Here is a 223461-nt window from a genome sequence, read left to right on the forward strand (position 1 = left end):
CCCCGAGGAAGGTAAAGGGGACCCAAAGATCCGAGGTGGGATGTAGGCCGACGTGACGAGGATCTCGCGTTACGGGGGCACCAGAACTGGCCACCCGTACGTTCTTCGGGCACGATCTGCGAGACGCCGTAAACCTACGGCTGCGTAACCTTCCCGCCGGGAGCCCCCTTTCCCGAGCAGAGCAGAAAGGGCACACCCCGCCCATGGCAGAGCTGGTCTACCGTCCCGTCATCGGTATCGCCAAGACGGCGTTCAAGGTCTGGGATCTGAAGATCGACTGCCGGGGGTCGGAGAACATCCCGCGCTCGGGCGGCGCCGTGCTGGTGAGCAATCACATCAGCTATCTGGACTTCATCTTCAACGGCCTGGCCGCCCTGCCGCAGAAGCGGCTGGTGCGCTTCATGGCGAAGGAGTCCGTCTTCCGGCACCGGATCTCCGGGCCCCTCATGCGCGGCATGAAGCACATCCCGGTGGACCGCGGGCAGGGCGAGAAGGCGTACGCGCACGCGCTGGACGCGCTGCGCTCCGGCGAGGTCATCGGACTGTTCCCGGAGGCGACGATCTCGCAGTCCTTCACGCTGAAGAGCTTCAAGTCGGGCGCGGCCCGGCTGGCCCAGGAGGCGGGCGTGCCGCTGGTCCCGATGGCGGTGTGGGGCACGCAGCGGCTGTGGACGAAGGGACAGCCGCGCAACTTCAAGCGCAGCCACCTGCCCGTCACCGTCCGGGTCGGCGAGGCGGTGGAGGCCCCCCGCGACCAGTACGCCGGCGCCATCACCCGCCGGCTGCGCGAACGCGTCCAGGAACTGCTGGAGGCGGCGCAGCGTGCCTACCCGGGCCGGCCCAAGGACCCGGAGGACTCCTGGTGGCTGCCCGCCCACCTCGGCGGGACGGCGCCCACGGCGGAGGAGTTGCGCGCGGTCCAGGCGTAACGCCCGCGGCGCCCGGCCGTTTTCCGGGCACACGGGTGCGTTGCCCGGCCGGGCTCGGTCTGCGCGGTCCACCCGCCGTTGAGGTACGGCCGCCTCCCGAGTGCGGGTCGTCCGTGGCCGATCGCGCAGTTCCCCGCGCCCCCTTCGGACGCGCCGGCACCAGAGATGTCGCCGTGCGGGCGGGTCATGCGGACCACCGACGTCCAAGTACGACCGCCTCCCGAGTGCAGGTCGTCCGCGGCCGATCGCGCAGTTCCCCGCGCCCCCTTCGGACGCGCCGGCACCAGAGATGTCGCCGTGCGGGCGGGTCATGCGGACCACCGACGTCCAAGTACGACCGCCTCCCGAGTGCAGGTCGTCCGCGGCCGATCGCGCAGTTCCCCGCGCCCCCTTCGGACGCGCCGGCACCAGAGATGTCGCCGTGCGGGCGGGTCATGCGGGCCACCGCCGTCCAGGTACGACCGCCTCCCGAGTGCAGGTCGTCCGCGGCCGGTCGCGCAGTTCCCCGCGCCCCATCGAGGACGCTACGGAGTGTCAGAGAGCTGCCGGGAGGGTCTTCCAGAGGGCCGGGCGGTCGGGGGCCGTTCGCAGGGCGGTGAGGACCGCCGGGTGCGGGGTGGCGTACAGGCCCGGGTAGTCGATCTCGCCGGCCGCGGGGTCCGGGGTCCAGGCCAGCCGTTCGCCGGACAGGGAGAACCGCGCGTCCACACCCGGCTTGTTGCCCCGGGGGTCCTGCCGGTGCCAGGCGCCGTGGAATCGTACGGCGACCAGGCCGTGGAGCAGATGGCCGCCGGCGTCGTCGGTCAGGCGCTGGTAGCACAGGGCCGTCGGGATGTCCTCGGCCCGCAGCAGGGCGGCCAGGGCGTGGGACTTGGCGTGGCAGATGCCGGTGCCCAGGGCCAGTACGTCGGAGGCGCGCCAGGTGACGCGCGGGTCGCCGGAGTCCGCGGAGTGCGGGATGGTGTCGCGGACGAACTCATACGCGGCCCGCGCATATTCATACGAGTCGGCGGCGTCGGCCGCGAGGCGTGCGGCGGTCTCCCGGACCAGTGGGTGATGGTGGTCGATCACCTCGTCCGCGGCGAGGTACGCGGACAGGTCGGCTGTGTTCTGGATCAGCTCCATGCCCGCAGAGCATAGGAACGCGATCACCCGGGCGTCAATGACTTTCCAGGTGATCGCATAACTATGCAGCACTGGGAGTCAGCGGGCCATTTCCTCCTTCAGGGCGGCCACGAACGTGTCGACGTCGTCCTCCGTGGTGTCGAAGGAGCACATCCAGCGCACCACTCCGGCGGCCTCGTCCCAGAAGTAGAATCGGAACCGCTTCTGCAGCCGCTCGCTCACCTCGTGCGGGAGCCTGGCGAAGACGCCGTTGGCCTGCACCGGGTAGAGGATCTCCACCCCGTGCACCGCGCGCACGCCCTCGGCGAGCCGCTGGGCCATCTCGTTGGCGTGCCGGGCGTTGCGCAGCCACAGGTCCTTGGCGAGCAGTGCCTCCAACTGCACGGAGACGAACCGCATCTTGGAGGCCAGCTGCATGGACATCTTCCGCAGGTGCTTCATCTGCCGCACCGCGTCCTGGTTGATGACGACGACGGCCTCGCCGAACAGCGCGCCGTTCTTCGTCCCGCCCAGCGAGAGGATGTCCACGCCGACCGCGTTGGTGAACGTCCGCATGGGCACGTCCAGGGAGGCGGCGGCGTTGGCTATCCGGGAGCCGTCCAGGTGCACCTTCATGCCGTGCGCGTGGGCGTGCTCACAGATCGCGCGGATCTCCTCGGGCGTGTAGAGGGTGCCCAGTTCGGTGGACTGGGTGATCGACACGACCTGCGGCATGGCCCGGTGCTCGTCCTCGAAGCCCCAGGCCTGCCGGTCGATCAGCTCCGGGGTGAGCTTGCCGTCGGGCGTGGGCACGGTGAGCAGCTTCAGCCCGCCCATGCGCTCGGGGGCGCCGCCCTCGTCGACGTTGATGTGCGCGCTCTCGGCGCAGATCACCGCGCCCCAGCGGTCGGTGACCGCCTGGAGCGCGACCACGTTGGCGCCGGTGCCGTTAAAGACCGGGAAGGCCTCCGCGGTGGCGCCGAAGTGGCTGCGGACGATCCGCTGGAGGTGCTCGGTGTAGTCGTCCTCGCCGTACGCCACCTGGTGGCCGCCGTTGGCCAGGGCCAGGGCGGCCAGCACCTCGGGATGGGCTCCGGCGTAGTTGTCACTGGCGAAACCGCGGACCTGCGGGTCGTGATGGCGACGCGCGTCGGTCTTGGGTGGGTTCACGGCTTCTCGGTCAGCCACAGACGGTTTCCGTTCACTTCTGCGGCGGGCTTGCTCCAGACGCCCTCGATGGCCTCGGCCAGGTCCTTGACGTCCGTGAAGCCCGCGAACTTCGCGTTGGGGCGTTCGGCGCGCATCGCGTCGTGCACCAGCGCCTTGACCACCAGGATGGCAGCCGCCGAACGCGGCCCCTGCTCGCCCCCGGCCTTGCGGAAGCCGTCGGCCATGGCGAGCGTCCATGCCTCGGCGGCGGCCTTGGCCGCGGAGTACGCCGCGTTGCCCGCCGTCGGCTTGGTGGCGCCGGCCGCGCTGATGAGCAGGTACCGGCCGCGGTCGCTGCGCTGGAGGGCGTCGAAGAAGGCGAGGGAGGTGTGCTGGACGGTGCGGACGAGCAGCTTCTCCAGCAGCTCCCAGTCGGCGAGGTCGGTGTCGGCGAAGGTGGCGCTGCCGCGCCAGCCGCCGACGAGGTGGACCAGGCCGTCGATCCGGCCGTGGTCCTTCTCGATGCGCGCGGCCCAGGCCCGGGTGTCCTCCAGGTCGAGCAGGTCGACGGTCTCGCCGGTGACGGTGGCGCCGCCGCGGGCGTAGCGCGCCGCGTCGACGGCCTCCGCGAGGCGTTCGGGGTTGTTGTCGGCACCCACGACGACCGCGCCCGCCTCGGCGAGCCGGACCAGCGCCGCGTGCCCGGCGGGGCCGCCCGCGCCGGCCACCGCGATCACCGCACCACTGAGAGACCCGTTGTTCGCCACGTTCTTCCCCTCTTGAACAGTGTTGTGGACGCGGTCGCTCACGCGGCGATCCGCTCGGCGCCGTCCGCCGTGATGCCCTTGGTGGAGGCGATCACATTCTTCAGCTTCTTCGCCAGCGCCTCATAGAACATGCTGAGCGGAAACTCGTCCGGCAGCACGTCGTCCACCAGCTTGCGCGGCGGCTGGGTCAGGTCCAGGGCGTCGGGGCCCTTGGCCCACTTGGAGCCGGGGTGCGGGGCGAGGTAGGTGGAGACCAGTTCGTAGCCGGCGAACCAGTGCACCAGCTTGGGGCGGTCGATGCCGTCCCGGTAGAGCTTCTCGATCTCGGCGCACAGCTGGTTGGTGACCTGCGGGGCGCGCTCCCAGTCGATGGAGAGCTTGTTGTCGGTCCACCGGACGACGTCGTGCTTGTGCAGGTAGGCGAAGAGCAGCTGGCCGCCGAGGCCGTCGTAGTTGCGGTTGCGGTCACCGGTGACGGGGAAGCGGAACATGCGGTCGAAGAGCACCGCGTACTGCACGTCACGGGCCTGCGGGACGCCGTCCGCCTGGAGCTTCACGGCCTCCTTGAAGGCGGTGAGGTCGCAGCGCAGCTCCTCCAGGCCGTACATCCAGAACGGCTGGCGCTGCTTGATCATGAACGGGTCGAACGGCAGGTCGCCGTGGCTGTGGGTGCGGTCGTGGACCATGTCCCAGAGCACGAAGGCCTCTTCGCAGCGTTTCTGGTCGTGCACCATGGCGGCGATGTCCTCGGGCAGCTCCAGGCCCAGGATCTCCACGGCGGCGTCGGTGACGCGGCGGAACCGGGCGGCCTCGCGGTCGCAGAAGATGCCACCCCAGGAGAAACGTTCCGGCGCTTCCCGGACGGCGATGGTCTCCGGGAACAGGACGGCGGAGTTGGTGTCGTAGCCCGAGGTGAAGTCCTCGAAGGTGATGCCGCAGAAGAGCGGGTTGTCGTACCGGGTGCGCTCCAGCTCGGCCAGCCAGTCCGGCCACACCATGCGCAGCACGACCGCCTCCAGATTGCGGTCCGGGTTGCCGTTCTGGGTGTACATCGGGAAGACGACCAGGTGCTGGAGGCCGTCCACGCGGTGGGCGGCGGGCTGGAAGGCCAGCAGCGAGTCCAGGAAGTCCGGGACCGCGAAGCCGCCCTCGGCCCAGCGGCGCAGGTCCTTCACGAGGGCCTGGTGGTAGGCGGCGTCGTGCGGGACCAGCGGGGAGAGCCGCTCGACCGCGTCGGCGACGCGCTCGACGGTCGCCTCGGCGTCGGCCCGCCGCGGGGCGCCCTCGGCGTCGAAGTCGATCGATCCGTCCTTCGACTGCCATGGCCGGATCTGCTCCACGGCATCCTTGAGCACGGCCCAGGCCGGGTGCTCGACCACCCTGGTCGGCGAAGGAACCCCTTCCTCCGCGCTTGCCTGCACAAGAATTTCCGTCATGTCCCATCCTCCACGGGAGAACCTCGCGTATGGACACCGTATGCGTACCCTGTTTCACTCAGCAAGAGCAGGAGCGGGAAATTATTCTGTCCGACCCCTTGGTCACCGATGTTTTTCCTGTCGTAAACCGTGACGGCGCTCACTTTCACCAACGGCGCGCGCTCCCCGGCGCGACGGCGCACCCGATGGTCAAGGGTGCGCGAGGCGCGCCCACCGACGGGTGACGGCCAAGGCGGATACCGGCCAACCGGCGCCTGTCCCGGCTCCCTAATGCCCGGCGCAGCCGCGGGTCCATCGCACGGCCAGGCCACTAGGCTGCGGCCTTGCCGCGTGGACGACGACGTCCGGCACGGGTCCGTCGGTCCGCGCGTCGCCGAGCCGCCGTCGACGGAAGCGAGTTGAACCTTGAACTTCCTTACCATCGGTCATCGCGGGGTCATGGGCGTCGAGCCCGAGAACACCCTCCGTTCCTTCGTCGCCGCGCAGCGGGCCGGCCTGGACCTGATCGAACTCGATCTGCACCTGAGCAAGGACGGCGCCCTGGTCGTCATGCACGACGCGGAGGTGGACCGCACCACCGACGGCTCCGGGCCGATCGCCGAGAAGACCCTCGCGGAGCTGCGCGCCCTGGACGCGGGGCGCGGGGAGCGGGTGCCGGTGTTCGAGGAGGTGCTGGAGGCGGTGCGCGCGCCGTTGCAGGCCGAGATCAAGGATGTGGCGGCGGCCCGGGCGCTGGCCGAGGTGATGCGCGCGCGGGACCTGACCGCGCGGGTGGAGGTGTCCTCGTTCCACGACGAGGCGATCACCGAGATCGCGCGGCTGGTGCCGGGGGTGCGTACGGCGCTGGTCGCGAGCCGCTACGGCACCGAGGTGGTGGACCGCGCCGTCGCCGCGGGCGCCGCGACCGTGTGCCTGAACATCCGCCGGCTCACCCTGGAGATCGTCGAGCACGCGCGCGCGTCCGGGCTGCGGATCCTCGGCTGGGTGGTCAACACCCAGGAGCACCTGCGTCTGGTCCGCGCCCTGGAGCTGGACGGGGCGACGACCGACTACCCGGAGATCAAGCGCACGGGCCGGTTCACGGCGTAGCCGACGGCGGCCGGGCCGGGAACCGGCCGTCGCTCCCTCACCCGAGCTTCTTGACCAGCAGCTCGAACTCCAGGTCGGCGCGGAGCGGGATGCCGAAGCGCTCGTCGCCGTACGGGAACGGGGACGTCCGTCCCGTACGGCGGTAGCCGCGGCGTTCGTACCAGGCGATCAGGTCCTCGCGCACGGAGATCACCGTCATGCGCATCTCGCCGACGCCCCAGGTCTGCCGGCACCGGCGCTCGGCCTCCGCCAGGACGGCCTTGCCGACGCCCGCGCCCTGCAGCGTGGGGCTCACCGCGAACATCCCGAAGTAGGCGTGGTCGCCGCGGTGCTCCAGCTGGCAGCAGGCGACGATCCGGCCCTCCAGCTCCACGGTGAGCAGCCGGCTGTCCGGCGACTTGATCACCGCCAGCACACCCTCGGGGTCGGTCCGCTGCCCGTCGAGGATGTCCGCCTCGGTGGTCCACCCGGCCCGGCTGCTGTCCCCCCGGTACGCCGACTCCACGAGTGCGACGAGGGCGTCCACGTCGGCGTCGGTGGCGTCGCGGAAGGTGAGTCCGGTGGCGGGGGTGTCCATGACGGTGGTCTCCGATCTCGGGCGTGGCCGGGGCACGGAAGAGGGTAACCCTGCTGCATGGTGCATGTACTCAGCAGCCGGACCCTGCTCCGGCCCTCCGATCCCGAACGCTCCCGTGCCTTCTACGGCGAGCAGCTGGGCCTGTCCGTCTACCGCGAGTTCGGGACCGGCCCCGAGCGCGGCACGGTCTACTTCCTCGGCGGCGGTTTCCTGGAGTTGTCCGGCCGGTCCGACGACCCGCCCTCCCCCGCCGTACGGCTGTGGTTGCAGGTCGAGGACGCGACGGCCGCGTGCGAGGAGCTGCGGGCGCGGGGCGTGGAGATCGTACGGCCCCCGGTGAAGGAGCCCTGGGGCCTGGTCGAGATGTGGATCAACGATCCGGACGGCACGCCGATCGTCCTGGTGGAGATCCCGGCGGACCATCCCCTGCGGTACCGGCCCGGGATCTGAGATTCGCCCCGCGAACGTGCCCGGGGGATGGCGAGGGCCCTCTGACCGGGCACGTTCGGGGGCTGCGGCCCTGCGTCCAGGCGGGTGTTTGCCTTCGAGAGCGCTCCAGCTTCTAGCGTCACTCGCATCACCCGCGACGAGGGAGAGACACACATGCGGTACACGCTGTTCGGGCGGACCGGGCTGCGCGTCAGCGAGCTGGCGCTGGGCACCATGACCTTCGGGGAGGACTGGGGGTGGGGCGCCGACAAGGACACCAGCGCCCGGATCCTCGACGTCTACGCCGACGCGGGCGGCAACTTCGTGGACACCGCGAACAACTACACCTCCGGCAGCGCCGAGCGGATCCTCGGCGAGCTGCTCGCCGGGCGCCGCGACCGGTTCGTGCTGGCGAGCAAGTACACCTGCGGCACCCGCGACGGCGATCCCAACGCGGCGGGCAACCACCGCGGGAACCTCGTCCGGTCGGTCGAGGACAGCCTGCGCCGGCTGCGCACCGACCGGCTCGACGTGCTGTGGGTGCACGCCCGGGACAACTTCACGCCGGTGGAGGAGGTGATGCGCGCCCTGGACGACGTCGTCCGCGCGGGCAAGGTGCTCTATGTGGGCGTGTCGGACTGGCCTGCCTGGGAGATCGCGCAGGCCAACACCCTGGCCGAGCTGCGCGGCTGGACGTGTTTCGCGGGCTCGCAGCTGCGCTACAGCCTGCTGGAGCGCACCCCGGAGCGTGAACTGCTGCCGCAGGCCCGGGCGTTCGACCTCGCCGTGTTCGCCTGGGCGCCGCTGGCCGCGGGCCGGCTCACCGGGAAGTACCGGCGCGGCGGGACCGGGCGACTGGACGACGTGCGGCCCGAGGCGTGGGAGGACGACGTCGTCGACGCGGTCGTGGAGATCGCCGGGGCGGGCGGCTGGAGCCCGGCGCAGGTGGCCCTGGCCTGGCTGCTGGGCCGGCCCGGGAACGTCGTACCGATCGTGTCGGCCACCCGGCCGGAGCAGCTCGCGGACAACCTCGCGTGCACCGGGGTCCGGCTGGACGCGGACGCGCGCGCCCGCCTGGACGAGGTGAGCGCGGTCCCGCTGGGCTTCCCGCACGACTTCCTGCGGGAGGCGCCCATCACCCGCAACGTGTACGGCGACCGCTGGCCGGACATCGTCGACCGCCGCTCCACGTACCGCCGTACCGTGCACGACGTCCTGTGAACGTCCGGCCGGTCAGGCCCGCAGCGCGCCCATCCGGCCCTCCAGGCGGCCGAGCAGCTCGGCCAGCAGTGCGGCCAGTCCCTCCTGGTCCCCCGGGGGCAGGACGGACAGCACGGCCGTCTCGTAGGCGAGTTGGTCGGGCAGGATGCCGTCGACCAGGCCGCGGCCCGCGTCGGTGAGCCGGACGTGGGCCACCCGCCGGTCGCGGGTGTCGCCGCGCCGTTCGACCAGGCCGCGCTCGGTCAGCTGCTTGAGCCGCTTGGTCACGGCGGCCCCGGAGGAGAAGGTCTCCCGGGCCAGCTCCCCCGGGGTCAGTTCGTGGCCGGTGCGGCGCAACGCGCCGAGCAGGTCGAACTCGGCGCGGCTCAGGCCGGCCCGGCGCAGCGGGGCGTCCTCGGCCTGCTGGAGCAGGGCCGCGCAGCGGTTGATCCGGCCGATGATCTCCATCGGCCCGGTGTCCAGCTCGGGGTGGACGGCCTGCCACTGGCGGACGACGGCGGAGACGGTGTCGCCGCGCGCGGGACCGGGGCCGGCCCCGGTCGGGGCTCCGGTCGCGTCGCTTCCGGGCGTCGGTCCGCCGTTCGTCGCCGTCATGGCCGTGTGTCCTCCGTCGTCCTGTCCGGGTCCCGGTCGCCGCCCGGCGCCCGGCCCGGGTCCTCGTCCCGGTCCTGCGGTACGAGCCCCTGGCGCCGTACCGTCGCCGCGAGCGTACGGTGTCCGGCCTGTTCGGTGAGCACCACCCGGTCCTCGGGCAGGGCGCGCTGCCACCACTCGCCGGCGGCGGCGTCGGCCGTGGCGCGCAGGTCGACCAGGGCGGCGGCCAGGGTGCGGCGGGCGGACTCCAGGGCGCGCGGCTGCGGGTGCGGTTCGGCGAGCAGGCGGGCGGCGTGCTCGCGGGCGCGCTCGGCGGCGGTCAGCGCGTGGTCCAGGCGGGCGCCGGCGCGCCGGTTGGTGACGGCGACGGCGGCGGCGAAGCCGACCAGTGCGCCGATGAGGGTGTCCACGATCCGGTCGGTGATCAGGTCGGCCGTGTCCTGGCTGCGCGCGAACTCGGTGATGAGCAGCGCCATCGGGGTGACGCAGACGCTGCCCAGCCAGTAGTTGCGGCCGATCAGCGCCTCGGCGCCGAAGTTGAGGGCGAGCGAGACCAGCACCAGGGCGGCGGGGTGCAGATGGGTGAGCGGGGCGAGGGCGGCGAAGACGAGGACGCCGACGAGGTTGCCGACGACCCGCTGGACGGCCCGGCTCCAGGTGAGGGTGACGTTGACCTGGTAGAGGGACGCGGCGGTGACCAGCGCCCAGTAGGGGCGGCCGACGCCGAGGGCGAGGGCGGCGTACCCGGCGAGGGCGCAGCCGAGCGCGGTGCGTACGGCCAGCGGGGCGAGGGGGGCGAGGCGGTGCCGCAGGGAACGGGGCGGCAGGGGCTGTTCGGCGGCGACGCCGAGGAGTTCGTCGGCGTCGCCGCCCGACGGCACGACGCGCGGGACCCGGCCTGTGCCGCGCAGCGCGCGGGACCAGGAGCGCAGACGCGCGGGGGAGGTGTCGGCGGGCGCGGCGAGGGCGACCTCGGCGCGGACCAGGAGGTGTTCGAGGGCGCGCCGGGTGCCGTCGGGGCGGGCGCCGGCGGCGAGCAGCGACTGCCAGGCGGCGTGGATCGCGGCGGCGCAGGCGGCGCGGGCCCGGGCGTGGCCGTCGCCGGTGCCGCGGGTGCCGGCGTACGCGGCGGCGGCGTTCAGGGCCTGGGCGGTGGCCCGGCGCTCGGGGCCGTGCGGGCGCAGCAGCCCGGGTGCCATGCAGACCAGCCAGGCCCAGGCACCGGCGGCCAGGGCCAGCCCGATGTGCCCGGGCAGCCGGCCGGGGGTCTGCGGGACGAAGAGCGAGGCGGAGCTGATGAAGGTGAGGACCACATTGCCCGGCGGTCCGACCCGGGTGGCGTCGCAGACCGTCTTCTGGACCGCCGCGAGGACGGCGCCGACGGTGACGAGGATTACGGCGTTCGTGGTCAGCGCCGAGGCGAGCAGGGCCACCGCGAGGCCGCCGACCATGCCGAGCACGACCCGGGCCAGGGTGCGGGCGCGGGCCGCGTAGGGCCGGTTGTGGCCGTAGAGCGCACACAGCGAACCGGCCATCGTGTACATGGCGAGATCGAGCCTGCCGAGCGCGAGCAGCGTCAGGTTGGGCGGGGCGACCGAGACGACCGCGCTCAGCGCGGGCTTGAACCAGATGTCGGAGGGACGGCCGAGGCGGAGCGCTCCGGCGAGGGGAAGACGGTGGGGGGTCGCACTGCTCATACCATCAATTTAACACGTGTTTTACTCGTAAAATAATGGTCGCGGTCAGGGGGTGACCACGCGTGCTCCCCCGGATGCTCCCCGCGTACCCCCTTGCGCTCGCGTGCGCTCCGCCGCCCCGGGGCATGGCGTCCCTGGAACGGGTCCGGAGCTTCTCCGGAGCGACCGTCGAGCGGGAGGTGCGCATGCACGGACCGGTGTCGACAGCCTGGCTGCTGGTGGCGCTGTGCGCGGCGACCGGGGCCTACTGCCTGCTGCGGATGCGCAGCGGCGTGGCCGAGCAGCGCCGGGCCGCGGGCGGCGAGGCGCTGATGGGCTTCGGCATGGCCGCGATGGCCGTGCCGGCGGCGGTGTTCACACCGCCGGGGTGGGCGTGGCCGGTGTACGCGGCCGTGTTCGGCGCGGCGGCGCTGCGCGCGCTGTGGGCCGTGCGCGACGGCATCGACCATCTGCACCACCTGGTGGGCAGCGCGGCGATGGTCTACATGGCGGTGGCGATGGCCGGCGCCCCGCCCGCCGCCCATCACGGTCACGGCGGCACCGGCATACCCCTGCTGACCGGCGCCCTGCTGCTCTACTTCACCGGCTATGTGCTGCTCTCCGGTGCCCGGCTGGTGCCCGCCGCCGCTCCCGTGGCCGGGGCCGCGCCGGACCGCTGGGGCGACCGCCCGGAACTGGCCCGCGCGTGCCGGCTGTCGATGGGGATCGGCATGGTGGCAATGCTGCTGGCGATGTGAGGGCGACATCGGGGGCGACGCGTTCGCACGGGTACGGGTGTCCTCGGAAGTACCGGTGTCCGTGGACGTCCGCGACGAGCCGGGCGGTCTCCGCGCGCTTCCGGTCATGCCGGGCTTGGCCGCGGCCGCCGTATCCACAAAGATCGCGGCATGCGCGATCGTCCCACCGCTCCCCCTCCGCCGCCGCCCTCCTCCGCATCCCCGCCGCCGGCCTCCTCCGGTTCCCCGCCGCACCGCGCGGCGGGCCGGGCCGCCGTGGCGGCCGCCCTGGTGCTCGGGGTCTGCTCGGTCCTGCTGCTGGTCCTCGTCGCGGTGCGCTGGCACCCGCTTCTCGCGCTGGACGGCGACATCGCCCGCGCCACCCACCGCTGGGCGGTCCGCGACCGGGCGGTGACGCAGGCGTGCCGGGTGCTGACGGACTGGGTGTGGGACCCGCTGACCATGCGCCTGGTGTGCGCGGCGGCCGCCGGATGGCTGGTCTGGCGCCGCGCGGCGTGGTGGACCGCGCTGTGGCTGGCGGGCGCCGTCGCGCTGGCGACGATCGTGCAGCAGTCGGTGAAGGCCGCCGTCGGCCGCCCCCGCCCGGTCTGGCCGGACCCCGTCGACTCCGCCCACTACGCGGCCTTCCCGTCCGGTCACGCGCTGACCGCGACCGTGGTCTGCGGCCTGCTGCTGTGGCTGCTGCGCCGGCACGGCGCGGGCCGCGCCCTGTGGCGTACGGCGGTGGCGGCGGCGGTCGTCTCGGTGGCCGGAGTGGGCGTCACCCGGGTCTGGCTGGGCGTCCACTGGGCCTCGGACGTGCTCGGCGGCTGGCTGTTCGGCGCGCTGCTGGTGGCGCTGGCGGTGCTGGTGTACGAGCGGGCGCGGAAACGGCCGGGGGCCCCGGAGCGCCGGCGCGGGTAAAGTCGCGCGCATGACCGCCGTGTTGTTCGACTTCTCCGGGACGCTGTTCCGCGTCGAGTCCACCGAGTCCTGGCTGCGCGCGGTACTGACCGAGACCGGACATCGCCTCCCCGGACCCGAACTCACCCGTCTGGCCCGGGCATTGGAGGAGGCGGGCGCGCTGCCGGGCGGTACGGCGCCGAAGGAGGTGCCGGCGGACCTGGCCGGTCTCTGGGCGGTCCGGGACGAGAGCGCGCGGCAGCATCGGGCCGCGTACACGGGCCTGTCCCGCCGGGTGCCGCTGCCGGACCCCGCTCTGCACGACGCCTTGTACGAGCGCCACATGACACCGGCCGCCTGGACCCCGTACCCGGACGCTCCCGAGGTGCTGCGCACCCTGCGCGAGCGCGGGATCGGCGTCGGTGTGGTCAGCAACATCGGCTGGGATCCGCGCCCGGTGTTCCGCGCGCACGGGCTCGACCGTTACGTGGACACCTACGTGCTGTCGTACGAACACGGCGTGCAGAAGCCGGATCCACGGCTGTTCGCGGTCGCCTGTGAGGCGCTCGGGGCGGATCCGCGGCGAGTGGTAATGGTCGGCGACAGCAGGGCGGCGGACGGCGGGGCGGCCGCGCTCGGCTGCCGAGTCCACTTCGTGGACCATCTGCCCGTGAACCGGCGCCCGGACGCGCTACTGCCGGTGCTGGACCTGGTCGTGTGAGCGTGCCCGCCGGATGCCTGGCGCGCTGTGCCGTCCGTCTGAGACGATCCCCCGCGTCGCCCCAGACGGACGGCTTCTCCGGGCGGCCCGAACACACGGGTGCCCCGATGCGTTGAGTATAGTTGGCTGGCAGCCAGTCAACGCAGGAGTTACAGGATGTCCCCGCGCAGCGCTTCGGTCAATGAAGAATTGCGGCGGCGTTCCAGGGAACGGCTGTTGCAGGCCGCCGTCGAACTGGTGGGCGAGCGTGGGTTCGAGGCCACGACGCTGGGTGATATCGCCGACCGGGCCGGTTCGGCACGTGGACTGGTGTCGTACTACTTCCCCGGCAAGCGCCAGTTGGTGCAGTCCGCCGTGCACCGGCTGATGCACCGCACGCTGGAGGAGGCGCTGGAGCGGGAGCCGCGCACCGAGGACGGCCGGGAACGGCTGGCCCGGGCCATCGACGCGATCCTCGGCCTGGCCCGGGACCGGCCGGTGCTGATGCGCCAGCACATGGCGGGCCTGCTCCACGCCGAGGGCTTCGTGCAGTGCCCGGAGCAGCGCCGGCTGGCGGAGCTGCTCGGCGAGACCGTGGCCCGCTACGGTTCGCAGACGGTCTCGGCCGACTACCCGATGCTGCGGGCCCTGTTGATGGGCGCGGTCTACGCGGCGCTGGTGCCGGGCGTGCCGATGCCCGTACCGGTGCTGCGGGCCGAGCTGTTCCAGCGGTACGGGCTGGACTGGGAGATGGGCGTGCCCCCCGAGAGCGCGCCGGACGCGAGGGTGGAGGAGGACCTGTCCCGGTTCTTCGCCACGGAGGAACGGCCGGAGCGGGCCTGAGCGAGATCGGCGGTCGCCGAGAGACCGGTCACCGAGGGGGCGGCACCCGCTGCCGGGCGACCGGACACCCGGTGCGCTCGCCCGGTCACGCCCCTGACGAGCGCGTACGCGTCCGGATCACTCCACCGGCCCTGCCCGACCGGGCCTCGCGGTGCCATGCTGGAAGCGTCCGCACGCCCCTCCTTCGGGCAAGGAGTACCGCTGTGCTGCGTGTCGCCGTCGTCGGATCCGGGCCGAGCGGGTGTTACACCGCCCAGAGCCTGGTGCAGCGTGACCCGGGGGTCCTGGTGGACGTCCTGGACCGGCTGCCGTGCCCCTACGGCCTGGTCCGCTACGGCGTCGCACCCGACCACGAGAAGATCAAGTCCCTCCAGGGCAGCCTGCGGACGGTGCTGGAGCACGAGCGGGTGCGGTTCCTCGGCGGGGTCCGGGTGGGCGGCCCCGGCGGTGTCCCGGTGGAACGGCTGAGGGGGCTGTACCACGCGGTGGTGTACTGCGTGGGCGCCGCCAGTGACCGGCGGCTGGGGATCCCCGGCGAGGACCTGCCGGGCAGCTTCTCGGCGACCGAGTTCGTCTCCTGGTACAGCGCGCACCCGGACGCGGCCGACGCCGGCTTCCTGCGCGGGGTGCGGTCGGCGGTGGTCATCGGGGTGGGCAATGTCGCGGTGGACGTCACCCGGATGCTGGTCCGGGGTGCCGCGGAGCTGCGCGGCACGGACATCCCGCAGGCCGCGCTGGACGCGCTGACGGCGAGCGGGCTCACCGAGGTGCACATGGTGGGCCGGCGCGGCCCGGCGCAGGCCCGCTTCACCACCAAGGAGCTGCGCGAACTGGGTGCCCTGCCCGGCACCGACGTGACCGTGGACAAGGACGACCTGGCGCTCGACCCGGCCGACCCCGGCGCGCTGCCGGCCGGGCAGCGCCGCAATGTGGAGGTGCTGCGCGACTGGGCGGCCCGGCCCGCCGAGGCCGCCGCCCGGCGGGTCCGGCTGCGGTTCTTCCTGCGCCCGGTGAAACTGCTCGAAGCCGGCGGCCGGGTGGGTGCCGTCCGCTTCGAGCGCACGGCGCCGGACGACCGGGGCGGCGTGACCGGGACGGGCCGGTACGAGGACCTGCCCGCACAGTTGGTGCTGCGCTCGGTGGGCTATCGCGGAGTGCCCCTGGAGGGGCTGCCGTTCGACCCCGCCGGCGGCACGGTCCCGCATCGCGAGGGTCGCGTCCTGCGCGACGGCGTGCCCGCGCCGGGCGAGTACGTCGCCGGGTGGATCAAGCGCGGCCCGACCGGGGTCATCGGCACCAACCGGCCCTGCGCGAAGGAGACGGTGACCTCGCTGCTCGCGGACGCCCCCGCCCTCGCCCGCGCGGACGTGCCGGCGGATCCGGTCGCCGCGCTCCGGGCGATCGGCGTCGAGCCGGTGCCCTGGGGCGGCTGGCTGGCGATCGAGCGGGCCGAGGCCGAGCTGGGGGCGCGGCTGGGCCGGTGCGTGGTCAAGCTGTCCGACTGGGACGCCCTGCTGGCGGCGGCACGGGTGCCGCAGGCGTCGTAGCGGAGCGAGGCCCCGGGAGGCGGGACACACAGCGGCAACAGACCTGAAATCAACAAACTGTTCAAGACGCTTACGGTCTCCTCCTGTCCGGCTGTCCGAAGGCCCGGCCGTCCGAAGGCCGGGATGCCCTGCCGTCCGGATGTCCGGCTGTCCGTATGCCTGGATGTCCGCGTGCCTGGCCGGATGCCCGGATGTCCGAAGGCGCGGATGTCCGGGTCCCGCCCCGTCCGCCGCAGATGGAGACCTCAGACCTCATGGCCACGACCGCAGCCGCGCACCCCGTCGACGAGATTCCCCCCATCCGGCAGCTGGCCGCCTTCGGGCTCCAGCATGTGCTCGCGATGTACGCGGGCGCCGTCGCGGTGCCGTTGATCGTGGGCGGCGCGATGCGGCTGCCACCGGCCGACCTGGCGTATCTGATCACCGCGGACCTGCTGGTGTGCGGGATCGCCACGCTGATCCAGTGTGTCGGCTTCCGGTGGTTCGGGGTGCGGCTGCCGGTCATGCAGGGGTGCACGTTCGCGGCCGTGTCACCGATGGTGCTCATCGGGACGACGGACGGCGGGCTGCCCGCGATCTACGGCTCCGTGATCGTCGCCGGGCTGGCGATCATGCTGCTGGCGCCGGTCTTCGGCAGGCTGCTGCGCTTCTTCCCACCACTGGTGACCGGCACGGTGATCCTGGTCATCGGGGTCTCGCTGCTGCCGGTCGCGGGCAACTGGGCGGCGGGCGGCGCCGGTTCGAAGGACTTCGGCGAGCCGCGGAACCTGGCGCTGGCCGGCTTCGTACTGGCCGTGGTGCTCGGGGTGCAGCGGTTCGCGCCCGTCTTCCTCTCCCGGATCGCCGTGCTCGTCGGCATCGCGGCCGGGCTCGCGGTCGCCGTGCCGCTGGGGTTCACCGACTTCGGCGGGGTCGCCGACGCCGACTGGCTGGGCATCAGCACGCCGTTCCACTTCGGGGCGCCCGAGTTCCGGGCCTCCGCCATCGCGTCCATGCTGGTGGTGGCTTTGGTGTCGATGACCGAGACCACGGGGGACCTGATCGCCGTGGGCGAACTGACCGGGCGGCGGGCCGAGCCGCGCACGCTGGCCGACGGGCTGCGCGCGGACGGTCTGTCGACCGTGCTGGGCGGGGTGTTCAACACCTTCCCGTACACGGCGTACGCGCAGAACGTGGGCCTGGTGGGCATGACCCGGGTGCGCAGCCGCTGGGTGGTCGCGGCGGCCGGCGGGATCCTGGTGCTGCTCGGTCTGCTGCCCAAGCTGGGCGCGGTGGTCGCGGCGATCCCGGCGCCGGTGCTCGGCGGGGCCGGGCTGGTGATGTTCGGGACGGTCGCGGCGAGCGGGCTGCGGACGCTGAGCCGGGTCGACTTCCGGGGCAACGGCAACCTGACCGTGGTGGCCGTCTCGGTGGCGATCGGCACGCTGCCGGTGGGCGTGCCCACGCTGTACGCGAAGTTCCCGGACTGGTTCCAGACGGTGATGAACAGCGGCATCAGCGCGGGCTGCCTGTCCGCGATCGTGCTGAACCTGCTCTTCAACCATCTTCCGGGGAGGGGTGGTTCAGCCGCCGGCCGGGACGCGGGCGGCGTCACCGAGCCGGGCGGCCTGGCGGTCGGCCGCGGCGAGGATGCTGTCGAGCAGCCCCGGGAAGAGGCTCTCTAGATCGTCCCGGCGCAGGCCGTTCATCTTGGCCGTGCCCCGGTAGACCTGCCGGACGACCCCGCTCTCCCGCAGCACCCGGAAGTGGTGCGTGGAGGTGGACTTGGTCACCGGCAGGTCGAACTGCGAGCAGGTCAACTCCGCTTCTTGGGCTGCCAGTTCACGCACGATCTGCAACCGCATCGGGTCGGACAGCGCGTGCAGCACGGACTCCAGCCGGATGTGCTCACGATCCGGGTGCGGCAGCGCGCGGCCGGTGGCGGCTGTCTCGGTCACGGCGTCCGCCCTTCGTCACGGGACTTCTTCGATGACCATCGTACGAGATCCCTCGTAGTTCGACATCTGCCGTAGTTTCACATTCATCGTAGTACGATGGATGACGTACGAAGGGATCAAGCCGTCCGCGACGAAATGGAGTCCGTCATGCCCGCGCTCTTCGAGCCCCTCACCCTGCGCGAAGTGACCGTCCCGAACCGGGTGTGGATGGCGCCGATGTGCCAGTACTCGGCCGAACCGGAGGGTCCGCTCGCCGGTGTGCCGCACGACTGGCACTTCGCGCACTACGCGGCGCGGGCCGCCGGGGGCACCGGGCTGATCCTGACGGAGGCCACCGCGATCGCCCCCGAGGGCCGGATCTCCCCGTACGACCTCGGACTGTGGAACGACACCCAGGTGGAGGCCTTCCGGCGGATCACCCGCTTCCTCACCGAGCAGGGCACCGTGCCCGGAGTCCAACTCGGCCACGCAGGACGAAAGGCATCGACCGACCGGACCTGGAAGGGGGGCGGTCCCGTCGGACCGGAGGCGCACGGCTGGCAGCCGCTCGCCCCGAGCGCGCTGCCGTTCGGCGAACACCACCCGGTACCGACGGAACTGACGGTTGACCAGATCCAGGAGATCATCGGGCAGTTCGCCGCCGCCGCGCGCCGGGCGCTGGCCGCGGGCTTCGAGACCGTGGAGATCCACGGCGCCCACGGCTACCTGGTCAACGAGTTCCTCTCCCCGCACACCAACCATCGCACGGACGCCTACGGCGGCTCGTACGAGAACCGCACCCGGTTCGCCCTGGAGATCGTGGACGCCGTACGCGAGGTGTGGCCCGCGGAGAAGCCGGTGCTCTTCCGCATCTCCGCCACCGACTGGCTGGACGAGGGCGGCTGGACCGCGGACGACACGGTCCGCTTCGCCCGTGACCTGCACGCCCACGGCGTGGACCTGCTCGACGTCTCCACCGGCGGCAACGCGAACGGCGTCAGCATCCCGACCGGGCCGGGCTACCAGGTGCCGTTCGCCGCCCGGGTGAAGGCCGAGACCCCGCTGCGGGCCGGCGCCGTCGGGCTGATCACCGAGGCCGGGCAGGCCGAGAAGATCCTGGCGAACGGCGAGGCCGACGTGGTCCTGCTCGGCCGCGAGCTGCTCCGCAACCCGTCCTGGGCCCGGCAGGCCGCCCGCGAACTGGGCGCGGAGATCCGGGTGCCGATCCAGTACCACCGCTCGGTCTGACCCTGGTCGGAGGCGGTCGCGGGGCGGCCGGGTGGACCGTCGGTCGGTCCTGGCCGCCCCTGCCGTCACCTCGTGGGCAGCAGTCGTCCCACGGTCTGCTCCAGGCGGGGCAGTGACCGCTGGCCCGCGAGGGCCAGGGCGATGGCGGCCACGACGCCCGCCCACGCGAACGGGCCGAGCGGGGTGCAGCCGAACGCGCGGCTGAGGACCGGGGTCTGGACCACGGCGACGAGCGCCAGCGCGGAGCCCAGCGAGGTCACCTGCACCAGCCGGCTGTCCCGCCGGTCGAGCAGGGTCTGCACCAGCTGGGTGCCGACCACCCCGCACAGGGCCATGGTGCTGGAGCGGCGGGCGGTGCCCGGGGTGAAGCGGCCGATCAGCCAGGCCGTGACCGCGCCCAGACAGGTGGTCAGCGCCCGGTGCCGGATCTGCCGCAGCAGCGGGGCGCCCAGCACCGCGGAGGCGTCCTCCGGCGATCCGCTCCGCGCCCGGACCGTGCCCTGTCCGTCCTCCTTCTCCGTCACCGCCACGGCCATCGACGGGAAGAGGTCGGTGAACAGGTTCACCATCAGCATCTGCCGGGTGGACAGCGGCGCCCGCCCGGACAGCAGGGTCCCGATGATGCCGAAGCCGACCTCGCCCGCGTTGCCGCCGATCAGGATGGCGATGGCGTCGGCCACGCTGTGCCACAGGGCGCGGCCCTCGCCGACCGCGTCGACCAGGACCGTCAGGTCGTCGTCGGTCAGCACGATGTCCGCCGCGTTGCGGGCGGCGGCCGAGCCCCGGGCGCTGATGCCGACGCCGATGTCCGCCGCGCGGATCGCCGCCGCGTCGTTGGCGCCGTCGCCGACCATGCCGACCACCCGGCCGGCGTCCCGCAGCGCCTCCACCACCTGGAGCTTCTGCTCGGGGGCCACCCGGGCCACCACGCCCGCGTCGCGCAGCATCCGGGCCCGGGTGGCGCGGTCGGCGGCGGCCAGCTCGTCGCCGGTGACCACCACCGTGTCCGCGGGCCAGCCCAGGTCGGCGGCGATGGCCCGCGCGGTCTGCGGATGGTCACCGGTGAGCATCACCGGTCGTACGCCCGCCCCGTTGAGCGCGTCCACCAGTGCCATGGAGGTCTCGCGCGGTACGTCGGACAGCGCCAGCAGGCCGATGAACTCCAGGTTCTCCAGCGGCCCTTCGAGGGCCTCGTCCTCCTGCTCGGCAGCGTCGAGGCGCCGTTCGGCCACCGCGAGCACCCGCAGCCCGTCCCCGGCCAGCGCGTGGGCGGTGTCGGCGGCGTGCTCCGGCAGCCCGGCGCAGGCGGGCAGTACGGTCTCGGGGGCCCCCTTGACCACCAGCACGGGCGGGCCGTCCCCGGCGCGGCCGACGGCGGCGGCGTATCCGCGCGCGGCCTCGAACGGCAGGTCGGCGATCCGGGACCAGTCCTGGTCGGGCGGCGCGGCGGCGAGCACGGCCTCGTCGGTGGCGTGCACCGGCCGGCCGGAGCCGCCGTCGAGCTGCGGGCAGGCCCGCGCCGCGGCCCGTACGATCTCCTCCGCGCCGGCGTCGTCCACGGCGTGGATCTCGCCCTCGGTGTCGGCGGTGCGCACCAGGCGCAGCCGGTTCTCGGTGAGCGTGCCGGTCTTGTCGAAGCAGATGGTGTCCATGCGGCCCAGCGCCTCCAGGGTGCGCGGGGTGCGCACCAGGACTCCGCCCCGGCTCAGCCGGCGGGCCGCGGCCAGCTGGGCGACCGTCGCCACCAGCGGCAGCCCCTCCGGTACGGCGGCCACGGCCACCGCGACCCCGCCGCTGACCGCCTCGCGGATCGGGGTGCCGCGCAGCAGCGCCAGGCCCGTCACGGCGGCGCCGCCTCCCAGGGTCAGCGGCAGCGCCTTGCGGCTCAGTTCCTGGAGCCGGGCCTGTACTCCGCCGGCCGGGGGCGTGCGCGCGGCGAGGTGGACGGCGCGGGCGGCCTCGGTGCGGTCTCCGGTGTCGACCACGACGGCCCGGGCCTCGCCCGCCACCACCGTCGTCCCTTCGAAGACCATGCAGCGCCGGTCGGCCACGGCGGCGTGCGGGGTGGGGTCGGTCTGCTTCTCCACGGGCAGCGACTCGCCGGTGAGCGCGGACTCGTCGACCTCCAGGCCCTCCTGCCACAGCAGCCGGGCGTCGGCGGGCACCACGTCGTCCGTCTTCAGCTGGATCACGTGACCGGGCCGGAGCCCGCCGGCCTCCACGGTGCGGGTGCCGCCGGCCGGGGCGTCGGTCTGCGGCGGCACCAGGCGGGCCTTCTGCTTCTGTTCCGCGACGAGTCCGGACAGCGCCCGCTCGGCCCGTAGCCGCTGGAGGCCGCCGACCAGGGCGTTGAGGTCCAGGGCGCCGACGACGAGCAGCGCGTCCACGACCGAGCCGAGGATCGCCGACGCCGCCGAGCCGACGGCCAGCACGGGGGTGAGCGGGTCCTGGAGTTCGCTCCGGACGGCCCGGCCGAGCCGGTAGGACCAGCGGACGGGCGCGGCGGCCGGGTGCCCGGTGACGCTCTTGGCCGCCTTGCGCACCCGGGTGGTCAGCGCGTCGGCCCCGGTGTCGGCGGCCGGTTCCCGGGCCAGCCGGTCCCGGGCCTCGTCCGCGTCCAGCTCGTGCCAGTGCACCCGGGGGCGCGGGTGCGGGGCGCGGGCCGCCGCCACGCCGAGGGCGGCGCGCACCCCGGACAGCAGCGCGGAGGCGGCGCCCGCGTCGACCGGCGCGTGCCGCAGCCCCGGCAGCACGGACCGGCGGCCCCTACCGCCGCCGGACTCGCCGACGGCGACGAGCAGCCCGGACAGCGCGGCGCCGGAGCGGGCCAGCGTCTGCGCGCGGCGGCCGACCCGGCGGGCGGCCGGGATCGCGGTCAGGACCCGCCACACGTCGGGCAGGCCGTGCAGGGCGAGCAGGTCCGCGCCCCAGACGACCGCGCCGTCCCGGTCGGTCAGGGCGAGGGCGATGTCGGCGGCGCGCAGGGCGGCCAGGACGTCGTGTTCGGCGGCCGTGCGCACCCGCGCGACCACCAGGACGGCACCCTCCTCGCCGCGCGCCTCGTACACCACGTCGTCCAGCGGCCGACGGGGGTCGACGACCTGGTCGGCGAGGCCGGTGAAGTCCTCCAGGGCCGGATCGTCCACGAGGACGACCCGCAGTCCGGCCCGGCGGGCCGCGTCCAGCACCGGTTCGGTCCACGGGTCCGGCTCGCCGTCCTCGGTGCGCAGCGCGCCGGGGTGCACTATGACGGTGCCGGCCATCTCCAGCTGGCGCAGCCGCTCGGGGGCGCGGACCAGTACGCCGGTGCGGGCCAGCGCGCCGGAGAGTACGGCGTGGAAGGCGGCCGGGCCGTAGCGGGCGGCCTTCGGGGAGCCGGCCAGCACCGCCTCCGCCGCCTCGGCGGTGTCGTGCTTGACCAGCAGAGTGGCCGCCGCGCCCAGCACGCTGCCCGCGGAGGCGTGGGCGGCGTACTCCTGGGCCGGGGAGACCCGCAGCGGCGGGCGGGGCGAGCCGTCCGGGGCGATGCTGACCCGCTGCGGAGCGCACAGCCGGTCGTGCACCGCGTCGAAGGCGGTCGAGCGGGCCACCGTCTCGGCCACCTGGCAGGCGCGCAGGACGCCGTCGAGCACCAGCGAGGTGGGGCTCTGCCCGGCGCCGTGCACGGCCGCGTTGGCGCAGGCCAGTGCGAGGTCCATCCTGTCGTCACCGAGCCGGGCGCGCAGCCAGGCGCGGAAGCGCGGGTTCTCCCGCAGCAGGGTCACGGCGGCGGTCACCATCCGGGGGGAGGGCGGCAGCCGCAGGGTGTAGGCGGTCAGGGCCACGGCGATCCCGACGGCGTCGGCGGCGAGCGTGGCCGCGGCGGCGCGCACCCCCGCCGGGTCGGCCGGGTGCGTGGTCTCGGTGTCGTCGCCGCCGGCCAGCGCCAGGCCGTGCCGTTCGGCCAGGTCCGCGGCGTGCGCCAGGACCCGGTCGGCGGCCTCTTCGCCGGTCGCGGTCACCACCAGGCGGGCGAGCCCCTGGTCCCAGTAGGCGACGAGCACCTCGGGGTGTTCCCGCAGTGCCTCGGCCACCCGGCGCGCCAGGTGCGCGGTGCCGCCGGCGCGCCGCGCCTGGTCCCGTTCCAGGGGACGTACGGCCAGATGGGCGCGGGCGCCGGAGCGCCAGTGGGTACCGGCGCCGGGCAGCGCGTTGCGGGCCACCCGGGCGACCCGGGCGGCGGTGTCCGCGCCGCGCACACCGGCGCGCGCGGTACTCGCGGCGGCACCGGCGGCCATGCCGACCGCCGGTGCCGCCGCCCGCGCGAGCAGGCGTGGTGCCGCGGGCAGCAGCCGTACGGCGGCTGTCGGTGCCGTCAGCAGTCCGGCCACCTCGACCTCCTAGAGCGTGGTGCGGTCGGGCCGGGCGGTCGGCCCGAGCGGGCCCGAGGACGTCCTGGTCCCCGTCCCGGCGCCGTGGTCGGCCGCGGGCGGCCCGGGCGCCGTTGCGTGTCCCGTTCCCTTGGCGCGCCCGGGGGCATGGCCGGCCGTATGGCTCCCGCTGCCACCCGGCGCGCCCTCGACCACCCGGCCGTGTCCGGCGCCGGACCTGAGGGCCGCGGTGCCGAGGTCGTGCGCGGGATCCGGGCGCTGCGTGCCGGCGTCCGCGCCCCGCGCCGGCTGGTCGGGCCGGGGCTGGGTGAGCCAGGCCACCGCCGCGCCGGTGAGCGCCACGGGCCACTCCACCACACCCGCCACGCCGAGCACCCCGGCGCCCGTGTACACCGCCATGCGCCGGCCTCGGGGCGAGACCGCGCCGATCCTGTCGAGTGTCCCCTCGGCGGCCCTGCCCACCGTTCCGGCGCCGGGCACCCTGCGCAGGACCGAGGCGGCGCCGCGCAGGGGCGCCGTGAGGACCGACGACGACTTCTGCTCAGCCATGACTCTCCACGGGGGTGAGATCGCCTAACGTGCCCACCGAGTGCCCGCGACCGCGCTGGTCATCCCCTCTTTCCAGGGGAGGCCCGCTGCTACCAGGAAACCTCTCGGGCCCGCGCGACGCCACCCCCGGCCCGGCCGGGAGAGCGGACGCCGGGGGGCATGGGGGGCGCCCTGCGCTGAGGGGCATACGGGATACGGCGATCCCCCGCCGGGCGGTGCGCACCGCCCGGCCGTCCCCTGCCGGACCGGTGCGCCTGAGCAGGTGATCAACCCACCGTGCACGCGCTTCCGTTGAGGCTGAACGCGGTCGGCGCCGTGCTGTCGCCGGTGTGGGTGGCCTGGTAGCCGAGGGTGACGCTCGCGCCGGGGGCGATGGTGGCGTTGTACGCGGCGTTGGTGGCCGTCACCGCGCCGGTGCGGGTGCCGTAGTCGGCGTTCCAGCCGTTGGTGACGGTCTGGCCGGCCGGGAGGGTGAAGTCGAGTTTCCAGCCGTTCACCGGGGCCGTGCCGGTGTTGGTGACGGTCACGGAGGCGGTCAGACCGGTGCTCCAGGCGCTGACGGCGGTCGTGACCCGGCAGGGGCCGGAGGGCGGCTGCGGGCCGCTGCCGCCGTCGTCGCCGTCGAGGCCGAAGAAGGTGAGGGCGCGGGAGGCCATACCCCAGCTGTAGAGGTTGTGGCCGACGCCCTGGAGGCTGATCGCCTCGACGGGGGCTCGGTCACCGGTGCCGCCGTAGCGGGTGCGGGTCCAGCCGGCGGCGGGGGTGTCGGTGGCGGCGGGGGTCTGGCTCACGCCGAGCACGTTCGTCCACTGCTTGACCGCCTCCCCGAAGTTGGGGTAGCGCAGGGTGTCGTCCTCGGTACCGTGCCACAGCTGCATGCGCGGTCGCGGACCGGTGTGGCCGGGGTAGGCGGCACGCACCAGGTCGCCCCACTGCTGCGCGGTGCGGGTGACGGTGCCGCCGGCACAGGCGCTGTTCCACTCGGAGCCGTCGGTGGTGGCGAAGCAGCCGAAGGGGACGCCGGAGAAGGCGGCGCCCGCCGCGAACACGTCGGGGTAGTCGCCGAGCAGGACGTTGGTCATCATCGCGCCGGAGGAGATGCCGGTGACGAAGATCCGGCCGGTGTCGGCAGCGTAGGTGCGGGTCGCCCAGTCGACCATGGACCGGATGCCGACCGGGTCGCTGCCGCCGTCGTGGCGCAGCGCCTGCGGGGAGGAGACGTCGAAGCACTTGCTGGCGCGGGTGACGGACGGGTACACGAGCACGAATCCGTGCCGGTCGGCCAGCGAGGGCCACTCGGTGCCGGAGTACATCGCGGAGGCGGAGCCGCCACACCAGTGCACGGCCACCACGACCGCCGGGTGCGGGCTGACGTTCTGCGGCACGTAGACGTACATCCGGAGGTTGCTGGGGTTGGCGCCGAATCCGGTGACCTCGGTGAGGGTGGCCGCGGGAACGGCCCCGGTTCGCGCCTGGGCCGGGGGCGCGGCGAGGCCGAGGATCGCGAGGAGCGGCAGCAGGGCGCCCAGCAGGGCGACGAGTGCGGTGCGCGGGCCGGTTCTCGGCTGGTGCGGTGTGGGGGGCACGTCACCTGTCCCTTCCGATGGCGGGTCGTACGGGGCGTGCTGTGTGCGTGTCACGCCGGAGGACCACCCGGCATCGTGGCATGGACACGCGACTCATGGAAGCGCTCCCACCCCTACTTCTCGCGGCCGGAAAAGCGTTGCGCGACCCGTTGACTAGAAAGCGCTTGCATCCTACGGTCCGTTCATCAGCGTGACCGTCCGGCACGCAAGACAGTCGGTCGGTCGACGTGATCCCGCAACTCGGTTCCACATGGCGTACGAGGTTCACGTACGTAACCCCCACAGAGCAGCACCCCACGGAAGAAGGCATTTCGGGACATGACCTCATCAGCGACCTCGCGCGGTCTGCTCGGCGGACTCGCCACGCTCGGACTCACGCTTGGCATGCTCATGACCTCCGGAGCGCCGGCGGACGCGGCCACCTGGCCGACCCCGAACGGCAGCCAGGCGGTCTCCTCCACCATCTCGGTGTCCGGCACCAAGGACTACGGGATGAAGCGGCTGTACGGCAGCGGCGACCTCGGCAGCGACGGCCAGGACGAGGACCAGGGGCCCCTGCTGGAACTGGCCCCCGGCGCGGTCCTCAAGAACGTCGTCATCGGCTCCCCCGCCGCCGACGGCGTCCACTGCCTCGGCAGCTGCACGCTGCAGAACGTCTGGTGGGAGGACGTCGGCGAGGACGCGGCCACCTTCCTCGGCTCCTCGTCGTCCAACGTCTACACCGTCAGCGGCGGCGGGGCGAAGGAGGCGAGCGACAAGGTGTTCCAGTTCAACGGCGCCGGCACGCTGAACGTCTCGAACTTCGCGGTGAAGAACTTCGGCACGTTCGTCCGCTCCTGCGGCAACTGCAAGACCCAGTACAAGCGGACGATCAACCTCAGCGGCATCGAGGCGACCTACAAGGGCAACAAGCTGGTCGGCATCAACACCAACTACGGCGACAGCGCGACCCTGCGGACCATCACCATCGTCGGCGACACCAGCAGGAAGATCGTTCCCTGCCAGAAGTACATCGGCAACAACACCGGCGCCGAACCGACCACCAACGGCTCGGGCCCGGACGGCACCTACTGCAAGTACTCCAGCTCGGACATCACTTACAAGTGAGCCCCGAGGGCCGGGCCGCCGCCGTCGGCGGCCCGGCCGCGGGTCAGGCGCCCGCCGTCCGCCCGCGCCGGCGCCCCGACAGGACCAGGTGGGCGGCCACGCCGAAGACGAGGCCCCAGAAGGCGGAACCGATGCCGAACAGGGTGACGCCGGAGGCGGTGGCCAGGAACGTGATCAGCGCGGCCTCGCGGTCCTTCTCCTCCTTGACCGCGCCGGTGAGCCCCCCGGCGAGCGCCCCGAACAGGGCGACACCCGCGACGGCGGCGACCAGTTCCCCGGGCAGCCCGGCGAAGAAGGCCACCAGCGTCGATCCGAAGGCACCGATCAGCACATAGCAGGCGCCGCAGGAGACACCCGCCACATACCGCCGCCGCGGATCGGGGTGCGCCTCCGGACCGGTGCAGATCGCGGCGGTGATCGCGGCCAGGTTGACCGCGTGCGACCCGAAGGGGGCGAGCACCGTGGACGCCACTCCGGTGGTGCCGATGAGCAGCCGGTCCCCCGGCCGGTAGCCGGAGGCGGAGAGCACCGCCATGCCCGGGGCGTTCTGCGAGGCCAGGGTGGCCACGATCAGCGGCACGGCGATGCCGACGAGCGAGGCGAGGGAGAACTCCGGGGCGGTGAGCACCGGCCGGGCCAGCTCGACCGTGTGGAGGCGGACGTGCAGCCGCGAGGTCGCCGCGCTGCCGGCCACCCCCGCGGCGAGCGCGACGAGCACGGCGTACCGGGGCAGCAGCCGCTTGGCCAGGAGGTAGGCGAGCAGCACGGAACCGGCGATGACCGGCGCCGTCTTCAACGAGGTGAAGACATGGGTGCCGAAGCCGAACAGGATGCCCGCCAGCATCGCCGAGACCACCGCCGCGGGCACCTGGCGCATCAGCCACCCGAACACCCCGGTCAGCCCGATCAGCGCGATGACGGCACCGCTGATCAGGAACGCGCCGACGGCTTCGGCGTAGGGGTACGCGCCGAGGCTCGTCACCAGCAGCGCCGCGCCCGGCGTCGACCAGGCGGTGATGACCGGCATCCGGGTGCGCAGGCTCAGCCCGATGCAGGTCAGGCCGCTGCCCAGGGAGATCGCCCACACCCAGGAGGTGGTCCGCGCGGGATCGAGGTGTCCGGCCGAGGCCGCCGCGAGCACGATGACCAGTGTTCCGGAGTAGGAGACGACGACGGCCACGAAGCCCGCCAGCACGGCCGACAGCGACGCGTCCCGCAGCAGCCGGGGCCGACTGCGCGGCTCCGGTACTGCGGCCGACGGCTCGGTCGGTTGCCCGGCAGCGCGGCCGTGGGGTTCCGGTTCCCCGGCAGACCGGTCGTGCGGCTCCGATCCCCCGGCAGACCGGTCGTGCGGCTCCGGTTCCCCGGACGGCCGTTCGGCCGGTTTCCGGGCGGGGAGGCCGGTGGCGGGCGGGGTGTCCGTCTCGGGGGTCTCGGGGCTCAACTGTCTTCCTCCGCGGCCCGCTTCGGGCCTGTTCCGGTCGGCTTGCGGGCCTGTTCCAGGTCGGCGACGGCCTCGACCGTACAGCGGGTGTCCGACGAGCGACGCCACGGGGGACCCCACGCCCGCCTCACGACGTGGAAACCTGTCACCGTCACCGCTTCGGGTCCGCGCACGGCGCGGGCACGGCGCGGGCACGGTGCACGCGCTCCTCCGCTACGCCCCGCGCACCCCGAGCCCCGCGCCGAGGTCCCGTCGATAACCGGCGTACGCCGTGCGCAGTTCCTCCCCCGGCCAGTCGGCGGGGAGCAGGGCGGGCGGCAGGACGGGGTCGGTGAGCAGATGGCGGACGGCCGCCGCGTAGGCGGTGAACCGGTCGGCCGGGCGGTCCGCTCGGGCCGCCCGGCCGAGCAAGGAGCGCGCGGTGGCCGACCAATCGGCCAGCGGCCACAGCCGGGTGGCCAGCTCGCCCGGGGGCTCGTCGGGACGGGCCGTGTACGTCAGCGCCACCCGGTGCACCTCGGCGGGCAGCGGCCGGTCGAGGTTGGCCGGGCGCAGCCAGACGCCCTCGCGCAGTTCGGCCAGGCGCAGGGCGGTCAGCCGGGCGCGCAGGTCGGCGCGTTCGGCGGGGCCGCGCCCGGTCGCCGTGATCACCACCATCTCCCAGTCACCGTGCCACGCGCGCGTGCGCGGCCGTACGGCGTCGTCCTGGCGCCGCTGCCGCTCCAGCAGCCGGTCGCTGAGCCGGTAGACGGCGTCCGTGCGCCGCAGGTCCCCGGCGGCCACCATCCGGCTCAGCGCGGCCCGGAGCGTGGAGCCGCCGATGCCGAACGGCTCCACGAGCCGGACCAGGTCCCGCACCGGCAGCTCCGGCGGGTGCACGCCGAGGAGCAGGCTCAGCACCACCGACCGGGCGGACAGGGGTCGCAGGGCCGCCGGGTCCGGCACCGGCCGGTCCGGCTCCGCCGGGACGTTCACGCACATGGACCCGTACTGTACGTGCGCCCGCTTGTTGCAGCATTGCTACGGCCGCACGGAGAGTGCAACATGCTCGTATGGTCTCGATTCCCGCGCAGTCGCCGCCCCAGCCGCAGTCCGGTACGCACGACGTCACCAACCAGCCCCCGCCGCTCGCCCCGTACGACGCCTCCGACGACCCGGCCCTGCTGGAGGGGCTGCGCCGGGAGGGCGCCGGATGGGCCGAGGAGAACCTCCGGCGGCTGGGGGCGCGTGCCGGGAGCGCGCAGGCGCAGGAGTGGGGCGAGCTGGCGAACCGGTACGAGCCGGTGTTGCGCACCCACGACCGCTACGGCCACCGCGTCGACGAGGTCGACTTCCACCCCGCCTGGCACCACCTGATGCGGACGGCGGTCGCCGAGGGTTTGGCCGGCGCCCCGTGGGCCGACGACCGGCCGGGCGCGCACGTGGCGCGGACCGCGGGCGGCCTGGTGTGGGGGCACACCGAGGCGGGACACGGCTGCCCCACCTCGATGACGTACGCGGCCGTACCCGCCCTGCGCGCCCAGCCGGAACTGGCCAAGGTGTACGAACCGCTGCTCACCAGCCGGGAGTACGACCCCGAGTTGCGCGTGCCCACCGACAAGCCCGGGCTGCTCGCCGGGATGGGCATGACGGAGAAACAGGGCGGCTCCGACGTCCGCACGAACACCACCACCGCCACGCCCACCGGCGAGCCGGGCGTGTACACGCTGCGCGGGCACAAGTGGTTCACATCGGCGCCGATGTGCGATGTCTTCCTGGTGCTCGCGCAGGCCCCGGGCGGGCTGTCCTGCTTCCTGGTGCCGCGCGTCCTGCCGGACGGCAGTCGCAACACCTTCCGCATCCAGCGGCTGAAGGACAAGCTGGGCAACCGCTCCAACGCGTCCTCCGAGCCGGAGTTCGACCGGACCGTGGCCTGGCTGGTGGGGCCGGAGGGGCGGGGCGTGAAGACCATCATCGAGATGGTCAACTGCACCCGGCTGGACTGTGTGATGGCCTCGGCGACCCTGATGCGCAAGACGCTGGTCGAGGCGGGCCACCACGCCCGGCACCGCAGCGCGTTCGGCGCCCGGCTGATCGACCAGCCGCTGATGCGCAACGTCCTCGCCGATCTCGCGCTGGAGTCGGAGGCCGCGACGACACTCACGCTGCGCCTCGCCGGCGCGGCGGACCGCGCGGTGCGCGGGGACGCCGGGGAGCGGGCCTTCCGGCGCATCGCCACCGCCGTCGGCAAGTACTGGGTCACCAAGCGCGGCCCGGCCTTCACGGCCGAGGCCCTGGAGTGCCTCGGCGGCAACGGATACGTGGAGGACTCCGGGATGCCCCGGCACTACCGGGAGGCCCCGCTGCTGTCGATCTGGGAAGGCTCCGGGAACGTCAACGCGCTCGACGTGCTGCGCGCCCTCGGCCGGGAACCGGACACCGCCGAGGCCCTGTTCGCCGAACTCGCCCTGGCGCGCGGGGCCGACGCCCGCCTCGACGCGACCGTGGCCGCGCTCAGGGACGAGCTGGCCGGAACCGATCAGGTGGGTGCCCGCCGGCTGGTCGAGTGGATGGCGCTCGCGCTCCAGGCCTCCCTTCTGGTACGGCACGCCCCTCACCCGGTCGCGGACGCCTTCTGCGCGTCCCGGCTGGGCGGCGACTGGGGGCACGCGTTCGGCACCCTCCCCGCCGGGACCGGCCTCGACGCCATCCTGGAGCGCGCCCTGCCCGGCGGGAACTGACCGCATCCCGCGCGCGTACGCGTGCACGTGACGACGGCCCCCCGAGGCCGCGTCGTGCGGCTCGGCCCCCCGCGCGCGTACGCGTGCCCGTGACAACCGGCTCCGGACGTCATCGGTGCCGTGGCGCGCACGCGCGCGTGGAGGGGACTACGTGTGGGCGGGGCCGCCGGGGACGAAGGGGCTGCTCGCTGGTGTGGGAGGCGAGGCTGGCCCCGGGAAAGGACCACGGACGACGGGCGAGGCGGTCACGCGGCTTCCGGGACCGGGAACCGGGGTCCTCTGGGACCGAGGACTCCGGGGACCACGGACCGCTGACCGGCCGTCAGACCATGCGTCCCCACTGCGGGCCGAGGCGGGCCCACTCCGTGTCCCACTCCCGCATACGGCGGCGCTCCAGGCGGCCCCGTACGGCCAGGCCCGCGACGCAGGGCACGGCGGCGGCGCTCACGCCGATCAGGAGGCCGATCAGGGTGGCCCGTAAGGCGGCCTCGGAGGCGCTGGTGGGGCGGTCGACGAGCCGGCCCCGCGGGTCGGTCCAGACGGTGACCGGCGTGCCGGGCGCGCTGCCGGAGCGTACCCGGATCCGGCCGGTGTGGGAGGAGCCGTCGACCGCCGTCCAGCGGACCTCGGTCCAGACCCGCTCCCCCGCCGGGGCGCGGTCCTCCCGCGCGGCGGGCTTCGCCGGGAGCGGCGTGACCACCCGGGCCACGGTGGGCCGTCGCAGGCTCCGTTCGCGGGCGAGCCCGTGCTCCACCGCGCCGGCCGCCGCCAGGCCCGCCAGTACTCCGGACAGGACGGTCAGCAGGAAGGCGCCGAGCACCACCCATGCCTCCACCACGTCGGCCCGGCGTCTGAGCGGGTTCCGCCGCCAGCGCCACAGCCACACCTTCGGACCACGGAACGCCTTCAAGGGCATCCTCCTCACGAGCGCACCGACCGGCCGGACCGCCCTCCCGTACGGGAGGGATCGCTCCGCTGCTCACGACGAGCCGTCACCCCGACGGTCGCACGAGACACCCCTCTTGCGCAGGCGCATGCCGGAACGGAACCGGCCGATCTTCGCCACCGGCCGGTGACATGGGCCGTGAGCTGCGCGGACGCCCATGGCGGGGGGATTGTCAGTGGTGGGGTGCACACTGGCCGATATCTGACGACTACCCGGACAACGGTGTCCCGGAGGTGATCGGTCATGGCCGAGGTACTGCTCGCGGTGGGAACCCGCAAGGGCCTGTTCATCGGGCGGCGACGGGGCGGCGGCCGCTGGGAGTTCGACGAACGTCCGTATTTCGACGCGCAGGCCGTGTACTCGGTCGCGATCGACACCCGGGCGTCCCGGCCCCGGCTGCTGGCGGGCGGCTCCAGCACACACTGGGGGCCGTCGGTGTTCCACTCCGACGACCTCGGCCGCACCTGGACCGAACCGGCCCGGCCCGCCGTGCGGTTCCCGAAGGACACCGGTGCCTCCCTGGAGCGCGTCTGGCAGCTGCATCCGTCCGCGGCCGAGCCGGACGTGGTGTACGCGGGCACGGAACCGGCCGCGCTGTACCGTTCGGAGGACCGCGGCGAGAGCTTCGTCCTGGTCCGGCCGCTGTGGGAGCACCCGACCCGGTCCCGGTGGGTGCCGGGCCTGGGCGGCGAGGGCCTGCACACGGTGCTCACCGACGCCCGCGATCCGCGGACCGTGACGGTGGCCGTCTCGGCGGCCGGGGTGTTCCGCACGGCGGACGGCGGCGCGAGCTGGGCGCCGTCCAACTCCGGGGTGTCCGCGGTGTTCCTGCCGGACCCGTATCCGGAGTTCGGCCAGTGCGTGCACAAGATCGCCAGGGATGCGCGCGACCCGGACCGGCTGTACCTCCAGAACCACTGGGGGGTGTACCGCAGCGACGACGCGGGTGCGCGGTGGACCGACATCGGCGCGGGCCTGCCGTCCACGTTCGGCTTCGCGGTGGCCGCCCACCCGCACCGGGGCGACACGGCGTACGTCTTCCCGATCGCCGCCGACGTCGACCGGGTGCCCGCCGAACACCGCTGCCGGGTGTTCCGCACGGCCGACGCGGGCCGGTCCTGGGAACCGCTGGCCAAGGGCCTGCCGGAGGCGGACCATTACGGCCCGGTGCTGCGGGACGCCCTGTGCACGGACGACCGCGACCCCGCCGGGGTGTATTTCGGCAACCGCAACGGCGAGGTGTTCGCCTCCGCCGACGACGGCGACAGCTGGCACCTGCTGGCCGCCCACCTGCCGGACGTCCTGTGCGTACGAGCGGCGGTGGTCGGCTGAGCAGCCCACGGACGAACCCGGCCGCACCCCCCGCGCGCACCGGTGGCGGGGGCGGCCGGGCGGGCCGGTGCGGGGTGGCCGGACCCGGTCGTGCTCCGGCCGTCGGTTGATCGGCGACGGGTGTACGGCAGTAGGGTGACGCCCGTGGCACCACGACCGTTGCATGAAATCGTCGAACCGGGCTGGGCGAAGGCCCTCAAACCCGTCGCCGGACGGATCGCCGACATGGGCGACTTCCTGCGCGCGGAGATCGCCGCGGGACGCACGTACCTCCCGTCCGGACCGAACGTCCTGCGGGCCTTCCAGCAGCCCTTCGACGAGGTACGCGTCCTGATCGTCGGTCAGGACCCGTACCCCACCCCCGGGCACGCGGTGGGACTGTCGTTCTCCGTCGGGCCGGAGGTACGGCCGCTGCCGCCCAGCCTGATCAACATCTTCCGCGAGCTGCACAGCGACCTCGGGCTCCCGCAGCCGTCCACCGGGGATCTCACCCCGTGGACACAGCAGGGCGTCCTGCTGCTCAACAGGGCGCTGACCACCGCGCCGCGCAGCCCGGGGGCCCACCGCGGCAAGGGCTGGGAGGAGGTCACCGAGCAGGCGATCCGGGCCCTGGCGGCACGCGGGAAGCCGCTGGTGTCCATCCTGTGGGGCCGCGACGCCCGCAATCTGCGTCCGCTGCTCGGCAGTCTGCCGGCGGTGGAGTCCGCGCATCCCTCGCCGATGTCGGCCGATCGCGGCTTCTTCGGCTCGCGCCCGTTCAGCCGGGCCAACGACCTGCTGATGCAGCAGGGCGGACAGCCGGTGGACTGGCGTCTGCCGTGACGACCACGGGGTATCTCGCCGTGGACTCCGGCGGTTCCGGCCTCCGGGTCGCCGTCGGTGTGCCCGGGCGGGACCCCTCGGCGCGGGGCGAGACCCGGGAGCCGGTCCGTACCGGTGCCCGGGGCATCGACCCCGCCCATCTGATGGCCCAGCTCGCTCCGGTGGCCCGTTCCCTGGCCGCCGAGGCGGGGCTCGACGCCTTGCCCACGGCTGTCGTCGGGGCCGCCGGGTTCGCCAGCCTGGGCGACGCCCTGCGCGCCGAACTGCCCGGCGCCCTCGCCCGGGAACTGGGCGTGCGCGCCGTGGCGCTGGCTGCGGACGCCGTCACCGCGTACGTCGGCGCCCTCGGGCCGCGTCCGGGCGCCGTGCTGGCCGCGGGCACCGGTCTGATCGCCGTCGGCACGGATCTGACGGGCTGGCGACGGGCCGACGGCTGGGGGCATCTGCTGGGCGACTGCGGGGGCGGCGCCTGGATCGGGCGGGCCGGTCTGGAGGCCGCGCTGCGCGCCCACGACGGCCGCGACGGCGGTTCCGCGCCGCTGCTGACCCGCGCCGAGGAGCGGTTCGGCCCGGTGCGCGGCCTGCCCGGCCGGCTGTATCCCCGGGCCGACCGGGCCGCCGTACTGGCCTCGTTCGCGCCCGAGGTGGCCGCGTGCGCCGCGCACGACCCGGTCGCCGCGGACGTCCTGCGCGCGGCGGCCCGGCACATGACCGACTCCGCCGCCGCCGTGTGCCCGTCCGACGGCGCCCCCGAAGTGGCGCTGACCGGCGGTCTGTTCAAGATGGGGGACCCGCTCCTCGGGCCGCTGCGCGAGGAGCTGGCGCGCCGGCTGCCGCACGCCCGGCAGGTGCCGGCCGAGGGCGATCCGCTGCACGGAGCGGTGCGGATCGCGACGGATCTGGCGACGGACCGGCTCACCCTGCCGGGTGAACCGGCGCTGTTGTACGTGGTGCGCGACCTGAACGACTGAGGGGGTCCCGTTCGAGCGGTTCCGTCCCGGTGCCGGGTCATGCGTCCGGCATGTGCCCGGCCCGGGTGGTATCCGTCCGTAACTCATCAGACAAAACCGGACGGATACCGCTCACCTGCACCCTCCCCGAACGGAGGAGCCCACGAAACCAGTAACATGCGGCGCCATGAGCTCCCCCACTGGACCCGCGTCCGGCCTGCCCGTACGAATGCCGCGCCCCCGCCAGCCCGGTCGGCACCGCCGCCCGGAACCGCTGGTGGCTCCCGAGGGCGCGCCCGCGCTCGTCCTCGCGGTGCCCGGCGCGCCCAGCGCCGGCACGCGCGGCCTCGCCGAGGAGGTCGTGAGCATCGCCCGCTCCGAACTGCCCGGCCTGGACGCCCGGATCGGGTACGTGGACGGGGACGACACCGAGTTCCCCGCGCTCCGCTCCGTGCTGGCGCGCACCGCCGAGGAGCGCACCGCGCGGTACGAGCAGGCGCTCGCCGCCGGGGTCGAGGAGGTCACGGAGCCCGAGGGGCCGGCCGCCGTCGTCGTTCCGCTGCTGGCCGGTCCGGACAGCGCGCTGCTGCGGCGGATTCGGCAGGCCGTGATGGACAGCCGGGTCGCCGCCGAGCTGACCGATGTCCTCGGCCCGCACCCGCTGCTCGCCGAGGCGCTGCACGTGCGGCTGTCCGAGGCGGGTCTGGCCCGTGCCGACCGCGCCCGGCTGTTCACCGTGGCCACCGCCGCCGACGGCATCATCCTGGCGTCCGTGGGCGGCGAGGAGGCCGTGCAGGCGGCCGGGATCACCGGCATGCTGCTCGCCGCGCGCCTGGCCGTGCCGGTGATGGCGGCGGCCCTGGACCAGGAGGGCTCCATCGCCTCCGTGGCCGAGCAGCTGCGTTCCGCGGGTTCGCAGCAGCTGGCCCTGGCGCCGTACCTGATCGGCCCGGAGATCGACCAGGAGCTGCTCGCCGCGGCGGCCGAGGAGGCGGGCTGCTCGACGGCCGAGGCGCTGGGCGCGTACCCGGCGGTCGGCAAGCTCGCGCTCGCCAAGTACACGACGGCGCTGGGCATCGCCCCGCAGCAGCCGCAGGGCGCCCCGGTCCGCTGATCCGCCGGCCACCGGCGCACCAGGGCTCAGGGCTCGCGTACGACACGGGGCCCGCTCCTTCCCGGAGCGGGCCCGTCGCCGTATCCGGGGCGGCGTGGCGCCTCCGGGCGGTCCGCGGTACCCGGGGCGGCGCGGCACCACCCGGCGGTCCGCGCCGTATCCGGACTGCGCAGCGCCACCCCGCGGTCCGCTCCCGTCCTCGGCCCGCCCCTCCTCTGCGCGCCCCCTCCTCGGTCCGCTCCCGTCCCCTCAGCCGAAGACGACGCAGGAGGCCGCGGCGACCCGCACCGAGCCGTCGTAGCGGGGGACGCCCGTCGTCGGGTCCACGGCGAACCAGGAGACCTCGCCGGAGCGCTCGTTGGCCGCGTAGAGGAAGCCGTCGTGTTCGGCCAGCGCGCGCGGCCAGTGCCCGCCGCAGGGCACCGTGCCGGTCAGCCGGAGCCCGTCCGCCTCGACGGCGAGGACCGACAGGACGTCCTCGCCGCGGGTCGCGGTCCACACGAAGCGGCCGTCGGGCGAGACGACGATCCCGGACGGGTAGGCGTCGCCGGCCGGCGCGTCGCGCAGCACGGGGACCTCGGTCAGGGGCCTGAGCGTGCCGCGCTCGGCGTCCCAGCGGCAGACCGTGACCGTGGGGGTCAGCTCGTTGACCACGTAGGCGTGGCCGCCGTCCGGGTGGAAGGCGAGATGGCGCGGGCCGGAGCCGGGGCGCAGGGCGAACTCGCGGTGCACGACGGGGCTGCCGTCCACCACGGTGCACACCCGGACCGAGTCCGTCCCGAGGTCGACGCTGACGGCCCACCGGCCGCTGGGGTCGGGCTGCACCTGGTGGGCGTGCGGGCCGCGCTGCCGCCGGTCGTGCGGCCCGGAGCCGGTGTGCTGGAGTCGTCCGGAGGGCATGCCGGCGAGCGAGCCGTCCGGGCGCAGGGGCACGGCGGTGACGCTGCCGCAGCCGTAGTTGGCGGTCAGCACGTACCCGGCGTACAGGCCGAGGTGGGTGGGGCCGCTGCCGCCGACCGGTACCGGGGCCCCGGCGGGTTCCGGCCGGTCCCCGGTGACACGGTAGGCGGCTACGGTCCCCTCGGCGGTCTCGCTGACCGCGTAGAGGGTGCGCCCGTCCGGTGCGAGGGCGAGGTAGGAGGGGTCGGGGACGTCCTTGACGGCGGACAGCAGGGTGAGGGCCCCGCCGCCCGGCGCGACCTCGGCGGTCACCAGTCCGGGGCCGCCCGCCGCCGTGAACGATCCGATGAACGCCCGGCGCCTGCCCGCCCTGCCGTCCCCTGCCACCGCTGTCCCCTCTCGGTCGAGCCCGTCGAGCCGGTCCGGGGCCGACGGTAGCAGTCGCCGCCGCGCGGTCTAGACCAAGGGGCGGTGGCAGGGCGGTTCGCGCCGTGCCGGGGCGCTCAGGCCCCGACCAGCCGGGACCGGGACGGTGTGCGCAGCGGCTCCGCGAGGTCGGCGAGGGCGCGCTCCAGGCCGTGCAGATGGGCGAGGGCGGGTTCGGCGGGCGGTTCGGCGGGGTGCGCGACGGGTTCGGCGCGGCCGGCGGTGAGGGCCTCGACGGCCGCCTCCACCCGCCAGCAGGCGGCGGCGAGGCGGGCGTCGTGGGATGCCTCGGGGTCGGCGGCGATCGCGACCAGGCCGCGGACCTCGCGGGCACAGTCGTCGAGCAGCGCCAGGACCCGGCGGGCCCGCGCCTTGCGGGCCGGCATCGGGTTCAGCGGATGCACCAGCGGCGCCACCGACAGCCGTACCCGGCCGAGCAGCTGCTCCAGTTCGGCGACACGCGGGGCGGGGTCGGCCGTGGCGGAGCCGGCCAGCCGGGCCGCGGCCTCGGCGGTGCAGGCGTGCACGCAGCGCAGGGCCCGCTGGATCCAGGCGTCGGTGGTGGCGTGCGTGGTGACGGGGAGCACGCACAGGACGGCGAGCGCGGCGCCGAGCGCGCCGACCCCGGTCTCGGCGAGCCGCAGCGCGAGCAGTCCGGGGCTGAGGACACCGAGCAGGCCGTAGAGGGAGGTGGCGAGCAGGGTCACCCAGAGCATCATCCAGGTGTAGGAGACGGCGGCGGTGTAGAAGATGCCGAAGACGCAGACGGCGACGAGGACCGCCGTCGGGACGGGCGCGCCGTGCAGGGGGACGGCGACGAGGAGGCCCAGGCCGATGCCGAGCACCGTGCCGAGGACCCGGCGGAAGCCGCGGACCAGGGTCTCGCCGCGCGAGGCGGTGTTGACGAAGATCCACCAGGTGGCGCCGACGGCCCAGTACCAGCGCTGTCCCGACACCAGCTGCCCCAGCACGAGCGCGAAGCCGGCCCCCGCGGTCGCCTGGACGGCCTGCCGGGTGGTCACCCGGGCGAGGCCGGTGCCGCCGAGCGGAGCGGGTGGGGCGGCGGCCGGGGCGAGCCGGCGCTCGTAGCACCACAGGCCGAAGCGGACGCCGGCCGCCGCGAGCACGGACAGCAGCACGGCGGCGTACAGCTCGGGCAGCCGGTCCGGGGTGGCGTGCAGGAACTGGGCCACGAAGAAGGTCATGAAGGCGAACACGCCGAGGCTGTGCCCGCGCGGGCCCCACCGCCGGGCGTAGACGCCGGCGCCGGTGACGGCCAGGAAGGTCAGGTCCCGGGCCACGGGGTGGTCGTGCAGTCCGGCCGCGGCGGTGAGCACCGGGAGACCCACGACGGGCAGCAGGGCGGTGGTCACCGCCTGGCCGCGCACGGTGGGGTCGGCGACGGTGAACAGCGCGAGCAGCGCGGCGAGCCCCCCGGTGACGGCTCCCGGGAGGGAGTGTCCGGCCAGTCCGCAGACCACGACCGCCAGCCCGATGCCGAGGACGGCCCGCGCGGCGAAACGCAACCGCGCCCGCCCCGGGTCCGGTGCCACGAACATCCTCTTCAGCACTGCTGCCCTCCCCTGGGACCACCGATACGGAAAAGGCGCCGCGGGGACCCGCAGCGCCATTGACACGTCCATGAGAGCATCACCGGGCTCGTTGGCTCAAGTGAGCCCCGTTTGGCCGGTCCATTGGCTCAGCACGGGCACTCCACCCGCACCCACCGGAATGCCAACGGACCAGGTCGGAGGCCGTACGGGGCTCCACCTCGGCTGGGCCATTGGTACAGTCGTCCATCATGGCCGTGGACGAGCTCGACACCCGCATCCTGCGACTGCTCCTGGAGCAGCCGCGCACCAGCGTGCGCGAGTACGCCCGCATCCTCGGCGTGGCCCGGGGCACCCTCCAGGCCCGCCTGGACCGGATGGAACGGGAGGGCGTGATCACCGGCACCGGTCCCTCCCTCTCCGCCGCCGCGCTGGGCCATCCGGTGCTGGCGTTCGTGCACATCGAGGTCACCCAGGGACACCTGGACGACGTGGGGGACGCGCTGGCCGCCGTGCCGGAGATCGTGGAGGCCTTCTCGATCACCGGCGGCGGGGATCTGCTGGCCCGGGTGGTGGGCCGGGACAACGCGCACCTGGAGGACGTGATCCAGAAGCTGATCAGCCTCCCGGGCGTGGTACGCACCCGCACCGAGGTGGCGCTGCGCGAGCGGGTCCCGTACCGGCTGCTGCCCCTGGTGGAGTCGGTGGGCCGGGCGACGGCGCGCGGCTGACGGTTGGCATGCTGGGCGCCATGAACGATCTCGGCACCATCTCGGTCATCTTCGATCTCGACGGAACGCTCGTGGACAGCGAGCCGAACCACTACGAGGCGAGCCGGCAGACCCTGGCCGCCCACGGCGTCCCCGGATTCACCTGGGCGGACCACGAGGGCTACGTCGGCATCAGCACCCGGGAGTCGGTACGCATCTGGCGGGAGCGCTACGGCCTGCGCGCCTCGGAGCCGGAGCTGCTGGCCGAGACGGACCGCCGCTATCTGGACCTGGCCCGCACCCGCACGCGCGCGTACCCGGAGATGCGCGCGTTCGTGGAGCTGCTGGCCGCCGGGAACGTCCCCATGGCGGTGGCCTCGGGCTCCTCCCCGGAGGCCATCGAGGCCGTCCTCGCGGGCACCGGCCTCGCCGCCCACCTGCGCACGACGGTCTCGGCCGACGAGGTCCCCCACGGCAAGCCGGCCCCCGACGTCTTCCTCGAGGCGGCCCGCCGCCTCGGCACACCCCCGGCCGACTGCGTGGTCCTGGAGGACGCGGCCCCCGGCGCCGCCGCGGCCCACGCGGCCGGCATGCGCTGCATCGCCCTCCCGTACGTCCCCGCCCAGGCGGACGCCCCCGAGTTCGCCACCGCGTCACTACTGCTGCGCGGCGGCCAGGCGGACTTCAGGGCGGGACGGGTGTACGACTGGCTGCGCGACGGGGCCCGCTGAAGCAGCGCGGGCATCGGGGCGGACCGGCGCAGGCGTGGCTCCGCTACGGACGGCCCTCTGCGCGTGCGCGGTCGGCCGTGGCTGCATAGCGTGACCCCATGAGCACAGTCCAGGCACGGCCCGCCCCCGACGAGCGGCGGTGGAAGGCGCTTGGGGTCTGTCTGGCGGCGGGATTCATCTCGCTCCTCGACACCTCGATCGTGAACGTGGCCCTTCCCTCCCTGGAGCGCGGGCTGGGGGCATCCGAGGCGGTCCAGTCATGGGTGGTCTCCGGGTACGCCCTCACCTTCGGGCTGGCGCTGGTGCCGGCCGGCCGGCTGGGCGACATGCGCGGCCGGCGTCAGGTCTTCCTGGTCGGCCTCGCCCTGTTCACGGTGGCCTCGCTGGCGTGCGGGCTCGCCTCCGGCCCCGGCTGGCTGGTGGTGTTCCGGCTGATCCAGGGCACGGCGGCCGGCATGGTCGCGCCGCAGACCTCGGGGCTGATCCAGCAGATGTTCCAGGGCGCCGAGCGGGCCAAGGCCTTCGGTGTGCTGGGCACGGTCATCGGGGTGTCGACGGCGGCGGGCCCGCTGGTGGGCGGGCTGCTGATCGACGCCGCCGGCACCGATGACGGCTGGCGCTGGGTGTTCTTCGTCAATCTGCCGATCGGGGTGGCCGCCTTCGCCGCGGGAGTGCGGCTGCTGCCCCGCTACCCGGCGGCGGGCAAGCGCGAGGTGTTCGACCTGTTCGGGGTGCTGCTCCTCGGCGCGGGCGTGCTCGCGCTGATGCTGCCCCTGGTGCAGGAGCAGCAGTGGACCGGACGGGAGAAGTGGGCGCTGATGCCGTTGGCCCTGGTCCTGCTGGGCGCGTTCTGGGTCTGGGAGCGCCGGCAGGGACTGCTCGGGCGCGCCCCGCTGGTGGACCTGGGCCTGTTCTCCCTGCGTTCGTTCACGCTGGGCGCCCTGATCAGCCTCACCTATTTCGCGGGCTTCACCACCGTCTTCTTCCTCTACGCCCTGTACCTGCAGAACGGCGTCGGCTACAGCGCGCTGGCGTCGGGGCTGACGGTGCTGCCGTTCGCCGCGGCCTCCGCGGTCGGGGCCGCCGCCGGCGGGCGGCTGGTGGTGCGGTTCGGTCGCAAGCTGGTCGTCATCGGGCTGGGCGGCGTGGCCCTCGGGCTGCTCGGAGTGATGGTGGCGGTGGCCCTCGTACCCGGGCCGAACCTGGGCTGGGCGTCGGCGCTGCCGCTGCTCGTCGGGGGCATCGGGTCCGGCCTGACCGTCTCCCCGAACACCACCCTCACGCTCACCCGGGTCCCCGTGCAGCGCGCGGGCGCGGCCGGCGGTGTCCTCCAGACGGGCCAGCGCGTCGGCTCGGCGGCCGGGATCGCGGTGGTGGGCTCGGTGTACTTCGCCCATCTCGCCAACCACGGCCGCACCGATACGGCGATGCAGATGGGGCTGCTCTCCGCCGTCGGCATCATCCTGGTCGCCCTGCTGCTGGCGGTCGCCGACCTGCGGGAACGCCATGTACGGCCCGAGCCGGAGAAGGCCGCGGAGCCGGCCGGGCCGGGCCGCGGGGAGGGCGGTGCCGTGGAGGGGGTACGGCCGGGCACGTGAGGAGGGGGGGCGGCCACCGGCAGCGGCGAGCGCCCTTCTGTGCCGGCTCCGGCAGGCCGCGCTCAGGACCTCCGGCGCGGTTTGCCCCGCTTGGCCGGTTTGGCCGGCCGGCCGCCGGTGCGGGCGCCCGACGTGCGGCCCGCCGGTTTGCCGGAGGACTTCCCCGACGACTTCGCCGCCGACTTGCCGTTCTGCTGGGTGCCGCTTCGGTCGGAGCGCCCCGGCCGGGCGTCGGCCGCGGGCCGGGCCGTCGTACGGCCCCGGGTGCTGTTGACCGTACGACCGCGGACGATGCCGATGAAGTCCTCCACCAGGTCGGTGGTGGCCTCCTCGGGCCAGGACAGGGCGATGCTCGACTGCGGTGCGTCGACGACCGGGCGGTAGGTGAGGTCCCGGCGGTGGTACAGGCGGGCCAGCGACTGGGGTACGACCAGGAGGCCGATGTTCGCCGCCACCAGCTCGATGGCGTCCGGGGTGGTGGCGGGGCGCTCGAAGGCGGGTTCGCCCGGCGGGGCCTCCCAGTCGAAGACGTCGTCCAGGGGGTGCAGGAGCACCTCGTCGGCGAGGTCGGCCAGGGTCACCTCCTCCGCCGCCGTGATCAGGTGGTCCTTGGGGACCACGACCACCGTGGTCTCCGTGTACAGCGGGATCGCGCTGAAGTACGTACGGTCGACCGGCAGCCGGACGAAGCCCGCGTCCGCCTCCCCCGCGCGCAGCACCCCGGGCGCCTCGGCGGCCGGGACCTGGACGAGGGTGAGCGGGACGCCGGGCAGCCGCTCGTTCCAGATCCTCACCCACTTGGCGGGCGTCACCCCGGGAACGTACGCGAGCCGGAACGACGGTGATTCCTCCGAGCCTGTCACCAGGCCAGACTACCGGCCGCCGGCGTCCCTCCGGTTCCCGCCGTGGTCGGCGCCCGCGCACGCGGCCGATACCCTTGACCTCATGAAGTCGCAGCAGAGCACCCAGACGATGAAGCCCGCGACCGCGGCGAAGAAGCTGGGTGTGTACCTCCCCGCCACCCCCGCCTCCTTCCAGGAGGGTGTGGTCTCCCGCGCCGAGCTGAACGAGCTCCAGGCCAACCCGCCGGAGTGGCTGCGCGAGCTGCGGCTCAACGGTCCCCACCCGCGCCCGGTGGTGGCCGCCAAGCTGGGCGTGTCCATCGCGGGTCTGGCCCGGGGCGGCGTCACCGAGGCGCTGACCACCGAGCAGATCGAGGCGCTCAAGCAGGAGCGGCCCGAATGGCTGGAGAAGGAGCGCGCCACCCAGGCCGAGGTCCGCAAGGAGGCCGCACGGTTGAAGAACGCGAAGAAGGAGAAGGCGGACGAGGAGGGCGCCGCCGGGCGCCACTGACCCGTCCGGCCCCGCCCCGCCGCCGACCCGTCCGGCCCCGCCTCATGGCGGGGCCGTTGCGTGCCGCCCCGGGGGAGCCCGGCCGTCCCCCGGCGCCTCAGCCCAGGAAACTCAGCCGTACCCGGCGGTCGGGGTTGTCCTTGTTGGTGTCCACCAGACACACCGACTGCCAGGTGCCCAGCTCCAGGCGTCCGCCGATCACCGGAAGGGTGGCGTGCGGCGGGACGATGGCGGGCAGGACGTGATCGCGTCCATGGCCGGGGCTGCCGTGCCGGTGCTGCCAGCGGTCGTCGGCGGGCAGCAGGGTGTGCAGGGCCGCGAGGAGGTCGTCGTCGCTGCCGGCGCCCGTCTCGATGACGGCGATCCCGGCGGTGGCGTGCGGGACGAAGATATTCAGCAGACCGTCCCGGCCGGCCGCCGCCTCCCGCAGGAACTCCTCGCAGTCGGCGGTCAGATCGACGACACGTTCCCGGGTACCGGTGGAGACGTGCAGCATGCGCGTGGTGAAGGCATCGGACATGCCCCCATCCTGGCCCATGGGCCGGTTTTCACACGCCCCCGCCGTACGCCGAACGGCCCGCCGACCTCGTCGCCGGCTGGCCCTCCTCCCAGAGCCCGAACGGGCCCCTCCCCCACTGGATCCGACGAGGAACCACAGCAACGCGGGGACGACACTTCTCAACCCAGTCGTTGGCGACCTCCTCGAAGACGCCGCGCAGGTTCTCCTTCGAGTCGACCTCGACGTCGATGTGGGGAACACCGCGCACGAGCTTCTGAAGCGTGATCTTGTACGGAGGGACCGGCTTGGCCGGCGCTGCCGATGCCGGCGCCTCCGCCTCGGCAGCGGGCTTTTCCTCGTCGCCTCCGCAGCCGCCGCCTGACGAGCTCATACACGGAGGCGGTGAGGCGCCGAGTTATCGATCGTCGATCATGGTCGCCCGGTGGGGAACGCGTCTCGTTCAGGGCAGCCCCTGCGCTTCCCGCGACGCGTCCGCCTGAGTACGAGCGGCATGGGCTCGGTCACAACCGACAACCCGCGCAAGTTGACGACCAGTTGTGCGACATTGCGAATCCAGGGCTCAACCAGGTTTATTACGAAGGGGGTCCACATAGTGGTCACCATCAAGCTGCCGCACCCGCGGCCGCCCCCGAGCACGCCGAGAGTGAGCGATGACGCACGACGAATCCCTGAGCCAGTTCGAGGTCCAGACCGACCCGTTCACCCCGGCGGAACTCGCGGCCATCGCCGACTACCGCGAGGCGATCAACGGCATCGGGGAACTGATGGAGGGCATCCAGCCCCAGAACCTCATCCGCCTGGGCCCGCCTGACTCGACGGGCGTGCGCTTCCTGCTCGCTCAGATGGCCGACAACATGAACACGTGGTACGTCGCGCTGGACCGGGCGGTCACCGAGTTGCGGACACACACGAGCGAGTCGACCAAGTACAGCGTGGCCGCTACCCGATTCCTGAAGTTCGAGTCATCCGTCTACCACCAGACGCGGCAGGCATTCGAGTATGCCGTCACGGTGTACATGCTGGGCCGTCACAACAAGTCGGACGGTGACTACCCCCCGAACACCTTCACCCTGAACCTGGCGTCGCAGACCCTTCAGGGCTACAGCTGATCGGGATGGAGTCGGCCCGGACCGAAACACCACTGCGCACAGCCTTACGTGCCTCAGGCCGTCAACTCCCGGCTGGGCTCCCTGATGCCCGATACCCCGCTGCCCGACCACGTGGACGACTTCAACCGAGTCCGGGTGATCTATCGTGACCGCCCTGCGAAAGATCAGAACCGTGGCGTACATCGAAGCCTGAGCAGTGATCGCGGCAGCGCCCGGACCGTCGGGTCCGGTCGCTGCTGCATATGCTGTACGCACGGCAGTCGGGACGTCGGGTGGCGGGTGTCCGGGATCCGGCGTGAGGCTCTCAGGGTGCGGATCGGCATTGACCCAGACATCGGTCAGGGGCAACACCATGCGCACCGAGCAGGTCCGCACCAGTAAGGTCCGCGCCGCGCAGGTCCACGCCGGTAAGGTCCGCACCGCGCAGATCCGCGGTGATCAGGTCCGCGCGGCGTAGGTCCGCGCCGCGCAAGTCCGCGTCGGACAGGTCCGCGGAGATCATGCCTGTACCTCGCAGGGTCGCGTTGCGCAGATATGTCTTGGACAGGTCGGCCTCGAACAGATTCGCGCCGGACAGATCCGCGCCGCCCAAAAAGCAGCGCAGGTCTGCATCGGCCAGGTCCGCGTCGACCAAGTCTGCGTTGGCCAAGTCGGAGCCGCGCAGGTTCGCACTGCGCGCGTCCGCGCCATGCAGGTTCGCGTCGGACAGGACCGTCTTGGACAGCTCTGCGCGGCGCAGGTGCGCGCCGGACAGGTCGGCGCCGCGCAAGTCGGCGCCGTGCAGGTTCGCGCCGGTGAGGTCCGCACCGAGCAAGTGCGCACGGCGCAAGTTCGCGCCGGTGAGGTCCGCACCGCGCAGATCCGCACCGGACAGGTCCGCAGTACGTCCGCGGCGCTCCTGGAGCTCGATACCGGCTAGACGGGTGTTCCGCAGGTCAAGCGTGAAGTAGTCGTCGTGGCTGGTGTCACGGTAGGCGAGGACGGTCAGGGCGGCGCGCACATCGGCCGGGACGTCTTCACCTTCTCTGAGGGGTTTGTCGGCGTGGGTGCGGATGTACGCGGCGAGGACGTCGGCGATGGTGGGGTGGTCCCGGGGGGCGTCCTGCATGATGCGCTGCAGTGCGTAGATGCCGCCCAGGCGGACATCGATGGCATCGTTACCGAGATTCTCCACCGCCTTTGTGTACCGGTCGGTGATCTGCCCCTCCCGAGCGACTCCCAGCTCCTGGCTGCTGATTTTGAGTTGATCACGGATTTGGTTGTTGGAGTACCAGATGCCGGCTGCCGCGATGAGAGAAGACAGGAGAACGCCGAGCACGACAGCACCGAGTTCGATGCGACGGGCCCAGTCCAGTCGGGGGGCTCGCGGATCACTTGTCGGGGAGCCCTCTCTCGGCCTGGCGGGTACTTGCCGCTGAGCGCCTGGACGGATTGCCGCCCATGGCGTCCGGGGCCTCGGTACGGCCGGCCCGCTTCCCGCAGCGGCGGAAGGACCTCCCTGCGAGGCCCGCTCGCCGGCCCGGCGAAGTTGCTGACTACGTCGGTGAGACATGAAGAGAATTCGATCCCCGCCACGAACGCATTCGCAGCGGTTCCGGAAGATTCAGAGCCGCGGCGGGGGAACATCCGAGAACTCGACGACGGCACCCCCAAGGGGCCCGGGCGCCGCTCCTACGCGATCACTGCCAAGCAGCGGCGACGCGCAGCGGCCAGTCGCCCCGGCACCACCGATTTCTGATACGACCGGTCCGTAACACGAGACGCCGTTGACCTGTGCACGTCCACCTGGCTAGGTTCGGCGGCATGTCGCGTTCAGCCCTGCTCACCACGCGCGGTCACATCGACCTGCTGCGGGTGGCCTCCGCCGCGTGTCGCACCGGCCGCTGACGCCTTTCCCCTCCCCTGGCTCCTTCGCCCGGACTCCGGGCCGCCCGCGGCTGCCCGTACGCACACCTTGACCGCTCACCGGCCTGAGCACGGCGTTGCGGCGCGGAGCCATCCCTCCCCCTGGAGCGTTCATGAGCATCAGCCACGCCCCACCCAACCCTCCCTCAACCGACATTTCCGGTATCTCCGGACCCGGGCACCCTGACGGGGACGCGTTCCCCGGCCTCCAGCCCGTCGTCCCCGTCTCCGCCCGCCGCGCCCGGGTCCCCCGCTGGCTGCGCCGCACCACCGGCCCGCTCCTGCTGCTGGCCCTGTGGCAACTCCTCAGCGCCACCGGGGTCCTGGCCCCGGACGTGCTCGCCTCGCCGGGCCGGATCGCGCAGGTCGGCTGGGACCTGGTGAGCGATGGTTCGCTGCCGTCGGCCATGGCGACCTCGCTCCGGCGTGTCGCGCTGGGCCTGCTGTTCGGCACGGTGACCGGCACCGGACTCGCCCTGTTCGCGGGGCTGTTCCGGATCGGCGAGGACCTGGTGGACGCTCCGGTGCAGATGCTGCGGACGGTGCCGTTCGTCGGCCTCATCCCGCTGTTCATCATCTGGTTCGGCATCGGCGAGGCCCCGAAGACCGCGATCATCACCCTCGGCGTCACCTTCCCGCTCTACCTCAACGTGTACGCGGGCATCCGCGGTGTCGACACCCAACTCATCGAGGCCGGAGAGTCGTTGGGGCTCTCCCGGTGGGGTCTGGTACGGCATGTGGTGCTGCCGGGCGCACTGCCCGGGGCGCTGACCGGACTGCGTTACTCGCTCGGCATCGCCTGGCTCGCGCTCGTCTTCGCCGAGCAGGTCAACGCCGACGCCGGCATCGGCTTCCTGATGGTGCAGGCGCGGGACTTCCTGCGGACCGACGTGATCGTGGTCTGCCTGATCGTCTACGCCTTCCTCGGTCTGCTCGCCGACTTCATCGTCCGCTCCCTCGAAAGGCTGCTGCTGCAATGGCGACCGACGTTCACCGGACGGTGACCGGACCCGCGGTCCATGTCGAGGGACTGACCCGCTCCTTCGACGGCCGCGCGGTCATCGACGGCCTACGACTCGACATCGCGCCCGGCGAGTTCGTCGCCCTGCTCGGCCGCAGCGGCTGCGGCAAGTCGACCCTGCTGCGCATCCTCGCGGGCCTGGACCGGGACATCGAGGGCACCGCGCTGGTCCCGCGCCGGCGGGCCGTCGCCTTCCAGGCACCCCGGCTCATGCCCTGGAAGAAGGTGTGGCGCAACGTTCTGCTCGGGCTGCCCGGCAGGCCCGAACGGGCCGTGGCGGAACGGGCGTTGGACGAGGTGGGTCTCGGTCACCGCGTCGACGCCTGGCCGAGGACCCTCTCCGGCGGCGAGGCCCAGCGCGCCTCCCTCGCCCGCGCCCTGGTGCGCGAACCCGATCTGCTGCTGCTCGACGAGCCGTTCGGTGCGCTCGACGCGCTCACCCGGATCCGGGCCCAGCGCCTGGTCGGGGAGGTCTGGCAGCGCCGGGGCTGCGCGGTGCTGCTGGTCACGCACGACGTCGAGGAGGCCGTACTGCTCGCCGACCGCGTCCTGGTCATGGACCACGGCCGGATCGCCCACGAGCAGACCATCGACCTCGACCGGCCACGTGAGATCACCGATCCCCGGTTCGCCGCGCTCCGCGCCCGGCTGCTCGGACTGCTCGGCGTCGACACCGCCGCCGAAACCGCCTGACCCCCGCACTCCCCCGCACTCCCTCGCACCGAACGGAACCGTCATGCGACGACGACTCGTCCCCGCCGCGCTGCTCCTGCCCCTCGCCCTCCTGCTCACCGCCTGCGGCGGCAGCTCGTCCGCGAGCACCGACACCGACGGAACGGGCCCGGTCACGCTCGACGTCGGCGACCAGAAGGGCGGTTCGGAGGCCATCCTGCGCGCCGCAGGAGAGCTCGAGAACCTGCACTACAAGATCAAGTGGTCGACCTTCACCTCCGGCCCGCCGCTGCTGGAGGCCGTCAACGCCCGGGCCGTCGACATCGGTGGTGTCGGCAACACCCCGCCCGTCTTCGCGGCCGGCGCCGGATCGAAGATCACCGTCGTGGCGGCCTGGCACGGCACCTCCAAGGGCGACACCATCCTGGTGCCGAACGGCTCGAAGCTGACCGGTACCCGGCAGCTGAAGGGCAGGTCCGTCGCCGTCGCACAGGGCTCTTCCGCCCATTATCAGCTGGTCGCCTCGCTCGAGAAGGCAGGGCTGAGCCTGTCCGACGTCAAGGTGAAGTACCTCCAGCCGGCCGACGCGCTGGCCGCGTTCACCTCCGGCAAGGTCGACGCGTGGGCGGTCTGGGACCCGTACACCTCACAGATCCTCCAGGCCGGGCGGGGCCGGGTGCTCACCACCGGCGACGGCGTGACCAACGGCCTCACCTTCCAGGTCGCCTCCCCCGCCGCGCTGAAGGACCCGGAGAAGGCCGCCGCCGTCAAGGACTATCTGGCGCGGCTGCGGCGGGCCACGGACTGGGTGCACGACCACCAGGAGGAGTGGGCCAAGGTGTGGGCCAAAGACACCGGTCTGCCGTACGAGGTGGCTCTGGCGTCCGTGCGGCGCACGAACTCCACCCGCGTGGCGGTCGCCGTCGACGATCCGCTGGTCGCCTCCGAGCAGCGGATCGCCGACGCCTTCGCCGAGCTGCGGCTCATCCCGCACAAGGTCGACTTCGCCGGCTTCGTGGACCGGCGGTACAACGGCGGTCTGCCGCCGTCGACGACCCCGGCGAAGGGCTGAGGACGACGCGGGCCCGCCGGGAAGATCCGTGTGCCGGTTCGTGTTGGGGACAGGCGTGAACGCAGCACACGAGGTCGAGGTCGTCGTCATCGGCGCGGGTCAGGCGGGCCTGTCCGCCGCCTATCACCTGCGGCGGACCGGTTTCGAGCCGGACCGCGACTTCGTGGTCCTCGACCACTCCCCCGGGCCGGGCGGCGCCTGGCAGTTCCGGTGGCCCTCGCTGACGTTCGGCAAGGTGCACGGGATGCACGCGCTGCCCGGCATGGAGCTGACGGACGCCGACCCGGCGCGGCCCTCGTCCGAGGTGGTCCGGGAATACTTCGACCGCTACGAGCGAGCCTTCGGCCTGCGGGTACGGCGTCCCGTGGACGTCCGCGCGGTGCGCGAGGGCACCGGGGGGCGACTGCTCGTCGAGACACCGGACGGCACCTGGGCGGCGCGAGCGCTGATCAACGCGACCGGCACCTGGGACCGGCCGTTCTGGCCGCGCTACCCCGGCCAGGAGTCCTTCCGGGGACGGCAGTTGCACACCGCGCAGTACACCGGTCCCGAGGAGTTCGCCGGCCGGCGGGTCGTGGTGGTGGGCGGTGGCGCCTCGGGCACCCAGCATCTGCTGGAACTCGCCCCGTACGCCGCCGCGACCACGTGGGTCACCCGGCGGCCCCCGGTCTTCCGTGAGGGGCCGTTCGACGAGGGCGCGGGCCGCGCGGCCGTCGCACTGGTGGAGGAGCGGGTGCGCCAAGGGCTGCCGCCGCGCAGTGTGGTCTCGGTCACCGGGCTGCCCCTGAACGACGCGATCCGGCAGGGGCTGGCGGACGGGGTCCTGGACCGGCAGCCGATGTTCGACCGGGTCGTTCCGGACGGTGTGGAGTGGCGGGACGGCCGCAAGGTGGCGGCCGACGTGATCCTGTGGGCGACCGGTTTCCGCGCCGCGCTCGACCATCTCGCGCCGCTCGGGCTGCGCGAGCCGGGCGGCGGCATCCGGCTGGAGGGCACCCGCGCGGTCGCCGATCCGCGGGTCCATCTCCTGGGCTACGGCCCCTCCGCCAGCACCATCGGGGCCAACCGGGCCGGGCGCGCGGCCGTCCGGGACATCCGGCGGCTGCTCGCCGGGGAGCCCCTCGCCGCGTGACGTCCCGCCGCTCAGCCGCCCGAAGGCTGCGCGGGGACCGGGGAGGACGAGGACCAGGGCACGCCGCCGTCCGGCTGGGCCGGTGCCGCGCTCTGGTGGACGGCGTGGAACTCGGCCACGTTCCGCAGGTGCTCGTCGTAGTCGGCGGTGAAGCGGGTCTCCCCGGGCCGGACCGTGACGAAGTACAGCCAGTCGCCCGGCGTGGGGTTCAGGGCCGCGCGCATCGCCTCCGCGCCGGGGTTGTCGATCGGGGTCGGGGGCAGGCCCATGCGCTGGTAGGAGTTGTACGGGCTCTGCACCTGCCCGCTGCTCTGGCCGGCCTGGGCGGGGTCGTGTTCGAGCGCGTAGCTGACGGTCGAGTCCATCTGCAGCGGCATTCCGCGGGCCAGCCGGTTGAGGATGACCCGGGCGATCTTGCCCATGTCCGCCTTGGTGTCGGCCTCGGCCTGGACGATGCTGGCGACGGTGACGGCCTGGTGGAGGTTCATCGCGTTGCGCTGGGCGCCCGCCGTGACCGGGGCGAGGCCGTACTTGTCGTTGGCGGTGTCGACCATGGTGCGCAGCAGCGACTCGGGGGTGGCTCCTTCCGGGATCGGATATGTCGCCGGGAACAGATAGCCCTCCGGGTTGCCCTGGGCCTCGCCCGGCAGTTTCAGCGCCGCCTTGCCGAGCGACTTGCGGGTGCTGCCCGGGGGCAGCCGCAGCGCCTTGTCGACCGCGTCGTACACCTGGCTCGCGCGCCAGCCCTCCGGGATGACCAGGGAGGCGGACCTGGCCTCGTCGCGGTCGCCCGCGAGCAGCAGCAGCGGCACCGCCACGGCGGTGCCGGCCGCGACGGCGCCGGCCACGAGCGTGACGAGTCTTCCCCGGCGTGTCAGTCGGAGCGTGTTCCGTGGCGGAGTGTTCGTCTGCATGCGGGCACGGTAATACGTATATCGTCATAAACCTGGCATATGTTCATTCTGTCGGTCGCAGTTGCGCATCGCGGCGCACCAGGGCCGCGTACCGCCCGTCCCGCTCCAGGAGTTCGTCGTGCGTGCCGCGTTCGGCGACGCGCCCGGAGTCCAGCACCACGATCTGGTCGGCGTCGCGCACGGTGGACAGCCGGTGGGCGATGGTGAGGGTGGTGCGGTCGGCCGAGAGCGCGTCGATGGCCCGCTGGACGGCGGCTTCGGTGCGGGTGTCGAGCGCGCTGGTCGCCTCGTCCAGGATGAGGACCGGCGGGTCGCGCAGGATGGTGCGGGCTATGGCCAGGCGCTGCTTCTCGCCGCCGGAGAAGCGGTGGCCGCGTTCGCCCACGATCGTGTCGTAGCCGTCGGGCAGCGCGGTGATGTGGTCGTGGATCTGCGCCGCCCTGGCCGCCGCGTGCAACTCCTCGTCGGTGGCGTCCGGCTTGGCGAAGCGCAGGTTGTCGGCGACCGAGGCGTGGAAGAGGTACGTCTCCTGGGAGACGACGCCGACCGCGCGGGCGAGGGTGTCGAAGTCGAGGTCGCGGACGTCCACTCCGTCCAGGGTGACCCGGCCGCCGGTGACGTCGTACAGGCGGGGCACGAGATAGCCGAGCGTGGACTTCCCGGCACCGGTGGGGCCGACGACGGCGAGGCTGCCGCCGGCCGGCACGGTGATGTCGATGCCGTCGAGGACGGGGCCGCTCTTGTCGTCGTAGCGGAACTCGACGTTCTCGAAGCGGACTTCGCCCTTGACCGTGTCGAGGCGGACCGGCCGCTCGCGCTCGGTGATGTCCACCGGCAGGTCGAGGTATTCGAAGATGCGCTGGAAGAGCGCCAGGGAGGTCTGGATCTGGACGCCGGTCGCCAGCAGGCTCACGGCCGGGCGGAACAGGCCCTGCTGGAGGGAGACGAAGGCGACGATGGTGCCGAGGGAGACGTCGGGGCGGCCGAACCGGAGGGCGAGGCCGGCGGTCCAGTAGATGACGGCGGGCATCGCGGCCATGACGATCGTGATCACGGCCATGCGCCAGCGCCCGGCCATGTTCGATCTGACCTCCAGATCGACCAGGCGCTCGGACTCGGTGGCGAAGGACGCGGTCAGCGAGTCGGAGCGGCCCATGGTGCGGCCGAGCAGGATGCCGCTCACCGAGAGCGACTCGGTGACCGTGGCCGCCATCGCCGCCATCTGTTTCTGCCGCTGGGTGGTGATCTTCTTGCGTTCGTTGCCGACGCGGCGGCTGATCCAGACGAACGCAGGCAGCAGGACGAGCGAGACGATCGTCAGCCGCCAGTCCAGGGCGACCATGGCGACGATCGTGGCGACCACGCTGGTGACGTTGGAGACCAGGGAGGTGGCGGTGGAGGTGACGGTGGCCTGCATGCCGCCGATGTCGTTGGCGATGCGGGACTGCACCTCACCGGTGCGGGTGCGGGTGAAGAAGGCGAGCGACATGCGCTGGAGCCGGCCGTAGACCGCCGTGCGCAGATCGTGCATGACCTTCTGGCCGACGGTGGTCGAGATCAGCGTCTGGAGCACGCCGAAGACGCCGGCCAGGACGGCACTGAGGATCATGCCGAGCGCGAGCAGGCTCAGCAGACCCGTGCGGCCCTCGGGGATGGCGACGTCGAGCGTCTCCCGCAGCAGGAACGGCGTGGCCACCGAGACCAGCGAGGAGGCGCCGACCAGCAGCCCGACGACGGCGAGGCGCCCGCGGTAGGGACGGAAGAGCCGCAGGATGCGGCGCACCTGCCGGGGCTGTTCGCCGGCGTCGGCAGGTGGGGTCCAGGAGGGTTCGTGATCGGGATGCATGGGCTCCTACGGAGGTGAGCGAGGGGGGCGGCCCAGGACGGCCGACGACGCATGACTGATCGTAGCTCATTGTTACCTATACTCACAATGAGCGGCGTCCTGATATTGTTCCCGCATGACGACCCCCGATCCCGACGGCCTGCTCGCCGAGCAGTTGCTACGGCTCACCCGCCGGGTGCACCGCATACAGAAACGCCATCTGGAACGGCGCGACCTGGGCGTCACCCCGGCCCAGTCCCGGCTGCTGCGCACCCTCGCGCACTATCCCTCACCGCCGCGCATGGCCGACCTGGCCGAGCGGCTGGAGGTCGTGCCGCGCGCGGTGACCACGCTGGTCGACGGACTGGAGGCGGGCGGCAAGGTCCGGCGGGTGCCGGACCCCGCGAACCGGCGCGTGACCCGGATCGAGCTGACCGACGAGGGCCGCGCCACCCTGCTGGAACTGCGCGGCGCCCGCCGCTCGGCGGCCGAGGAGATACTGGCGCCGCTGACGGAGAAGGAGCGCCAGGTGCTCGGCGTACTGCTGGACACGCTGATCGACGGGGAGGCCGCGCCGCGCTGCTGAGCGGCCGTCTTCCTCCGGCAGGGCCCCCGCCCGGGGTCGTCCGCACCGCCGGTGCGGCCTGCCCCGGGAGCGGGGGCCTTGGTGTTCGCGCGACGGCGGCCGGCCGGGCTCAGCAGCGGTCGCGGTCCTCCGTCAGCACGCCCTGGACCGTGGTCAGCGAGCGGTCGTAGCAGCCCGCCGATCCGAGGAGGCGGTAGCGCTCGGTCGATGTGCCCACCGCGTGCCGCTGGTCGCGCGGGACGTTCAGGGTGTAGGCGGCGTCGCCGCTGTAGGTGTCGTCCAGCCGCGACCACGCGGTGCGCCGGCCGCCCTGGCGCGTCACCGCCGAGGCCCGGTCGCCGACCGTGAGCACGGTGCGCAGCCGGTCGTCCGGGCCGAGGGTGACGGTGCCGTTCATGGTGTACGTCCGGTGGGTGCGCGTCGTGCGCGCCGGGCCGTGACCGGCGGTCCCGACCGACTCGTCGTCGCTCCAGGAGGCGTCGAGTCCGTCGGTGTTCTCGCCGTCGGTCCAGCGGTGGACTGAGGTGTGGGCGAGCGTCCGGGTGACGGTGGTGGTCACCCGTCCGTGAGAGGTGTCCAGGTAGCCGGAGACGGTGAGCCGGTGCCCCGCCTCGGTGTCCACCCGGTGCTCCCGGCCGGGCGTGTGGACCGAGGAGTTCACGAGGTCGGTGGCGGTGTCCTCGGTGAGCGCGCCGGGCACGTGGTCCCGGTGCGGGTCCTGCCAGACCAGGACGTTCACCGGTGTGCTCCAGCCGGGCTGCCCCGCCGGCACCCCGGCGACGGACACCTCGACGCGGTGCGGGCGGCCGTCGTTGAGCAGACCGGCGAAGGGTGTGAGGTCGTACTCGACGGGCCGCACGTCGAAGGCGCGCGGGGCCGGGACGACGTACCACAGGAAGGGGTTGGACCAGCCGCCCGTCCATACGTGCGGGTACGGCGCCGCGATGCCGGCGAGCCGCCCGTCGACGCTGATCCGCACCTCCCGGTACGGCCCGTGGTCGGCCTTGCAGGAGTACGGCGCCGGGTCGGCGACGGTCAGGTACCAGAACTCCTCGCAGCCGCCGCCCGAACCGGTCGCGTACACCTCGGCGACGATCCGTTCGCTGTTGCGCGGGGTGGTGAGCGTCGTCCCGGCGGGCGTGCCGGTGAGGGTGAGGACCCGGTCGGGCGCGGGGGCCGCGGGACGTCCCGCGTAGAAGGTCAGGGTGACGTGTACGTCGATGACACCGGTGTAGGTGTCGTCCACGACGTTGCCGATCAGCATCTCGACGTCCCGGGCGGCACGGAGGGTCTCGCTGTAGCGGGTGACGTCCTTCTCGACGTGCCACTCGATGCCGTCGGGCGAGGGTTCCGGGGTGGAGGTGCGCAGGACCTCGACCCCGCCGACCCGCAGATAGCCGAGCCGGTCGTACTGACGCCCCTTCACCTTGCCGTCGAGGCGCAGCACGACCTTGCTCCAGCGGTCGCCGCAATCCTCGGGGGGCGCGTAGGTGCCTCGGTAGGGCGTGAAGTCACGGAACCGCGCGTCGGCGAGGGTGACCTGGCAGGAGCGGGTGTGCGGCCGGCCGACGGGCGGGGCCGCGGTCACCGGGTCGTGCCAGTCGGTGCCGAACTCGGCGGGTACGTCCACCGCCCGGGCGGTCGGCGCGCCCGTACCGAGGAGCGCGCTCGCCAGAAGGGTCGCCCCGGCGAGCATGGACATGACCAACTTTCGTCTCATGGCCCGTGTTCTACGGGCAGACGGCCCGCCCCGCAATGACGCCTCAAGGGATCGGCGCGATGCGGACGGGCCGTCCGGGACACCGCGCAGGCACCCAGAAAAGTGACAATCAGTTATATAAGCGCATGGTACTGGCATAGTGCGAGCATGGACATCACGACCGTCGGCGGCCCTCCCGCCGGGCGCCCGGCTCCCCGCGCCTCCGAGGGACACCCGCGGTGAAAGCACCGGTCACAGACCCGTCGGGACACCACCGCCGGGCCGGTCGCACGCTCGCCGGAGTCGTCGTACTCGCCCTCGCGGGCGCCGCCGTCATCACCGTCAGTGCTCCGTTCGCCGGTCCCGGCCGGCGTCCCGCCCCCGGCGCCCCGGCCACCGCCACCGGTCCGGTTCCGTCACCCGGCGCGCCGGGCATCGGCGACCCGCTCATGCCGCTGGCCGGCAACGGCGGCTACACCGTCCGCCGTTACACGCTCGACTTCGACTGGCGCGCGCCCCGCACCCCCTTCGAGGCCGGTGCCACCGTCAGCGCCACCGCCACCCAGGCCCTGTCCCGCTTCGACCTGGACTTCGCGGGCAACACGCTGCACCGCGTGACCGTCGACGGGGCACCGGCCGCCGCCGAGCGCCACGGAGACGAACTCGTCGTCACCCCCGCGAAGCCGATCCCGCGCGGCCGCGCCTTCACCGTCCGCGTCGCCTACACCGCCGACCCGACGCAAGCACGCCACCGCGACGACGCCATCCAGGACTACGGCTGGGTGCCCACGTCCGACGGAACCGTCGTCTGCGCGCAGCCCGACGGCGCCAGGATGATCTTCCCGGCCAACGACCACCCGAGCCTGCGGGCGCCCATCACCTTCCGCGTGACGACCCCGCCCGGCGTGAGCGCGGTGGCCAACGGCCGCCTCGTCGGCACCGAACGGCATCCCGACGGCCGCACCCGGTGGACATACGACTCCGAACAGCCGATCGCGGCGCAGCTGGTCCAGCTGGCGATCGGAAAGTTTACGTTCGTCGACAGCGAGGGGCCGCACGGGCTGCCCGTCCGGGACGTGGTGCCGGACGGCCTGGTCGCGGACACCGAGGAGTACCGCTCGCTCACCCCGGACCACCTGGCCTGGCTGGAACAGCGGCTCGGCCCCTACCCGTTCCGCCGCTACGGCGTGCTGGTCGGGGACACCGACCTGCCGGTGGCGCTGGAGACCCAGTCGCTCGCCGTCGTGCCCCGGGACGACCTGCTGGGCGACCGGGTCGACGCCGAACGCGACCTCGTGCACGAACTGACCCACCATTGGACGGGCGACAGCGTCGCCATCCGGCGCTGGTCCGACCTGTGGTTGAGCGAGGGTCACGCCCGTTACTACGAACGGCTCTACTCCGACGAGCACGGCGGGGCCGCTCTGGAGTCCGTGATGCGGGCGGCGTACGAGCAGCACGACCAGTGGCGGCACGACGAGGGGGCGCCCGCCGAACCCACCGACGCCACCCTGTTCAAGGTGATGCGGTACGACGGCTCGGCGCTGGTGCTGTTCGCGCTGCGGGAAAAGGTCGGCGAGGAGACCTTCGGCCGGATCGAGCGGGCCTGGGTGACCGCCTACCGGGGCCGGGCGGCCGGCACCCGGGACTTCATCGCGCTCGCGTCCCGGGTCGCGGGCGAGGACCTCGGTCCGTTCCTGCGTCCGTGGCTGTACGGCGCGCACACCCCGCCGATGCCGGGGCACCCCGACTGGCAGGTGGACCCGGTGGAGGACTGAGCGTCCGGGTCACCGGGCGCCCGGGCCGGGACCGGACGGCATGTCATGTTTGGTTGCCCCGGGCAGCGGAGTCACTGCCGCCGACCGGGTGGCCTCTGCGGGAGAGCTGGTCCACACCGGTGACGCTCGCCACGACACGGCGCTCGGGGCACGGAAACGTACGAGGGGTGGCGCGACGGGCAACTCCTTTGCCCTGGTTGCGAACGAGCGTGGTTGGGAGCCCCTGCAATGAGAAGAACTGTCGTTGCCCGCATTCCCGGTGCCGTCCGGAGATGCCGCCGTACAGCCTGTGTGATCGCGGGGGCGGCGCTGCTGCCACCGCTGCTGATCCTCCCGATGTCCGGCTGCGCCGATCCGTCCGACCGGCGGCTGCAGGACGCCTTCACGGACGCCGCGCGCGAGTTCCACGTGCCGCGCAGTGTCCTCATGAGCGTGTCCTACCTGCAGTCGCGCTGGGACTCCCACCCCGGCGCGCCCAGCGTCGCCGGCGGCTTCGGGCCGATGCACCTGCTGGACCCCGAGCTCGTCACGACGCCCGCCTCCTCCGCCGACCCGCGGGCGGCGGACGGCGTCCACGCGCAGCCCCGCGCCGCGGCCCCCGGACCGGCCGCCACGGGCGGCGCCGACACCTCGCCCGGCCACGCCGTGCAGCCCGCGGACCTGCCCCACGCGGCGCGGCTGATCCACGTCCCGGCCGAACAGCTGCGCAAGGACGCCGTCGCCAACGTACGCGGCGGCGCGGCGCTCCTGGCGGCCACGCAGCGGCAGCTCGGCAAGCCCCTCAGCGCCGACCCCGGGGACTGGTGGGAGGCGGTGGCGCGCTTCCCGGGAACCCGTGACGTCTCGTCGGCCGCCGCCTACGCCGACGACGTCTTCGCCCTGATCCGCCGGGGCGCGCACCGCACCACCGCCGAGGGACAGGAGGTCACGCTCCCCGCCACCCCCCGCGTCCGGCCGCGCCAGCACACTCCCACCGCCCAGGGCCCGCAGCGGCAGAAGGACGTCGAGTGCCCCGCGGAACTGGCCTGCGACTGGCTCGGCGCGCCGTACGAGGAGATCGACGACAGCGCGTACGGCAACCACGACCTGGCCGACCGCCCCAGGGACCAGCCGATCGAGTACATCGTCATCCACGACACCGAGGCGGAGCTGCCGAGCATGCTCCAGACGGTGCAGGACCCCACGGAGTCGTCGTGGCACTACTCGATCCGCTCCAGCGACGGCCACATCACCCAGCACGTCAAGACCAAGGACGAGGCCTGGCACTCCGGCAGCCAGTTCGTGAACGCCCGCTCCATCGGCATCGAGCACGAGGGGTTCCTCACCCAGCCGGGAACCTGGTACACGGAGCGGATGTACCGGGCCTCGGCGCGCCTGGTGAAGTACCTGGCGAAGAAGTACGCCATCCCGCTGGACCGGCAGCACATCTTCGGCCACGACAACGTGCCGGCCCCGACCGCCGGCAGCATTCCCGACATGCACGACGACCCCGGCCCCTTCTGGGACTGGCGCCACTACTTCGACCTCCTAGGCGCACCGCTGCGGGCCACGGCGGGACCGGACAGTGACATGGTGACCATCCTGCCCGACTACGCCACGCACAAGCCGGCGTTCACGGGCTGCACCGGCAGTGGTTCACCGTGTCGGCCGCACGGCTCCAGCGCCGTCCGCCTGTACACCGAGCCGAGCGAGCGCGCCCCGCTGATCCAGGACCCGGGCCGCAAACCGGACGGCGACGACTCCACCGTGGACGTCAACGACCTGGGCTCGCGGGTCTCCGCCGGCCAGACCTTCGCCGTGGCCGACCGCAGCGGCGACTGGACGGCGATCTGGTTCCAGGGCAACAAGGCCTGGTTCAGGAATCCCCAGGACCGTCCGACCGCCGTCGGCGCGGCCGGGCGCATGGTCACACCGAAAGAGGGTCTGGACGAGGTCCCGGTGTACGGGCGCGCCCTGCCGGAGGAGGAGGCGTACCCGGACGACGTGGACGAGCCGGACGAGTCACCGCTCCCGTACAGCTTCGAGGCGGGCCAGCGGTATGTGACGCAGTCAGGTGTCGGCAGCTCCTACACCGCCAAGTCCTTCAGCGACACGCCCAACCCCGTGGTGTGGGGCCGGGAGAAGTACTACGAGATCCAGTTCGGCCACCGGCTCGCGTACGTACGGGCCAGCGACGTGGACGTGGTGTCGTCGTCCGCCACGTCGGGGCCGCCGGAGAGCCCTGCCACCCGGACCGACCCCTCCGGTCCGGCAGCCCCGTCCGCCCCTGCCGGCCCGTCAAGCCCCGCTGGTCCCGCCGGTTCCGCCGGTGCCGCCGGTCCCGCCCGACGATGACCGCGCGGCAGCCGGGAAGCAGGGTCCCCGGCTGCCGGACGGCGGTGCCATGGCCGGAACACGGCCGATTTCGCGGTCCGTCGGGAAAACTGTTTGAAATTCACCACTGCATGACGTCAACCTTTCACGGCTTGTTGCCGCGCACCGCGGCGTTCCGCTCCTGCCCTGCCCTGCCCTGACACGAGCCACTGGGACGTCATGCAGATCCAAGACCTTCCGTATCCCGATCCGGGCGTGCCCGACGCGCGCTCGGGTCCCCGATTCCTGTGGTGGCTCTGGCGCAATCAGCTGGGTGGACAGCTGAAGTCGCTCGCCTGGGGCCTGCTTCACTTCGTCTCCGTCTCCGCCCTGCCCTTCTGCGTCGGTCTCGCCGTGCAGGCGGCCGTCGACCGCTCCGGCACCCGGCTCGCGCTGACGGGCGGTCTGCTGGTGCTGTGCGGCACGGGGCTCGCCGTCGGCGACACCTTGCTGCACCGCGCCGCCGTCACCAACTGGATCACCGCCGCCGCCCGCGTCCAGCAGCTGCTGGCGCGCAAGGCCGCCCACCTGGGGTCCGCCCTGACCCGGCGGGTGGCCGCCGGTGAGGTGGTGGCCGTGTCCACGGGTGACGTCGAGAAGATCGGCTGGTTCGTCGAGGCCGTCTCCCGCTTCACCGCCGCCGCCGTGACGGTGGTGATCGTCGCCGTCGCCCTGGTCGTGTACCAGCCCGCGCTCGGTGTGGTCGTCGCCGTGGGCCTGCCCGTCGTGGCGCTCGCGGTGCTGCCCCTGCTGCCCCGGGCGACCCGCCGCGCCGACGTCCAGCGCGAGAAGGCGGGCCGGGCCACCGAACTGGCCTCCGACACGGTCGCGGGTCTGCGGGTGCTGCGCGGCATCGGCGGTGAGGAACTGTTCCTGGACCGCTACCGCCGGGCCTCCCAGGAGGTACGGCACGCCGCCGTGCGCAGTGCCCGGATGTGGTCGCTGATCTCCGCCGTCCAGGTGCTGCTGCCCGGGCTGCTGCTGATCGCGGTCGTCTGGCGCGGCGTCGACCTGGCCCGCGCGGGCCGGATCGACGTCGGCGAACTCGTCACCGTCTACAGCGCGGTCATGATCCTCACCTACCCGCTGCGGCACTTCGAGGAGATCGCCATGGCGTACTCCTTCTCCCGCCCCTCGGCCAAGCGCGCCGCGCGTGTGCTGTCACTGGAGCGGTCCACGGACACCGACGGCACCCGCGAGGCCGGGGTGCCGGGCGGCGACCTGTACGACCCGGTGACCGGTCTGCTCGCTCCCGCCGGCCGGTTCACCGCCGTGGTGTGCGGTGACCCGGACGCGGCGGGCCGGCTGGCCGAGCGGCTCGGCGGCCACCCCGCCGAGCCGGACCGTTCGGTCCTGCTGGGCGGGGTACCCCTGGACGACCTGCCCCTCGACAGCGCCCGCACCGCCGTCCTCGTCCAGGACAAGGACCCGGTGCTGCTGTCCGGCACGCTGCGCGAGCTGCTGGACGTGCCCTCCTCCGGTGCCGTGCGGGCCGGGGACGCGCTGGCCGCGGCGCAGTGCGAGGACGTGCTGGACGCGCTGGTGCAGGGTTCGCTGGACGCCGCCGATCCGCTGGACGCCCGGATCACCGAGCGCGGCCGGTCCCTGTCCGGCGGCCAGCGCCAGCGGCTGGCGCTCGCCAGGTCGCTGATCACCGATCCGGAGGTGCTGGTGCTGGACGAGCCGACCTCCGCGGTCGACTCGCACACCGAGGCCCGGATCGCGGACGGGCTGCGCCGCCTGCGGTCGGGACGGACGACCGTGGTGTTCACCTCCTCGCCGCTGCTGCTCGACCGCGCGGACCAGGTCGCCCTGGTGCACGAGGGCCGGGTCGCGGCGGTCGGCCCGCACCGCGAGCTGATCGACGGCGAGTCCCGGTACCGGGCCGTGGTCACCCGGGAGACCGACGAGGAACTGGCCGCCGCCGACGGCATGCTGCTGGACGGGCTCCAGGAGCTGGAAGAGATCGAGGAGAGCGCATGATCGGCGTCGCACCGCCGGACCACGACCCGGCGGCCCCGACGACCGCCACCACCCTGCCCGTCGGCGCCGCCACGACCGTGCGCGCCTACGTCACCGAGCTGTTCCGCCGGCACCGCCGGGCCTTCCTGGTGCTCATCGCCGTCAACACGGTGGCCGTGATCGCCTCCATGGCGGGCCCGTACCTGCTGGGCGGGCTGGTCGAGCGGGTGTCGGACGGGGCCCGGGAACTCCACCTGGGGCTGACCGCCGGGCTGTTCGTGCTCGCGCTCGCCGTGCAGGCCGTGTTCGTCCGGCAGGTACGGCTGCGGGGCGCGATGCTCGGCGAGCGGATGCTGGCCGACCTGCGCGAGGACTTCCTCGTCCGGGCCGTGGGGCTGCCGCCGGGCGTGCTGGAACGGGCGGGCACCGGCGACCTGCTCTCCCGTATCACCACCGACATCGACCGGCTGGCCAACGCCATGCGCGAGGCCGTACCGCAGCTGGCCATCGGTGTCGTGTGGGCCCTGTTGTTGCTCGGCGGGCTGGTGGTGACGGCGCCGGCGCTGGCCGCCGCCGTGCTGCTCGCCGTGCCTGTCCTGGTGGTCGGCTGCCGCTGGTACTTCAAGCGGGCGCCGTCCGGCTACCGCTCGGAAGCCGCCGGGTACGCCGCCGTCGCCGCCGCGCTCGCCGAGACCGTGGACGCGGGCCACACCATCGAGGCGCACCGCCTCGGCGCCCGCCGCGTCGCCCTGTCCGAGCAGCGGATTTCCCAGTGGGTCGCGTGGGAGAGGTACACGCTCTGGCTCCGCTCCGTGCTCTTCCCGGTCATCAACACCGTCCACCTCCTCGTGCTCGGCTCGGTCCTGATGGTCGGCGGGGTGTTCGTGCTGCGGGGCTGGATAGGGGTGGGCCAGCTGACCACCGGCGCCCTCATCGCGCAGATGCTGGTCGACCCGGTCAACCTGATCCTGCGCTGGTACGACGAGGTGCAGGTCGCCCAGGTGTCGCTGGCCCGCCTGGTCGGTGTCCGGGACATCGAGCCGGACGCCGGGGACGCGGCACTGGTCCCCGAGGGACGGGTGATGGACGCCGACCGGGTGCGGTTCGGCTACCGGGAGGGTGTCGACGTGCTGCGCGAGGTCTCCCTGCGGGTCGCTCCGGGCACCCGGATGGCCCTCGTCGGCCCGTCCGGTGCGGGCAAGTCCACCCTGGGCCGGCTGCTCGCCGGGATCTACGCGCCCCGGGACGGCCGGGTCACCCTGGGCGGCGCGGAGCTGTCCCGGATGCCCGCCGAGCGCGTCCGCGCGCAGGTCGCCCTGGTCAACCAGGAGCACCATGTCTTCGTGGGCTCCCTGCGCGACAACCTCCTGCTGGCCCGCACCGACGCCACGGACGCCGAGCTGTGGGCGGCCCTCGGCGCGGTCGACGCGGACGGCTGGGCGCGGGCCCTGGACGACGGCTTGGACACCGAGGTCGGCTCCGGCGGTCTCGCGCTGACCCCGGCACAGGCACAGCAGATCGCGCTGGCCCGGCTGGTGCTCGCCGATCCGCACACGCTGGTCCTGGACGAGGCGACCTCGCTGCTCGACCCTCGTGCGGCCCGCCATCTGGAACGCTCCCTGGCGCGGGTTCTCGACGGCCGCACCGTGGTGGCCATCGCCCACCGGCTGCACACCGCCCATGACGCCGACGTGATCGCCGTCGTCGAGAACGGCCGGATCAGCGAGCTGGGCAGCCACGAGGAGCTGGTCGCGGCGGAGGGTGCGTACGCGGCACTCTGGCGCTCCTGGCACGGGTGAGGACCGGACGGGGATGCGGGTGGGCACCCCCGCGGGGGACGGCCCCCTGGGAGAGGTGGCAGAGGCCGGCCGTCCGGGGGTGCGCGCGGGGGCGCCGACCGTGATGACGGCGGTCGATCCGGCAGGGGCGCAGGCGCCTGATGCCCTGGCCGCAGACGGCGCCCCTCCAGCCCGGCTCCGGGCAACCGGGTCGCGGAGCCGTCCCTCTGCCGCGCTCCGGGGCCCCGTGAGAGCGGGGCAGAGGGCCCCTCGGATTGCCGCGCTCTGATGCCCGGTGGGCTCCGTCCGGACCCGCGGCGCGGCTGGGCGCTCGGCCCCGGGGCCGTGCCGTTGCGCGGTGCCGATCCGGGGTGGAAGGCTGGAAAGCGGCAGCGGCTCGGGGCGCGCCCGGGGACCAGCCGGTTCACGGCGTGGGACCTTCGTGCCGCGCGTGCCGACGGCTCGCCGTCCGCTGGGGCGGCATCCGGCCGCCCTCACCATCTGGAGGTAGTCGTGGACAACGCCGACGGTTGGGGGGATGACGTCTACCAGCCCGATCCCTCGGAGATCCGGGAGGACTCGGGGGTGCTCGACGTCGAGGACACCCTGGACTTCGACGGCGTCGCCGACCCCCTCGACCGCGGCTGGTCCCCTCCCGAGCGACCGTGGGCGGTGGAACACGTCGGTGTGACGGCGGCCGAACGCCAGGCGGGCGAGACCCTCGACCAACGGCTCGCCGAAGAGCTGCCCGATCTCCCCGCGCCCGACGGTGACGGCATCGGGGACTGCGAGGGCACCGACGGGGAACCCCTCGACAATGAGGTCGGCAACTTCCGGTCCGGCCGGCTGGTGGCACCCGACGAGGGCGCGCACGAGGACGAGGAGGCCGCGCTCGTCGCCACCGACGTCGGCATCGACGGGGCCGCCGCCTCCGCAGAGGAGGCCGCGGTGCACATCGTCGACGAGGACGCCCTCCCCGGCTGAGCCGGACAGTCCGGACGCCTCCGTCCCGACCATCCGTCCCGAGGAGCCGCCATGCAGCAGGACAAGCACCCCGACTACCACCCCGTGGTCTTCCGCGACCGCGCCGCCGGGTACGCCTTCCTTACAAAGTCCACCGCCCAGAGCGAACAGAGCATCGAGTGGGACGACGGCCAGAGCTACCCGGTGATCGACGTGGAGATCTCCTCGGAGAGCCACCCCTTCTACACCGGCAAGGCGCGCACGGTCGACACCGAGGGCCGCATCGCCCGCTTCGAGCGCCGGTACGGCACGGCGGACGGGGGCGAGCCGGGCTGATCCGGCGCTCTCCGCCGGATCGCGGGCCACCGCCGAGGAACCGGCCCGTTCACGGCCCGGTGCGAAGGACGCCTGCGAAACTCCGCCTCCCCCCGGTGTCCTGGCCCGGGCGGGGCCTGCCCGATCCTCCCCCGCCCGATCGCGAGCCGGTGGCGTCGGCTTGGTCAGATCACATTGAGGGCCGCGGCGCAGCCGACCCCGCCGAGCAGCATGAACGTCGGCATCAGCACCTTGAGCTCGATCCAGCTGCCCGCCCGGAACCGCATCGCCTTCGGCGGCCCCACCGGGTACCAGCGCTTGCGGCCCACCGGGATCGGCCACAGGATCGGGCAGCCGGACACGGTCAGCGCGTCCCCGATGTCGTGCACCAGCGCGCCGAGCACGACCGGCAGCCCCAGCCACACGTACTCCTGCCCCGGCGCGGTGAACAGCCAGTCGGAACCATGGCCCGGCTTGTCCAGCACTCCGGCCAGGATCCACGCGCTGGTCGCCGCCAGCAGCCAGACCAGGACATCGCTGCTGGAGCCGCGTGCCGCCCGCCACAGCAGACCTTCGATCGCCAGCACCATGTGCACGAAGAGGATCGCCAGCACCCCCCAGCGGCCCCCGGCGATCGCCACGGCGGAGCAGCCCGCCCCGATCAGGACGGCCCACACCCAGGTGTGCGTCAGCGTGCGGTGTCCGCCGGAGCGCCGCGGGTCGCCCTGCTTCCTGGTCGCCTTGTAGACGGTGTAGGAGAGTTTGTCCACGATCTCGCAGATCCCGCGGGACAGCGGCCCGAAGGCCCGCGAGATGGTGGCCGCCTTGTGGTCGAGGTCCGGGGCGAGCGCTGCGCCGGCGCAGATCAGGGCGCCGCAGAGGAGGACCGGCCAGGGCATGGGATGTCCGGCCGCCGCTGTGGCGGCTCCCACCCCCAGCCAGGCAGCGGCCCCCGACAGTGAGTGTGCTGGTCCCATCATGGCCGCTTCCCGCCCTATTCCTCATGTCGCGCTGCCCAGTTGACCTGGTGCGCTGACGCCTCGCCGGCCACACAGCGTAGCTTCCATGATCTTCGTACCCGCAGCCGATTCCCCGCTCGGGCGGTGGGCCAGGCAAGATGGGGGCGTGACCCTCATCGATCAGCTGCCGCCGACCGCCGACCCCGACGCCCTGTACGAGGCCTTCGAGTCCTGGGCCCAGGAGCGCGGCCTCACCCTCTATCCCCACCAGGAGGAGGCGCTGATCGAGGTGGTCTCCGGGGCGAACGTGATCGTGTCGACGCCCACCGGATCCGGCAAGAGCATGATCGCCGCGGGCGCGCACTTCGCCGCGCTGGCCCGGGACGAGGTCACCTTCTACACGGCGCCGATCAAGGCCCTGGTGTCGGAGAAGTTCTTCGAGCTGTGCAAGCTCTTCGGCACCGAGAACGTCGGCATGCTCACCGGCGACGCCTCCGTGAACGCCGACGCGCCCGTCATCTGCTGCACCGCCGAGGTGCTGGCGTCGATCGCGTTGCGGGACGGCAAGCACGCGGACGTCGGCCAGGTCGTCATGGACGAGTTCCACTTCTACGCCGAGGGGGACCGGGGCTGGGCCTGGCAGATCCCGTTGCTGGAACTCCCCCAGGCGCAGTTCATCCTGATGTCGGCCACTTTGGGTGATGTGTCCTTCTTCGAGAAGGATCTCACCCGCCGTACCGGCCGCCCCACCTCGGTGGTCCGCTCCGCGACCCGCCCGGTGCCCCTGTCCTACGAGTACAAGCTGACCCCGCTCACCGAGACGCTCACCGACCTGCTGGAGAGCAAGCAGGCCCCGGTGTACATCGTGCACTTCACGCAGGCGCAGGCTGTGGAACGGGCGCAGGCGCTGATGAGCATCAACATGTGCTCGCGCGAGGAGAAGGACCAGATCGCCGAGCTGATCGGCAACTTCCGCTTCACCACCAAGTTCGGCCGCAACCTCTCCCGTTACGTACGGCACGGCATCGGCGTGCACCACGCCGGCATGCTGCCCAAGTACCGGCGTCTGGTGGAGAAGCTCGCCCAGGCCGGACTGCTGAAGGTCATCTGCGGCACGGACACGCTCGGCGTGGGCGTCAACGTGCCCATCCGCACGGTGCTGTTCACCGCACTGACCAAGTACGACGGCAGCCGGGTGCGCACCCTGCGGGCCCGTGAGTTCCACCAGATCGCGGGCCGGGCCGGCCGGGCCGGTTTCGACACCGCGGGACTCGTGGTCGCGCAGGCGCCGGAGCACGTCATCGAGAACGAGAAGGCGCTGGCGAAGGCGGGCGACGACCCGAAGAAGCGGCGCAAGGTGGTGCGCAAGAAGGCGCCGGAGGGCTTTGTCGGCTGGACCGAGAACACCTTCCAGAAGCTGATCGAGTCGGAACCGGAGCCGCTGACCTCGCGTTTCCGGGTGACGCACACGATGCTGCTGTCGGTGATCGCCCGTCCGGGCAACGCGTTCGAGGCGATGCGCCACCTCCTGGAGGACAATCACGAGCCGCGCAAGCAGCAGCTGCGGCACATCCGCCGGGCCATCGCGATCTACCGCTCGCTGCTCGACGGCGGAATCGTCGAGAAGCTCGACAAGCCCGATGCCGAAGGCCGCATCGTCCGGCTCACGGTCGATCTCCAGCAGGACTTCGCGCTGAACCAGCCGCTGTCCACGTTCGCGCTGGCGGCGTTCGAACTCCTCGATCCCGAGTCGCCGTCCTACGCCCTCGACATGGTCTCCGTGGTCGAGTCCACCCTGGACGACCCTCGGCAGATCCTCGTCGCCCAGCAGAACAAGGCGCGCGGCGAGGCCGTGGCCGCGATGAAGGCGGACGGGGTCGAGTACGAGGAGCGCATGGAGCGCCTGCAGGACATCACGTACCCGAAGCCGCTGGAAGAGCTGCTCTTCCACGCCTACAACACCTACCGCAAGAGCCACCCGTGGGTCGGCGACCACCCGCTGTCGCCGAAGTCGGTGGTCCGGGACATGTACGAGCGGGCGATGTCCTTCACGGAGCTGGTGTCCTTCTACGAGCTGGCCCGCACCGAGGGCATCGTGCTGCGTTACCTCGCCAGCGCCTACAAGACCCTGGACCACACCATCCCGGACGACCTGAAGTCCGAGGACCTGCAGGACCTGATCGAGTGGCTGGGCGAGATGGTGCGCCAGGTGGACTCCAGCCTGCTGGACGAGTGGGAGCAGCTCGCCAACCCGGAGGAGATGACCGCCGAGGAGGCCCAGGAGAAGGCCGACGAGGTCAAGCCGGTCACGACCAACGCCCGCGCCTTCCGGGTCCTCGTCCGCAACGCCATGTTCCGCCGCGTGGAGCTGGCCGCCCTGGACCAGGTCGAGGAACTGGGCGAGCTGGACGCCGAGTCCGGCTGGGACGCCGACGCCTGGGGCGAGGCGATGGACAAGTACTGGGACGAGTACGACGACCTCGGCACCGGTCCCGACGCCCGTGGTCCCAAGCTCCTTGTCATCAAGGAGGAGCCGGAGAACGGCCTCTGGCGCGTCCGTCAGATCTTCGACGACCCGAACGGTGACCACGACTGGGGCATCAGCGCGGAGATCGATCTCGTGGCCTCCGACGCCGAGGGCCGTGCGGTCGTCCGTGTCACCGACGTCGGCCAGCTGTGAGCCGTTCACGGCCAGTGGCAAGCCAAGGAGAAACCCATCGATGACGAATCCGGCCGAGAGACTGGTCGACCTGCTCGACCTGGAGCAGATAGAGGTCAACATCTTCCGTGGCCGCAGCCCGCAGGAGTCCCTCCAGCGGGTCTTCGGCGGCCAGGTGGCCGGCCAGGCGCTGGTCGCCGCCGGCCGCACCACGGACGGCGATCGCCCGGTGCACTCACTGCACGCGTACTTCCTGCGCCCCGGCCGGCCGGGCGTGCCGATCGTGTACCAGGTGGAACGGGTCCGCGACGGGCGTTCCTTCACGACGCGCCGGGTCACGGCCGTGCAGCAGGGCCGCACGATCTTCAATCTGACCGCCTCCTTTCACAAGCCTGAGGAAGGACCTTTCGAGCACCAGCTGCCGCCGGCCCGTGAGGTGCCGCACCCGGAGTCGCTGCCGACGGTCTCGGAGGAGATCCGCAAGCATCTGGGCACGCTGCCGGAGCAGCTGGAACGAATGGCGCGCCGCCAGCCCTTCGACATCCGCTACGTCGACCGGCTGCGCTGGAACGCCGAGGAGATCGAGGGGGCCGAGCCGCGCAGCGCCGTGTGGATGCGCGCGGTGGGGCCGCTGGGCGACGACCCCCTGGTGCACACCTGCGCGCTGACCTATGCCAGTGACATGACCCTCCTGGACGCGGTCCGCATCCCGGTGGAGCCGCTGTGGGGCCCGCGCAACTTCGACTTGGCCTCGCTGGACCACGCCATGTGGTTCCACCGGCCCTTCCGCGCGGACGAGTGGTTCCTCTACGACCAGGAGTCCCCGATCGCCATCGGCGGGCGTGGGCTGGCCCGCGGGCGTATCTACGACCTGGAGGGACGACTGCTCGTATCGGTCGTCCAGGAAGGTCTGTTCCGGGCGCTGTAGCCCCCGCGGCCAGGGCTCCCCGACAAGGCGCTCACACCCGCGCGGGCCCTGTGCGTCGTGGGCTTCTCCGCCGGAGCCAGGCCCGCAGGCCGCGGGGTGGCCGCTGTGGACCGGGCTGTGCCCGCCCGTGACCCCTGGGCGCGGTCGGCACCGCCGGCCTGGTGGCCGACATCGGCTCGGGGGGCCGTACCACCGGCTCGCAAGACCGCGCCGTCGGCCGCGCGGGCCGTGCCGACGGCTCCTCGGTCCGCGCGGCCGGCTCGGTGAGTCGTCGCGTCAACTCCGCGGAGGGGCTTTCCGGTCCCGGAGACGATGCCGTCGGCTTCGGGAACGTCGTCGTCTCCTCCGCGCGTCCCGTCACCGTACGGGCCATCGGTGGGATGGGCCGTGGAGCCGTGCGGATCACCGGCGGGATGGGGCGGGCGGCCGGGCGCGCGACGGGTGAGACGCTGCGGGCCTCCGCGACCAGGCGCGCCAGCTCGCTGCGCAGCCAGCCGATCTCGTCCGCGTCCTGCGCCGTCGTGATCTGCTCGGCTGCGTGCGTGACGGGTGATCCGGGACCGCCGTACCCGGGTGGCATGGGCCGGAACCGGTTCAGCTGCGCCCGTTCGTACGGATCCTTGACGATGTCCGCGACATCGACGGGCGTGAGGAAGGCGGCCACGGCCCCGGCGCGGGCCCAGGGGCCCTCGGCCCGCCGGAGCAGGAGTCCAAGGTGGCGTCCGCGCCAGTTGCGTGCCCGCAGGTCCACTCCCGCCGCCAGCTGGCCGCGCAGCGTCTCGGGCGTACGCCCCTTGAGCAGGTGCGCGTTCTGCGGTCCGGTCGCGAACTGGCGTAGATCTTCCGCGAGGTAGAGCCAGACCACGGATCGGTAGCGGTTGAGGTAGAACGTGACGGGCACGAGCAGGCCCAGGCGGGCGAGCCGACTGAACCTGCCGGCCGGGATCTCCATGAGGGCGGCCCCCTCGGCCGTCCCCACGACCCGCACCCGGTCCAGGAGGGAGTCGGGGAAGCCGTCCTGGGCTCGGACGCGCTCGATCTCCGCGCGTTCCACGCGACGGCCCCCTCCCCCTCCCTCGTCGGGCACGGTGCGGATGCAGCCGAGTTGTACGGCGCGGTCGAAATCGCCTCGCCTGAGCCCCAGCTCGCGGGCGGCATGGCTCGGCTTGCAGGTGTCGGGACGGGTGGGATCGAAAAGGTCGGCCGACATGGTCGTACTCCCCCGTGGAGTCCTTGGCTCACGCCCTGTGCGTTCGCCGTTCACCCACCGTAGCCGGTTCTTCGCCGGCTCGTTCCGGGCCTGTGGATAACTCCACGGGGGTAGAAAAACCGCAGGTCAGGCGTCTGCTTTGCGTGTTCGTTCGGGTTGCCTGGCATCGATGCCGAGGTGTTCGCCGACCCGGTTGACGAGCAGGGTCATCTCGTAGGCGATCTGACCGATGTCGGCCTCCGCCCCGGTGAGCACGCACAGACAGCTGCCGGTGCCGGCCGCGGTCACGAACAGCACGGCATCGTCGTACTCGATCATCGTCTGGCGCACCCTGCCCGCGCCGAAGTGTCGTCCCGAGCCCTTGGCCAGGCTGTGCAGTCCGGACGCCACGGCGGCCAGATGCTCGGCGTCCTCACGGCGTAGGCCCGTGCTCGCCGCGGTGACCAGCCCGTCGTTCGACAGGACCAGCGAGTGGCGGACGTGGTCCACCCGCTCGGTCAGATCGTCCAGGAGCCAGCCGAGGCCCTGGTTCTGCGCCATGTCCCTCTCCCCGTGTGATGTCTCCCCCTGGCTGGAGGAACTCTCCGCCAGCCTTCCCCACGACCGGCGTGCGGGCAAGCAGGATGGGCGCATGGCAGAGAAGATGACCGATGAGGAGTGGCGGGCGTTCGTCTCGGACGGCACCCGCACCGGCAAACTGTCCACCGTTCGCGCCGATGGGAGCCCGCATGTGGCCCCGGTCTGGTTTCTCCTCGATGGAGACGACCTGGTGCTCACCACCGGCAAGGACACCGTGAAAGGGCGCAATCTGACCCGTGACGGCCGGGTCGCCCTGTGCGTGGACGACGACCGTCCGCCGTTCCACTTCGTGGTGCTGAACGGCGAGGCCGAGGTGTCGGAGGATCTGGCCGAACTCCGTCAGTGGGCCACCCGGATCGCGGCCCGCTACGTGGGCGAGGACGACGCCGAGGAGTACGGCGCCCGCAATGGCGTACCGGGCGAACTCCTCGTGCGTGTCAGCATCGACAACGTGGTGGCGGTACGGGACCTCGCGGCCTGAGCCGCGGGAGCGCGCGTTGCGGTCACCCCGGTGACCGGCGGCGCCGGCGAAGGCCGGGCGGCGGTGCGGGATCATGCGGAGCATGAGCGACGACCACACACATGTCCAGGAGTTCTTCACCGCCCGGGCCGCCGACTGGGACAGCCGGTTCCCGGATGACGGCCCTGCCTACGCGGCAGCCGTCGCCGACCTCGGGTTGCGCGAGGGGGACCGCGTCCTGGACGCGGGCTGCGGCACGGGGCGGGCCCTGCCGCCCCTGCGGGCCGCCGTCGGCCCCTCCGGCGTGGTGCTGGGAGCCGATCTGACCCCGGCGATGCTCCAGGCCGCCGTACAAGCCGGGCGGCACCGCTCGGGAAGGCTGCTGCTCGCGGACGTCGCCGCGTTGCCGCTGCGGTCGGGCTGTCTGGACGCCGTGTTCGCGGCCGGTCTGATCGCCCATCTGCCGCATCCGGCGGAGAACCTGCGGGAACTGGCCCGCGCGGTGCGGCGGGGAGGCGTGCTCGGGCTCTTCCATCCGATCGGCCGTGCCGCCCTGGCCGCACGCCAAGGCCGCCGGATCACGCCCGACGACCTGCGGGCCGAGGCCAATCTCCGGCCGCTGCTGGCACGTTCGGGCTGGCGCATGACGTCGTACGTGGACGAGGACGCCCGTTTCCTCGCGCTCGCGGTGCGCGAGGACTGAACCGCCGCGCCGGATCAGACCGTGCCGGCGACTGCTGCCGCGAAGGCGCCGGGGTTGTCGAACATGACGTTGTGCCCGGCCTCGGGCACCGTCACCACGCGGACTCCGGCGGCTTCCAGGCTCTCGCGGCCCGCGAGTTCGCCGCTGGCCTCGCCCTGGAGGAAGATCCGGTCGACGGGCAGTCCTTCCAGGAGCGTACGCATCACGGGGCTGGAGCCCCGGCACAGACCGACGGCGCTGCGATGCAGGGCGCGCGGATCGGTCAGCCGCATGGTGGCCGCCCACAGCGGGCCCACCTCGCCCAGCACGCGCGCGTACCCCTCCTCGACGAACTCCTCCTCTTCGTAGGCGGCGATGCCGCTGCTGGCGGCGGTCGACGGCGGAAAGGCGTCCAGGTTGGCCTCTGTCAGCACCAGCCGCGAGACGAGGTCGGGCCGCCGGTGGGCAAGGACGATGGCCACGGCACCGCCCATGCTGTGCGCGATCAGTTCGGCGCTCGTGACTCCGGCCGCATCCAGTGCGACCGCAACGGCGTGGGCGTGGTCGTCCAGGGTGTAGCCGAAGTCCTGCGGGCGGTCGCTCGTGCCGTGCCCGGGCAGGTCGACAAGCAGGCTGCGCCTGCCGGCCAGTTCGGGCCGGGCGGCGATGTGGGCGTGGTAGACGGCGGACATGGATCCCAGCCCGTGCAGATACACCCGGGCGGGCTCCGCCCCAGGCACCTCGGCCCACCGGATGTGGCTGCCCCTGCTGTCGAACGCGGCCTGCCGCATGTGCCCCTCCCTGTACTTGCAACGACACCACACGATACCTCGTTGCCGATGTATACCGTCAATGCGGTACTGGAATGGCGATGTACCCCTGCGGAAGAATGCGGGCATGCTCGAACTCGCCATCCTCGGTTTCCTGTACGACGCGCCGCTGCACGGATACGTCCTGCGCCGCCACATCGCCGCGCTCACCGGGCATGTGCGCCCGGTCGCGGAGAGCACGTTGTACCCGGCGATCAAACGGCTGGAGAAGGCGGGCCTGCTGGTACGGGCCACCGAGCCCGGTGCCGTCGCCGCACCGCGCCATGTGCTGACGCTGACCGAGGAGGGCGGACGCGAGCTGATGCGCCGGCTCGCCGAGCCCGCCCAGCGGGAGATCACCGACGAGAACCACTGGTTCACGCTGCTGGCGTTCCTGCGGCACTTGGCCGATCCCGCCGCGCAGGCGGCCGTGCTGCGACGTCGGCTGGCCTTCCTGGAGGAGCCGGCGAGCTTCTTCTACGACGGCGACCGTCCGCTGAGCGCCGAGGAACTGGACGACCCCTTCCGGCGGGGCGTCCTCACCATCGCGCGTGCCACGAGCCGGGCCGAACTGGCCTGGCTGCGGGACACCCTCGCGTCACTCGACGGGGTCGGGCGCTGACGTGTCCCGGTGCCGCACCGGGCAGCCGCGCAGCCCGGGAACCGGCCGGGTCCCCAGGTCGGCCACGCGGTAGCCGTCGGGGTAGCCCTTGATCTCCCGATTCTGACGCGCGAAGTGCGGGCTGCGGCGCGGCGGCAGGAGCCGGACCAGGCGGCCGCGCGTCCATACGGCCCGGCGCACCAGCGCGGTGGCCGCCGCGCCGGGTTTCGGGTAGTGGAAGGCGCGTAGGAGCGGCTCGTCGAGCAGGGCGAGTGTCACCGTGCGCAGCAGCGGGGCCAGGGGACGCGGGTACCAGGAGGCCATCAGTGCGAGCGTGGCGTCGGAGACCCGCCGGGCCTCCTCGTCCCAGCCGAAGTGGGCTTCTTCGTAGGAGTCGAGAAGGGCTTCGAACTCCTCGTAGGTGCGGGGGATGTCCGGGATGCCCATGTGCCGGCCGAGAGTGCGGTAGTACTCGGCGGTGGCGATGATCTCGTGGCGGGACAGCCGTCGCCAGCCATAGGTGTCGATCCAGCGCCTGGGCACCACCACGAAGGTGCTCAGCACATACCGCATGTCGTCGTCGCTGATGTCGTAACTGCGGTGCATCTGGTTGATGCGGCGGATCGCCGTGCGCCCCTGCTCCGCGGCGAAGCCGTGCTCCAGGACGGTGTCGAGCAGGAGCGACGTGTCGTCGTACCGCTTCTGCGTGCGCTCGGTCAGTTCCGCCGTCCGCGCGAGCAGCCGTCCGATGCTCGGTACCGCGTAGGTGCGGTACAGGGCCAGTTCCAGGGCGCGCGTGTAGTCCCAGGGGAACTCCAAGGACACGCTGATCCGGTAGATCTCCAGTGCGTCCGCCACCGGGTCCAGCCGACGGATCCGCTCCAGATGTTCGAACCGCTTCACCGCGTCGCCCCTTCTGCCGTCGAAACTCCAACTCTACGTTGTGGGACAGCAGATGGGCGATCAGCACTGATCGGTTCGGGGAGAGGGTGGTCCAGGTGTTCGACGCGATCCGCCGGTACGCCGGCAGGTTCCGCGCCCCCGCGCAGGCGCGGCCGGCCGGCGCCCGGGAGAAGGGCGCGCACAACTTGTTCGAGGCGGCGGCCGTCTATGTGGCCGCTCGGGTGGAGGGCGACGAGGACCGGATCGAGGAGGCGGCGGCGTGGGTGTCGCCGGAGGCGCTGTCCTTCGGGGTGAGCGAGCTGGCCTGCCGGGCGGTCGTGGCGCTGGCCAGGGAGCGCGACGAGTCGCCTGGCGCGGTGGCTCGCGACCTCCTCGGTCTGCCCGCGAACTAAGCGGAAGTCCCGCCTCCCGGTGCGGTCGTTTCGCCCCTTTCCAGGTGGAAACCTGCAGCTCCGCGTGGTGCCCGAAGCCGTGACAACCGGCTTGCGCTCGCACTAGGGTGCGCGCCGACGGACCAACCACTGGGGAGGCAGGGATGGCCGGAGCGGATGATATGGCCGTCGCCGCCGCGGACGATGCGCTGTATGTGCTGACGGCGGTACTGATGACGCCGGCACAGTTCCCGAGCGTGCTGGGCGACGACTACCCGGCGGCGTGCGCGGTGCTGGGTCTGCCGCCGCTCGCCGACGGGTACGGCCTGGTGTTGGGGCAGGACGGGGACGGCGCTCGCTGGACGGTCGTCATCGACGACGTCGCGCTGGTCGCCGTGGCGATCGCGTCGTGGGACTGCGGCATGGAATACGAGCTGTCGCCGGACGAAAGCACGGTCGTGACCGCCCTGCCGGGGTGGCCCCTGGCCGTCGCCGTCGCCGCGCCCGGGGTCCCCGCGCCGCACGATCCCCCCGCCGAGTCGGCGGGCCGGCCGGCGCTGAGCCCACCGGACACCGGCTCCTGGGGGCCGGCCCAGCGCCGTCTGGGCGCCGACGAGATCGCGCTGCGATGGGCCGCGTGGCGGGAGCAGATCGACGACGCCGACTTCCGCGCGCCCGGCGGGCCGGCGAAGGACGCGCCGTCCGCCCAGGACGGCGAGGAGGGCCCCGCGCGCGGCGGCCACGCGGGGGTCCGCCGGGTGCTCGCGGAGGCGCGCGCCTATGTCGACTCCCCGCCGCCGCTCGGCCGGGTGCGCTCGTCGTTCGCCCCGGGTGACGCCCGTACGCTGCGTGCCGACGGCCCCGGCTGGTCGCTCGTGGCCCGCACCGACGACATCGCGTTCGTCCTGCTCGACGACGAGCCCGGCGAGGTCCATCCGGTGGGCCGGGGTCCCGAACTGCCGGGCCTGCTGGAAGCTCTCGACAAGCTGGCCGTACGTCCACTGTGAGGCTCGACAGCCGTACGACACCTGCCGGTCCCGGGAGTACCCGCCCCCGTACGACGACGCTGCCCCCTGTGGGCCCGGCCGGCCGCTGCGGTCACCCCGCCCGCCGGCCGCCTGTCGCGTGCCGGCGCCTCAGCGACCGAGTTCCTTGCGGGCGACCCGGCGGACCCTGCGCCGCTGCGAGGGGTCCAGGGCGAGATACGCCACGACCGGCACTCCGACCACGATCAGGAACGCCACCCACCAGGGCAGCCATATCAGCAGGATCAGCCCGACCGCCACGCCCCCTACGGCGATCTTCGCGTTCTTGGACATGAGCGTCGCCTCCTTCGCGGCCGCTGCCGCACTCTGCTCTGGAAAACGACCTCCCGCTCCCTGCGGTTCCGCCCCCGGACCCCGACTCAGCCCTGAGGTACGCCCCTAGTGGCTCTCCGGGGGCTCCGGCCACGGGTCCTTCGAACAGATGGTTCGGCTGCTGGGCACATCGCGAGACGGCGGGCCACTGGGTGCCGCCGCGTGCGTCCGATGAGTGGCGGACGCCGGTCGTTCACCCGTCCGTCGTGCCGTGTTCCTCCAAGAGCCCAATCGTGGCCGCTGTCAACGACCTTGTTCCCAGGAGACCCGATGTCCCCGACTGCCGCACGTCACCGCGTCCACCGTTCCGTCACCACGGGTCTGCCCCTGGTCCTGACCGCCGTCCTCGTGGCCGCGGGAACGGCCGCGGCGGCGCCACCCAAGGAGGCCCGTGTCGTGCGCACGGCGACGCTCGGTGAGATCCCGCTCGGCGCGTTCAGCAACGCGCTGCTGCCGGGAAGCGTGGCCGACGACCACGGCGTGCGGCTCGGCGGCATCGGCAGCGACATCTACCCGGCGGGCCGCAAGGGCGAGTACTGGACGGTGACCGACCGCGGGCCCAACGGCCAGATCAAGGTGGACAGCAAGAAGCGCCGCACCTTCCCGGTACCGGGCTTCGACCCCGCGATCGTGAGAATCCGGGTCTCCGGGAACACCGTCGAGGTCGTCGACGCGATACCGCTCACCACTTCCTCGGGGAAGGCCGTCACCGGGCTGCCCGACCAGCGGGGCCGGGACGAGGCGCCGTACACCTACGACGCGAGGACGCCGCTTTCCTACGACCCGAACGGCCTGGACACCGAGGGCATCGTACGGGCCGGGGACGGCAGCTTCTGGCTCGTGGACGAGTACGGACCGTCCCTCGTGCACGTCTCCGCGCGCGGCAGGGTGCTCGCCCGTTATGTGCCCGAGGGGCTGGCCCTGACCGGTACGGACTACCCGGTGGTGGAGGCACTGCCGTCGGTTCTGCTGCACCGCAAGACCAACCGGGGGTTCGAGGGGCTGGCCCAGCTGCCCGGCGGTGACCTCGTGATGGCCCTGCAGAGCCCGCTCTCCCTGCCGGACGCGGATGCCGGCGACGCCTCGCGCACCACCCGCCTGCTGCGTTTCTCGCCGCGCGAGAAGGCCGTCACGGCCGAGTACGCCTACCGTTTCGACCCGGTCGGCGTGGTCGACCCGGGCGAGGACGACACCTCGGAGCTGAAGATCTCGTCGGTGGTGGCGGTCGGCCGCGACCGGCTGCTCGTCGAGGAACGCACCGACAAGTCGGCGCGGCTGCAGTTGGTCGGGCTGGGGCGCGGGGCGAACATCCTGGGCGGCCCGTGGGACGACGACGCCACGTCCCCTTCGCTGGAGCAGCTGGACGATCCCGCGTCCGCGGGCGTACCGGTGCTGTCCAAGCGGCTCGTGGTGGACCTGGGCACGGTCGCCGGGGTGCCCGGGAAGATCGAGGGCATCGCGCGCGTGGATGACGACACGCTCGCGCTCGTCAATGACAACGACTTCGGGATGACCGACGGGGAGGGCGCGTTCGACGCCCGGGGCCGTCTGGTCGACAGCGGTGTGAAGACAACGGTGGTGTACGTCCGTCTGCCCGAGAAGCCGTGACAGGCGCGGGCCGTCCGCGGTCTCGCGGACGGCCCGCGCCCTGGGCGATCGCCCCTATGTGGCCCGGGCGATCGCCGGTACGCGCGCCTGGGCGTCAGCCCCGCGCCCCCAGCAGGTGGTCCATCGCCAGCTGGTCGAGCCGTTCGAAGGCCATGCCGCGCGCGGCGGCCGCGTCCACGTCGAAGTCCTCGAACGCCGTGCGGTCGGCCAGCAGCTCCTGGACGCCGTCGGCCGCGGTCGGCTGGGCCAGCTCGTCCAGCCGCGACGCGCGCAGCGCCTCCTGCACCTCCGGGTCGGCGCGGAAGGCGGCCGCGCGCTCCTTCAGGATGAGGTAGTTGCGCATGCAGCCCGCGGCCGAGGCCCACACGCCGTCGATATCCTCGGTCCGCGGCGGCTTGAAGTCGAAGTGGCGCGGTCCTTCGTAACCGGCGCTCTCCAGGAGGTCGACCAGCCAGAAGGCGGCCCGCAGGTCACCCGCGCCGAACCGCAGGTCCTGGTCGTACTTGATGCCGGACTGGCCGTTGAGGTCGATGTGGAAGAGCTTGCCCGCCCACAGGGCCTGCGCGATGCCGTGCGGGAAGTTCAGGCCGGCCATCTGCTCGTGACCGACCTCCGGGTTGACGCCGTACAGCTCGGGCCGCTCCAGGCGCTCGATGAAGGCCAGCGCGTGGCCGACGGTGGGCAGCAGGATGTCGCCCCGGGGCTCGTTCGGCTTGGGCTCGATCGCGAAGCGGATGTCGTAACCCTGCGAGGTGACGTACTCGCCGAGCAGGTCGAAGGCCTCCTTCATGCGGTCCAGGGCGGCGCGCACGTCCTTGGCGGCCCCGGACTCGGCGCCCTCGCGACCGCCCCAGGCGACGTACGTCTCCGCGCCCAGTTCGACCGCCAGGTCGATGTTGCGGATGGTCTTGCGGAGGGCGTAACGGCGCACGTCACGGTCGTTGGCGGTGAACGCGCCGTCCTTGAAGACGGGGTGCGTGAAGAGGTTCGTGGTGGCCATCGGGACGGTCATGCCGGTGGCGTCCAGGGCCTGCCGGAACCGCTTGATGTGCGACTCCCGCTCGGTGTCCGAAGAGCCGAAGGGGATCAGGTCGTCGTCGTGGAAGGTCACTCCGTGGGCGCCGAGTTCCGCCAGGCGCTGCACCGTCTCGACCGGGTCGAGGGCGGGGCGGGTGGCGTCACCGAACGGGTCCCTTCCCTGCCAGCCGACGGTCCACAGACCAAAGGTGAACCTGTCCTCGGGGGTGGGCTGGTAGCTCATGGCGCGGCTCCTTGCTGCGTACGAGTATTTCGTCATGGCCGTTTACAAATTAGTATGCGCACACACCGCTGGGAAGAGACAACATGTCTTTCGCCCACCAGATGTCTTCGTCACACAGCGCAGATGCCGCGGAGCCGCGGAAGAGGGAGAGTCCGATGTCAGCAGCCGAGGGTCCGCTCGTCGTCGGAGTGGACACGTCCACCCAGTCCACGAAGGCGCTGGTCGTCGACTCGGCGACCGGGCGAATCGTCGCCAGTGGCCAGGCACCGCACACCGTGACCAACGGGGCGGGCCGGGAGAGCGACCCGCGCCAGTGGTGGGACGCGCTGTGCACGGCGCTGCGCCAGTGCGGTGAGGCGGCGCACGAGGCGGCGGCGGTGTCGATCGGCGGCCAGCAGCACGGCCTGGTCACCCTGGACGAACACGGCGAGCCGGTGCGCCCGGCGCTGCTGTGGAACGACGTCCGCTCCGCTCCGCAGGCCCGCCGTCTCGTCGAGGAACTGGGCGGTCCGAAGGCATGGGCGGAGCGCACCGGCAGCGTGCCCGGCGCTTCCTTCACGGCCACCAAGTGGGCCTGGCTCGCCGAGCACGAGCCGGAGGCGGTCCGCGCGACGAAGGCGGTAAGGCTCCCCCACGACTACCTCACCGAACGCCTCACCGGCCAGGGCACGACCGACCGGGGCGACGCCTCCGGCACCGGCTGGTGGGCGTCCGGCACGGAGGCGTACGACGAGGAGACGCTGGCACACATCGGCCTGGACCCGGCACTGCTGCCCCGGGTGGCACGTCCGGGCGAGGTGGTCGGCACGGTGCGCGACAGCCACGACCTGCCCTTCTCCAAGGGCACGCTGGTGGCCCCGGGCACCGGCGACAACGCCGCGGCGGCCCTGGGTCTCGGCCTGCGGCCCGGCACGCCGGTGCTGAGCCTCGGCACCTCCGGCACGGTCTACACCGTCTCCGAGCGCCGCCCCACCGACCCGACCGGCACGGTGGCGGGCTTCGCCGACGCGCGCGGGGACTGGCTGCCCCTTGCCTGCACTCTGAACTGCACCCTGGCGGTGGACCGGGTCGCGGCCCTGCTGGACCGGGACCGCGAGGCGGTCGAACCCGGCGGCTCGGTGACCCTGCTGCCGTACCTGGACGGCGAGCGCACCCCGAACCTGCCGCACGCCTCCGGACTGATGCACGGGCTGCGGCACGACACCACCGCGGGCCAGCTGCTGCAGGCCGCCTATGACGGCGCGGTGCACGCGCTGCTGGGAGCCCTCGATCTGGTCCTGGACGCGGACGCCGACCGGGACACCCCGCTGCTCCTGATCGGCGGCGGGGCCCGGGGCACGGCCTGGCAGCAGACCGTGCGCCGGCTCTCCGGGCGGCCCGTCCAGGTCCCGCAGGCCAGGGAACTGGTCGCGCTGGGCGCGGCGGCGCAGGCGGCCGGACTGCTGACCGGTGAGGATCCCGCCGCCGTGGCCCGCCGCTGGAACACGGCCGCGGGACCGGTGCTGGAGGCCGTGGAACGGGACCGGTCGACGCTGGAAAGGATCACCGGGGTACTCTCCGACGCGGCCCCGCTGCTGGAGCGACGGCCCGAAACCGACTGACCAGGCCGCCCGCCCCAGCCGGGTGCAGACACCGAGGATTGACGCAGGCATGACCGCACCGCTGCACGAGGCGCGCCCGCCGGGCACCGGGCGCGCTCTGCCGGACACCCAGCAGGGCATGCGCCGGCGCAATCTCGCCCGGGTGATGCACGCCGTCAGCGCGGAAGGGTCGCTGTCGCGGGCGGCGGTCGCCTCGCGGATCGGTCTGACGCGGGCGGCGGTGTCGACGCTGGTGGACGAGCTGATCCGGTGGGGGCTGCTCGAGGAACTGGGTCCCGAACGGCCCGGCCGGGTGGGCCGGCCCGGGTCGGCGCTCGCGGTGAGCGGCCGGGGCCCGGCCGGGATCGGGGCCGAGATCGGCGTCGACCACCTCGCGGTGTGCGCGGTCGACTTGCGCGGCGAGGTGCGGGCACGGGCGGTCCGGCGCGGCGGCAACCGGGGCCGGGCGGCCGAGCCGGTGCTCGAGGAGCTGACGGCGCTGATCCACCAGGTGGTCGCGGAAGCCGAGCAGGCGGAACTGTGGCCCGCCGGGCTCGCGGTCGCGGTGCCCGGACTGGTGGCCAGGGACGGACGGACGGTCGTACGGGCCCCGAACCTCGACTGGCACGACACCGACCTCGGTGCCCTGCTGCCCGGCGGCTGGCCGCTGTCCGTCGACAACGAGGCCAACTTCGGCGCCCTGGCCGAGCTGTGGCTCGGTGCCGGTACGCCCGGCGACTTCCTGCATGTGTCGGCCGAGATCGGTATCGGTGCCGCGGTCGTCGTGGACGGACGGCTGCTGCGCGGCAAGCGGGGGTTCGCGGGCGAGCTGGGCCATGTGCCGGTACGGCCCGACGGTCCTCCCTGCCCGTGCGGCGGCCGGGGGTGCCTGGAGCAGTACGCGGGTGAGGAGGCGGTGCGGCGCGCGGCCGGGCTGGAGCCCCGGGAGGACCTGGTGGGCCTGCTCGCGGAGCGCGCCGGGGCGGGTGACGAGGGCGTACGGGCCGCCCTGCGGGACGCCGGTACGGCCCTCGGCATCGCCCTGACCGGGGCGGTGAACCTGCTCGATCCCGAGACCGTGGTCCTGGGCGGAGCCCTCGCGGGCCTCTCGCCCTGGCTGCTGCCGGCGCTGGAAACGGAGCTGACGGGCCGTACGGCGGGCCCGGCCTGTCCGGTGACGGTGTCCCCTCTCGGTCCGCAGGGCCCGCTGCTGGGCGCCGCGCACTCGGTCGTCCGCGCGGTGCTGGACGACCCGGCGGTGGTGGCGGAACGATCCTGACGCCGCTGGCGGTCCGGCACCGACCACGCTCCCCGAGTGGCGGACCGGGTGACGTGCGAGGCGGAGGGCGCGGCGGCCAGGGGTGCCTGCTCCTCATCCCTTCCGCGGGAAGGGGGCCTTGCCCCTGGCGGTTCCACAGGCGGGCGTTGGCCTGCTCCTCAGCGGATCCGCGGGAAGACGCGCGGCTGTGACGAGCCAGGAACTCGGCCTCTTGAACCCTCCGGCCTCACCCGATCGAGTGGCCGAGTTGTCCACAGGTGGCGGGTTGTCCACCGAACGGTCGCGCACCCTTCTGCCCAACCACCCCGCGCCGTACCGTGATTTCACGCGAGGCCGGCCGGCGGTTCGTCATATCCGTGCGGTGGCCGCCGAGCGGAAGCATGCTCGGGCGACGAATGGCAGCCGGGACAGGGATCGGGGGACACATGCACGCCAAGACGGCTGGAGCGCTGCGGCGTGACGCCATCGGATTGCGCGACGTCCTGTTCCAGAGCGTGACGGCGATGGCGCCTGCCGCCGCGGTGGCCGCGTCGATCCCTTCCGGCGCTGCCTTCGCGGGCGGCAGCCTGCCGTTGTCGGTGCTGATCGCCCTCGTGGCCTGCCTGTTCACCGCCTCGTGCGTGGCCGAGCTGGCCCGGGAACTTCCAGCGGCGGGCTCGGTGGCGACCTACGCGGCGCGAGGGCTGCACCCGGCCGTCGGTTTCCTCGTCGGCTGGGCGTACGTCTTCGTGGAGATGCTGGTACCACCGCTGCTGCTGTTGCAACTGGGCTTCACGGTGGCGGGCACGCTGCACGCGGAGTGGTCCGCGTACCCGGCGGACCTGTGGTGGCCGTGGGCACTGGCCGGAGCCGTCGTGATCGCCTGCGCCGGCTATCTCGGCGTCCGCGCCTCCGCCCGCTTCGGCACCGTCCTCGGTGTCTTCGAGATCCTCGTCCTCCTGGTGTTCGCCGTCCTGCTGATCGGCGGGGCCGGCAGCGCCAATACCCTCTCGGTGTTCGGCACTTCCCACACCCCTGACGGCTACGCGGGGGTCTCCGGGGTGTTCGCCGGGTCCGTGTACACGGTGCTGGCGTTCGCCGGCTTCGAAGCGGCCGCGCCGCTCGCCGAGGAGACCCGCGACCCACGGAGGACGATGCACCGTGCGGTCCTCGGAGCGGCCCTGGGGATCGGTCTGTTCTACGTGCTGACGACCTATGCGATGACCGTCTACTTCGGCCCCGACCGCTTCGCGGCGTTCGGCGCCTCGGGCGCGGCGTCCTGGGAGGGCGTCGCCCGGGCCTCGTTCGGTCTCTTCTGGGTGCTGGTGTTCCTCGCGGTGGTCAACTCCACGATCGCGAACGCCAACGCCTGCGCTAACGTCTCCACCCGCACGGCCTTCGCCCTGGCCCGGATCCGGGTCCTGCCCGGCGTACTCGCGACCCTCCACCCCCGGCACCGCTCCCCCGTGGCCGGCATCGCCGTGCAGACCGTTGTGGCGGTCGGCGCGGTGCTGGGCCTCGGTCTCGCCTACGACCCGGTGACCGCGTACCTGCTGCTCGCCACGGTGATCGTCACGGTCGTCGTCGGCGTCTACATCGTCGTGAACCTCTCCTGTGCCGGCTATTTCCTGCGCTCCGGCCGGGCGTCCCTCAAGCCTGTACGGCATCTGCTGTTCCCCGCGCTGGGCAGCGCCGCGTTCATCCCGGCCCTGCTGACGGCCGCCGGTCTGCCGGTGTTCGACTTCGTCACGGAACTGACGGCTCCGGTGTCCTACGCCGGTCCGGTCGTCGGCGCCTGGCTCGCCGTGGGTGCGGTGGTGCTGCTCGTGCTGATACGACGGCACCCCGGCCGGATAGCCGAGACCGCCCGCGTGCACCTCGACGCCGACGACACGGATGCCGAACGGCAGGGCGGGGCCGGAGTCCCCCCACCACCGTCGCAGCGGTGAACGGCCCTTCCGGGTCGACCCGAAACGATGAGCCCATCAGCATGATTAACCCCTTTTAGAAGGAGCCATGCCGCGATGACCGACCCCCGGATCCTCACCGTGCGCCCGGAACCGGATCAGTACGCCTGGACCTTCGGCGGGGCGCCGCCCATGGCCCGGATCGCACCCGGCACGGTTCTCGATCTGTATACCGAGGACTGCTTCGCCGGCCGGGTCCGTTCCGAGAAGGATCTGGTGTCCGAGGTGTGCGAGTTCCCCTACCTCAATCCCCAGACCGGTCCCTTCCACATCGAGGGTGCGGAACCCGGCGACACCGTGGCCGTGCACTTCGTCTCGATCGAACCGGCCCGGGACTGGGCGGCGTCCACGACAGTTCCGCTCTTCGGCGCGCTCACCTCCACGCACACCACGGCCACGTTGCAGCCGCCGCTGCCGGAACGGGTGTGGATCTGGCAGTTGGACCGGACCCGCGGGACAGCTCTGTTCCAGGCACGGGACAGCGACATCCGGGTGGAGCTGCCCCTGGACCCGATGCACGGCACGGTGGGCGTGGCACCCGCCAATCTGGAGGTCCGCTCGGCCCTGGTGCCCGACGCGCACGGCGGCAACATGGATACGCCCGAGATGCGGGCCGGCGTCACCTGCTACCTGGGGGTCAATGTCGAGGGCGCCCTGCTCAGCCTGGGCGACGGGCATGCCCGGCAAGGCGAGGGAGAGACCTGCGGGGTGGCCGTCGAGTGTGCGATGAACACGGTGGTGGTCGTTGACCTGCTGAAGGGCGTCACCACGCCCTGGCCACGCCTGGAGTCGGACACGCACATCATCTCGACCGGTTCGGCCCGCCCGTTGGAGGACGCGTTCCGGATATCGCAGCTCGATCTGGTGCAGTGGCTGGTGCGTGACTACGGGTTCAGCGAGCTGGATGCCTATCAGTTCGCGACCCAGACGGTCGAAGCGCCGCTGGCCAACGTGTGCGACACGAACTACACCTGCGTGGCCAAGCTCCGCAAGGAGTGGCTGCCCGCGCGGGAGACCTATCGCGGCGTGCACGCGCGGCTACGGGAGACCGCGCGGGCCCTGCGCCGCTGAAGCCTTCCGCGCGCCCCGGCATCCCTGCCACCGCCTCCCGAACAGGCTCCTCCGAAGGCATCCCCGGCCTTACCGAAAGGCATACCGCCATGGACATGGACCGAGCCGCACCCCGGCTCAGCCGACGACGGCTGCTGAAAGGCGCGGCACTCGCCGCCGTTCCCTACGCGTTACTGCCCGATCCGCGTGCCGGCGCGCAGCCCCAGTCCGCCGACTACCCGCCCGCCGAGTGGCGGCCGGCGAGCACCGCCAACTACACCGTGTCGGACCGCCCCGGCACCTACGCCATCGACCGTGTGATCATCCATGTCACACAGGAGACGTACAGCGACGCGTTGGCGATCTTCGCCGATCCGCAGAAGAAGGTGTCCGCCCACTACGTGGTCCGCTCGGCGGACGGGCACGTGGCCCAGTGCGTCCGTGAAGCCGACATCGCGTGGCACGCGGGCAGCTGGGGCTACAACACACGCTCCGTCGGCATCGAGCACGAGGGCTGGGTGGACCGGCCCGAGTACTTCACCGACGCGCTCTACCAGCAGTCGGCGAGGCTGACGGCGGCGATCTGCGCCAAGTACGGCATCCCCCGGGACAGGGAGCACATCATCGGCCACTATCAGGTGCCCGGCACCGACCACACCGACCCGGGCCCGGAGTGGGACTGGGTGCGCTACATCAGAATGGTCAACTTCTCCTGACCACACCGCCACGCCGTACCACCGCACCGGCAACGGACATCACCACCCGCCACACCACCGGCATCACCACCCCGCACCAGCTCCGCACCACCCGCGTCACGACCGTTTCACCGCGACCGCATCACTGTCGTATCTCCCCCCCCCGGGGGGAGGCGGGGTTGACCGGTTCATGGGTCCGCTCTCCCCGTAACGCGGACACGACCCCGGGCAGGCCCTTCGCCGCACACCTCATCCGCTCCCCGGGGCTGGCTCCCGCTCCCCCTTGGAGGCTCCGATGTCATCCGCCGGGCGAACATTCCTGCGGCAGGGCGGGACGAAACGCCGCCCTGCCGAAGAAGAAAGCGCGGAGGGCTACTTCAGCGCTGCGAGCGAGGGGACGACGATGCCGTAGCGGTCGGTGATCGTCGCGAGGGCACCGTCGTGGATCTGCTGGGCGGTCAGCGACGTGCCTCCCTCGTGCATGGTCTGCAGGGACCGGGTCGCGCAGGCGTTGGCGACGACGGTGGGCTGGTTGCCCCGCAGGGACGCGCCCTGCGCCGTGAACAGGACACACATGTTGGTCATGAACCCGGCGATGATGACATCGGAGTTCCCGGCGGCGTCGACATGCTCGCCCAGGTCCGTGCCGTGGAAGCCGTTCGGGACGCTCTTGACGACGACGGTCTCGCCCTCGATGGGTGCGACGCTCTCGTGGATCTGGCCGGCCTCGGACTCCACGTCGTAGCCCGCCTCTTGGACGTGGATGACCTTGGCGCCGGCCTGGCGGGCCGCGGCCAGCAGCTCGGCGGCGGCCTCCAGCGCGGGCTTCCAGCCGTCGAGCTCCATCACACCGCCGGTGTAGACGTTCTGGTAGTCGACCATGATGAGGGTCGCGTTGCCGAGCGACGCGGGCGTCTCGTCGGCGCCGGTGAGTGCTCGCAGAGTCGTCGTAGCCATGAACTAACCACCTAAAGATCGAGAAAGCTTGTGCCGCTCGCAGTGCTGCGGAGGCGTTGGACATGACGGCAACCACGGGCCGGACGCACAGGGGGAACCGAACGTGACGGAAGTGACTCCTGAGACGGGTCGGAGCGGTTGCACCCCGAAAGCCCGTATCGGTGCACCCGGACGGGTCCGCCGGCCTCACGGCCCGGAAGCAATCGGGACCCGAGGGCAGCAACCCCCAGGGCGTAAGCAACGCTAACACAGTTTGTGAGCACCGTGAAGCGAGGCTCGCAAACTCCGCGCCCTGTCTAACAAACGGGCAGTTCGAAGGCGTTAGCAACGTTTTCTTAGCTGTTACCATCGAGGCATGTCGACGGCACGAGAGCGCATCCTGGCCGCCACCGAGGAACTGCTCGCGTCAAAGGACGCGCTGGCCATCTCGACCCGGGCCATCTGTGACCGGGCCAAGGTCGGCATGCCCGAGATCTATCGCCAGTTCGGCGACAAGCAAGGGCTGCTCACGGCGGTCGCGTGCATCGGCTTCGAGCGTTTCCTGGCGAACAAGCGCCGCAACCCGACGACCGACGACCCGGTGGCCGACCTGCGCACGGCCTGGGACAGCCATGTCGCGTTCGCCTTGGACAACCCTCACCTCTACCGGTTGATGTTCACGCCGGCCCCGGAGTCCCAACCACCGGCGGTCGGGGAGGCCCGGGCCCTGTTGCTTTCGGCCTTGGAGCGCTGTCGTGCCGCCGGACGACTGCGTACGCCGCTGGAACTGGCAGGTCAGTCGATCCTGACGGCCAACGTCGGCGTCTGCCTGATGGCCCTCTCCTTTCCCGAGCTCTACGGCGCCCCCGAGATCTCCCGTTCCGTACGTGACGCCGTGATCGGAGCTGTCACAGGCGACGAGCGCGAGGACACGAGGATCACCGACGGGATCGTGCTCGCCCAGGCCCTCGTCGGCACCCTCACCGGGACCGCGCCCGCCGGCAGCGACGCCATCGCACAACTGTCCCAGGCACTTCAAGGGCCCGGCCCGCACGACGACGAGTGAACACCGCTACGCCCTCGCCGGCCGGGAAGCCGATGACAGCCGCCCCCTGAGGCGAGTAACTCCGTTCTCGCCCGGCTGAGGATGTTCGATCGATGCCCGCGAAAAGACGGCAGTGCGGCGCCACCGCGCCGCACTGCCGTCATCGCGCTTCCGAAGCAGCGCCCCGGTCCGCCACATCACGTGCACGCGCTTCCCGTCGCAGGATCTGCGCGGTCACGCCGGACTGGGCGCTTTCGAGGTTCTCCGCCGCATGCGAGGAGATAACCGAAGGCAGGCTTGCCGGACTTCTCCTCACCCCGCCGCTCCGAGCCGAAGACCCGCCCCTTCAGGCCAGGTTCTTCTTCTCACCCGCCGGCTCCAGGTCGACGAGCTTGCCGTCGACACCCTGTTCCTCGAAGGCCTTGACGAGGGACTTGATGTCTTCGGAGTAGATGTCCCAGCTGTCGGTGTGGATCGGAACCACCTTGCGGGGGTTGAGATCCTTCGCCACCAGGGCGGCGTTCTTCGACGTGAGAGTCAGCGGAGCGTTGTCGAGGATCGCGGGAGTGCGGGCGGCACCGGCGAAGAGGATGGCCGTGTCGATGGCTCCGATGTCCTTCTTGATCCGGTCGCCGACCTGCTTGGCGACCTTGACCGAGGCGTTGTCACCGGAGATGTAGGTGGTGGGGACTCCCTTACCGCTCAGCACGAACCCGGTGACCTCGCCGTCCGCCCCGCGGTCGACCCCGTCGGGACCGTGCAGGGCGGGTACCGCGGTGACCTTGATCGTACTGCCGGCGGACTTCAGTTCCCGCTCCTCCCAGCTCTTCATGGGAGTGATGTGATCGCCGAGACGCTTGTGAGCGCCAGGCGTGGAGAACACGACCGGCATGTCCTTCAGCAGCTCACGGCCCTTGCCGTCGAGGTTGTCGTCGTGCTGGTCGTGGGAGAGCAGAACGGCATCGATCTTGCCGAGCTTCTCAGGGCCGAAGGCGGGGCCCTTGATCTTGGACATGCCCGACTTGTACTTCTTGGGCGCGTCAAAGGTGGGGTCGATCAGGATGCGCTGACCGGCGATCTCCAGCACGGCCGTCGGGCCGCCCACGTGGGTGACGGTGAACGCGGCGGTGGCGGAGGGCGTCGAACCGGCGGATGACGGCTTCTTCTCCTCACCGTCGGCGCTGGCGTTCCCGCCACAGGCGGCGAGGAGCGACACGCCGGCTGCGGCTACGGCGGCACGGAGGAGCGTCGAACGGTTCATCAGGTATGGCCATCTCTCTTGTCTTACGGACAGTCGGGCACCCGACGAGGGCAGGCCCCAGGAGTGTTTTCAACGCTAACACAGTTCGTTAGCACTGACCACACACCCCTGCGCACGAGAGTCGCGCGCCTGAAATAAGCGCAGCTCACAGCCGTTAGCACTGCTATCGAGGAGTGCTCTACCCGCAGAGTCGGCGACGGGCCGTCGGCTCACGGGCAGGGCATGCTCATGTAGAGCGCCTGCTCGCCCTGCGAGGGCGTGCCGTCGTAGAGGGTGGTGTCGAGCCCGCAGAACGCGAAGCCCATCCGCCGGTACGCGTGGATCGCCGGCGCGTTGACGTTGGTGACCTCAAGCCAGATGTGGCCCGCACCCCGCTCGCGGGCGAACTCCGCCGCGAGTCCCATCAGCGCACGACCGACCCCCTTGCCCCGATGCTCCGGTGCGACCTCGATGTCCTCGATGGTCAGCCGGCGGTTCCAACCGGAGTACGAGACGGCGACGAACCCGGCCAGTTCCCCGGAGGCGCCCTGGGCGACGAAGGTACGGGAGTCCACGCCACTCTCGCCGCCCCCCTCGCCGCCATCCGACTCGTCCTCAGGGAACACCTTGGTCAGCGGCGGTTCCACCGGCACCTCCCGCAGCACGAACCCCTCCTCCGTCGCCGTCACTCGGAAGACGGTGCCGGTGGTGAATGAGCCGTCGAGGGCTTCGATGGCCGGGGCGTCCTCGGGAAGGGCTGTGCGGTACCGGTATCCCGTGTCGTCAGCAATGTTCATGCCCCGACGCTACGACCCCCGGCCGGGGACAGACCGGCCGATCCCGAGGGCCGCAGCCTGCTGACTGAGGCATTTGATGTGGTTCGTCGGATACGCGACGGGCACTCGAGGTCGCATGATGCGAAGCATTGTGCGGGGATGTGTCGCCGGTGCCGTCGGGACGACCGTGTTGAATGTGGCGACCTTCGCCGACATGGCGTTGCGGGGCAGGCCCTCCAGTCAGGCTCCCGCGCAGACCGTGGAGAAGATCGCCCAGGGCATGGGACGTCCGGTCCCGGGGTCGGGGGACGGCAGGGAGAACCGGCTCTCCGGGCTGGGCGGCCTGTCCGGGATCGCCGTCGGGGTCGGCACCGGTGTCATGGTCTCCCTGGTCTGCCATGCGGGGCTGCGGCTGCCCTGGGGGCTGGGCGGCCTGGCCACCGGTGCCCTGGCCATGGCCGCTACCGACCTGCCGATGGCACGACTCGGCGTGAGCGACCCGGCGGGCTGGTCGGCGACGGACTGGGCGTCGGACGCCGTACCGCATCTGATGTACGGGTTCGCGACGTACGGCACTCTCGTCGAGCACGGTGAGTGAATAGGCGGTCATTCTTCGCCACCGGGCCCGCGCCGGGGCGCCTTCGGGCGGTTCCTCGATGATCCGTCCCACCGGGCGCGGCCGGGCCGCTCAGAGGCCCTCTTTCGGTTCCTCGAACAACGTGCCGAACTCGTCCGGCAGGGCGCGCAGCAGGTCCTCCGCCAGGTCCGTGTCCTCGGCCGCGATCCGGCAGACCACCGTCTGCGCCAGGAAGAGCGCCTGCTCAGAGGTGGCACCCGCGGGCCGGGCGACGTCCGCGAGCAGATCGTCGAGCGACACCGCGGAGTCGTCCGCCACCTCGGCCCCGTACCGCAGCGCGGGGCGCTCGTGGGCCGGTACGGCCTTGCGCAGATGCTCCCGGCGCGGCGGATCGAGGCGGCTGCTCAGCGCGGCGAGTACGAGGTGTACGGCGGCGTCGGCGGCCTCCGTGTCGTCGAGATGGGTCCGCGACGCCACCTCTTCCACCAGATGCTGATGGCTGATCATGCTGCCTCCACCGGTGCGTGCTGTGGTTGAGGGCGGTGCGGTCTGACGGGTGCCCGTGCGGTCGACATCTACGCTCACATCCGGACGAAGTGGACGGGCGAAGGGGACGGGGACCCGTGAGGGAGGCAGGGCTCGTCGGGCGGGGCCGGGAGTGCCGGTACGACGAGTTTTCGGCGGCGGGAATGAAACCAGGGGGCGGCCCGTTGCACTGGGCGGTCGTAGTTTTTGTGTCTGTGTTTCACCGCACGCTCGCGAAGAACGATGTCGCGGGCGCCGCCTCCTTCAGGGAACTGGAGAAGTCGCGTCCAGGCCGGCCCGGGAGTCCGCACGGTGCGGCCCCCGTACCCAGCCCCTGTAAGGAGCAGCAAATGACTCAGGGAACCGTGAAGTGGTTCAACGCCGAGAAGGGCTTCGGCTTCATCGCCCAGGCCGACGGCCCGGACCTCTTCGTCCACTACTCCGAGATCGAAGGCAACGGCTTCCGTAGCCTCGAGGAGAACCAGCACGTCGAGTTCGACGTCGTCCAGGGCCCCAAGGGTCCGCAGGCCGCTCGCGTCCGCGCCCTCTGAGGCCGTCGCTGAGCAGGAGGGCCGGTGCCGTCAAGGCGCCGGCCCTCGGCATGTTCCTGTGAGCACGCCTTGCGCGAAGGGCCGACGTGCCGGCCCTGTTGGCGGCCGGCCGCCCGGCTACTTCTCGAAGTCGTCCGGTGTGATCCCCGCCTCTTCGATCGCCTCACGCATCGAGCGGCCGGACGCCCCCGGCTGCTGTTCTTCCTTGCCGGTGTCGGCCGGCGACTCGATCACATCGTCCGTGCTGGACGTCTTCGGACGGTTCTCCTCGGGCACGGTCACCGTGACCGCCTCCTCGCTGCGTCGGGTCTTTCGCGAACCGTCGGGTACCCGGGCCGACCTGCGGAATGCCTGAGTCGAGGCGAGTGGCGTACGACGCGTTCGGCAGCGGGGGCGAGACGTCCACGGAGCCGTGCACATGGGCCCCGTCGGTCGCGGGCCCTCGGGCTGCGTGACACCTCGTACCCGCTGGCGGACTGCGCGCCCCCCAACTCACCCTGCAGTGGCCCATCGACCCCGACGGCACACCGTAGTCGCCGAGCCTCGGCGTGTGGACGGGAATCTCTTGATCATCCTCGGTGTTGCGGCCTGCGTCAGCAGCCGTCCTGCGAAGGGTTCTCCGTGCGCGCCATACGGGTCCACCGCTTCGGCACCCCCGATGTTCTCGGCCCCGTCGATGTGCCCGAGCCCGAACCCGCGCCCGGGGAGGTGCTGATCCGGTCCATCGCGACCGGTATCAATCCCGTCGACGACAAGACCCGCGAGGGAGCCATCGGCGAGGGCACACCGCCGCTGCCGATGACCCTCGGCTGGGACCTGGCCGGCATCGTGGTCGACGGGGGCGACAGTGGGCTGCGCGCCGGGGAACGGGTCATCGCGATGTCGCATCAGCTCGGCACCGGCCGGGGCACGTGGGCCGACCTGGTGGCCCTCCCCGCGCGGGCGGTGTCCGTCGCACCTCGGGCGATCGATCTGGTCGAGGCGGCCACCTTGCCGCTTCCCGGGCTGACGGCCGCGCAGACCCTGGACTGGCTCGCGGTCACCGCCGGGGAACGGCTGCTGATCGCCGGGGCCGCGGGCGCCGTCGGCGGGCTGGCGCTCCAGATCGCCCGGGCCCGGGGAGTCCGGGTGGACGCTCTGGTGTCCCGTGCCGAACAGGTCGGTTTCGCCCGCGAGCACGGTGCCGGTCTCGTCACCACGGACCCCCGCGATCTACCGTCCCGCTCCTACGACGCGGTCTTCGACACGTTCGGGGCCTTCGTCACGGAGGCGGTGGCCGATGGCGGCCGGTACGCGTCGATCGCGACCCAGGCAGGCCCGGTTCCCGACCTGTCCTCCCGTGGTGTCCGTACGACCGTGCATCAGGTACGCGAGGACGGTGCGGGGCTGCGCGAACTGTCCGGCCTCGTCGACCGCGGCTCTCTGCGGCCGCGCGTGCACGCCGCCTTCGGCCTGCACGAGATCCGCGCCGCGCACGAGCGCTTCGCGCAGGGACGCCTGACGGGAAAGATCGCCATGATCTTCTGAGCCCGCGGCCCGCTGAACCACAGCCTTCCGAAGCATGGCCTTGCGCACCAGGGTCCCCCGCGGCGTGGTCTCGTGGGCCGTCATGGCGCGGCGGTGGCGCGCTCGTACAGCCGGTGCGTCTGGGTGTGGACACCGCCGAGGGCCTCGCCGTGGCGGCGGGAGGCGTGGTTGTCCTCCAGGACCCACGAGTAGGAGATCTCGGTGTATCCGAGGCGGAAGGCGGCGCGCTGGGCCTGGGTCACCAGGGCCGCGGCCAGACCGCGGGACCGGTGCTCCCTGGCCACGCCCATGGCGGCGAAGCGCACGCGGTCGATGCGACGGACGGCTCGCGCGGCCCGGATCAGCCCGACGGGCAGGCCCAGGGTGGTGAGCCGGCCGCGGGCCGCGTGCAGCGCCTGGTGGGCGTCGGGCAGACAGAGCAGGAAGGCGACGGGTTCGCCGTGCATCTCCGCGATCTGCAGGAAGCCGGGGCGCAGCAGTGGCCTCAGCTTTTTCATCATGTAGCCGAACTGCGCTTCGTCGACGGGGACCGAACCGTAGCTGTGGGTGAACGTTTCGTTGTAGAGCTTCCGGACGGTCTCCATATCGGTTTCCGTCCGCTGCGGGTCCATGGGCCGCACCGTCAGGCCGGGGGTCGCGAGGACACGGTCCGCGGCTTCACGGTATTCCGCCGGGGGCTCCCCGCCATCGGGAATCGGAATGGCGTACGAAACCAGGTCCTTGGCCTTCTCGAATCCACATACGGAGAACAGCTGCGGATAATACGGCCGGTTCCGGGGAATCATGACGATGTGCGGCTGGTCGAAGCCGGATATCTGTACGCCGCACTCGTCATTGGTGGTGAATCCGAGGGGGCCGAAGGTGCGTTTCATGCCCTGCGCGGCGAGCCAGTCGTCCGCCGTGTCGAAGAGAGCCGCCGCGGCCTCGGGGTCGTCGACGCACTCGAAGAGGCCGATCAGTCCGCGGTCCGGGCCGTGCCGCTCGTTGTAGCGGGGGTCGACGATCGCCGCGATCCTGCCGACGACGGTGTCGCGCCGCCGCGCGAGGAAGAGCCGTACCGTGGCCACCCGGTGGTAGGGGTTGCGGGCCGGGTCCAGGAAGGAGCGCCGTTCCCGCTCCAGCGGGGCCACCCACAGCGGGTCGTCGCGGTAGAGGTCGTACGGGAGCCGGATGAAGGCGGTCAGGTCGGTGTCCGTGCCGACCGGGGCGACCGTGACACTCATGACACCCAGTCCAGAAGCGTTTCCCTCAGCATCGGCTGCACCGGGACGGGCGGCGGCCCGGAAGGGATGAGTCCCAGGCGTCGGCCGGCGTGGGCGAACGCGACGAGGATGCGTTCGATGTCCTCGTCGGTGTGCGTGGCCTGGAGGGACAGCCGGACCAGCGAGCGTTCCTCGGGTACGGCGGGCGCGGAGACGGCGCTGGTGAAGACGCCCTCGGTGAGGACCTCCCGCCACAGGGCCGTGGCCAGTTCCTTGCGCCCGGTGATGACGGGCACGATCGGGGTGACCGACTCGCCCGTGTCGAAGCCGAGGCCGCGCAGGCCGTCCCGTACCTGCCGCGCCACCTCGAAGGCGCGCGCCCGGCGCTCCGGCTCGGACTCGATGATGGTCAGGGCCGCCAGCGCGGCGGCGGCCGAGGCGGGGGGGATCGAGGTGGTGAAGATGACGGACCGCGAGGTGTGCCGGAGGTAGTGGATCACCTCGGCGGGCCCGGCCAGGAAGCCCCCGATGGAGCCGAATCCCTTGGACAGGGTGCCCGTGTGGAGGTCGACCGCGTCGGGCAGCCCGAAGTGGTCGGTCACCCCTCGTCCGCCCGGTCCGAGCAGCCCGATGTCGTGGGCGCCGTCGACCACCAGGCGGGCGCCGTAGCGCCGGGCGAGCGAGACCAGCTCCGGCAGCCGGCACAGGTCGCCCTCCATGGAGAACAGGCCGTCCGTGAGGATCGCCTTGGCCGCGTCCGGGTCGGCCACCGCGAGCTTGCGCTCCAGGTCCGCCATGTCCGAGTGCCGGTACCAGCGTCTGTCGGCGAAGCCCAGCCGCACCGCCTCGATCAGCGAGGCGTGGTTGGCCTTGTCGCTGAAGACGATGTCGCCGCGGCCGAGCAGGGGAGCCAGCGCCAGGTTCGCCTCGAAGCCGGTGGTGGTCACGATCACCGCCTCGGCGTCGAGGAAGGCGGCCAGTCTGGCCTCCAGTTCCTCGTGCAGCGTGAGCGTTCCGCCGATCAGCCGGCTCGCCGAGGCGGAGGCACCCCAGCGACGGGCCGCGTCGGCCGCCGCGGCGACGACACGGGGGTGACCGGAAAGGCCAAGATAATCGTTTCGGGCGGCCATGACCAGGCGTTTTCCACCCAGGAACACCTCCCCTCCGCGTGCCTCAAGTGCGTTGTAGACGGCCCTCGGCCGCATGCGCGTCGCGTGCTGCATGACGGCCGTCAACTGCTTGTCGAAAATATCTGCCACTGCGCTCTCACATTCGACTCGCCACCCTTTTGAGATTTTCATACAAAAATGCGGAGAGGGTGGCCTCGGCATCCTCTCAGCCAGAGGAATGAAATGAAAAGCCAAGGCCTGGTTTCGTTAAGCCGTTCGGGTGAATCGAGTCCTGTGGACGGTGCGACAGGGGGTGCGAGTGCGGTACGACTCCGGCTTACGGCTCCGTCACCCGCGCGGCGCTCCGCTCTCCCGGCACCCGGCCGGACGCCCGCCCCGGCTTCCGGCAACCTCGACGGCGCCCCTCAGTACACACCCGACTGCGGCCGTTTCTTCCACCAGAACGGCGACTACTCGAAGTGCCCGGGCGGCGCCACGCGCATCACCGAGTTCGACAAGTGGATGCTGCGCGGCCTCTGGCGCCATCTGAAGAACCGGTACGGCTACTGACCGACCGGGCCCGGCAGTCCCTCGTACGACCGCCCGACCGGTGCTGTCCGCGCCGCACCGACAGGTGGCATCCCCCCAACACACACACCACCGGCCTGTCATGCCTGCCGGCCTACAACACCTACAACTGGCCAACCCGGAGCCGATCGAAGGCGACCGGTGCGCGCGGGTGCGCCGGGCGGGTGATGCTGGGGAGCGGACGAATCCGCGCACAGGCCGGGAGGTTCGGGCAGGTGACCGCCGTCAATCCGATGGACAGCGCCTCGGTGCTGGCCGCCTTCGGCGCGCTGGGCGTGCTGGCGGTCCTCTTCGCCGAGTCGGGCCTGCTGGTCGTCGGCTTCTTCCTGCCCGGTGACACCCTGCTGTTCCCGGCCGGGGTGCTGTGCGCGGGCAGCGCCCAGCAGCCGCCCCGGCTCACGCTGTGGCAGGTGCTGGTGTGCGCGGCGGTGGGGGCGGTGGCGGGCGGTCAGACGGGGTATCTGATCGGGCGGCACGGCGGGCGGGCGCTGCTGGCCCGCACGTCCAGCCGACGGGTGACGGACGCCGCGCAGCGGGCCGAGCGGCTGCTGGCCCGCTACGGCTACGGCAAGGCGCTGGTGATCGGCCGGTTCGTGCCGCTGCTGCGGACGGTGCTGCACCCGGTGGCGGGGGTGCTGGGCGTGCCCGCGCGGACCTTCACGCTGTGGCAGACGGTGGGCGGGGTGCTGTGGTCGCAGACGCTGGTCCTCGCCGGGTACACCCTGGGCGCGTCCGTCCCGCACATCGACGACTATCTGCTGCCGTTGGTGGCCCTGGTCGTCGTCGTGTCCCTGCTCCCGCTGCTGCCGGAGCTGCGCCGCTCCCGCCGTGAACGCCGCGAGCGGGACGAGTCCGCGAGCTGACCCGGGCACCTCGCGCCACCACCGGAAACAGCACGCCCCACACTCGCCGCGATGCGCTGCACCGCCCCCTCCACCGGAAGCGGCACGGCTCCCCACTCCGCAGAACCTCACAGTCCCGCCCGGCACCACCACAAGCGCCCCCCACCGCAGAACCGCACAGTCCCGCCCCCACCACCGGGACCGGCGCTCCCCCGGGCTACACCCCGGCCGCCCGGTAGGTGACCCGTCCCGCCACCGCCGTCAGCAGTACCGGCAGCGCGGCCAGCTCGGTGTCGGGTACGCGCAGCGGGTCGTCGGCGAGCACGGTGAGGTCGGCGCGGTGGCCGACGGCGAGCCGGCCGGCCCGGTCCTCCTCCCCCGCCGCCCAGGCGGCGCACACCGTCATGCCCTGGAGCGCCTGGAGGGGGGTGAGGGCCTGCTCGGGGCCGTGCGGGGGCAGGGAGAGGTCGGCGGGCCGCCGGTGCCGGGCGCCGGCCATGACCTGGAGCGGCGGGTACGGCGCGATGGGCCAGTCCGAGCCGAGGACGACCCGTGCTCCGGCCTCCCACAGGTCCCGGCAGCGGAACGCGCGCCCGGCCCGCTCCTCGCCGAGCCGGCGGGACCAGTTGTCGGTGTGGTCCGCCCGGGTGAACTCGCAGCAGTGCGTGGGCTGCATCGAGGCGGCGACACCGAGCGGCGCGAACCGTCGTACGGTGTCGTCGGGGACGGTCTCGATGTGCTCGACCCTGTGCCGTACGACGCCCGTACCGCTGCCGGTACGAGCCGCCCGTCCGCTCTCCGCCTGGGCCCGCTCGACGGCGTCCAGGACGTGGCGGACCGCCGCGTCGCCGATGGCGTGGGTGGCCGTGGGCACGCCGGCCCGGTGCAGGTCGGCGATCACCCGGGTGTAGCGCCGGGGGTCGGGCCAGTAGGCATGGTCCGACTGGCCGTGGCAGTCGGGGGTCTCCAGCCAGGCAGTGCCGTTGTCGATGGTGCCGTCCATGAACAGCTTCACCCCGGCCACCCGCCACAGCGCACCGCCGGTGCCCTGGAGCCGGACCAGCTCGGCGAGGTCGGCGTCGCTCGCCTCGGGCCGGCACCAAGGGGCGATCCGGAGCCGCAGGGGCAGGGCGTCCTCGGCCTCCAGACCGGCGTAGACGGCGAGGCTGTCGCCGTTCGCGTCCATGGCGTGGCCACCGGTGAGCCCGGACGCGGCCATGGCGGCCAGCACCTCGGCGGCGCGGGCGCGGACCTCGGCCTCGGTGGGCCGGGGGGCGACCGCCTCGACGACCTCGCAGGCGGCGTCCTCCAGCAGCAGTCCGGTGGGCCGTCCCTCGGCGTCGCAGACGATCTCCGAGCCCTGCTCGAAGCGGCGCGGCCCGTCGACGCCGGCCAGTTCCAGGGCCCGCTCGCTGGCCAGTGCCGAGTGCGCGTCGAACAGGTCGATCAGCGCGGGCACCCCGTCGAGGACGGGGCCGAGCGCGGCGGTGGCCACGGGTGCGGTGCCGAAGGCGTTGGGGTCCAGGCCCCAGCCGCGCAGCCAGGCGCCCGGCCGCAGGTCGCGTACCGCCGCGGCGAGCGCGGTGCGTACGGCGGCCAGGTCGCGGCAGCCGGACAGGTCGACGCCCATGGTGCGTTCGGCGCCGGAGACCGGGTGCAGATGCCCGTCGGTGAACCCGGCGGTGACCACCGCCCCGCGCAGGTCGACCACGGTGGTGCCGGGCCCGGCGAGGGCGCGGGCGTCCCGGTCGTCGCCGAGGAAGCCGATCCGCCCCCGTTCCGCGGCGAGCGCGGTGTGCGGCAGGAGGCGGCCCGTGCCGGGGTCGAGCAGCCGGGCGGAGAGCAGGACGAGATCGGCGGGCACGGGGGCTCCTTCACTCACAGGGGGGTATATCGCGCGCCCCTCAACTCACAGGGGTCACATAGCGGGTCCCTCGACTCACAGGGGGCACATCAAGGCCCCTTCGCTCTCAGGGGCTCAGCGAGGACGGCGGGCCGAGGGATCAGTCGGGGGCTTCGTCGAGCGTGCCGGGCCTCAGCCCGAGTTCCCGCTCGGCCGTGGTGCGAGGCATGCGCAGCACCGCGGCCGGGCGCTCGGGCGTCGCGGTGTTGGCGTGGACGCCCAGGCCGTCGAGGAGGACAAGAAGCTGCACGGCGACCGTCAGCGGATCGTCGGTGACGAACTCGCCGGCTGCCACGCCGTCCTCGATCAGGTCCTGGAGCCGGCCGCGCCAGGCGGCTTCCTGCTGGGCGACCCGGTCGCGGAGGACGGGCCGGTAGCGGCTGAGGTGGCGGGCGTTGATCCACAGCCGGCTGATCGCGTCGTACTCCTCCCCCGAGGTGCGGGCGAGGAAGCGGGCCAGTTGCCCGGTGGGCGTGGGCGCGGCGCGCCCGGCCGGGAGGAGGCGGTCGAGTTCGCCGGTCGCCGCGCTGCCGAACGCCTCGGCGACGAGGTCCTCGGCCGAGGGGAAGTAGTGGCTGATCAGCCCGGGGCGGACGGCGAGTTCCTCGGCGATCCGGCGGAGGGTGACGCACTCCAGGCCCTCGGCCAGGGCGACGGCCGCGGCGGCGGCGACGATCTCCGCCCGCCGGGCGGCCGGGTCCTTGCGAATCCGCTTGCGCTGAACGCTTGACGACATGACGGCGATGCTATTGAGTGTGCGACCAATAAGCAACTGGTCACCTGCCCAATAAGCGACCAGGCCCCTCCCACGGCTCCCGGAGGCCCCATGGCGTCCACGCTTCCCGACCCACATCCCGGCGCACGGCCCACACCCGCCGACGGCGCCGCCTCCGCCTCCCGGGCCGCCGCGCGCGCCGGTGTCGAGGCGCACGGCATCGACCACATCCCGGACTCCGAACGCCGGGGCCGGCCGCGCGAGTTGTTCTCGGTGTGGGCCGCCGCGAACGTCAACTACCTGAGCCTGGTGGTGGGCGGGGCGCTGGTGCTGATGGGGCTGAGCCTGTGGCAGGCGCTCGTGGTGATCGTCGTAGGCAATCTGTTCTGGCTGCTCACCGGCCTGCTGGCGGTTCCGGGCCCGGTGGCGGGCGCGCCGAGCGAGGTGGTGACCCGGGCGCTGTACGGGGTGCGCGGGAACCGGGTGAACAACGCGGTGACCGGCTGGCTGGTCTCCGTCTGCTACTTCGCGCTGAACCTGGCGGCGGCGGCCACCGCGGCCTTCTCCCTGGTGGACCGGGCCGGCCTGCCGGTGACCACCGGGGTGAAGGCGGTCGTGGTGGTGCTGATCGCCGCCGTCACGCTCGCCATCGGTGTCTACGGTCATGCCGCGATCGTCCGGCTCTACCTGCCGATCACCCTGGTGCTGTCGGCGGTGTTCGCCGTGGTGGGCGTCGCGGTGCTGCGGCACACCGACTTCGGCTACGCCCCCGGGCAGCCGCTGACGGGCAGGGACCTGTGGGCGACCGTGGCGGCCGGGACCGCCCTCATCGCCTCGGGCCCGCTGTCGTACACCACCAGCGCGGACTTCTCCCGCTATCTGCCCCGCGCCACCCCCGCGAAGGCGGTGGCCGGCTGGACCGCGCTCGGCGGGTTCGTGCCGAGCGTCCTGGTGTGCGGCATAGGCGCCTGCGCCGCGACCGCCGTCGACATGAACGACCCGGAGTCCTCGCTGCAGACGTTGCTGCCCGGCTGGTTCCGCCCAGTCTTCCTGCTCGCGCTGGTCCTCGGCACCATCGCGCTGAACGCGCTGACGTCCTACAGCGCCGGTCTCGCACTCCAGGCCGTCGGCCTGCGCATCCGGCGCACGCTCAGCGTCCTGGTGGACGGCGCGGTGGCCGTGTCGCTCACCCTGTACGCGCTGCTGGTCTCCGACTTCCTCGACACCGTCGGCGATGTGCTCCAGCTGACCGTGCTGTTGCTCGGCCCGGGTACGGCCGTCTACGCCACGGACATCCTGCTGCGCCGCAACCGCTATGACGGTCCCGCCCTCGCCGACGAGTCGCCCGGCGGGCCGTTCTGGTACACCGGCGGCGTCAACCGGTCCGGGGCGCTGGCCCTCACGGTGGGCGTGACGGTCGCCGCGCTGAGCGTCGACAGCGTCTACACCGGTCCCGTGGCCGCCGCCCTGGGCGGTGTCGACCTGGCCCTTCCGGCCGGGATGGCGGTGGCCTCGGGGACGTACGCCCTGCTGACCACGCGCCCCGGGCCGGGGACACCGCGTACCGGACGGCATCCTGAACGACCCTGAGCCGGAAGGGAGTCGAAGAGGAGCCGCGCCCCGGCCGTCCAGGACCGCGACACGGCACGGGACATGACGGCGGCTTCTCGCGGGAGGCACCCGCGGGGGTACGCCGCCGGAGACAGCCGAGAGCGTACGTCGCCGGAGGCACCCGAGGGGGTACGTTTTCTCACCCGTTCTCGCGTCGTCGACGCGTAGTCGCACCACCGGCCGCCCAAGTCTGCTGCACTGCCCCTACATCCAGGGGAAGTTGACGAGGCATCAGGAGGCACGGTGTCCAGACGGAACGGACGTTCGGCGGCGGGCAGAGCGGTTCTCACGACGCTCACGGCGCTCGGTGTGCTGGCCGGGGCGACCCTGGCGGGTGCGGCACCGGCCGGCGCCGCGCCGGCGGGCCGGCGGATCGCGCCGGGCGTCACCTACCGGCAGTTCGACGTCGACGCGGCGAAGGGCACGGCCCGCGTCCACCTGCTCACGGTGGACCTGGCCAACCCGCACGTCCGCGTCGGCCTGCTGTACCCGGGCACGGTCGCGGCCCGGGCGACGGTCTCCCGGCTGGCGGACGCGGCCGGGGCGGTCGCCGGGGTGAACGGCGACTTCTTCCACATCACCGAGTCCCAGCACCCCGGCGTGGAGGCCACCGGGGCGCCCGTCGGACCGGCCGTGGCGGACGGGCAGGTGCTCAAGGCGGCGGTGCCGAAGGGCCAGCGGTTCGGGCCCGCGCTGCCCCCGGGCACCGACACCCGGGAGGTGCTCGGTGTGGGCACCGACCGGCGGGCCCGCCTGGACCGCCTCTCCCTCACCGGCTCGGTCGGCACACCCCAGGGCACGCTGCCCCTGAAGGGGCTCAACCAGTACGCGCTCCCGGTGAACTCGGTCGGCGCCTTCACCGCGCGCTGGGGCGGCGCCTCCCGCGAGCGGGCCGTCTGCGGCACCGACACCCAGCGCTCGGCGCCGTGCAGCGAGGACACCTACGAGGTGAAGGTGCGCGACGGCCGGGTGGTCTCCGCCTCCGGCACCCCGGGCGGCGGCACGATCCCCGCGGACACCACGGTCCTGGTGGGCCTCGAGGAGGGCGCGCGGAAACTGCGCGAGCTGTCGGTCGGCGACCAGGTGCGGGTCACGCACACCCTGACGGCGGCCTCGTCCGAGGTGCCGTACGCCTTCGCGATCGGCGGCTTCCCGATCGTCCGCGACGGCGCCCCGCTGCCCGGGCTGGACGACGAGACCTCGGCGGTGCGCACGGCCGTGGGCGTCAAGGGCGGCGGGCGGCAACTGCTGCTCCTGGCGCTGGACGGGGCGGCGGACCACCGCTCGGGACTGACCGTCCACGAGGAGGCGGACGTCCTGCGCTCGCTCGGCGCCGCCGATGCCTTCAACCTGGACGGCGGCGGCTCGACGGAGATGGTGACCCGCGACACCGGCGACCGCGCCGTGACCGTGCGCAACCACCCGAGCGGCGGCGCCGAGCGCCCCGTGCCCAACGGCATCGGCGTCTTCTCGACCGGCTGACCACCGGCCGCGTCAGGGCCGCAGGCTGCTCACCAGGTCGGCCGTCGCGGTCAGCCCGCTGTGGATGGTGGGTGCCATGCTCGTACAGGCCATGTAGAAGCCGAACAGCATGCAGACCAGGCCGTGCGAGACCTTCAGCGCACCACTGCGCATGAAGATCACGACCAGGATCAGGAGCAGCAGCACCACCGAGATGGAAATCGCCATCGGAACCTCCTCCGCCACGCCTCATATGCGGCGTTCGGGCGCAAGTGTGACGTAGCGGAGGGTTCGTCCGGGCGGCTGACACGTCCGCCGATCGTGTGGTCTTACGCCGGGGCGTGGGCGTCGAGGAATGCCTCCAGCCCGGCGAGGTCGTCGGTGTTGAGGTGGTCCACCCCGGCGGCCAGCAGCTCGGTCCACAGCGCTTCCCGGGCCGGGCCGGCGGTGTCGGGGGTGGCCCAGAACCGGACCCGCTGTCCGCGCGCGTGGGCGGCGGCGGTGATGCTCCGCAGCTTGCGCCGCTCGGTGTCCGGGAAGGCCCCGGTGCCCGTCCAGGTGAAGTTCTGCGTCCAGTTGTCGCTGATGAGCGGGGCGAAGGAGGCCGGGACGGAACCGGTCAGGTCGGCGAGCCGGCCGTCGTAGAAGGCGCGCCGCTCGGTCTGCGCGGCCATCGGGGTACGGGCCGCCCGGTCGCCGGAGACGACGACGGTGACCGGCCCGGGGTGGACGCGGCCGCGCGCGTACCGGGTGAACAGGCGCGGGTAGCGGCGCAGATGACGGTCGAGTTCGAGGTAGGTCGCGGCGCCCTCGGTCTTGATGTCGACGAGGAGTTGCAGCGGCCGGCGCGCGCCGCGGTAGACGGCGCCGTGGTGGGCGGCGACGCGGGCGGCGAGCGGTTCCAGGTAGAGGGATTCCAGGGTGCGGGACGGGTCGAGGTCGGACACCTCGTGACCGACGAGGAGCTGACCGTCGACGAGGAAGATGTCGGCCTCGACGCTGCCGAAGCGGTGATCGAGGGCGTCGAGCAGGGGACGTGGGTGCGCGTAGTCGTTATGGGCATGGGCCCGCCACAACGGACGGGACCGCGGCCGACGACCACCGGCCGGTACGTCACTCGCGGCCCGTACGTCGCTCACGGCCGGTACGTCGTTCGCGGGCCCGGTGTCGCTCGCGGCCAGTGCCTCGCTCGTCGGCCGGGCGAGGGTGCCCGCGAGGACGGCGCCGAGCGTGGCGAGGGCTCCGCGGCGGGTGGTGAGGGTCATGCGCTGCCTCCCTGGGGGTGATGGGGACCGGGGAGAGTATGCGTGCGGACGCGCCTCAACGACCCGGTCGGGGCAACGAGTTGGCACGCTGTTCACTTCCGCCACACGGAAGGCCCGTCCCATCCGGGCGCTGTCGGCGGCCCGGAACGTGGCTTGTCACTCGTCGAGGCGGTGAAGGATCCGCGCGAACTCGCCGTTCTCGATCAGACCGGTGAGCACCCGGGTCATGTTGCTGATGCCGGCATCGCGGACGATGAGTCCGTCCGGGCACCAGAAGTAGCGGCCGCCCAGGGCCTCCCCGCTCGTGGCCCACCGCTTCATCAAGATCTCGACCTGCGCGAGAGTGAGGATGGTCGCGCTCCACCGGGATCCGTCAGGGAGGTCCACGAAGACGTCGATGTCGTCCACGGCCTCCAGGTCCTCGCCGGCATAGGCACCACCTGCGGGACTGGACCGAAGCCGGCCTCCGGCCCCGGTAGCGCCACCTGTTACGGCTTCGACAAGTAGCGACGTTACGGAGCGGTTCACCGGAGCCGGAGCGGGGCGGGGCGGGGGAACGTAGTCACGTGGAGGAAAGGCTCCTACCGTATGTCGTACTCGACATATGGTTCAGGCTGCCTCCATGATGGAGGCATGCCGCCAATTCGCCTGACGCGCCCGACACTTGAGGTCCTCAAGGTCCTCATGGCGTCCAAACCCGATGATCCTGCCTGGGGCTTGAAGATCTGTCTGGAGGCTCAGCTCGGCTCGGGCACCGTCTACCCCATCCTGGAGCGCTTGGAGCGCAACGGGTGGATCACCGCCACCGAGGAGTCCGGCCCGCACCCCGGGCGGCCAGCCCGCCGCTACTACGCACTGACCAGCGCAGGTGCGCAGTTCACGCGCGAAGCCTTCGCCGCCCGTAGCATCACCCTGCGTCCAGCGTTCGGGGAAGGTAATTCCCTCTGATGCCAGACCAGCCTCAACCGACGTTTATTGTGCCGCAGCAGCGGATCCCTTTGGTCCGCACCTTCGGAGTCGCGGTCCTCATCGGATACATCGGGACAGAAGTCTGGTTGCTTCAGACGCTCGTCCCCCCACTTCGCTCGCCTTACTGGTTCCTGCCATCGCTCTCCGTCCTCCTCATTGGGCACATAGCTGCGAATCTGCCCATCATCTCGCGCATCGTTCTCGACTTCTGGTACTGCACGTATACAGTGGCCGAGGCTCCTTGTGAGCCGGAGATGCCGTACGAGGATCTTGAGAGGCCTTCCCCGCTCGTTCGCCGTACCGTCTCCGTAGCGGCCTGGATTGCCGGCCGCCGCCGTCCGCACCTGGGAGACGAGTGGGCGACCCTTCTGGCGGCTGATCCGGAAAACGGGATCGTATTGTCGCGCCGCCAGCGATTCCACCTGGTGGCCGGCTTCTTGTTCGCGGCGGTCCGCTTTCGTCTGAAAGACATGGTCGCGCCGTTGTGGGTGCCGGTCGACTGGGTGCTCGCCTCTGAATCGCGATCGCAGGCACTGGTCGCGCTGCTGGTGGGCGGCCAGGCCGTGTACATCGTGGGTGACGGGGGCTTCGGCGCGCTGTTTACGGACATCTGGGAGCCGTGCGGGACCCTCGGTGTCGGCTTGTACATGCTGTTGCGGTGGCTGCGCCGGGTTCGCGGAATCGAGCTGACGCCCGCGCGGGAGGAGCCGCCGAGGGCTGCGACAGGACCATCCACAGCCCGCCTGTCCAACACCCCGGAAGAGGGTTCGCGCCATGGAGCCGAACGCGGGGTCACAAGCGCCGCCGCCGACGACCTGACGGACATCGCGAACCGCACGACCCCTTGAGTGACACACGGGTGCCGGGCGTCGCTTGGAGTTTCAGTGCCCGCCGCACGTAGGCCTCGAGGCTCTCCTGCTTGAGCATGGCCTTCCAGTTCAGGGTGAGGTGCAGAGGTTGTGCAGGACCGTCTTGGCGGCTTCCTTGCCACCCAGCGTGGTGGTGGCGTACCGGCGGTAGAAGCCATCCAGGTGCGGGCATCTCGTAGTGGACGCCGTGCAAGGCGCTGAGTTCGGTGCTGGACAGGGGGATCCGTGGCGGGCGACAAGGGCTTGTCCATCGGTCGTACGGGATTGCTGGGGCTGGGGGTCGGCGCTCCCCTGGTCGTGGGAACACAGCTCTGGCCGAGGGTGGAGAGCCATCCCCTGCTGGCCGTGGGACTTCTCTGCGCCTACGAAGTAGCCCTGGCTGTCCTCGCGTTCGTCGCTTCCATCTCGAAAGAGCTGGAGAGTCGCCTGGCGAAGCGGGTGGTTGACGGGGTCGAGCGGCTGCTGTTGGCGCGCCTCACCCGGTACGAGCGGAGGTATCGCCGATACCTGGTCGTGCGGCATTCGGCAGGCGGCGTCAAGGGCCTGATCATCCAGGGAGCGCGGAACCCCCGCCTCGATGACGTATTCGTCGACGTAAGCCTGAGGCCAAGCCCACTGCACCAGGCTCAGAACGTCACCCTCGCGGACCCCGAGCAGGAGGTTCCGGACGGCGAGCGCAGATCTCTCCTGGACCTCCTGGACCATCCGGGTCCGCAGTCCCTTGTCGTCATCGGCGCCCCCGGCACGGGGAAGACGACGCTCTTGGAACACACCACGGTGGTGTACGCCCGGCGCCGGGCACGGCGGTGGGCGAAGCGCCGGCTGCCGGTCTTTGTCACTCTGCGCGACCACGTCGAGCAGATAGTCGGAGACGGCGTCGCGGGTCCGGGGTTGGCGATCGCCGACGTCGCACGACTGACGCTCTCGGCCGCGGCTCTGGGGGAAGCGCCCGCCGGGTGGTTCGAGGACCATCTGGAACACGGCCGCTGTGTGGTGCTGCTCGACGGCTTGGACGAGGTCGCCGACCCGTCCACGCGCCGGCGCTTGGTGCAGTGGGCGGAGACGCAGGTCGCCCGCTACCCGGACAATCATTGGGTGCTCACCACCCGGCCACAGGGCTACGACGCCGCGCCACTGGACGGTGCCGAGGTGCTCGTGGTCCGCCGCTTCACGCCGGACCAGATCCGCCGCTTTGTACACGGCTGGTACGTCGCCGTTGAGCGCCTCTCGGGCAGCAGGGGCACAGGAGCGGCGGCGTACGCCTCGGCCGAGGATCTCATCGACCGGCTGCGCGCCCAGCCCAGTCTCTACGGATTGTCCTCCAACCCCTTGCTGCTCACCATGCTCTGCAACGTGCACCGCTATCTCGGAGCGCTGCCCGGCACCCGGGCTGAGCTGTACGGCCAGATCTGCCAGGTGCTGCTGTGGCGTAGGCACCAGGCCAAGGGGCTCTGGAAGGACGCCGACGCGGGACCGGCCCGTGAAGCAGTGCTACGGGAACTCGCGTACGGGATGATGGTCCATCAGACCCGCTCGCTGCCCGTCGGCGGGGCGCTCGCCACGGATCTGCTCTTTCCGGCACTCGTCCGCGAACTCCCCGGGGTGTCCGCGGACGCCTTCCTGACGTCCATCGCCCGCACCGGGCTGCTCATCGAACGTGAACCCGGACAGTTCAGCTTCGCGCACCAGACCTTCCAGGAGTATCTGGCGGCCTACCATATCCATCAGAACGGTATGGGCCACCTCCTGGAGCGGAGGATCAGCGAGCCCTGGTGGCGCGAGACCATTCTGCTGTGGGCGGCGGTCAACCCACCCGACCAAGTCATCGAGGCGTGCCTTGAGCTGGACACCGCCGAGGCACTGGGACTCGCGCTCGACTGCTACGACGAGGCCCGGCAGAAGCCGCATGAGCTCGGTCAGCGCCTCGAACAACTGCGCCTGGAGGCGCTGCGGTCGCCGGTGGACTCGCCCCGTCGACGGATAATGACAGGGGCCACGATCGCCCGCCATCTGCGCCAGGTCGTCTGGCTGGCGGACGGAGTACTGGTCAGCGCGCTGCCGGTCAACCACGATGTCTACCGTCTGTTCACCGACGCCCATCCGGAGTTCCGCCCCGAAGACGAGGAAGGGTCTCGACGACGGTCACGGGCCGCCACCACCGACTACGGTCCTGCGTTCCTCGGTATTCCGCCGGGCGCGCCAGAGGCTCTGGTCCGATGGGTGAACGACGTGCTCGACGGTTCTGCCGTCTTCCGGCTGCCCACCTGGAACGAGGCCTCAGATCCCGCCATGCAACCGCTGCTGCCTCCAGAGTGCTCACTATGGGCCCAGCCTCCGCATGACTGGAGCGACCGGACACCGGTCTGCTGGGCGCCGGAGGGCATGCCCCACCCCTGGTCAGTGCCCCTGGAGCGCGTGTACGAGCGGGCTGTCGGAAGCGGGATCGGCACCATTGAGAGTTCCGACGCGGGGGCCTGGTTCCCTTATCAGCACACTGATCCCAGGCTTCACGGCTTACTCACCAACGCGGTGCGTGCGATCACGAACACGGCACGCTACTTGAGTTTCGACCCCGTCGCGACCTTCCCGTCAATCGACATCAGTTCGCGTCAGGCTCTGATTCGCCCCTCGTCCCCTCGACTTCTGATGGAGCTGCTCACGGCCCTCCCCGACACGGTGGAACGCGCACCACGGCTCATAGCCCCCATCCATGGAGACCCCTCGATCAGCGAAAACCGCCGACTGGCGGCCAGCATTGCCGACCTGGGAGCGGAGACGGTCGCCCGTGGTCTGGAAAAGGAGCGGGAAGCCGCCGATCTGCTGAGGGTGGCGACCATGACCCTCGCACACCGCAGTGACGGGATGGAGATCCAGACGATGTGCCGTGACATCGCTCTTGGCATCACCACGCTGCAGGACCGCGCGGACGGCATCATCCCAGCACGCGAGGTGGTCCTCCTAGTGCGCGCCTGAGCGCCAGAACGGTCGGCCCCCTCCCGTCGGCGCGGTGTTCACGAACGACGGCGGACCGGCGTGGACGTAGACATCGCCCCTGGTTCCCCGACAGCACCCGTTCCCTCACGGGTCTGCATCGAAGCCTGGCTCACCGGCAGACCACCCGCCCGCACCCGCGCCTCACCCTCCGCCGCACGGAAAGCCCGCCCCGGGTTGGGCGGGCTTCACCAGGTGGGGGTCAGGGGGCCTGGAGGTCGGCCAGGGCGGCCAGCTTCTCGCGGTGGGCGCCCGGCGTGCCGTAGGCGATCGAGTCCGCCTTGGCCCGCTTCAGGTACAGGTGGACGGGGTGTTCCCAGGTCATGCCGATCCCGCCGTGCAGTTGCAGCGCCTCCTCGGTGGCGCGTACGGCGACGGGGGCGGCGTAGGCCTGGGCGACGGCCACCGTGATGTCGGTGTCCACGCCCGAGGAGAGGGCGTCGGCGGCGGCGCGGGCGGCGGCCCTCAGGTGGACCACCTCCAGCCACAGCCGGGCCAGCCGGTGCTTGAGTGCCTGGAAGCCGCCGACCGGCCGGTTGAACTGCTTGCGCTCCTTCAGGTAGCGGACGGTCTCCGTCAACGCCCAGTCGGCCACTCCCAGTTGCTCGGAGGCGAGCAGTCCGGCGGCGGCGCGCAGGGCCCGGCGTACGGCGGGCTCGGTGTCCCCGACGCGGCGGCCGGGGGCGCCCGCCAGCCGTACGGTGGCCAGTGGCCGGGTCAGGTCCAGGGAGGTCTGGGGCAGGATGGTCACGGCGTCGGCGGCGACGGCGTACAGGCCGCCGTCGTCGGCCGGGACGAGCAGTACGTCGGCGACGGCCGCGTCCGCGATGCCGGTCAGCTCGCCGTGCAGGGTGCCGTTCTCCAGCCGTACGGTCCTGACGCCGGTGGCCGGGCCGGTGTGCAGGCCGACCGCCAGGGCGCCGATGGTGCGCCCGGAGGCCAGCTGCCCCAGCAGTTCCCCGTCGCCGCAGGCCAGCAGCGCCTCGGTGGCCACGACCGCGCTGGTCAGGTACGGCACGGGGGCGACGGCCCGGCCCAGTTCCTCCAGGACGACGGCCGCCTCGCGGTGGGAGGCGCCCTGGCCGCCCTGCTCCTCGGGTACCAGGAGGCCGGCCAGGCCCATGTCCTCGGTGAGCGACTTCCACAGGGCGCGGTCGTGGGGCGCGTCCGACTCGGTGCGGGCGAGCACGCCGGCCGGCGGGCAGTGGTCCGTGAGCAGGTCGCGGACGGCGGCGCGCAGCGCCTCTTCCTCCTCGGAGTACAGCAGATCCGTCATCGGGCGAGGTCCTTCCAGGCGACGTCCTTGTCGGTGCGCGGTTCGGCGGGCAGGCCCAGGACGCGCTCGGCCACGATGTTCAGCAGCACCTCGCTGGTGCCGCCCTCGATGCTGTTGCCCTTGGAGCGCAGATAGCGGTAGCCGGCGTCACGGCCGGTGAAGTCGACGTGTTCGGGGCGGCGCATGGTCCAGTCGTCGTACAACAGGCCCTCTTCGCCCCGCAGTTCCACCTCCAGGCCGCTGATCTCCTGGTTGAGGCGGGCGAAGGCGAGCTTCATGCCGGCGCCCTCGGGTCCGGGCTGGCCCGCGGCGAGCTGCTGGCGCAGCCGCTCGCCGGTGAACCGGGCCACCTCGGCCTCCACCCACAGCGTCAGCAGCCGCTGGTGCAGTTCGTGGGTGCGCAGCTCCGGGCGCTCGCGCCAGGTCTTCGCGACGGCGCCGATCATGCCGCCCTCGCGGGGCTGGGCCATGCCGCCGATGGCGACGCGCTCGTTGTTGAGGGTGGTCTGGGCGACCCGCCAGCCGTCGCCGACCGCGCCGAGGCGGCGGTTGTCGGGGATGCGGACGCCGGTGAGGAAGACCTCGTTGAACTCGGCCTCGCCGGTGATCTGGCGCAGCGGCCGGACCTCCACGCCCGGGTCGGTCATGTCGCAGACGAAGTAGGTGATGCCCTGGTGCTTGGGCACGTCCGGGTCGGTGCGGGCGATGAGGATGGCCCAGCGGGCGAGGTGGGCGCTGGAGGTCCACACCTTCTGCCCGTTGACCACCCACTCGTCGCCCTCGCGGACCGCCCGCGTGCCGAGCGCGGCCAGGTCGGAGCCGGCGCCGGGCTCGCTGAACAGCTGGCACCAGACCTCCTCCCCGGTCCACAGGGGCCGCAGATAGCGCCGTTTCTGCTCCTCGGTGCCGTACGTGAGGATGGTCGGCGCGGCCATGCCGAGGCCGATGCCGATGCGCCGGGGGTCGTTGTCGGGGGCGCCCGCGGCCTCCAGCTCGGCGTCCACGACGCCCTGGAGGGAGCGCGGGGCGCCGAGGCCGCCGAGGCCCTGGGGGTAGTGCACCCAGGCGAGGCCGGCGTCGAAGCGGGCCCGCAGGAAGTCCAGGCGGTCGGTGCTCGCGGGCGGGTACTGGTCGAGCAACTCCCGGGTGCGGCTGCGCAGTTCGTCGGCGTCGGTCATGCGGCGGCTCCTTTCTCCGGTACGACGGCGATCCGGCCGGTGGTCACCCCGTCGGCGACCCGCTGCACGGCACCGGCCGCGCCGGCGAGCGGCACCCGCTCGCTGACCAGCGGCTTGACGGCGCCCCGCGCGGCCAGCTCGGTGAGCTGTTCGTGGCAGTGCCGGACCAGCTCCGGGTTCTTGGTGTTGTACAGGCCCCAGTGCAGGCCGAGGATCGAGTAGTTCTTCACCAGGGCGTGGTTGAGGGCGGGGGTGGGGATGGTGCCGCCGGCGAAGCCCACGACGACGATCCGGCCCTCGAAGGCGACGACCTTGGCGGACTGGGTGTATGCCTCGCCGCCGACCGGGTCGTAGATCACGTCGGCGCCCCGGCCGCCGGTGGCCTCCTTCACGGCGGCGACGACGTCCTCGGCGCGCCGGTCGACCACCACGTCACAGCCCAGTTCCCGGGCGACGGCGGCCTTCTTCTCCCCGCCCACGACACCGATCACGGTGGCGCCGGCCGCCTTGCCGAGCTGGACGGCGGCGCTGCCCACGCCCCCGGCGGCGGCGTGCACGAGCAGGGTCTCCCCCGCCTCCAGCCGGGCCCGCCGGTGCAGGCCGAACCAGCCGGTCTGGTAGCCGATGTGCAGGGCGGCGGCCTCGGCGTCGTCCAGCGACTCGGGAGCGGGCAGCAGGGTGCGGGCGTCGGCGACGGCGTACTCGGCGAAGCCGCCGTACGGCAGCGCGGGGTTGGCTATCACCCGGCGGCCGTCCTCGGTCTCGCCGCAGATCTCCACGCCGGGCGTGAAGGGCAGCGGCGGGCGCACCTGGTACTGGCCCCGGCACAGCAGCGCGTCGGGGAAGTTGACGTTGGCCGCGCGCACCCGCAGCAGCACCTGGCCGGCGCCGGGCGTGGGCCGCTCCGTCTCCGCCAGGCGCATCACCTCGCTCGGCTCGCCGTTCTCGTGCACTTGCCATGCCTGCATGCGGGGCCTCCACGGGACTGCTTCGTCTGACCGGGTCCGACCGCATACTAAGCGGTCGCTTGCCGATCAGGGAACAGCCGACGGGCCCCGAACGCGAGCGGATGTCAGGCAGCGGCAACCCCGCGCACGACGCTCACGTCAGGAACGGGCCGGCCGCGCCCGTACGTGCATCCGCTCCCCCTGCGGCCCGAACAGGCTCAGGAACTCCACCGGCCCGTCCCCCGCCGGCCCGAACCAGTGCGGCACCCGGGTGTCGAACTCGGCCGCCTCGCCCGGCGAGAGCACCACGTCGTGCTGCCCGAGCACCAGGCGCAACCGCCCGGACAGCACGTACAGCCATTCGTAGCCCTCGTGGGTGCGGGGGTCGGGCTCGGCGCCGCGCTGCGGTTCGACCACCTTGTACGCCTGGAGTCCGCCGGGCTGCCGGGTCAGCGGATACAGGGTGCGCCCGTGCCGGGTGATCGGCCGGGCCCGCACCCGGGGGTCGCCGACCGGCGGGGCGCCGACCAGTTCGTCCAGCGGGACCTGGTGGGCCTGGGCGATGGGCAGCAGCAGTTCCAGGCTGGGCTTGCGCAGGCCGGACTCCAGCCGGGACAGGGTGCTGACGGAGATGCCGGTGGCCTCGGACAGCGCCGCCAGGGTGACCTGCCGCTCCTTGCGGATCCGTCGCAGCCGGGGGCCGACCTCGGCGAGAACGTCGTCGGTACTCATGACCTTATTGCAGATTCGGCAAAGGTGTTTGTCAATGCGGCACGGCTTGGGCGACGGTCGGGGCGGAGGTGGTCACCATGACCGAGAAGTACGAAGTGGTCGTCGTCGGCGGCGGGGCGGCCGGGCTGTCCGCCGCGCTGGTGCTGGGCCGGTCCCGGCGCCGCACCCTGGTGGTCGACGCGGGCGAGCCGCGCAACGCGCCGTCCTCGCACATGCAGGGGTACCTCTCCCGGGACGGCATGTCCCCGGCCGAGTTCCTGGCGGTCGGGCGCGCGGAGATCGCCCGGTACGGGGTGGAGCTGGTCCGGGACCGGGTGGTGGACGCGAGCCGGGACACGGACTTCACCGTCGTCCTCGCCGGGGGCCGGACCGTGCGGGCCCGGCGGCTGGTGATCGCGACCGGCCTGCGCGACGAGCTGCCGCGGGTCCCGGGCCTGGCCGAGCGGTTCGGCCGGGATGTGCTGCACTGCCCGTACTGCCACGGCTGGGAAATGCGCGACCTGCCGACCGGGGTGCTCGCCACCTCGCCGCTCAGCGTGCACCAGGCGCTGATGGTCACCCAGTGGTCGAAGGACGTACGGCTCTTCCTGCACCAAGTGGACGAGGCCGAGCTGACCGACCAGGACCTGCGCAGGCTGGCCGCCGCCGGGGTCGCGGTGGTGCCCGGGGAGGTGGCGGGGCTGGTGGTCACCGACGACCGGCTCACCGGAGTCCGGCTTTCGGACGGCACGGTGCACGACCGCGCGGTGCTGTACGCCGCCCCGCGCGCCGTCGCGAACAACGATCTCCTGGTCAAGCTGGGCGCGGACCTGCACGAGACCCCGTTCGGCGACTACCCGGTGATCGACGAACGGGGCCTGACGAGTGTGCCCGGGCTGTGGGCGGCGGGCAACGCGAGCGGATTCACCGAGCAGGTGGTGAACGCGGCCAGCCGGGGCTACCGGGCGGGCGCGGCGATCAACGCGGAACTGCTGATGACCGACCTCGACGCAAGCGCCCCGTAAGGGGCGCGGGGAACCGCGCGAGCAGCCACGACGCGCCCCGCAGACAAGAAACCACGCGCCCCGTGGGCGCGGCCGTCAACGGGGAACCGCTGATGAGCGGCCTCCACGCGGCTGTGGGGGTGTAGACCGCGCGCCCCCGGTGCACTCTGGGGACATGCTGCTGACCCGGCTGGCCGAGGTGTCCCGGGAGGTCGCCGCGACGGCGGCGCGGTCCCGTAAGACCGCGCTGCTCGCGGAGTTGTTCCGGGAGGCCGAGCCGGCGGACGTGCCGATCGTCATCCCCTATCTGGCCGGACGGCTGCCGCAGGGCCGGCTCGGGGTGGGCTGGAAGGTGCTGGGCCGTCCGGTGCCGCCGGCCGCCGAGCCGACGCTCACCGTGCGCGAGGTCGACGCCCGGCTCGCCGAGCTGGGGAAAGTGGCCGGGCCCGGGGCCCAGGCGGAGCGGTCCCGGGTCGTCGGTGAGCTGATGGGCGCGGCCACCGAGGCCGAGCAGCGCTTCCTGCTCGGTCTGCTCACCGGCGAGGTCCGCCAGGGCGCGCTGGACGCGGTCGCGGTGGAGGGCCTGGCCCGGGCGACCCAGGCGGATCCGGCGGACGTACGGCGGGCCGTGATGCTCGCCGGGTCGCTCCAGACGGTGGCCGAGGCGCTGCTCGGCGAGGGGCCGGCGGCGCTGGAGCGGTTCCGGCTCACGGTGGGCCGCCCGGTGCTGCCGATGCTGGCGCACAGCGCGTCGTCGGTCGCGGAGGCGGTGCGCAAGCTGGGCGCCTGCGCGGTGGAGGAGAAGCTGGACGGCATCCGGGTCCAGGTGCACCGGGACGGCGAACGGGTGCGGATCCACACCCGCACCCTGGACGACATCACCGGCCGGCTGCCCGAAGTCACGGCCGCCGCCCTGGCGTTGCCCTGCGAGGGGTTCATCCTGGACGGCGAGGTGATCTCCTTCGACGCGGCGGGGCGGCCCCGGTCCTTCCAGGAGACGGCGGGCCGGGTGGGTTCCCGGTCCGACGTGGCGCGGGCGGCCGAGGAGGTCCCGGTCTCCCCCGTCTTCTTCGACGCCCTCGCGGTGGACGGCCGCGACCTGCTCGACCTGCCCTTCGCCGAGCGGCACGCGGAGCTGGCCCGGCTGGTGCCCGAGCCGATGCGGGTGCGGCGCACACTGGTCTCGGGGCCCGGGGACCTGGCGGAGGCGGAGCGGTTCCTGGCGGACACCCTGGCCCGGGGGCACGAGGGCGTGGTGGTCAAGGCGCTCGACGCGCCCTACAGCGCGGGCCGGCGTGGCGCGTCCTGGCTGAAGGTCAAGCCCGTGCACACCCTGGACCTGGTGGTGCTGGCCGCCGAGTGGGGCCACGGCCGGCGCACCGGCCGGCTGTCCAACCTCCACCTCGGCGCCCGCACCGAGGACGGCGGTTTCGCGATGCTCGGCAAGACGTTCAAGGGCATGACGGACGCGATGCTCGCCTGGCAGACCGAGCGGCTTCGGGAGCTGGCGGTCGAGGACGACGGCCGGGTGGTCCGGGTGCGCCCCGAACTCGTCGTGGAGATCGCCTACGACGGCCTCCAGCGCTCCACCCGCTATCCGGCCGGTGTCACCCTGCGTTTCGCCCGGGTGCTCCGCTACCGCGAGGACAAGCGCCCCGAGGAGGCCGACACCGTTCAGGCCCTGCTGGCGGCCCATCCGGAGGCCGGGACATGACGGTGCGGACGGTGAGGCGCAGCGCGGGACTGCTGTTGTTCCGGCACACGGAACAGGGCCTTCAGGTGTTGCTCGGCCATATGGGCGGCCCGCTGTGGGCCAGGAAGGACGCGGGCGCCTGGACCGTACCCAAGGGCGAGTACGACCCGGCGGAGCCGGCCTGGGAGGCGGCCCGGCGGGAGTTCCGCGAGGAGCTGGGGGTGGCGCCGCCGGACGGTGAGGCCGTACCGCTGGGCGAGGTCGTGCAGCGCAACGGCAAGATCGTCACGGTCTGGGCGGTGGAGGCGGACCTCGACCCGGAGACGATCGAGCCGGGGACGTTCACCATGGAGTGGCCGCCTCGCTCCGGCCGGTTCCAGGAGTTCCCGGAGCTGGACCGGGTGGCGTGGTTCACCCCGGACCGGGCCCGTGCGGTGATCATCACGGCGCAGGCCGCGTTTCTCGACCGGCTGGCGGAGCACTCGGGCTGATCCGAGGACCTGTCGCGTTGCGACTTGCCGGGCCGCGCGCGAAGGTCGAGACAAGCCCGCTCCCAGGGAGGTCGGTCATGCCCATCGCGACGGTGAACCCGGCGAACGGCGAGACGCTGAAGTCGTACGAGCCCATGGACGAGGACGAGCTGGAACGCCGGCTGGAGCTGGCCGAGGCGACGTTCCGCACCTACCGGACGACCTCGTTCACCGAGCGCGCCCGGTTGCTGACCAGGGCCGCGGAGCTGCTGGACGAGGACCGGCGGGAGATCGGCCGGGTCGTCACCACCGAGATGGGCAAGCCGATCCGGCAGGCCCGCGCGGAGGCGGCGAAGTGCGCCAAGGCGATGCGCTGGTACGCCGAGCACGCCGAACGGCTGCTGGCCGACGAGGAGCCCGCCGAGTCGGACGTGCGCGACTCGGGCGCCGCCCGGGTGCGGGTGCGCTACCGCCCGCTCGGCCCGGTGCTCGCCGTGATGCCGTGGAACTTCCCGCTGTGGCAGGTGGTCCGGTTCGCGGCGCCCGCCCTGATGGCCGGCAACGTGGGCCTGCTCAAGCACGCCTCCAACGTGCCGCAGACGGCCCTGTACCTGGAGGACCTCTTCCACCGGGCGGGCTTCCCGGAGGGCTGCTTCCAGACGCTGCTGATCGGCTCCGGCGCGGTGGACGACGTCCTGCGCGACGAGCGGGTCAAGGCGGCCACCCTGACCGGCAGCGAACCGGCGGGCCGGGCGGTCGCGTCCACCGCCGGGGAGATGATCAAGAAGACGGTGCTGGAGCTGGGCGGCAGCGACCCGTACATCGTGATGCCCTCCGCCGACCTCGACCGCGCGGCCGAGGTCGCGGTGACCGCGCGGGTGCAGAACAACGGGCAGTCGTGCATCGCCGCCAAGCGGTTCATCGTGCACACCGATGTCTACGACGCCTTCGCCGAGAAGTTCGTCGCGGGCATGCGGGCCCTGAAGGTCGGCGACCCGCTGGCGGAGGACACCGAGATCGGGCCGCTCGCCAGCGAGCGGGGCCGTGACGACCTGGAGGAGCTGGTCGACGACGCCCGGCACGGCGGGGCGACGGTGCTGTGCGGCGGCGAGCGGCCGGACGGGCCGGGCTGGTACTACCCGCCGACCGTGCTGTCCGGCATCACCCGGGAGATGCGCGTGCACCGCGAGGAGGCGTTCGGACCGGTCGCCACGCTGTACCGGGCGGACGACGTGGACGAGGCCGTGCTCATCGCCAACGACTCTGACTTCGGCCTGAGTTCGAACGTGTGGACACGGGACGAGACCGAGGTCGAGCGGTTCGCCCGGGACCTGGAGGCCGGTTCGGTGTACGTCAACGGGATGACCGCCTCCCACCCGGCGTTCCCGTTCGGCGGGGTGAAGCGCTCGGGGTACGGGCGTGAGCTGTCCGGGCACGGAATCCGGGAGTTCTGCAACATCACCACGGTTTGGCAGGGTGCGTGAGGGCCGCGCGGCTACCATCCCGTTCTGTGAACCGCGAAGTGACCCTGCCTCTGATCGTCGACGACCGCGGGGCCTTGCAGGTCTCCGCGGCCGACGTGAGTAAGTTGTTGCGGACCGTGGGCGCGCGGTGGCTGCATCTGGTCGAGGCGGGCGAGCAGGGGCTCGACGAGGACACCGTGGCCGCGCTGACCATCGAGCTGGCCAAGCTGGCGGACCGGATCGACGTCGCGTGCATCGCGCACAGCAGCGGGACGCAGTAGGCCGTCCCCACCGCGCCGCCGAACGCCCGCACCGCCCCGGCAGTCGGGCCGTACCCGACGGCCCGCCCCATGCCCCGGCCGCCCGCGGTCGGGGCGCCCTCACCGCACCCCCACCGCGTCCCCGCCGCGCCCCGGGCCGCCCAGCCGCCCGCCGCCCGAACCGCCGTCGGCTGCCGCTCGCCCCCTCACCGCCCGCGGCCCGGATCCGTATCGCCGCCCGAGCCACCGCCGCCCACGGCCCGCTTCCCTCGCCGCCGTCCCCTCCGACGTAACGCCCGGCCTGCCGTTTTCCCTCGTCCGGCCGCATGAATCGCCCTGCGGGCCGGACCCCGGGGTCCCCGGTTCGGAGTAATCCAACGCGAGATCATCGCCCTCCCGGGTGACGGTGGGTGGAGCGCCCACAGAGGCGAACCCACCTTCTGACCGGCGGGCGAAGGCCCCCGGAACGCGGAAAGCAGGGACGGTTCATGGCGACCTTGTGCAAGCCCTCGGTGTCGGTCCCGGAGTACGTGATCACGATGGAGGAGACGCTGGAGCTGGCGCGCTCCCGCCACGCCGACCACCCACAACTGCCACTGGCCCTCAGGCTGATCGAGAACACCGGCGTCAAGACGCGGCACATCGTCCAGCCCATCGAGGAGACCCTCAAACACCCGGGCTTCGAGGAGCGCAACAAGCTCTACGAGGCCGAGGCCAAGGCCCGGGTCCCCGCGGTGATCCAGCGCGCGCTGGACGACGCGGAACTGCTCACCAGCGACATCGACGTGATCATCTACGTGTCGTGCACGGGCTTCATGATGCCCTCGCTCACGGCGTGGCTGATCAACGAGATGGACTTCGACAGCACCACCCGCCAGCTCCCGATCGCCCAGCTGGGCTGCGCGGCCGGCGGCGCGGCGATCAACCGGGCGCACGACTTCTGCTCGGCCTACCCGCACGCCAACGCCCTCATCGTGGCCTGCGAGTTCTGCTCGCTGTGCTACCAGCCCACCGACCTCGGCGTCGGTTCGCTGCTCTCCAACGGGCTGTTCGGTGACGGCATCGCCGCCGCCGTGGTCCGCGGGCGCGGCGGCCGGGGCGTCAGCCTGGAGCGCAACGGCTCCTACCTGATCCCGAAGACCGAGGACTGGATCGCCTACGACGTGCGCGCGACCGGCTTCCACTTCCTGCTGGACAAGCGGGTGCCGACGACGATGGAGCCGCTCGCCCCGGCCTTGCGGGAACTGGCCGGCACGCACGGCTGGGACGCGTCCGACCTGGACTTCTACATCATCCACGCGGGCGGTCCCCGAATACTCGACGACCTGAGCAAGTTCCTCGAGGTCGACCCGCACGCCTTCCGGTTCAGCCGGGCCACGCTCACCGAGTACGGCAACATCGCCAGCGCCGTCGTGCTGGACGCGCTGCGGCGGCTGTTCGACGAGGGCGGCGCCGAGGACCGGGCGCGCGGGCTGCTCGCCGGGTTCGGCCCGGGGATCACCGCCGAGATGACGGTCGGGCGCTGGGCCGACGGGGACGGAGCCGGGCGGTGACCGCGCCGGCGCTCGCCGGGACCCGGCCCCCGGTACGGCACTGGCCGGCGCTCGACCTGCCCGGGACCGACTTCGACCCGGTGCTGGCCGATCTGATGGCGGAGGGCCCGGTCACCCGCGTCCAGCTGCCGCACGGAGAGGGCTGGGCGTGGCTGGTCACCCGGTACGAGGACGTGCGCAGGGTGGCGGGCGATCCCCGCTTCAGCCGTGCGGCGGTCATGGCCAAGCAGGTCACCCGGCTGGCCCCGCACTTCATCCCCGAACCGGGGGCGGTCGGCTTCCTCGATCCGCCCGAACACACCCGGCTGCGCCGCTCGGTGGCCGCCGCGTTCGGCGCCAAGGGCGTGGAGCGGGTACGGGAGAAGGCGCGTGACCGGCTGGCGGAGCTGGTGGACGAGCTGCTGCGCGGCGGCCCGCCCGCGGACCTGACCAGCGCGGTGCTCGGCCCGTTCCCGATCGCGGTGATCTGCGAGCTGATGGGCGTCCCGGCCGGCGACCGGCACGCCCTGCACACCTGGACCGAGCTGATCCTCTCCTCCTCGCACGGCAAGCGGATCAGCGAGCGGGCCAAGCGGGAGATGGCCGGGTACTTCGCCGAGCTGATCGGGCGGCGCGAGCACGGCGCCGGCGAGGACGTCACCTCCCTGCTGGGCGCCGCGGTGGGCCGCGGGGAGATCACGCGGGACGAGGCCGTGGGTCTCGCCGTCCTCCTCCAGATCGGCGGCGAGGCGGTCACCAGCAACAGCGGGCAGCTCTTCTACCTGCTGCTGACCCGCCCCGGGTTGCTGCGGCGGCTGCGCGCGGAGCCGGAGCTCAGGCCGCGGGCGATCGACGAACTCCTGCGCTACATCCCGCACCGCAACGCGGTCGGACTGTCCCGCGTCGCCCTGGAGGACGTGGAGATCGGCGGGGTCCGCATCCGCGCGGGCGACCCGGTCTACGTCTCGTACCTGGCCGCCAACCGCGACCCCGAGGTCTTCCCCGACCCGGACACCATCGACTTCTCCCGCAGCCCCAACCCGCACGCGGCCTTCGGCTTCGGTCCGCACTACTGCCCGGGCGGGATCCTGGCCCGGATGGAGGAGGAGCTGCTGACGGACGCCCTGCTGGACCGGGTGCCGGGGCTGCGACTGGCCGTACCGCCGGATCAAGTCCCTTTCCGCAAGGGCGCGTTGATCCGGGGTCCCGAGGCCCTGCCGGTGACGTGGTGAGCCGCCCATGACCGAGACCGAGGGACTGCCCATGACCGAGACCGAGGGACTGTACGTGCCGCCGGGGCACGGCCGTGTCGTCGAGACCCCGGCCCAGCGGGTGACGTTCAAGGTCACCGGCACCCATTCGCGGATGGCCTCCACCTTCGAGGTGGAGGTGCCGCCCGGCTTCGACGTGGGCGCCCATGTGCACACGCGCAGCGAGGAGTTGTTCTACGTCCTCGAGGGCGAGCTGGACGTCCTCGCCTTCGAGCCGCGCATCCGTACCCCCGACAACTGGCAGAAGTGGCAGTCGCCTTCGGGCAGCCGGGTGGTGCGCGCGACTCCGGGCACGGTCATCGTCGTACCGCCGGGCTGCCCCCATGCCTTCGCCAACCCGACGGACGCCCCGGCGAAGATGTTCTTCCAGGCGTCTCCCCCGCCGGACCACGAACGCTACTTCGAGGAACTGCTGGAGATCCTGGCCGCCGGGGGTCCGCCGGACCAGGAGGCGATCGAGGCGCTCAGGGCGAAGTACGACATCGAGCAGCTGACGCCGCTGAAGCACCGGTGAGCAGGCGGAGCCGTGTGCGGTACGCGGCTCCGCCCGCGCTCACCGGATGGGCATGCCCGACAGGGTCCGGGCGATGACCAGCCGCTGGATCTCGCTGGTCCCCTCGAAGATGGTGTAGATCGCGGCGTCCCGGTGCATCCGCTCCACCGGGTACTCCCGCGTGTACCCGTTGCCGCCCAGGATCTGGATGGCCTGCGCGGTCACCTGCTTCGCGGTCTCGCTCGCGTACAGCTTGGACATGGACCCCTCGGCCGCGGTGAACGGCTTGCCGTTGACGGCCATCCAGGAGGCCCGCCACACCAGCAGCCGTGCCGCGTCGATCCGCGTGCGCATGTCCGCGAGCTGGAAGGCCACGCCCTGGTTGTCGATGATCGGCCGGCCGAACTGCTCGCGGGTCTTCGCGTAGTCGAGCGCGACCTCGTAGGCGGCCCGGGCGGTGCCCACGGCCATGGCGCCGACGGCCGGCCGGGACGCCTCGAAGGTGGCCATCGCCGCGTTCTTCACCCTCCCCCAGCCTTCGGCCGGGGGGACCCCCACGCCCCCGGCGGCCTTCGCCTTCTCCCGGGCCCGTGCGAGGCGCTCGTCCAGCTTCTCCTTGCCGCCGAGCAGGCAGGAGCCGGGCACCCGGACATTGTCCAGGACGACCTCGGCGGTGTGGGAGGCACGGATGCCGTGCTTCTTGAACTTCTGCCCCTGCGACAGGCCGGGGGTGCCCGGCGGGACGATGAAGGAGGCGTGGCCCTTGGAGCCCAGCTCCGGGTCGACGACGGCGACGACCACGTGGACATTGGCGATGCCGCCGTTGGTCGCCCAGGTCTTCGTGCCGTTGATCACCCACTCGTCCTTGGCCTCGTCGTAGACGGCGCGGGTGCGCATGGAGGCCACGTCGGAGCCGGCGTCGGGCTCGGAGGAGCAGAACGCGGCGACCTTGACGTCGTTCTGGTCGCCGTACATCTGCGGGATCCAGGTGCCGATCTGCTCGTCGGTGCCGTTGGCGAGGACGCCCACGGCGGCGAGGCCGGTGCCCACGATGGACAGGGCGATGCCCGCGTCGCCCCAGAACAGCTCCTCCATCGTCATCGGGATGCCGAGGCCGGTGGGGTCGAAGTACTGCTGCGCGTAGAAGTCGAGGGAGTAGATGCCGACCTTCGCGGCCTCCTGGATGACCGGCCAGGGCGTCTCCTCGCGCTCGTCCCACTCGGCGGCGGCCGGGCGGATCACGTCCGCGGCGAAGCCATGGAGCCAGTCCCGGACCTCCTTCTGCTCGTCGTTGAGCTCCATGGTGAACTCGGCCATGTCCCCTCCAGCGGCGCTACTGTGTTACTAACGGTAACGCGAGTCTGTTACCGGCCGGTAGGATTGTCAACCGCCGAGTCCCTCGGCCTCCCGTTCGATGTCAGGGGCGCCGTCAGTGTTAGTTTGCGCAGGCGTCACCGAATCAGCACGGGTGGGGAGAGCACATGGACACCACACAGCGGACCGAGCAGCAGCGGTCCGCCGACCGCCGCCGGCGCGAGCTGCTGGAGGCCGCCGACCGGGTGGTGCTGCGCGACGGCCCGCAGGCGTCGATGAACGCGATCGCGGCGGAGGCGGGGATCACCAAACCGATCCTGTACCGGCACTTCGGCGACAAGGGCGGTCTTTACGCGGCCCTGGCCCAGCGGCACACCGACGCCCTGCTGGCCTCGCTGCGGGCCGCCCTGGACGCGCCGGCCGGGCGGCGCGAGCGCGTCGAGTCCACCCTCGACACCTACCTCGCCGCGATCGAGGCGCGGCCCCAGGTGTACCGGTTCCTGATGCATCCGGCCGAGGGCAGCGCGGGCGGGGAGCAGGGCTTCGACGTCGGCAAGCACTCCGTGCCGCTGCTGCGGCGGATGGGCGAGGAGCTGGCCCAGGTCATCGAGGAGCGGGTGGACCTCGGACCGGACAGCCGGCAGCTGGCCCGGGTGTGGGGCCACGGGATCGTCGGGATGATGCACGCGGCCGGCGACTGGTGGCTGGGGGAACGTCCCTGCTCCCGGGCCGAGCTGGTGCGCTCCCTCGCCGACCTGCTGTGGGGCCGGCTGGCCGCCGCCGGGGACCGGCTGGGCGGCCCGGGCTTCTGACGGCCGACGGCCACACTACCCCGTCGCGTCAGCTCCCCCGGTGCCAGGAGGCACGGGAGACCTGCCGCATCAGCTTCCGGTGACGCCACCCCGTCAGACGGTCGGCGTAGATCTCTCCCTCCAGGTGGTCGCACTCGTGCTGGAGGCACCGGGCGAAGAAACCGGTGCCGTGTACGGTGACCGGCTCCCCGGTCACCGTCCGGCCCTCGACCACCGCGTGGTCGTAGCGCTCGGTGCCCGCCTCCAGACCCGGCAGCGACAGACAGCCCTCCGGGCCCCGGATCACCACGCCGTCCGCCTCCACCAGCCGCGGGTTCACCACGTGGCCCAGGTGCCGCACGTCCTCGTCGTCGGGGCAGTCGTAGACGAACACCCGCAAGGGCACGCCCACTTGGTTCGCCGCCAGACCGACGCCGCGCGCCGCGTACATCGTGGCGAACAGGTCCTCCACGAGGGCCGCGAGGTCGGGGCCGAAGTCGGTGACGTCCCGGCAGGGCTCGCGCAGCACCGCGTCGCCGAGCAGGGTGAGGGGCCGGACGCGCCCGCGGGCGCCCGGAATGGAACCGTGTCGCATGGCGGCAAGGGTACGGTTCCTTCAGCTCATGCCCGCCGCGCGTGAGCGTAGGCCGGAATTCGGGTGTGTGAACGGATCTCGATAGGCTGAGGGTCCCACCACGCTGCCGGATGGCCCCAGGCGCGGCGCGTACGCAAGGAGGATCGAGAACTGATGGCAGGCAACTCGGACCCGCTCTCGCCGCGGGCCAAGCTGGCCGTGACCGCGGGCAAGGCGGTCGCTGCGGCATCGCGCGCCGCGGGGCGCGGCAGCGGGTCGGTGATCGGTGGCCGGGTCGCGCTGAAACTCGACCCCGACCTGCTCGGGCGGCTCGCCCAGAACCTGGACGTCGTCCTGGTGTCGGCGACCAACGGCAAGACCACGACCACCCGGCTCATCGCCGAGGCGCTGCGCGCCGCGGGCCCGGTCGTGTCGAACGCGCTCGGCGCCAACATGCCGGCCGGCATCACCTCGGCGCTCGCGGGCGGCTCGGACGCGAAGTTCGGCGTCATCGAGGTCGACGAGAAGTACCTGGCCGGAGTGGCCCGGGACACCGACCCCAAGTGCATCGCGCTGCTGAACCTCTCCCGGGACCAGCTGGACCGCGCGGCCGAGACCCGGATGCTCGCCGAGAACTGGCGCGAGGGCCTGGCCGGCTCCAAGGCGGTCGTCGTCGCCAACTGCGACGACCCGCTGGTGGTGTGGGCCGCGTCCTCCTCCCCGAACGTGGTCTGGGTCGCGGCCGGCCAGATGTGGAAGGACGACGCCTGGTCCTGCCCGTCGTGCGGCGGTGTGATGCAGCGCCCCGGCGACGACTGGTTCTGCGGCGAGTGCGGATTCCGCCGGCCCACGCCGACCTGGGCGCTGTCCGGCGACCACGTGCTGGACCCGCACGGGTCCGCCTGGCCGATCCACCTCCAGCTGCCCGGCCGCGCCAACAAGGCCAACGCCGCGTCCTCCGCGGCCGTCGCCGCCGTCTTCGGGGTGCCGCCGCAGGTCGCCCTGGAGCGGATGTACCAGGTGCAGGCGGTGGCCGGCCGGTACGACGTGGTCCAGTTCCAGAACCGCGACCTCAGGCTGCTGCTGGCCAAGAACCCGGCCGGCTGGCTGGAGACGTTCTCCCTGATCGACCCGCCGCCGGCGCCGGTGATCCTGTCCGTGAACGCGCGCGGGGCCGACGGCACCGACACCTCCTGGCTGTGGGACGTCGACTACACGCGGCTGACCGGCCACCCGATCTTCGTCATCGGTGACCGGAAGCTGGACCTCGCCGTCCGCCTGGAGGTCGCGAACCAGCACTTCCAGGTCTGCGACAACCTCGACCAGGCCGTGCAGATGTGCCCGCCGGGCCGGATCGAGGTCATCGCGAACTACACCGCGTTCCAGGACCTGCGCCGCCGCGTCGGCAACTGATCTTCGAAGGGCGATCACCTCATGAGCGACAACCAACTGCGGCTGGTGTGGATCTACCCGGACCTGCTGAGCACCTACGGCGACCAGGGCAACGCGCTCGTCGTGGAGCGCCGGGCCCGGCAGCGCGGCCTGGACGTGGCCCGGCTCGACGTGCGCAGCGACCAGCCGATCCCGACCTCCGGCGACATCTACCTGATCGGCGGCGGCGAGGACCGTCCGCAGCGGCTCGCGGCCGAGCGGCTGCGCCGGGACGGGCATCTGCACCGCGCGGTGGAGAACGGCGCGATCGTGTTCTCGGTGTGCGCGGGCTACCAGATCCTCGGCCACGAGTTCATCAACGACCTCGGCCAGCGCGAGCCGGGCCTCGGCCTGCTGGACGTGGTGTCGGTGCGCGGCGAGGGCGAGCGGTGCGTCGGTGACGTGCTCGGGGACATCGACCCGCAGCTCGGGCTGCCCCCGCTGACCGGCTTCGAGAACCACCAGGGCGTCACCCACCTCGGCCCGACCGCCCGCCCCTTCGCCCGGGTGAAGATCGGCAAGGGCAACGGCACCGGCGACGGCACCGAGGGCGCGTACAACGGCACGGTCTTCGGCACGTACATGCACGGGCCGGTCCTCGCCCGCAACCCGCTGATCGCCGATCTGCTGCTGAAGCTGGCGCTGGACGTCAACGCGCTGCCGCCGATCGACGACCGCTGGTACGAGGCGCTGCGCAACGAGCGCATCGCGGCGGCCCAGCAGCCCGCGTAACCGGCGGGAAAGGGACGGGTACGGCAGCCCCCGTAACCGTCCCTTCAACGGGATTTCAGCGTGGTCCGGCAGACTCCCGGCGGGCCCGCCTGACGGCTCGTCCGCTCACATGTGCGGGCGCGTCCAGCAGGCGGACGCCCGCTGTGGAGTCACCCCCTCACGCCGGTAGGGTGGCCGGGAATCCGCCGGACAACGTGGTCCGGTCACCCGGCCCACGTTGAGAAGGTAATTCGGGCTATGCGCATTGGTGTCCTCACGTCCGGCGGCGACTGCCCCGGCCTGAATGCCGTCATCCGGTCCGTCGTGCACCGTGCCGTCGCCGACCACGGCGACGAGGTCATCGGTTTCCGGGACGGCTGGAAGGGCCTCCTGGAGTGCGACTACCGCAAGCTCGACCTGGACGCCGTGGCCGGCATCCTGGCCCGCGGCGGCACCATCCTCGGCTCCTCCCGGGTCCGCCCGGAGCATCTGCGGGACGGCGTGGAGCGCGCCCGGGGCCATGTCGCGGAACTGGGCCTGGACGCGATCATCCCGATCGGCGGTGAGGGCACCCTGAAGGCGGCCCGGCTGCTCTCGGACAACGGCCTGCCCATCGTGGGCGTTCCCAAGACCATCGACAACGACATCGCGGTCACCGATGTCACCTTCGGCTTCGACACCGCGGTGACCGTGGCGACCGAGGCCCTGGACCGGCTGAAGACCACCGCCGAGTCCCATCAGCGGGTGCTCATCGTGGAGGTCATGGGCCGGCACACCGGCTGGATCGCGCTGCACTCCGGCATGGCGGCCGGCGCCCACGCCGTCGTCGTGCCCGAGCGGCCCTTCGACATCGAGGAGTTGACGCGGAAGGTCGGCGAGCGGTTCGCGGCCGGCAAGCGGTTCGCCATCGTGGTCGCCGCGGAGGGCGCCAAGCCGCGCCCCGGCACCATGGACTTCGACGAGGGCGGCAAGGACGTCTACGGCCACGAGCGATTCGCGGGCATCGCCCGGCAGCTGTCGATCGAGCTGGAGCAGCGCCTCGGCAAGGAGGCCCGGCCGGTGATCCTCGGGCATGTGCAGCGGGGCGGGACGCCCACGGCGTACGACAGGGTGCTGGCCACGCGGTTCGGATGGCACGCGGTGGAGGCGGTGCACCGCGGGGAGTTCGGCGCGATGACCGCGCTGCGGGGGACCGACATCGTCATGGTGCCGCTGGCCGACGCCGTGGAGACGCTGAAGACGGTTCCCGCGGACAGGTACGACGAGGCGGAGTGCGTTCTGTAGTCCGCGGACGTCTTTTCGTTCAGGGGAGAACAATCCGCCCCCGGTCGCAGTCGGGACCGGGGGCGGTTCTACTCTTGGGGGCGGACAACTCGCACAACCCCCACGAAACAGGAGCCGGCGGATGGATCACAGCGGGCACGGCATGATGATGGATCTGCCGCCGTTCACGCTGGGGCGAGGGCTCGAGTGGTCGGCGGACCCCTTCTTCCTCGTCGCCTGCGCGGCCGGGCTGGCCCTGTACGGGTGGGGTGTCGTACGGCTGCGGCGGCGCGGGGACGCGTGGCCGGCCGGGCGGACGGTGTCGTACGTCGTCGGCGTGCTCACCATCGTCCTGGTGATGTGCACCAAGCTGAACGACTACGGCATGGTCATGTTCAGCGTGCACATGGTGCAGCACATGGTGATCAGCATGCTGTCGCCGATCCTGATCCTGCTCGGCGCCCCCGTCACGCTGGCGCTGCGCGCGCTGCCGGCCGCCGGCAAGGGCCGCAAGGGGCCGCGCGAGCTGCTGCTGATGCTGCTGCACAGCCGGTACATGCGGGTCATCACCCACCCGGCGTTCACCATCCCGCTGTTCATCGCCAGCCTGTACGCCCTGTACTTCACCCCGCTGTTCGACTTCCTGATGGGCTCGAAGACCGGGCACATCGCGATGATGGTGCACTTCCTCGCGGTCGGTGTGGTGTTCTTCTGGCCGATCATCGGGGTGGACCCCGGTCCGCACCGGCCGGGTCATCTGATGCGGATGCTGGAGCTGTTCGCGGGCATGCCGTTCCACGCGTTCTTCGGTATCGCGCTGATGATGGCGTCGACGCCGATGGTGGGCACCTTCGAGCACCCGCCGGCCTCGCTGGGCATCGACGCGCTGTCCGATCAGAGTTCGGCGGGCGGCATCGCCTGGGCGTTCAGCGAGATCCCGTCGGTGCTGGTGCTGATCGCACTGCTGTTCCAGTGGTACCGCTCCGAGCAGCGGCAGGCCAAGCGCAAGGACCGGGCCGCCGACCGGGACGGTGACAAGGAGCTGGAGGCGTACAACGCCTATCTGGCCTCGCTGAGCGCCCGCAAGGGCTGAGCCGGGGTGCCCCCACGGGCCGGAGCCGACCGGGCTCCGGCCCGTCGTCGTATCCGGCCGCCTCCCGCCGGGGCGGGAATGGGGGCACCATGGGTCGGGGACGGACCACGAGGAGGGTGTCGCGATGCCCGGTACCACGAACGGCTCCAACGGTTCCACCAAGACGATGGGGGCTCTCACGGCCGGTGCGCTGGTCCTCGTGACCGCCTACACGGTCGCGCTCGGCAGCAACGGCTGGCTGTGGTTCGGCTGGGTGGTGCTGGGGCTGCTCACCCTGGCCGTGGCCGTCACCCGGTCCTGAGCCACGGCGCGCGGGAGCTGGCTACAGTGCCCGCATGAACAGCAGGACACCCGTGTTCGACGAGCTGGACCGCCGGATCGTCACCGCGCTCATGGCGAACGCCCGCACGAGTTTCGCCGAGATCGGCGCGGACGTGGGGCTGTCCGCCACGGCGGTCAAGCGGCGGGTGGACCGGCTGCGGGAGACCGGGGTGATCACCGGGTTCACGGCGACGGTGAAACCGGCCGCGCTGGGCTGGCGCACGGAGGCGTACGTCGAGGTGTACTGCGAGGGCGCGGCCCCGCCCCGGCGGCTGGCGGAGGTGGTCCGCAACCATCCGGAGATCGCGGCGGCCATGACGGTGACCGGTGGCGCCGACGCGCTGCTGCATGTGCGGGCGCGGGACGTGGAGCACTTCGAGGAGGTGCTGGAGCGGATCCGCGCCGAGCCGTTCATCCGGAAGACGATCAGCGTGATGGTGCTGTCCCATCTGCTCCCGGAAAGCCCGGAGGCGGGCGCCACCCACGCGGCCCCCGAGTGAGCCGAGCGGCGGAGCGTGCGCAGCAGGCGTGCGTGCGCCCCGGTGAGAACGCAGCGATGCTGCGCATCTACGCAGTCTTTCGCGCTTGTCGGCCGTCTTCCTCCCTTCCTACCGTGGTGTCACCCCCTCAGTGACACACAGGAAAGCGGAGGGAACCCTCTGTGACCGAACGTCGTGTGCCGCGTCCCCGGCGATTCCTCGTCTGCGAACCCAGACACTTCGCCGTCCAGTACGCGATCAACCCCTGGATGCACCCCGGCCGGCCCGTCGACGCGGGCCTGGCCCGGGAGCAGTGGCGGTCGCTCGTCCGCGCCTTCACCGAGCACGGCCACACCGTGGACCGCGTCGAGCCGGTCCCCGGTCTGCCGGACATGGTGTTCGCCGCCAACGCGGCCCTCGTCGTCGGCGGCCGCGTCTTCGGCTCCCTCTTCCACGCCCCCGAGCGGCGCCCGGAGTCGGAGCACTACGACACCTGGTTCAAGACGGCCGGCTACGACGTGTACCGGCCCGAGTCGGTGGCCGAGGGCGAGGGCGACCTGGTGTGGACGGGCCGGTACGTGCTCGCCGGCACCGGGTTCCGCACCACGCCCGAGGCGCACCGGGAGGCACAGGAGTACCTGGGCCGGCCGGTGATCGGCCTGCGGCTGGTGGACCCGTACTTCTACCACCTGGACACGGCGCTGTTCGTGCTCGACGACGAGAACATCTGCTACTACCCGGAGGCCTTCTCGCCGGGCAGCCGTGAGGTGCTCCGGCGGCTGTACCCGCGGGCGGTGCTCGCCACCCGCGAGGACGCGCTGGCCTTCGGCCTGAACTCCGTCTGTGACGGCCGGCACGTCTTCATCGCCCCCCAGGCCGCGGCGCTGGCCGGCCGCCTCGCCGATCACGGCTACGTCCCCGTCCCCGTCGACCTGTCCGAGCTCCACAAGGCCGGCGGCGGCATCAAGTGCTGCACCCAGGAGATCCGCTGATGACCGCACCCGCGCGCCCCCGTACGTCCGAGCAGCTGATCCGCGCGGAGGAGCCGGTGCTCGCGCACAACTACCACCCGCTGCCCGTGGTCGTGGCCCGGGCCGAGGGCAGCTGGGTGGAGGACGTCGAGGGCAACCGCTACCTCGACATGCTGGCCGGCTACTCGGCCCTGAACTTCGGCCACCGGCACCCCGCGCTGGTCGAGGCCGCCCACCGCCAGCTCGACCGGCTCACCCTGACCTCCCGCGCCTTCCACAACGACCGGCTGGCCGAGTTCGCCGAGCGGCTCGCGGAGCTGACCGGAATGGACATGGTGCTGCCGATGAACACGGGCGCGGAGGCCGTGGAGAGCGGCATCAAGGTGGCCCGCAAGTGGGCGTACGACGTGAAGGGCGTCCCCGAGGGCCGGGCGACGATCGTGGTCGCGGCGGAGAACTTCCACGGCCGTACGACGACGATCGTCGGCTTCTCCACGGACGAGACGGCCCGCGCCGGCTTCGGGCCCTTCACCCCCGGCTTCAAGGTGGTGCCGTACAACGACCTGGCCGCGCTGGAGGCGGCGGTCGACGACACCACGGCGGCGGTGCTGCTCGAGCCCATCCAGGGCGAGGCGGGCGTGATCGTGCCGGACGACGGCTACCTCGCGGGCGTGCGCGAGCTGACCCGGCGGGCGGGCTGTCTGTTCGTCGCCGACGAGATCCAGTCGGGCCTCGGCCGCACCGGCCGTACCCTCGCCGTCGAGCACGAGGGCGTGGTGCCGGACGTGCTGCTGCTCGGCAAGGCGCTGGGCGGCGGCATCGTACCGGTGTCGGCGGTGGTGGCCCGGCGCGAGGTGCTGGGCGTGCTGCGTCCCGGTGAGCACGGTTCGACGTTCGGCGGCAATCCGCTGGCCGCGGCGGTCGGCACGGCCGTGGTGGAGCTGCTGGAGACGGGTGGGTTCCAGCGCCGGGCGGCCGAGCTGGGGGTGCTCCTGCGGGAGGGGCTGACCGATCTGATCGGCAGGGGCGTGACCGGGTTCCGGGCGCGGGGGCTGTGGGCCGGGGTGGACGTCGACCCGGCGCTCGGCACCGGCCGGGAGATCAGTGAGCGGCTGATGCGCGAGGGGGTCCTGGTCAAGGACACCCACGGCTCCACGATCCGGCTGGCGCCGCCGCTGACCATCACGGCGGAGGAGCTGCGGTCGGCGCTGGGCGCGCTGGAGAAGGTGCTGGGCTGAGGACCGGACGGGCGGGGGCCGGTGGCGACACCGGCCCCCGCCTCGGTGTCACTTGGTGCCGAGGAGCTGCTTCATCTCCTTGATCTCGGCGTTCTGCGCGGTGATGATCGCGTCCGCCATGGCCTTGGCGTCGCCGGAGCGGCCCCGCTGCTTCTCGGTGGTGGCCATCTCGACGGCGCCCTGGTGGTGCTCGGCCATCAGCGACAGGAACCGGGTGTCGAAGTCCTTGCCGGTGGCCTTCTTCAGGGCGGCCATGTCGGCCTCGCTCATCATCCCGGACATCCCGGTGTGGCCGGAGTGGTCCGTGCCGGCCATCGGGGGCTGCTCGCCCCAGGCCTTCAGCCAGCCGGTCAGGGTGCGGATCTCCGGGTCCTGTGCCTTCTCGATGCGCGCGGCGAGGTCCTTCACCCGCGCCGAGGAGGCGCGGTCGGCGGCGAGTTCCGCCATCTGAAGGGCCTGCTGGTGGTGCGGGATCATGCCCTTGGCGAAGGCGACGTCCTGGGCGTTGTGCGCGCCGGCCGACGCGCTCGGCGTGGCGGAGGCGGCGGAGGCGCCGTGTCCGGTGTGGCCGGTGCCGCCCTCGCTGTTGTCGTCGCTGTTGCCGCCGCAGGCGGCGAGGACGAGCGCGGAGGTCACGGCGGTCGTGGCGAGGGCGACGCGGCGCGTCAGGGTACGGGTGATCATGGGAGGAACTCCTGCTGTTCGGGGGGATTTTCGGGCACGCGTGGGCACGGCCGCGGGTCCCGCGGGTGGCGGGGCGGGCGCGGCCGGGGCGGCCTCTAGATCCGCAGGCGCTGGAGTTCGGCCAGGTCGGGTGGGGCGCGGGCGCCGTCCGGCGCGACGGCCCGGGCGGTGAGCGGTCGGTGGGCCGCCGCCGGTGCCGGCACCGGGTCGGGGGCCGGCGCGGCCAGCTGCGGCCCGCCGCCCAGCGCGCCCGAGGCGCAGCTGGGGTCGGCGTGGTGCAGCCGGTGGCCGCCGCCGTGGCCGGCGCAGTCGTCGACGGCGACGAGCGCGGCCGTCATGTGCGTGGCGTGGGCGTGTCCGGCGTGTTCCGGGTGTCCCGCTCCGCCGCCGGGCGCGAGGGCGTGCATGCCCAGCAGCCCGATCAGCACCGCGAGCACGGACAGCGCGCGGTACCGCCTGAGCGATCGCCGCGGGTGCTGTCCGGTGGTGCGCATGGGGTCATCGTACGGGGGCGTGCGACGGCGCGCGGACAAGGCCCTCCGACACGCCCGCGCGCCCCCGGTTCGGCGCGGCGGTGTGCGGGCAACCGGGCGGTGTACGACGCGTGGCGCGGTACTGGCCGCGGGAAACCGGGCAGCGGATGATGGCAAGGGCGCCCGGGCCGGCGGTCCGGTCCGCGTGCCGCACCGCCGACGGTCCGCCGCCGGCCCGACGGAGTGAGGCGAGCCGTGTTCTATTACGTCCTCAAGTACGTGCTGCTGGGCCCGCTGCTCAGGCTGGTCTTCCGGCCCCGGATCGAGGGACTGGAGCGGGTGCCCGCGTCGGGTCCGGCGATCATCGCGGGCAATCACCTGTCGTTCTCCGACCACTTCCTGATGCCGGCGGTGCTGAAGCGCCGCATCACCTTCCTCGCCAAGGCCGAGTACTTCACCGGTCCGGGGCTGAAGGGCCGGCTCACCGCGTTCTTCTTCCGCAGCGCCGGGCAGATCCCGGTGGACCGCTCCGGGAAGGAGGCGGGGCAGGCGGCGATCCGCGAGGGCCTCGGAGTGCTGCGCCGGGGCGAGTTGCTCGGCATCTATCCGGAGGGCACGCGGTCGCACGACGGCAGGCTGTACAAGGGCAAGGTCGGGGTCGCCGTGCTGGCGCTGACGGCGGGGGTGCCGGTGGTGCCCTGCGCGATGATCGGCACGTTCGAGGCCCAGCCGCCCGGCCGGGTCGTCCCGAGGATCCGCCCGGTGACGATCCGCTTCGGCGAGCCGCTGGACTTCTCCCGCTACGCGGGCATGGAACGGGAGAAGGCGGTGCTGCGGGCGGTCACCGACGAGATCGTCTACGCGATCCTCGCCTTGTCCGGGCAGGAGTACGTCGACGAGTACGCGGCCGTCGTCAAGGAGCGGCAGACCGCCGGGGAGCGGGTGCCGCGCCGGACGCCGCTCGGCTGACCTCTGCCGTCGGCAGAAGATCCACGACCGTGACGGCGGGGGTGCCTAGGCTCGCCGTATGAGGAAAGCGGTGGTGATCGGGGCGGCCGGGCAGATCGGCCGTCCGGTGGTGGACGCGCTGGCCCGGGACGGCTGGGCGGTGACGGCGGTCTCGCGCGGCGGGGGCCGGGACGCGGGCTGGGACGAGGGGGTGCGCACGGCCCGGCTGGACCGCGCGGACGGCGACGCTCTGGCCGCGCTGGTGGGCGACGGCTGTGAGCTGCTGGTCGACGTGGTCGCCTATGACGCCGGGCACGCCCGGCAGTTGACGTCGCTCGCGGACCGGATCGGCTCGGCGGTGGTGATCTCCAGCGTGTCCGTGTACGAGGACGGCGCCGGGCGGGGCTTCGACACGCAGGGCGAGCCGGACGGCTTCCCGGTCTACCCGGTGCCGGTCCCCGAGACCCAGCCGACGGTCGCGCCGGGCGACGCCACCTACAGCACCCGCAAGGCCGCGCTGGAGGCGCAACTGCTCGCCGCCGGTGACACGTTCCCGGTCACGGTGTTGCGGGCGGGCGCGGTGCACGGGCCGTACAGCCCGCTGCCGCGCGAGCTGTACTTCGTCAAGCGGAACCTGGACGGCCGGAAGCGTCGGGTGCTGGCGTACCGGGGCGAGAGCCGGTTCCATCCGTCGAGCACCCGGACCATCGCCGAGCTGGTGCGGCTGGCGGCGGACCGGCCGGGTTCGCGGGTGCTCAACGCCTGTGACGCCGAGGCGCCGACGGCCGCGGAGATCGGCGCGGCGGTGGACGCGGTGATGGGGGCCGAGACCCGGACGGTGTGCCTGGACGGTCCGCCGGAGGGCTCGGTGGGGCGCACCCCCTGGTCGGTGCCGCTGCCGGTGGTGTTCGACATGTCCGCCGCGCGGCGGGAGCTGGGCTACCGGCCGGTGGTGTCGTACGCGGACAGCCTGCCCGAGACGGTGGAGTGGCTCGCCGCGAGCGTGCGCGGGAGGGACTGGCGGGAGGCGTTCCCGCTGCTCGCGCGGGCGTATCCGGACCTGTTCGACTACGCGGCGGAGGACGCCTGGTGGGCGGCATAGCCGAGGGGCGGCCGGAAGGTCCCGGCCGCCCCTGGTCAGCGTCAGCGTGGTGGTGCGGTTACGGCTTGGGCGTGGCGTGCGGGGCGCAGGTCACGTCCTTGCCGTCCAGCGCGCCCTTGAGCAGGTAGGCGTCGACGCGCTGGTTGACGCACGGGTTGACCAGGCCGGTCACGCCGTGGGAGCCCGCGTTCTTCTCGGTGATCAGACGGGAGCCCTTGAAGCGCTTGTGCAGCTCGACGGCACCGCCGTACGGGGTGGCGGCGTCCCGGGTGGACTGCACGATCAGCACCTTCGGCAGGCCCTTGTGGGTCTTGACGTCGACCGGGGTGTGCTGCTTGGCCGGCCAGGTGGCGCACGGCAGGTTCATCCAGGCGTTGGACCAGGTCAGGAAGGGGTGGTCCTGGTGGAGCCGGGTGTTGTCCCGGTTCCACTTCTGCCAGCTGGTGGGCCACTTGGCGTCGGCACACTCGACGGCGGTGTAGACGGCGTTGCCGTTCTCGGAGGCGATGTTGCCCGCGGTGTCCGACAGGTCGGGGGCGGCGGCGTCGACCAGCGCCTGGGTGTCACCGGCGACGTACTTGCTGAAGACCGTGGCGACCGGCACCCACGAGGAGTCGTAGTACGGCGCGCTCTGGAAGAAGGAGGTCAGCTCGGCCGGGCCGACGACGCCGCCGATCGGGTGCTTCTTGGCCGTGGCGCGCAGCTGGAGCCACTTGGCCTGGACGGCGGCGCGGGTGGTGCCGAGGTGGAAGGCGGCGTCGTTGGCGGCGACCCAGTCCTGCCAGTCCTTCCAGCGGCCCTCGAAGGCGACGTCCTGGTCCAGGTTGGCCTGGTACCAGATCTTCTCGCGGGAGGGGTCGACCACGCTGTCCACCACCATGCGGCGCAGGTGGCCCGGGAAGAGGGTGCCGTAGACGGCGCCGAGGTAGGTGCCGTAGGAGACACCGAGGTAGTTGAGCTTCTTCTCGCCCAGCGCGGCGCGGATGACGTCCAGGTCGCGGGCGGTGTTGGGGGTGGTCATGTGCGGCAGCATCGCGCCGCTGCGCTTCGCGCAGCCCTCGGCGTACGCGCGGGCGAGCTTTCGCTGCGCGGTCTTGTCGGCCTCGCTGTCGGGCACCGGGTCCAGCTTGGGCGCCTTGACGAACTCCTGCGGGTCGACGCAGGAGATGGGCGTGGAGTGGCCGACGCCGCGCGGGTCGAAGCCGACGAAGTCGTAGGCCTTGGCGACGTTCGCCCAGATGGCGTTCTTGGTGGTGACCCGGCGCGGGAAGCGCAGACCGGAGCCGCCGGGGCCGCCGGGGTTGTAGACGAGCGCGCCCTGGCGCTCCTTCTTGGTGCCGGTGTTGCCGATGCGGTCCACGGCGAGCTTGATCTGCTTGCCGTACGGGTGGGCGTAGTCGAGCGGCACGCTGACCCAGCCGCACTGGATGGGCTTCTCCAGCCCCCAGTCGGCCGGGCAGTCCTGCCACTTGACGCCCGCCTTCGCGGCCCGGGCGGCGGCTATCTCCGCGCCCTTGGCCTCCCGGTCCTGCGCCGGCCGGGACGCGGCCCCGGCGACGGGCGCCGATACGGCGCCGGCGATCAGGGTGGCGGTGACGAGTACTCCGGCGGAACCGAGCGCCAGCAGGCGGCTCTTCGGTCTGGCTTCCCTCACGTGGGCCCCTCCCCCTACCTCGATGCGAGTGGTCAGACGGGGATCCTCTCGGCTGTGAGGATGCTGAGGACAGGGTTTTCCGGTCATCTTTACCAATCCGATAACCGGATGATCATGTCCCGTTGAGCGACATGTTGTGAGTGGCCGGTCAGGCGAGGGCGCTCAGTACCTGGTCCAGGGTCCGGCGCAGGCTCAGTGCGTCCGGGGCGACCGCGCTGACGAGCGCCGCGGGGCCGGCGAGGGGCACCAGTGCGGCGTACTCGCCGAGCATCCGGGCGGGCGGCGGCTCGGTCGCGAACTCCGGTCGTACGAAAACCATCTGGCCCACCGCCCGATGACCGGCGAGCACCGCCGGACCGTCCCAGCCGCCCGGCGCGCCGGGGCCGCAGGACAGCTCCTGGTCCAGCACGGTCCGGCCCGCCACCCGTACGGTCAGCCGGCTGGTGAGCCGCCCGGGCTGCTCCCCGGTCCGCCCCAGCACCTGCTCCTCGCGCAGCACGAGCCGGGCGACGGCGCCGAGTTCGGCCCGGGTGGTGACGTACAGGTCGCTGCCGTCGGCGGAGATCAACTGCTCGGGCAGCCAGTGCAGTTCGGCGCCGTCGGCCACGTCGAGCCGGACGTCGTACCGGGCCTCGCCCTTGGCCTGGCCCGGCAGGGCGAGGGTGGCGGCGGCCGACCCGACGTGCAGCCGGGCGCCCTCCTCCACCCGGGCGTCCAGGGTGAAGCGGTCGCCGCCGAGCGGTCCGCTCATCGCGCCGACGAGCACCACCTTCGCCCAGGACCCGGCGGACCGGGTGCGGCGCGGCGCCAGTGGGCCCTCGCCGTCCAGGACGGGCAGGGCCGTACCGCCGCGCCCGTCGGCGCGGGCGACGATCCGGGCCCTCGCCCGGACCCGGACCCCGGTGACGGTCATGCCGCCCACGCGGCGAGCCGCCCCCGCACCCACGCGGCCACGTCGGCGACACCGGTCTCGCCACGCAACGACTGGAAGACCACCGGGAGTTCGGCGCGCTGTGCCTTGGCGTCGGCGGCCATCCGGGCGAGGTCGGAGCCGACGTACGGGGCGAGGTCGGTCTTGTTGATCACGAGCAGGTCGGCGGTGGTGACGCCGGGGCCGCCCTTGCGCGGGATGTCGTCGCCGCCGGCCACGTCGATCACGAAGATCTGGGCGTCCACGAGCCCCTTGGAGAAGGTGGCGGTGAGGTTGTCGCCGCCGGACTCGACGAGGATCAGGTCCAGCGGGCCGACCGCGTCCTCCAGGTCCTCCACCGCTTCGAGATTGGCGGAGATGTCGTCGCGAATCGCGGTGTGCGGGCAGGCACCCGTCTCGACGGCGGTGATCCGCTCGGGCGGCAGCACGGCCTCCCGGAGCAGGAACTCGGCGTCCTCGCGGGTGTAGATGTCGTTGGTGACGACCGCGAGGGACAACTCGTCGCGCAGTGCCCGGCACAGGGCGGCGACGGTGGCGGTCTTGCCGGACCCGACGGGCCCGCCGAGACCGACCCGCAGGGCACGGCGGGTGCCGTCCGGGCGGTGGGCGTCCGCGCCGACGGCGGAAGGGGCGGGGTGGGAGTGGTCGAGGTGCATGGACGGCTCCTTGTGCGAGAGGCCTGGTACCGGTGGGGGAACGGGGAGTCGCTGCCCGGTCGGTGGACAGCGGCGGGTCAGGACGCGAACAGCCGGACCGGCCAGGCCGCGTGGGCCTGCGCCATGACCTCCAGCAGCGGGGCCGACACCGCCGGGAGCGCGTCGACGCCCTCGGCGGCCACCGACCGCGCCGCCTCCACCGCGGCGTCCGCGACCCGGTCCAGTTCGGGCGCCAGCCGGGCCAGCACGCGCGTCGCGTCGAACGGGTCGAGGCTGAGCAGTCGTACGGTGGCGGTCGCCGGGCCGCTCACGCTCTCGTAGACCGCGCAGTGGGCGGCGTCCCCGGGCGTGAGCCCGGCCGCCCGGGCGGCGAGGCCGAGCACGACCGGCTGGTGGGCGCCCTTGGGGAACTCCCGGGCGAGCGCGTCCAGTTCGGCGCACGGCCAGGTCGTCCGCGCGGCCCGCAGCAGTTGCCGACCCAGACGCCGGGCGGCGGTCCGCAGCGCCGGGGACGGGGTGCGGGCGTCGGCCGCCGCGTCCAGCTCGCGCGGGTCGGCGCCGAGGACGGCCGCCGCCGCCAGCGCGCCCGCGACCAGCCCGGCGGTGTGCAGGCGGCCCCGGCAGAACTCCGCCAGGCTCGCGGGGTCGGTGATGCGTCCGGCCTTGACGGCGGCCTCGGCCCCGCCGGAGTGCGCGTGCCCTCCGGCGGGGAAGCGGCCGTCGGCCAGGACGAGCAGTGCTGCCCGTGTCATGGGAAAGACGCCTGTCAGAAGAGGAAGTAGCGCTGGGCCATGGGCAGTTCGGCGGCCGGGGTGGCCTCGACCAGCTCGCCGTCGATGTGCACGGCGAAGCTGTCGGGGTCGATCCGGACGTCCGGCAGGGCGTCGTTCTCGCGCATGTCGGCCTTGGTGACCGCGCGCGTGGACTCGATCGCCACGAACCGTTTGCCGAGCCCGAGCCGCTCCGGCAGCCCGTCCTCGAGGGCCAGGCCGGACACGAAGTTGACCGAGTTGGCGGCGGGGGCCCGGCCGATCGCGCCGTACATCGGGCGGGGCAGGATCGGCTGCGGGGTGGGGATGGAGGCGTTGGCGTCGCCCATCTGCGCGTAGGCGATCTGCCCGCCCTTGATCACCAGCAGCGGCTTGACCCCGAAGAACGCGGGCTCCCACAGCACCAGGTCGGCGAGCTTGCCGCTCTCCACGGAGCCGGTCTCGGCGGCCAGGCCCTGGGCGAGCGCCGGGTTGATGGTGTACTTGGCGACATAGCGCCGTACCCGGTGGTTGTCGGCGCGGCCGTCGCCGGGCAGCGCGCCCCGCCGGCGCTTCATGACGTGCGCGGTCTGCCAGGTGCGCAGGACGACCTCGCCGACGCGGCCCATCGCCTGGGAGTCGGAGGAGATGATCGAGATCGCGCCGAGGTCGTGGAGGATGTCCTCCGCGCCGATGGTGGACGGACGGATCCGGGACTCGGCGAACGCCAGGTCCTCGGGGACGGCCGGGTTGAGGTGGTGGCACACCATCAGCATGTCGAGGTGTTCCTCGGTGGTGTTGACGGTGAAGGGCCGGGTCGGGTTGGTGGAGCTGGGCAGGACGTTGGCCTGCGAGACCACGGTCATGATGTCGGGCGCGTGGCCACCGCCGGCACCCTCGGTGTGGTACGAGTGGATGCCCCGGCCCGCGATCGCGGCGAGGGTGTCGCCGACGAACCCCGCCTCGTTCAGGGTGTCGGTGTGGATGGCGACCTGGATGCCGGTCCGGTCGGCGACGGTGAGCGCGGCGTCGATGACGGCGGGTGTGGAGCCCCAGTCCTCGTGCAGCTTCAGTCCGACGGCGCCGCCGCGGATCTGGGAGAGCATCGCCTCGTGGCTGACGGTGTTGCCCTTGCCGAGGAAGCCGACGTTGACCGGGTAGGCCTCCATCGCCTCCAGCATCCGGGCCAGGTGCCAGGGGCCGGGGGTGACGGTGGTGGCCTTGGAGCCCTCGGCGGGGCCGGTGCCGCCGCCGACCAGGGTGGTGATGCCGGAGGCCAGTGCCTCGTCGGCGACCTGGGGGCAGATGAAGTGGACGTGGGCGTCGATGGCGCCGGCGGTCAGGATGCGGCCGTTGCCCGCGATGATCTCGGTCTCCGGGCCGATGACCAGGTCGGGGTGGACGCCGTCCATGGTGTCGGGGTTGCCGGCCTTGCCCAGGGCGGTGATCCGGCCGTCGCGGATGCCGACGTCGGCCTTGACGATGCCCCAGTGGTCCACGACGACGGCACCGGTGATCACGGTGTCGGGGGCGCCCTCGGCACGGGTGGCGCGGGACTGGCCCATGGACTCGCGGATGACCTTGCCGCCGCCGAAGACCGCCTCGTCGCCGGAGGCGCCGGGGCCGCCGGAGCGGTCCTCCTCGATCTCGATCAGCAGATCGGTGTCGGCGAGCCGGATGCGGTCGCCGGTGGTGGGGCCGAACAGATCGGCGTAGGCGCCGCGGGAGATCTCAGGCATCGAGGGCGCCTCCGGTCTCGCCGCGCAGCCCGGGCACGATCCGGGCGCCGGACAGCGGCACCAGCCCGACCTCGACGGGGATGCCGGGTTCGAAGCGGACGGCGGTGCCGGCGGCGACGTTCAGGCGCCGGCCGCGGGCGGCGGCGCGGTCGAACTCCAGGCCGGGGTTGGCCTCGGCGAAGTGGTAGTGGGAGCCGACCTGGACGGGTCGGTCGGCGGCGTTGAGAACAGTCAGACGAGTGACGTCACGGCCGTCGTTGAAGCTGACGGGCTCGTCCGCGAACAGGATCTCTCCGGGAATCATCGCGGCGCTCCTCAGATGATCGGCTCGTGGACGGTGACGAGCTTGGTGCCGTCCGGAAAGGTGGCCTCCACCTGCACGTCATGGATCATCTCGGCGACGCCGTCCATGACATCGTCCCTGGTCAGGACCTTGCGGCCGGAGGACATCAGCTCGGCGACGGTACGGCCGTCGCGCGCGCCCTCCAGGACGTGCGACGTGATGAGGGCGACCGCTTCGGGGTGGTTGAGCTTCAGTCCACGGGCCTTGCGCTTCTCGGCGACGTCGGCCGCCACATGGATCAGCAGCCTCTCCTGCTCGTGCGGGGTCAGTTGCACGTCCCACCTCACTGTCCTTGCTCCGGACCGTGCGGGGTCCGGTTGCCGCAGCCATCACGACGGGGATAGGTGTAACACACAGACAAATTCCCCGGATCGCTCTCAATTCCGGGCAGAAAAACCCCTGATGGCGTGGATGGGCAGGCTAGAGCGCCGGAGTTTCAACGACGTTAACCAGACCTTGGCCGGCCCATGACCGCGCTATGGGCTCCCGCAGAGACGGCGGCGGACCGGCCTCAGGGAGCGTCCGGCCGGCGATGCTCGGCCGCTATCCCGAAGCGCCGCTGCTCACGCGGCACCGCACCGGCGTCATGCACCCCGGAGACCGAGCTGATGATCCGCTCCTCGCCCGGTTCGTCCAGCGCGTCCAGCCGCTCCAGGTCGGCGGCCGAGACCAGCGCGACCAGCGGCTTGCCGTGCCGGGTCACGACGACGCGCTCACCGCCGTACACCACCCGGTTGATCAGGTCGGCGAGCTCAGCCCTGGCTTGCGTCACCGGAATCTCGTAGGCCATGCCCCCATTCTAACGTCACGTACGTCCTGTACATTCTGTACAGAAGTCGAGCCCATCGGGGCCTCGTCAGAGGAGGGGTATGTCCATGCACCGACCGTCCGCCCGGCACGTCCTGCCCGAGTTCACCGAGCGCGTCTCGGGCACCGTGCGCACCCTCGACCCGTACGCGCGGCTCTTCCAGGACCGGATCGTCTTCCTCGGCGCACCGGTCGACCATGCGACGGCAAGCGATGTGACGGCCCAGCTGATGTATCTGGAGCACCAGGCGCCGGACCGGGACATCACGCTGTACATCAACTCGGCCGGCGGTTCCTTCGACGCCATGGCGGCGGTCTACGACACGATGCGCTACGTCAGCTGCGACGTGGCGACCTACTGCCTGGGGCAGGCCGCCGCGTCGGCCGCGGTGCTGCTGGCGGCCGGCACCCCGGGCAAGCGGTTCATGCTGCCCGGCGCCCGGGTCGTGCTCGAACAGCCGGCCCTGCCCGAGCCGGTGCGCGGCCGGCCCAGCGACCTGTTCATTCAGGCCGAGGAACTGACCCGGATCCGCACCACCCTGGAGGAGATGCTCGTCCGGCACACGGGGCGCACGGCCGCGCAGGTCCACGAGGACCTGGAGCGTGACCTGATCCTGGACGCCCCCGGGGCGCTGGCGTACGGTCTGGTCGACGGCGTCGTGCCCAGCCGCCGGGACACGCCCGGCGCACCGGACGCGGGGTGAGCCGCCCGTGCTGCCGGACCTGCCGCCGCTGCCCGCGCTGACCCGGGCCGAGGGCGAGTTGATCGATCGTTATCTGGAGGCCGTCGACCTGCTGGGCCGGGTCAATCCGGCCCGGCACGGCCCCACCTACGGCGGGCTGCGCGCCGCCCAGGCTCTGGTGCGCAAGGCGGCAGAGCTGCGGGACGCGCTCGCGCTGATGCACCAGCGGGGCGAGACGGAGCTGCACGGGGACACGCTGGCACGGGCGCTGCGGGTGCTGGACGGCGAGCGCCGGGCCGCTCGCGTCGCGCTCCCGCCGGACGACGTCGGCTGAGGCGGACACCGGACCGGGCCGGCGGCACCGATACGTCGACACGCGTCGTTCGGACCGGAGTTCAAACGGCCCGAACGACGTACCGCCGACCGGTGTACATCCCGATCCTTTTCCGGGCCTCCCGGGTTGCGCAACGCACGGGTCCATGGATCGCCGGCGAGGACATCACCCCAGGTCCGGGGCTACGACGGTGATCTGACGGTGCCTCGAACAGAGCACTGTCCACCCGAACGGGTGAGTGGTGAGGAACACCACAAATCCCCGATTCCGTTGGGATTTTCAGACAGTTGTGAGCCAAGATCCCTGTCTGACGACAAGCCCCCGCCACCGCGGCGGGGCGGTCCGGGCGGACGCCGAGTCCTGCCGCCGCTCGGATGACCGGTCGACGGAAGTGGATCGGCAGGAGTGGAGGACCCAAGCAAGGCGGGTTCGCCGGAACGGATGTCCAGCCGTCCGACACAGGTCGGGCGGGGGCGGAGGTTCCGGGCGGCCCTTGGGGTGAAGCCGTGGCAACGCGGCCGGGCTACTTCGCCAGCCCGAATCCGACAGGTCATCCTTCACAGGCGGCTGACGAAGGGTTGCGCATGACTGCGCTCAATCGAGTCCCGTCGCTGATGGCCCGGGCCGGTACGGCCTCGGCTCTCACCCTCGCCGCCGTGGGCGGCTCGATCGCGGTACCCGGTCTCGCCACCGACGCCTCCGCCGCGACGATCGCGTCGAAGGCACTCAAGGTCGCGGCCTCCAAGAAGGGCTCCCCGTACCGGTGGGGCGCCACCGGACCGAGCAGATTCGACTGCTCGGGGCTGACGCTGTACTCGTTCAAGAAGGCCGGCAAGAAGCTGCCGCGCACCGCCGCCCAGCAGTACAACAAGTCGCGCCACATCTCCGCCCGCAACCGCAAGGCCGGCGACCTGGTCTTCTTCCACTCGGGTTCCAGCGTCTACCACGTCGGCATCTACGCCGGCCACAACAAGATCTGGCACGCCCCGAAGACCGGGGACGTGGTGAAGCTGCAGAAGATCTGGTCCAAGAGCGTCTGGTACGGCCGGGTCGGCTGACCCGCCCGCGCGACGGGGAGCGGCCCGGCGACAGGGCCGCATCCCCGCGCACGCCGACAGTGCCTCTCCGGCCCGCCTGAAGCCCTGGGGCGGCGGGGCCTTGGGGCCGACCACGACGGCCGGTGCCGCCCGCGGGGCGCGGGGAGCCACCGGCAAGAGGTCCAACCTGAAGGTGCCGTCCAACCGGTGCCGGAGGGCTCCCCTTCCGGCACGGGCGACAGACGGCTCGACGGGCCGCCACGGCTGCCTTCCGACGCGGGCGGGCGGCTTGGCCCCGGAGTGCCCGGCGGGCCATCACGGCCGCCCTCCGGCACGGACAGGCGACTCGCCTCCGGAGGGCTTCGGCGGATCACCACGCCGGGCCTTCCGGCACGGGCAGGCGGCTTGGCCCCGGAGTGCCCGGCGGGCCATCACGGCCGCCCTCCGGCGCAGGCGGGCGGCTCGGCCCCTCATCGCTCGCCGGACGGCCACGGTTGCCTCTCGGCAGGCAAGGGCAGCTCGCCGGACCACCACCGCCCACCTCCCGGCACAGGCGGGCGGCTCGAACCCGGAACACTCGCCCGACGGCCACGGTTGCCTCTCGGCACGCAAGGGCAGCTCGCCGGACCACCACCGCCCACCTCCCGGCACAGGCGGGCGGCTCGAACCCGGAACACTCGGCGGAACACCGCCGGCCGCTCGCCGGCCCGGGCCGGCGGGTTCGGCCCGGGAGCGCTCGGGAGCACGGCCGTCCTCCGGCTCGGGCGGGCACACGGGGAAATCTGGAGTCCGGGTGGCTGCCCGGCGCACCGACATGGCTCTGCCTGGCAGGGGGGCCAGACCGGGCGAGTGCCCAGCGAGGTCGGTCCGGGCGCGTGGCGGTGGGTCGTGGCAGCCCGGCCCGCCCGCCGTAAAAGGCTCTCGCCTCCCGAACTACTGCCCCGGGGGGCCGTACACCACAGGCGGGACGCCTCCGCCCGCCGGCTCCCACCCTGGCCGCCCCCAACCGCCGGAGCGTCCCCACGGGTACCCGGTTGGCGACGTCGGCTCAGTCGCCCCAGTCCGGCAGGCCAGGCCCGTACGACTGGTCCGAGTGTTCCGGCGGCAGTTCCTCACTGTCCCCTCGCCCGCGGCCGTGAGGCGTCCGCCGCCCTCGCGCCGCCCGCCCCCTCCGTCAGACCGCCGGAGGCTCCGGTGCCGTCGGCAGGCACCAGGGGAGTTCGATGGAGACCGTCTTGCCGCCCTCGGTGGTCGGGCGGACCCGGAGCCGGCCGCCGCACTCCGCGGTGAGCCAGCGGATGATCACCATGCCGCGCCCATTGTCCTGCTGGACCGCGGCGGGCAGTCTCTTCGGGAAGCGGGGATGGCTGTCCGTGACGCCGATGCGCAACTGTTCGTCATGGTGCAGCGCGATGTCGACGGTGAAGGTGGGTGACTGGCCGAAGGTGTGCTGCACGGCGTTGGTCGCGAGTTCGGACACGATGAGCCGGACGGTGTCGGCCGTCTCGGTGTCCGAGGGCAGACCCCACTCCGCGAGGGTGCCCACGACGTAGGAGCGCGCGGCCGAGACCGAGGCGGGATCGCTCGGCAGAGTGACGGAGGCTTCCAGATGGTCTGCCATGGCGACGTCGTCCCTTTCCCAACGGGACCGCGGCCCGCCATACGGCGGTGGGTTCGAGTACGGTCCCGGACTGGTGCTTGTCCGTCAGACTGCCATCACCGGGACGGTCACGGGGGGCGATCCACCAAGATATGCATATATCTGTCGCCCGAAGCGGTGAACTGTGCGACGCGAGACCGTATCGGGGCGGTCCGGACGGAGTAAGGAGGAGCCGATGCAGAACGGTCCCGCGGTGCGCCGCCGCAAGCTGGGCGCCGAACTGCGCACGCTGCGCACCGGCGCCGGGCTCACCAGCGGTGAGGCGGCCAGGCTGGTCGGCTGGCACCAGTCGAAGGTGAGCCGTATCGAGACCGGTGCCAGCGGCGTGAAACCGGCCGATCTGCGGTTGCTGCTGGACGCCTACGAGGTGCGGGACAGGCATCTGCGCGAGTTGCTGCTGATACTGGCGGGGTCGGAGGAGACGAGCGGCCGGCACCGCTGGTGGCACGCCTACCGGGGTGTACTGCCGCCCACGTACCGGGATTTCATCAGCCTGGAGTCACAGGCGAGCGCGATGCGCACCCTGGAGACCACGGTGGTGCCCGGTCTGCTGCAGACCGCCGAGTACGCCCGCGCGGTGACCCGGGCCGCCGTGAAGGACCTGGACGAGGACCGTCTGGACACCCTGGTGGAGGTGCGTCTGGCCCGGCAGGACGTGCTGCGGTCGGACCCGCCGCTGGCGCTGAGCGCCGTACTGGACGAGGCGGTACTGCGCCGCGAGGTGGGCGGTCCCGGGGTGATGGCCCGGCAGCGCCGGCGGCTGATCGAGGCGGCCCGGCTGCCGCAGGTACGGCTCCAGGTGCTGCCCTTCACGGCGGGGGCGCATATCGGCCTCACCGGGCCTTTCGTTATCTTCTCATTTCCGAGCACTTCTGATCTGGACGTGGTTGTTCTCGACCAGTTGACGAGTAGCCTCTACCTGGAACGGAAAGAAGACCTCATGGCCTACTCCGAGGCCTTCAGCACCCTTCAGTTCCACGCCCTTTCCCCCGAGGACTCGTTGGACTACATCGCCGGGATAGGTGACGGCGTGTAAGGAGGCACCATGTCAGCTCTGCCTCGGAACGTCCCCGTCAGTACCGACCTGCACGAGGTGCGCTGGCTGCGCAGCAGCCGCAGCACGGGAGCGAACAACTGCGTGGAGACGGCACGGCCGCGCTCCGGCCCCGCGGCCGGACTGCTCGCCGTGCGCGACTCGAAGAACCCCGCCGGACCCGCCCTGCTCTTCTCCCCCGAGAGCTGGACGGGATTTGTGACCGCCCTCTGACCACGTTCCGACTCACACACTGATCAGATTCGTTCAATCTTTCATCAATTTCGTGCGATTCACGGCCGTGTCACGCCGACTCATGGTCGCGTCTCGCCGATGACGCGTACAGCGCGTTCGATCTCGGCCCCGGAGAGGTCCGCGCGGGCGGTCAGCCTCAGCCGTGAGATGCCGTCGGGCACGGAAGGAGGACGGAAACAGCCCACGGCCAGACCCGCCGAGCGGCAGTCGGCCGCCCAGCGCACCGCCCGCTCCGGGGACGGAGCCCGCACGGAGACCACCGCGGCGTCCGGACGTACCGCCTCCAGACCCGCGGCGGTCAGCCGTGCGTGCAGTTCCGCGGCCACCTCGCGGGCGCGTGCCGCCCGCCGCGGCTCGCGCTCCAGCAGCCGCAGCGCCGCCAGCGCGGCACCGGCCGCCGCCGGCGCCAGCCCCGTGTCGAAGATGAACGTCCTGGCCGCGTTCACCAGATGGTCGATCACCCGGGCGGGGCCCAGCACCACGCCGCCCTGACTGCCCAGCGACTTGGACAGGGTGGCCGTGACCACCACGTCGCCGGCGCCCGCGAGACCGGCCGCGTACGGCGCGCCCCGGCCGCCCTCGCCCAGCACGCCGAGGCCGTGGGCGTCGTCCACCACCAGTCCCGCGCCGTACTCCCGGCAGGCGGCGGCCAGTTCGGCCAGCGGGGCCCGGTCCCCGTCGACCGAGAAGACCGTGTCGGAGACCACGATCGCCGTGCCCTGGCGCGTGCCCAGGGCCTTGCGCACGGCCTCGGGGTCGGCGTGCCCGACCACCTGGGTCTCGCCCCGGGCGAGCCGGCAGCCGTCGATGAGGGAGGCGTGGTTGCCCGCGTCGGAGACGATCAGCGAACCGTGCGGGCCGAGCGTGGTGACCGCGGCCAGGTTCGCGGCGTACCCGGAGGAGAACACCAGGGCCGCCTCGAACCCGCAGAACGCGGCGAGCGCGCGCTCCAGTTCGGCGTGCAGCTCGGTGCTGCCGGTGACCAGCCGGGAACCGGTGGAGCCGCCGCCCCAGCGCCGGGCGGCCTCGGCGGCGCCCTCGGTGACCTCGGGATGGCGGGACAGACCCAGGTAGTCGTTGCTCGCCAGGTCCAGCAGGGGTGAGTCGGCGGGGCGGGGGCGCAGGGCGCGCACGAGTCCGGCGCGGCGGCGCGCCTCGGCCTGCTCGTCGATCCAGCCGAACGCCATGGCTCCTCCGGTGCTTTTGTAGGTATCGAACAGACCCTAGCGGCATGATCAGCCGCCCAGGGTGTGGCAATACCCACACGATCAACCGTCTCCGTTGTGCCAAGTCTCCTTGGCCGGGAGCGGTCCCGTAGGACAGGATCGTCGCTCATGGACCTGCTGAACACGCTGGTGGACAAGGGGCTTCGGCGCGAGATGCCGACGCGCGAGGAAGCGCTCGCCGTGCTGGCCACCTCCGATGACGACCTGCTCGACGTGGTGACCGCGGCCGGAAAGGTGCGCCGGCACTGGTTCGGGCGACGGGTGAAACTCAACTATCTGGTCAACCTCAAGTCGGGCCTGTGCCCCGAGGACTGCTCGTACTGCTCCCAGCGGCTGGGCTCCAAGGCCGACATCCTGAAGTACACCTGGCTCAAGCCGGACGAGGCGTCCCAGGCCGCCGCCGCGGGTCTCGCGGGCGGGGCCAAGCGGGTGTGCCTGGTGGCCAGCGGGCGCGGCCCGACGGACCGGGACGTGGACCGGGTCTCGGAGACCATCAAGGCGATCAAGGAGCAGAACGAGGACGTCGAGGTGTGCGCCTGCCTCGGCCTGCTCTCCGACGGCCAGGCGGAGCGGCTGCGCGCGGCGGGCGCGGACGCCTACAACCACAACCTCAACACCTCGGAGTCCACCTACGGGGACATCACCACCACCCACACCTACGCCGACCGGGTGGACACGGTGCGCAAGGCGCACGCGGCCGGTCTGTCCGCCTGCTCGGGTCTCATCGCCGGCATGGGCGAGAGCGACGAGGACCTGGTGGACGTGGTGTTCTCGCTGCGCGAGCTGGACCCGGACTCGGTGCCGGTGAACTTCCTGATCCCGTTCGAGGGCACCCCGCTGGCCAAGGAGTGGAACCTCACCCCGCAGCGCTGCCTGCGGATCCTGGCGATGGTCCGGTTCGTCTGCCCGGACGTGGAGGTCCGGATCGCGGGCGGCCGTGAGGTCCACCTGCGCTCCATGCAGCCGCTGGCGCTGCACCTGGCCAACTCCATCTTCCTCGGCGACTACCTGACCAGCGAGGGCCAGGCCGGCAAGGCCGACCTGGAGATGATCGCGGACGCCGGTTTCGAGGTGGAGGGCGCCGGGGAGGTGACGCTGCCGGCGCACCGGGCCGACGCCGCGCACGGCTGCGGTTCCCCCGCGGAGGCGGGCTGCGGCTCGCACGCGGAGGGAGGCTGCGGCTCGCACGCGGGCGGCGGTGTGTGCGGTACGGCGGGCGGGCCTGCCGTCGCCGAGCCGCGTACCGACCTGGTCGCCGTCCGCCGCCGGGGGGCCGGCACGGACCTCGCGCCCAATGCCTGAGCCGAGCGTCGCGGAGCTGCTGGAGCTGGACCGGCGGCATGTGTGGCACCCGTACGGTCCGATGCCCGGCCGGGTGGACCCGCTCGTCGTGGAGTCGGCGAGCGGGGTCCGGCTGCGGCTCGCGGACGGTTCCGGCGAGCTGGTCGACGGCATGTCGTCGTGGTGGTCGGCCATCCACGGCTACAACCACCCGGTGCTGAACGAGGCCGCGCGCGAGCAGCTGGGCCGGATGAGCCATGTCATGTTCGGCGGGCTGACGCACGAGCCCGCCGTCCGGCTGGCGAAGCTCCTGGTCGACCTGTCACCGGACGGGCTGGAGCACGTGTTCCTGGCCGACTCGGGGTCCGTGTCGGTCGAGGTCGCGGTGAAGATGTGCCTGCAGTACTGGCGTTCGCTCGGCCGGCCGGCCAAGCGGCGGCTGCTGACCTGGCGGGGCGGCTACCACGGTGACACCTGGCAGCCGATGTCGGTGTGCGACCCCGAGGGCGGGATGCACGAGCTGTGGACCGGTGTGCTGCCGCGCCAGGTGTTCGCGGACCCGCCGCCCGCCGCGTACGAGGAGTCGTACGCGGACCACCTGCGGGAGCTGATCGCCCGGCACGCCGACGAGCTGGCCGCGGTGATCGTGGAGCCGGTGGTGCAGGGCGCGGGCGGGATGCGCTTCCACTCCCCCACGTATCTGCGGGTGCTGCGCGAGGCGTGCGACGCGCACGACGTGCTGCTGGTGTTCGACGAGATCGCCACCGGTTTCGGCCGCACCGGAGCGCTGTTCGCGGCGGATCACGCGGCCGTCGCGCCCGATGTGATGTGTGTGGGCAAGGCGCTGACCGGCGGCTATCTGACGCTGGCGGCCACCTTGTGCTCCGCCCGGGTGGCCGACGGCATCTCGCGGGGCGAGGTGCCGGTGCTCGCGCACGGACCGACGTTCATGGGCAACCCGCTGGCGGCGGCCGTGGCCTGTGCCTCCGTCGAGCTGCTGCTGGGCCAGGACTGGCTGGGCGAGGTCAAGCGGATCGAGGCGGGCCTGCGCGAGGGGCTGGCCCCGGCGCGGGAGGTTCCCGGGGTGCGCGATGTCCGGGTCCTCGGCGCCATCGGTGTCGTCCAGCTCGACCACCCGGTCGACATGCGGGCCGCGACGGACGCGGCGGTACGGGCCGGTGTGTGGCTGCGCCCGTTCCGCGACCTGATCTACACGATGCCGCCCTACGTCACCTCGGACGAGGACGTGGCACGGATCGCGCGCGCGGTGTGCGCCGCGGCGCGGGAGGGATGACATGCGGGTACTGGTGATCACGGGCACGGGCACGGAGGTCGGCAAGACCGTCACCACCGCGGCCGTCGCCGCCTCGGCACTCGCGGCCGGGCGGTCGGTGGCCGTGCTCAAGGCCGCCCAGACGGGCGTACGGCCGGACGAGCGCGGCGACGCGGACGAGGTCGCGTGGCTCGCGGGGCCGGTCACGACGGACGAACTGGCGCGTTTCCCGGAGCCGTTGGCGCCGAACACGGCGGCCCGGCGGGCCGGGATGGCGCCGGTGCGTCCCCGGGAGGTGGCCGAGCGGGCCGCCAAGCTGGCCACCGAGCACGATCTGGTGCTGGTCGAGGGCGCGGGCGGGCTGCTCGTCCGGTTCGACGAGGACGGCGGCACGCTGGCCGACGCGGCCCGGCTGCTGGGCGCGCCGGTGCTGGTGGTCGCGCGGGCCGGGCTCGGCACGCTCAACACCACGGAGCTGACGGCCCGCGAACTGCGCCGCCGGGAGCTGGAGCCGGCCGGTGTGGTGATCGGCAGCTGGCCGGACGAGCCGGACCTGGCCACCCGCTGCAACGTGGCCGACCTGCCGGAGGTGGCCGGCGCCCCGCTGCTCGGCGCGCTGCCCGCCGGGGCGGGGGCGCTGCCGCCCGCCTAGTTCCGCGCCGCGGCCCCGGGCTGGCTGGCCCCGCGGCTGGACGGGACCTGGGACGCGGAGGCGTTCCGCGCCCGGGAGGCCGCGTAGCGGGCGCGGCCGGCGAGGCACCTATGCTCGTGCGATGACGTACGACGACGCCACCCACCCCACGGTCCCCGTGCGGGTGGGTGACCGTCAGGCACGGATCGACGAGCTGCTCGCACCGGCGATAGAGGCGATCTGGACCTGCGGTTTCGAGACCTTCACCTGCTGTCAGGACCTCGGTGAGAGCAACGCGGGCTGGGTGGAGAAGCTGCCGCACATGGCGGCCTATGTGGAGTCCCGGCGGGGCTGGATGCTCATCGACTTCCCGGTCGACAGCGGTCTCGCCTTCCTGACGGCCGTGGCGAACGCGGGCCCGCGGGACGCCTTCTACGTCCGGATGACGCACTGGGCGGCCCCGGACGCGTGGGACGTGAAGATCAAGCCGATGGACGCGGCGATGTTCGACGAGGAGTCGCCGTCGCGGTTCGGGCTGCGCCTGCTCCAGGTCTCCTTCCCCGGGTACGACCTGCCGGAGCTGGTCCGGCGGCTGCGCGAACACGCGGCGGGCCGCTCGGTGCCGCCCGCACCCACGGACTGGAGCACGGTGGGCCGCTAGGTCTTCCGTGCGGGTCGCGTGGGGAGCGGCTGATCAGCCGCTCCAGCGGCGCAGTTCGCGCGCGATGTCGTCGACGCCGGCCGCGCCGTCCTTCACCAGCCGGGCCAGGTCGCGGACCTGCTCGGGGGTGGTCGCGATCTTCTCGCCGCTGGCGACCAGATAGGCGTAGGCGACGGCGGAGGCGAACAGGGCGTTGGCGCGTTCCAGCGCGGGGACGTGGATCAGCAGCTGGAGCAGGGAGGCGGCGCGGGCGTACGGGTCGGCGTAGACGGGGACGCCGAATATCTCGGCCCGGTGCCGGGCGACGGCGGCGACCAGGGCGCCCCAGTCGGTGACCTGCGGGTCCCCCGGGGTCTTCTGTTCGGCGAGCATGAGCAGCCAGGCGAGGTCGATACGGAGATCGTTCAAGGAATCCGCTTCAGGGCGTCGGCTCGGGCGGGTCGGCTTCGGGGAGGGGCCTCGAGGGAGGGGCGGGTCAGGGGCGGCCTTCCCCCGGTCCGGTGCCGTGGACTTCGGCGAATTCCTCGGCGAACACGGACTCGTACTGCTTCATGAAGTCGGCGGCGGCCTCCACGAACGTGCGGCCCGCCTCCCCGGCGTCCTGTCTGACCAGCTCTTCGATGTAACGGTTGACGCTCATCCCGCGGGCCAGGGCACGCTCGCGGGCCACCTGGGCGGTGCCCTCGTCCACGCGCACGTTCAGCTGGGTCTTCGCCATGCCCCGACGCTAGCGCCAGGGTGCTAGCAGCGGCAAGGGCGCACGGTGGCACGGGACCGGCTGCCGTGCGCCGGTACGCACGGTGATCAGCGCGACCGGTCGGGACGGGGTACACCCGCGCGGCCGAGCGGACCGGGTGCGCCCGCGCGGCCGAGCGGAGCGGCGTGGACATGATGGAATCGGAGCGGCTCAAGTGATCACCGACCGGGGAGAGTTCATGTCGCGTCCGTTCCGCTTCGGAGTCAACCTGCTGGACCCCGCGCCCGCCGGCGAGTGGCGCGCCAAGTGCCGGCGCGCGGAGGAACTGGGCTACGACGTGATCCTCGTCCCGGACCACCTCGGCATGCCCGCGCCGTTCCCCGCGCTGGTCGCGGCGGCGCAGGCCACCGAGCGGCCGCGGGTCGGCACGTTCGTGCTCAACGCGGGCTTCTGGAACCCGGCGCTGCTGGCCCGCGAGGTGGCGACCACCGACGCGCTGACCGGCGGCCGGCTCGAACTCGGTCTCGGCACCGGGTACGTGCGGGCGGAGCACGAGGCGGCCGGGCTGCCGTACGGCTCGGCGCGCGAGCGGGTGGACCACCTGGAGCGGACGGTCGCGGAACTGGACCGGCTGCTCGGCTCGGGCGACCACCTGCCGCGGCCCGCGCAGTCCCGGGTGCCGGTGCTGATCGGGGCCAACGGCGACCGGATGCTGCGGCTGACCGCCGCTCACGCGGACATCGCGGCCTTCACCGGGGCCCGGCCCGGCGACACGCCCGGCACCCTGGACCCGCTCACCGCCGAGGAGCTGGACGAGCGGGTGGCCCGCTACCGCGCGCTGGCGCGGCACCGGCCGGCGCCCGCCGAGCTGAACCTGCTGATCCAGCTGGTGGCCGTCACCGACGACCCCGAGCCGGCACTGAGGCCGCTGCTGGAGCGGCAGCCCGGGCTGACCCTGGAGCAGGCGGTGGCCCTGCCCATCGTGCTGGCCGGGCCGCTGGAGGACGTGGTGGCGAAGGTACGGGCGCAGCGGGAGCGGTACGGGTTCTCGTACCTGACCGTCCTGGAGCCGTTCATGGAGGCGTTCGCGCCGGTGCTGACGCGGCTGCGCGAGGAGTCCGCGTGACGAGACCCCGTGGGCCCGCGAGCCGTTCCCGATCATGATGGGGGCATGACCGACCTGCGTATACGTGCCGCCGTCCCCGCCGACCTCGACTCCGTGCTCGCCTTCTGGAAGACGGCCGCCGAGGGCACGAGCATCAGCGACGACCGCGCCGGGGTGGAGCGGCTGGTGGCCCGCGATCCCGGGGCGCTGCTCCTGGCCGAGCGGGGCGGTGAGCTGGTGGGCACGGTGATCGCCGGCTTCGACGGCTGGCGGTGCCATCTCTACCGGCTCGCGGTGCACCCCGAGCGGCGGCGGCAGGGCATCGCCTCGGCGCTGCTGGCCGCCGCCGAGGAGCGGTTCGTACGGCTCGGCGGGCGGCGCGCGGACGCGATGGTGCTGGTCCGCAACGAGACCGCGCACCACGCGTGGAGGGCGGCCGGGTACGGGCCCGAGGAGCACTGGCGGCGCTGGGTGAAGCCGCTCACGGACTGAGACGGGGGCTGGGGCGGAAGGCCGGGAGGGGAGACCGAAAGGCTTCTTTGCCCATCCTTTACTCTTGAGGGAGCACTCGGCCCTTTATGAAAGGTTGTGAGCGTCCGCCCATGGGCGAGCCTCCCAGTCCGCGACACCGCGCGTACTCCCCCACCCTGTCCGATCCTGGGACGGGGGTGACCCGATGACCGAAGTGCTCCTCCTCCTGGTGGCGATCCTGCTGTCGCTGGCCTGTGGCGCCTTCGTGGCGGCCGAGTTCTCGCTGACCACGGTGGAACGCGGCGAGCTGGAGCGGGCCGCCGCCCGTGGCGAGCGGGGTGCCGCGGGCGCCCTGAAGGCCGTACGGAACCTGACGTTCCAGCTCTCCGGCGCCCAGCTCGGCATCACCGTCACCAACCTGGTGGTCGGCATGCTCGCCGAGCCCTCGATCGCCAAGCTGCTCGCCGGGCCGTTCACTGCGCTGGGGCTGTCCCGCACCACGGCGACCACGGTCGCGCTGGTGCTGGGCACGGCTCTGTCGACGGTCGTCCTGATGGTCGTCGGCGAGCTGGTGCCGAAGAACTGGGCGATCTCCTCGCCGCTGGCCATGGCCAAGCGGGTGGGAAACGCCCAGCGCTGGTTCAGCGCGGCCTTCCGGCCCTTCATCACCCACCTGAACAACACGGCCAACCACTTCGTGCGCCGGCTCGGCGTCGAACCGGCCGAGGAACTGGCCTCCGCGCGCGGCCCGCAGGAGCTGGCCGCCCTCGCCCGGCACTCCGCCAAGGAGGGCGCGCTGGAGGCGGACACCGCGGAGCTGTTCGTACGCACCCTGAACCTGGCCGACCTCACGGCCGAGAACGTGATGACGCCGCGCGTGCAGGTCGTCGCCCTGGACATGCAGGCCACCTGCGAGGACGTGGCCAACGCCACCCGGGCCACCGGCCTGTCCCGGTTCCCGGTCTACCGGGGCAGCCTGGACTCCGTCGTCGGCACCGCCCACATCAAGGACGTCCTGGCCGTCCCCGCCGACCGGCGGCGTCACCGCACGGTCGCGCAGATCATGCGCGAGCCGCTGCTGGTGCCCGAGTCGCTGACCGTCGACCGGCTGCTGGACCGGCTCGGCGGCCGGCGCACCATGGCCGTCGTCATCGACGAGTACGGCGGCACGGCCGGCGTGGCCACCCTGGAGGACATCGTGGAGGAGGTCGTCGGCGAGGTGCGGGACGAGCACGACCCGCACGAGACGGCCGACCTCGCCCCGGCCGGCGCCGACGAGGAGGGCCGCGCCCTGTACGCGGCGGACGGCGCCGTACGCACCGACCAGCTCGCCCGCGTGGGACTGCGCGCGCCCGAGGGGCCGTACGAGACGCTGGCCGGCCTGGTCGCCACCGAGCTGGGGCGCATACCCGCCGCGGGCGACAGCGTCGAGGTGGCCGGCTGGTGCCTCGACGTCGTGGACGCCTCCGGCCGCCGGGCCGCCCGGCTGCTGCTGCACGCGCCCCTGGACGACGAACGGCCCGACGCGGCCCGGGAGCGCGGCGCGACCGGGCGGGGCGCCGGGACCAGGGGGAACAGGTCCGGACGCGGCCACGGGGCCGACCGGACCCGCGGGACACGGGAGGGGACGCGATGACCGTCGTACAACTGCTGATCGGCCTGTCGACCCTCGTCGTCAACGCCTTCTTCGTGGGCGCCGAGTTCGCCCTGATCTCGGTGCGCCGCTCCCAGATCGAGCCGCTGGCCCAGGAGGGCGACCGCCGGGCCCGCAGCGTGCTGTGGGGCCTGGAACACGTGTCCGCGCTGCTGGCCGCCGCCCAGCTCGGCATCACGCTGTGCACGCTGGTGCTCGGTGTGGTCGCCGAACCGGCGATCGCGCACCTGCTGGAGCCGGTGTTCCACGCGGTGGGCGTGCCGGCGGGCGCGGGGCACGCCGTGTCCTTCGTGATCGCGCTGGCCCTCGCCACCTATCTGCACATGCTGCTCGGCGAGATGGTCCCCAAGAACATCGCGCTGGCCGAACCGGTGCGCAGCGCGCTGCTGCTCGGCCCGCCGCTGGTCACGCTCTCCCGGGCGCTGCGCCCGGTGATCTTCGCGATCAACGCGTTCGCCAACGGGCTGCTGAAGCTGTTGCGGGTGGAGGCCAAGGACGAGGTGTCGGCCACCTTCACGGACGCCGAACTCGCCGAGATCGTCAAGGACGCCGGCCAGGCGGGCCTCATCGACAACCGGGCGCAGGAGCGCCTGCACGACGCCCTGGAGCTGGGCAGCCGGCCGGTGCGGGACGTGGTCGTCCCCTTGCGCCGGGTGGTCTACGCGCGCGTCGGCGTCACCCCGGAGCAGGTGGAGCGGCTGTCGGCCGAGTCCGGGTTCTCCCGTTTCCCGGTGGTCGACACCGGGCGCCGGATCGTGGGCTATCTGCACGTGAAGGACGCGCTGGACGCCTCGCCCCGGGACATGCCGTTCCGGCTGCGGGACATGCGGCCCATCGCCCGGGTCCGGGAGAGCACCCCGCTGGACGACGTGCTCACCGCGATGCGCGGCAGCCGCACCCACCTCGCCGCCGTACTCGGCGAGGACGGACGGCTGGCGGGCCTGGTGACCATGGAGGACGTGCTGCGGCAGCTGTTCGGCCAGCCCGCGGCCGGGTGACGCGAGGGGGTGGGCAGGGGGTTCCGGGGCGACCGACCGGCGGGTATGGCGCCGGGATACCATCGCTGTCGCCATGCAGACGAATCCCACCACTCCCGCGTACACCAGCCTGGTCGCCGTCGGCGACTCCTTCACCGAGGGCATGTCGGACCTGCTGCCCGACGGCTCCTACCGAGGCTGGGCGGACGTCCTCGCCACGCGGATGGCCGCCCGCACGCCCGGGTTCCGCTACGCCAACCTCGCCGTCCGCGGGAAGCTGATCGGGCAGATCGTCGACGAGCAGGTGGAGGTGGCGGCGGCCATGCGGGCCGACGTCGTCACCCTGGTCGGCGGCCTGAACGACACCCTGCGCCCCAAGTGCGACATGGTCCGGGTCCGGGATCTGCTCACGGAGGCCGTGGAGCGGCTGGCGCCCTCCTGCGAGCAACTGGTGCTGATGCGCAGCCCCGGCCGCCAGGGCCCGGTGCTGGAGCGGTTCCGGCCGCGCATGGAGCAGCTGTTCGCGTGCGTGGACGAGCTGGCGGCCAAGCACGGCGCCGTGGTGGTCGACCTGTACGGCGCGCCCGCTCTGGCGGACCCCCGGCTGTGGGACGTGGACCGGCTGCACCTGACGGCGGAGGGACACCGCCGGGTCGCCGAGGCGGTGTGGCAGGCGCTCGGGTACGAGCCGGAGGACGCCGGGTGGCACGTGCCCATGCCGGCGACGGCCCCGCCGGACTGGGTGGCGCGCCGGATCGCCGACGTACGGTTCGCCCGGCAGCACCTGCTGCCGTGGATAGGCCGCCGGCTCACCGGCCGCTCCTCCGGCGACGGCCGCCCGCCCAAGCGGCCGGAACTGCTGCCCTACGAGGCCCGCGCCTAGCCTCGAAGTGGCGTACGTCTCGTAGCTTCCGCCCAACGGGGGCGTGGCGCTGGCCTGCACTAATCGCCAGTAGACTCTGGACACGTGACTTCAGCGCCCGCCAAGCCCCGCATCCCGAACGTCCTCGCCGGACGGTACGCCTCCGCCGACCTCGCCACGCTCTGGTCGCCCGAGCAGAAGGTGAGGCTGGAGCGCCGGCTCTGGCTCGCCGTGCTGCGGGCCCAGAAGGACCTCGGCATCGAGGTGCCGGACGAGGCGATCGCCGACTACGAACGCGTCCTGGACACCGTCGACCTGGCCTCGATCGCCGAGCGCGAGAAGGTCACCCGGCACGACGTGAAGGCGCGGATCGAGGAGTTCAACGACCTCGCCGGGCACGAGCACGTGCACAAGGGCATGACCTCCCGCGACCTCACGGAGAACGTCGAGCAGCTGCAGATCCGGCTCTCGCTGGAGCTGATGCGGGACCGTACGGTGGCCGTGCTGGCGCGCCTGGGCAAGCTGTCCGGCGAGTACGCCGAGCTGGTCATGGCCGGCCGCTCGCACAACGTGGCCGCGCAGGCCACCACCCTCGGCAAGCGGTTCGCGACCGCCGCCGACGAGCTGCTCGTGGCCTACGGCCGCATCGAGGAGCTGCTCGGCCGCTACCCGCTGCGCGGCATCAAGGGCCCGGTGGGCACCGCGCAGGACATGCTGGACCTGCTGGGCGGGGACGCCGCCAAGCTCGCCGAGCTGGAGCACCGCATCGCGGGCCACCTCGGCTTCTCGCAGGCCTTCACCTCCGTCGGCCAGGTCTACCCGCGCTCGCTGGACTACGAGGTCGTCACCACGCTGGTGCAGCTCGCGGCGGCCCCGTCGTCGCTGGCCAAGACCATCCGGCTGATGGCCGGGAACGAGCTGGTCACCGAGGGCTTCAAGCCGGGCCAGGTCGGCTCCTCGGCGATGCCGCACAAGATGAACACCCGCTCCTGCGAGCGCGTCAACGGCCTGATGGTGATCCTGCGCGGCTACGCCTCGATGACCGGCGAGCTGGCGGGCGACCAGTGGAACGAGGGCGACGTGTCCTGCTCGGTGGTGCGCCGGGTCGCCCTGCCGGACGCCTTCTTCGCCCTGGACGGCCTGCTGGAGACGTTCCTGACGGTGCTCGACGAGTTCGGCGCCTTCCCCGCGGTGATCGCCCGCGAACTGGACCGCTACCTGCCGTTCCTGGCGACCACCAAGGTGCTGATGGGCGCGGTGCGGGCCGGTGTGGGCCGGGAGGTCGCGCACGAGGCGATCAAGGAGAACGCGGTCGCCACCGCGCTGGCGATGCGCGAGCAGGGTGCCGAGCGCAACGACCTGCTCGACAAGCTCGCCGCCGACGAGCGCCTGCCGCTCGACCGGGAGCAGCTGGCCGCGCTGATGGCCGACAAGCTGTCCTTCACCGGCGCCGCCGCCGACCAGGTCGGCGCGGTCGTCGCCCGGATCGAGGAGATCGTGAAGCAGCGCCCGGAGGCGGCCGGCTACACCCCCGGAGCGATCCTCTGACCCGCGCGCCCCGCAGCCCGCGCTTCACCCGGGCGGAGCTGGAGGCCGCCCGCGACCGTCTCGTCCCGGACGTGGTCGCGGACGGCCTCCGCGTGCTGTTCTGCGGCATCAACCCGGGACTGATGTCGGCCGCGACCGGCCACCACTTCGCCCGCCCCGGCAACCGTTTCTGGCCGGTGCTGCACCTGTCCGGATTCACACCCCGGCTGCTGCGGCCGGCCGAGCAGCAGGAGCTGCTGTCCTACGGACTCGGCATCACCAACGTCGTGGCCCGGGCGACCGCGCGGGCGGACGAGCTGACCGCCGAGGAGTACATCGAGGGCGGGCGGCTGCTGGCCGAGAAGGTGACGCGGCTGCGGCCGCGGTGGCTGGCCGTCGTCGGCGTGACCGCCTACCGCGCCGCCTTCGCCGACCGCACGGCCAAGGTGGGCCCGCAGGAGCGGACCATCGGCGACACCGGGATCTGGGTCCTGCCCAACCCCAGCGGGCTGAACGCGCACTGGACCCCCGCCACGATGGCGGAGGAGTTCCGCCGGCTGCGCGAGGCGGCCGACGGGCCCGGCTGACCCGCGCAGGATGCCCGAAAGGCCGGGCACGGCCGCGTAGCGCCTTTTGCGCGCACCCGCCTCTGAGCAGCGATCACTCGGGGCGCCTCAGCGTTCACCGTCGTACGTCTGTACGCGCCTCGATCCACCGGTGTACGGTCTCGGGCCGATGGGTTTTGGGAGCGCTCCCATCGTGCTGTTCCCGCTTCACACGAGGAGGAACGCTTTGAAACGCATAGTGGCCCTGCTGGCGACCTGCGCCACGGCTGTGGGTCTCACGGCACTGCTCGGCCCCCAGCCGGCGGCCGCCGCCGCCGGCTGCAAGGTCGACTACACCGTCACCAGCCAGTGGCAGGGCGGCTTCCAGGCCGGGGTGAAGATCACCAACCTGGGCGACCCCGTCACCGGATGGACGCTGAAGTTCACCCTGCCCGACTCGGGGCAGAAGCTCGTCCAGGGCTGGAACGCCACCTGGGCGCAGTCCGGTTCCACGGTCAGCGCCGCCGGCATCGACTGGAACCGCACCCTGGCCACCGGCGCGTCGACCGACCTCGGCTTCGTCGGCTCGTTCACCGGCTCCAACCCCAAGCCCTCGGCGTTCACGCTCAACGGCGTCGCCTGCACCGGCTCCGTGGAGGACCCGGGCACCGACCCGAACCCGGGCACCGGCACTCCGGTGGGCGTCAACGGGCAGCTGCACGTCTGCGGCGTCAACCTGTGCAACCAGTACAACCGCCCCATCCAGCTGCGGGGCATGAGCACGCACGGCATCCAGTGGTTCAGCAAGTGCTACAACAGCGCGTCCCTGGACGCGCTGGCCAAGGACTGGAAGTCGGACCTGCTGCGCATCGCCATGTACGTGCAGGAGGACGGCTACGAGACCGACCCGGCGGGCTTCACCAGCCGCGTGAACAGCCTCGTCGACATGGCCGAGGCCCGGGGCATGTACGCCCTGATCGACTTCCACACCCTCACGCCGGGCGACCCCAACTACAACCTGGACCGCGCCAAGACGTTCTTCGCGTCCGTCGCCGCCCGCAACGCCGCCAAGAAGAACGTGGTCTACGAGATCGCCAACGAGCCCAACGGCGTGAGCTGGACGGCCATCAAGAACTACGCCGAGCAGGTCATCCCGGTGATCCGGGCCGCCGACCCGGACGCCGTGATCATCGTCGGCACCCGGGGCTGGTCCTCGCTGGGCGTCTCGGACGGCTCCAGCGAGACCGAGGTCGTCAACAACCCGGTCAACGCCACCAACATCATGTACGCGTTCCACTTCTACGCCGCCAGCCACAAGGACAACTACCGCGCCACGGTGAGCCGGGCGGCCTCCAAGCTGCCGCTGTTCGTGACCGAGTTCGGCACGGTGAGCGCCACCGGCGGCGGCACGATGGACCGGTCCAGCACCACGGCCTGGCTGGACCTGCTCGACCAGCTGAAGATCAGCTACGCGAACTGGACCTACTCCGACGCCAACGAGAGCAGCGCGGCGCTCAAGCCCGGCACCTGCGACGGCACCGACTACAGCAGCAGCGGTGTGCTGACCGAGTCCGGGGCGCTGATCAAGAGCCGCATCAGCACCGCCGACTCCTTCCCCACCAGCTGACCCCGGCGGGGCTCCGGCGGGACCGGAGCCCCGCACCGGCGATTGGGAGCGCTCCCAGTCGGTTTCGGTCCGGACCCGTCTCACGGCGGGTCCGTCTCCGTCGGTGGGGCGGGTCCTCCGGCACCACGGCGGTCCGTCGCCGGGACTACGGCGGGTCCGTCTCCGTCACTATGCCGAGCAGTTGGAAGGGCAGCTCCTTGTCCCACTGGGAGATGCCGAGGGCGACCCAGCGGTGCGACTCCGGTGCCTGCCACAGCAGGACGTCCGGGACATGACCGCTGAGCCCGGACCAGGGTTCGGCGATCTCCTCGCCCGCCGTGGTCCGCTCGAACACGCTGTACAGGCTGAAGTGCCGGGGGCGGCCCCACCGTTCGCCCAGCCGCTCGGCGAGGCCGTCCCGGTCTGCCTCGTACTGCGCCTCCGTCTCCTCCCGGTCGCCGCCGTCGCCCTCCCAGAACTCCTCGCTGGTCTGTAAGGCGGCCAGGTGATAGCCGGGCCCGCTCTCGCCGTGCTCCGTCCTGCCGGGCACCGCCGGGAACTCCCGGGCGCACAGCAGCTCGATGAGGGTCAGGCACTCCGCGATGTCCATGCGGTCCAGTAAAGCGGGCACCACTGACAACTGGTCCGGCGTCAGGCGTCCCTGCGGCGCACGCTCCAGGCGCCCGCCGCGAGGGCGGCGGCCGTCCACAGCGCGGTCACCCCGAGCCCGCTCCACGGCCCGAGGGCACCGTCCCAGCTGCTGTGCAGGGCCACTTGGCCGGCCCGGTCGGGGAGGAAGTCGGCGACCGAGCCGGACAGGTCGCCGACGACGAAGGACACGATCAGCAGGAACGGGATCAGCACCGAGAGGGTGGCGACCCCGCTGCGCAGCACGGCCGCCACCCCGGCGGCGAACAGGGCCATCAGCGTCAGGTGCACACCGCAGCCGACCGCGCCGCGCACCCCCTCGGCCCAGCCGGGCGCGGACGCGCCGAGGGCCGCACGGCCCACCAGGAGCGAGACGAATCCGGTGAACAGCCCGACGGCCAGCGCCGGCAGGGCGATCGCCGTCACCTTCGCGGCGAACCAGCGCCCCCGGTCGGGCACCGCGGCCAGCGTCAGCCGCAGCGCGCCGCCCCGGAACTCCGACGAGACGGCCGTCGTACCGAACGCGATCGCGGCGATCTGCCCGAAGCTGATGCCGAAGAACACCGAGAACAGCGGGTCCGCGTCGTCGACGTCGACCGCGGCGAGCGTCGAGAACCCGGCGGTGGCGACGAGGACCGCGGCGAGGGCGCCCAGCTGGGAGCGCAGGGTACGGATCTTGATCCACTCGGCGTGGAGGACGGGGATGAACGGCATGGTCAGACCTCCTGGTGCGGTGCGGTGAACTCGGCCTCGGTCGCGGTCAGATCGAGGTACGCCTCCTCCAAGGTGGCCTCCCGGGCGGTGAGTTCCAGTACGGGGACGCCCGCCTCGGACATCAGCCGGCCGAGGTCCTCCACGCGCGCGTGCCGCACGGCCCAGGACCCGTCCTCCTCGCGGGAGGCGTCGTGGCCGTGCCGGGCGAGCAGCTCGGCCAGGGCGGCGGGATCGGTGGTGCGGATGCGGACCTCGGGCCGCACGCGCGCGTGGATGAAGTCCCGGACCGGTGTGTCGGCGAGGAGCCGGCCCCGGCCCAGGATCAGCAGGTGGTCGGCGAACGCGGCGGTCTCGCCCATGAGATGGCTGGAGACGAGGACCGTACGGCCCTCGTCCGCGAGCCGGCGCAACAGGGTGCGGATCCATACGATGCCCTCGGGATCGAGGCCGTTGGCGGGTTCGTCGAGCAGGACCACCTCGGGGTCGCCGAGCAGGGCGGTGGCGATGCCGAGCCGCTGGCGCATGCCGAGGGAGTACGTCCGCACCCGCTGCCGGGCCACGGTGGCGAGGCCGGTCTCCTCCAGCACGGTGTCGACCCGGCGGGCGGGTATCCGGTTGCTCGCGGCGAGGGCCAGCAGATGGCCGCGGGCGGTGCGCGAGCCGTGTGCGGCCCGGGCGTCGAGCAGGGCGCCCACCCGGCGCAGCGGCTCACGGAGCCGGGCGTAGGCGTCGCCGCCGATGGTGGCGGTGCCGGCGGTGGGCCGGTCGAGGCCCAGAACGAGGCGGAAGGTCGTGGACTTCCCCGCGCCGTTGGGGCCGAGGAAGCCGGTGACCCGGCCGGGACGGACGCTGAAGGTGAGGCCGTCCACGGCCCGTCGGCCGCCGTACTCCTTGGTGAGGTCACGAACATCGATGCTGGTCATGGCACCAGCCTGGCGGGGCGCGGCGGGCGGGGCCTCCCCCGCCGGCGGGGGCCGTCTCCCCCGTGCGGGGGAGGTCCGTTGTCAGTGCCGACTGCGACGATGTGGCCATGCCCCGCCTTCTCCGCCCGTTGCTGAGCGCGACGACGTACACGCGCCTGCTGCATCTGTGGGTGCCGATGCTGGTGGTCAGCGTCTGGCTCTTCATCGACCCGTCGACCCCGTGGATGCCCGCCCTGTTCCTCGTCCCGCTCGGCCTGGTGCCCGTCGTGCGGCGGGGCGAGGGGGTGCAGGCGCGGCTGATGCTCACGCCCGGCGAGCCGGACCCGGGCATCTCCGAGGCACCGGCGGCGAGCTGGCGGGACCGGCTGCGTACGGTGCTGTGGCTGGAAGTGCGGATGGCGCTCGGTGCCGCGACCGTGTTCGCTTCCGTGTGGCTGCCCGGCACCGCCTTCGAACTGGCACGGTGCGCGTGGGACGTGCCTCCGGGCGGGCTGCCGCTGCTGGAATGGCTGCCGTCGCACCGCGCCCTGGCCCTGCTGACGCCGCTGCCGCTGCTCGTCTTCTACGGTGTGGCGGTCGGGCTCGGCGAGCTGATCACGGCCGCCGCGCGCCGGCTGCTCGGGCCGTCGGCGGCCGAGCGGCTGGCCGCGCTGGAGCAGCGCACCGAGCAGCTGCTGGAACGCACGCGGATCGCACGGGAGTTGCACGACTCGATCGGGCACGCCCTGACGCTGGCGGTGGTGCAGGCGGGCGCCGCGCGCGCGGCCGGTGACCCCGAGTTCACCGAGCGGGCGCTGACCGCCATCGAGGACACCGGCCGGGCCGCGCTGGAGGACCTGGAGCGGGTGCTGGGCGTGCTGCGGGAGGCCGAGCGGCCGCTGAGCGCGCGGCCCACGCTGGCGGACGCCGGCCGGCTGCTGGAGTCGGCGCGGGCCTCGGGCGCGAAGGTCGACGCCGAGGTGACGGGGCCGGTGGAGGCCGTGCCGGGACCAGTGTCCCGGGAGGGTTACCGCATCCTCCAGGAGGCCCTCACCAACGCGCTGCGGCACGCGGGTCCGGTGCCGGTGCGGGTCCGGGTCGCGGTCACCGGCGGCACGCTCGCCCTGGAGGTGCGCAATCCGCTGCCGGGCGCGATACCCGGCCCCGGGCGGGGCAGCGGTCTGCGCGGCATACGGGAGCGGGCGGCACTGCTCGGCGGCTCCGCCGTCACCGGCCCTCAGGAGGGCGACTGGCGGGTGCGGGCGGAGCTGCCGCTCAAGTGATCTAGGCTGGCCGGATGCCGGTCACCGTCCTGCTCGTCGACGACGAACCCCTGGTCCGCGCGGGTCTGCGGGCCGTGCTGGAGGCGCAGCCCGACATCGAGGTGGCGGGTGAGGCCGCCGACGGCGCGGCCGTCATCCCGCTGGTGCGCCAACTGCGCCCCGACGTGGTCGCGATGGACGTCCGGATGCCGTTGATGGACGGGATCGAGGCCACGCGCGCGGTGCTGCGCACGGTGCCCGACCCGCCGAAGATCCTGGTCGTGACCACCTTCGAGGACGACGAGTTCGTGTACGAGGCGCTGCGCGCGGGTGCCGACGGGTTCCTGCTGAAGCGGGCCCGCCCGGCCGAGATCGTGCACGCGGTGCGGCTGGTCGCGGCGGGCGACTCGCTGCTGTTCCCGGCCTCCGTACGGCGGCTCGCCGCCCGGTACGGCGACGGCGGGCGGCCGGCGCGGGCCGCGCTGGAGCGGGCCCGGCTGACCGAGCGGGAGGCGGAGGTGCTGCGGCAGATGGCACGCGGGCTGTCGAACGCGGAGATCGCCGCCCGGCTGGTGGTGAGCGCGGAGACGGTGAAGTCGCATGTGAGCGCCGTCCTGGCCAAGCTCGGCGCGCGCGACCGTACGCAGGCGGTGATCGCGGCCTACGAGTCGGGGTTCGTGGAGCCGGGCTGAGCGGGCCGCGACCGCGCGCGGAACCCGGCACTCGCCGGGGTGCCCCCGGCCGAGTACGATCCGGCCAACACGCCCGCTAGCTGGGAGGACGGACGGTGGGGCAGCTGACCGGCGGCGATCCCTCGCTGCTGCGAAGGATCAATTCCGCGGTGGTGCTGCACGCGCTGCGTGCCACGGACTGCGCGACGCTCACCGAGATCACCCGGGTCACCGGACTGTCCCGGCCGACCGTCGAGGGCGTCGTGGAGGGGCTCATCGAGGCCGGTCTCGTGGTGGAGACGGCGGCCGACGAAGGGGGTGCGCGCCGGCAGGGGCGGCCCGCGCGGCGGTTCCGGTTCCGGGCCGAGGCGGGGCATCTGCTGGGGCTGGAGATCGGGCCGCACCGGGTCGCCGCGCTGCTGTCCGACCTGGACGGCCGGGTGCTGGGCGCGCAGGCCAAGGACTGTCGGCGCGGGCGCCCCGGCGGACGAGCGGCTCGACCGGCTGCGCGGCGCGGTCGCCGAGCTGCTGCGCCGGGCCGGGGTCGCGCGCGGTTCGCTGCGCGCGGTGGGCGTGGGCACGCCCGGCATCGTGGAGGCCGACGGCACGGTACGGCTGGGCACGGCGCTGCCCGGGTGGACGGGGCTGCGGCTCGGCGAGCGGCTCGGCCGGTCCTTCCGCTGCCCGGTGCTGGTGGAGAACGACGCCAACGCGGCGGTGCTCGCGGAGCACTGGAAGGGGGCGGCGGCCGAGACGGACGACGTGGTGTTCGTGCTGGCCGGGCTGAGTCCCGGGGCCGGTTCGCTGATCGGCGGGCGGCTGCACCGGGGCTACGGCGGGGCGGCCGGGGAGATCGGCGCGCTGCATCTGCTGGGCCGGGAGGCGACGCCGGAGGCGCTGCTGTCCACCACCGACGAGCCGCTGCACCCGCTGGACGAGCAGGCGGTCGCCGAGGTGTTCGCACTGGCGCGCGACGGCGATCTGCGGGCGCGGGCGGCCGTGGAGCGGTTCATCCAGCGGCTGGTGCACGACGTGGCCGCGCTGGTGCTGGCGCTGGATCCGGAGCTGGTGGTGATCGGCGGCTGGGCGGCCGGTCTGGACGGGGTCCTCGAGCCACTGCGCCGCGAACTGGCCCGCTACTGCCTGCGCCCGCCCCGGGTGGCACTGTCGCTCCTGGGCGAGGCGGCGGTGGCCACGGGGGCGCTGCGGCTAGCCCTGGACCACGTGGAGGAGAAACTGTTCACCGTGGACGGCACGCTGACGCGCCGCTGATCCCGACCGCTGGCGCTGAGCGTGGGCGCGGAGACTGGGTCAGGTCGCGGAGGCTGAGCTTGCGCGGAGACCGGGTCAGGTCGCGGACGTCGGCGCGGAATGCTGAGCCCGCCTGCGGAGTGTGGGCGCGGCGCTGGGTCCGGGCGCACAGTGGGCACGGGGCGCTGAGCCGGGGCCTGGCGTGTGGGCGAAGCACCAAGCCCGGCCGCAGAGTGAGCCCATGGCGCTCGGCCCGGGCACGGGGTGAGCGCGAGGTGCTGAGCCCCTGGCGCGGAGCAGGTGCGGGGCGCTGAGCCCGGACGTGGTGTGGGCACGGGTACTGGGCCCGGCCGCACAGTGGGCGCTGAGCCCGGGCCTGGCGTGGGCACACGGCGCTGAGCCCAACCCTGGCGTGGGCGCGAATCTACGTAGCGACCCGGCACTGGCCTCGCCGGACCCGGCCGTGCGGAAAGCGCGGGCCGCCTGCCTCGCCGCCATGTCCTGGCCGAAACCGGCGTGCCGCCCACGCGGGTCGGCATGCCTTGGCGGACGTGTCCTGGCCGAAACCGGCCGCACAGTGGGCGCGACTCGGCGTACCCGCGCCGCCAGGACCCCGGCGAAAGGGGGCCGTTGCGTCGGCGCTGGTGGCGTGCCGGTGAGGTGTTCTCGAGGTCTTCGGTGCGGGGCCGCGACTGCTGGGCGGGCCGGCACCGAAGATCTTCGTGGTCGGGCGGTGCCGGTTCAGGAGGCCCGCTGCTGTGGGTCGTGGTGTATCTCCACGCCTGCCGAGTCGCCGAAGGTGAGCCGGCAGGTGTCGGCGCGGTAGGTCGCCACCGACAGGACGGCGGTGCGGCCCTGGGCGAGGAAGCGGGTGGTGACGACGAGCACCGGGGAGCCGGGGAGCCGGTCCAGTGCCCTGGCGTCGTCCGCGCGCGCGGAGCCCAGCTCGACCGCGCGGTCCTCCCCTTCCAGGAGCAGGTGCTGGAGCTCCCGCAGCACCGCACGCGCGCGTGCCGCGCCGGACGGGGCGTCGATCGCGGTCAGGCCGGGCACCGAGGCCGCCGGGACGTAGAGCAGTTCGGTGGCTACCTGCTGGCCGTGGGACATCCGGGAGCGGCGCACGGTGTGCACGGCTTCGTCCGCGCCGGTCTCCAGCGCGGCGACGACCGCGGCGGGCGGCACCGCCTGGGCGCTGTCGACGGGCTGCCAGGCGTCTCCGGCGGCGCCGGGCCAGGCGTGCTGCCGCGTGCCGACGGCCACGCCCACGCGCGGGGGCGCGACGGTCGTGCCGACCCCGCGCCGGCGCTGGAGCCGGCCCTCCAGTTCCAGCTGTTCGAGGGCCTGGCGGAGCGTGGCGCGGGCCACGCCGAAACGGGCGGCCAGATCACGCTCGTTGGGCAGGATCTCGCCGACCGAGAACTCGGAGTCGAGTGCCTCGCTGAGCACGGTCTTGAGATGCCAGTACTTCGGTTCCGGTACCGATTCCAGCTGCGTGGTCCCCACCCTGTCCTCCGCGAGAGCCGTGGTCCGGCGGTTTTTGGCGCCCTTGTTTATTAAAGGTTGTTTCACTTCTCTGCGACCATAGGGCGGCGCTCACCCTTGGTCAAGACCAATCCTCGGCCGCCCTGCCGGTTCCCGGACGGCCGGCAGCGAAGCGTTCACGAGGCGTTCGCGCGCGCCGGTGTGTGTGACATCGCGGCAAAGCTCCCGTCGTACGGCGAAGCCCCCGCCGGACGACGGGGGCTCGCGGGCGGGGGCGGTGGCTCAGTGGGCGATGAGATGCCGGAGCTTGTCCGGGTTGCGGATGACGTAGACGGACGTGATGCGGCCGTCGGCGATGTCCACCTGGAACAGGCTGTCGGGCCTGCCGCCGGTCAGGATCAGCAGGGCGGGGCCGCCGTTGGTCTCCAGGACGCGGTGGGTCCGGTCCGCTGGGGCGGTGCGCGCGGCGCCGACGAGGAAGCGGCCGACCTTGTCGGCGGTGTGCAGGACGCGCACCGGCGCCTTGGCCTTGCCGCCGCTGTCGCCGACCAGCCGGACGTCCGGGGCGAGCAGCGACATCAGCCCCTCCAGGTCGCCCCCGCCGGCGGCGGCGAGGAAACGTTCGGTCAGTTCCCGGCGCAGGCCGGGTTCGACGTCGTAGCGGGGGCGTCGTTCGGCCACGTGCCGGCGGGCCCGTCCGGCGAGCTGCCGTACCGCCGGCTCGGTCCGTTCCAGCAGCGCGGCGATCTCGGCGTACGGGTAGCCGAACGCCTCCCTGAGCACGAACACCGCCCGTTCCGGCGGGGACAGCGACTCCAGGACGACCAGGACGGCGAGGGAGACGGTGTCGGCGAGCACGGCGCGGTCGGCGGAGTCGGGGGCGGTCTCGGCGAACTCGGTGAGATACGGCTCGGGCAGCCAGGGGCCGACGTATGCCTCGGCGCGCCGCTGGACCCGGCGGAGCCGGTCGATGGCCAGCCGGGTGGTGACGCGCACCAGGTAGGCGCGCGGTTCGCGGACCTCCTCGCGGTCGGCGTGGTACCAGCGCAGCCATGCCTCCTGGACCACGTCCTCCGCGTCGGCGACGCGGCCGAGCATGCGGTAGGCGACTCCCATGAGCAGGGGCCGGTGTGCTTCGAAGACGTCGGTGGCGGGCTGTGCGGTCACCGGCCCATCCCATCGTCATCCGCCCGCCGGTGTCCACCCGGTACGGGGCCGGTGCCCACCAAGGGCTACCCGCCGGTAGGCGGTTGCTGACAAGCTGTCTACGGCGTCCGTCGGCAGCACAGACGAGGAGCACCCCATGTCCGCCACCGTCTCCTTCCAGGTCCCCGCCCCGCACGGCCCGGGCGAGGTGACCGTGTCCTACGCGCGCGTGGGCCGCGGGGAACCGCTGGTCCTGCTGCACGGCATCGGCCACCACCGGCAGGCCTGGGACCCGGTCGTGGACATCCTGGCCACCGAGCGCGAGGTGATCGCCGTGGACCTGCCGGGCTTCGGCGCCTCCCCGGGCCTGCCGGAGGGGCTGCCCTACGACCTGCCCACCACGGGCGCCGTGCTCGGCGCCCTGTTCGAGGCGCTGGACCTGGACCGCCCGCACGTCGCCGGCAACTCGCTGGGCGGCCTGCTCGCCCTCGAACTGGGCCGGGAGAAGCTCGTACGGTCCGTCACGGCCCTGTCCCCCGCCGGCTTCTGGTCACCGGCGGAGCGGCGGTACGCCTTCACGGTGCTGCTCGGCATGCGCGGCGTCGCCCGCCGGCTGCCGCCGCCGGTGGTGGCGCGGCTGTCCCGCACGGCGGCCGGCCGTACCGCGCTGACCAGCACCATCTACGCCCGCCCGGCGCGCCGTTCGCCGGACGCGGTGGTCGCCGAGACGCGGGCGCTCGCGACGGCCACCGGCTTCACCGCGACCCTGCGGGCGGGCGCCGAGGTCCGGTTCACCGACGCCGTGGCGGGCCTGCCGGTCACGGTGGCCTGGGGCGCCCGGGACCGGCTCCTCGTGCCCCGCCAGGGCATCCGCGCCAAGCGGATCGTCCCGCACGCCCGGCTGGTCCGGCTGCCCGGCTGCGGTCACGTCCCGATGAACGACGACCCGGCGCTGGTGGCGCGGGTGATCCTGGACGGCAGCCGCTGACGCGCGCCCCCGCGCCCGTGCGCGGCGAAGCGGCCCGGCGGCGAGCCCGGCCGCTTCGCCGTCGCGCGCGGTGCCGACGGCCCGGCCGGCGACGGGAGTTCACCTCGGGTTCGCGTGCGCGCCGCGCCGCCCCAGTAGGTGTGGCTGCGCACACTGGCCGGATCCCGTCCCTGGAGGCGCAGCCATGTCCCACCGTCCACTCCCGGGCCGCCGCAGCGTACTGCGCGGCTCGCTCGCCGCGTCGGCGGCCCTGACCCTGCCCGCCGGCCTCGGCGCGGCCCCGGCGTTCGCCCGTTCCGGCCGTCCCCGGGCGGGCTGGGGGGTGCAGACCGGTGACGTGACCTCCGACTCCGGCCTGGTGTGGGTGCGTGCGGACCGGCCCGCCCGGATGATCGTGGAGACCGCGGCCACCGAGTCGTTCCGCAATCCGCGCCGCTGGCACGGTCCGCTGCTGGGCGCCGGCACGGACTTCACCGGCACCACCCGGCTGCACGGCCTGCCGTCCGGCGAGCAGATCCACTACCGGGTGCTGCTGGCCGACCCCGACGACCCGCGCCGCACCGGCGAGCCCGTCACCGGCACCTTCCGCACGGTCTCCCGGCGGCGCCGGGACGGCGTGCGCTTCCTGTGGTCGGGCGACCTGGCGGGCCAGGGCTGGGGCATCAACCCCGACCTCGGCGGCTACCGCATCTACGACGCCATGGCCCGGCTGGACCCCGATTTCTTCCTGTGCAGCGGCGACACCATATACGCCGACGGCCCGATCCCCGAGACGCAGGCGCTGCCCGGCGGCGGCACCTGGCGCAACGTCACCACCGAGGAGAAGGCCAAGGTCGCCGAGACCCTGGCCGAGTACCGGGGCAACTTCCGCTACAACCTGCTCGACGCCAACCTGCGCGCGTTCAACGCCCGGGTGCCCTCGGTCGTCCAGTGGGACGACCACGAGGTGCGCAACAACTGGTACCCGGGCGAGGTGATCGCCACGACCGACACCCGGTACACCGAGAAGAGCGTCGACGTCCTCGCGGCACGCGCCAGGCGGGCGTTCAGCGAGTACTTCCCGCTGCCCACGCTGCGGCCGGGTGCCAAGGAGGGCCGCGTCTACCGGGTGCTGCGCCAGGGCCCGCTGCTGGACGTGTTCGTGCTGGACATGCGCACCTACCGCAACGCCAACTCGCCGGACGACCAGACCACCGACCCGCAGGGCATCCTCGGCCGGGAGCAGCTGGAGTGGCTCAAGCGGGAGCTGGCCCGCTCGCGCGCGGTGTGGAAGGTGATCGCCGCCGACATGCCGATCGGTCTCGTCGTACCGGACGCGACGGAGGGCCGGCCGAACTTCGAGGCGGTGGCCCAGGGCGACCCCGGCGCGCCGCTCGGGCGCGAGCTGCAGATCGCCGAGCTGCTGCGGTTCATCAAGCACCGGCGGATCACCGGCACGCTGTGGCTGACGGCGGACGTGCACCACACCTCGGCCCAGCACTACCAGCCGTCCCGGGCCGCGTTCACCGACTTCGAGCCGTTCTGGGAGTTCGTCTCCGGGCCGCTGAACGCCGGCGCGTTCCCGGCCAGCCCGCTGGACGGCACGTTCGGCCCGGAGCGGGTGTTCGTGAAGGCGCCGGCCGCGTCCAACGTCTCGCCGGCCGGCGGCTACCAGTTCTTCGGCGAGGTGGACATCGACGGGGACAGCGGCGAGCTGACGGTGCGGCTGCGGGAGCAGGACGGCAGCGTGCTGTTCAGCCGGACGCTCCAGCCGGGCCGGGTCGGCCAGTAGGCCGGCCGGCAGGCGCACCGGCGGGCCGGAGCGGGGAGGGCGACCGGTCGGCCATAGAAAGCGCAACAAATGGGGCGGAGCATGCTTTTACTCGTCGGACACAATCAGTTCGTGATCGCGCAACACCCCTCCTGCACAGTGGCCGCATGACTCCAGAGATGCCTGATGTGACCCGGGCCCGGCACGGACGGCCCGTGCACCACTGGCGGCGGGACGTCGTCGAACTCGCCGCGCTGTTCACGGCGGTGGCCGTCGCGGACGCGGTGGCCAACCTGATCGGGCACGGGCCGGACGGACCGGCCCTGCTCGTGATCTCGGCGATCGTGCTGGCCGCGACGGCGGGCTTCCACGTGTGGTGGTCACGCCGCCACGGACACGCGCCGCCCGCGAGCGATACCGGTGCCCGGCCGGCCGCCGAGACGCGGCCGGCCGGGCCGTCCGAGCAGCCCGGCGCGCCGGCGGTCGCCCTGCCCGGCCCCGGCACGCTGTGGCGGATGCGGACGACGGTGAAGGACGAGCCCGGGTCCCTGGCCGCCCTGTGCACGGCGCTCGCCGGGCACCGGGTGGACATCCTCAGCCTCCAGACCCACCCGCTGGCCGACGGCACGGTGGACGAGTTCCTGCTGCGGGCGCCGGGCACGCTGACGGCGTCCGGCCTCACCCGGGCGGTCGCGCTGGCCGGGGGCACGTCCACGTGGATCGAGCGGGCCGACGCCCACGATCTGGTCGACGCGCCGACCCGGGTGCTGGGGCTGGCCGCCCGTACCGCGCTGGACGCCTCCGAACTGCCGTTGGCGCTGCGGCAGTTGCTGGGCCGGTGCACGATCCGGTCGCTGCCCGCCACACCGGTCGGCGGTGGCCGGGGTCCGCTGCCGGTGCCCGCCGAGGGGGTGCTGGAGGACACCGTGATGCGGCTGCCGGCGCCCGAGGGCGGGGTGCTCACCGTGGAGCGGCCGTATCTGCCGTTCACCCCGACGGAGTTCGCGCGCGCCCGGGCGCTGGTCGAGCTGGACGGCCGGCTCGGGCCGCGGATCCCCCGCGGGCAGGATGTGCTGACGCTGCCCGAGGGCGACGACATCACGGTGCGACGGGTCGACACCGGGGACCTGGCCGCGGCCAGGGCGATGCACGACCGGTGCTCGGCGCGGACGCTGGGGCTGCGCTACCACGGCCCGGTCGCCGACGCGGACCGCTATCTGAACCATCTGCTCAGCCCCCGCTTCGGCCGCACGCTGGCCGCGCAGACCGCCTCCGGCCGGATCGTCGGCCTCGGGCACCTGCTGTGGGACGGTGACGAGACCGAGGTCGCGCTGCTGATCGAGGACGAGTGGCAGCGGCGGGGCGTCGGCGGTGAACTGCTCGGCCGGCTGGTCGGGATGGCGGCGGAGGCGGGGTGCGCGAGCGTGTACGCCGTGACCAAGGCGTCCAACACCGGCATGATCGCCACGATGCGCGCCCTCGGCCTTCCCCTGGACTACCAGATCGAGGAGGGCACCCTGGTCATCACGGCCCGCCTGGACGCCCCCGGGCACTCCTCGGCCTCCCCGCTCGACCCCACCGTCCGCCACCACCTCACCGACCCGGTCCACCGGGACTGACGGCCGCCGGACCGGCGAGGCCGGCCCCCGCGCGGTCATCCCCGCGGGGGCCGGCTCCCCTTCAACGCACCGCTTCCCGCAGCTCCTTCGCCCCCTGCCGTTCGCGCGGGGCGCCCAGCGCGCGGTCCAGGTCCGCCCACAGGTCGTCCACGTCCTCCAGGCCGACGGACAGGCGGAGCAGCCGGTCGGTCACGCCCGCGCCGCGCCGGTCGTCGGCGTCCACGATGCGGTGGCTGATGGACGCGGGGTGCTGGATGAGCGTGTCGACGCTGCCCAGGCTCACCGCGGGCGTGACGAGCCGGACCCTGGAGATCACCTCGTGCGGGTCGCCGTGGACCTCGAAGGCGACCATCGCGCCGCCGAGGCGCGGGTAGCGCACCCGGGCCACCCGCGGGTCCGCGGCGAGCCGGCGGGCCAGCTCGGCGGCGTTCGCGGAGGCGGCCCGCACCCGCACCGGGAGGGTGGACAGGCCGCGCAGCAGCAGATAGCCGGCCAGCGGATGCAGGACGCCGCCCGTGGCGAACCGGATCTGCCGCAGCCGCCCCGCGAACCCCTCGTCGCAGGCCACCACCCCGGCCAGCACGTCCCCGTGGCCGCCGAGGTACTTGGTGGCGCTGTGCAGCACCAGCCGCGCACCCTGCTCGGCCGGCCGCTGGAGCACGGGCGTGGCGAAGGTGTTGTCGACGAGCAGCGGAACCGGGCCGCAGGCGTCGGCGACGGCCCGCAGATCGGCCTCGGCGAGGGTCGGATTGGCCGGGGACTCGATCAGCACCAGCCCGGTGTCCGGGCGCAGCGCGCCGGCGATGCCGTCCGGGTCGGTCCAGGTGACCTCCGTACCGAGCAGCCCGGCGGTCAGCAGGTGGTCGCTGCACCCGTACAGCGGCCGTACCGCCACGGCGTGCCGGAGGCCCGTCGCGGCGCACGCCAGGAGCACCGCGCTGAGCGCGGCCATCCCGCTGGCGAAGGCGACCGCGGTCTCGGTGCCCTCGAGCCGGGCCAGCGCGGTCTCGAAGCGGGCGACGGTCGGGTTGCCCAGGCGGGCGTAGACCGGCGGTCCGGCCAGGTCGGCGCCTCCTTCGGCGAAGGCGTCGATGCGGGCGGCCTCGGCCCGGCTGTCGTAGGAGGGGTAGGTGGTGGACAGGTCGATCGGCGGGGCGTGCAGGCCCTGCCGGGCCAGATCGTCGCGGCCGGCGTGCACGGCCTCGGTGGCCAGGGCTCTCGGTGCGGTGCGTACGCCGTCGTAGGCACCGGTGCTCGCTGTGTCCATGGCGCAAGGGTGAACATCGCCCGGTTCACGGGGTGCGAGCGCCGTGCTACGTTCGGCACATGGCCGAGTCCGTCGTACTGGATCCGGTCGATCTGCATCTGCTGCGGCTGTTGCAGAACGACGCCCGGACCACCTACCGGGACCTCGCCGCGCAGGTGGGCGTGGCCCCGTCGACCTGTCTGGACCGGGTGGCCCGGCTGCGCCGCTGCGGTGTGATCCTCGGCCACCGGCTGCGGCTGGACCCGGCCAAGCTCGGGCGCGGTCTCCAGGCGCTGCTGTCGGTGCAGGTACGGCCGCACCGGCGGGAGTTGGTCGGACCGTTCGTGGAGCGGATCCGGGCGCTGCCGGAGGCGCGGACGGTGTTCCACCTGACCGGCCCGGACGACTACCTGGTGCATGTGGCCGTCGCGGACATGGCCGACCTCCAGCGGCTGGTGCTGGACGAGTTCACGGCACGGCGCGAGGTCGCCCGGGTGGAGACCCGGCTGGTCTTCCAGCAGTGGGAGTGCGGGCCGCTGCTGCCGCCCGGCCACGCCCGGAGCTGAATACCGACGTAACCGGGTGACGCGGGGATCCCCGGCGTACGAGGATGGGCCGCATGTCCGATACCCAGATCCCGCTGCCCCGTCAGGTCGCCGACGCCTATGTGGACGACCTCATCGCCCTCGACCCGGTCACCGGCACCTATCTCGGTGTGCGGGAGAGTTCGAGCAGGCTGCCCGACTACTCGCCCGAGGGCTGGGACGTTCAGGCGCGGCTGGACCGGGACACGCTCGCGCGGCTGGACGAGGCGGAGCGGCGGCCCGGCGCCGACAGCGACGTGGAGCAGCGCTGCGCACGGTTGCTGCGGGAGCGGCTGACCGCCCGGCTGGCGATGCACGAGGCCGGCGAACACCTGCGTGAGGTCGGCAACATGCACACGCCCGGCCACTCCGTCCGGGAGGCCTTCACGATCACCCCGGCGGAGACGGAGGAGGACTGGGCGGCGATCGCCGAGCGGCTGCGCGCGGTGCCGGAGGCGTTCGCCGGCTACCGTGCCTCCCTCGAACTCGGCCTGGATCGGAAGCTGTTCGCGGGTCCGCGGCCGACCGCCACGTTCATCGGCCAGCTGGCCGAGTGGGCGGACACCGGCGAGGGGCGCGGCTGGTTCGAGGACTTCGCCGCCGCGGGACCCGAGGCCCTGCGCGCGGAGCTGGACGAGGCGGCGCGGGCGGCCACCGGTGCCGTGGTGGAGCTGCGGGACTGGCTGCGCCAGGTGTACGCACCGGCCATCGAGGGCGCCCCGGACGTCGTCGGCCGGGAGCGGTACGCGCGCTCGGCCCGCTACTTCAACGGCACCGACCTGGACCTGGACGAGGCGTACGCCTACGGCTGGGCGGAGTTCCACCGGATCCTCGGCGAGATGCGCGAGGAGGCCCGGAAGATCCTGCCCGGCGCCGCGACACCGTGGGCGGCGCTCGCGCACCTGGACGAGCACGGGCGGCACATCGAGGGCGTGGACGAGGTCCGCGACTGGCTCCAGGGCCTGATGGACCGGGCGATCGAGGACCTGGACGGCACCCACTTCGAACTGGCCGAGCGGGTGCGCCGGGTGGAGTCCCGCATCGCGCCGCCCGGCGGCGCGGCGGCCCCCTACTACACGTCCCCTTCGGAGGACTTCTCCCGGCCCGGCCGCACCTGGCTGCCCACGATGGGCCTGACCCGCTTCCCGGTCTACGACCTGGTCTCCACCTGGTACCACGAGGGCGTGCCGGGCCACCATCTCCAGCTCGCGCAGTGGACGCACGTGGCGGACAGCCTCTCCCGCTACCAGGCGACGGTCGGCATGGTCAGCGCCAACGTGGAGGGCTGGGCGCTGTACGCGGAGCGGCTGATGGACGAACTGGGCTATCTGGAGGGCCCGGAGGAGCGCCTCGGCTATCTGGACGCGCAGATGATGCGCGCGGTGCGGGTGATCATCGACATCGGTATGCACCTGGAGCTGGAGATCCCGGCCGACTCCCCGTTCCACCCGGGCGAGCGCTGGACCCCGGAACTGGCACAGGAGTTCTTCGGGGCGCACAGCAGCCGCCCGGCGGACTTCGTGGAGAGCGAGCTGACCCGCTATCTGACCATGCCGGGCCAGGCGATCGGCTACAAGCTGGGCGAGCGGGTCTGGCTGCTGGGCCGGGAGCGGGCGCGCGCACGGCACGGTGCCGCGTTCGACCTGAAGGCCTGGCACATGGCGGCGCTGTCCCAGGGTTCGCTGGGCCTGGACGACCTGCTGGACGAGCTGTCCCGGCTGTGACCGCCCCGGTCGGCACGGCAGCGGCTCCGGGCGCCTCGGGTCGCCACGACGGCGATCCCGGCGCCCGGGTCAGCGCCGGAAGCCGCCTTCGGAGGTGACGACCTCCCCGGTGATCCAGCCCGCCTCGTCGGTGGCCAGCCAGGCGATGAGGCGGGCGGGGTCGTCGGGCGTGCCCCAGCGTCCGGCGGGGAACCGCGCGGCCACCGCCGCGAGCACCTCGTCGGTGGCGTAACCGGTGTCCACCGGGCCGGGGTTGACGGCGTTCACCGTGATCCCCCGGTCGGCGAGCGTGGTGGCCAGCGAGCGGGTGATGGAGGCGAGGGCGCCCTTCTGCAGGGCGTAGGCGATCTCGCCCGGCATGCCGCCGCCTAGGTCCTGGCCGGAGGTCATCAGCACCACGCGCCCGCCGGGGGCGTCCCCGGCCGAGGCGGCGCGGGAGCGGGCGTACGCCTGGACGAGCAGCAGCACCGAGCGGGTGTTCACGGCCCAGTGGGCGTCCAGCATGGCGGCGTCGATGTCGTCCAGGGTGCCGTCGGAGCCGCTGAGGGCGTGGTTGGCGACGAGGATGTCCAGGCGGCCGAACTCCTCGGTCACGGTCCGCACCAGCCGGGCCGGCTCCGCCGGGTCGGCCAGGTCACCGGGGCCGGAGACGACCCGCGCCTGCGGGTCGGCGAGCGCTTCGCGTACGGAGTCGGCGACGGCGTCGGGACTGTCGGCGCCCCAGGGCATGGCGGCGTCGTGCGGCACGTGGTGGTGCAGGTACACGCTGGCGCCGTAGGCCGCCAGCCGCCGGGCCACGGCGTGCCCGATCCCGGCCCGCCGGGAGGCACCGGTGACGAGCGCGGTCCGGCCGCGCAGGGGCAGGGGGTCTCGGCGTAATGCGGAAGCAGTGATCACGGCCGTTCACCTTAGGCGCGGACGCGCGGGGCGCGCGAGCGGTTTTCGGCTCGGCCGGACGGCCGTCTCCCGGTGGCGCGGCCGGCGCGGGGGTGGCCCGCTGGTGCCGGAGGGCCGACGAGGAAAGGCGGGCCGGCATGCGGGAGAACGCGCCGGAGCACGGGGCGCTGCGGACACCGCGCGCCGCGGGCCTGGCGGGGATCGTCTTCGCGCTGCTCCTGGCGGCGGCGATGGTCCTGGTCAGGCTGGCCATTCCGGAGGGGGCCGACGCGGTGACCGCCCGGGGCTTCACGGACTCCGGGCGGCGCGACGCGCTGCGGGCGGCCCTCGCGCTGGTGCCGTTCGCCGGGATCTTCTTCCTGTGGTTCCTCGGCGCGATCCGCGCGCACGTCGGCGCCGTCGAGGACAAGTTCCTCGCCACCGTCTTCCTGGGCAGCGGGCTGGTCTTCACCGCCACGCTGTTCGGGGCCGCCGCCGCGGCGGGCGCCGTGCTGGCGGTGGGCCGTCCGCCGGGTCTGCCGCCGTCGCCGGTGGCCTGGGACTTCGGCCGCCACCTCGCCTACACGCTGATGACGGGGTACGCCATGCGGATGGCGGCCGTCTTCGTGTCGTCCCTGTCGGTCATGGGCCACCGGCTGGGCGTACTGCCCCGCCCGCTGACGATCGCGGGCTTCGTCACCGTGCTGGTCCTGCTCTTCGTCTCGTCGAACGTGCCGTGGGCGGAGCTGGTCCTCCCGGCCTGGTCGCTGCTGACCGGCCTGCACATCCTCAGGGTCGGCCGGGGAAAGGGCGGCGGGTAGGCCGCCGGGCGGTCACTCGATCGGCGTGCCCGGCGCGCGGGTGCCCCGTCCTCGCTCGCATGCTGGCGAGCGGGGGTGACCGCCGTCCGGAGCCCGCCCGCGCGAGCCGTGTGGCGCGCCCCGGACCTCGCCGTGGGAAAGGGCGGAGCGTCGATGAGGCTTGTCGTCGATCTCAACAAGTGCCAGGGGTACGCCCAGTGCGCGTTCCTCGCGCCCGATGTCTTCGCCATGCACGGTGAGGAGTCGCTGCTGTACGACCCGCGCCCGGAGGAGGAGCAGCGGGAGCGGGTGGCGCGGGCCGTGGCCGCGTGCCCGGTGCAGGCGATCACCGCCGACGGCCTGGACCGCGCGGGCGCGTCCCAGGAGGCGTCCGATGTCCGCTGACCACCTCGAACGGCTCAGGCGTGAGGGACGGATCGTGATCGTGGGCGCCTCGCTGGCGGGCCTGCGGGCGGCCGAGACGCTGCGCGCCGAGGGCTTCGCCGGTGACCTGACCCTGATCGGGGACGAGCCGCACGAGCCGTACGACCGGCCGCCGCTGTCGAAGTCCGCGCTGCTGGGCATGGCGTCCCCGCTGCGCACACAGCTGCCGCGCCGCCGGGAGATCGACGCGAAGTGGCGGCTGGGTGTCGCGGCGACCGGTCTGGACCTGGCGGCCAAGCGGGTCCGGCTGGCCGACGGGGACGAGGTGGAGTACGACCGGCTGCTCATCGCGACCGGGGTGCGCGCCCGGCCGTGGTTCAAGGAGGAGGAGGCCCGGCTGGACGGGGTGTGTGTGCTGCGCACCCGGGAGGACGCGGCGGACCTGGCCCGGCGGCTGCGGGCGGGGCCGCGGCGGGTGTTCGTCATCGGCGCCGGGTTCGCCGGTTCGGAGGTGGCCTCGGCCTGCCGGGAGCTGGGCCTGCCGGTCAGCATGGCCGAGCGGGCGGGGGCGCCGCTGGTGGGCGCGCTCGGCGGGGTGATCGGCTCGGTCGCGGCGGACCTCGCGACGGAGCACGGCGTGGACCTGCGCACCCATGTCACGGTGACCGCCCTGGAGGGGGACACGGTCGGCAGGGTGCGGGCCGTCCATCTGTCCGACGAGAGCGTGGTCGAGGCGGACGTGGTCGTGGTGTCGCTGGGGTCGCTGCGCAACACCGAGTGGCTGACCGGGTCGGGACTCGGCGCCGGACCCCGGGGTGTCGCCTGTGACGCGGGCTGCCGGGCCTTCGACTTCCGGGGCATCGTCACGGACGACGTCTTCGTGGCGGGGGATGTGGCGCGCTCCCCGCACGCGCTGTTCGGCTACCAGTTCCTGTCGCTCGAGCACTGGGGCAACGCCGTCGCGCAGGCGGAGACGGCCGCGCACAACATGATCTGCGACGGCGCCGACCGGCGCCCGCACCTGTGGATGCCGGCGTTCTGGTCCTCGATGTTCGGGGTCAACATCAAGTCGGTCGGCGTGCCGCCCATGGGCGAACAGCTGATGATCACGCAAGGCTCGCTCGCCGAGCGCCGGTTCACCGGGGTCTACGGCCACCAGGGCCGGGTCGTGGCCGCCGTGACCTTCGACAACGCGCGCTGGCTGGAGTTCTACCAGCGGCAGATCGAGCGGGGCGCGCCGTTCCCGGTGGAGTTCCCGACGCTGGACCGCCGTCCGGAGGGCCGGCAGCCGGTGCCGGCCGGTTTCCCGGACCCGTCGCTGCCGACCCACGGCCCCATGGTGACCCTCAGCGGTTACTCGCCGGCCGATCAGCAGCTGGTCTTCCACCCCTCCCGGCACTGACCCGCCGGCCCCGACGTTGTCAAGGAACCGTCATGCCGCACGCCTCGCTGGCACGCCAGATCACCGATTTCAGCAATCGCGCCAACCCGTATCCGCTGTACGCGGAGCTGCGCCGCACACCGGTGCTCCACGAGGAGGAGGACGGCCCGTACCTCATCAGCTCGTACTACGACATCGAGGCGTTGCTGCACGATCCGCGGATCAGCTCCGACGCCAGGAACCTGGCCGCCGCCGGGGCGGACGGAGCGGGCGAGCCGGAGGAGACGGGCGGGCTGCCGCCGTCGTTCCTGCGGCTCGACCCGCCCGAGCACGACCGGCTGCGCCGCATCGCCAACACCGGGTTCGGGCCGCCGCACCGGCCGCGCCGGATCGAGGGCATGCGGGGCGCGATGCGGGAGATCGTCACCGAGCTGATCGACGGTTTCGGCGACGCCCGCCAAGTCGATCTGGTCGACCAGTTCGCGTACCCCTTCCCGGTGACGGTGATCTGCCGTCTGCTCGGGGTTCCCCGGGAGGACGAGCCGACCTTCCGTACCTGGGTGGACCCGCTGGTCGCGAGCCTGGACCCGGAGAAGCGGCCGGGCGGCGCCCAGGAGGCGGAGTACCGGCAGAGCGCGCAGGAGGCGCGGATGCGGCTCGGCATGTATCTGTCCGGGCTGGTCGAGGAGCGGGCCCGGGAGCCCCGCGACGATCTGCTGTCCGACCTGGTCAACAGCCGGGGCCCGGACGGTTCGATGACGATGATGGAGGTGCTCAGCACGTCGGTGCTGCTGCTGATCGCCGGTCACGAGACGACGGTGAACCTGATCACCAACGGCATGCTGACCCTGCTGCGCCATCCGGAGGTCCTCGGGCGGCTGCGCGAGGACCCGGGGCTGTCGGTTCCCATCGTGGAGGAACTGCTGCGCTACGAACCGCCGGTGCAGCTCGTGCCGCAGCGCACCTGCATCGCCGACATCGAGGTGCGCGGGGTCACCATCCCGAAGGGCTCGCGGATCTGGCTGATGCTGGCCGCGGGCAACCGGGACCCGGAGCGGTTCAAGGACCCCGACCGGTTCGACCCGGACCGCGGGGACATCCGGCACCTCGGGTTCGGCAGCGGCATCCACAGCTGTTTCGGCGCCCCGCTGGCCCGTCTGGAGACCCAGATCGCGCTGTCCGAGCTGGCCCGGCGGCTGGAGAACCCCCGCCTGGTGGAGGACCCGCCGCCGTACCGGGAGAACGCCGTGCTGCGCGGGCCCCGGCATCTGGACGTGGCCTTCGACGGGCTGCGCTGAGCGCCGAGGGGCGCCGGGGTCAGCAGCCGCAGTCGCCGTCGACGGGGGCGGTCAGCGGGTCGGCGTCCCGGCGGGCCGGGCCCTGCCAGGTCTCGTAGGCGAAGCCCTCGCGCGCCCAGTACTCGAAGCCGCCGAGCATCTCCTTGACCCGGTAGCCGAGTTCGGCGAGGGCGAGCGCGGCGCGGGTGGCGCCGTTGCAGCCGGGGCCCCAGCAGTACGTGACCACGGGAACGGACTTGTCGAGGAGCCGCTCGGCCTGCTCGGGGACGAGCGCGGTCGGCAGGTGGACGGCGCCGGGAATGTGGCCCTGGTCCCAGGAGGCGGTGGAGCGGGTGTCCACGACGACGAATCCGGGATCGCCGCCGGCCGCCAGCGCCGTGGCCACGTCGGAGACGTCGGCGTGGAAGGCGAGGCTCGCCCGGAAGTAGGCGGCGGCCTCGGCGGGGGCGGCGGGGGCGACCCGCAGGACGGGGTTCTCGGAAGCGGTGTTGATCATGACTGGAAATCTACGGTCCACGGAGGGCCGCCCTGAAGGGACGAACCACGGGCTTGCCCTTGTCCCGCCGGGGTTTTCCCTGCTATCCATCCGGGATGACCGTGTATTCCCCGGACGCCACCGACTGGCGCATCCTCGAAGTCCTCCAGCGCGACGGACGCTCCAGCTACGCCGAGCTGGCGCGCGCCGTGTCCATGTCGCCGAGCGCCGTCACCGAACGGGTCCGGCGGCTGGAGGAGGCGGGCGTGATCCAGGGGTACGCGGCGGTGGTCGACCCCGAGCGGCTGGGCCTGCCGATCCTGGCGTTCGTGCGGCTGCGGTATCCGAACGGCAACTACAAGCCCTTCCACGACCTGGTCGCGGCGACACCCGAGATCCTGGAGGCGCACCACGTCACGGGCGACGACTGCTTCGTCATCAAGGTCGCCGCACGGTCGATGTCCCACCTGGAGGAGATCTCCGGGAGGATCGGCGCGCTGGGCTCGGTGACCACCAGCGTGGTGTACTCCTCCCCGTTGCCGCGCCGTCCCCTGGGCCGCTGAGGATCGACCGGGGCGGCCGTTCCTCCCACTGCGCTGCCGGGAAACGGAGTTCCCCTGACCCGGGCCGGGTCACCAGGTGACCGGGAGTGCCTCCACTCCGTAGACCGTCGAGCCCTGGCGGAAGCGGAGGGACGTCTCGGGGACGGCGAGTCCGAGGGTGGGGAAGCGGCGGAGCAGGGCCGGCAGGGCGATCCTCAGCTCCAGCCGGGCCAGTTGCTGGCCGAGGCACTGGTGGACGCCGAAACCGAAGGACAGCTGGGCGACCGGGCGACGGCGGAGGTCGAGGTCGTCGGGGCGCTCGGGGACGAGGCCGGGGTCACGGTTCGCGGTCAGCGGGGAGAGCAGTACGTGCTCGCCCGCAGCGATCGTGGTGCCGTTGAGGTCGACGTCGGCCACGGCCGTGCGCAGGAGCGGTGCCGGGATGGCGAGATGGCGCAGGAGTTCCTCCACCGCTGTCCCTTCGACCGCGGGGTCGTCGCGGAGGGAGGCGAGTTGGTCCGGCTCGCCCAGCAGGGCCAGCACGCTCAGGGCGAGCATGGTCGCCGTGGTCTCGTGTCCCCCGACGAGGAGGGTGGTGGCGAAGCCGATGAGTTCGTCGTCGGTGAGCTCCGCGCCGTGCTCGCGCACCACCGTGCCGAGCACTCCGTTCCCGGGGGTGGCCCGGTTGCGGGTGACGATGTCCGCCATGGCCGCGTTCAGTTCGGCCGAGGCGGCCACCAGGCGGTCGGCGTCGGCCGTCCCGTCCATGATCACTTGGGAGCAGCGCTGGAACATGGACCGTGTCCCGTACGGGACGTCGAGCAGTTCGCAGATCGCCAGTGAGGGGATGGGCAGGGCGAACATCTCGACCAGGTCGACGACGGGGCCGTGGTCCGCCATGGCGTCGAGGTGGTCGGAGACCATCGTCTCGATCGCGGGCCGCAGTCGCTCGACCCGGCGGACGGTGAAGCTGCCGGTGAGCATGCGGCGCAGGCGGGCGTGGTCCGGACCGCTGTACGCGGGCAGGAAGCCCGGGTGGTTGTACAGGGTGCGCGGCAGCGCCGGGTCGATGCCGGTGCCCGTCACCAGGCGTTCGTCCGCGAAGGCGGCCCGTACGTCGCTGTACCTGGTGAGGACCACGGCCTCGATCTCGCCGCGCACCGGGTGAAAGACGCGCAGCCGCCGCGGGCCGCCCTCCTCGCGCATGCGCAGGAGGTCAGGCGACGGGTCGAACGGGCACGTCCGGTCCCGTTCGGAGGCCACGAAGGACGCTGGACGCCGATCGGTCATGCCGCATGCTCCTCGACTGTGCGGTACCGGGTGGAGGCGTGGTGCCAGTCGTAGGCGCCGCGGATGGTGGTCTGCAGTGCCTCGGTGCAGTAGCGCCGCAGCAGGTCGCGTTCGGCCGGGCCGAGTCGGCGCGTGGCCGTGGCACCGAGCAGGGCGCGGTGGGCGCCGGTGAACAGTTCCAGGGCTTCGTCCTGGCGGCGAAGGGTCTTCTCGATCGCTTCGGGCCGGGAGATCCCGTACTCCCGTTCCAGGCAGAGCACGAGGTTGTTCCGCTCCCCCGAAGCCGCGTCCTTGTCCAGGGAGACGATGTCGTTGTCGCAGATGATGAACGTCTTCGTCATCTCGCGCATGACCGACAGGTGCGGCAGCGCGTACAGGTGGTCCGGGAGGACACACGAGGACAGGCGCTCGGCGAGATCGATGACCGGTGCCACGCCGATGGTGTGGCGCCTCACCCGCAGATACGTGCTCAGCGGCATGGGGGTGCCGGTCTGCCGGCTGAGCGCCTCGTGGACATGGTGGTCGAGGTAGGAGGACCAGTGGGCCGCGGACCGCTGGATCCAGTCCTCGGGCATGTCCCGGCAGCTGCGTCGTCGCATGTCCGCGAACGCGGCGGCCAGGGGCAGCGGGGACGCCTCACCGCCGATGCCCTCCTTGACGAGTCCGACGAGGTGACGGACCCGCTCGGGCGACCGTCCCCACCGCTCGTCGAGCGCGTCGTCGAACAGGAAGTACCAGCTCTGCTGGTCGACCCCGAGGTCCAGTCCGTCTCCGGTCGCGTTCGGATAGAACATGGCCGCTATCAGCGGGAACTGGCCCTTGAGGTGGTGGGCCTCCTCCTCTTGCGAGGACAGGAAGCCGAAGGACTTCGGCCAGGCGAGGTGGCGCTCGTGGGCGGGCCGGAAGTCCGTACTGATCCGGCGGGGGAAGGAGGGGACGGGAACCGGGGCCGGGGACCCGGAACCGTCCTCGGTCGCGGGCGCGGGCATGGTCGCCTCTGCCGTCGATGTCATGGTGGGGCGCACCTCCAGAGTGGGGACCGGTTCAGCGGGCCGGCCAGGGTGTGACGCGCATGGGCAGCGCATTGGGCCGGATCAGTGCTTGGACGACCGGCCGGACCCGGCGTCCCGCGACCGGCAGCACGCGCCACCGCGAGACGATCGAGCGGAGGACGACCAGCATCTCGGTCATCGCGAAGTGGTCCCCGATGCACTTCCGGCTGCCCAGGGCGAACGGAACGTAGGCGCCCGGTGGAAGATCCTTCTCGGTACGGACGAGCCACCGGTCCGGGTCGAAGCGCAGGGGGTCCGGGAAGTACGCCGGGTCCCGGTGCATCGTCACCGCGCTGTAGATCAGCTCGGCCCCCTGCGGGAGTTCGACGCCGCGGACCCGCACCGGCTCCGAAGCGCGCCGCATGAGCAGCCAGTTGGGCTGGTGCAGGCGGAGCACCTCCCGGAGGAACCGGTCGGTGAGGGGAAGCGTGGCCGAGCCGGGCAGGGCGCCTGCGGGCAGCGCGGCGCACTCGGCCCGGATCCGCTCGGTGATCTCCGGGCGCCTGCCGAGTTCGTGGAGCGCCCAGGACAGGGTGGTCGACGTGGTCTCGGCACCGGCCATGAGCAGGGACAGCAGCTCGTCACGGGCCTCCGCGTCGGTCATTCCCCGCGGATTGCCGGGGGTGCCGGCGAACATGACCGACAACAGGTCGCCGCGATCGGCGGGGTCCCGACGGGCCTGCCGGACGGCGGTGTCGGCGAGTTCGCGCAGCGCCGCGGCCGCGGACAGGTACTTGCGGTGCCCCAGCACGGGTGAGGACGCGATCGGCGCGGGCAGGACGGTGCCCACGAAGACCCCGCGCATCACCGTGGTGAGGTGCTCCGCGACCCGCTCCCCCAACTCGGCCACGCCCGCGGCGCCGTCCGGGCGTCCGGTGCTGAACAGGGTCGCGACGAGCATGCCCGTCATCATCCGGCGCATCACGAGGTCCATGGCGATCACCTCGCCCGGTTTCCAGGCCGACACCTGTTCCTCGGCGATGCCGGTCATCGTGCCGACGCACGCGGCGATGCTGTCACGGTGGAAAGCGGGCTGGAGCGCGCGCCGTTGACGCCGGTGGACATCACGCTCGGAGGTGATGATGCCGTTCCCGATGAAGGGCCGTGCAACGTCGAACAGCAGCCCTTTGCCGAACTTCCTGCCCTGCGTGACGAGTACGTCGTGGACGGCCTCCGGGGAGTTCAGGACGAACACCGGCCGGCTCCCGAGGAATATCCTGACGATGTCGCCCTGCGCCCTGACCGATTGCAGGAAGTCCACACGCCTGAGGGCCAGTTGCGGCAGGTGGCCGAGCAAGGGGAAGCGGCCCGGCACGACGGGCGCCGCCGCTGGAGCGGTGGTGGAGCGCATGAGCATGGGCCTCTCCGAAGTGAACGGGAAACGCGGGTGCCCCACCGGTGTTCCGTTCCGGTGGGCCCTACGGCGACGGCGTCGGCCCAACTGTGCTCCACGGCCACCCGCCGGCGCATCAGTCATGTGACTGCGGGAGCGGGCCGGCCGATCCCACCGGAATGAGTCGAGCATTAGGTCACGGTTCCCGCCCGGCCGCCCAGGGTGTCAGCGGTCGGGGCGGGGCATCGGTGGCCCCGCCCGGTCCCGCACCCCGTCGCCGACGGAGGTGACACGGTGCCTCGGGCCGGTGAGCTGAGCGGGCGCCTCCAGGTCCGGGTACGGGCGCCGCTCCACCGACTCCGTGAATCCGCCGCCGGGTACGCGCACGCCCCGGCCCCCGGTCAGACGCCCCGTTGCCGCAGTGAGGAGCCCGAGCGGCTTTTCACGACCTCCAGTTGGGCGTGGATCCGCCGTCGCAGGTCGGCGACGTGGCTGACGATGCCGACACTGCGGTCGCGTTCGCGCAGGCCGTCCAGGACGTCCAGCACCTCGTCCAGGGTCTGGTCGTCCAGGCTGCCGAACCCCTCGTCGATGAAGAGGGTGTCCAGGCGGACGCCGCCGGCCTCCTCGGTGACCACGTCGGCGAGGCCGAGGGCGAGCGCGAGGGAGGCGAAGAAGGTCTCCCCGCCGGACAGGGTCGCGGTGTCCCGTTCCCGTCCGGTCCAGGCGTCGACCACGTGCAGGCCGAGCCCGCTGCGGCCGCGCCCGGTGCGGTCGTCGGAGTGGACGAGGGTGTAGCGGCCGGACGACATGCGCTGGAGGCGGACGGTCGCGGCAGCGGCGACCTGCTCCAGCCGGGCCGCCAGGACGTACGACTCCAGGCGCATCCTGCGTTCGTTGTCGGCGGAGGTGCCCGCGGTGAGGGCGGCCAGCCGGGCCACCCGGTCGTGCTCCGCGCGCAGCGGGGCGAGCCGGCGTACCGCCGCCGCGGCGCGCGCGGACAGCCGGTCCAGCTCGGCGCAGCAGCGGGCGGCGGCGTCGCGCGCGGAACCGGCCTCGCGCAGCCGCCGTTCCGCGGCGGCCGCCGCCCGCTCGGCGCCGGCCGGGTCGGCGGGCGGTAGCTGGGCCGCCGCCGTGGTGCCGGGCTCGGCGAGGACCGCGCGGACCGCGGCCTCCTCCTGCTGCCAGGCGTCCAGGCGGTGCTGGAGTTCACGGTGGGCGGCCGGGTCCAGCAGCGCCGCGGCGGCGGCGCCGGGCGTGGCGAAGCCGGCCCGGTAGGCGGCGTCGGCGAGGCGGGCGTCGGCGGCCTTCAGCCGCTGGGCGGCGTCCTCGGCGGCGCGGACGGCGTCGGCGGCCTCGGTGAGCCGTGCCGCGAGCCGCTCCAGCTGTGCCGCGCGGGCCGCCACACTGCCCTGACCGCCCCGCGCCTGCTCCACCTCCGCTTCCAGCAGGGCCTGTTCGCGCTCCAGGGTCTCGCGGCGGGTGAGCCGGGAGGCGGCCCGTACGGCGGTCTGCTGGCGGTCGGCCAGCCGCTGCTCGCGCTCCTGCTCGGCGCGCCGCAGCTCCTGCTGGACGGCGTGCAGGGCGGAGGCGTCGTGGCGGGCGCGGGCGTACTCCCGTTCCAAGTGGTCCGACTCGGCGGCGAGGTCCGCGGTGGGGGTGTCGCCGGCCTCGGCGGTGGCGGCGGCCAGGGCCTCGCGGACCTCGCCGAGCCGCCGCTCGTCCTCGGTGTGCTGTTCCTCGGCCCGCTGGAAGTCGGCGAGGGCGCGGTCCTCGGTCTCGCGGTCGACGTGTCCGGCGGCCTTGCGGGCGGGCGCGGGGTGTTCGGTGGCGCCGCAGACCGCGCAGGGCTCGCCGTCGGTAAGGTGGGCGGCCAGTTCGGCGGCGATGCCGGTCAGCCGCTGTTCCTTCAGGTCGAGCCAGTGCGCGCGGGCGTCCAGGGCGCGTCGGCGGGACTCCTCCGCGCGCTGCCGGGCCTGTGCGAGGCCGGCGGCGAGCCGGTCGCGGGTGCGGGCCGCGTCGAGCCGGCGCCGCATGGGCTCGCGCTGCACGGCGAGCTGTTCGGCGCGGGTGGCGGCCTCCTGGGCGGAGTCGAGCCGGGTCTGGAGGGCGGCGCGGGTGGCGTCCCAGCCGTCGAGCCAGGCATCGGCCTCGCGCAGCACGTCCTCGTCGGCGCGCTCCTGCCGGTCGAGTCCGGCGCGCTCCTCGGCGAGCTCGGCGAGCCGGCGTTCGGCGCGCCGGGCCGCGTCCAGCCCGCCGAGTTCCTCGGCGGCCCGGCGGGCGGCGGCGGCGAGCCCGCTCGCGTCGGCACCCCCGTACGCGTCAACGCCCCCGTACCCACCGGCGTCGGCGTCCCCGAGGCCATCGACGCCCCCGTACGCGTCCACACGCCCGTACACACCGCCGCTCGCGGACCCGTCAGCGCCCCCCAGCATCTCGGACAGCGCCTTACGTGCGCGTGCCTCGGCTGCCGTCGCCTCGCGGTGTTCCCGGTCGGCCGCCTCGCGCAGCTCCAGAGCGGGCGCGACGGACTCCGCCTTGCGGGCCCGCTCCATGCGCTCCCGGTCCTCGCGGTGGGCGCCGGCCCGTTCCGTGAGCCGTTCGGCGCGCTCGCGGGCCGCGGCGAACCTGCTTTGCAGCCGGGCCAGTTCACGGGCCTCGTCCAGGGCGTGCCGGGCCGCGGCGTGGGCGGACTCGGCGGCGGCGAGCCGGCAGTGGGCGATGTCGAGGCGTTCCCGGGCGGTGCTGCGGGCGACGGCGGCTGCCTCGAGGACGGCCTCGGCCAGCCCGGGGTCGCCGGGGTCCGGCTCGGGCAGTTCCATGGCGTCGCCGGCCTCCTGCTGCATGCGGTGGGCGTCGGCGAGCAGGGCCGTGTCGCCCTCGCGCACGCGGGCCTCGGTGGCGCGGCGGCGTTCGGCGAGGCGCTTCTCGACGTCGGCGAAGCGCTGGGTGTCGAAGAGCCGGCCGAGGAGCCTGCCCCGGGCCTCGGCGTCGGCGCGCAGGAAACGGGCGAAGTCGCCCTGGGGCAACAGGACGACCTGGCAGAACTGCTCGCGGCTCATGCCGAGCAGCTGCTCCACCTCGGCGCCGATCTCCTGGTGGGAGCGGCTGAGGTCCTTCCAGGTCCCGGCCCGGGCGTCGTACTCGCGCAGCCAGGTCTGGGCCTTGTCGACCGTCATGCCCTTGCCGCGCAGCTTGGGCCGCTCCCACGGGGGCTGCCGGGTGATCTCCAGCCGGCGGCCGGCGACGGTGAGTTCGAGGCGGACCTCGGTACGGGTGCCGGGCGGGGCGTGGTCGCTGCGCAGGTGCATGCCCTGGCCGCTCTGCCGGGCGCCGGGGACCGAGCCGTAGAGGGCGTAGCAGACGGCGTCCAGGACGGAGGTCTTGCCGGCGCCGGTCGGGCCGTGCAGCAGGAACAGTCCGGCGCCGGACAGCGCGTCGAAGTCGACGCTCTGGGTGGAGCCGAAGGGTCCGAAGGCGGTGATGTCGAGCCGGTGCAGCCTCACCGGGCCACCTCCCGCACGGTGTGGCCGGCGCGCACGGCGTCGAACGCCTCGCGCAGTACGGCGGTCTCGGCGGCGTCGGGTCCGGTGCCGCGCACATGGGCGACGAAGTCCTGGGCGACCTGCTCGTCGCTGCGGCCCGCGAGCCGCCGGGCGTACGACACACGGGGGTCGTCGGGGGCCCGGTCGGGGGCGAAGACCAGGCTGAGGGTGTGCGGGAAGCGTTCGGTGAGGCGGGCCATGGGCTCGGCGGGGCGGAGCGGGTCGGTGAGGGTGGCCTCGACCCAGGCGTCCTCGTGGCGGGTCAGTTCCGGGTCGGCGAGGAGGTCGTCGAGGCGGCCGCGGATACGGGCGAGGGGGCGCGGCACCGGGCAGTCGACGCGCTCGGCGGTGACCGCGCCGTCCGCGTCCAGGTCGATCAGCCACATGCTCTTGCGGTGGCCGGCCTCGGAGAAGGAGTAGGCGAGCGGGGAGCCCGAGTAGCGGACGCGTTCGGTGATGGTCTGGCAGCCGTGCAGATGGCCGAGCGCCACGTAGTCGGCCCCGTCGAAGATCCCGGCGGGTACGGCGGCGACCCCGCCGACGGTGATGTCGCGTTCGCTGTCGCTGGCCTGGCCTCCGGTGACGAAGGCGTGGGCGAGGACGACGGAACGGGTGCCCCGCGGGCGGGCGGCGAGGTCGGCGCGGACGCGGTCCATGGCGGCGCCGAGCACGGCCTCGTGACCGGCCTTGTCGACGCCGAACTCGTCCTTGACCAGGGCGGGTTCGAGGTACGGCAGGCCGTAGAAGGCCACGTCGCCGTGGGCGTCCCGGAGGATCACGGGGGTGCCGGCGGCGGACGGCTCGGTGCGCAGGTGGATGCCGGCGCGGTCGATGAGTCCGGCGCCGACGCCGAGGCGGCGGGCCGAGTCGTGGTTGCCGGAGATCATCACCGTGGGCACGCCGAGGTCCGCGAGCCGGTGCAGGGCGGTGTCGAACAGCTCCACGGCGGCGAGCGGGGGCACCGCGCGGTCGTACACGTCGCCCGACACGACCACCGCGTCCACCTCGCGCTCACGCACGGTGGTGACGAGGTGACCGATGAACCCGGCCTGCGCCTGAAGCAGGTTCACCCGGTGGAAGGCCCGGCCGAGGTGCCAGTCGGACGTGTGCAGGATCCTCATGGGCCCCGAGACTAACGGCCGGGTCCGACATCACGTCCGGTCGCTCCGGTACCGGACGTCACCACCCGTCACCCGCAAGCCCGTTATGACCGATTCGCACCGATTATCGGGCGTCTCCGTAGGCTTCGCCGCCCAGTTCGAAGCCGGCCGTGCCCGCCGTCACATCGGCGAGCCAGGCCCGGAAGGCGTCCACGTCGGCGTCCGGCAGCCCGATCTCGAGGGTGACGGCCTCGCCGTAGCGGACGTCGCGCACCTCGCGTCCGGTGGCGCGCAGGTCGTTCTGCACCTTGCCCGCGCGCTGGTGGTCGACGGTCACCGTGGCCAGCCGGAAGCGGCGCCGGGTGATCGTGCCGAGGGCGTCCAGGGCCTCGCCGACCGAGCCGCCGTAGGCGCGGATCAGCCCGCCCGCGCCGAGCTTGACCCCGCCGTAGTAGCGGGTGACCACGGCGACGACGTACCGCATGTCGCGGCGCAGCAGCATCTGGAGCATGGGCACGCCGGCGGTGCCGCCCGGTTCGCCGTCGTCGCTGGCCTTCTGCACGGAGGCGTCGGCTCCGATGACGTAGGCCCAGCAGTTGTGGGTGGCGTCGGCGTGCTCCTTGCGCACGGCGGCGATGAACTCCTGGGCCTCCCGCTCGGTGGCGGCCGGGGCGAGGGCGCACAGGAAGCGGGAGCGGTTGATCTCGGTCTCGTGCACGCCCGCGCGGGCGACTGTGCGGTACTCGTCCTGCATCCGGCCAGCCTAGTCCGTGGCCGGCCGGCCGCTCCCCGGGTGGCGCCCGCCCCGCGGGACCGTGAAGGAGGTGAGCAGGGCCGCGCCCGGGGCGAGGGCCCGCCAGGTGGTGCCGTGCCAGGTGAGGGCGGCGATCGCGGAGGTCGGGAACCTGGCCCGGACCCGCTCCGGCGTGACGTCGAGCCCGTCGGCGGCCAGCGCCGCCACCAGTTCCGCCAGGCCGGGGTTGTGCCCGATCAGCAGCAGGGTCCGCACCTCGGCCGGCACCTCGCGCACCACCTCCAGCAACTCGGGCACGCCGGCCGCGTACAGCCGCCGGTCGTAGCGCACGGGCGGCGGCGTGGCCCACTCGGCGGAGACCAGCTCCCAGGTACGGCGGGCCCGTACGGCGGTGGAGCACAGGGCGAGGTCGGGCAGGGAACCGGCGGCGGCCAGGGCGCGCCCGGCGGCCGGGGCGTCCCGCAGCCCGCGGGGCGCGAGCGGCCGCAGCCGGTCCTCGACGCCCTCGGGCCAGGCGGACTTGGCGTGCCGCAGCACCAGCAGCCGCCGCAGTGGTCCGGTGCCCGCCGGTCCCTTCACCCGGGGTTCCCGAGGTCGCGCACGAGGTCCAGGGCGAGCAGGCGGTCGGCGTAGGCGTAGGTCTCGAAGCGGGCGCCGTCCGGGATGCCGGGCGCGCTCTCCACCTCCCGCAGGACACCGAGCACCGCGGGCAGGTCGAGGTCGTCCTCCCAGGCGGCGCGCAACCGGTCGCGCACCTCGCCGGGGACCGGCCGCGAGGGCTGCCGGGCCCAGCCGGCCACGGCCCGCCGCCATCGGGCGAGGCCGCGCGCGGCCTCCTCCAGCGTGGCCGGGTCCAGCCGCGCGGTTTCGCCGCGCGGTACGCCGAGCAGGGCCAGGCGCAGGGCGGAGGGGTCGTACGGCAGCACCGTGGGCACGGCCGGGCCGCCCCCGCCTCCCGCGGGCTCCCCGCCGGCCCCCGGCACCCATTCCACCTCGGCCACCGCCACCACCGGCCCCTCCCCCACCGTCTCGACGGAGTCCCGCCGGACCACGTGCAGGGCCTGGGCCTCGCCGAGGCCGGAGGCGAGGTCGCGGCTGAACTCGAAGGGGCGGATGGCCAGGCGGGCGCCGGCCGTGCGCAGTTCCGGCTGGTCGCGGGGGGCGGTGAGGCTCGTCCAGACCGGGGTGCCGCCCAGTTCCAGGGCGCGGACGAGCAGGTCGGCGGTGAGCAGGACCCGCAGGGCCGTCGGGTCCGGACCGTAGGCGTGGGCCTCGATGCGGGTCAGGCCGCGGCGGGCGGGCGCGGCGGGGACGGACTCACCGGTTCGGGCGTCGAGGATGCGCAGCACGGGGCGAGCGTAGGGCGGGCCGGCGGCCGTACGCAGCAGCTTGCGCCGTTTCCGGACAGCGTGCCGGAGTACGGCGGGAATCCCGGCGCGCCGGAGTGACGTTTCCCCGAGACAGTTCCCGCAGCCCGAGGAGGCGGCCGATGTACGGCGACGACGCGACGATCCGCAGGATCCTGACCGAGCTGGGCGACACCTGGGCGGTGGTCGGCCTGTCCGCGAACGAGCGCCGGGCCGCGTACGGCGTGTCCCGGGAGCTCCAGCGGTTCGGCAAGCGGATCGTGCCCGTGCACCCCAAGGCCGAGACGGTGCACGGGGAGCGGGGGTACGCCTCCCTCGCGGACATCCCCTTCGACGTGGACGTGGTCGACGTCTTCGTGAACAGCGAGCTGGCCGGCCCGGTCGCCGACGAGGCCGTGGCGAAGGGCGCGCGGGCGGTGTGGTTCCAGCTGGGTGTCGTGGACCCGGCCGCCTACGAACGCACCCGGGCGGCGGGCCTGGAGATGGTGATGGACCGCTGCCCGGCCATCGAGATCCCGCGGCTGGGCTAGCCGCTTCCGCTCACGTCCACGGCGGGAGACCGTCCCGCTCAGCGTTCCGTCAGGCGGTGGTCCGCCGTCTTCAGGGCCTCCTCGACCAGGCGCCCCAGGTGTCCGTGGCGCAGGGAGTAGATCACCCGGCGGCCCTCCTTGCGGGTGTCCACCAGACCGGCGAGCCGCAGCCTGGCCAGGTGCTGGCTGACGGCCGGGCGGGCGGCGCCGCATGCCTCGGTGAGCGTGGTGACATCGGCCTCGCCCGCCGTCAGGGCGTACAGCAGGGCGAGGCGGGTGCGGTCGCCCAGCAGGGCCAGGAGGTCGGCGGCGACCTCGAACCGCTCCTCGCCCGCGCTGTGCTCGTGCGCACCGTGCGCAGGTGATAGGTGCATGCGTGCGCTCATACGCACATAATGGCCGCGTGGACGCCGCGCGTCCACTCCCGCCCACCGGAAGGGGACCGACGTGAGCGACCGGCACCATCGCGACCACGGCCACGATCACCCGGATCGCGGCCACGAGGACGCGCAGCACGGGCACACACACCCGCACCGCGGCGACGCACACCAGGGCGACAGCCGGGAGCACTCGCACCACGGCCACGGCCACGGCCACGGGCACGGCCACGGGCACCCGCACCGGGGCCCGTTCCGCCGCCTCGGACACCTGCTCGCCCCGCACTCGCACGAGACGGCCGACAAGCTGGATCCGGTGCTGGAGTCCTCGGCGCGGGGGATGCGCGCGCTGTGGGTGTCGCTGGCCGTGCTGGGGGTGACCGCTCTGGCGCAGGCGGCCGTGGTGGCCGTCTCCGGGTCGGTGGCGCTGCTCGGGGACACCGTGCACAACGCGGCCGACGCGCTGACCGCCGTCCCCCTCGGCATCGCCTTCGTGCTCGGCCGCCGGGCGGCGACCCGCCGGTTCACCTACGGCTACGGCCGCGCCGAGGACCTGGCCGGACTGGTCATCGTGCTGACCGTCGCCGCGTCAGCGGCCTTCGCCGCGTGGGCGGCCGTCGGGCGGCTGCTGGACCCGCGTCCGGTCACCCAGGTGCCGGCGGTCGCGGTGGCCGCGCTGCTCGGTTTCGCCGGCAACGAGTGGGTGGCCCGGTACCGGATCCGGGTGGGCCGGGAGATCGGCTCGGCCGCGCTCGTCGCGGACGGGCTGCACGCCCGAACCGACGGATTCACCTCGCTGGCCGTACTGTTGGGGGCCGGCGGTACGGCGTTGGGCTGGCATCTGGCCGACCCCGTCGTGGGGCTGGCGATCACGGCGGCGATCGTGCTGGTGCTGCGGGACGCGGCACGGGAGGTGTTCCGGCGGGTGCTGGACGCCGTCGACCCGGCGCTGGTGGACCGGGCCGAGCGGGCGGTGCGCGCGGTGGAGGGGGTGCGCGGGGTGGGCGAGCTGCGGCTGCGCTGGATCGGGCACCGGCTGCGGGCCGAACTCGCGGTGGTGGTGGACGCCGAGGCCACGCTGCGGCAAGCGCACGCGATCGCCGTCGAGGCCGAACACGCCCTGCTGCACGCCGTACCGAACCTGACGGCCGCCCTGGTCCACGCCGACCCGGCCCCCGCCCCGGGCGAGGCGGATCCCCATCTGGCGCTGGCCCATCACCTGACGGCGTGACCGGCAACGGGACCCGGGCCCGGCCGTCGGCTCACGCCGCCCCGAGCCCCTCCAGCACGACGGCGCCGGGGAGTTCGGCGAGGGCCTTGCCGGGGATCAGGAGCTTGCCGCGCCGGCGTCCGCTGCCGATCACGACGTAGGACAGGTCGACCACGGCCGAGTCCACCAGCACCGGCCAGTCGGCGGGCAGTCCGAGCGGGGTGATACCGCCGTACTCCATGCCGGTCTCGCCGGTCGCCGTCTCCATCGGGGCGAACGAGGCCTTGCGGGCGCCCAGGTGACGGCGTACGACACCGTTGACGTCGGCCCGGGCGGTGGACGGCACCACACAGGCGGCCAGCCGGGTCTCACCGGCCCGCTTGCCCGCGACCACCACGCAGTTCGCCGACCGTTCCAGCAGGTCCCGGCCGTAGTGCTCCACGAAGGTGGCCGTGTCGGCCCAGCGCGGATCGGTGTCGACGTAGAGGATCTGGTCGGCCGGGACCGTGCCCTGCCAGCCGCGTACGGCGTCGGCGACGGGGGCGGTCAGCTCGTCCAGGCAGTCCGGGGCGGGAGTGGCGGTGTCGAAGTCTCCGATGGGCGCGCGCATGCCCGCACGCTAACAACACCCGCCGCACCGCCGGACCGGCGTCTTACGGAACGGACGGGCTCAGGGCGCGGGGGGCGCGCTCACGGCACGGGTGGTACGGACACGGCCATCACCATCTTCACAGGCACCTCGCCCGTGTTGCCGTACCGGTGCGGGACGTCGGCCTCGAAGGAGGCGCTGGCGCCGGTCGGCACGCGGTGCTCCACGCCGTCCACGGTGAGCGTCAGCTCGCCCGCGGTGACATGGACCATCTCGACCGTGCCGCCGGGGTGCGGCTCGGAGGGGCTGACGTCACCCGGCATCAGCCGCCAGTCCCACATCTCCAGCGGTCCGGGCGCCTCGGTGCCGGCGAGCAGCCGGTTGTAGCTGCCGGCCTCGGTGTGCCAGAGCTGTACGGCCCGTTCGGCGGGGACGATCCGCACCTTCGGGCCCTGCTCGTAGTCGAGCAGCGTGGTGATGCTGACGCCGAGCGCGTCGCCGATCTTGACGACCGTGCCGATGCTCGGGTTGGTGCGGGCCTGCTCGATCTGGATGAGCATGCCCCGGCTGACGCCGGCCCGGGCGGCGAGCACGTCCAGCGTGAAGCCGCGCACCGCGCGCCAGTGTCTGACGTTGCGCGCCAGGGACTGGGTCAGGAGTTCTAGGTCCGACACATGGGGTCCAATATCCGGGAAGTTAATTATTTTAGTTAGTTGAGTTCAATGGAATGAACTACGGTGAGGTGCACTCGTCCGTTCACCGAACTGTACTGCGAGGCCGGCCATGACAGCATTCTTCGCCCTGCTCACCAGCCTTGTATGGGGGCTGGCCGACTTCGGCGGCGGACTGCTGACCCGGCGTACCCCGGCGCTGACGGTCGTGGTCGTCTCGCAGGGCATCGCGGCGGTCGTGCTGGGCGCGATCGTGCTGGCCACCGGCGGCTGGAGCGAGGCCGGACCCCGGCTGTGGTTCGCGTTCGCGGCCGGACTGGTGGGACCGGTGGCCCTGCTCTGCTTCTACCAGGCCCTCGCGCTCGGCCCGATGGGCGTGGTCTCGCCGCTGGCCACCCTCAGCGTCGCCGTGCCCGTGGGCGTCGGGCTCGTGCTCGGCGAGCGGCCGGGGCTGGTCCAGGCCCTCGGCAGCGCGGTCGCCGTCACCGGGGTCGTCCTGGCGGGCGGGCCGCAGCTGCGGGGCACGGCCGTGCAGCGGCGCACGATCTGGATGACGCTGGTCGCGGCGGTCGGCTTCGGCACGGTGTTCGCGCTGATCGCGGAGGCGTCCACCACGGTGACCGGGCTGTTCCTCGCGCTGTTCGTGCAGCGGGTGACGGACGTAGTGGTGGGCGGGGCCGCGCTCGTCGTCTCGGTGCGGCGCGGCGGGGCCGCCCTGCCGGAGGGCGGGTTTCCGTGGGACGCGCTGCCCGCGCTGGCGTTCGTGGGGCTCGCCGACGTGGCGGCCAACGGCACCTACGCGATGGCCACCCGGAGCGGTCCGGTCACCGTCGCGGCCGTGCTCGCCTCCCTGTACCCGGTGGTGACCGCGCTGGCCGCACGCGGCTTCCTCAACGAGCGGCTGCGCGGCATCCAGACGGCGGGCGCGGGCCTGGCCCTGCTGGGCACACTGCTGCTGGCGACGGGCTGAGCCGCCGAAGGCACAACGCGAGGCCCCGGCCGGAAGGACGTCCGTCAGCCGTCGGAGTCCAGCGCGGCCAGCCGGGCCACCGCCTCCTCGTCCAGGTCGGCCAGCGCGCGCAGCTGGCCCGGTGTGATGTCGTCCGGTATCGGCACCGGAGCGGGGGTGCGCAGCGGCGGCTGCCAGCCGGTGTCGGGCGTCCAGCGCCGTACGACCTTGGCGGGCGCCCCCGCCACCACCGCGTGGTCCGGCACCGTGCCCCGGACCACCGCCCCGGCCGCCACGACCACGTTCCGGCCGATCCGCGCCCCCGGCAGGATCACCGCGCCGGTGCCGATCCAGCACCCCGGCCCGATCTCGACCGGCTCCATGCGCGGCCACTGCTTGCCGATGGGCTGGTGCGGGTCGTCGTAGGAATGGTTGGTGGAGGTGACGTAGACGTACGGGCCGAAGTAGCAGTCGCTGCCGATGGTGACCGTGGTGTCCGCGATGACATGGCTGCCGCGGCCGAGGACCACGCCGTCGCCGATGCGCAGGATCGGGTCCGGACCGAGGTCCAGGTCGGGCATCAGGCCCGCGGTGAGGGTGACCTGCTCCCCGATGATGCAGTACGACCCGAGCCGGATCCACGGTTCCCCGAAGACCGTGCCGAGCGGGAAGGCCAGCCGGGTGTGCTCCCCGATGGCGCCGAAGCGGAAGCGGCCGGGGTGCTCGGCCGTCACCGAGCCCGTGCGCCGCACCCACGCCCAGCCCGCGTGGACGGCGCGCTGGGCCAGGCGCTGACGCCAGGATGAGAACGTGTTCTTGCGCTTCGGCACGCGCTCACGTTACTCACCGGTTGCCCCGGGCGAGAGCCCAGGCCGCTGTGATCTTTGCCCCACCCGGTGTCGTACGGTTCGGGCACGGCACGCAGACAAGGAGACGGTGATGACGCAGAAGGCGCTGATCGTGGGCATCGGGGGCAAGGAACCCCAGGTCGATCCGGAGGCGTTCGTGGCGCCCACGGCGTCCGTGGTCGGGGACGTCACGCTGCACGAGGGGGCCAGTGTCTGGTACGGGGCCGTCGTGCGCGGGGACATAGAGAAGATCACCGTGGGGGCGCGGGCCAATGTGCAGGACAACGTCACCCTGCACGCCGACCCCGGGTTCCCGGTGCGCATCGGGGAGCGGGTGTCCATCGGGCACAACGCGGTGGTGCACGGGGCGACCGTGGAGGAGGACTGCCTGATCGGGATGGGCGCGACCGTGCTGAACGGGGCGGTGATCGGGGCGGGCTCGCTGGTCGCCGCGCAGGCGCTGGTGCCGCAGGGGATGGTGGTGCCGCCGGGTTCGCTGGTGGCGGGGGTGCCGGCCAAGGTGCGGCGGGCCCTGTCGGAGGAGGAGCGGGAGGGCGTGGTCCTCAACGGCACGCTGTACGCCGACCTGGCGCAGACGCATCGCGAGGTGCACGAGTAAGGGGTGCGCGGGCGAGGGGTACGCGGGGCGCACGAGCAGGGGGTGCTTCCGCCCGGCGGCGCCGGTTCACTCCCCGGCGTTCGCGGGCTCCGCTTCCGCTTCCCGCTGCTCCGGCTGGGCCTGCTTCGCCTTGCGCTTGAGGATCAGCATGGAGCCGAGTCCGATGAGGACGGCCACGCCCAGACCGACGTAGGAGAAGCGCTTCAGCCAGTCCTCGGCGACGATGCCGACGTAGTAGATGACGGCCGTGGTGCCCCCGGCCCAGCAGATGCCGCCGAGGACGTTGGCGATCAGGAACTTCCAGTACGGCATGTGCAGGACGCCCGCGAGGGGGCCGGCGAAGATGCGCAGCAGGGCGACGAAACGGCCGAAGAAGACCGCCCACATGCCCCACTTCTCGAAGGACCGCTCGGCGGTGGCCACATGCCCCGCGCTGAAGTGGCGTGGGAACTTCCTGCCGAGCCAGGCCAGCAGCGGGCGTCCGCCCTTGCGGCCGATGGCGTAGCCGATCGAGTCGCCGATCACCGCTCCGGCGGTCGCGCAGACGCCGAGGACGACCGGGTTGACGCCCGTGTGCTGGGAGGACATCAGGGCCGCCGAGACCAGGATGATCTCGCCCGGCAACGGGATGCCCAGGCTCTCCAGACCGATCACGAGGCCCACCACGGCGTAGACGGCGGCGGCAGGCACCGAGTCGAGCCATTCCTGGACGTGCACCGCCGGTTCCTCCCCTGTCGCTGACCTGGTCGTCCTGTGTGTCCGGGCGCCCGCATGCGAAGCGCGGCCCAAGGGAAGGCTACCTGGTCGGCGCCGAACGGCCGCCTGCCCGCCCGGCCGGCGGCACCGTTCCGCCCGCACTCCTTACGTTTCCGGACATCCCCGTGTCACGCGGGAGGGGAAGGCTCCACGCGGTTTCGCCCGGCCCGCTCCCCCAGGCCCGCAGGGGCCCGCCGCGGAAGGACGACGTCCCGTGTCCCCAGCTCCGACCCCGCCCCCGTCCACGTCCACCTATACGTCTACGTCCCGCTCGCTTCCGCGCCCGTGCGCGGAGGCCGACGGCCCTGGTCCGAAGTGCGCCCGCCTTGGTACGGAGACCACCGGCGCCGATCCGGAGTGTGCGGCTCCGGCGAGGTCGGCGGTGGCGCGCGGGCCGGGCCGGTCGCTGCGGCTGGCGCTGTGCCTGGCTCCGCTGCTGTTCGCCGCCGGCTGGGCGGCGGCGAACCGGCCCGTCGTGTACGAGGGGTTCCGGCGGCTGGTCGCGGCCGACCCGGGGTGGCTGGCGGCGGGAGCCGGGTTCACCTGTCTGACCTGGGTGGCCGCCTCCTGCGTCCGGCAGGGTGCGCTGCCCGACCCGGTACCGCCACGGCTGCTGCTGGCCTCGCAGTTCGCCGCCGGCGCCGCCAACCACGTGCTGCCCGGCGGACTCGGCGCGCACGCCGTCACCCTGCGGTTCCTGCGCGGGCAGGGCGTACCGCTGGAGCGGGCGACCGCGTCGATCGGCCTGTACTCGCTCGTCAAGTCCGTCGCGAAGGCGCTGGTACTGGTGGTGTTCCTGGCGGCCTCACCGGCCCGGCGGCGCCTCGGGGAACTGATACCGGACGGGCGGCTGCTGATACCGCTCGCGGCGGGCGTGGGCGGGGCGGTCACGGTGGCGGGGGTGCTGCTGACGGTCGTACGGCCGCTGCGACGGCCGGTGGCCGCGCTGCTGCGCACCGCCGTGTCCGACGCGCGCGCGGTGCACGCCCGGCCGCGCCGGGTGCTGGCGCTGTGGGGCGGGGCCGCCGCGATGCCACTGGTGCAGGCCGGCGCGCTGGCCTGTGTGGGGGCCTCCCTGGGGCTGGGGCTGCCCTGGGAGCAGGTGGTACTGGCCCATCTGGCGGCGGGCACGGCCGTCGGGGCGGTGCCCGCGCCGGGCGGCCTCGCGGTCGACGCGGCACTGGTGTGGACGCTCGTCGCCTTCGGCTCCTCCCCCGCACCGGCGACCGCGACCGTCATCGGGTACCGGGTCCTGACCGACTGGGCACCGCTGCTGCCGGGCGCGCTGGTGCTGTCGACGCTGATCCGCCGGAACGTGGTGTGAGCGGCGCTTTCAGGTGTTGGCGACGTTGACCGGGCCACCAGGTGCAGCGCCGGAGGTGGCTATCCGCTCGGTTCACGTGGCTGGCCGAGTCAATGCCGGGGATGCCTGAAAGCGGGGTGCACGCCAGCTTTCGCCCGCGCGCCTCACTCCGATCCCGTGGGGCGGTTCGCCCTCCGGGGTGATTCGCCTGGTGGCGGGGGCAAGGCGGAGAACGCCTGAAAGCCGAGTTCACACCGCCGCGTCTCGCGGTGCGGTTCGCCCTGTGGCCGAATCCACGCCGAGAACACTTGAAAGCCCCGTTCACACCGCCTCCGCCCCGCGCGGAAAATTACCGCGCACCGGCCGGGCATCCGGTGCCACCGTGTGGCCATGACAGGTATCGAGGTGCTGCTGATCGGCGGCCGGTCCGGTGTGGGCAAGACGACGGTCGCCATGGAGACGTCGGTCCTCCTACGGGACGCCGGCATCGCCCACTGCTTCGTCGAGGGCGACCTCCTCGACCACGTCCACCCCGCTCCCCCGGACGATCCCTTCCGCGCCCGCATCACCCGGCGCAACCTCGCCGCCCTGTGGGTCAACTACGCCGACCTGGGCATGCGGCGCCTGATCTACACCAACACCGTCAGCATCCTCGAACCGGACCTGATCCGGCAGGCCGTCTCTCCCGCCGCCCCGCCGAGGATCGTCAACGTCCTGCTCACCGCCACCGACGTGACAGCGCGCCAACGCCTCGGCGGGCGGGAACGCGGCTCCGAGCTCGACATCCACCTGCGCCGCAGCGCCGCCGCCGCGCAGCGTCTGGAAGCGGAGGCTCCGCCGGGAACGGTACGCATCCCCACCGACCAGCGCACCGTTCGCGCCATCGCCGAGGACGTCGTCGCCGCCACAGGCTGGTCCCGCTGAGCGGCCACCGGGGCCGGCTCGGGCGGTAGGCCCAGGGCCCGACTTCTCCGGCGCCTCGTCACCTCCTCGTACTCGTACGCCCTCACGGGTCCCGGTGTCATCGGCCCGGCCGGGCCGCCCGCCGCCTTCCCCATGGATCCGCGCGCCTCGGGGACGGTCTCGTTCCTCGGTCCCCTGGCCCGCGCGCCCCGGCACCCCCTGCGGGGTGTCACCGGCCCGGTGACGCCCGTCCCCGCCCGGCCGTCCACCGGGAACCCCGGCCGACGCGCCCGGTACGTCGGGCCGCCGCTCCGGGCGAGTCCCATCCTGGGGGCCCGGCAAGCCCGGTGCGACCGGCCGCCGTTCCGAACCGGCATCGGCACCGGCACCGGCACCGGCAGGGGGTGTTTCGTCCGCCTCCAGCACCCACCGCTGCGCCGGGGAACCCTTGTCACGGTGTACGACGCCGACCCCCGTGATCCCCCGGCCGGGCCCCGGTGCCAGGGCCAGGCCGGGGTGGCGGCGGAGCAGGATCTCACCGTGGAGCGTGACGTCGTAGGAGACCTCCCCGGGCGGTAGCGCGCAGCCGGCCAGCGCCACGGTTCCCGTGCCGGGGTCGGCGGCAAGACAGAGGGTGGGGTCGGCGGTGCTGCGCAGGAGGCCGTCGTCCTGGTAGGTCCACTGCTGGGAGCCGGCCGCCGAGCACGGCGCGAGCCGGACGCCCACGCCCGCCGCGACCCGCCCTCCGCGCACGTCCAGGCAGCGCCCGGAGGCCAGGTCGCGCAGGGTGCCGTGGACGGTCTCGGCGGGATCGCCGTAGGAGGCGGCGGAGTGTGCGCCGGCGCCTCCCGGGCGTGGGGAGTCCGCGACGGGTGCGGCCCAGGTCGCGCCGGGACCGGGGACACCGTTGTCATCGGACCAGCTCCTGACCGACAGGGCGGTGACGAGCAGCGCGAGGGACGCCAGCCCGACGCCGATGACCATGGCCTTGCGGTGGCGGCCACCGGACAGAGGACCTCCGGGTGCGATCGCCCGGGTCCAACGGACATGACGGCCATGGCGGTCGTGGCGGTCATGGCGGTCATGGCGATCACGAATGGGCGACCGGTCCTCACCGGCGGCACGGCCCCCACGGACGACGCGGGCCGGTCGGGAGTCGAGGTAGCGGCGGGCGCCCCAGCCGAGCACGCTCTCGGCGAGGAGCAGGGGCAGACCGGCGTCGAAGTGACCGAGCTGCTCGGCGGCGTACCGGCAGTGCGGGCAGACCGTCAGATGCCGGCGCACTTCCGGCAGCAGGGGGCCGCCGCGGCGCAGGGGGATGTCCAGGAGCCGGTTGTGGAAGCGGCATTCCTCGGTGGGCGCGAGTTCCCGGTGAGCGCGTACACAACCGGCACGGAATTGCTCGCGCGCCTGTTCCAGCGCGGCCGTCGCGGTGACCGTGTCGACGCCCAGAAGACCAGCGGGTATGTTTATGGGTTCGGCCTCGACCTCGGTATGCCAGAGAAGGCATTGCGCGGTGCCGGGAAGGGACCGAAATGCGTGGGCGGCGAGCCGTCTGCTTTCCGGTGGGCCGGGCTTTGTCGCGCGCAGTCCGCGACCGCCGGTGGTTTTGCGCAATTCCGGCAGGACGGCGCAGGCGGCGGTGTCCGCGGCCCAGGCGCGGACCGTGTCGCGCACGGCGACGAGCAGTTGCGGCCGCAGGGCGCCGCCGGTCACGCCAACAGCGCCGGTGGCGCCGGTCGCCGTACCGGCGAGCACCTGCTGGAAGGCCGCGGTGGCGACGAGTTGGGCGGTGGTACCGGCGGTGGCCAGGCAGACCACGGCATGGTCGAGGGTGGCCCGCCAGTGCCGGGCGAGCAGCAGCGCGACGGCGTGATGACGGGCGTCGGCGTCCGGGCCGCGGAGCCGGGCGAGGAGGGCGGGGTCGGACTCCCCGGCGGGGCCGGGCACGGGTGGGTAGGGCGGGCGTGGGGGGTAAGGGGGCTGCACGGAAACATTTCCTTTCCAGCCGCAGGACCGCATGCGCGCGGGCGTCCTGTGGAAAAACAGTGCCTGTCGGTGCATACGTGCATAGCTAAAGGGCCGGCCGGACGTCGGCGTCCGCCTTTGCCCTCCCGCGGGGAGGCTCACCTTGGCACAGGCGACTCACAGGAAACAAGAAGTCGGAATACCCCGGCGGTGAAGTCGGAGCTTCCGGCAATAGTTACCGCTGGTATCTCCGGACGGTGTTCGACCTGGCGGCCGACTTCTCGACGAAAAGGCCGGATGGCGGGCCAAATGTCCAATTCCGGTATTCGTACGGTCCGGGCCGGCGCGCGACTCCGCCGACATCCGGTCAAACCGTGGCCGACGCACCGACGCGCCCTTCCTCCTCTCAGGCACGGTGCGTGATGCTCTGCTCACCTGGGGAGAGCAGTGGTTCCCGCAACCCATGGAGGAGCAGACCATGCCGCTCGGAAGGATCGCCGTCTACAACGACGCGGACGGCGTGGGCATCATCACCGACGAGGACGGTGAGAGGCGCCCTTTCTCCTGCATGGAGACACAGACGACCCGCGAGGGTCAGCGGGTCGCCTTCGAGGTGATCGGCGCGAAGGCGACCAACGTGGTCGCCATCCGGTGACGCCGCCCCGGACACCGGCGCCCCGCCCCGGTGTCCGGGGCGGGGCGCGGGTCGTCCGGGCCGGCGCGGGCTACTTCGCCCCGTCGGTCGGCCGGAGCGTCCACAGGACGCTCATCTCGCCGGTCACCGCGCCGTCCGCGCGCCGTATCTCGACCGACACGGGGAACTCGGGGCGCTGTCCGGCGTCGAGTTCGGCGACGACCTCGGCGGCCGGGCGGCCCAGCGTCGCGGTCGCGGTGACGACGCCCATCGCCAGCTTCTTGTAGGCGATCTCGGCCCGTACGGCGAGCGGCACGGCCCGCGAGAGCTGGTCCCCGAAGGCGGCCAGCACGATGGCGCCGCTGGCCGACTCCCCGAGGGTGAACATCGCACCGGCGTGCGGGCCGCCCACGTGGTTGTGGTACGCGTCCTGGTCCGGCAGGGACACCACGGCCTTGTCGGCGGTGGTCTCCAGGAACTCGAGGTTCAGGGTCCGGGCCATGGGCACGGTGGCGGCGAGCATCTCGCCGATCGACATCTGGTCTGCGCTCATGGCCGTCATGTTACTCACGAGTAGCAGGGGCTGGCCAGAGAAGCACACTAGGGTTACGGGCCATGTGGCCAGATCAGCAGCCGCCAGGGGGCGCGCAGAACCCGCAGCACGATCCGCGGCAGAACCCGTACCAGCAGCCCGGACACCCGCAGCCGAACGCGTACCAGCAGCCCGGACACCAGCAGCACCCGCAACAGGGCCCGCAGCAGGGCCCCTACGGGCAGCAGCACCCCGGCACGCCCTACGGACAGCAGCCCCCCAGCGCCCCGTACGGGCAGCAGCCGCCGAACGGCCCGTACACGCAGCCGCAGACCGTCCCGTACGCGCAGCCGCAGACCGCTCCGTACGCACAGCCGCAGACCGTCCCCTACGGGCAGCCGCCGCAGTGGGGACAGCCGTCCGCGCCCGAGCCCCCGCGCGGTGGCGGGCGTACGAAGCTGGTCGCCGTCGTCGCGGCCACGGCCGTCGTGGTCACCGCGGCCGTCACCGGCTTTCTGGTGCTGGGTGGTTCGAAGGACGACGAGGCGGACGACGGCAAGGACGCACGGAGCACGAGCCCGTCGCCGACCGCCACCTCGCCCGCCTCGCCGTCCTCGACCGACAACCCGCGCTCCGGCGAGGCCGTGAAGCCGACGGTCGCGGGCTGGAAGGTCGTGGTCAACCCCAAGTACGGCACGGCCTTCGACGTGCCGGCCGACTGGGACGTGCAGCGGACCGGCGTCTTCACCTTCTTCGAGGACAAGGAGAAGGGCGACGGCTCGGCGTACATCGGTTTCTCCGGCGTGTCGTCCCTCAAGCCCAGCTACTGCGTCTCGGACGACGACAAGGACGGCAGGGAGGAGACGTCGTCGCTGGCCGCGGCCGGCACCAAGGGCGAGATGGGCGCCAAGGACACCGCGAGCATCGCCCGGGGCGACTCGGCGGCCTTCGCGTTCGGCGGGTTCACGGACCAGACGAAGGCGGCCAAGAAGTACCTGCACATAGGCGAGGCGAAGTCCTTCACCACCGCGTCGGGCGTCACCGGCAGCGTCGCGACGTCGTACGTCAGCGGTGTGCCGAAGAAGAACAAGTGCGACACCGACGGCAAGGCGGTCACGTTCGCCTTCAAGAACTCCTCGGGCAACTTCGTGTCGTGGTCGCTGTACGGCGCGAAGGGCGTCAAGGACGAGCTGTCGGACGCGACCATCGACAAGATCCTCGCCACGGTACGGCTGCACGGCGACCCGACGGTGGAGTGACCGCGCCCGTCTCAGCCGATGCCGAACGCCCCGTCGGGGGGCTCGGGTGAGGGTACGGCGTCGGCGTCCTCCACCGGCCGCGCCGACCCGGTGAACCGCCGTACCGCGGCCCCGTGTTCGACGCGTGCCGGGAAGGCGTCCGCCGCGGTGCGCCGGGCCAGCGCGGCGGTGTCCAGGGGCCGGTGGGAGGCCGCGACCACCACGTTGCCGAACCGCCGTCCGCGCAGCACCGCGGGTTCGGCGATCAGCGCGACCTCCTCGAACACGGCTGACAGCGTGGCCAGTTGGGAGCGCAGGAAGCCGAACGGCGCGGCGTCGGCGAGATTGGCCAGGTAGACCCCGTCCGGCCGCAGCACCCGCTCGGCCGTGCGGACGTAGGCCAGCGTGGTGAGGTGGGCGGGCACCCGGGAGCCGCCGAACACGTCGGCGATCAGCACGTCGGCCCGGTCGTCCGGCGCGGTCCGGAGCCAGTCCCGGGCGTCGGCCGCGTGCAGCGCGATGCCCGAGCCGGCCGGCAGCGGCAGCTGCTCGGTGACCAGCTCCAGCACCCCCCGGTCCGCCTCGACGACGTCCTGCCGGGAGCCGGGGCGGGTGGCGGCCACGTACCTCGGCAGGGTCAGCGCGCCCCCGCCGAGGTGCACCACGTCCAGCGCCCGCCCGGCCTCGGCAACGGTGTCCAGCACATGTCCCAGCCGCCGCGCGTACTCGAACTCCAGGTACGCCGGGTCGTCCAGGTCCACGTACGACTGCGGGGCCCCGTCGACCGTGAGCAGCCAGGCCCGCTCCCGGTCGACGTCGGGCATCAGCCGGGCGGTGCCGTGGTCGGTGGTCCGGGAGACGGGTATCGATTCGTTCACCCGACCATTGTGGGTCCCGTCGTCCACCCGCCATGGTGGACCCCGCGGCGGTACGTCACCGCACGTCCCGGGCGACACCGGCCGCCGTCGCCGCCCGCCCGGTACAGCAGGGGAGTTCGGTTCATACGGCGATCACACAGGTGCGTCGGTTAGTGTCTGCGGATGCTCGATGCCAACCGCTCTGGCACCGCCCCGCTCTCTCCCCCGGCTGCCACGCCCACTCCCCCGGCCGCCACGCCCTCCCTCCTGGTCGCCGCGCCCGAGCCGGCCCTCACCCCGGCCGGCCCGGGTGCCGCGGCCGTGCCCGTGCTGCCGCGCGCCGGGTGGGCCGGGCGCTGCACACGGCTGCTGCTGTCTCCCTACGCCCGGCTGTCCCTGCTGCTCGCGCTGCTGGCGGGCGGGGCGGCGGGGGTGCTGGTGTGCGAACCGCAGCGGCTGCTCACGCACGGCTGGCCACCACAGCTCGGCGGGGCCGCGGCCGCCCTGGTGTTCGCGGCGGCGTACGGGCTGTGCACCGTGGTGTTCGTGCCGCGCCCCCTGCTGAATCTGGCCGCGGGCGCGATGTTCGGCTCCCAGGTGGGGCTGGCGACGGCGCTCGCGGGCACGGTGCTCGGTGCCGGGGTGGCCTTCGGGCTGGGCCGGGCGCTCGGGCAGGATGCGCTGCGCCCGCTGCTGCGGGGCCGCTGGCTGAAGGCGGCCGACGGGCAGCTCAGCCGGCACGGGTTCCGGTCCATGCTGGCCCTGCGGCTGTTCCCGGGCGTGCCGTTCTGGGCGGCGAACTACTGCGCTGCCGTCTCCCGTATGGGCCCGCTGTCGTTCCTGCTGGCCACCGCCCTCGGTTCGATCCCGAACACGGCCGCCTACGCGGTCGCCGGCGCCCGCGCCTCGGCGCCGACCTCCCCCGCCTTCCTGATCGCGATGGCCTGCGTCGCCGTACCGGCCCTGGCGGGCACGGTGGTCGCCTGGCGCAAGCGGCACCGGCTGCGCGCCGGGTGAACCGTCGCGTCCGTCCGCCGGGCCGTGCCGGGATCCGGAGAGCCGGGCCGTGCCGGGATCCGGAGAGCCGGGCCGGAGGGATGTCCGGCCGGGGAGCCGTGCCAGAAGGGGTGTCCGATGTGGGCCAGCGTCATCGCCGTGGCCGGCACGCTGCTCGGCGGCGCGCTGACCGGGCTGCTCCAGCTGCGGCGCGAGCGGGCCGCCCGCGACGAGCGCCGGGCGGAGGCGCTGCGGGTGGCGCTGGGCGAGCTGGTGGCGGCCCTGGGTGACCACCGGCGGGCCCTGTGGCACCGCGAGGACCTGGTGCTGAGCGGCGCGAGCCAGGAGGCCGTCGACGCGGCCCGGGCGCAGAGCCGTGCCACCCGCTCCGCGGTGACCTCCCCGCTGGTCGCGGTCTGCGTCCTGGAACCGGCCCTCACCGGACCGGCCCGCCAGGCGGCCCTGGCCGCGTTCGCCCTCCGCGAGGCGCCCGGCCACGCCGAGCTGGCCGCCCGCCGGGAGGCCGCGATCGCGGCGACGGACGACCTGGTCGCCGCGGCGGGGCGGGTGATGGCTCGGTGAGCGGGGCGGGGGACGGCGACCGTGGCGGGGGCCCACCACCGCTCACAGGGTTGGAAAAACAAACCCTCCCCTAGACTGACGTCATGGCCGCCACGAAGGACCCGCGCCCCTGCTCGATCGCCGACGCCCTCGCGCTGGTGGGCGAGAAGTACTCCCTGCTCGTCCTGCGGGAGGTGTGCCTGGGCAACGGCCGCTTCGACCAGCTCGTACGCAACATCGGCGCACCGCGCGACATCCTGGCCGCCCGGCTGCGCCGGCTCGTGGAGGCCGGCATCCTCACCAAGCGCCTGTACAGCGAGCGCCCTCAGCGCTTCGAGTACCGGGCCACGCAGGCCGGGCTGGAGCTGGAGCCGGTGCTGATGACCCTCAGGGAATGGGGCGACCGCCACCTGCGCAAGGACACCGACCTGCCCATGGTCGTCGAGCACAGCTGCGGCAGCCGGCTGGTGTCGGTGGTCACCTGCCAGGCCTGCGGCGGGGCCGTGCGCCACGAGGACCTGACCGCGCGTCCGCAGGCCCCGGGCTGGACCCTCTCGGGGCCGGCGACCGCGTGAGGCCGCCGGGGCCGGCGGCGCCGGGGGGGCCTCAGAAGTGCTCGGCCAGGTCCGTGAAGCGGTCCACCTGGAGCAGCCGTTCGGTGGCCTCGGGGAACGGGTGGTGTTCCAGCACCCAGGTGTCGGGGTGCGGTACGTACACCGCGCCCAGCCCGGCGGCGAGCGCCGGCACGATGTCGGACTTCGGGGAGTTGCCGATCATCCACGTCCGCGCGGTGTCGGCCTTCAGGTCCTCCACCACCGTGGAGTACGTCTCGACCGTCTTCTCCGGCACGATGACGATCCGCTCGAACAGCGGCCCCAGCCGGGAGCGTTCCACCTTCGCCGCCTGCTCCTCGTGGTCGCCCTTGGTCAGCAGCACCAGGCGGTGCCGGGTGCGCAGACCGGCCAGCGTCTCCTCCACGCCCGCGATCAGCACCGGCTCCTGGCGCAGGATCCGCTCCCCCAGCTCGTCGATCGCCTTGCCGTGGTCGTCGGTCGCCCGCACCTCGTGCACCCGCTCGTAACAGTCGTGCAGGCTGCGCACGAAGCTCTTCGCGCCATAGCCGTACACCTGGCAGTTCTCCCGCTCGACGTCGTCCAGGACCTGCCGCAGTCCGGCCCGCGAGAGCGATGCGTGAGCGAGCAGGTCGAGGAACTCCTCGATCGCCCGCTCGAAGTAGATGTTGTTCTCCCACAACGTGTCGTCCCCGTCGACGAGAAGACACTGATCGGCTCTCAAGCAGACCTCCCGGCTGCGGCGTCGGAACTCTCGGACGCGTCCCATTACACAGTTGCGACCATGGGTGAGTCATGTCGTTTTCCCCTGTGAGGCGATTCCTCGAGAACAGCCGGACGGGGCCGGCACCTCTGTGCGCGCGGCCGCTCGCGCGGGCAGTGGTACGTGACGAGCGTCCGGTAGGCCGTACGGCCACGGCCCGCTGCCGCCGTGGACGGCCGAAGTGTGCGGCCCCTGTTGCCGTGTCGCCGGGCGGGCCCGCTACCCTTCCTTCGTCACATGATCACCTCTTCTCCTTTCAGCACTTGGACGCCATACCTTCATGTCTTGGTTTGAATCCCTCGTCCTCGGACTCGTCCAAGGGCTGACCGAGTTCCTGCCCGTCTCCTCCAGCGCGCACCTGCGGCTGACCGCCGCGTTCTCGGGCTGGGAGGACCCGGGCGCGGCCTTCACGGCGATCACCCAGATCGGCACCGAGACCGCGGTGCTCATCTACTTCCGCAAGGACATCGGCCGGATCATCACGTCCTGGTTCCGCTCGCTGTTCGACAAGTCGATGCGCCGGAACCACGACGCGCAGATGGGCTGGCTGGTGATCGTCGGCTCGATCCCCATCGGCCTGCTGGGTGTGACGCTGAAGGACCAGATCGAGGGGCCGTTCCGCGATCTGCGGGTCACCGCGACGATGCTCCTCGTCGTCGGCGTGGTCATCGGCATCGCCGACCGGATGGCGGCCCGCGACGAGACGGGCCGCCGGCACCGGGCGCCCAAGCAGCGCAAGACACTGGAGAACCTCGGCGTCAAGGACGGCCTGATCTTCGGGCTCTGCCAGGCCTGCGCGCTCATCCCCGGCGTCTCCCGCTCCGGCGCGACCATCAGCGGCGGCCTGTTCATGGGCTACAAGCGGGAGGCCGCGGCCCGCTACTCCTTCCTGCTCGCCATCCCGGCCGTGCTCGCCTCCGGTGCCTTCGAGGTGAAGGACTCGCTGAGCGAGGGCCACGTGGACTGGGGGCCCACCCTGTTCGCGACGGTGATCGCGTTCGCCTCGGGGTACGCGGTCATCGCCTGGTTCATGAAGTGGATCTCCAACAAGAGCTTCATGCCGTTCGTCTGGTACCGCGTCGCCCTCGGAATCGTGATCATCGCCCTGGTGGGCATGGGCGTACTGAGCCCGCACGCCGCCGAGTCGGCGGGCTAGCCGGCCGCGGCGGCGCACCGTCCGGGCCCCACACCGCACTCGCCCCGCACGCGTGCCGGCCGCCGGTGTGCCCGACGTGGTTCGCCATGAACCGGAGCCCGGGACCGTCGCCCGGCCGGCACCGCCGGTTTCGGACATCGTGCCGTCGATCGCGACCCGTCCGTGACCTGCGTGCCGCCCGGCGGGCCGTCGGCCGGCCGGCGGCAGCGCACGGCCACGCGCGGACGGCCGGGCGGCGCCGGTGTCCAACGCGTTACCGTCTGCGTAGCCGGGCGGTAGCGCAGGGTCAGTGCTTGGGCCTAGGCTGTGCGCATGTCCCCGGATTCCCCGCCCTCTGGTTCCGCGCGCTCCGCCGCCGAGCTGAACGACCGGATCAGAGCGCTGTGGCTGCGCGCGGGCGGCACCCTGTCGGCCCAGGAGCGCGCGGAGTACGAGCTGTTGGTGATCGAGTGGGCCGCCGCCGTCCGCGGCCGGATCATCGAGGCGGCCTGAAGCGGCGACCGCGGCAAGGAGTCCGAGCGGTCCTACGCCCGCAGATGCGCGAGCACCTCGTCGGCCACCGGATACGGCCGCTCCCCGGGCAGCAGCGCGCTCGCCCGTTCCGCCTCGCCCGCCCGTACCAGCGCGTGGATCTCCGCGGCCAGCGGGGTGACGTCCTCGATGCCGACGATCCACTCGTCCGCGTACCGGGCCGCCGCCTCTCCGGCGAGGCCGAGCTGCAAGGACCGGTACGGCAGCGGGTCGTGGTGCAGATCCCGCTCCGGGTCCCACTGCACCCGCGCCGGGCTGCGCGCCAACGCCCGCTTCCAGGCGGCCTGGTCCGGGTGCAGGGCGGGCACGTAGTGGGACAGGCAGGCGTGGCGCAGGGCCCACTCGAAGCCCTCCCGGGTGATCTCCACGGCGAGGACGGTCTCCTGGTTCTCCTTGGTGCCCCAGCCGCAGCGGTACATCATCCACAGGAACGACGGCTTCACCCAGGTCATCCGGTCCCGTTTCCAGTCGGACGGGAAGCGTCCGGTGCGGGCGGCGGCCCGGCCGATCCCCGGGTGGTAGGCCTGGTAGACGGTGACCGTGGTGTCCGTGTGCCGGGCACGGATGCGGAACTTCGGTTCGGTTTCGACGGTTTGCGCGTTCACACGGACAGGGTCGGCCGCCGCTCCGGTCCCGCACCACCGAATATTCACCCCGCAGGCCTCTTGGCTCGGCGTCCTCCGTACCCAACACTGTGGCGATGACGCAGCGTGCGGAGTTCGCGACCGTGAGGGACCGGCTGGCCGTGGAGGACCTGGTCACCGCCTACGCGGTGGCGCTGGACGACGGCGACTGGGCGGCGTACCACGGGCTGTTCACGGCGGACGGCCGGGCCGACTACCGTTCGGCGGGCGGTATCGAGGGCGACGCGGGGCGGGTCGCCGCCTGGCTCGCCGACAGCCTGGCCGGCTTCGCCATGCGGCAGCACCTGATCGTCAACCGGCTGGTGCGGTTCGGGGTCCTGGAGCACGACGCCGGGGACACCGCCCGGGTGCGCGCCGACTACCTCAGCCCCATGCGCCTCGCCGGTACCACCGGGTCCGCCGCCCCGGACCTGGTGTGCGGCGGCCGGTACGACTTCGGTCTGCTGCGCACACCGGACGGCTGGCGCCTGCGCGAGGTCGTCGTCCACGAGAAGTGGCGCCGGCTGCCGGCCGGAGAGCCCGGCACCGCGTGACGTCCGGACGCCCGCGCCCACGAGCACCCGTCCCGCCCGGCCGCCGGACGCGCATGCTTTCGAAGCCGCCGCGCACACTGGAGGCATCGGCTGGGTAGGGAGGCTCCCTATGAGGACGATCGACCGCTGGCTGACCTCCCCTTGGCGCCGTTCGGCCGCCGCCGCCCTGACCGGCGCGCTGCCCGTGCTCGCGTTTCCGGCTCCCTCGCTGTGGTGGTGGGCGTACGCCGCCCTGGTGCCGTGGCTGCTGCTCGCCCGGTCGGCACCGACCGCGCGCCGGGCCGCGTACGACGGCTGGTGCGGCGGCTTCGGCTTCCTGCTGGCCGTGCACCACTGGCTGCTGCCGAGCCTGCACGTGTTCATCTTCCTGATAGCCGCGCTGCTGGGCGTGCTGTGGATGCCGTGGGGATGGCTGGTGCGCCGGCTGCTGGGCGGGCCGGCGCCGGCGGGCCGGGGCGCCGCCGCGCTGCTGGTGCTGCCGTCGGCCTGGCTGGCGGTGGAACTGGTGCGGTCCTGGCAGGGGCTCGGCGGGCCGTGGGGCATGCTGGGCGCCAGCCAGTGGCAGGTGGCTCCTGCGCTGCGGCTGGCCTCGGTCGGCGGGGTATGGCTGCTGAGCTTCCTGGTGGTGGCCGTCAACGTGGCGGCGGCCGTGCTGATATCGGTGCCCGCCTCCCGCGTACCCGCCGTCGCCTCGCTGGCCGCGACGGCCGCCGTGGCCTCGGCCGGGTGGGTGTGGGCGCCGCGCCCGGAGGTGGACGGGCGGGCCCGGATCGCCGTCGTGCAGCCCGGCGTCGTCGCCGGGCGGGACAGCGCCGAGCGGCGCTTCGACCTGGAGGAGCGGCTGACCCGGCGGCTCGCCGGGCAGGACGTCGACCTGGTGGTGTGGGGCGAGTCCAGCGTCGGCTTCGACCTGGACGACCGGCCCGATCTGGCCCGGCGGCTGGCCGCGCTGTCCCGGACCACCGGCGCCGATCTCCTGGTGAACGTGGACGCCCGCCGCTCCGGCCGGCCCGGCATCTACAAGAGCGCGGTGCTGGTGGGCCCGAACGGCCCGACCGGCGACCGGTACGACAAGATGCGGCTGGTGCCGTTCGGCGAGTACATACCGGCCCGTTCGCTGCTCGGCTGGGCCACCTCGGTGGGCCGGGCCGCGGGCGAGGACCGGCACCGCGGCACCCGGCAGACCGTGCCGGACGTCGGACACGGGCTGCGGGTCGGCCCGCTGATCTGCTTCGAGACCGCGTTCCCGGACCTGGGCCGGCACCTCGCCGACGACGGCGCGGACGTCCTCCTCGGCCAGTCCTCGACCTCCACGTTCCAGCACAGCTGGGCGCCGGAGCAGCACGCCTCGCTGGCCGCGCTGCGCGCCGCCGAGACCGGCCGCCCGATGGTGCACGCCACCCTCACCGGTGTCTCGGCGGTCTACGGCCCCGACGGACGCCGCCTCGGCCCGTGGCTCGGCACCGGCACGAGCGCCGCCCGGGTGTACGACGTGCCGCTCGCGCACGGTGTCACGCCGTACGTCCGCCACGGCGACTGGCCGGTGCACGGCGCGCTGCTGGTGCTGGCCGTGCTGGGGGTGACCGAGGGGGTACGGGCGGTCAGGACGCGCCGTAGCGGTCCCGCACCTCTCGTACCACCCGCTCGCACAGTTCATGGGTCGCCAGCGCGTCCCGGGCGCTGAGCACCCGTCCGGACCGTACGGCGTCGAGGAAGGCGAGGACCGCCTGCTCGATGCCGCGCTGGCGGGGCACCGGCACCCAGTCGCCGCGCCGGCGCACGGTCGGCTGCCCCTTGTGGTCGATCACCTCGGCGAGGTTGACCACCTGGCGCTTGGTGTCCTGCCCGGACACCTCCAGGATCTCCTCGTTCGAGCCGCTGAGCCGGTTCATCACGCCGAGCGCGGTGAAGCCGTCACCGGCGAGCTGGAGCACGACGTGGTGGAGCAGCCCGGCCCCGACGCGGGCGCGCACCGTGACGTCGTCGACCGGGCCGGGCACCAGGAAGCGCAGGGTGTCGACGACGTGGATGAAGTCGTCCAGGATCATCGAGCGGGGTTCCTCGGGCAGTCCGGTCCGGTTCTTCTGCAGGAGGATCAGCTCGCGGGGGTGGTCCAGGCACTGGGCGTACCCGGGCGCGTGGCGGCGGTTGAAACCGACGGACAGCGAGACGCCGCGCCGCTCGGCGAGGGTGACCAGCCGTTCGGAGTCGGCGAGTTCGTAGGCGAGCGGCTTGTCCACGTACGTCGGGACGCCGGCCTCCAGCAGCCGGGTGACGATCTCGGGGTGGACGGCGGTGGGCGCGTGCACGAAGGCCGCGTCGAGGCCGGCGTCGAGCAGCGAGTCCAGGGTGGTGTGCCGCCGGGCCGGCGGCAGGTGCAGGCTGTCCCCGACCCGCTCCAGGGTGGCGGGGGTGCGGGTCTGGAGGTGCAGGTCGATCCCCGGCTGGGTGCCGAGCACCGGCAGATACGCCTTCTGCGCGATGTCCCCGAGTCCGATACAGCCGACCTTCACGTGCTCTCCCCTGTCGCTGGCCTGCGGGTTGCCTGCCGGAAGCATACGGGGGGCACCCGACCGGCCCTCGTCAGCGGCGGGGTGTCCAGCCCTCGCCGCCTTCGTCGCCCTCCCCCAGTCGCAGCGCCAGCCGGCTGATCGCGGACCGGACGCCCGCGCCGTAGCCGTCGTCGGCGAGGGCGGAGGCGGCGCTGCGGGCCCGGCGCAGATGGCTGCGGGCGGCCTCGGCGCGGCCCAGTTTGTCGTAGTCGGCGGCCAGGTTCAGGTGCAGGGACGGCAGGAAGCCCCGTACGCTGCCCGGGTCGCCGCCCGGGCGGCCGTCGGCCAGTTCCTCGGCCGCCGACAACGCCCGCAGGTCCCAGGCCAGTTCGTCCGCCGGGTCGTCGTGGGTGTCGGCCAGATAGTGGGCGAGGGTGCAGCGGTGCAGCGGGTCGCCGTCCTCGCCGATCTCCGCCCACAGGTCCAGGAAGCGGCTGCGGGCCTCCTCGCGGTCGCCGCCGTGGTGCAACATCACGACCTGCCCGATCCGCGTCAGCACGGCGTCCGGCGCCGTCTGCTCCTGTCGCTCCACCACGGTGCCCTCCGGGCCGTCGCCGGTTGTTGCCGCTCCCGACGCTAACCGGCGCGGACCGGTTTCCCGGACAGGCGGCGCCGTCGCGCCGACGGGCCGGTGATCGCGCCCGGGTGCGGGGTGGCCGGCCGCGTGCTTCCCCGCCCCGGGAAAGTCACGGCGACCGCACCCCGTCAGCGCCCCCGCTCCCGTCAGCCCAGGTTCGGGATGCGCCAGTCGATCGGCTCGTGTCCCTGCGCGGCGATCGCCTCGTTGATCTGCGTGAACGGGCGGGAGCCGAAGAACTTCCTGGCGGACAGCGGCGAGGGGTGCGCGCCCTTGACCACCACGTGCCGGGTCTCGTCGATCAGCGGGAGCTTCTTCTGCGCGTAGTTGCCCCACAGGACGAAGACCGCCGGGTCGGGGCGGGAGACCACCGCGCGGATCACGGCGTCGGTGAACTTCTCCCAGCCCTTGCCCTTGTGCGAGTTGGCCTCGCCGGCCCGGACGGTGAGGACCGCGTTGAGCAGCAGCACGCCCTGTTCGGCCCACGGCATCAGATAGCCGTTGTCCGGGACGGGCAGGCCCAGTTCCTCGTGCATCTCCTTGTAGATGTTCCGCAGGGACGGCGGGGTCTTCACCCCGGGCCGGACCGAGAAGCACAGGCCGTGGCCCTGGCCCTCGCCGTGGTACGGGTCCTGGCCGAGGATGAGGACCTTCACCCGGTCGTACGGCGTCGCGTCCAGCGCGGCGAAGACCTCCTCGCGCGGCGGGTAGACGGGGCCCTTCGCCCGCTCCTCCTCGACGAACTCGGTCAGCTCCTTGAAGTAGGGCTGCTGCAGTTCATCGGCCAGAACCCCGCGCCAGGACTCGGGCAGCATGGCGATGTCGGTCACGTCAACGTCCTCACGATGTCGATCAGGTACCGCGTGCGGTCACTTCCAGGCTTCAGAACCTACAGGCGACCACTGACAACCGGTGCCGCACGGGGCCTCACCAGCTGGTCTTGCGGTGCAGCGCCCACATCATCATGATCGTCGAGGGGTCCAGGGCCTGTTCGCCGCCGGATATGTCGACGCTGGCCGCCACGAACTGCCGTCCCTGCCACAGCGGGAGCAGCCGGGCGTCGTCGACCATGATCTGCTGGGCGGCCTCCATGTCCTTGACCGTCTGGGCGCGGTCGCTCTCGGCGCGCGCGTGGGGCAGCAGCCGGCCGGTGATCTCCTTGGCCGGGTAGGGCGTGCCGAGCGCGTTGTGCTCGCCGACGAACGGCGCGATGAAGTTGTCCGCGTCGGGGAAGTCCGGGAACCAGCCGCGTCCGAACACCGGGTACTCGCGCTTCTGGAAGCCGGTCACATAGCTCTTCCACGGGCGGTTTTTGAGGGTGATGGTGAACAGGCCGGAGCCGTCCAGCTGCCGCTTGAGCTCCTGGAACATCAGGCCGGTCTCGGAGCCGTAGCGGTCGGTGGTGTACCAGAGGGTGAGCGGGACGCGCCGGGTGATGCCGGCGTCGGTGAGGATCTTGCGGGCCTTGGCGACGCTCGGTTCGCCGTAGTCGTCGAAGAAGCCGGTGGCGTGGCCGGTCAGGCCCTTGGGGACCATCGAGTACAGCGGGTCGACGGTGTCCTTGTAGACCTTGTGCGCGATCGCGCCCCGGTCCACGAGCTGGGCGACGGCCTTGCGCACGGCGATCCGTCCGGCCCAGGGGTCGGCGGGGTTGAACACCAGGTAGCTGATGTCGGTGCCGGCGCCGTCGACCAGTTGCAGGTCCTCGTCGTCGTGCTCCTGGAGGGCCACGATGTCGTCGGCGGCCAGTCCTCGGTAGGTGACGTCCACGCTCTTGTCGCGCAGCGCCTGGACCATGCCGGCGGAGTCCTTGAAGTAGCGGATGGTCACCGCGTCGTTCTGCCGCTTGGCGAAGCCCTGGTAGTTGTCGTTGCGGACCAGGACGGCCCGCTCCCCCTCCTCGTAGGACCGGAGCTCGTACGGCCCGGAGCCGTGCACGTCGGTGCCCTCGCGCAGGGAGTCCGCCGGGTAGTCGTCCGGGTCGACCAGGGACATGGCGGGGGTGGCCAGCACGTAGGGGAAGGTGGCGTCGGGCTTGTTGAGGTGGAAGACGATGTCGCGGTCGCCGGAGGTCTCCACCCGGTCCAGGCTGCCGAGCAGTCCGGCGGGGCCGCCGGGGGCGTTGATGGCGCGGATGCGTTCGACGGAGTGCCGGACGGCCTCGGCGGTCAGCGGGTCGCCGTCGGCGAACTTCAGGCCGGCGCGCAGCTGACAGCGGTAGGTGCGGCTCGTGGAGTCGGTGAAGGAGCAGGTCCGGGCGGCGTCGGGCTGGGGGGTGGTGGCGCCGTACGGGTAGGCGAGGAGGGTCTGGAAGATGTTGCGGTACAGCTCCCAGGAGCCGTCCCAGGCCCCGGCGGGGTCCAGCGTGCTGGGGGCGCTGGTGGTGCCCACGACGATCGGCCCCTGGTCGTCGGGGTCGCCGTCGGACAGCAGGCCGCAGCCGGCGACCACGGACAGGGACGCGATCGCCGCGACTCTTCGCAGGAATCGGTACCGGTAGAACACGCGCACGCTCCTCGATCCGCCATACCAAGGGTCGGCAGACCATACCGCAGCGTCCGCGCCCTGAACCTCCCCTGGAACAGGGCCCGTTGATCGATCCGGCGATGACGACGTTGTCAGTCCGCCAGGCGGACGTCAGGCGGTCTTCCGGGCGCCGTTCCGTCCGGAAACCGGGCGCCCGGAAGAGTCGGTCAGGAGACTCCCGCGTTGAGGAAGATGCCGCCGTCCACGACGAGCGTCTGACCGGTGATCCAGTCGGACTGCGCGGAGGTGAGGAACGCGGCGGCGCCGCCGATGTCGGAGGGCACCCCCAGCCGGCCCAGCGGGTAGGCGGCCGCGGCCTCCTCCTCGCGGCCCTCGTACAGGGCCTGCGCGAACTTGGTCTTGACCACGGCCGGGGCGATCGCGTTGACCCGCACCCGCGGCGCGAACTCGTGCGCCAGCTGCTGGGTCAGGTTGATCATCGCGGCCTTGCTCACGCCGTACGCGCCGATGAACGGCGAGGCCGACAGGCCGGCGACCGAGGCGATGTTGACGATCGCGCCGCCGTTGTCCTTCTGCCAGGCGTGCCAGGTCTTCTGGGCGAAGCCGAGGGCGGAGACCACGTTGGTCTCGAAGACCTTGCGGGCGACGTCGAGGTCGAGGTCCGCGATGGGGCCGAACACCGGGTTGGTGCCCGCGTTGTTGACGAGGAAGTCGACCCGGCCGAAGGCGGCCATGGTGCGCTCGACGACCTCGGTCTGGTGGGCGAGGTCGTGTGCCTTGCCGGCGACGCCGATGACCCGTTCGGTGCCGAGCCGCTCGACGGCCTCCTTCAGGGCGTCCTCGCCGCGGCCGGTGATGCAGACGCGGTCACCGCGGGCGACGAGCGCCTCGGCGACGCCGTAGCCGATGCCGCGGCTGGCGCCGGTGACGATCGCGACCCTGCCGGAGAGCTCCGGGAGTTCAGTCATGTCCGTGCTACCCCTGCATCCCTTAGTTGAGCGGTCCGCCGGCGACGTACAGCACCTGGCCGGAGACGAAGCCGGCCGCCTCGCCGGTGAAGAAGGCGATGGCGTTGGCGATGTCCTCGGGCTCGCCGACGCGCTGCACGGGGATCTGGGTGGCGGCGGCCTTCTTGAAGTCCTCGAAGTCCATCTTGACGCGCTCGGCGGTGGCCTTGGTCATCTCGGTGGCGATGAAGCCCGGGGCGACGGCGTTGGCCGTGATGCCGAACTTGCCCAGCTCGATGGCGAGGGTCTTGGTGAAGCCCTGGAGACCGGCCTTGGCGGCCGAGTAGTTGACCTGGCCGCGGTTGCCGAGCGCCGAGGAGGAGGAGAGGTTGACGATCCGTCCCCAGCCGGCCTCGACCATGTGCTGCTGCACGGCCTTGGTCATCAGGAACGAGCCGCGCAGATGCACGTTCATGACCGTGTCCCAGTCGGACACGCTCATCTTGAACAGCAGGTTGTCGCGCAGCACGCCCGCGTTGTTGACCAGGATCGTGGGCGCGCCCAGTTCCTCGGTGACGCGGGCGACGGCCGCCTGGACCTGCGCCTCGTCGGAGACGTCCGCGCCGACCGCGACGGCCTTGCCGCCGGCCGCGGTGATCTTCTCGACGGTGTCCTTGCAGGCGGCCTCGTCGAGGTCGATCACGGCGACCGCGCGGCCCTCGGCGGCCAGCCGTACGGCGGTGGCGGCGCCGATGCCGCGCGCCGCGCCGGTGACTACCGCGACCCGCTGTTCATTGGTGGACATGCTGTTTCTCCTCGCCCTTGAGAGAACCTGTCGGACCCTCGGAGAGGGCCTCCGGTGCGGTGAGCGACCGCTTAGTACCTTCTCCACCCGTGACGCTAGAAGCCCTGGCACGCGGTGTCAACGGCAACCTAGGCCGGTGTGATCGATTACCTCACCAGGAGGTTCAGCAGGCGCTCCGTCTCGGCGGCCGGGTCGGCGGTCAGTCCGGTGTGCACGGGGCCGGGCTGGACGATGGCGGAGCGGGGCGCGACCAGCCAGCGGTAGCGGCGCCCGGCGTCGTCGCCGGCCGCCTGTCCGGCCTGTTCACCGCCCGCGCAGGTGCGCTCGATCGCGGCGAGCGCGGCGCGCACCCCGGCCACGTCGGCCGCCGGGTCCAGGGCGAGCAGCCGGGCCTCGTCCAGGTGGGTGCGGGCGCCGAGGTAGCCCCGCGCGCGGCAGTAGACGACCACGCCGGCGTTGACGCACTCCCCGCGCTCCACCCTGGGCACGACCCGTAGCAGCGCGTACTCGAACACGTCCCGGTCGCCGCCCTGGCCCGCCCGGGTGATGTGCCGCTCGGTGACATGGCCGGCCATGTGGATGTGACGCTCGCTCACTTGCCCTCCTCGGATCCGGTGCCGAGGCCGGTGATCCGCTCGGCGATGACGGCCGCGCGGGCGAGCAGCGGCCGCGCGTAGGCCCGGCGCAGGTCGTCCGGGGTGTCGAAGCCCGGCTCGCCGTCGAGCCAGACGTCCGGGATCTCGGCGGTGACCTCGGCGAGCAGGTCCTCGGTGACCCGGGGGGCGAGGTCGGCCGCGGCGGCGCGCACGTCCGGGGCGAAGCGGGCGAGGGCGTGGTCCGAGGCGTCGTAGGGGCGGGCCGCCGAAGTCTCGGCGCCGGGCCAGTTGTGGTGCCAGATCATCGTGGCGCCGTGGTCGATGAGCCACAGCTCCCCGTGCCTCATCAGGAGGTTGGGGTTGCGCCAGGACCGGTCGACGTTGTTGATCAGCGCGTCGAACCACACGATCCGGCCGGCCTCCTCCGGGCTCACCGGGAAGGCGAGCGGGTCGTAGCCGAGGGCGCCGGACAGGAAGTCCATGCCGAGGTTGGTGCCGCCGCTGCCGCGCAGCAGGTCCTGCACCTGCTGTTCGGGCTCGCCGAGCCCGAGGACGGGGTCCAGTTCCAGGGTGACCAGCCCGGGCACACGCAACCCGAGCCGCCGGCCGAGTTCACCGCACACCACCTCGGCGACCAGGGTCTTGCGGCCCTGTCCCGCGCCGGTGAACTTCATGACGTAGGTGCGGAGGTCGTCGGCTTCTACCAGTCCCGGCAGCGACCCGCCTTCACGCAAAGGTGTGATGTAGCGGGTCGCGATGACTTCTTTCAACAATTTCGAAGGTTCCCCACTCGCTGGCCTTGCTTTCCATGGTCCCATCGAGGCGCTGCAGCCCGGGCAAGACCACGATCAGCCCTGGGGAGAATCTGGGGAGTTCCGGCTGGCACGCAGGTGCCCCTTCCTCCAGCAGTCCATCGATCGCCGTAGGCCCGTCGGCTCCGGCCTCGAGGCACGAAGTGAGCATAGTAACCAAGCGTGACAGCCGGGGAGGGACGCCCGAGCCATCGCGGCCGGCGTCACCACGCACTCCTCGGGCCTTCGACGGGAAGACGCCGTGGGTGCGCGCAGCCGGTGCAAGAAGTCCCCACGCGCTGTGGTCCGGCACCGTGGCCGGGCTCGGCACCCTGGCCGGTGCCGCCCTGGCGACCGGGTCGGACTGCTCGTCGCCCAGTCGACTTCCTTCGTGTTTCCGGCACGGATCGGCACACGCGGGAAACGCCGGCGCTTTCGAGTAAGCGCCACAAAAAAAGGGGGGGGCACCCCGAAAGGCGCCCCCAGGACGTGCTTCAATCTCAGTAGATCCTGATGGAAATGATCTCGTGGATGTGGCCCGGGTTCCACGAGCCCCACTTCTGGAGGGTGATGGTTTCCAGCCTCGGATCACTCAGATTCCGCTGGAACTGCAGGGTGACGACGTTGTTTCCGGCCTCGACCCAGTTCACCCCGTAGATGGCGACGGGCATCGTTCCGGCGTTGGCGAAGCACAGCGTGTCGCGGCCCTCGTTGTTGTGGATTTCGAGGTAGCTGTTCTCGTTACAGTCCGTACGGTTGATGGTCGGGCCGATGGCGGAAGCCGTGGTGGGAGAGGTCGTGGCCGCCGCGGCGGGCACCACCGTGGCGGCCAGTGCGGCGGCGGCGACTGTTGCGACACCGAGCGAACGGCGCACGGAAAGCTTCATTCTCATCCTCTTCTGTGCGGGACTTGGTGCCCTTACCGTCACACATTCATCAGCTCGCCGGAAAGCGCTTACAAGCCAGATCGACTTCCATGCCGGATGCCCATACGACTCGGAGTGAGAGACACCACGTTTAAGGAGACTGGAGTCGGTATTACCAGCTTCGAAGCATGGTGGGGGAAACCAGGACCGGAGCGAACGGTAGTCGCAGCGGGGAAGAACGACACAAACGAGCCGCGGATGGCACGTACATGATCAGGGGCGATACCGGGATGGAACTCGACACGAGACAGCCGAAAATCGCGGAACCAAAAGGCCGTGGAACTACTCGGCTTCCGCGTCAGGTTGCGCGGGGGTGAACTCCCGGGTCCGCACCGCTATCGACATCCACCGGCGGCGCTTGGGCGTCCCCGGGATCCACGGCGGCGAGCGCACCGGGTCCATCCCCGGCGTCCGCCGTAGCGACCAAGCGGTGCTGCCCCACCCTTCGCCCACGGCAACGGCATCGACGTGAACCGGATCGCGTGCCCGCTCCTGCCGGTGGCGGCGACGTGGCCGAGGCGGCGGGCCCAGGGCCGGGGGTCAGTAAGGCGTCGGCGTGGGCGGAGGGGGTGTCGGACGGGAGAGCGACCTCGGGGCGCTTCCGCGGGGACTGCACGAAGGCGGCCATGCGGTCATCGACGCATGACCAGCCGTTTCGATGCCGGAGCCCCGGGAGGCGGGTGGCCGTCATGGACGCGGGACAGCGATGCCGGCCGCGCGCAGTTTCGCCTCGACCAGCGCGTTCAGCCGGGCGATGGACGGTGCCTCGTCCGCCCCGTGGCCGTTGACCACCGCGTACCGGGAGGCGGCGTCGGACCGCTTCTCGAACCCGGCCGGCATCGACGGCGGTGCGGGGTCGGCCAGCACCTTGCCGGCCAGCGCGGCCGCCAGCTCCTCGATGCGCGGGTCGTCCGGGTCCCAGGCCCTCGCCTCCCAGCCGCGCTGGGTCAGCTCGACATGTTCGGGGTCGTCCAGGAGACGTTCCAGCCGGGTCAGGAAGCTGTCGAGGATCTCCGGTACCAGCGCCCGGGCCAGCACCAGAGCCTCCCGTTGGACGGCCACGTAGTCCCCGCCGAAGCCGGCACCGGCGAGCCGGTCCAGAACCGCGCAGGCCCGGTCGGGCAGCAGGGCCCGGTCGCCGTGGGTGAGCCGGTGCAGCGTGTCGCGGCGCGCGGTCAGGTCCTCGATCTGTTCGGTGAGTCGGCGACGGACGTCCTCCAGGGCTGCGGCGAACCGCTCGGCACCGGCGTCCAGCAGATCGGCGATCCCGGCCAGCGGCACGCCGGCCCCGGCCAGGGTCCGGACCTGGATCAGACGGTGCAGGTCCGCCGACCCGTAGCGCCGGTAACCGGAACTGTCCCGGTCCGGCTCGGCGACCAGGCCGAGCCGGTGATAGTGCCGCACGGTCTTGACCGTGACGCCCACGAAAGCCGCCGCCTGGCCGATCGTCAG

At 72.9% G+C, this 223461-nt stretch carries 216 protein-coding genes, 4 pseudogenes and 1 riboswitch (1 of these 221 running past the window's edge); of the genes and pseudogenes, 122 read left to right on the forward strand and 98 right to left on the reverse strand.

Annotation, left to right across the window (positions count from 1 at the left end; translation table 11 throughout):
* Nucleotides 1-203: 203 nt before the first annotated feature.
* Nucleotides 204-929: a lysophospholipid acyltransferase family protein gene (locus HB370_RS06820; RefSeq protein WP_030775451.1), complete on the forward strand. Its 726-nt coding sequence runs from the start codon at nt 204-206 to the stop codon at nt 927-929.
* Between the two features lie 534 nt (nt 930-1463).
* Here HB370_RS06820 and HB370_RS06825 read toward each other — a convergent pair.
* From HB370_RS06825 to HB370_RS06840, 4 genes are all read right to left on the reverse strand, one after another.
* Nucleotides 1464-2054 carry a transglutaminase family protein gene (locus HB370_RS06825; RefSeq protein WP_030775449.1) on the reverse strand — a complete coding sequence of 197 codons (591 nt, stop codon included), beginning with the start codon at nt 2052-2054 and terminating at the stop codon, nt 1464-1466.
* Between the two features lie 78 nt (nt 2055-2132).
* The gene (locus HB370_RS06830) at nt 2133-3203 is read right to left on the reverse strand and encodes a low specificity L-threonine aldolase (RefSeq protein WP_030775446.1); all 1071 of its coding nucleotides are present in this window, start codon (nt 3201-3203) and stop codon (nt 2133-2135) included.
* Nucleotides 3200-3991: an SDR family NAD(P)-dependent oxidoreductase gene (locus HB370_RS06835; RefSeq protein ID WP_051815212.1), complete on the reverse strand. Its 792-nt coding sequence runs from the start codon at nt 3989-3991 to the stop codon at nt 3200-3202. Before HB370_RS06835 ends, HB370_RS06830 begins: the two co-directional genes overlap by 4 nt.
* Nucleotides 3988-5385 carry a DUF6421 family protein gene (locus tag HB370_RS06840; RefSeq protein WP_030775443.1) on the reverse strand — a complete coding sequence of 466 codons (1398 nt, stop codon included), beginning with the start codon at nt 5383-5385 and terminating at the stop codon, nt 3988-3990. The genes HB370_RS06835 and HB370_RS06840 overlap by 4 nt, the downstream gene beginning before the upstream one ends.
* 405 nt (nt 5386-5790) lie before the next feature.
* On the opposite strand from HB370_RS06840, the gene HB370_RS06845 reads away from it, so the two are divergent.
* Nucleotides 5791-6474, forward strand: coding sequence for a glycerophosphodiester phosphodiesterase family protein (locus HB370_RS06845; RefSeq protein ID WP_030604187.1), 684 nt, complete (start codon nt 5791-5793; stop codon nt 6472-6474).
* Between the two features lie 37 nt (nt 6475-6511).
* Here HB370_RS06845 and HB370_RS06850 read toward each other — a convergent pair whose 3' ends face one another.
* Complete coding sequence (locus HB370_RS06850) at nt 6512-7051, reverse strand: GNAT family N-acetyltransferase (RefSeq protein ID WP_030775441.1); 540 nt, start codon at nt 7049-7051, stop codon at nt 6512-6514.
* Between the two features lie 57 nt (nt 7052-7108).
* On the opposite strand from HB370_RS06850, the gene HB370_RS06855 reads away from it, so the two are divergent.
* Both HB370_RS06855 and HB370_RS06860 read left to right on the forward strand, forming a co-directional pair.
* The gene (locus HB370_RS06855) at nt 7109-7501 is read left to right on the forward strand and encodes a VOC family protein (RefSeq protein WP_030775439.1); all 393 of its coding nucleotides are present in this window, start codon (nt 7109-7111) and stop codon (nt 7499-7501) included.
* Nucleotides 7502-7654: 153 nt separating this feature from the next.
* The gene (locus HB370_RS06860; RefSeq protein WP_030775434.1) at nt 7655-8701 is read left to right on the forward strand and encodes an aldo/keto reductase; all 1047 of its coding nucleotides are present in this window, start codon (nt 7655-7657) and stop codon (nt 8699-8701) included.
* 12 nt (nt 8702-8713) lie between these two features.
* On the opposite strand, the gene HB370_RS06865 is transcribed toward HB370_RS06860, so the two are convergent.
* Nucleotides 8714-9295, reverse strand: a complete 582-nt coding sequence (locus tag HB370_RS06865; RefSeq protein ID WP_030775431.1) for a MarR family transcriptional regulator — start codon at nt 9293-9295, stop codon at nt 8714-8716.
* Nucleotides 9292-10992, reverse strand: a complete 1701-nt coding sequence (locus tag HB370_RS06870) for an FUSC family protein (protein WP_167512951.1) — start codon at nt 10990-10992, stop codon at nt 9292-9294. The genes HB370_RS06865 and HB370_RS06870 overlap by 4 nt, the downstream gene beginning before the upstream one ends.
* Nucleotides 10993-11177: 185 nt before the next feature.
* On the opposite strand from HB370_RS06870, the gene HB370_RS06875 reads away from it, so the two are divergent.
* From HB370_RS06875 to HB370_RS06900, 6 genes are all read left to right on the forward strand, one after another.
* On the forward strand, nt 11178-11729 hold the full coding sequence (locus HB370_RS06875; protein ID WP_030775423.1) for a DUF5134 domain-containing protein: 552 nt from the start codon (nt 11178-11180) through the stop codon (nt 11727-11729).
* A 150-nt stretch (nt 11730-11879) separates the two neighbouring features.
* Entirely contained in the window at nt 11880-12632 is a 753-nt protein-coding gene (locus tag HB370_RS06880) for a phosphatase PAP2 family protein (RefSeq protein WP_078637281.1), read from the forward strand.
* Between the two features lie 10 nt (nt 12633-12642).
* Complete coding sequence (locus tag HB370_RS06885) at nt 12643-13332, forward strand: HAD-IA family hydrolase (protein ID WP_030775408.1); 690 nt, start codon at nt 12643-12645, stop codon at nt 13330-13332.
* Nucleotides 13333-13488: 156 nt separating this feature from the next.
* On the forward strand, nt 13489-14154 hold the full coding sequence (locus tag HB370_RS06890) for a TetR/AcrR family transcriptional regulator (protein WP_030775405.1): 666 nt from the start codon (nt 13489-13491) through the stop codon (nt 14152-14154).
* A 203-nt stretch (nt 14155-14357) separates the two neighbouring features.
* Nucleotides 14358-15701 (forward strand): FAD-dependent oxidoreductase, encoded by a 1344-nt coding sequence (locus HB370_RS06895; RefSeq protein WP_030775402.1) that lies wholly within the window; start codon nt 14358-14360, stop codon nt 15699-15701.
* 254 nt (nt 15702-15955) lie between these two features.
* Nucleotides 15956-17365 (forward strand): nucleobase:cation symporter-2 family protein, encoded by a 1410-nt coding sequence (locus HB370_RS06900; protein ID WP_037700056.1) that lies wholly within the window; start codon nt 15956-15958, stop codon nt 17363-17365.
* On the opposite strand, the gene HB370_RS06905 is transcribed toward HB370_RS06900, so the two are convergent.
* Nucleotides 17264-17638, reverse strand: coding sequence for a helix-turn-helix transcriptional regulator (locus tag HB370_RS06905; RefSeq protein WP_030775392.1), 375 nt, complete (start codon nt 17636-17638; stop codon nt 17264-17266). The genes HB370_RS06900 and HB370_RS06905 overlap by 102 nt on opposite strands.
* 147 nt (nt 17639-17785) lie before the next feature.
* Between HB370_RS06905 and HB370_RS06910 the strand changes: the two genes are divergently transcribed.
* Nucleotides 17786-18865 carry an NADH:flavin oxidoreductase/NADH oxidase gene (locus HB370_RS06910; protein WP_030775389.1) on the forward strand — a complete coding sequence of 360 codons (1080 nt, stop codon included), beginning with the start codon at nt 17786-17788 and terminating at the stop codon, nt 18863-18865.
* Nucleotides 18866-18930: 65 nt separating this feature from the next.
* Here the strand turns inward: HB370_RS06910 and HB370_RS06915 are convergent, their stop codons facing one another.
* The 3 genes from HB370_RS06915 to HB370_RS06925 form a co-directional block, all read right to left on the reverse strand.
* Nucleotides 18931-23235, reverse strand: coding sequence for a cation-translocating P-type ATPase (locus HB370_RS06915; protein WP_030775386.1), 4305 nt, complete (start codon nt 23233-23235; stop codon nt 18931-18933).
* A gap of 9 nt (nt 23236-23244) precedes the next feature.
* The gene (locus HB370_RS06920; RefSeq protein WP_030775383.1) at nt 23245-23784 is read right to left on the reverse strand and encodes a hypothetical protein; all 540 of its coding nucleotides are present in this window, start codon (nt 23782-23784) and stop codon (nt 23245-23247) included.
* 266 nt (nt 23785-24050) lie between these two features.
* Nucleotides 24051-25370: a PHB depolymerase family esterase gene (locus HB370_RS06925; RefSeq protein WP_030775379.1), complete on the reverse strand. Its 1320-nt coding sequence runs from the start codon at nt 25368-25370 to the stop codon at nt 24051-24053.
* Nucleotides 25371-25688: 318 nt separating this feature from the next.
* Here HB370_RS06925 and HB370_RS06930 point away from each other — a divergent pair, with 318 nt between their 5' ends.
* Complete coding sequence (locus HB370_RS06930) at nt 25689-26477, forward strand: pectate lyase (protein ID WP_030775377.1); 789 nt, start codon at nt 25689-25691, stop codon at nt 26475-26477.
* Between the two features lie 43 nt (nt 26478-26520).
* On the opposite strand, the gene HB370_RS06935 is transcribed toward HB370_RS06930, so the two are convergent.
* Together HB370_RS06935 and HB370_RS06940 are read right to left on the reverse strand one after the other, a co-directional pair.
* The gene (locus tag HB370_RS06935; RefSeq protein ID WP_051815223.1) at nt 26521-27699 is read right to left on the reverse strand and encodes a benzoate/H(+) symporter BenE family transporter; all 1179 of its coding nucleotides are present in this window, start codon (nt 27697-27699) and stop codon (nt 26521-26523) included.
* A gap of 435 nt (nt 27700-28134) precedes the next feature.
* The gene (locus HB370_RS06940) at nt 28135-28902 is read right to left on the reverse strand and encodes a PaaX family transcriptional regulator C-terminal domain-containing protein (protein ID WP_030775371.1); all 768 of its coding nucleotides are present in this window, start codon (nt 28900-28902) and stop codon (nt 28135-28137) included.
* Between the two features lie 71 nt (nt 28903-28973).
* Between HB370_RS06940 and HB370_RS06945 the strand changes: the two genes are divergently transcribed.
* Complete coding sequence (locus tag HB370_RS06945) at nt 28974-30641, forward strand: DNA alkylation response protein (RefSeq protein WP_030775368.1); 1668 nt, start codon at nt 28974-28976, stop codon at nt 30639-30641.
* 322 nt (nt 30642-30963) lie between these two features.
* On the opposite strand, the gene HB370_RS06950 is transcribed toward HB370_RS06945, so the two are convergent.
* Complete coding sequence (locus tag HB370_RS06950; RefSeq protein WP_030775364.1) at nt 30964-31557, reverse strand: hypothetical protein; 594 nt, start codon at nt 31555-31557, stop codon at nt 30964-30966.
* A 273-nt stretch (nt 31558-31830) separates the two neighbouring features.
* On the opposite strand from HB370_RS06950, the gene HB370_RS06955 reads away from it, so the two are divergent.
* From HB370_RS06955 to HB370_RS06970, 4 genes are all read left to right on the forward strand, one after another.
* Complete coding sequence (locus HB370_RS06955; protein ID WP_030775361.1) at nt 31831-32919, forward strand: exo-alpha-sialidase; 1089 nt, start codon at nt 31831-31833, stop codon at nt 32917-32919.
* Between the two features lie 144 nt (nt 32920-33063).
* Complete coding sequence (locus tag HB370_RS06960) at nt 33064-33741, forward strand: uracil-DNA glycosylase (RefSeq protein ID WP_030775358.1); 678 nt, start codon at nt 33064-33066, stop codon at nt 33739-33741.
* Nucleotides 33738-34712, forward strand: a complete 975-nt coding sequence (locus tag HB370_RS06965; protein ID WP_167512952.1) for a BadF/BadG/BcrA/BcrD ATPase family protein — start codon at nt 33738-33740, stop codon at nt 34710-34712. The genes HB370_RS06960 and HB370_RS06965 overlap by 4 nt, the downstream gene beginning before the upstream one ends.
* Before the next feature lie 166 nt (nt 34713-34878).
* Nucleotides 34879-35805 carry a hypothetical protein gene (locus HB370_RS06970; protein WP_106980553.1) on the forward strand — a complete coding sequence of 309 codons (927 nt, stop codon included), beginning with the start codon at nt 34879-34881 and terminating at the stop codon, nt 35803-35805.
* 249 nt (nt 35806-36054) lie between these two features.
* On the opposite strand, the gene HB370_RS06975 is transcribed toward HB370_RS06970, so the two are convergent.
* Nucleotides 36055-37092: a lactonase family protein gene (locus tag HB370_RS06975; RefSeq protein WP_030775350.1), complete on the reverse strand. Its 1038-nt coding sequence runs from the start codon at nt 37090-37092 to the stop codon at nt 36055-36057.
* 116 nt (nt 37093-37208) lie between these two features.
* Nucleotides 37209-38702: an FUSC family protein gene (locus HB370_RS06980; RefSeq protein WP_030775348.1), complete on the reverse strand. Its 1494-nt coding sequence runs from the start codon at nt 38700-38702 to the stop codon at nt 37209-37211.
* Between the two features lie 230 nt (nt 38703-38932).
* Here HB370_RS06980 and HB370_RS06985 point away from each other — a divergent pair, with 230 nt between their 5' ends.
* The 3 genes from HB370_RS06985 to HB370_RS06995 all read left to right on the forward strand — a co-directional run bounded on the left by HB370_RS06985 (nt 38933) and on the right by HB370_RS06995 (nt 41720).
* Nucleotides 38933-39412 carry an Lrp/AsnC family transcriptional regulator gene (locus HB370_RS06985; protein WP_030775346.1) on the forward strand — a complete coding sequence of 160 codons (480 nt, stop codon included), beginning with the start codon at nt 38933-38935 and terminating at the stop codon, nt 39410-39412.
* A 20-nt stretch (nt 39413-39432) separates the two neighbouring features.
* Nucleotides 39433-40122 (forward strand): HAD family phosphatase, encoded by a 690-nt coding sequence (locus HB370_RS06990; RefSeq protein ID WP_030775344.1) that lies wholly within the window; start codon nt 39433-39435, stop codon nt 40120-40122.
* A 98-nt stretch (nt 40123-40220) separates the two neighbouring features.
* Nucleotides 40221-41720 carry an MFS transporter gene (locus tag HB370_RS06995; protein ID WP_030775342.1) on the forward strand — a complete coding sequence of 500 codons (1500 nt, stop codon included), beginning with the start codon at nt 40221-40223 and terminating at the stop codon, nt 41718-41720.
* Between the two features lie 62 nt (nt 41721-41782).
* Here HB370_RS06995 and HB370_RS07000 read toward each other — a convergent pair whose 3' ends face one another.
* Nucleotides 41783-42583 (reverse strand): LysR family substrate-binding domain-containing protein, encoded by an 801-nt coding sequence (locus HB370_RS07000; protein WP_030775340.1) that lies wholly within the window; start codon nt 42581-42583, stop codon nt 41783-41785.
* Between the two features lie 82 nt (nt 42584-42665).
* On the opposite strand from HB370_RS07000, the gene HB370_RS07005 reads away from it, so the two are divergent.
* Nucleotides 42666-43073 carry a DUF5997 family protein gene (locus HB370_RS07005; RefSeq protein WP_030775338.1) on the forward strand — a complete coding sequence of 136 codons (408 nt, stop codon included), beginning with the start codon at nt 42666-42668 and terminating at the stop codon, nt 43071-43073.
* 97 nt (nt 43074-43170) lie between these two features.
* On the opposite strand, the gene HB370_RS07010 is transcribed toward HB370_RS07005, so the two are convergent.
* Both HB370_RS07010 and HB370_RS07015 read right to left on the reverse strand, forming a co-directional pair.
* Nucleotides 43171-43593 (reverse strand): secondary thiamine-phosphate synthase enzyme YjbQ, encoded by a 423-nt coding sequence (locus HB370_RS07010; RefSeq protein WP_030775337.1) that lies wholly within the window; start codon nt 43591-43593, stop codon nt 43171-43173.
* Nucleotides 43594-43621: 28 nt separating this feature from the next.
* Nucleotides 43622-43963, reverse strand: a complete 342-nt coding sequence (locus tag HB370_RS07015; RefSeq protein WP_030775335.1) for a hypothetical protein — start codon at nt 43961-43963, stop codon at nt 43622-43624.
* Nucleotides 43964-44243: 280 nt separating this feature from the next.
* Here HB370_RS07015 and HB370_RS07020 point away from each other — a divergent pair, with 280 nt between their 5' ends.
* On the forward strand, nt 44244-44702 hold the full coding sequence (locus HB370_RS07020; protein ID WP_030775333.1) for a hypothetical protein: 459 nt from the start codon (nt 44244-44246) through the stop codon (nt 44700-44702).
* Between the two features lie 304 nt (nt 44703-45006).
* Here HB370_RS07020 and HB370_RS07025 read toward each other — a convergent pair whose 3' ends face one another.
* Nucleotides 45007-46020, reverse strand: coding sequence for a pentapeptide repeat-containing protein (locus tag HB370_RS07025; protein WP_051815210.1), 1014 nt, complete (start codon nt 46018-46020; stop codon nt 45007-45009).
* A gap of 700 nt (nt 46021-46720) precedes the next feature.
* On the opposite strand from HB370_RS07025, the gene HB370_RS07030 reads away from it, so the two are divergent.
* From HB370_RS07030 to HB370_RS07045, 4 genes are read left to right on the forward strand one after another with little or no spacing between them, the layout of a single operon-like run.
* A complete protein-coding gene (locus HB370_RS07030; RefSeq protein WP_030775329.1) occupies nt 46721-47611 on the forward strand; it encodes an ABC transporter permease in 891 nt (296 codons plus the stop codon).
* A complete protein-coding gene (locus tag HB370_RS07035) occupies nt 47584-48321 on the forward strand; it encodes an ABC transporter ATP-binding protein (protein WP_030775327.1) in 738 nt (245 codons plus the stop codon). Before HB370_RS07030 ends, HB370_RS07035 begins: the two co-directional genes overlap by 28 nt.
* 43 nt (nt 48322-48364) lie before the next feature.
* The gene (locus HB370_RS07040; protein WP_030775325.1) at nt 48365-49372 is read left to right on the forward strand and encodes an ABC transporter substrate-binding protein; all 1008 of its coding nucleotides are present in this window, start codon (nt 48365-48367) and stop codon (nt 49370-49372) included.
* 55 nt (nt 49373-49427) lie between these two features.
* Nucleotides 49428-50504: an NAD(P)-binding domain-containing protein gene (locus HB370_RS07045; RefSeq protein WP_030775323.1), complete on the forward strand. Its 1077-nt coding sequence runs from the start codon at nt 49428-49430 to the stop codon at nt 50502-50504.
* A gap of 11 nt (nt 50505-50515) precedes the next feature.
* Here the strand turns inward: HB370_RS07045 and mltG are convergent, their stop codons facing one another.
* Nucleotides 50516-51418: an endolytic transglycosylase MltG gene (gene mltG / locus HB370_RS07050; RefSeq protein WP_030775321.1), complete on the reverse strand. Its 903-nt coding sequence runs from the start codon at nt 51416-51418 to the stop codon at nt 50516-50518.
* A gap of 43 nt (nt 51419-51461) precedes the next feature.
* Nucleotides 51462-53264 carry an ABC transporter ATP-binding protein gene (locus HB370_RS07055; protein WP_030775320.1) on the reverse strand — a complete coding sequence of 601 codons (1803 nt, stop codon included), beginning with the start codon at nt 53262-53264 and terminating at the stop codon, nt 51462-51464.
* Nucleotides 53265-53379: 115 nt separating this feature from the next.
* Between HB370_RS07055 and HB370_RS07060 the strand changes: the two genes are divergently transcribed.
* Nucleotides 53380-53829 carry a MarR family transcriptional regulator gene (locus HB370_RS07060; protein ID WP_030775319.1) on the forward strand — a complete coding sequence of 150 codons (450 nt, stop codon included), beginning with the start codon at nt 53380-53382 and terminating at the stop codon, nt 53827-53829.
* Between the two features lie 109 nt (nt 53830-53938).
* On the opposite strand, the gene HB370_RS07065 is transcribed toward HB370_RS07060, so the two are convergent.
* Entirely contained in the window at nt 53939-55549 is a 1611-nt protein-coding gene (locus tag HB370_RS07065) for a peptide-N4-asparagine amidase (RefSeq protein ID WP_244405455.1), read from the reverse strand.
* 218 nt (nt 55550-55767) lie between these two features.
* Between HB370_RS07065 and HB370_RS42450 the strand changes: the two genes are divergently transcribed.
* The 6 genes from HB370_RS42450 to HB370_RS07095 all read left to right on the forward strand — a co-directional run bounded on the left by HB370_RS42450 (nt 55768) and on the right by HB370_RS07095 (nt 64697).
* Nucleotides 55768-57306 carry a M1 family metallopeptidase gene (locus HB370_RS42450; RefSeq protein WP_280117734.1) on the forward strand — a complete coding sequence of 513 codons (1539 nt, stop codon included), beginning with the start codon at nt 55768-55770 and terminating at the stop codon, nt 57304-57306.
* 291 nt (nt 57307-57597) lie between these two features.
* Nucleotides 57598-59640 (forward strand): peptidoglycan recognition family protein, encoded by a 2043-nt coding sequence (locus tag HB370_RS07075; protein WP_078637277.1) that lies wholly within the window; start codon nt 57598-57600, stop codon nt 59638-59640.
* Nucleotides 59641-59838: 198 nt separating this feature from the next.
* On the forward strand, nt 59839-61641 hold the full coding sequence (locus HB370_RS07080; protein WP_030775310.1) for an ABC transporter ATP-binding protein: 1803 nt from the start codon (nt 59839-59841) through the stop codon (nt 61639-61641).
* Entirely contained in the window at nt 61638-63419 is a 1782-nt protein-coding gene (locus tag HB370_RS07085) for an ABC transporter ATP-binding protein (protein WP_030775307.1), read from the forward strand. The genes HB370_RS07080 and HB370_RS07085 overlap by 4 nt, the downstream gene beginning before the upstream one ends.
* A 492-nt stretch (nt 63420-63911) precedes the next feature.
* The gene (locus tag HB370_RS07090) at nt 63912-64382 is read left to right on the forward strand and encodes a DUF5709 domain-containing protein (protein WP_030775305.1); all 471 of its coding nucleotides are present in this window, start codon (nt 63912-63914) and stop codon (nt 64380-64382) included.
* Nucleotides 64383-64433: 51 nt separating this feature from the next.
* Nucleotides 64434-64697: a type B 50S ribosomal protein L31 gene (locus tag HB370_RS07095; protein ID WP_030775303.1), complete on the forward strand. Its 264-nt coding sequence runs from the start codon at nt 64434-64436 to the stop codon at nt 64695-64697.
* A 164-nt stretch (nt 64698-64861) separates the two neighbouring features.
* On the opposite strand, the gene HB370_RS07100 is transcribed toward HB370_RS07095, so the two are convergent.
* Entirely contained in the window at nt 64862-65656 is a 795-nt protein-coding gene (locus HB370_RS07100; RefSeq protein ID WP_030775301.1) for a metal-dependent hydrolase, read from the reverse strand.
* 145 nt (nt 65657-65801) lie between these two features.
* Between HB370_RS07100 and HB370_RS07105 the strand changes: the two genes are divergently transcribed.
* Together HB370_RS07105 and HB370_RS07110 are read left to right on the forward strand one after the other, a co-directional pair.
* A complete protein-coding gene (locus HB370_RS07105; RefSeq protein WP_030775299.1) occupies nt 65802-68315 on the forward strand; it encodes a DEAD/DEAH box helicase in 2514 nt (837 codons plus the stop codon).
* A gap of 40 nt (nt 68316-68355) precedes the next feature.
* Nucleotides 68356-69222 (forward strand): acyl-CoA thioesterase II, encoded by an 867-nt coding sequence (locus HB370_RS07110; RefSeq protein WP_030775297.1) that lies wholly within the window; start codon nt 68356-68358, stop codon nt 69220-69222.
* Between the two features lie 31 nt (nt 69223-69253).
* On the opposite strand, the gene HB370_RS07115 is transcribed toward HB370_RS07110, so the two are convergent.
* A complete protein-coding gene (locus HB370_RS07115; RefSeq protein WP_244405457.1) occupies nt 69254-70432 on the reverse strand; it encodes a DUF6397 family protein in 1179 nt (392 codons plus the stop codon).
* Nucleotides 70433-70558: 126 nt separating this feature from the next.
* Nucleotides 70559-70972, reverse strand: a complete 414-nt coding sequence (locus HB370_RS07120; protein ID WP_030775293.1) for a roadblock/LC7 domain-containing protein — start codon at nt 70970-70972, stop codon at nt 70559-70561.
* A gap of 91 nt (nt 70973-71063) precedes the next feature.
* Between HB370_RS07120 and HB370_RS07125 the strand changes: the two genes are divergently transcribed.
* Both HB370_RS07125 and HB370_RS07130 read left to right on the forward strand, forming a co-directional pair.
* Nucleotides 71064-71492, forward strand: a complete 429-nt coding sequence (locus tag HB370_RS07125; protein ID WP_030775290.1) for a PPOX class F420-dependent oxidoreductase — start codon at nt 71064-71066, stop codon at nt 71490-71492.
* An 82-nt stretch (nt 71493-71574) separates the two neighbouring features.
* Nucleotides 71575-72174, forward strand: coding sequence for a class I SAM-dependent methyltransferase (locus tag HB370_RS07130; protein ID WP_030775288.1), 600 nt, complete (start codon nt 71575-71577; stop codon nt 72172-72174).
* A gap of 14 nt (nt 72175-72188) precedes the next feature.
* Here HB370_RS07130 and HB370_RS07135 read toward each other — a convergent pair whose 3' ends face one another.
* Nucleotides 72189-72944, reverse strand: a complete 756-nt coding sequence (locus HB370_RS07135; protein ID WP_030775287.1) for an alpha/beta fold hydrolase — start codon at nt 72942-72944, stop codon at nt 72189-72191.
* 106 nt (nt 72945-73050) lie between these two features.
* Here HB370_RS07135 and HB370_RS07140 point away from each other — a divergent pair, with 106 nt between their 5' ends.
* On the forward strand, nt 73051-73584 hold the full coding sequence (locus HB370_RS07140; protein ID WP_030775286.1) for a PadR family transcriptional regulator: 534 nt from the start codon (nt 73051-73053) through the stop codon (nt 73582-73584).
* On the opposite strand, the gene HB370_RS07145 is transcribed toward HB370_RS07140, so the two are convergent.
* The gene (locus HB370_RS07145) at nt 73561-74466 is read right to left on the reverse strand and encodes an oxygenase MpaB family protein (RefSeq protein ID WP_030775285.1); all 906 of its coding nucleotides are present in this window, start codon (nt 74464-74466) and stop codon (nt 73561-73563) included. The genes HB370_RS07140 and HB370_RS07145 overlap by 24 nt on opposite strands.
* A 95-nt stretch (nt 74467-74561) precedes the next feature.
* On the opposite strand from HB370_RS07145, the gene HB370_RS07150 reads away from it, so the two are divergent.
* Nucleotides 74562-74858, forward strand: a complete 297-nt coding sequence (locus tag HB370_RS07150) for a hypothetical protein (RefSeq protein ID WP_030775284.1) — start codon at nt 74562-74564, stop codon at nt 74856-74858.
* 143 nt (nt 74859-75001) lie between these two features.
* Nucleotides 75002-75844, forward strand: coding sequence for a hypothetical protein (locus HB370_RS07155; RefSeq protein ID WP_030775283.1), 843 nt, complete (start codon nt 75002-75004; stop codon nt 75842-75844).
* A 129-nt stretch (nt 75845-75973) separates the two neighbouring features.
* Here the strand turns inward: HB370_RS07155 and HB370_RS07160 are convergent, their stop codons facing one another.
* Nucleotides 75974-76156, reverse strand: coding sequence for a hypothetical protein (locus HB370_RS07160; RefSeq protein ID WP_030775282.1), 183 nt, complete (start codon nt 76154-76156; stop codon nt 75974-75976).
* A gap of 309 nt (nt 76157-76465) precedes the next feature.
* Between HB370_RS07160 and HB370_RS07165 the strand changes: the two genes are divergently transcribed.
* A complete protein-coding gene (locus HB370_RS07165) occupies nt 76466-77803 on the forward strand; it encodes an esterase-like activity of phytase family protein (protein ID WP_030775281.1) in 1338 nt (445 codons plus the stop codon).
* Between the two features lie 94 nt (nt 77804-77897).
* On the opposite strand, the gene xylA is transcribed toward HB370_RS07165, so the two are convergent.
* On the reverse strand, nt 77898-79064 hold the full coding sequence (xylA, locus tag HB370_RS07170; RefSeq protein ID WP_030775280.1) for a xylose isomerase: 1167 nt from the start codon (nt 79062-79064) through the stop codon (nt 77898-77900).
* Between the two features lie 155 nt (nt 79065-79219).
* Between xylA and xylB the strand changes: the two genes are divergently transcribed.
* From xylB to HB370_RS07195, 5 genes are all read left to right on the forward strand, one after another.
* Entirely contained in the window at nt 79220-80665 is a 1446-nt protein-coding gene (gene xylB, locus HB370_RS07175; RefSeq protein WP_030775279.1) for a xylulokinase, read from the forward strand.
* Between the two features lie 49 nt (nt 80666-80714).
* Nucleotides 80715-81923 (forward strand): ROK family transcriptional regulator, encoded by a 1209-nt coding sequence (locus tag HB370_RS07180; RefSeq protein ID WP_030775277.1) that lies wholly within the window; start codon nt 80715-80717, stop codon nt 81921-81923.
* A gap of 425 nt (nt 81924-82348) precedes the next feature.
* A complete protein-coding gene (locus HB370_RS07185; RefSeq protein ID WP_030775275.1) occupies nt 82349-83851 on the forward strand; it encodes an APC family permease in 1503 nt (500 codons plus the stop codon).
* A 75-nt stretch (nt 83852-83926) separates the two neighbouring features.
* Nucleotides 83927-84940, forward strand: coding sequence for an acetamidase/formamidase family protein (locus HB370_RS07190; RefSeq protein WP_030775273.1), 1014 nt, complete (start codon nt 83927-83929; stop codon nt 84938-84940).
* Nucleotides 84941-85035: 95 nt separating this feature from the next.
* Complete coding sequence (locus tag HB370_RS07195; RefSeq protein WP_030775271.1) at nt 85036-85635, forward strand: N-acetylmuramoyl-L-alanine amidase; 600 nt, start codon at nt 85036-85038, stop codon at nt 85633-85635.
* A 351-nt stretch (nt 85636-85986) separates the two neighbouring features.
* On the opposite strand, the gene HB370_RS07200 is transcribed toward HB370_RS07195, so the two are convergent.
* Nucleotides 85987-86571 (reverse strand): isochorismatase family protein, encoded by a 585-nt coding sequence (locus tag HB370_RS07200; protein WP_030775268.1) that lies wholly within the window; start codon nt 86569-86571, stop codon nt 85987-85989.
* Nucleotides 86572-86926: 355 nt separating this feature from the next.
* Between HB370_RS07200 and HB370_RS07205 the strand changes: the two genes are divergently transcribed.
* Nucleotides 86927-87616 carry a TetR/AcrR family transcriptional regulator gene (locus HB370_RS07205; protein ID WP_030775266.1) on the forward strand — a complete coding sequence of 230 codons (690 nt, stop codon included), beginning with the start codon at nt 86927-86929 and terminating at the stop codon, nt 87614-87616.
* A 325-nt stretch (nt 87617-87941) separates the two neighbouring features.
* Here the strand turns inward: HB370_RS07205 and HB370_RS07210 are convergent, their stop codons facing one another.
* Nucleotides 87942-88856, reverse strand: a complete 915-nt coding sequence (locus HB370_RS07210) for an MBL fold metallo-hydrolase (RefSeq protein ID WP_051815209.1) — start codon at nt 88854-88856, stop codon at nt 87942-87944.
* 209 nt (nt 88857-89065) lie between these two features.
* On the reverse strand, nt 89066-89632 hold the full coding sequence (locus HB370_RS07215) for a GNAT family N-acetyltransferase (RefSeq protein WP_030775262.1): 567 nt from the start codon (nt 89630-89632) through the stop codon (nt 89066-89068).
* A gap of 115 nt (nt 89633-89747) precedes the next feature.
* On the opposite strand from HB370_RS07215, the gene HB370_RS07220 reads away from it, so the two are divergent.
* Nucleotides 89748-90209: a hypothetical protein gene (locus HB370_RS07220; protein WP_030775261.1), complete on the forward strand. Its 462-nt coding sequence runs from the start codon at nt 89748-89750 to the stop codon at nt 90207-90209.
* 90 nt (nt 90210-90299) lie between these two features.
* On the opposite strand, the gene HB370_RS07225 is transcribed toward HB370_RS07220, so the two are convergent.
* Complete coding sequence (locus HB370_RS07225; protein WP_030775259.1) at nt 90300-90695, reverse strand: DUF2267 domain-containing protein; 396 nt, start codon at nt 90693-90695, stop codon at nt 90300-90302.
* Nucleotides 90696-91063: 368 nt separating this feature from the next.
* Here HB370_RS07225 and HB370_RS07230 point away from each other — a divergent pair, with 368 nt between their 5' ends.
* On the forward strand, nt 91064-91264 hold the full coding sequence (locus tag HB370_RS07230) for a cold-shock protein (protein WP_030775257.1): 201 nt from the start codon (nt 91064-91066) through the stop codon (nt 91262-91264).
* Between the two features lie 117 nt (nt 91265-91381).
* Here the strand turns inward: HB370_RS07230 and HB370_RS07235 are convergent, their stop codons facing one another.
* Complete coding sequence (locus tag HB370_RS07235) at nt 91382-91546, reverse strand: hypothetical protein (protein ID WP_167345718.1); 165 nt, start codon at nt 91544-91546, stop codon at nt 91382-91384.
* Between the two features lie 339 nt (nt 91547-91885).
* Here HB370_RS07235 and HB370_RS07240 point away from each other — a divergent pair, with 339 nt between their 5' ends.
* A complete protein-coding gene (locus tag HB370_RS07240) occupies nt 91886-92791 on the forward strand; it encodes an NADP-dependent oxidoreductase (RefSeq protein WP_030775255.1) in 906 nt (301 codons plus the stop codon).
* A gap of 80 nt (nt 92792-92871) precedes the next feature.
* On the opposite strand, the gene HB370_RS07245 is transcribed toward HB370_RS07240, so the two are convergent.
* The gene (locus tag HB370_RS07245; protein ID WP_037700041.1) at nt 92872-94014 is read right to left on the reverse strand and encodes a GNAT family N-acetyltransferase; all 1143 of its coding nucleotides are present in this window, start codon (nt 94012-94014) and stop codon (nt 92872-92874) included.
* A complete protein-coding gene (locus tag HB370_RS07250; RefSeq protein ID WP_244405460.1) occupies nt 94011-95252 on the reverse strand; it encodes an aminotransferase class I/II-fold pyridoxal phosphate-dependent enzyme in 1242 nt (413 codons plus the stop codon). The genes HB370_RS07245 and HB370_RS07250 overlap by 4 nt, the downstream gene beginning before the upstream one ends.
* A gap of 144 nt (nt 95253-95396) precedes the next feature.
* Between HB370_RS07250 and HB370_RS07255 the strand changes: the two genes are divergently transcribed.
* Nucleotides 95397-95672: a hypothetical protein gene (locus HB370_RS07255; protein WP_030775250.1), complete on the forward strand. Its 276-nt coding sequence runs from the start codon at nt 95397-95399 to the stop codon at nt 95670-95672.
* 233 nt (nt 95673-95905) lie between these two features.
* Entirely contained in the window at nt 95906-96553 is a 648-nt protein-coding gene (locus HB370_RS07260; RefSeq protein WP_030775247.1) for a DedA family protein, read from the forward strand.
* A 196-nt stretch (nt 96554-96749) separates the two neighbouring features.
* Here HB370_RS07260 and HB370_RS07265 read toward each other — a convergent pair whose 3' ends face one another.
* Both HB370_RS07265 and HB370_RS07270 read right to left on the reverse strand, forming a co-directional pair.
* The gene (locus HB370_RS07265) at nt 96750-98396 is read right to left on the reverse strand and encodes an amidohydrolase (protein ID WP_030775245.1); all 1647 of its coding nucleotides are present in this window, start codon (nt 98394-98396) and stop codon (nt 96750-96752) included.
* Between the two features lie 139 nt (nt 98397-98535).
* Nucleotides 98536-99171 carry a TetR family transcriptional regulator C-terminal domain-containing protein gene (locus HB370_RS07270; protein WP_030775243.1) on the reverse strand — a complete coding sequence of 212 codons (636 nt, stop codon included), beginning with the start codon at nt 99169-99171 and terminating at the stop codon, nt 98536-98538.
* 90 nt (nt 99172-99261) lie between these two features.
* On the opposite strand from HB370_RS07270, the gene HB370_RS07275 reads away from it, so the two are divergent.
* Complete coding sequence (locus tag HB370_RS07275) at nt 99262-100740, forward strand: cytosine permease (protein ID WP_051815207.1); 1479 nt, start codon at nt 99262-99264, stop codon at nt 100738-100740.
* 264 nt (nt 100741-101004) lie between these two features.
* Entirely contained in the window at nt 101005-102243 is a 1239-nt protein-coding gene (locus tag HB370_RS07280; RefSeq protein ID WP_030775239.1) for a phosphodiester glycosidase family protein, read from the forward strand.
* 12 nt (nt 102244-102255) lie between these two features.
* Here the strand turns inward: HB370_RS07280 and HB370_RS07285 are convergent, their stop codons facing one another.
* The 3 genes and pseudogenes from HB370_RS07285 to HB370_RS07295 all read right to left on the reverse strand — a co-directional run.
* On the reverse strand, nt 102256-102450 hold the full coding sequence (locus HB370_RS07285) for a hypothetical protein (protein WP_030775237.1): 195 nt from the start codon (nt 102448-102450) through the stop codon (nt 102256-102258).
* Between the two features lie 101 nt (nt 102451-102551).
* A complete protein-coding gene (locus tag HB370_RS07290; protein ID WP_030775235.1) occupies nt 102552-103487 on the reverse strand; it encodes a phosphatidylinositol-specific phospholipase C/glycerophosphodiester phosphodiesterase family protein in 936 nt (311 codons plus the stop codon).
* A gap of 156 nt (nt 103488-103643) precedes the next feature.
* A pseudogene (locus tag HB370_RS07295) lies at nt 103644-103916 on the reverse strand (hypothetical protein); the annotation flags it as partial.
* Between the two features lie 204 nt (nt 103917-104120).
* Between HB370_RS07295 and HB370_RS07300 the strand changes: the two are divergent.
* The 3 genes from HB370_RS07300 to HB370_RS07310 all read left to right on the forward strand — a co-directional run bounded on the left by HB370_RS07300 (nt 104121) and on the right by HB370_RS07310 (nt 108298).
* Complete coding sequence (locus tag HB370_RS07300; protein WP_030775232.1) at nt 104121-104435, forward strand: MarR family transcriptional regulator; 315 nt, start codon at nt 104121-104123, stop codon at nt 104433-104435.
* On the forward strand, nt 104435-105304 hold the full coding sequence (locus HB370_RS07305; protein ID WP_051815206.1) for a hypothetical protein: 870 nt from the start codon (nt 104435-104437) through the stop codon (nt 105302-105304). Before HB370_RS07300 ends, HB370_RS07305 begins: the two co-directional genes overlap by 1 nt.
* 246 nt (nt 105305-105550) lie before the next feature.
* The gene (locus HB370_RS07310) at nt 105551-108298 is read left to right on the forward strand and encodes an NACHT domain-containing protein (protein ID WP_051815205.1); all 2748 of its coding nucleotides are present in this window, start codon (nt 105551-105553) and stop codon (nt 108296-108298) included.
* Nucleotides 108299-108518: 220 nt separating this feature from the next.
* On the opposite strand, the gene HB370_RS07315 is transcribed toward HB370_RS07310, so the two are convergent.
* From HB370_RS07315 to HB370_RS07330, 4 genes are all read right to left on the reverse strand, one after another.
* Entirely contained in the window at nt 108519-109592 is a 1074-nt protein-coding gene (locus tag HB370_RS07315) for an acyl-CoA dehydrogenase family protein (protein WP_030775228.1), read from the reverse strand.
* The gene (locus HB370_RS07320) at nt 109589-110770 is read right to left on the reverse strand and encodes an acyl-CoA dehydrogenase family protein (RefSeq protein WP_030775226.1); all 1182 of its coding nucleotides are present in this window, start codon (nt 110768-110770) and stop codon (nt 109589-109591) included. Before HB370_RS07320 ends, HB370_RS07315 begins: the two co-directional genes overlap by 4 nt.
* A complete protein-coding gene (locus tag HB370_RS07325; RefSeq protein WP_030775224.1) occupies nt 110767-111738 on the reverse strand; it encodes an NADPH:quinone oxidoreductase family protein in 972 nt (323 codons plus the stop codon). Before HB370_RS07325 ends, HB370_RS07320 begins: the two co-directional genes overlap by 4 nt.
* Before the next feature lie 138 nt (nt 111739-111876).
* Nucleotides 111877-112449 carry an XRE family transcriptional regulator gene (locus tag HB370_RS07330; protein WP_030775222.1) on the reverse strand — a complete coding sequence of 191 codons (573 nt, stop codon included), beginning with the start codon at nt 112447-112449 and terminating at the stop codon, nt 111877-111879.
* A gap of 77 nt (nt 112450-112526) precedes the next feature.
* On the opposite strand from HB370_RS07330, the gene HB370_RS07335 reads away from it, so the two are divergent.
* The 8 genes from HB370_RS07335 to HB370_RS07370 all read left to right on the forward strand — a co-directional run bounded on the left by HB370_RS07335 (nt 112527) and on the right by HB370_RS07370 (nt 120635).
* Entirely contained in the window at nt 112527-113453 is a 927-nt protein-coding gene (locus tag HB370_RS07335) for an NAD(P)/FAD-dependent oxidoreductase (protein ID WP_030775220.1), read from the forward strand.
* A 154-nt stretch (nt 113454-113607) separates the two neighbouring features.
* The gene (locus HB370_RS07340) at nt 113608-115146 is read left to right on the forward strand and encodes an ATP-dependent DNA ligase (protein WP_030775219.1); all 1539 of its coding nucleotides are present in this window, start codon (nt 113608-113610) and stop codon (nt 115144-115146) included.
* Nucleotides 115143-115616 carry an NUDIX domain-containing protein gene (locus HB370_RS07345; RefSeq protein ID WP_030775217.1) on the forward strand — a complete coding sequence of 158 codons (474 nt, stop codon included), beginning with the start codon at nt 115143-115145 and terminating at the stop codon, nt 115614-115616. Before HB370_RS07340 ends, HB370_RS07345 begins: the two co-directional genes overlap by 4 nt.
* Before the next feature lie 77 nt (nt 115617-115693).
* A complete protein-coding gene (locus HB370_RS07350; protein WP_030775215.1) occupies nt 115694-117079 on the forward strand; it encodes an NADP-dependent succinic semialdehyde dehydrogenase in 1386 nt (461 codons plus the stop codon).
* Nucleotides 117080-117105: 26 nt separating this feature from the next.
* Nucleotides 117106-117339: a DUF6213 family protein gene (locus HB370_RS07355; RefSeq protein WP_030603860.1), complete on the forward strand. Its 234-nt coding sequence runs from the start codon at nt 117106-117108 to the stop codon at nt 117337-117339.
* A 467-nt stretch (nt 117340-117806) separates the two neighbouring features.
* The gene (locus HB370_RS07360) at nt 117807-118871 is read left to right on the forward strand and encodes a type III polyketide synthase (RefSeq protein ID WP_030775213.1); all 1065 of its coding nucleotides are present in this window, start codon (nt 117807-117809) and stop codon (nt 118869-118871) included.
* Complete coding sequence (locus tag HB370_RS07365) at nt 118868-120082, forward strand: cytochrome P450 (RefSeq protein ID WP_030775211.1); 1215 nt, start codon at nt 118868-118870, stop codon at nt 120080-120082. Before HB370_RS07360 ends, HB370_RS07365 begins: the two co-directional genes overlap by 4 nt.
* A gap of 31 nt (nt 120083-120113) precedes the next feature.
* Nucleotides 120114-120635, forward strand: coding sequence for a cupin domain-containing protein (locus tag HB370_RS07370; RefSeq protein ID WP_030775209.1), 522 nt, complete (start codon nt 120114-120116; stop codon nt 120633-120635).
* Between the two features lie 39 nt (nt 120636-120674).
* On the opposite strand, the gene HB370_RS07375 is transcribed toward HB370_RS07370, so the two are convergent.
* Complete coding sequence (locus tag HB370_RS07375) at nt 120675-121931, reverse strand: acyl-CoA dehydrogenase family protein (RefSeq protein WP_030775207.1); 1257 nt, start codon at nt 121929-121931, stop codon at nt 120675-120677.
* 164 nt (nt 121932-122095) lie between these two features.
* Here HB370_RS07375 and HB370_RS07380 point away from each other — a divergent pair, with 164 nt between their 5' ends.
* The gene (locus tag HB370_RS07380; protein ID WP_030775205.1) at nt 122096-122740 is read left to right on the forward strand and encodes a TetR family transcriptional regulator; all 645 of its coding nucleotides are present in this window, start codon (nt 122096-122098) and stop codon (nt 122738-122740) included.
* A gap of 28 nt (nt 122741-122768) precedes the next feature.
* Here HB370_RS07380 and def read toward each other — a convergent pair whose 3' ends face one another.
* Complete coding sequence (gene def / locus HB370_RS07385) at nt 122769-123314, reverse strand: peptide deformylase (RefSeq protein ID WP_030775203.1); 546 nt, start codon at nt 123312-123314, stop codon at nt 122769-122771.
* A gap of 153 nt (nt 123315-123467) precedes the next feature.
* On the opposite strand from def, the gene HB370_RS07390 reads away from it, so the two are divergent.
* The 8 genes from HB370_RS07390 to rocD all read left to right on the forward strand — a co-directional run bounded on the left by HB370_RS07390 (nt 123468) and on the right by rocD (nt 130800).
* Nucleotides 123468-124706 carry a MurT ligase domain-containing protein gene (locus tag HB370_RS07390; RefSeq protein WP_030775201.1) on the forward strand — a complete coding sequence of 413 codons (1239 nt, stop codon included), beginning with the start codon at nt 123468-123470 and terminating at the stop codon, nt 124704-124706.
* A 21-nt stretch (nt 124707-124727) separates the two neighbouring features.
* Nucleotides 124728-125456 (forward strand): glutamine amidotransferase, encoded by a 729-nt coding sequence (locus HB370_RS07395; protein ID WP_030775198.1) that lies wholly within the window; start codon nt 124728-124730, stop codon nt 125454-125456.
* A 237-nt stretch (nt 125457-125693) separates the two neighbouring features.
* Complete coding sequence (locus HB370_RS07400; RefSeq protein WP_030775197.1) at nt 125694-126719, forward strand: 6-phosphofructokinase; 1026 nt, start codon at nt 125694-125696, stop codon at nt 126717-126719.
* A gap of 121 nt (nt 126720-126840) precedes the next feature.
* On the forward strand, nt 126841-127791 hold the full coding sequence (locus tag HB370_RS07405) for a cytochrome c oxidase assembly protein (protein ID WP_030775195.1): 951 nt from the start codon (nt 126841-126843) through the stop codon (nt 127789-127791).
* Nucleotides 127792-127915: 124 nt separating this feature from the next.
* Entirely contained in the window at nt 127916-128092 is a 177-nt protein-coding gene (locus HB370_RS07410) for a hypothetical protein (RefSeq protein ID WP_030775194.1), read from the forward strand.
* Nucleotides 128093-128126: 34 nt separating this feature from the next.
* Nucleotides 128127-128612, forward strand: a complete 486-nt coding sequence (locus HB370_RS07415; protein ID WP_030775192.1) for an Lrp/AsnC family transcriptional regulator — start codon at nt 128127-128129, stop codon at nt 128610-128612.
* A gap of 161 nt (nt 128613-128773) precedes the next feature.
* Nucleotides 128774-129583, forward strand: a complete 810-nt coding sequence (gene ddaH / locus HB370_RS07420) for a dimethylargininase (protein WP_030775190.1) — start codon at nt 128774-128776, stop codon at nt 129581-129583.
* A complete protein-coding gene (gene rocD / locus HB370_RS07425) occupies nt 129583-130800 on the forward strand; it encodes an ornithine--oxo-acid transaminase (RefSeq protein WP_030775189.1) in 1218 nt (405 codons plus the stop codon). The genes ddaH and rocD overlap by 1 nt, the downstream gene beginning before the upstream one ends.
* A 48-nt stretch (nt 130801-130848) precedes the next feature.
* Here rocD and HB370_RS07430 read toward each other — a convergent pair whose 3' ends face one another.
* Together HB370_RS07430 and HB370_RS07435 are read right to left on the reverse strand one after the other, a co-directional pair.
* Nucleotides 130849-131484 (reverse strand): DUF305 domain-containing protein, encoded by a 636-nt coding sequence (locus tag HB370_RS07430; RefSeq protein WP_030775188.1) that lies wholly within the window; start codon nt 131482-131484, stop codon nt 130849-130851.
* 95 nt (nt 131485-131579) lie between these two features.
* The gene (locus tag HB370_RS07435; RefSeq protein ID WP_244405462.1) at nt 131580-131978 is read right to left on the reverse strand and encodes a DUF6153 family protein; all 399 of its coding nucleotides are present in this window, start codon (nt 131976-131978) and stop codon (nt 131580-131582) included.
* A 234-nt stretch (nt 131979-132212) separates the two neighbouring features.
* On the opposite strand from HB370_RS07435, the gene HB370_RS07440 reads away from it, so the two are divergent.
* Both HB370_RS07440 and HB370_RS07445 read left to right on the forward strand, forming a co-directional pair.
* Nucleotides 132213-132926 carry a lysophospholipid acyltransferase family protein gene (locus HB370_RS07440; RefSeq protein ID WP_030775184.1) on the forward strand — a complete coding sequence of 238 codons (714 nt, stop codon included), beginning with the start codon at nt 132213-132215 and terminating at the stop codon, nt 132924-132926.
* 58 nt (nt 132927-132984) lie between these two features.
* Nucleotides 132985-134007 (forward strand): NAD(P)-dependent oxidoreductase, encoded by a 1023-nt coding sequence (locus HB370_RS07445; protein WP_208974378.1) that lies wholly within the window; start codon nt 132985-132987, stop codon nt 134005-134007.
* Between the two features lie 58 nt (nt 134008-134065).
* Here the strand turns inward: HB370_RS07445 and HB370_RS07450 are convergent, their stop codons facing one another.
* The 8 genes from HB370_RS07450 to HB370_RS07485 all read right to left on the reverse strand — a co-directional run bounded on the left by HB370_RS07450 (nt 134066) and on the right by HB370_RS07485 (nt 140869).
* Complete coding sequence (locus tag HB370_RS07450) at nt 134066-135661, reverse strand: alpha/beta hydrolase (RefSeq protein WP_030775180.1); 1596 nt, start codon at nt 135659-135661, stop codon at nt 134066-134068.
* Nucleotides 135662-135809: 148 nt separating this feature from the next.
* A complete protein-coding gene (locus HB370_RS07455; protein ID WP_030775178.1) occupies nt 135810-136574 on the reverse strand; it encodes an urease accessory protein UreD in 765 nt (254 codons plus the stop codon).
* A complete protein-coding gene (gene ureG, locus HB370_RS07460; protein WP_030775176.1) occupies nt 136571-137248 on the reverse strand; it encodes an urease accessory protein UreG in 678 nt (225 codons plus the stop codon). The genes HB370_RS07455 and ureG overlap by 4 nt, the downstream gene beginning before the upstream one ends.
* Nucleotides 137249-137325: 77 nt before the next feature.
* On the reverse strand, nt 137326-138000 hold the full coding sequence (locus HB370_RS07465; RefSeq protein WP_030775174.1) for an urease accessory UreF family protein: 675 nt from the start codon (nt 137998-138000) through the stop codon (nt 137326-137328).
* A gap of 14 nt (nt 138001-138014) precedes the next feature.
* A complete protein-coding gene (locus HB370_RS07470) occupies nt 138015-139736 on the reverse strand; it encodes an urease subunit alpha (protein WP_030775172.1) in 1722 nt (573 codons plus the stop codon).
* A complete protein-coding gene (locus HB370_RS07475; RefSeq protein WP_030775169.1) occupies nt 139729-140040 on the reverse strand; it encodes an urease subunit beta in 312 nt (103 codons plus the stop codon). The genes HB370_RS07470 and HB370_RS07475 overlap by 8 nt, the downstream gene beginning before the upstream one ends.
* A gap of 11 nt (nt 140041-140051) precedes the next feature.
* A complete protein-coding gene (locus HB370_RS07480; RefSeq protein ID WP_030775167.1) occupies nt 140052-140354 on the reverse strand; it encodes an urease subunit gamma in 303 nt (100 codons plus the stop codon).
* A gap of 236 nt (nt 140355-140590) precedes the next feature.
* Nucleotides 140591-140869, reverse strand: coding sequence for a type II toxin-antitoxin system Phd/YefM family antitoxin (locus tag HB370_RS07485; RefSeq protein ID WP_030775165.1), 279 nt, complete (start codon nt 140867-140869; stop codon nt 140591-140593).
* An 85-nt stretch (nt 140870-140954) separates the two neighbouring features.
* On the opposite strand from HB370_RS07485, the gene HB370_RS07490 reads away from it, so the two are divergent.
* The 3 genes from HB370_RS07490 to HB370_RS07500 all read left to right on the forward strand — a co-directional run bounded on the left by HB370_RS07490 (nt 140955) and on the right by HB370_RS07500 (nt 142961).
* Nucleotides 140955-141590, forward strand: a complete 636-nt coding sequence (locus HB370_RS07490; RefSeq protein WP_030775162.1) for an ATP-dependent Clp protease proteolytic subunit — start codon at nt 140955-140957, stop codon at nt 141588-141590.
* A gap of 7 nt (nt 141591-141597) precedes the next feature.
* Nucleotides 141598-141903: a hypothetical protein gene (locus HB370_RS07495; RefSeq protein ID WP_030775161.1), complete on the forward strand. Its 306-nt coding sequence runs from the start codon at nt 141598-141600 to the stop codon at nt 141901-141903.
* Between the two features lie 440 nt (nt 141904-142343).
* Nucleotides 142344-142484, forward strand: a riboswitch (cyclic di-AMP (ydaO/yuaA leader).
* A 3-nt stretch (nt 142485-142487) separates the two neighbouring features.
* A complete protein-coding gene (locus HB370_RS07500; RefSeq protein WP_030775158.1) occupies nt 142488-142961 on the forward strand; it encodes a C40 family peptidase in 474 nt (157 codons plus the stop codon).
* Nucleotides 142962-144114: 1153 nt separating this feature from the next.
* Here the strand turns inward: HB370_RS07500 and HB370_RS07505 are convergent.
* Nucleotides 144115-144561, reverse strand: coding sequence for an ATP-binding protein (locus tag HB370_RS07505; RefSeq protein ID WP_030775157.1), 447 nt, complete (start codon nt 144559-144561; stop codon nt 144115-144117).
* Nucleotides 144562-144775: 214 nt separating this feature from the next.
* On the opposite strand from HB370_RS07505, the gene HB370_RS07510 reads away from it, so the two are divergent.
* The gene (locus HB370_RS07510; protein WP_030775155.1) at nt 144776-145636 is read left to right on the forward strand and encodes a helix-turn-helix transcriptional regulator; all 861 of its coding nucleotides are present in this window, start codon (nt 144776-144778) and stop codon (nt 145634-145636) included.
* Nucleotides 145637-145645: 9 nt separating this feature from the next.
* Nucleotides 145646-145867: a DUF397 domain-containing protein gene (locus tag HB370_RS07515; protein ID WP_030775154.1), complete on the forward strand. Its 222-nt coding sequence runs from the start codon at nt 145646-145648 to the stop codon at nt 145865-145867.
* A gap of 80 nt (nt 145868-145947) precedes the next feature.
* Here HB370_RS07515 and HB370_RS07520 read toward each other — a convergent pair whose 3' ends face one another.
* Nucleotides 145948-147075 (reverse strand): 8-amino-7-oxononanoate synthase, encoded by a 1128-nt coding sequence (locus tag HB370_RS07520; RefSeq protein ID WP_030775152.1) that lies wholly within the window; start codon nt 147073-147075, stop codon nt 145948-145950.
* Between the two features lie 147 nt (nt 147076-147222).
* Here HB370_RS07520 and bioB point away from each other — a divergent pair, with 147 nt between their 5' ends.
* From bioB to HB370_RS07540, 4 genes and pseudogenes are all read left to right on the forward strand, one after another.
* A complete protein-coding gene (gene bioB, locus HB370_RS07525; RefSeq protein WP_030775150.1) occupies nt 147223-148416 on the forward strand; it encodes a biotin synthase BioB in 1194 nt (397 codons plus the stop codon).
* Nucleotides 148409-149689, forward strand: coding sequence for an adenosylmethionine--8-amino-7-oxononanoate transaminase (locus tag HB370_RS07530; protein ID WP_030775148.1), 1281 nt, complete (start codon nt 148409-148411; stop codon nt 149687-149689). Before bioB ends, HB370_RS07530 begins: the two co-directional genes overlap by 8 nt.
* 1 nt (nt 149690) lies before the next feature.
* Nucleotides 149691-150407, forward strand: a pseudogene (bioD, locus tag HB370_RS07535) (dethiobiotin synthase).
* A gap of 34 nt (nt 150408-150441) precedes the next feature.
* Nucleotides 150442-150960 (forward strand): hypothetical protein, encoded by a 519-nt coding sequence (locus HB370_RS07540; RefSeq protein ID WP_030775143.1) that lies wholly within the window; start codon nt 150442-150444, stop codon nt 150958-150960.
* A 33-nt stretch (nt 150961-150993) separates the two neighbouring features.
* Here the strand turns inward: HB370_RS07540 and HB370_RS07545 are convergent, their stop codons facing one another.
* Complete coding sequence (locus HB370_RS07545) at nt 150994-151368, reverse strand: hypothetical protein (protein ID WP_030775141.1); 375 nt, start codon at nt 151366-151368, stop codon at nt 150994-150996.
* Between the two features lie 67 nt (nt 151369-151435).
* Nucleotides 151436-151678, reverse strand: a complete 243-nt coding sequence (locus HB370_RS07550) for a hypothetical protein (protein WP_030775139.1) — start codon at nt 151676-151678, stop codon at nt 151436-151438.
* A gap of 217 nt (nt 151679-151895) precedes the next feature.
* Here HB370_RS07550 and HB370_RS07555 point away from each other — a divergent pair, with 217 nt between their 5' ends.
* The 8 genes from HB370_RS07555 to HB370_RS07590 all read left to right on the forward strand — a co-directional run bounded on the left by HB370_RS07555 (nt 151896) and on the right by HB370_RS07590 (nt 160425).
* A complete protein-coding gene (locus tag HB370_RS07555) occupies nt 151896-152783 on the forward strand; it encodes an LLM class F420-dependent oxidoreductase (protein ID WP_030775136.1) in 888 nt (295 codons plus the stop codon).
* A 45-nt stretch (nt 152784-152828) separates the two neighbouring features.
* Complete coding sequence (locus HB370_RS07560) at nt 152829-153254, forward strand: GNAT family N-acetyltransferase (RefSeq protein ID WP_030775134.1); 426 nt, start codon at nt 152829-152831, stop codon at nt 153252-153254.
* 184 nt (nt 153255-153438) lie between these two features.
* Nucleotides 153439-154869 carry a hemolysin family protein gene (locus tag HB370_RS07565; RefSeq protein ID WP_030775133.1) on the forward strand — a complete coding sequence of 477 codons (1431 nt, stop codon included), beginning with the start codon at nt 153439-153441 and terminating at the stop codon, nt 154867-154869.
* Complete coding sequence (locus tag HB370_RS07570; RefSeq protein ID WP_030775131.1) at nt 154866-155885, forward strand: hemolysin family protein; 1020 nt, start codon at nt 154866-154868, stop codon at nt 155883-155885. The genes HB370_RS07565 and HB370_RS07570 overlap by 4 nt, the downstream gene beginning before the upstream one ends.
* A 73-nt stretch (nt 155886-155958) precedes the next feature.
* Nucleotides 155959-156747, forward strand: a complete 789-nt coding sequence (locus HB370_RS07575; protein WP_030775129.1) for an SGNH/GDSL hydrolase family protein — start codon at nt 155959-155961, stop codon at nt 156745-156747.
* An 84-nt stretch (nt 156748-156831) separates the two neighbouring features.
* The gene (gene purB, locus HB370_RS07580; RefSeq protein WP_030775126.1) at nt 156832-158274 is read left to right on the forward strand and encodes an adenylosuccinate lyase; all 1443 of its coding nucleotides are present in this window, start codon (nt 156832-156834) and stop codon (nt 158272-158274) included.
* Between the two features lie 71 nt (nt 158275-158345).
* Nucleotides 158346-158840: a G/U mismatch-specific DNA glycosylase gene (gene mug / locus HB370_RS07585; protein ID WP_030775125.1), complete on the forward strand. Its 495-nt coding sequence runs from the start codon at nt 158346-158348 to the stop codon at nt 158838-158840.
* Nucleotides 158841-159045: 205 nt separating this feature from the next.
* Nucleotides 159046-160425 carry a cellulase family glycosylhydrolase gene (locus HB370_RS07590; RefSeq protein ID WP_030775122.1) on the forward strand — a complete coding sequence of 460 codons (1380 nt, stop codon included), beginning with the start codon at nt 159046-159048 and terminating at the stop codon, nt 160423-160425.
* 145 nt (nt 160426-160570) lie between these two features.
* Here the strand turns inward: HB370_RS07590 and HB370_RS07595 are convergent, their stop codons facing one another.
* From HB370_RS07595 to HB370_RS07605, 3 genes are read right to left on the reverse strand one after another with little or no spacing between them, the layout of a single operon-like run.
* Nucleotides 160571-161014, reverse strand: coding sequence for a hypothetical protein (locus tag HB370_RS07595; protein WP_030775120.1), 444 nt, complete (start codon nt 161012-161014; stop codon nt 160571-160573).
* A 41-nt stretch (nt 161015-161055) separates the two neighbouring features.
* Nucleotides 161056-161766: an ABC transporter permease gene (locus HB370_RS07600; RefSeq protein ID WP_030775118.1), complete on the reverse strand. Its 711-nt coding sequence runs from the start codon at nt 161764-161766 to the stop codon at nt 161056-161058.
* A gap of 2 nt (nt 161767-161768) precedes the next feature.
* Entirely contained in the window at nt 161769-162689 is a 921-nt protein-coding gene (locus HB370_RS07605) for an ATP-binding cassette domain-containing protein (protein ID WP_030775116.1), read from the reverse strand.
* A 107-nt stretch (nt 162690-162796) separates the two neighbouring features.
* Here HB370_RS07605 and HB370_RS07610 point away from each other — a divergent pair, with 107 nt between their 5' ends.
* From HB370_RS07610 to HB370_RS07620, 3 genes and pseudogenes are all read left to right on the forward strand, one after another.
* On the forward strand, nt 162797-163951 hold the full coding sequence (locus HB370_RS07610) for a histidine kinase (RefSeq protein ID WP_030775114.1): 1155 nt from the start codon (nt 162797-162799) through the stop codon (nt 163949-163951).
* A 14-nt stretch (nt 163952-163965) separates the two neighbouring features.
* Nucleotides 163966-164622: a response regulator transcription factor gene (locus tag HB370_RS07615; protein ID WP_030603689.1), complete on the forward strand. Its 657-nt coding sequence runs from the start codon at nt 163966-163968 to the stop codon at nt 164620-164622.
* A gap of 95 nt (nt 164623-164717) precedes the next feature.
* A pseudogene (locus HB370_RS07620) lies at nt 164718-165873 on the forward strand (ROK family transcriptional regulator).
* 720 nt (nt 165874-166593) lie between these two features.
* Here HB370_RS07620 and HB370_RS07625 read toward each other — a convergent pair.
* Both HB370_RS07625 and HB370_RS07630 read right to left on the reverse strand, forming a co-directional pair.
* Nucleotides 166594-167355 carry a GntR family transcriptional regulator gene (locus HB370_RS07625; protein WP_030775110.1) on the reverse strand — a complete coding sequence of 254 codons (762 nt, stop codon included), beginning with the start codon at nt 167353-167355 and terminating at the stop codon, nt 166594-166596.
* Nucleotides 167356-167616: 261 nt separating this feature from the next.
* Nucleotides 167617-168501 carry an RNA polymerase sigma-70 factor gene (locus HB370_RS07630; protein ID WP_030775109.1) on the reverse strand — a complete coding sequence of 295 codons (885 nt, stop codon included), beginning with the start codon at nt 168499-168501 and terminating at the stop codon, nt 167617-167619.
* Between the two features lie 136 nt (nt 168502-168637).
* On the opposite strand from HB370_RS07630, the gene HB370_RS07635 reads away from it, so the two are divergent.
* The 3 genes from HB370_RS07635 (at nt 168638) to HB370_RS07645 (ending at nt 172837) form a co-directional block, all read left to right on the forward strand.
* A complete protein-coding gene (locus HB370_RS07635; protein ID WP_030775108.1) occupies nt 168638-169468 on the forward strand; it encodes an alpha/beta fold hydrolase in 831 nt (276 codons plus the stop codon).
* A gap of 184 nt (nt 169469-169652) precedes the next feature.
* A complete protein-coding gene (locus tag HB370_RS07640; RefSeq protein WP_030775106.1) occupies nt 169653-171239 on the forward strand; it encodes an alkaline phosphatase D family protein in 1587 nt (528 codons plus the stop codon).
* 146 nt (nt 171240-171385) lie between these two features.
* The gene (locus HB370_RS07645; protein WP_244405464.1) at nt 171386-172837 is read left to right on the forward strand and encodes a GNAT family N-acetyltransferase; all 1452 of its coding nucleotides are present in this window, start codon (nt 171386-171388) and stop codon (nt 172835-172837) included.
* Between the two features lie 61 nt (nt 172838-172898).
* On the opposite strand, the gene HB370_RS07650 is transcribed toward HB370_RS07645, so the two are convergent.
* Nucleotides 172899-174104 (reverse strand): aminotransferase class I/II-fold pyridoxal phosphate-dependent enzyme, encoded by a 1206-nt coding sequence (locus tag HB370_RS07650; RefSeq protein WP_030775101.1) that lies wholly within the window; start codon nt 174102-174104, stop codon nt 172899-172901.
* Between the two features lie 59 nt (nt 174105-174163).
* Between HB370_RS07650 and HB370_RS07655 the strand changes: the two genes are divergently transcribed.
* Together HB370_RS07655 and HB370_RS07660 are read left to right on the forward strand one after the other, a co-directional pair.
* Nucleotides 174164-174649: an Lrp/AsnC family transcriptional regulator gene (locus tag HB370_RS07655; protein ID WP_030775099.1), complete on the forward strand. Its 486-nt coding sequence runs from the start codon at nt 174164-174166 to the stop codon at nt 174647-174649.
* A 53-nt stretch (nt 174650-174702) separates the two neighbouring features.
* Complete coding sequence (locus tag HB370_RS07660; protein ID WP_030775097.1) at nt 174703-176391, forward strand: DUF885 domain-containing protein; 1689 nt, start codon at nt 174703-174705, stop codon at nt 176389-176391.
* A gap of 69 nt (nt 176392-176460) precedes the next feature.
* On the opposite strand, the gene HB370_RS07665 is transcribed toward HB370_RS07660, so the two are convergent.
* Entirely contained in the window at nt 176461-177288 is an 828-nt protein-coding gene (locus HB370_RS07665) for an SDR family oxidoreductase (RefSeq protein ID WP_030775095.1), read from the reverse strand.
* Nucleotides 177289-177425: 137 nt separating this feature from the next.
* On the opposite strand from HB370_RS07665, the gene HB370_RS07670 reads away from it, so the two are divergent.
* From HB370_RS07670 to HB370_RS07685, 4 genes are all read left to right on the forward strand, one after another.
* Complete coding sequence (locus HB370_RS07670; protein WP_030775093.1) at nt 177426-178088, forward strand: hypothetical protein; 663 nt, start codon at nt 177426-177428, stop codon at nt 178086-178088.
* Between the two features lie 153 nt (nt 178089-178241).
* Nucleotides 178242-178472: a ferredoxin gene (locus tag HB370_RS07675; protein WP_030775091.1), complete on the forward strand. Its 231-nt coding sequence runs from the start codon at nt 178242-178244 to the stop codon at nt 178470-178472.
* On the forward strand, nt 178462-179853 hold the full coding sequence (locus tag HB370_RS07680) for an FAD-dependent oxidoreductase (RefSeq protein WP_030775088.1): 1392 nt from the start codon (nt 178462-178464) through the stop codon (nt 179851-179853). Before HB370_RS07675 ends, HB370_RS07680 begins: the two co-directional genes overlap by 11 nt.
* Before the next feature lie 32 nt (nt 179854-179885).
* Nucleotides 179886-181130: a cytochrome P450 gene (locus tag HB370_RS07685; protein WP_030775086.1), complete on the forward strand. Its 1245-nt coding sequence runs from the start codon at nt 179886-179888 to the stop codon at nt 181128-181130.
* Between the two features lie 19 nt (nt 181131-181149).
* Here the strand turns inward: HB370_RS07685 and HB370_RS07690 are convergent, their stop codons facing one another.
* The gene (locus HB370_RS07690) at nt 181150-181626 is read right to left on the reverse strand and encodes a rhodanese-like domain-containing protein (protein WP_030775083.1); all 477 of its coding nucleotides are present in this window, start codon (nt 181624-181626) and stop codon (nt 181150-181152) included.
* 95 nt (nt 181627-181721) lie between these two features.
* Between HB370_RS07690 and HB370_RS07695 the strand changes: the two genes are divergently transcribed.
* Entirely contained in the window at nt 181722-182168 is a 447-nt protein-coding gene (locus HB370_RS07695; protein ID WP_030775081.1) for an Lrp/AsnC family transcriptional regulator, read from the forward strand.
* Between the two features lie 69 nt (nt 182169-182237).
* On the opposite strand, the gene HB370_RS07700 is transcribed toward HB370_RS07695, so the two are convergent.
* From HB370_RS07700 to HB370_RS07735, 8 genes are all read right to left on the reverse strand, one after another.
* Complete coding sequence (locus HB370_RS07700; protein ID WP_030775079.1) at nt 182238-183437, reverse strand: cytochrome P450; 1200 nt, start codon at nt 183435-183437, stop codon at nt 182238-182240.
* Nucleotides 183434-184450, reverse strand: a complete 1017-nt coding sequence (locus HB370_RS07705) for a pentalenene synthase (RefSeq protein WP_157855524.1) — start codon at nt 184448-184450, stop codon at nt 183434-183436. The genes HB370_RS07700 and HB370_RS07705 overlap by 4 nt, the downstream gene beginning before the upstream one ends.
* Nucleotides 184451-184481: 31 nt before the next feature.
* Nucleotides 184482-185846 (reverse strand): cytochrome P450, encoded by a 1365-nt coding sequence (locus HB370_RS07710; RefSeq protein WP_051815203.1) that lies wholly within the window; start codon nt 185844-185846, stop codon nt 184482-184484.
* Nucleotides 185847-186223: 377 nt separating this feature from the next.
* Entirely contained in the window at nt 186224-189328 is a 3105-nt protein-coding gene (locus tag HB370_RS07715; RefSeq protein ID WP_030775072.1) for an SMC family ATPase, read from the reverse strand.
* Nucleotides 189325-190488: an exonuclease SbcCD subunit D gene (locus HB370_RS07720; protein WP_030775071.1), complete on the reverse strand. Its 1164-nt coding sequence runs from the start codon at nt 190486-190488 to the stop codon at nt 189325-189327. Before HB370_RS07720 ends, HB370_RS07715 begins: the two co-directional genes overlap by 4 nt.
* 103 nt (nt 190489-190591) lie before the next feature.
* A complete protein-coding gene (locus tag HB370_RS07725; protein ID WP_030775069.1) occupies nt 190592-191221 on the reverse strand; it encodes a YigZ family protein in 630 nt (209 codons plus the stop codon).
* Between the two features lie 9 nt (nt 191222-191230).
* Entirely contained in the window at nt 191231-191800 is a 570-nt protein-coding gene (locus tag HB370_RS07730) for a histidine phosphatase family protein (protein ID WP_030775067.1), read from the reverse strand.
* Nucleotides 191797-192570, reverse strand: a complete 774-nt coding sequence (locus HB370_RS07735; RefSeq protein WP_030775064.1) for a hypothetical protein — start codon at nt 192568-192570, stop codon at nt 191797-191799. The genes HB370_RS07730 and HB370_RS07735 overlap by 4 nt, the downstream gene beginning before the upstream one ends.
* A 140-nt stretch (nt 192571-192710) precedes the next feature.
* Between HB370_RS07735 and HB370_RS07740 the strand changes: the two genes are divergently transcribed.
* Nucleotides 192711-193118: a CoA-binding protein gene (locus tag HB370_RS07740; protein ID WP_030775062.1), complete on the forward strand. Its 408-nt coding sequence runs from the start codon at nt 192711-192713 to the stop codon at nt 193116-193118.
* A 38-nt stretch (nt 193119-193156) separates the two neighbouring features.
* Here the strand turns inward: HB370_RS07740 and HB370_RS07745 are convergent, their stop codons facing one another.
* Nucleotides 193157-193492 carry a metalloregulator ArsR/SmtB family transcription factor gene (locus tag HB370_RS07745; RefSeq protein WP_030775060.1) on the reverse strand — a complete coding sequence of 112 codons (336 nt, stop codon included), beginning with the start codon at nt 193490-193492 and terminating at the stop codon, nt 193157-193159.
* A gap of 73 nt (nt 193493-193565) precedes the next feature.
* On the opposite strand from HB370_RS07745, the gene HB370_RS07750 reads away from it, so the two are divergent.
* Nucleotides 193566-194726, forward strand: coding sequence for a cation diffusion facilitator family transporter (locus tag HB370_RS07750; protein ID WP_037700024.1), 1161 nt, complete (start codon nt 193566-193568; stop codon nt 194724-194726).
* A gap of 31 nt (nt 194727-194757) precedes the next feature.
* On the opposite strand, the gene HB370_RS07755 is transcribed toward HB370_RS07750, so the two are convergent.
* Both HB370_RS07755 and HB370_RS07760 read right to left on the reverse strand, forming a co-directional pair.
* Nucleotides 194758-195315, reverse strand: coding sequence for a YbaK/EbsC family protein (locus tag HB370_RS07755; RefSeq protein ID WP_030775056.1), 558 nt, complete (start codon nt 195313-195315; stop codon nt 194758-194760).
* Between the two features lie 80 nt (nt 195316-195395).
* Nucleotides 195396-195968, reverse strand: a complete 573-nt coding sequence (locus HB370_RS07760) for an XRE family transcriptional regulator (RefSeq protein ID WP_030775054.1) — start codon at nt 195966-195968, stop codon at nt 195396-195398.
* Between the two features lie 109 nt (nt 195969-196077).
* Here HB370_RS07760 and HB370_RS07765 point away from each other — a divergent pair, with 109 nt between their 5' ends.
* Nucleotides 196078-196935, forward strand: a complete 858-nt coding sequence (locus HB370_RS07765) for an EamA family transporter (RefSeq protein WP_030775053.1) — start codon at nt 196078-196080, stop codon at nt 196933-196935.
* Between the two features lie 44 nt (nt 196936-196979).
* On the opposite strand, the gene HB370_RS07770 is transcribed toward HB370_RS07765, so the two are convergent.
* On the reverse strand, nt 196980-197744 hold the full coding sequence (locus tag HB370_RS07770; RefSeq protein ID WP_030775052.1) for an acyltransferase: 765 nt from the start codon (nt 197742-197744) through the stop codon (nt 196980-196982).
* 109 nt (nt 197745-197853) lie between these two features.
* Between HB370_RS07770 and HB370_RS07775 the strand changes: the two genes are divergently transcribed.
* Nucleotides 197854-198381, forward strand: a complete 528-nt coding sequence (locus HB370_RS07775) for a gamma carbonic anhydrase family protein (RefSeq protein ID WP_030775050.1) — start codon at nt 197854-197856, stop codon at nt 198379-198381.
* Nucleotides 198382-198447: 66 nt separating this feature from the next.
* Here HB370_RS07775 and HB370_RS07780 read toward each other — a convergent pair whose 3' ends face one another.
* The gene (locus HB370_RS07780; RefSeq protein ID WP_030775049.1) at nt 198448-199098 is read right to left on the reverse strand and encodes a DedA family protein; all 651 of its coding nucleotides are present in this window, start codon (nt 199096-199098) and stop codon (nt 198448-198450) included.
* 421 nt (nt 199099-199519) lie between these two features.
* Between HB370_RS07780 and HB370_RS07785 the strand changes: the two genes are divergently transcribed.
* Both HB370_RS07785 and HB370_RS07790 read left to right on the forward strand, forming a co-directional pair.
* Entirely contained in the window at nt 199520-200461 is a 942-nt protein-coding gene (locus tag HB370_RS07785) for a lysylphosphatidylglycerol synthase transmembrane domain-containing protein (RefSeq protein WP_167345717.1), read from the forward strand.
* 369 nt (nt 200462-200830) lie between these two features.
* Nucleotides 200831-201364 carry a hypothetical protein gene (locus tag HB370_RS07790; RefSeq protein WP_030775045.1) on the forward strand — a complete coding sequence of 178 codons (534 nt, stop codon included), beginning with the start codon at nt 200831-200833 and terminating at the stop codon, nt 201362-201364.
* A gap of 417 nt (nt 201365-201781) precedes the next feature.
* Here HB370_RS07790 and HB370_RS41810 read toward each other — a convergent pair.
* Nucleotides 201782-202327, reverse strand: a pseudogene (locus tag HB370_RS41810) (RICIN domain-containing protein); the annotation flags it as partial.
* A gap of 63 nt (nt 202328-202390) precedes the next feature.
* Here HB370_RS41810 and HB370_RS41815 point away from each other — a divergent pair.
* Nucleotides 202391-203734 carry a hypothetical protein gene (locus HB370_RS41815; protein ID WP_244405466.1) on the forward strand — a complete coding sequence of 448 codons (1344 nt, stop codon included), beginning with the start codon at nt 202391-202393 and terminating at the stop codon, nt 203732-203734.
* A gap of 55 nt (nt 203735-203789) precedes the next feature.
* The gene (locus tag HB370_RS07800) at nt 203790-203966 is read left to right on the forward strand and encodes a hypothetical protein (protein ID WP_167345716.1); all 177 of its coding nucleotides are present in this window, start codon (nt 203790-203792) and stop codon (nt 203964-203966) included.
* A gap of 70 nt (nt 203967-204036) precedes the next feature.
* Here HB370_RS07800 and HB370_RS07805 read toward each other — a convergent pair whose 3' ends face one another.
* Nucleotides 204037-204507, reverse strand: coding sequence for a DUF4442 domain-containing protein (locus tag HB370_RS07805; protein ID WP_037700019.1), 471 nt, complete (start codon nt 204505-204507; stop codon nt 204037-204039).
* 53 nt (nt 204508-204560) lie between these two features.
* Here HB370_RS07805 and HB370_RS07810 point away from each other — a divergent pair, with 53 nt between their 5' ends.
* Nucleotides 204561-205736: a hypothetical protein gene (locus HB370_RS07810; protein WP_030775038.1), complete on the forward strand. Its 1176-nt coding sequence runs from the start codon at nt 204561-204563 to the stop codon at nt 205734-205736.
* A gap of 11 nt (nt 205737-205747) precedes the next feature.
* Here the strand turns inward: HB370_RS07810 and HB370_RS07815 are convergent, their stop codons facing one another.
* Nucleotides 205748-206593 (reverse strand): fused MFS/spermidine synthase, encoded by an 846-nt coding sequence (locus tag HB370_RS07815; protein WP_030775036.1) that lies wholly within the window; start codon nt 206591-206593, stop codon nt 205748-205750.
* Nucleotides 206594-206755: 162 nt separating this feature from the next.
* On the opposite strand from HB370_RS07815, the gene HB370_RS07820 reads away from it, so the two are divergent.
* The 3 genes from HB370_RS07820 (at nt 206756) to HB370_RS07830 (ending at nt 208704) form a co-directional block, all read left to right on the forward strand.
* Nucleotides 206756-207589: a VTT domain-containing protein gene (locus HB370_RS07820; RefSeq protein ID WP_030775034.1), complete on the forward strand. Its 834-nt coding sequence runs from the start codon at nt 206756-206758 to the stop codon at nt 207587-207589.
* A gap of 117 nt (nt 207590-207706) precedes the next feature.
* On the forward strand, nt 207707-208150 hold the full coding sequence (locus HB370_RS07825; RefSeq protein ID WP_030775033.1) for a hypothetical protein: 444 nt from the start codon (nt 207707-207709) through the stop codon (nt 208148-208150).
* An 83-nt stretch (nt 208151-208233) separates the two neighbouring features.
* Complete coding sequence (locus HB370_RS07830; RefSeq protein WP_030775031.1) at nt 208234-208704, forward strand: helix-turn-helix domain-containing protein; 471 nt, start codon at nt 208234-208236, stop codon at nt 208702-208704.
* 31 nt (nt 208705-208735) lie between these two features.
* On the opposite strand, the gene HB370_RS07835 is transcribed toward HB370_RS07830, so the two are convergent.
* Complete coding sequence (locus HB370_RS07835) at nt 208736-209425, reverse strand: HAD family hydrolase (RefSeq protein WP_030775029.1); 690 nt, start codon at nt 209423-209425, stop codon at nt 208736-208738.
* 319 nt (nt 209426-209744) lie between these two features.
* Between HB370_RS07835 and HB370_RS07840 the strand changes: the two genes are divergently transcribed.
* Nucleotides 209745-210620 (forward strand): undecaprenyl-diphosphate phosphatase, encoded by an 876-nt coding sequence (locus HB370_RS07840; RefSeq protein WP_030775027.1) that lies wholly within the window; start codon nt 209745-209747, stop codon nt 210618-210620.
* A gap of 312 nt (nt 210621-210932) precedes the next feature.
* A complete protein-coding gene (locus HB370_RS07845) occupies nt 210933-211112 on the forward strand; it encodes a hypothetical protein (RefSeq protein ID WP_030775026.1) in 180 nt (59 codons plus the stop codon).
* Nucleotides 211113-211144: 32 nt separating this feature from the next.
* On the opposite strand, the gene HB370_RS07850 is transcribed toward HB370_RS07845, so the two are convergent.
* Complete coding sequence (locus HB370_RS07850; RefSeq protein ID WP_030775024.1) at nt 211145-211756, reverse strand: DUF4291 domain-containing protein; 612 nt, start codon at nt 211754-211756, stop codon at nt 211145-211147.
* 95 nt (nt 211757-211851) lie between these two features.
* Between HB370_RS07850 and HB370_RS07855 the strand changes: the two genes are divergently transcribed.
* On the forward strand, nt 211852-212328 hold the full coding sequence (locus HB370_RS07855) for a nuclear transport factor 2 family protein (protein ID WP_030775023.1): 477 nt from the start codon (nt 211852-211854) through the stop codon (nt 212326-212328).
* Between the two features lie 109 nt (nt 212329-212437).
* On the forward strand, nt 212438-214012 hold the full coding sequence (lnt, locus tag HB370_RS07860) for an apolipoprotein N-acyltransferase (protein WP_030775022.1): 1575 nt from the start codon (nt 212438-212440) through the stop codon (nt 214010-214012).
* Here lnt and HB370_RS07865 read toward each other — a convergent pair.
* The 10 genes from HB370_RS07865 to HB370_RS07910 form a co-directional block, all read right to left on the reverse strand.
* Nucleotides 213930-214841, reverse strand: a complete 912-nt coding sequence (locus HB370_RS07865; RefSeq protein ID WP_030775021.1) for a Gfo/Idh/MocA family oxidoreductase — start codon at nt 214839-214841, stop codon at nt 213930-213932. The two genes, lnt and HB370_RS07865, sit on opposite strands and share 83 nt — an antisense overlap.
* Before the next feature lie 70 nt (nt 214842-214911).
* Entirely contained in the window at nt 214912-215415 is a 504-nt protein-coding gene (locus HB370_RS07870) for a hypothetical protein (RefSeq protein ID WP_030775020.1), read from the reverse strand.
* A 188-nt stretch (nt 215416-215603) separates the two neighbouring features.
* A complete protein-coding gene (ung, locus tag HB370_RS07875; RefSeq protein ID WP_030775017.1) occupies nt 215604-216287 on the reverse strand; it encodes a uracil-DNA glycosylase in 684 nt (227 codons plus the stop codon).
* 97 nt (nt 216288-216384) lie between these two features.
* The gene (locus HB370_RS07880; protein WP_030775015.1) at nt 216385-217962 is read right to left on the reverse strand and encodes an ABC transporter substrate-binding protein; all 1578 of its coding nucleotides are present in this window, start codon (nt 217960-217962) and stop codon (nt 216385-216387) included.
* A gap of 188 nt (nt 217963-218150) precedes the next feature.
* Nucleotides 218151-218912 (reverse strand): SDR family oxidoreductase, encoded by a 762-nt coding sequence (locus HB370_RS07885; RefSeq protein ID WP_030775013.1) that lies wholly within the window; start codon nt 218910-218912, stop codon nt 218151-218153.
* 22 nt (nt 218913-218934) lie between these two features.
* Nucleotides 218935-219696, reverse strand: coding sequence for a 3-oxoacyl-ACP reductase FabG (fabG, locus tag HB370_RS07890; RefSeq protein ID WP_030775011.1), 762 nt, complete (start codon nt 219694-219696; stop codon nt 218935-218937).
* A gap of 146 nt (nt 219697-219842) precedes the next feature.
* The gene (locus HB370_RS07895; RefSeq protein ID WP_030775010.1) at nt 219843-220292 is read right to left on the reverse strand and encodes a DUF3037 domain-containing protein; all 450 of its coding nucleotides are present in this window, start codon (nt 220290-220292) and stop codon (nt 219843-219845) included.
* Nucleotides 220289-221065 (reverse strand): HipA family kinase, encoded by a 777-nt coding sequence (locus HB370_RS07900; protein ID WP_030775008.1) that lies wholly within the window; start codon nt 221063-221065, stop codon nt 220289-220291. Before HB370_RS07900 ends, HB370_RS07895 begins: the two co-directional genes overlap by 4 nt.
* 518 nt (nt 221066-221583) lie before the next feature.
* Nucleotides 221584-221970, reverse strand: a complete 387-nt coding sequence (locus HB370_RS07905; protein WP_030775006.1) for a beta/gamma crystallin domain-containing protein — start codon at nt 221968-221970, stop codon at nt 221584-221586.
* Between the two features lie 726 nt (nt 221971-222696).
* Nucleotides 222697-223461, reverse strand: the 3' portion of a protein-coding gene (locus tag HB370_RS07910) for a MerR family transcriptional regulator (RefSeq protein ID WP_030775004.1). The gene runs 27 nt beyond the window's last position; the window shows 765 of its 792 coding nt (coding positions 28-792); its start codon lies beyond the right edge, outside the window; the stop codon is at nt 222697-222699.

This window comes from Streptomyces sp. DSM 40868 (assembly GCF_011820545.1).
Taxonomy (GTDB): domain Bacteria; phylum Actinomycetota; class Actinomycetes; order Streptomycetales; family Streptomycetaceae; genus Streptomyces; species Streptomyces eurythermus.

Excerpts from the sequence above, each read along its gene's own strand:
- HB370_RS06820 (WP_030775451.1), top strand. The coding sequence starts at position 204 with ATGGCAGAGCTGGTCTACCGTCCCGTCATCGGTATCGCCAAGACGGCG.
- HB370_RS06825 (WP_030775449.1), bottom strand. The coding sequence starts at position 2,054 with ATGGAGCTGATCCAGAACACAGCCGACCTGTCCGCGTACCTCGCCGCG.
- HB370_RS06840 (WP_030775443.1), bottom strand. The coding sequence starts at position 5,385 with ATGACGGAAATTCTTGTGCAGGCAAGCGCGGAGGAAGGGGTTCCTTCG.
- HB370_RS06850 (WP_030775441.1), bottom strand. The coding sequence starts at position 7,051 with ATGGACACCCCCGCCACCGGACTCACCTTCCGCGACGCCACCGACGCC.
- HB370_RS06855 (WP_030775439.1), top strand. The coding sequence starts at position 7,109 with ATGGTGCATGTACTCAGCAGCCGGACCCTGCTCCGGCCCTCCGATCCC.
- HB370_RS06860 (WP_030775434.1), top strand. The coding sequence starts at position 7,655 with ATGCGGTACACGCTGTTCGGGCGGACCGGGCTGCGCGTCAGCGAGCTG.
- HB370_RS06865 (WP_030775431.1), bottom strand. The coding sequence starts at position 9,295 with ATGACGGCGACGAACGGCGGACCGACGCCCGGAAGCGACGCGACCGGA.
- HB370_RS06870 (WP_167512951.1), bottom strand. The coding sequence starts at position 10,992 with ATGAGCAGTGCGACCCCCCACCGTCTTCCCCTCGCCGGAGCGCTCCGC.
- HB370_RS06875 (WP_030775423.1), top strand. The coding sequence starts at position 11,178 with ATGCACGGACCGGTGTCGACAGCCTGGCTGCTGGTGGCGCTGTGCGCG.
- HB370_RS06880 (WP_078637281.1), top strand. The coding sequence starts at position 11,880 with ATGCGCGATCGTCCCACCGCTCCCCCTCCGCCGCCGCCCTCCTCCGCA.
- HB370_RS06885 (WP_030775408.1), top strand. The coding sequence starts at position 12,643 with ATGACCGCCGTGTTGTTCGACTTCTCCGGGACGCTGTTCCGCGTCGAG.
- HB370_RS06890 (WP_030775405.1), top strand. The coding sequence starts at position 13,489 with ATGTCCCCGCGCAGCGCTTCGGTCAATGAAGAATTGCGGCGGCGTTCC.
- HB370_RS06900 (WP_037700056.1), top strand. The coding sequence starts at position 15,956 with ATGGCCACGACCGCAGCCGCGCACCCCGTCGACGAGATTCCCCCCATC.
- HB370_RS06910 (WP_030775389.1), top strand. The coding sequence starts at position 17,786 with ATGCCCGCGCTCTTCGAGCCCCTCACCCTGCGCGAAGTGACCGTCCCG.
- HB370_RS06920 (WP_030775383.1), bottom strand. The coding sequence starts at position 23,784 with ATGGCTGAGCAGAAGTCGTCGTCGGTCCTCACGGCGCCCCTGCGCGGC.
- HB370_RS06930 (WP_030775377.1), top strand. The coding sequence starts at position 25,689 with ATGACCTCATCAGCGACCTCGCGCGGTCTGCTCGGCGGACTCGCCACG.
- HB370_RS06940 (WP_030775371.1), bottom strand. The coding sequence starts at position 28,902 with ATGTGCGTGAACGTCCCGGCGGAGCCGGACCGGCCGGTGCCGGACCCG.
- HB370_RS06945 (WP_030775368.1), top strand. The coding sequence starts at position 28,974 with ATGGTCTCGATTCCCGCGCAGTCGCCGCCCCAGCCGCAGTCCGGTACG.
- HB370_RS06950 (WP_030775364.1), bottom strand. The coding sequence starts at position 31,557 with ATGCCCTTGAAGGCGTTCCGTGGTCCGAAGGTGTGGCTGTGGCGCTGG.
- HB370_RS06955 (WP_030775361.1), top strand. The coding sequence starts at position 31,831 with ATGGCCGAGGTACTGCTCGCGGTGGGAACCCGCAAGGGCCTGTTCATC.
- HB370_RS06970 (WP_106980553.1), top strand. The coding sequence starts at position 34,879 with ATGAGCTCCCCCACTGGACCCGCGTCCGGCCTGCCCGTACGAATGCCG.
- HB370_RS06985 (WP_030775346.1), top strand. The coding sequence starts at position 38,933 with ATGGCCGTGGACGAGCTCGACACCCGCATCCTGCGACTGCTCCTGGAG.
- HB370_RS06990 (WP_030775344.1), top strand. The coding sequence starts at position 39,433 with ATGAACGATCTCGGCACCATCTCGGTCATCTTCGATCTCGACGGAACG.
- HB370_RS06995 (WP_030775342.1), top strand. The coding sequence starts at position 40,221 with ATGAGCACAGTCCAGGCACGGCCCGCCCCCGACGAGCGGCGGTGGAAG.
- HB370_RS07005 (WP_030775338.1), top strand. The coding sequence starts at position 42,666 with ATGAAGTCGCAGCAGAGCACCCAGACGATGAAGCCCGCGACCGCGGCG.
- HB370_RS07010 (WP_030775337.1), bottom strand. The coding sequence starts at position 43,593 with ATGTCCGATGCCTTCACCACGCGCATGCTGCACGTCTCCACCGGTACC.
- HB370_RS07015 (WP_030775335.1), bottom strand. The coding sequence starts at position 43,963 with ATGAGCTCGTCAGGCGGCGGCTGCGGAGGCGACGAGGAAAAGCCCGCT.
- HB370_RS07020 (WP_030775333.1), top strand. The coding sequence starts at position 44,244 with ATGACGCACGACGAATCCCTGAGCCAGTTCGAGGTCCAGACCGACCCG.
- HB370_RS07030 (WP_030775329.1), top strand. The coding sequence starts at position 46,721 with ATGAGCATCAGCCACGCCCCACCCAACCCTCCCTCAACCGACATTTCC.
- HB370_RS07035 (WP_030775327.1), top strand. The coding sequence starts at position 47,584 with ATGGCGACCGACGTTCACCGGACGGTGACCGGACCCGCGGTCCATGTC.
- HB370_RS07040 (WP_030775325.1), top strand. The coding sequence starts at position 48,365 with ATGCGACGACGACTCGTCCCCGCCGCGCTGCTCCTGCCCCTCGCCCTC.
- mltG (WP_030775321.1), bottom strand. The coding sequence starts at position 51,418 with ATGCAGACGAACACTCCGCCACGGAACACGCTCCGACTGACACGCCGG.
- HB370_RS07055 (WP_030775320.1), bottom strand. The coding sequence starts at position 53,264 with ATGCATCCCGATCACGAACCCTCCTGGACCCCACCTGCCGACGCCGGC.
- HB370_RS07060 (WP_030775319.1), top strand. The coding sequence starts at position 53,380 with ATGACGACCCCCGATCCCGACGGCCTGCTCGCCGAGCAGTTGCTACGG.
- HB370_RS07065 (WP_244405455.1), bottom strand. The coding sequence starts at position 55,549 with ATGAGACGAAAGTTGGTCATGTCCATGCTCGCCGGGGCGACCCTTCTG.
- HB370_RS07080 (WP_030775310.1), top strand. The coding sequence starts at position 59,839 with ATGCAGATCCAAGACCTTCCGTATCCCGATCCGGGCGTGCCCGACGCG.
- HB370_RS07085 (WP_030775307.1), top strand. The coding sequence starts at position 61,638 with ATGATCGGCGTCGCACCGCCGGACCACGACCCGGCGGCCCCGACGACC.
- HB370_RS07095 (WP_030775303.1), top strand. The coding sequence starts at position 64,434 with ATGCAGCAGGACAAGCACCCCGACTACCACCCCGTGGTCTTCCGCGAC.
- HB370_RS07100 (WP_030775301.1), bottom strand. The coding sequence starts at position 65,656 with ATGATGGGACCAGCACACTCACTGTCGGGGGCCGCTGCCTGGCTGGGG.
- HB370_RS07110 (WP_030775297.1), top strand. The coding sequence starts at position 68,356 with ATGACGAATCCGGCCGAGAGACTGGTCGACCTGCTCGACCTGGAGCAG.
- HB370_RS07115 (WP_244405457.1), bottom strand. The coding sequence starts at position 70,432 with ATGTCGGCCGACCTTTTCGATCCCACCCGTCCCGACACCTGCAAGCCG.
- HB370_RS07120 (WP_030775293.1), bottom strand. The coding sequence starts at position 70,972 with ATGGCGCAGAACCAGGGCCTCGGCTGGCTCCTGGACGATCTGACCGAG.
- HB370_RS07125 (WP_030775290.1), top strand. The coding sequence starts at position 71,064 with ATGGCAGAGAAGATGACCGATGAGGAGTGGCGGGCGTTCGTCTCGGAC.
- HB370_RS07130 (WP_030775288.1), top strand. The coding sequence starts at position 71,575 with ATGAGCGACGACCACACACATGTCCAGGAGTTCTTCACCGCCCGGGCC.
- HB370_RS07135 (WP_030775287.1), bottom strand. The coding sequence starts at position 72,944 with ATGCGGCAGGCCGCGTTCGACAGCAGGGGCAGCCACATCCGGTGGGCC.
- HB370_RS07140 (WP_030775286.1), top strand. The coding sequence starts at position 73,051 with ATGCTCGAACTCGCCATCCTCGGTTTCCTGTACGACGCGCCGCTGCAC.
- HB370_RS07155 (WP_030775283.1), top strand. The coding sequence starts at position 75,002 with ATGGCCGGAGCGGATGATATGGCCGTCGCCGCCGCGGACGATGCGCTG.
- HB370_RS07160 (WP_030775282.1), bottom strand. The coding sequence starts at position 76,156 with ATGTCCAAGAACGCGAAGATCGCCGTAGGGGGCGTGGCGGTCGGGCTG.
- HB370_RS07165 (WP_030775281.1), top strand. The coding sequence starts at position 76,466 with ATGTCCCCGACTGCCGCACGTCACCGCGTCCACCGTTCCGTCACCACG.
- xylA (WP_030775280.1), bottom strand. The coding sequence starts at position 79,064 with ATGAGCTACCAGCCCACCCCCGAGGACAGGTTCACCTTTGGTCTGTGG.
- xylB (WP_030775279.1), top strand. The coding sequence starts at position 79,220 with ATGTCAGCAGCCGAGGGTCCGCTCGTCGTCGGAGTGGACACGTCCACC.
- HB370_RS07180 (WP_030775277.1), top strand. The coding sequence starts at position 80,715 with ATGACCGCACCGCTGCACGAGGCGCGCCCGCCGGGCACCGGGCGCGCT.
- HB370_RS07185 (WP_030775275.1), top strand. The coding sequence starts at position 82,349 with ATGCACGCCAAGACGGCTGGAGCGCTGCGGCGTGACGCCATCGGATTG.
- HB370_RS07190 (WP_030775273.1), top strand. The coding sequence starts at position 83,927 with ATGACCGACCCCCGGATCCTCACCGTGCGCCCGGAACCGGATCAGTAC.
- HB370_RS07195 (WP_030775271.1), top strand. The coding sequence starts at position 85,036 with ATGGACCGAGCCGCACCCCGGCTCAGCCGACGACGGCTGCTGAAAGGC.
- HB370_RS07200 (WP_030775268.1), bottom strand. The coding sequence starts at position 86,571 with ATGGCTACGACGACTCTGCGAGCACTCACCGGCGCCGACGAGACGCCC.
- HB370_RS07205 (WP_030775266.1), top strand. The coding sequence starts at position 86,927 with ATGTCGACGGCACGAGAGCGCATCCTGGCCGCCACCGAGGAACTGCTC.
- HB370_RS07210 (WP_051815209.1), bottom strand. The coding sequence starts at position 88,856 with ATGAACCGTTCGACGCTCCTCCGTGCCGCCGTAGCCGCAGCCGGCGTG.
- HB370_RS07215 (WP_030775262.1), bottom strand. The coding sequence starts at position 89,632 with ATGAACATTGCTGACGACACGGGATACCGGTACCGCACAGCCCTTCCC.
- HB370_RS07220 (WP_030775261.1), top strand. The coding sequence starts at position 89,748 with ATGATGCGAAGCATTGTGCGGGGATGTGTCGCCGGTGCCGTCGGGACG.
- HB370_RS07225 (WP_030775259.1), bottom strand. The coding sequence starts at position 90,695 with ATGATCAGCCATCAGCATCTGGTGGAAGAGGTGGCGTCGCGGACCCAT.
- HB370_RS07230 (WP_030775257.1), top strand. The coding sequence starts at position 91,064 with ATGACTCAGGGAACCGTGAAGTGGTTCAACGCCGAGAAGGGCTTCGGC.
- HB370_RS07245 (WP_037700041.1), bottom strand. The coding sequence starts at position 94,014 with ATGAGTGTCACGGTCGCCCCGGTCGGCACGGACACCGACCTGACCGCC.
- HB370_RS07270 (WP_030775243.1), bottom strand. The coding sequence starts at position 99,171 with ATGTCGTCAAGCGTTCAGCGCAAGCGGATTCGCAAGGACCCGGCCGCC.
- HB370_RS07275 (WP_051815207.1), top strand. The coding sequence starts at position 99,262 with ATGGCGTCCACGCTTCCCGACCCACATCCCGGCGCACGGCCCACACCC.
- HB370_RS07285 (WP_030775237.1), bottom strand. The coding sequence starts at position 102,450 with ATGGCGATTTCCATCTCGGTGGTGCTGCTGCTCCTGATCCTGGTCGTG.
- HB370_RS07290 (WP_030775235.1), bottom strand. The coding sequence starts at position 103,487 with ATGACCCTCACCACCCGCCGCGGAGCCCTCGCCACGCTCGGCGCCGTC.
- HB370_RS07300 (WP_030775232.1), top strand. The coding sequence starts at position 104,121 with ATGCCGCCAATTCGCCTGACGCGCCCGACACTTGAGGTCCTCAAGGTC.
- HB370_RS07305 (WP_051815206.1), top strand. The coding sequence starts at position 104,435 with ATGCCAGACCAGCCTCAACCGACGTTTATTGTGCCGCAGCAGCGGATC.
- HB370_RS07315 (WP_030775228.1), bottom strand. The coding sequence starts at position 109,592 with ATGACGGATCTGCTGTACTCCGAGGAGGAAGAGGCGCTGCGCGCCGCC.
- HB370_RS07320 (WP_030775226.1), bottom strand. The coding sequence starts at position 110,770 with ATGACCGACGCCGACGAACTGCGCAGCCGCACCCGGGAGTTGCTCGAC.
- HB370_RS07325 (WP_030775224.1), bottom strand. The coding sequence starts at position 111,738 with ATGCAGGCATGGCAAGTGCACGAGAACGGCGAGCCGAGCGAGGTGATG.
- HB370_RS07330 (WP_030775222.1), bottom strand. The coding sequence starts at position 112,449 with ATGAGTACCGACGACGTTCTCGCCGAGGTCGGCCCCCGGCTGCGACGG.
- HB370_RS07335 (WP_030775220.1), top strand. The coding sequence starts at position 112,527 with ATGACCGAGAAGTACGAAGTGGTCGTCGTCGGCGGCGGGGCGGCCGGG.
- HB370_RS07340 (WP_030775219.1), top strand. The coding sequence starts at position 113,608 with ATGCTGCTGACCCGGCTGGCCGAGGTGTCCCGGGAGGTCGCCGCGACG.
- HB370_RS07345 (WP_030775217.1), top strand. The coding sequence starts at position 115,143 with ATGACGGTGCGGACGGTGAGGCGCAGCGCGGGACTGCTGTTGTTCCGG.
- HB370_RS07350 (WP_030775215.1), top strand. The coding sequence starts at position 115,694 with ATGCCCATCGCGACGGTGAACCCGGCGAACGGCGAGACGCTGAAGTCG.
- HB370_RS07360 (WP_030775213.1), top strand. The coding sequence starts at position 117,807 with ATGGCGACCTTGTGCAAGCCCTCGGTGTCGGTCCCGGAGTACGTGATC.
- HB370_RS07370 (WP_030775209.1), top strand. The coding sequence starts at position 120,114 with ATGACCGAGACCGAGGGACTGTACGTGCCGCCGGGGCACGGCCGTGTC.
- HB370_RS07375 (WP_030775207.1), bottom strand. The coding sequence starts at position 121,931 with ATGGCCGAGTTCACCATGGAGCTCAACGACGAGCAGAAGGAGGTCCGG.
- HB370_RS07380 (WP_030775205.1), top strand. The coding sequence starts at position 122,096 with ATGGACACCACACAGCGGACCGAGCAGCAGCGGTCCGCCGACCGCCGC.
- def (WP_030775203.1), bottom strand. The coding sequence starts at position 123,314 with ATGCGACACGGTTCCATTCCGGGCGCCCGCGGGCGCGTCCGGCCCCTC.
- HB370_RS07390 (WP_030775201.1), top strand. The coding sequence starts at position 123,468 with ATGGCAGGCAACTCGGACCCGCTCTCGCCGCGGGCCAAGCTGGCCGTG.
- HB370_RS07395 (WP_030775198.1), top strand. The coding sequence starts at position 124,728 with ATGAGCGACAACCAACTGCGGCTGGTGTGGATCTACCCGGACCTGCTG.
- HB370_RS07400 (WP_030775197.1), top strand. The coding sequence starts at position 125,694 with ATGCGCATTGGTGTCCTCACGTCCGGCGGCGACTGCCCCGGCCTGAAT.
- HB370_RS07405 (WP_030775195.1), top strand. The coding sequence starts at position 126,841 with ATGGATCACAGCGGGCACGGCATGATGATGGATCTGCCGCCGTTCACG.
- HB370_RS07410 (WP_030775194.1), top strand. The coding sequence starts at position 127,916 with ATGCCCGGTACCACGAACGGCTCCAACGGTTCCACCAAGACGATGGGG.
- HB370_RS07415 (WP_030775192.1), top strand. The coding sequence starts at position 128,127 with ATGAACAGCAGGACACCCGTGTTCGACGAGCTGGACCGCCGGATCGTC.
- rocD (WP_030775189.1), top strand. The coding sequence starts at position 129,583 with ATGACCGCACCCGCGCGCCCCCGTACGTCCGAGCAGCTGATCCGCGCG.
- HB370_RS07430 (WP_030775188.1), bottom strand. The coding sequence starts at position 131,484 with ATGATCACCCGTACCCTGACGCGCCGCGTCGCCCTCGCCACGACCGCC.
- HB370_RS07435 (WP_244405462.1), bottom strand. The coding sequence starts at position 131,978 with ATGCGCACCACCGGACAGCACCCGCGGCGATCGCTCAGGCGGTACCGC.
- HB370_RS07445 (WP_208974378.1), top strand. The coding sequence starts at position 132,985 with ATGAGGAAAGCGGTGGTGATCGGGGCGGCCGGGCAGATCGGCCGTCCG.
- HB370_RS07455 (WP_030775178.1), bottom strand. The coding sequence starts at position 136,574 with ATGACCGTCACCGGGGTCCGGGTCCGGGCGAGGGCCCGGATCGTCGCC.
- ureG (WP_030775176.1), bottom strand. The coding sequence starts at position 137,248 with ATGCACCTCGACCACTCCCACCCCGCCCCTTCCGCCGTCGGCGCGGAC.
- HB370_RS07465 (WP_030775174.1), bottom strand. The coding sequence starts at position 138,000 with ATGACACGGGCAGCACTGCTCGTCCTGGCCGACGGCCGCTTCCCCGCC.
- HB370_RS07470 (WP_030775172.1), bottom strand. The coding sequence starts at position 139,736 with ATGCCTGAGATCTCCCGCGGCGCCTACGCCGATCTGTTCGGCCCCACC.
- HB370_RS07475 (WP_030775169.1), bottom strand. The coding sequence starts at position 140,040 with ATGATTCCCGGAGAGATCCTGTTCGCGGACGAGCCCGTCAGCTTCAAC.
- HB370_RS07485 (WP_030775165.1), bottom strand. The coding sequence starts at position 140,869 with ATGGCCTACGAGATTCCGGTGACGCAAGCCAGGGCTGAGCTCGCCGAC.
- HB370_RS07490 (WP_030775162.1), top strand. The coding sequence starts at position 140,955 with ATGCACCGACCGTCCGCCCGGCACGTCCTGCCCGAGTTCACCGAGCGC.
- HB370_RS07500 (WP_030775158.1), top strand. The coding sequence starts at position 142,488 with ATGACTGCGCTCAATCGAGTCCCGTCGCTGATGGCCCGGGCCGGTACG.
- HB370_RS07505 (WP_030775157.1), bottom strand. The coding sequence starts at position 144,561 with ATGGCAGACCATCTGGAAGCCTCCGTCACTCTGCCGAGCGATCCCGCC.
- HB370_RS07510 (WP_030775155.1), top strand. The coding sequence starts at position 144,776 with ATGCAGAACGGTCCCGCGGTGCGCCGCCGCAAGCTGGGCGCCGAACTG.
- HB370_RS07515 (WP_030775154.1), top strand. The coding sequence starts at position 145,646 with ATGTCAGCTCTGCCTCGGAACGTCCCCGTCAGTACCGACCTGCACGAG.
- HB370_RS07520 (WP_030775152.1), bottom strand. The coding sequence starts at position 147,075 with ATGGCGTTCGGCTGGATCGACGAGCAGGCCGAGGCGCGCCGCCGCGCC.
- bioB (WP_030775150.1), top strand. The coding sequence starts at position 147,223 with ATGGACCTGCTGAACACGCTGGTGGACAAGGGGCTTCGGCGCGAGATG.
- HB370_RS07530 (WP_030775148.1), top strand. The coding sequence starts at position 148,409 with ATGCCTGAGCCGAGCGTCGCGGAGCTGCTGGAGCTGGACCGGCGGCAT.
- HB370_RS07540 (WP_030775143.1), top strand. The coding sequence starts at position 150,442 with ATGACGTACGACGACGCCACCCACCCCACGGTCCCCGTGCGGGTGGGT.
- HB370_RS07550 (WP_030775139.1), bottom strand. The coding sequence starts at position 151,678 with ATGGCGAAGACCCAGCTGAACGTGCGCGTGGACGAGGGCACCGCCCAG.
- HB370_RS07555 (WP_030775136.1), top strand. The coding sequence starts at position 151,896 with ATGTCGCGTCCGTTCCGCTTCGGAGTCAACCTGCTGGACCCCGCGCCC.
- HB370_RS07560 (WP_030775134.1), top strand. The coding sequence starts at position 152,829 with ATGACCGACCTGCGTATACGTGCCGCCGTCCCCGCCGACCTCGACTCC.
- HB370_RS07565 (WP_030775133.1), top strand. The coding sequence starts at position 153,439 with ATGACCGAAGTGCTCCTCCTCCTGGTGGCGATCCTGCTGTCGCTGGCC.
- HB370_RS07570 (WP_030775131.1), top strand. The coding sequence starts at position 154,866 with ATGACCGTCGTACAACTGCTGATCGGCCTGTCGACCCTCGTCGTCAAC.
- HB370_RS07575 (WP_030775129.1), top strand. The coding sequence starts at position 155,959 with ATGCAGACGAATCCCACCACTCCCGCGTACACCAGCCTGGTCGCCGTC.
- HB370_RS07595 (WP_030775120.1), bottom strand. The coding sequence starts at position 161,014 with ATGGACATCGCGGAGTGCCTGACCCTCATCGAGCTGCTGTGCGCCCGG.
- HB370_RS07600 (WP_030775118.1), bottom strand. The coding sequence starts at position 161,766 with ATGCCGTTCATCCCCGTCCTCCACGCCGAGTGGATCAAGATCCGTACC.
- HB370_RS07605 (WP_030775116.1), bottom strand. The coding sequence starts at position 162,689 with ATGACCAGCATCGATGTTCGTGACCTCACCAAGGAGTACGGCGGCCGA.
- HB370_RS07610 (WP_030775114.1), top strand. The coding sequence starts at position 162,797 with ATGCCCCGCCTTCTCCGCCCGTTGCTGAGCGCGACGACGTACACGCGC.
- HB370_RS07615 (WP_030603689.1), top strand. The coding sequence starts at position 163,966 with ATGCCGGTCACCGTCCTGCTCGTCGACGACGAACCCCTGGTCCGCGCG.
- HB370_RS07635 (WP_030775108.1), top strand. The coding sequence starts at position 168,638 with ATGTCCGCCACCGTCTCCTTCCAGGTCCCCGCCCCGCACGGCCCGGGC.
- HB370_RS07640 (WP_030775106.1), top strand. The coding sequence starts at position 169,653 with ATGTCCCACCGTCCACTCCCGGGCCGCCGCAGCGTACTGCGCGGCTCG.
- HB370_RS07645 (WP_244405464.1), top strand. The coding sequence starts at position 171,386 with ATGACTCCAGAGATGCCTGATGTGACCCGGGCCCGGCACGGACGGCCC.
- HB370_RS07650 (WP_030775101.1), bottom strand. The coding sequence starts at position 174,104 with ATGGACACAGCGAGCACCGGTGCCTACGACGGCGTACGCACCGCACCG.
- HB370_RS07655 (WP_030775099.1), top strand. The coding sequence starts at position 174,164 with ATGGCCGAGTCCGTCGTACTGGATCCGGTCGATCTGCATCTGCTGCGG.
- HB370_RS07660 (WP_030775097.1), top strand. The coding sequence starts at position 174,703 with ATGTCCGATACCCAGATCCCGCTGCCCCGTCAGGTCGCCGACGCCTAT.
- HB370_RS07670 (WP_030775093.1), top strand. The coding sequence starts at position 177,426 with ATGCGGGAGAACGCGCCGGAGCACGGGGCGCTGCGGACACCGCGCGCC.
- HB370_RS07675 (WP_030775091.1), top strand. The coding sequence starts at position 178,242 with ATGAGGCTTGTCGTCGATCTCAACAAGTGCCAGGGGTACGCCCAGTGC.
- HB370_RS07680 (WP_030775088.1), top strand. The coding sequence starts at position 178,462 with ATGTCCGCTGACCACCTCGAACGGCTCAGGCGTGAGGGACGGATCGTG.
- HB370_RS07685 (WP_030775086.1), top strand. The coding sequence starts at position 179,886 with ATGCCGCACGCCTCGCTGGCACGCCAGATCACCGATTTCAGCAATCGC.
- HB370_RS07690 (WP_030775083.1), bottom strand. The coding sequence starts at position 181,626 with ATGATCAACACCGCTTCCGAGAACCCCGTCCTGCGGGTCGCCCCCGCC.
- HB370_RS07695 (WP_030775081.1), top strand. The coding sequence starts at position 181,722 with ATGACCGTGTATTCCCCGGACGCCACCGACTGGCGCATCCTCGAAGTC.
- HB370_RS07700 (WP_030775079.1), bottom strand. The coding sequence starts at position 183,437 with ATGACCGATCGGCGTCCAGCGTCCTTCGTGGCCTCCGAACGGGACCGG.
- HB370_RS07705 (WP_157855524.1), bottom strand. The coding sequence starts at position 184,450 with ATGACATCGACGGCAGAGGCGACCATGCCCGCGCCCGCGACCGAGGAC.
- HB370_RS07710 (WP_051815203.1), bottom strand. The coding sequence starts at position 185,846 with ATGCTCATGCGCTCCACCACCGCTCCAGCGGCGGCGCCCGTCGTGCCG.
- HB370_RS07720 (WP_030775071.1), bottom strand. The coding sequence starts at position 190,488 with ATGAGGATCCTGCACACGTCCGACTGGCACCTCGGCCGGGCCTTCCAC.
- HB370_RS07725 (WP_030775069.1), bottom strand. The coding sequence starts at position 191,221 with ATGCAGGACGAGTACCGCACAGTCGCCCGCGCGGGCGTGCACGAGACC.
- HB370_RS07740 (WP_030775062.1), top strand. The coding sequence starts at position 192,711 with ATGTACGGCGACGACGCGACGATCCGCAGGATCCTGACCGAGCTGGGC.
- HB370_RS07745 (WP_030775060.1), bottom strand. The coding sequence starts at position 193,492 with ATGCACCTATCACCTGCGCACGGTGCGCACGAGCACAGCGCGGGCGAG.
- HB370_RS07755 (WP_030775056.1), bottom strand. The coding sequence starts at position 195,315 with ATGCGCGCGCCCATCGGAGACTTCGACACCGCCACTCCCGCCCCGGAC.
- HB370_RS07765 (WP_030775053.1), top strand. The coding sequence starts at position 196,078 with ATGACAGCATTCTTCGCCCTGCTCACCAGCCTTGTATGGGGGCTGGCC.
- HB370_RS07775 (WP_030775050.1), top strand. The coding sequence starts at position 197,854 with ATGACGCAGAAGGCGCTGATCGTGGGCATCGGGGGCAAGGAACCCCAG.
- HB370_RS07790 (WP_030775045.1), top strand. The coding sequence starts at position 200,831 with ATGACAGGTATCGAGGTGCTGCTGATCGGCGGCCGGTCCGGTGTGGGC.
- HB370_RS41815 (WP_244405466.1), top strand. The coding sequence starts at position 202,391 with ATGACGGCCATGGCGGTCGTGGCGGTCATGGCGGTCATGGCGATCACG.
- HB370_RS07800 (WP_167345716.1), top strand. The coding sequence starts at position 203,790 with ATGCCGCTCGGAAGGATCGCCGTCTACAACGACGCGGACGGCGTGGGC.
- HB370_RS07805 (WP_037700019.1), bottom strand. The coding sequence starts at position 204,507 with ATGACGGCCATGAGCGCAGACCAGATGTCGATCGGCGAGATGCTCGCC.
- HB370_RS07810 (WP_030775038.1), top strand. The coding sequence starts at position 204,561 with ATGTGGCCAGATCAGCAGCCGCCAGGGGGCGCGCAGAACCCGCAGCAC.
- HB370_RS07820 (WP_030775034.1), top strand. The coding sequence starts at position 206,756 with ATGCTCGATGCCAACCGCTCTGGCACCGCCCCGCTCTCTCCCCCGGCT.
- HB370_RS07825 (WP_030775033.1), top strand. The coding sequence starts at position 207,707 with ATGTGGGCCAGCGTCATCGCCGTGGCCGGCACGCTGCTCGGCGGCGCG.
- HB370_RS07830 (WP_030775031.1), top strand. The coding sequence starts at position 208,234 with ATGGCCGCCACGAAGGACCCGCGCCCCTGCTCGATCGCCGACGCCCTC.
- HB370_RS07840 (WP_030775027.1), top strand. The coding sequence starts at position 209,745 with ATGTCTTGGTTTGAATCCCTCGTCCTCGGACTCGTCCAAGGGCTGACC.
- HB370_RS07845 (WP_030775026.1), top strand. The coding sequence starts at position 210,933 with ATGTCCCCGGATTCCCCGCCCTCTGGTTCCGCGCGCTCCGCCGCCGAG.
- HB370_RS07855 (WP_030775023.1), top strand. The coding sequence starts at position 211,852 with ATGACGCAGCGTGCGGAGTTCGCGACCGTGAGGGACCGGCTGGCCGTG.
- lnt (WP_030775022.1), top strand. The coding sequence starts at position 212,438 with ATGAGGACGATCGACCGCTGGCTGACCTCCCCTTGGCGCCGTTCGGCC.
- HB370_RS07885 (WP_030775013.1), bottom strand. The coding sequence starts at position 218,912 with ATGACTGAACTCCCGGAGCTCTCCGGCAGGGTCGCGATCGTCACCGGC.
- fabG (WP_030775011.1), bottom strand. The coding sequence starts at position 219,696 with ATGTCCACCAATGAACAGCGGGTCGCGGTAGTCACCGGCGCGGCGCGC.
- HB370_RS07905 (WP_030775006.1), bottom strand. The coding sequence starts at position 221,970 with ATGAAGCTTTCCGTGCGCCGTTCGCTCGGTGTCGCAACAGTCGCCGCC.